This window comes from Mycobacterium sp. SMC-17, assembly GCF_045310915.1.
Classification (GTDB): Bacteria; Actinomycetota; Actinomycetes; order Mycobacteriales; family Mycobacteriaceae; genus Mycobacterium.
On the sequence record NZ_JBJIAK010000003.1, the window covers coordinates 56,883 to 254,295 of the forward strand.

Here is a 197,413-nt window from a genome sequence, read left to right on the forward strand (position 1 = left end):
TGCTGTATCACGAAGTCTTCGACACCTTGGGTTCCGAGGAGTCGCCCAGCTGAGGGTCGTCGCCGAGTTCGTCGTAGGCCTCGGCGAAACCACCGGCGGTGATCGTCGCCTCGAGCGTCATGTCGGGTGCGTGCTTGGCCATCTCGTCGGGGAACACCCAGCGCCGGAACGCCCAGAACCGGAACGCCATCTGCAGCAGGTTGCCGATGATGTACGCCGACAGGAAGTCGGCGATGTTCTCGATGGTCAGCGACACGTTGGGTTGCCGCAGCTGCAGCACGTAGCTGGAGACCCACAGCGGGGCCATGCTCAGCAGCACGCCGACGCCACTGACGGCGAAGAACAGCAGTGCCTCGTGGTGACGCAGGCGGCCACCGCGGTTCTGGAAGCTCCATTCGCGGTTCAGCACGTACGACGCGATGACCGCGACGATGCCCGCGATGATCTTGGCGGTGACGGGCTTCGGTTCGAGCACGGTGAGCTTGAGGGTGTAGAAGATGCCCGAGTCGATGACGAACGTGGTGGCGCCGACGATGGCGAACTTGATGAGCTCGTGATGCCGCTCGGCAAACGGCCGAATCACTCGCGGGAGCCGCGCAATCGTGGCCTCGGTGAACGACATAAGCGGCCAGTTTACGGAAAGTACCTGCATTTCACGTACCCGTGCAGGTAGCGGGCGGTAGCTAGTCGGCATAGGCAGATTCGGGGGACACCCGCGGTGCGTGACAAACTAGGCGCCGTGACGCAACCCCCCGTCGTGGCAATGATCGGTGGCGGCCAGTTGGCCCGCATGACCCACCAGGCCGCCATCGCGCTCGGTCAGACCCTGCGGGTCCTGGCGGTTTCCGCCGACGAGCCGGCCGCCCAGGTGAGCCCCGCGGTGGTGCTGGGCTCGCACACCGACCTCGAGGCGCTGCGCCAGGTGGCCGCCGGTGCGTCGGCCCTGACGTTCGATCACGAGCACGTGCCGACCGAGCTGCTGCAGACCCTGGTCGCGGACGGCGTCAACGTGGCCCCGCCGCCGTCGGCGCTGGTGCACGCCCAGGACAAGCTGGTGATGCGCCGCCGGCTGGCCGAACTCGGCGCTCCGGTGCCGCGCTACCGCGAGGTGGCGTCGACCGCTGATCTCGATGCCATCGACGAGCTCGCCGCTGAAACCGGTGGTGCGCTGGTCGTGAAGGCGAGCCGGGGCGGTTACGACGGCAAGGGCGTCACCCTGACCGACGACGTGGCACAGGCCCGTGCTGCCGCCGAGGGCTACCTGGCCGCCGGCGTGGCGGTGCTGGTGGAGGAGAAGGTCGCCATGCGCCGCGAGCTGGCCGCGCTCGTCGCGCGCTCGCCGTTCGGGCAGGGCGCGGCGTGGCCCGTCGTGCACACCGTGCAGGAGGACGGCATCTGCGTCGAGGTGATCGCGCCGGCGCCGCAGCTGCACGCCGCGGTGGCGACGGCGGCCGAACAGCTCGCGCTGCGGATCGCCGATGAGCTCGGTGTGGTCGGCGTGCTGGCGGTCGAGCTCTTCGAGACGGTCGACGGTGACCTGGTGGTCAACGAGCTGGCCATGCGGCCGCACAACTCCGGGCACTGGAGCATGGACGGCGCGACGACGAGCCAGTTCGAGCAGCATCTGCGCGCGGTCCTGGACTACCCGCTGGGGTCGACGGCACCGCTGGCGCCCGTGACGGTGATGGCGAACGTGCTGGGCGCGCCGACGCAACCCGAGATGACCATGGACGAGCGCCTGCACCACCTGTTCGGCCGGCTGCCCGAGGCCCGGGTGCACCTGTACGGCAAGGGGGAGCGGCCGGGCCGGAAGATCGGCCACGTCAACATCGTCGGCGCGCCGGGCGGCTCGCTCGACGACGAGGACTACGTGGCCGACGTGCGCGAGCGCGCCGTCCGGGCCGCGCATTGGCTGTCGCACGCTGAGTGGACCGACGGATGGAGTGGACATGAGTGAACGCGCGGGAGGCCCCCGGGTCGGCCTGATCATGGGCAGTGACAGCGACTGGTCGGTGATGGAGGACGCGGCCACCGCGCTCGCCGAGTTCGAGGTGCCGTTCGAGGTCGGCGTGGTGTCGGCGCACCGCACACCGCAGCGCATGCTCGACTACGCCAAGACCGCCGCGGACCGCGGCGTCGAGGTGATCATCGCCGGCGCCGGTGGCGCCGCGCACCTGCCCGGCATGGTCGCGTCGGCCACTCCGCTGCCGGTGATCGGGGTGCCCGTGCCGCTGGCCCGCCTCGACGGCATGGACTCGTTGCTGTCGATCGTGCAGATGCCCGCGGGCGTGCCGGTGGCCACGGTGTCGATCGGTGGGGCGCGCAACGCGGGCCTGCTGGCGGTACGCATCCTGGGGTCGGCCGATGCCGCTTTGCGGGCGCGGATGCAGCGTTTCCAGGAGGACCTGGAGCAGATGGTGCTCGACAAGGATGAGGCGCTGCGGAATCGGTTGCTGGGCAAGTAAGCTCACGATCGATGAAATCCTCATTCGCGCGGTACCGCAGCGTCGGCCACAAACTCGTCACGGGATTCATGGAGCCGGAGGTGCTCCTGGTCGCCGGTGCGCTGGACGAGGCCCAGCGGGCCAGGTCCGTCGGCGGTGCGGTCGCCGAGATCGGTGTGCACCACGGCAAGCTGTTCATCGGCCTGAACCTGCTGCAGCGGGACGACGAAAAGTCCGTTGCCATCGACATTTTCGGCGACCAGGACCTCAACATCGATGGTTCCGGCGCCGGTGATCTGGCGAAGTTCACCAGCAACGTCGACGTCTGGTCGTCCATGGACAGCGTGGTGATCCACCAGGGTGACTCCACGAAGCTGACCCCCGAGGTGCTGCTGGAGGAGGCCGGTGGGCCCGTCCGGTTCTTCAGCGTCGACGGCGGCCACACCGAGGAGATCGTCTACAGCGACATGCAGCTGGCCGAGGCCACCCTGGCCGATGGCGGCATCGTCATCGCCGACGACGTCTTCAACGAGTTCTGGCCCGGCGTCGCGGTGGGCACGCTCAAATACCTCGATGACGGCGCCGGCCTGGCCCCATTCGCGATCGGCTTCAACAAGGTGTTCTTCACCCAGCCGGAGTTCTGCGATTACTACCAGGCCGAACTCGAGTCGGCGGCGCACCGCTCGGCCCGGATCCAGCACACCACCTCGGTTTTCGCCGGGCATCCCGTGCTGCTGCTCGGCCCCGTGACGGCCGTCGACGTGCTGCGCCGCAGCGAGACGTTGCGCACCGTCTATCACCGCACTTACCGCGAGTTGGTCCGTGGGCTGCAGAAGGTGTCGGGTCAGGGGCGGTAAAGTTACCGGCGAGTAGCACCCCGCATCTCGCCACATGGGCAGGCAAGGAGCCATCAATGTCTATCGGTAACCCGTCATTCGATCTGTTTCAGCTGCCGGAAGAGCATCAGGAGCTGCGTGCCGCCATCCGGGCCCTGGCCGAGAAGGAGATCGCGCCGTTTGCCGCCGAGGTCGACGAGCAGGCCCGGTTCCCGCAGGAGGCCAGTGACGCGCTGACCGCGTCCGGTTTCAACGCCGTGCATGTGCCCGAGGAGTTCGGCGGTCAGGGCGCGGATTCGGTGGCCGCGTGCATCGTCATCGAAGAGGTGGCCCGGGTCGACGTGTCGGCGTCGCTGATCCCCGCGGTCAACAAGCTGGGCACCATGGGCCTGATCCTGAACGGCTCCGACGAGCTCAAGCGCAAGGTGCTGCCGGACCTGGTCGACGGCAAGCTGGCGTCGTACGCGCTGTCCGAGCGCGAGGCCGGCAGTGACGCCGCAGCGATGCGCACCCGCGCCAAGGCCGACGGTGACGACTGGATCCTCAACGGCGCCAAGGCCTGGATCACCAACGGCGGCAAGTCGAGCTGGTACACCGTGATGGCAGTGACCGATCCCGACAAGGGCGCCAACGGCATCTCGGCGTTCATGGTGCACATCGACGACGAGGGCTTCTCCATCGGCCCGAAGGAGCGCAAGCTCGGCATCAAGGGTTCGCCGACCACCGAGCTGTACTTCGAGAACTGCCGCATCCCCGGTGACCGCATCATCGGCGAGCCGGGCACCGGCTTCAAGACCGCGCTGGCGACGCTCGACCACACCCGTCCGACCATCGGCGCGCAGGCCGTCGGTGTGGCGCAGGGTGCGCTGGACGCCGCGATCGCCTACACCAAGGACCGCAAGCAGTTCGGCAAGGCGATCAGCCAGTTCCAGGGTGTCGAGTTCATGATCGCGGACATGGCGATGAAGACCGAGGCGGCCCGTTTGATGGTCTACAACGCCGCGGCCCGCGCCGAGCGCGGTGAGGGCAACCTGGGCTTCATCTCGGCGGCGTCGAAGTGTTTCGCCTCGGATGTGGCGATGGAGGTGACCACCAACGCCGTGCAGCTGTTCGGCGGCGCCGGTTACACCGTCGACTTCCCGGTGGAGCGCATGATGCGCGATGCCAAGATCACCCAGATCTACGAGGGCACCAACCAGATTCAGCGGGTCGTGATGTCCCGCGCCCTGCTGCGCTGACGTCAGGCGCTACAGGTCGGCAGTGACCTTCTCCGTCGCGCGGCGCCGCTCCAGCGCGCCCGCGTCGGGGTTGGCCACCTGCACCAGGGAGGCGCCGCCGGCGAACACCGCCAGCAGATTGGCGACGAGTTCGTCGGGGCTGTCCCACGCGGCCGTCGACAGCAGCCGGGTGCCGGTGGTGAATCCCTTTGCCGCCGCACCGTGGCGGGCCGCGGCGAGGACATCGTCGACCGAGCGGCCGGCCAGGGCCGGCCCCGGGTTCCGTTCGGGCACGATCTGATCGCCGTGCACCCGCACGGATGTCGCGTAGTCGGTGACGCCGATCGGCAGGTCGGGGACCGGCTTGCCGAACGGATCGAGCGACAGCACGACGACTTCGCCGGCACCGGTCTCGTCGGCCGCGTCGATCCGGTCGGCCGTGCACAGCGCGATATCGCAGCCGGATGGGATCGATTCTCCGGCTGTGTCTTTCAACAAAACTTCCGCGCCGATGTACCAGATGCCGAACAGCACGCCGGCCGTCTGCCAGTGCGCGGGCAGCAGCACCGCGATCCGGCTGCCCGGACCCGCGCCGAGTTCGTCACGCAGCAGGTTGGCGGTCTTGGCGGCCCAGTTGCCCAGTGTCACCGCCGACAGCTCGATGCGCTCGCCGGTGGCGTCGTCGTAGTAGGTGATGCGCGGTCCGGCCGGGTCGTCACGCAGCAACGGGTCGAGGACCACACTGGACAGGTTGGTCATGGTCAGTCCACGCACTTGGGGTCGGCCGCGCCCGCGGTGATGATGGGCGACGGCGGGACCTGCGTGGTGGTGCCGGAATCGGTGGTGTCGGAAGCGGATTGCGTCACGGTGTGGCTGCCGCCCTCCAGCCCGGAACCGGGACCCGCGTAGTCGTGCGAGAGCACCACCCGCACCGCGCCGCTCGGCACGGAGGCGTTCTCCACCACCGGCAGGTTGCCCAGCTGTTCGGCGATGGCCCGCGCCCCGAGGTCGTCCGACTTCGCGGCCTGGATCTGGCTCGACGTCACATGGTCGGCCTCGTTGTTGCCGACTTTGCCTGCGACGAAGCCCTTTTCGGTGAGGACCTCCGACACCGCCGCGGCCAGTCCGTTGATGTCACTGTCGTTGACGACGTCGACGGTGGTGTTGCCGGGGGTGTACGCGAGCTTCTCGGTCTTGCCCTCGGCCTGGTCCTGCAGCAGACCGGCCACCCACTGCTGCACCTGTGCGGGGTCGACGCGCACGACGCTCTGGGTGCCGTCGTCGCTCCAGCCGTCCTCGGCGAGCACCGGGATGGTGGCGAACGCGACGTTGCCGCCCGCCAGCTTCTGCATCTGCTGGACGAAATCCATGATGTCCCAACCGTCGGACAGGACGACCGACCGCTGCACGGCGCTGCGGAGCCGGCTCAGGGTGCTGGGGCTGGACAGCGTCTGCCCGGAGATGATGTCGTGCGCCAGCGACGCCATGAAGACCTGCTGGCGCGTCACCCGGTCCAGGTCGCCGCGGGGCAGATCGTGCCGCTGCCGCACGAAGCTCAGGGCCTGCGGGCCGTTGAGTTTCTGCCAGCCCGCCGGGAAGTTGGCGCCCGACAACGGTTCGTCGACGGCGTTCTTCAGACACACGTTGACGCCGCCGAGGGCGTCGGTGATCAAGGCGAAGCCCAGCAACCCGACCTCGGCGTAGTGATCGACGGTCACGCCTGTGAGCTTTGCCACGGTTTTGATGAGCGCCTCGCGGCCGGCCTCGACGGCTTTCGGCTCGGCGGTGGCGGCGTCCTCACCCTGCTCCTCGACGAGTTCCTTCATCTTCTCGAGCTTCACCTGACCGAAGACACCGTTGATCTTGGTCTTGCCCAGCCCCGGCGCCTGCACATAGGAGTCGCGCGGGATGGAGATGGCGGTGGCCGAGCGCCCGTTGTTGGGGATGCGCACCAGGATGATGGTGTCGGTGTTGGTGGACACGTCGTCGCCGGCGCGCAGCGTCGCGAGTTCTTCCTCTGACAAGGGATTTCCGTGCGCGTCGGTACGGCTGTCCATACCCACCAGGAGGATGTCGACGGCACCGTCGTCGCCCCCGCCGCCGAGGGCCGCGGTGCTGATGCGGTTGATGCCGGATTCCAGCGAACGCAGGCTGCTCCAGGCCACGCCGGTGCCCACCATCACGAGCACCGTCGTCATGACGGCGAGGATGCGGAACAGTCGACCTGGCACCAGGACAGGCTACTGGTGAGCGCTTGCCGTGGCCGGTAGCCCGGGGTTCGGCGGGTCACACCCTGGTGCGGGTACGGCCGTCGGCCCGCTAACCTCTAGGCCGTGATCGAGCAGCCATCCGTACCGCAATCGGATCGCCCGCTGCTCGTGGTGACGGTGACGTATTCACCCGGCGCGCATCTGGACCGTTTCCTGAAGACGCTGGCCCACGCGACGGAACGCCGCCTGCTGGTGGTGATGGCCGACAACGGCTCGACCGACGGTGCGCCCGAGTCGGCCCTGGAGCGCTACGCCGACGTCGAGTTGTTCCGCACGGGCGGCAACCTCGGCTACGGCACCGCGGTGAACCGCGCCGTCGCGGCCTACCTCGACACGCCCGACAGCGTCGTCGACCAGGAGTTCTTCGTCGTGGTCAACCCGGATGTGCAGTGGGGACCGCACAGCATCGACGAGTTGTTCGCCGGGGCGGCGCGGTGGCCCGCGGCCGGTGCGGTGGGTCCGCTGATCCGCGACCCCGACGGCTCGGTCTATCCGTCGGCGCGGCATCAGCCGAGCCTGATCCGCGGCGGCATGCACGCCGTGGTGGGCCCGTTCTGGAAATCCAACCCGTGGACGGCGGCCTACCGCCAGGACCGGTTGGAGCCAAGCGAACGCGCCGTCGGCTGGTTGTCGGGCTCGTGTCTGTTGTTGCGCACCAAGGCGTTCCGGCAGATCGGCGGATTCGACGAGAACTACTTCATGTACATGGAGGACGTCGACCTCGGGGACCGGCTGGCGCAGGGCGGCTGGCAGAACGTGTACGTGCCGGCCGCCGAAATCCTGCACGACAAGGGACATTCCACAGGACGGGACCCGGCCCGCAATCTGGCCGCGCACCACCGCAGTACCTATACATTCCTTGCCGACCGGCATCCGCACTGGTGGCAGGCCCCGCTGCGGTGGACCATCAAGTCGGCGCTGAACGCGCGCGAACGCGCGGTGGTGGGCAATTCCAGGCGTAAGCGCCGTCGGGCGAACTAGGCTACCGGCGATGACCTCGAGGCTTGAAAGGACGCGAGTTGAGTGACGCGGTGAATCCGGTTGACGTCGACGCGGTCATCCTGGTGGGTGGGCAGGGCACCCGGCTGCGCCCGCTGACCCTCTCGGCGCCCAAGCCGATGCTGCCGACGGCGGGAGTGCCGTTCCTGTCCCACCTGCTCGCCCGGATCGCGGCCGCGGGTATCCGCCATGTGGTGCTGGGTACCTCGTACAAGGCCGAGGTCTTCGAGGCGGAATTCGGCGACGGCTCCAAGCTGGGTCTGGAGATCGAGTACGTGGTCGAAGAGGAAGCCCGGGGCACCGGTGGCGGTATCGCCAACGTGGCGCCCAAGCTGCGCCACCCGACCGCCATGGTGTTCAACGGTGACGTGCTGTCCGGGCTGGATCTCGGCGCCATGGTCGCCAGCCACCGCGAGCGGCAGGCCGATGTCACGCTGCACCTCGTGCGGGTGAGCGACCCCCGCGCGTTCGGTTGTGTGCCAACCGATTCCGACGGTGTGGTGACGGCCTTCCTGGAGAAGACGCAGGATCCGCCGACCGACCAGATCAACGCCGGTTGCTACCTGTTCCAGCGCGCGGTGATCGACGAGATCCCCACGGGCCGTGAGGTATCGGTCGAACGTGAGGTGTTCCCGAAGCTGCTGTCCGACGGTTTCAAGGTGTGCGGCTACGTCGATGCCAGCTACTGGCGGGACATGGGCACGCCCGACGACTTCGTCCGTGGCTCAGCGGATCTGGTGCGCGGTATCGCACCGTCGCCGGTACTCGACGGGCATCGCGGCGAGAGCCTGGTGCACGAGGGTGCCGCGGTGGCGCCCGGTGCGCTGCTGATCGGCGGGACCGTGGTGGGCCGCGGCGCCGAGATCGGTGCCGGCGCCCGGCTGGACGGCGCGGTGATCTTCGACGGCGTCAAGATCGAGGCCGGGTCGGTGATCGAGCGGTCGATCGTCGGTTTCGGCGCCCGGATCGGTCCGCGGGCCCTGATCCGTGACGGCGTGATCGGTGACGGCGCCAACATCGGGGCCCGGTGCGAGCTGCTGCGCGGCGCGCGGGTGTGGCCCGGTGTCACCATCCCGGACGGCGGTATTCGTTACTCGACGGACGTCTGAGCGGCCCGCGCGAGCCGCTCCAGTCCCGGGTCCGGGCCCGGTAGCGCGTCCAGGGGCCACCACTGCAGATCCAGCGATTCGTCGCTGCGGTGAATTTCGGCGTCCGCCGGCGCGACGGCGAGGTATTGCACGTCGAGATGCCGCGTCGGGACGCCCAATGAGCACGTCAGCGCGTGCACGTGCAGCGCGGCGGGCATCTCGGCGATCTCCAGCCCGGTGATGCCGGATTCCTCGGTGGCCTCGCGCAGTGCCGCCGCGCGGATGTCGGTGTCGACGTCCTCGCAGTGACCGCCGAGCTGAACCCAGCGGCCCAACCGCGGGTGCAGCGTGAGCAGGGCCTTGGTGCGGCTGTGGTCGAGCACCAGCGCCGACGCGGTGATGTGCCCGGGTACGCAGGCGCGCCGGCAGGCGTCGGGCCGGGCGTCGACGAAGGCCGCGACGGCGTGCCGCAGGGTGTCCTGATCGGCGTCGGGGGCCGCCCAGTCGCGCAACGCGGCGACGACCGAGGCGTGCAACGACTCGCTCATCGGCGGATCAGCAGTTCGTCCGTCGGCACGGGCGGCCGCGGCCGGCGGGGCTCGTCGCTCTCCGGGAAGTGGCCGATCGCGATGGCGCCCAATGGTTCCCAGTCGCCCGGCAGCTCGAGTTCGGCACGCACGATGTCGCCGGCGAAGATCGTCGAGCCGATCCAGCAGCTGCCGACATCCCGGGCCGCCAGGGCCACCAGGAGCCCCTGTACGGCCGCGCCCACCGCGACGGTGAACATGGTGTGCTCGGCCTCGGTCCGAGCCGCGTCCGGATAGCTGTGTGCGCCATCGGGAACCAGGAACGGGATGACGAGTTCCGGTGCGTCGTAGAGAATCTGGCCGCGGCCCACGCGCCGGTCGACAGAGTCGGCCGGGCGCCCGTCACCGGTCAGGTCGGTGCGCCACTTCTCTTTCATGCGGTCCAGCAACCGGATTCGCGTGTCGTGGTCCTGTACCCAGACGAACCGCACCGGGCGGGTGTGGTGCGGCGCGGGCGCGGTGAGCGCCTCGGCGACGGACTCCTCGATGAGCTCCGGCGCCACGGGCTCGGAACTGAACGTGCGCACCGAGCGGCGCATCAACTGAGCCTGCCTGCGGCCCAGGGCCAGTGCTTCCTCGGTGCCCAGCCAGAACAGATCCTCCTGACCGGCGCGCACCAGGGTCCGGCCGTTCGAGCCGTCGTCGCGCGGCGACAGGCCCCGCACCACGGCGACGGGAATGCCGGTCAGCTTGCCCTTGACGAGGTCGGCGGCGGCCGCGATCTCGTCGGCGATGGCGACCTCCGTCACCAGCAGCTCGTTGCCGTGCGTGTCCTGGACACCGGAATAACCGTGCAACACCGCCAGTCCGGCCGCGCCGATGGCGGCGTCGATCTGGCCGTTGCGCCAGGCCCGGCCCATGGTGTCGGTGATGACGACGGCGACGGTCACGCCGAGCCGCTCGGCCAGGCCGGCGCGCAGCCGCGCCGCGCTGCCGTCCGGGTCGACCGGCAGGAGGGCCAATTCGGTTGTGCTGACGTTGGATCCGTCGACGCCGGCGGCGGCCTGGACCAGCCCGTTGGCGTTCTCGGTGATCAGGGTGCGGCCTTTGCGGGCCAGCACCCGCACGGCCTCCTCGTCGATGAGCCTGCGCCGCAGGGCGTCCCGCTCGTCGGGGTCGGTCGGCGCGGCGACGATGCGGCCCTCGGATTTGGAGAGCACCTTGCTGGTGACCACCAGCACGTCGTCGTCGCGCAGCCAGGGGGCGGCGGCGGCGATGGCGGCGGCCACGTCGTCGCCGGGGCGGAACTCGGGAAGCCCGGGCACCGGGAGGATTTCGATGGCGGCCGCGGCGCCATGCTCGGTCACAGCTGAAGTCCGGCCAGTTCGAGTCCGGCCCGGACCATCTCGGCCGTGGCCGCCGGATCGGTCATCAACAGCGGCACGGCCTTGACGTTGACCCCTTCGATCTCGGCGTGGTCGCCCGCGTCGATCAGCCAGCCGTCGAGGATGCCGGTCGTGCTGCGGGCGCCGTAGTGCGCACCCACGGCCTCCGAGGTGCTGTCGACGCCGATCACCTTGAGGCAGTCATCGGCCATCCCGCGCAACGGCTTTCCGGCGACGATCGGGGAGTAGCCGATCACCGGTGCCGGGGTCGACCGCAGCGCGCTGCGCAGGCCGGGCACCGCCAGGATCGCGCCGATGCTGACGACCGGATTGGACGGGGCCAACAGCACGACGTCGGCGCCGGCGATGGCGTCGGCGACACCCGGTGCGGCCTTTGCCTTCTCGGTGCCGATGAACGCGAAGCTGTGGGTGGGGATCTGGGCGCGGTAGCGCACCCACCATTCCTGGAAGTGGATGGCCCGCTGATTGCCCGATTCGGGATCGGTTACCACGACGTGGGTTTCACTGCGTTCGTCGCTGGCGGGCAGCAGCCGGGCGCCGGGCTGCCAGCGGTCGCACAACGCCTCGGTGACCTGGGACAGCGGATAGCCGGCCCGCAGCATCTGGCTGCGCACCAGGTGGGTGGCCAGGTCGCGGTCGCCGAGGCCGAACCAGTCCGGCTGCACGCCGTACGCGGCGAGCTCTTCCTTGGCGTGCCAGGTTTCGCCCCGGTGGCCCCAGCCGCGTTCCGGATCGATGCCGCCGCCGAGGGTGTACATGCAGGTGTCGAGGTCGGGGCAGATGCGGACGCCGAACATCCAGGCGTCGTCGCCGACATTGACGACCGCGGTGAGCTCGTGCGGGGAGGGCTCCGCACCGGGTTCGGCGAATTGACCCAACCCCAGCAGTTTCTGGACGCCGAGCAGAAACCGAGCGCCACCGACGCCACCGACCAGAACCGTCACCTTCACGTCGACTCACCCTAGGCGATGGCGCGCGGGTGGAATGACGCGCCCGGAAGGCAATTCGGCGCGCAGCAAACTTAAAACCTCATTATTCACTTGAGCAACAGCCGCATCAGTTATCGGCATTCTCAACTACGTTGTGCGGCAGCGTGTTATTGGTCACTATCGCGACACGCCGCGGTAACGACGCGCCGTAAACAGGTCACAAGATGGTAGGAAATGCGCTTCATCCGCTTGACCGTGGCAGCTAACCCGTGTGTAATCACAACAGTGTCATTCCCGGTTTGTTTACCGGTTCCGGTGCAGCAGACCGAGATTCGACCGTTTGTTCGAATTTTGATCGCCACTCACGGCACGCAGGGTAAGTAGTTGGACTCCGTTTTGAGAACTACGTAAAGCAGGGGAGGAGGCGGCAAATGTCTTACGAACACGCAGATTTCGATCACGTGGTGCAGTTCGACGGGCGGATGCTCGGCTCTGTTGGGACCGCACCGCACACGAACACCGGACCCGTTCAGCACGTCGTCGCCGGACGGCCGCAGCTGAGTCTGGTGCCTGATCACATCGACACCGAACCCGAGCTCACGGAAGACCAGTGGCAGGAGCGCGCCCTGTGCGCGCAAACCGACCCCGAGGCGTTCTTCCCCGAGAAGGGTGGCTCGACCCGCGAAGCCAAGCGCATCTGCCAGGGCTGCGAGGTGCGCGACGCGTGCCTCGAGTACGCCCTGGCGCATGATGAGCGCTTCGGCATCTGGGGTGGTCTGTCGGAGCGTGAGCGCCGGCGGATCAAGCGCGGCGTCATCTGACACACCGCGGGTAGGTCGACCGGCTAGTCGTCGAGGATGGTCGGGTCGATCACCGACGGTTCAACGCCGAGATACGTGGCTACCTGCGCCACGAGAATTTCGTGCAACAGGTCGGCGAGGTCAACGGAGTCCTTCGCCCGCCGTTCAATGGGCTTGCGGAACAAGACGATTCGCGCCCGTGTCGAATTACCCCGAACATCCACCCCGGCTGGGATGAGCCGCGCCAGCGCCACCGGCCCGTCGGCGATCACCTCGGGCGGCCACTGGATGGCATCGGGATCTTTGGGGGAGATCCGGGGGATCTCGTCGACCGCGACGTCAAGTCCGGACACCCGATTGCTCCAGCGGCGCTCGATGGGTTCGTAGGCCTCGAGCACCGCCATGTCGAATCGCTCGGCGCGACTGCGCCATCCGGGAACGGTCGGGGGGAGGAGCGGGCCGCGCATGCCGCGACGGCGGCGCACACGCGAGTGGGCCATCGGCCGATAGTAACGGTTGGAGATCGACGCGGCCGCGACGCGCGTGTCCGGCGGTGGGCGCGTCGGCGGCGCGATAATCTCGCCGAGTGAATGTTCCCCGTCGCTGCTGCCGGCCAGGTTGCCCGCACTACGCCGTGGCGACGCTGACGTTTGTCTATTCGGATTCCACGGCAGTCGTAGGTCCGTTGGCCACCGCGTCGGAGCCGCATTCGTGGGACCTGTGTGTGTCGCACGCCAGCCGCATCACCGCGCCCCGCGGATGGGAGCTGGTCCGCCACGCCGGCCCGCTGCCCACGCCCTCCGAGGATGACGACCTCGTCGCGCTCGCCGACGCGGTGCGCGAGGGGCGCGACGCGCCGTCTCGCGGTGGCATCCCAACGGGTTTCACCGATCCGCTGCCCGGCAGCCACGCCGGCACGCCCGGTGGCACCGTCATGGCGCCGCCCGCACCGCGTACGCAACACAATGGGCGCCGCCGCGGTCATCTCCGGGTGTTGCCGGATCCGCCTGAGAGTTAGCGACGCAAGTCCTACCGAACCCCACCGACCGTCCGCGGGCAGATGGGTCAGCCGATAGGCTGACTGTCACAGACCCTCGGTATGCAGTGGTCTGCGAACGATGAGATCGGGAGGGCTATGTCTCGGCCTGCTGCCTCTGTACAGCGCGTCATCAAGGCATATGACGTGCGTGGGCTGGTCGGCGAGGAGATCGACGAGTCGTTCGTCGCCGACGTCGGTGGTGCGTTTGCCCGGTTGATGCGCGCCGAGGGCGCCACCCGGGTGGCGGTCGGTTACGACATGCGGCCCAGCTCACCGTCATTGGCGGCGGCGTTCGCCGACGGGGTCACGGCACAGGGTCTGGGCGTGGTCCGGATCGGGCTGGCGTCGACCGACCAGCTCTACTTCGCCTCGGGTCTGCTCGACTGCCCGGGCGCCATGTTCACGGCCAGCCACAACCCGGCTGCCTACAACGGCATCAAGTTGTGCCGGGCAGGCGCCAAGCCCGTCGGCAGCGAAACAGGTTTGGCCACCGTCGCTGGTGAGGTCACCGACGGCGTGCCCGGTCACGACGGCGCCGCGGGCAAGGTCGAGGAGCGCGACGTCCTCGCCGAGTACGGCACCTTCCTGCGTTCGCTGGTCGATGTGTCGGCGCTGCGTCCGTTGCGGGTGTCGGTGGACGCCGGAAACGGCATGGGCGGGCACACCACACCGGCGGTGCTGGGCACCGTCTCCTCGATCACCTTGCTGCCGTTGTACTTCGAGCTGGACGGCACGTTCCCCAATCACGAGGCCAACCCGCTGGATCCGGCCAACCTGGTGGACCTGCAGAAGCATGTCGTGGAGAACGGCGCCGACATCGGCCTCGCGTTCGACGGTGACGCCGACCGCTGCTTCGTCGTCGACGAGAAGGGCGAACCCGTCTCGCCGTCGGCCGTGACGGCGCTGGTCGCCGATCGCGAGCTGGCCCGCGAGTCCGGCGCGACCGTCATCCACAACCTGATCACCTCACGGGCGGTGCCCGAGCTGATCGCCGAGCGCGGCGGCACGGCGGTGCGCTCGCGCGTCGGCCATTCGTACATCAAGGCGCTGATGGCCGAGACCAACGCGATCTTCGGTGGCGAGCACTCAGCGCACTACTACTTCCGCGATTTCTGGGGTGCGGACTCCGGCATGCTCGCCGCGCTGCACGTGCTGGCGGCGCTCGGCGAACAGGACCGTCCGCTGTCCGAACTGATGGCCAAGTACCAGCGGTACGAGGCGTCGGGCGAGATCAACTTCACCGTCGCCGACGCACCGGCGTGTGTGCAGGCGGTCCTCACGTCCTACGGCAGCGACATCGCCGCGACCGACGAACTCGACGGCGTGACCGTCGACCTGGGCGACGGGCGCTGGTTCAACCTGCGCAGCTCCAACACCGAACCGCTGTTGCGGCTCAACGTCGAAGCCCGCACGCGGGTGGAAGTCGACGAGATCGTGGCGCACATCGCGGCGCAGATCAAGGCGGTCAGCGGGCGCACTGGTGGGTCGCTGCCATGAGTGCCGCCCCGGCGACCCTCGACCTCGACGATGTCGACGGTCTGATCGCGGCCGACCGCGACGGCCTGCTGCGCGCGGCGTCGATGGCAGGCGCACAGACCCGCGCGGTCGCCGCGGCGCTCACTGAAGGCGAACTCGACGAGCTGCGCTCGGATCAACGTCCGCGGACCGTCACCTGGGTGTGCGGGCGTGGGGCATCGGGCGCGTCCGGTGCGGCCGGGACCGTACTGGCCGCGGCACTGGCCGCGACGTCGCCGATCCCGCTCGTTGTCACGCCCGACGTGCCGCCGTGGATCGGCGCACTCGACGTCGTGGTGGTGGCCGGTGACGACGCGGCCGACCCCGCGCTGGTGACGGCGGTGGCGACCGGCGTGCGTCGCGGTGCGCGCGTGATCGTGGTGGCGCCCAACGATGGTCCGCTGCGCGATGCCGCGGCCGGCCGGGCCGTGGTGCTGCCGCCGCGCCTGTCGGTGCCCGACGATTTCGGCCTCACCCGCTACCTGGCCGCCGGCCTGGCGACGATGATGGTCGTCGACCCGGCGCTGCGCATCGACCTCGATGCCCTGGCCGACGAATTGGATGCCGAGGCGCTGCGCAACAGCGCGGCCCGCGAGATGTTCACCAACCCGGCCAAGAACCTGGCCGAGCGGATGTCCGGCCGGCAGGTGGTGCTGGCCGGTGAGGGCGCGGCCATGCTGGCGCTGGTCCGTCATGCCGCGACCGTGCTGCTGCGGGTGGCCCATCAGCTCGTGACCGCGACCGGCGGCGCCGACGCCCTGGTGGCGTTGCACGGCGGGCTCGGCCGTCAGACCGTCGAAATGTCTTACGAGGACTCGCTTTTCCACGACCCCGAGATCGACGGGCCGGTGCCGGCCCGGGTCCGCACCGTCGTGCTGTGTGCCGACGAGGAGCGTCCCGGCGTGATCGCCCGGATGGACGCGCTCGGTGGCGATGTCGACGTGCTCAGTGCCGATGACGTGCCCGACGCGGGGCTGCAGGTGCCGGGCAGTCGCCTGGAACAACAGATCGCGATGCTGGCGGTGCGGCTGGAGATGACGGCCGTGTACCTGAAACTGGTTCGAGGTTAGACATAGTGCATCTGCTACGAGGCGCGGTCAGGAACTACGCCTGGGGGTCGCGTACCGCCTTGGCCGATTTCGCCGGAAGACCCAGTCCCACAGCACATCCCGAAGCTGAATTGTGGTTGGGCGCGAACCCGGGGGACCCGGCGCGGCTGGAGACGGCCGACGGGGAGGTGTCGCTGCTCGAGGTCATCGGGGCCGACCCCGCCGGCGAGTTGGGGCCCGAGGTCCTGGCGCGGTTCGGTGAGTCGCTGCCGTTCCTGGCGAAGGTGCTCGCCGCTGACGAACCGCTGTCGCTGCAGGCGCACCCCAGTGCCGAGCAGGCTGCCGAGGGCTTCAATCGTGAAGAGCGCCAAGGCATTGCGCTCAACGCGCGCGACCGCAACTACCGGGATCGCAGCCACAAGCCGGAATTGATCGTGGCCCTCGGCCCGTTCGAGGCGCTCGCCGGGTTCCGGCCCGTGGCTCGCACCGTCGAGTTGATGCGGGCGCTGGCGGTGTCCGACCTCGACCCGTACATCAATCTGCTGGCCGGCCAGTCGGACGCGGCGGGGCTGCGGGCCGTCTTCACCACCTGGATCACCTTGCCGCAGCCCGATCTCGATGTGCTGGTGCCTGCCGTCCTCGACGGCGCGATCAACTACATCCGTTCGGGGGCAACGGAATTCGCGGCCGAGGCCAAGACGGTTCTCGAGCTCGGCGAGCGGTACCCGGGCGATGCCGGGGTGCTGGCCGCCATGCTGCTCAACCGCATCAGCCTGGTCGAGGGCGAGGGCATCTACCTGCCCGCCGGCAACCTGCACGCCTACCTGCACGGCATGGGTTTCGAGGTGATGGCCAACTCCGACAACGTGTTGCGCGGTGGTCTGACACCCAAGCACGTGGATGTACCGGAACTCCTCCGGGTGCTCGACTTCACCCCGACCGATGGCCGGCCGATCCATCCGCGGCCGGCCGAGGACGGTGTCGAGCAGGTTTTCGACACGCCCGCACCGGAATTCGCGGTGTCGATCCTGCGGATCGGCGACGAGCGGGTGGGCTCTGCGGTCGAGCTGCCGCGGGGGCACGCCGGCCCACAGATTCTGCTGGGCACGCAGGGCCGCGTGCGGGTGCAGTCCGCGGGCGGTGAGCTGACCCTGAACAAGGGGGCCGCGGCCTGGGTCGCCGCCGGGGAGGGCCCCGTGCAGCTGGTGGCGCAAGAGCCGTCGACGGTGTTCCGTGCGACGGTGGGGATCTAGAACAAACCTACGAAAGGGCAGGTCATGTCGGCCTCGGGGAGTGCGCGCGCGATCATCGCAGCGCTGTTGGCCAATGCCGGGATCGCGGCGGCGAAGTTCGTCGGCTTCCTGATCACGGGCAGTTCGTCGATGCTCGCGGAGTCGGTGCACTCGCTGGCGGACACATCCAACCAGGGTCTGCTGCTGTGGGGGCAGCGGCAGGCGCGCAAGGACGCCGACCATCTGCATCCGTTCGGCTACGGCCGCAGCCGCTACTTCTACTCGTTCGTGGTGGCGCTGGTCCTGTTCAGCCTGGGCGCGATGTTCGCGCTGTACGAGGGCTATCACAAGATCACCCACCCCGAGCCGCTGTCGTCGCCCGTCGTCGCCGTCGCGATCCTCGTCGTGGCGATCGGCCTGGAGGGTTACAGCTTCTACACCGCGGTGAAGGAATCGCGTCCGCTCAAGGGAGCCGGCAGCTGGTGGCGCTTCATCCGGACCTCGCGTAACCCGGAGCTGCCGGTGGTGCTGCTGGAGGATTCCGGCGCCCTGGTCGGTCTGGTGCTCGCCCTGTTCGGCGTGGGGCTGTCGATGCTGACGGGCGACCCGGTGTGGGACGGCGTCGGCACCGCGGCGATCGGTGTGCTGCTCGGCGTCATCGCGGTGGTGCTGATGGTGGAGATGAAGAGCCTGCTCATCGGCGAGGGTGCGACGGTCGACGAGACCAGCGCCATCCGCAACGCGCTGGAGCAGACGCCGCACATCGACCGCGTCATCCATCTGCGGACGCAGTACCTGGGGCCGGAGGAGATGCTCGTCGGCGTGAAGATCGCGCTGGCTCCGAACACCGACCTGGCGACGGTCGCCGCCACGATCGATGCCGCCGAGGTCACGATCCGGGCCGCGGTGCCCAACGCCCGCATCATCTACATCGAGCCTGATCTCTACCGCGGCTGAACGCCGAAACCCGCAGTCACCTGCTGCGGTGACGGCTGCCACAAGGCGTTTTACAAAAATGCCTCCATTGTCTAGACCAGCGACAAAATGCCCTCTATAGTCAAGAGCGCAAGTTGTCGGCCCAACCAATGGAGGTGGACCCGTGTCAGTCGAGGTATCCGACGTCAACACCGAGCAGTGGCGCGATCGCAAGCGTCATCTGTGGCTCATGGGCCTGATCGCGCCCACCGCGCTGTTCGTGATGCTCCCGCTGATCTGGGCACTGAACCAGGCCGGCTGGCACACGCTCGCGCAGGTGCCGCTGTGGATCGGCCCCGGCCTGCTCTACGTGCTGCTGCCGATCCTCGACCTGAAGTTCGGGCCCGACGGGGAGAACCCGCCCGAGGAGATGATGGAGCAGCTGGCGAACGACAAGTACTACCGCTACTGCACCTACGTCTACATCCCGTTCCAGTACGCCAGCGTCATCCTCGGCGCGTACCTGTTCACCGCCAAGGACCTCAGCTGGCTGGGCTTCGACGGCGGCCTCGCCTGGTGGGCCAAGCTCGGTGTCGCGCTGTCGGTCGGTGTCCTCGGTGGCGTCGGCATCAACACCGCGCACGAGATGGGGCACAAGAAGGAGAACCTGGAGCGCTGGCTGGCCAAGATCACTCTGGCGCAGACGTTCTACGGCCACTTCTACATCGAGCACAACCGCGGTCACCACGTCCGCGTCGCCACGCCGGAGGATCCCGCCTCGGCGCGCTTCGGTGAGAACTTCTGGGAGTTCCTGCCGCGTACCGTGTGGGGTGCCCTGAAGTCGTCGGTCGAACTCGAGGCCCAGCGCATCCGCCGTCTCGGCCGCAGCCCGTGGGACCCGCGCACCTACCTCAAGAACGACGTCCTCAACGCCTGGCTCATGTCGGTGGTGTTCTTCGGCATCCTGATCGCGGTGTTCGGCCCGGCGCTCATCCCGTTCGTCCTGATCCAGGGCATCTACGGATTCAGCCTGCTGGAGTCGGTCAACTACCTGGAGCACTACGGCCTGCTGCGGCAGAAGACCGAGAGCGGCCGCTACGAGCGCTGCGCCCCGGTGCACAGCTGGAACTCCGACCACATCGTCACCAACCTGTTCCTGTACCACCTGCAGCGGCACAGTGACCACCACGCCAACCCGACGCGCCGCTACCAGACGCTGCGCAGCATCGACGGCGCACCGAACCTGCCCAGCGGCTACGCGACCCTGATCGGCCTGACGTACATCCCGCCGCTGTGGCGCCGGATGATGGACCACCGGGTCATCGAGCACTACGACGGCGACATCACCAAGGTCAACGTCCACCCGCGGGTGCGGGACAAGGTGCTGGCCAAGTACGGGGCGGTGGCCTGACCATGAGTGCCTACCAATGCCCGGGCTGTGGTTATGTCTATGACGAGGCCAAAGGCGCTCCGCGTGAAGGTTTCCCGGCAGGCACGGCGTGGGACGATGTTCCCGACGACTGGTGCTGCCCGGACTGCGCGGTGCGCGAGAAGATCGATTTCGAGCCCTTCGGGGCGAGCGCAGCGACGGGAAACAGCCCCGGGGCGAGCGCAGCGACGGGAAACGACGGAGTAGGAGTGAGTTCATGAGCGAGCCGTTCAAGAAGTTCGTCTGCCTGCAGTGCGGCTTCGAGTACGACGAGGAGAAGGGCTGGCCGGAGGACGGCATCGCCCCGGGCACCCGCTGGGCCGACATCCCCGAGGACTGGAGCTGCCCCGACTGCGGCGCCGCCAAATCCGACTTCGACATGGTGGAGGTCGTGGCGTCGTGACCGCCGCGGCCGCAGTACCGGACGGACCCGAGGGGCCGCGCCCTGCGGCACCTCGGGTGCCGTACGCCGAGGCGTCACGGGTCCTGCTGCGGCACTCGATCCTGGACGGCATGCGAGAACTGTTGCTGGCCAAGGACTGGTCGTCGATCACGCTGTCCGACGTCGCGCGCGCCGCCGGCATCAGCCGACAGACGATCTACAACGAATTCGGCTCGCGCCAGGGCCTGGCCGAGGGGTACGCGATGCGCCTCGCCGACCGCCTGGTCGACGCCGTCGAGCACGCCATCTACGCCAACGTCGGCGACATCGAGTCCGCGTTCCTGCAGGGCTTCCGGATGTTCTTCACCGAGTCGGCGTCCGATCCGCTCGTCATCTCGTTGCTGACCGGTGTCGCCAAACCCGATCTGCTGCAGATCATCACCACCGACAGCGCGCCGATCATCTCGCACTGTTCGAAGCGTCTCACCGAGGCGTTCCGCGGCAGCTGGGTGCAGATTTCCGACGACGACGCCGGGGTGCTCGCGCGGGCGATCGTCCGGCTGGCGATCAGTTACGTGTCAATGCCGCCGGAAGCGGACCACGATGTGGCCGCTGACCTGGCCCGGCTCATGACGCCGTTCGCCGACCGTTACGGTAGTGGGGATACCCCGTAGCCGTCAGCGCGCCATTCGAGTTGTTTCCTGGCGCCTGTCCCGCGAGCCCGCAGGCCATGGGGTCACTCCAGTGGAACGAATGAATGGGGCTCTAATCCATGACGGAATTGAAGGCAGACGTCCGTAACGGCATCGACTACAAGGTCGCCGATTTGTCCGAGGCCGAGTTCGGCCGCAAGGAGATTCGCCTCGCCGAGCACGAGATGCCCGGCCTGATGGCGCTTCGCCGCGAATACCACGACGTGCAGCCGCTCAAGGGCGCGCGCATCTCCGGCTCGCTGCACATGACCGTGCAGACCGCCGTGCTGATCGAGACGCTGACCGCGCTGGGCGCCGAGGTGCGCTGGGCGTCGTGCAACATCTTCTCCACCCAGGACCACGCGGCCGCGGCCGTCGTCGTCGGCCCGCACGGCACCGTCGAGGAGCCCAAGGGCACCCCGGTCTTCGCCTGGAAGGGCGAGACGCTGGAGGAGTACTGGTGGTGCGCCGAGCAGATGCTCACCTGGGACGGCGAGCCGGCCAACATGATCCTGGACGACGGCGGCGACGCCACCATGCTGGTGCTGCGCGGTGCGCAGTGGGAGAAGGCGGGCGTCGTGCCCCCGGCCGAGGAAGACGACTCGGCCGAGTGGAAGGTCTTCCTGGAGCTCGTGCGCAAGGGCTTCGAGAACGACAAGACCAAGTGGACCAAGATCGCCGAGTCAGTCAAGGGTGTCACCGAGGAGACCACCACCGGCGTGCTGCGGCTGTACCAGTTCGCCGCCGCGGGGGAGCTGGCGTTCCCCGCCATCAACGTCAACGACTCGGTCACCAAGAGCAAGTTCGACAACAAGTACGGCACCCGCCACTCGCTGATCGACGGCATCAACCGCGGCACCGACGTGCTGATCGGTGGCAAGAAGGTGCTGATCTGTGGCTACGGCGACGTCGGCAAGGGTTGTGCCGAGTCGATGGCCGGCCAGGGCGCGCGCGTCGCGGTCACCGAGATCGACCCGATCAACGCGCTGCAGGCGCTGATGGACGGCTTCGACGTCGTCACCGTCGAGCAGGGCATCCCCGAGGCCGACATCGTCATCACCGCGACCGGCAACTTCGACATCATCCTGCTCGAGCACATGAAGGCCATGAAGAACCAGGCCATCCTGGGCAACATCGGCCACTTCGACAACGAGATCGACATGGCGGCCCTCGAGAAGTCGGGTGCCACCAAGCTGAACATCAAGCCGCAGGTCGACCTGTGGACCTTCGGTGACACCGGCAAGTCGATCATCGTGCTGTCCGAGGGCCGTCTGCTCAACCTGGGCAACGCGACCGGCCACCCGTCGTTCGTGATGTCGAACTCGTTCTCCAACCAGGTCATCGCCCAGATCGAGCTGTGGACCAAGAACGACGAGTACGACAACGAGGTCTACCGCCTGGCCAAGCACCTCGACGAGAAGGTCGCGCGTATCCACGTCGAGGCTCTCGGCGGCACGCTGACCAAGCTCAGCAAGGAGCAGGCCGAGTACATCGGCGTCGACGTCGACGGCCCGTATAAGCCGGAGCACTACCGCTACTGAGGCTGTTCGCGGTCAGTTTGCGCTGTCCGCGTGAGCACACTCGAAAGCCCCCAATTCCCACGGGAATTGGGGGCTTTCGCAGTTTTCGGGCTCGGCACACATCGACGAATTAGCTGACCGCAGGCACGAGCGGCGCCGATATATTGCGCTGAGCGATAATTTTTGTGTTCGGCGCCACACTCAGATGTTTGCTGAAGATCTGCTGGTTAGCGGATCTCGGCGTTAGAATTTCCGCACACCAGGGCACCCTCGTGAAGGGACGTCGGCCATGCGGAAGAACCGATGGGAAAGACGCATCGCGTTGCTGGCTGTGGTCGGCGTCACGTTGACCGGCTGCGACGGCGTCAACCTCGGCAGCCTGGACATCTTCGGCTCCGCGTCGCCTGCGGTGAAGGGCCCGCCGATACCGCCCGAGATGGTCCGGCATGACGTGCAGCAACTGGTCTGGCAGTTCCCGCAGTTGCGCAAGCCCGACGAGGCGGTGTGGGTCACCTGGAACAACAGTGGCGATCCCAGCCTGGCCGGCAAGGTCAACTGGATCGACGCGGTGATCAAGCTGCCCCCGGCGGAGACCACTCGATTGATCGCCGAATACCACCCGGCCGACACCGATCGGCGGCCGACGGTGCAGAAGATTCTGCAGCCGGAACTGCCCGGCGGTCCGTACCTGTCGGGGCCCGAACTCAACAACCACTTCTCCGGTTCGGGCATGACCACGCAGGCGTTCCTCGACCGCGACGCGAACGTCCTGGTGCTGACGACGAAGTCGGGCGGACCCGCGCCGTCGTAACCGTCTAGCGTGGTGGCGTGCGCGCTCTGATCCGCGTGACGGCGTTCGTGGTGGTGCTGGCTCTGCTGGCTGCCTGTGGCGCGGACCGTCCGCCCGCTTCTCCATTCCCTGCTGCGACGGGCCGGGGCTCGTGCGCCGTCGATACCGAACGCGATGTCGGCGCCACCATGCGCGACGGCGTCGTCCTGCGCGCCGACGTCTACCGCCCTCGAACCGCTGACCCGGTGCCGGTATTGCTGATGCGGACGCAGTACGGCAAGTCCGGGGCGCAGACGTCGCCGGAGCGCTACGAACCGCCGGATTGGTTCGCCTCGCACTGCTATCTCGTTGTCGTGCAGGACGTTCGGGGCCAGGGGAGCTCCGGCGGGGTGTTCAGTGAGTTCACCAATGACATGGCCGACGGCTACGACACCGTCGAATGGGCCGCCGGTCTGCCCGGCGCGAACGGCAAGGTGGCGATGTACGGATCGTCGTACGTCGGTGCGACGCAATGGCTTGCAGCGGTGACGGCGCCGCCGCATCTGGTGACGATCGCGCCCGCCAACACCGCGTCCGACTACTACGACGGCTGGACCTACGAGGGCGGCGAGTTCCGGTTGGCGTTCGTGCAGCCGTGGGCCATCGAGTCGATTGCGCTCGGTGCCGCGCAGAACCGCCGGGACGCCGAAGCCGAACGGCTGTTGCGGGACGCCGGCGCCGATCCGACGCGATGGCTGAATTTCCGCCCGCAGCAGGACCTTCCGCCGATGCAGCCCCACAATCCGGCGGTGGCGCCGTGGTACTTCGACTGGGTCCGGCACAACACGCGCGACGCCTTCTGGCAGCAGGTCAGCATTCGCGACCGGTATCCGGCGGTGCGAATTCCGGTGCTGCACTTCGAGGGCTGGTACGACGCGTTCCTGGCCGGCGGTGTGGAGAACTTCGCCGGGATGGTGGCCCACGGTGGCAACGACTTCGCGCGTACGAACCAGCGTCTGGTCATCGGGCCGTGGGACCACGTCGCGTGGGGTCGAGCTGATTCCGAGCCCGCACCGATGCTCAAAGACATTGGAGCGGTGGGCAACAGCCCGATCAACGAGCTGATGCTGGCGTGGTTCGACCACTTCTTGAAGGGCGTCGACAACGGTGTGGCGGGCAAGCCGCGCGTCGATTACTTCACCATGGGTGCCAACGCCTGGAAGACGGCCGCCAATTGGCCACTGCCGCAGACGCAATGGATCAACTACTACCTCTCGGGCTCCGGCGGCATCGCGGACCGCGACGGCAAGCTGTTGCCGGTGCTGCCCGGACCACAACCGCCCGACACCTACACCTACGACCCGCTCAATCCGGCACCGAGCCTGGGTGGGCACTCCTGCTGTGGTGCGAAGTCCGGTCCGCAAGGGCCGTACGACCAGACGCCGGTCGAACAGCGATCCGATGTGCTGGTGTACACCGGCGACCCGGTGACCCGGGACACCGAGATCACCGGGGCGGCCACCGTCTCGCTGTGGGCCCAATCTTCAGCTGTGGACACCGATTTCACGGCCAAGCTGGTGGTGGTCAAGCCCGATGGGACGGCCGTCAACCTGAACAACGGCATCATCCGGGCGTCGTTCCGGGACTCGTTGTCGGCGCCGACGCCGATCGTCCCCGGCCAGCCGTACCAGTACCGCATCCAAATCTGGCCCACCAGTTACCAACTCAAGCCGGGGGACCGGGTGCGGGTCGAGATTTCCAGCAGCGACTACCCGCAGTTCGCGCCGAATCCCAACACCGGTGCGCCGTTCGGGCGGGATGCGGCGACCGTCGTTGCGACGCAGACCATCCTGCACGACGCCGCCCATCCGTCGTCGATCACGTTGCCGGTGATCGCGAACTGAGTCCGGCTAGCGACTGCAGTCCAGCGACACTGTGATGGTCCGTCGTACCACCACGCGGATGATCTGGTCCCGGTTGCCGGGGCCGTCCACCCGGATGAGCCGGGTCTGCTCCTGCGGGTTGCGGACGCTGGTCACCACGCACTGATCGAGCGGCGCGGTACCGACCCGGTCGACATTCACGTGGAATCCCTCGGCTTCCAGCTGGCCGATGGTGACTATCGCCGACTCGGCGGCTGCCGGCGCGGCGGGGGCCAGTACGGCAGCAGTGGTGGTGAGAGCTATGAGAGTTATTAGTGCAGTACGCATCTCAGGGTCCTTCCGGTCCTATACCCAATGACACGTAGGAGCGATGGAAAACGTTCGATTGTGTCCTGAAGGGGTTATCGGTGTGTTCGCCGTTTTCGTGACATTTGTCGGATCTGGCGGTAGAATCGAACACATGTTCGAACATGTGGGTGTCGGGGCCGGTGGTGTGCTGGTTCACGATGCCTCTGTGGTCGACGCGGTGGTGCATTTCGCGCGGGTGTCGAATGTCGCTGAGTGCGGGAAGTTTCGGGCGATCGCGGATCTGGTGGCGTTGCGTGTCGATGACGAAGATGGCCGGCAGTGGTGGGCCTGTGATGGGTGGGATGCTGCGGTCGCCGAGGTGGGGGCGGCGCTGGGGATCGGGAAGCGTGAAGCGTCGGGGCAGTTGTCGATTGCGGTCGCGTTGCGCTTCCGCCTGCCGAAGGTGGCGGCGGTGTTCGCTGATGGTGGGGTGTCGGCGCGGACGGTCGGGACGATCTGTTGGCGCACCCGTTTGGTGGAGGATCCCAATACGCTGGCGGTGATCGATGTTGCGTTGGCGGGGGCGCTGTCGGAGTGGGCGGGGTTGTCGCGCAAGAAGATTGAACGCAAGATCGACGGTTGGGTGCAGAAGTTCGACCCGGCCGCTGTTTTGAAGGTGCGCTCGGCCGCGCGCCGGCGTGGGGTCGGGGTGGGTAAGCCCGATGATGAGACCGGGGTGGCGTCGATCTGGGGTGCGCTGTTGGCCACCGATGCCGAGTTGCTGGATCGGGTGCTGGACGAGATGGCCCGGCAGGTGTGTGAGGACGATCCGCGGACGTTCGGGCAGCGGCGTGCTGACGCGCTCGGGGTGTTGGCGGCCCGTGGGGATCGGCTCGCGTGCCAGTGCGGCAATCCCGATTGCCCGGCGGCTGGGCCGGATGCGCGGGCGGCGGCGGTGGTGATTCATGTGCTCACCGATCAGCTGCCGGTGCCGGTGGCGGATCCGCTGTTGCACGGGGATCCGGCCGCGCCTCAGACCCCGACTCCGGCGCGAGAACCGCATCCCGCACCACAACCGGATCCCGCGCCTGAGCCGGTCTTCACACCCGAGCCTGAGCCTGAGCCCGCGCCGGCGGATGACATGGCGCCGATGCCCGCGCCTGCGTCGGCGGCCGACTCGGGGTCTGCCGATGCCTCGACCCCTGCTGGGGACGAACGGGCCGGCGACAGCACGTCCACGCCAGTGCCGGCCAGCAGACCCGCGCATACACCTGCTCCGGCGGCTGAGTCGGCGTCCACCCCTGAAGCTCATGCGGCGCACCCGCCGGTCCCGACTTCCGCTCCGACTTCCACCAAGCCCCCGGCGCCGGTATGCACCCCGGTCGGTTATGTCCTCGGCGGCGGCGTGGTGCCCCCGGCGGTGCTCGCCGATCTGGTGGCCCGCGGTGCGAAGGTCCGCACCGTCGCCTCGGCCGCGGATCTGGATGAGGTGCCGCGGTACCGGCCCACGGCGGCGATGGATGAATTCGTCCGGGTGCGGGCCATGACGTGCATGTTCCCGGGCTGTGATCAGCCTGCCACCGCCTGCGATGTGGACCATACGATTGCGTGGCCGGTCGGGCCGACGCATCCGGGCAACCTGAGCCCGAAGTGCCGCAAACACCACCTGCTCAAAACGTTCTACGGCGGGCCGGATGGCTGGAGTGACCGTCAACAGCCTGACGGGACGATTGTGTGGACCGCACCCACCGGCCACACCTACATCAGCGTGCCGGAAAGTCGAATCCTGTTTCCTCGCACGGTCACCGACACCCCGCTGCCGAACCCACCGCCAGAGGACACCGATCTGGACGCCCCACCGGCTCCTGGCCGGGATGTGATGATGCCCATCCGGCGCCGCACCCGCGCCCAGAACCAGGCCCAGCAGATCGCCTACGAACGCGCCCTCAACCAAGCCGACATCGACGAGCGCGAAGCCGCACAAGAAGCCTTCGCCCGCCAGCGTAAAGAACGCCAAGAACGCGAAGCCGCAGAAACCGCGGCGGCCGAATCAGCAGAGCAACAAGACATCCCACCGCCACTCTGAGTGCGGCGTAATACCCCTGAAAAGGCATGACTTTCAGGGTATTCACGCGTGTCGCTCACGGATAGAGGGCTATTTCACCCCGATGGCGCCAGCCTGGCGCCTCACGATCAGTTGGACGTGGATGCAGTACGCCCGCCACCTCCAGCCGGATCCGCCATCGGGTCAGGCTCGTCGAGTGGTGGGACGTCTTGGCCGTCGAGGACCTTGCACAGACGGTCTTTGTCGAGCTGCCCCTCCCAATTGGCCACCACGAACGTCGCGACACAGTTGCCCAGCAAGTTCACCGAGACGCGCATCGAGTCCATGATGCGGTCGGCGCCCAGGAGCAGGGCCACCGCGGCGACCGGGATGGCGCCGTGGCCGATGGCGGCGACGGTCGCTGACAGCGCGAGGAATGAGGACCCGGGAACGCCGGCCATGCCCTTGGACGTCAGCATCAGTACCAGCACCGCGGTGATCTGCTCACCCAGGCTCAGGTTCACGCCCAATGCCTGGGCCAGGAACAGCACACAGATCGAGAGGTAGAGGGTCGCTCCGTCGAGATTGAACGAGTAGCCCGTCGGCACCACCAGACCCGTTGTGGTGCGTGAACATCCGGCATTGGTCAGCTTGGCCATGATGCGCGGCAGCACAACCTCGGTGGAAGCGGTGCCGAGCGCAAGGAACAGCTCGTCCTTGATGTACACGACGAACTTCCACAGGTTCACTCCCGCGAAGACCTTCGCAACGACCGCGAGCACCACGATGAACAAGACGGCGGCGAGGTAGCAAGCGCCGATCAGTTTGGCGAAACTGCTCAGGGAGCCGATGCCGTACTGGCCGATGATGTAGGCCATCGCCCCGAAGGCGCCGATGGGCGCCAGTCGCATCACCCAGCCGATGACCGTGAAGAACACGTGGCTCAGATGGTCGACGATCTCGAGGATGACGGGCGGGCCCTTCTCGCCGAACTTTGCCAACGCCAGCCCGAAGAGGACGGCGAAGAACAGGACCTGGAGCAGGTTGTTCTCAGTGAACGCCTTGAACACCGACTCGGGGATGATGTTCAGCAGAAAATCGACGGTGTGCGGCAGCTCTTTGTTCTGGGTCTTCTTCGCGATCGCGTCGGCCCCGGACGCCAGCGTGGCGGCGTCGACGTGGAAACCGGCCCCGGGTTTGACGATGTTGCCGACGACCAGCCCGAAGAGCAGCGCGAAGGTGGTCACCGCCTCGAAGTAGATCAACGCTTTCACGCCGATCCGGCCGACGGACTTGAGGTCGCCGACGTGCGCAATGCCCAGCACGACGGTGCAGAAGATGATCGGCGCGATCAGCATCTTGATCAGCTTGATGAAGCCGTCGGCGAGCGGCTTGAGGTCGGCGCCGACCTTGGGCTGCAGCCAGCCGACGAGGATGCCGGCGACGATCGCGACGAGCAGCTGCACGAAAAGCGACGTGTACCAAGGAGGCTTGTTCGCGAGCCGGATCATCTCGCTTTTGGGCGGTTGCATGGTGGTCGCCATCGCGCGAAAGTACTGATCGGGCGTCACCGCGCGATTTCTGCGATGTTTCTGTGACGTCGCGCATGAGATATATCGAATCCAGCAATTAGTCTCGCCACGTGCTGATCGCAATCGAAGGCGTCGATGGTGCGGGGAAGAACACGCTGACCCAGGGTCTGCGGGCGCAGTTCGAGGCCCGCGGGAAGTCGGTGACCACCGTGGCGTTCCCGCGCTACGGCCGCTCGGTCGAGGCGGATATCGCCGCCGAGGCGCTCCATGGCCGGCACGGCGACCTCGCCGATTCGGTGTACGCCATGGCGATGCTGTTCGCGCTCGACCGCGCGGGCGCCAAGGCCGAGATCGCCGCATTGAACGACGCGCACGATGTTGTGATCCTCGACCGCTACGTTGCGTCCAACGCCGCCTACAGCGCGGCCCGGCTGCATCAGGGGGCGGGCGGGGACGTCGTCGCCTGGGTGCGGGAGTTGGAGTTCGAGCGGTTGGCGCTGCCGGTGCCGGACTGGCAGCTCTATCTCAATGTGCCGACCGATCTCGCCGCAGAGCGGGCGGCACGCCGGGAAGCTCAGGACGCGACGCGAACCCGCGACGCCTACGAGCGCGACGGTGGCCTGCAGGGCCGCACGGCCGCGGTGTACACCGCGCTCGCGGCCGAAAACTGGGTCGGCCGTTGGGCTTTGGTCGCCCCGGACGTCGACCCGGGGGAGCTGGCCACAACGCTGCTGGGGTGATCTGGCCGCCTCGTCTACCAGCGAGTTGTCAGGTAAGAGGCAAAACACCCATCGGAGATCACAGCTTTATCGCGATCTGGTGACACCATGGACGCCATGAGGCAACGCATTCTGGTCGTCGACGACGACCCATCTCTGGCCGAGATGCTCACCATCGTGCTGCGGGGCGAAGGCTTCGACACCGCCGTCATCGGTGACGGCAGCCAGGCGCTGACCGCGGTCCGCGAGCTGCGCCCGGATCTGGTGCTGTTGGACCTCATGCTGCCCGGAATGAACGGCATCGACGTGTGCCGTGTGCTGCGCGCCGACTCTGGCGTGCCGATCGTCATGCTGACCGCCAAGACCGACACGGTCGACGTGGTGCTGGGCCTGGAGTCCGGTGCCGACGACTACGTCATGAAGCCCTTCAAACCGAAGGAGCTGGTGGCGCGGGTGCGTGCGCGGTTGCGCCGCAACGACGACGAACCGGCAGAGATGCTGTCCATCGCCGACGTCGACATCGACGTGCCGGCCCACAAGGTGACCCGCCAGGGTGAGCAGATTTCGCTGACTCCGCTGGAGTTCGACCTGCTCGTGGCCCTCGCCCGGAAGCCGCGCCAAGTCTTCACTCGTGACGTGCTGCTCGAACAGGTGTGGGGCTACCGCCACCCGGCAGACACCCGCCTGGTGAACGTCCACGTGCAGCGGCTGCGGGCCAAGGTCGAGAAGGACCCGGAGAACCCGCAGGTGGTGCTCACCGTTCGAGGAGTGGGATACAAGGCCGGACCGCCGTGATCGGACGGCTCGTCAAGCCCGAGCCTGAGACCGTAGGGCGCCGGTGATCTGGGGATCCCGACGGCGTATCCGTGGCGGTTTCGGCTCGGGCGCTTTCGTGCGCGGGCTGGGTGCTGTCGGCCGGGTGGTCGGCTATGCCTGGCGCCGCTCGCTACAACTGCGTGTGGTGTCCCTGACGCTGGGGTTGTCCCTTGCCGTCATCCTGGTGCTGGGTTTCGTGCTGACCAGCCAGATCACCGACCGCATCCTCGAAGCCAAGGTCCGTGCCGGCACCGAAGAGGTCGAGCACGCCCGCACGACGGTGAGCGGCATCGTCGGCGGCGAGGAGACGCGCTCGCTGAACAGCAGCCTGCAGCTGGCGCGCAACACGCTCATCGACCGCAAGGTCGATTCGGGCTCGCGGCTGGCCGGTGCGTTCGACGCGGTGCTGGTGGTACCGGGTGACGGTCCGCGCGCGGCCACGTCGGCCGGGCCGGTGGGCGAGATTCCGAACTCGTTGCGCGACTTCGTCAAAGCGGGCCAGGTCAGCTACCAGTACGCGACCGTCCACACCGATGGCTTCTCCGGTCCCGCGCTGATCGTCGGCAGCCCGACGTCGTCGCAGGTCACCAACCTCGAGCTGTACCTGATCTTTCCGCTGAGCAACGAAGAGAGCACCATCGCGCTGGTGCGCGGCACCATGGCCACCGGTGGCATCGTGCTGCTGGGTCTGCTCGCGGCTATCGCGCTGCTGGTGGCCCGGCAGATCGTGCTGCCGGTGCGGTCGGCGTCGCGCATCGCCGAGCGGTTCGCCGAGGGACACCTCACCGAGCGCATGCCGGTACGCGGTGAGGACGACATGGCGCGCCTGGCGGTGTCGTTCAACGACATGGCCGAGAGCCTGCACAAGCAGATCACCCAGCTCGAAGAGTTCGGAAACCTGCAGCGCCGCTTCACCTCTGACGTCAGCCACGAGCTGCGGACGCCGCTGACGACGGTCCGCATGGCCGCGGACCTCATCTACGACCACAGCGAGGAACTCGACCCGGCGCTGCGGCGCTCGACGGAGTTGATGGTCAACGAACTCGACCGCTTCGAGACACTGCTGGCCGACCTGCTCGAAATCTCCCGGCACGACGCCGGTGTGGCCGAGCTGTCGGTGGAATCGGTCGACCTGCGCGACACCGTGCAGAGCGCACTCGACAACGTCGGCCACCTGGCCGACGACGCAAACATCAAACTCGCCGTGCATCTTCCGGACGAGGCCGTCATCGCCGAGGTGGATCCGCGCCGCGTCGAGCGGATCCTGCGCAACCTCATCGCCAACGCGATCGACCATGCGGAGAAGAAGCCCGTTCAGATCAAGATGGCCGCCGATGTGGATACCGTGGCAGTGACGGTCCGCGATTTCGGCGTGGGTCTGCGACCGGGCGAGGAGAAGATGGTGTTCAGCCGGTTCTGGCGCTCTGACCCCTCGCGGGTGCGGCGCTCCGGCGGCACCGGCCTCGGCCTGGCCATCAGCATCGAGGATGCCCGCCTGCACCAGGGTCGGCTGGAGGCCTGGGGCGAACCCGGCCACGGCGCCTGCTTCCGGCTCACGCTGCCGCTGGTGCGCGGTCACAAGGTGACCACCAGCCCGCTGCCCCTCAAACCCACTGGGCCCAAATCGGTTACGGCTCTCTCGTCCGGGGAACTGCCCGCGGGGGACGCATCGTGAAAGGGGCACTGGCGCTCTGCGCGGTGCTGATGCTGGTCCTGACGGGGTGCGCCGGCGTACCCAGTTCGTCGGCACCACAGGCCGTGGGCACCGTCGACCGGCCGGCGCCGCGCAACCTGCCGACGCCGTCGCCCGGCATGGACCCGGACCTGCTGCTGCGCGAATTCCTCAAAGCCACCGCCGATCCCGCGAACCGGCACCTGGCGGCGCGCCAGTTCCTCACCGAATCGGCATCCCGGTCGTGGGACGACGCCGGTAGCGCCCTGCTGATCGACCGCGTTGTGTTCGTGGAAACCCGTGGCACGGACAAGGTTTCGGTGACCATGCACGCCGACATCCTGGGCTCGCTGTCGGACGTCGGGGTGTTCGAGACGGGGGAGGGCGCGCTGCCCGACCCGGGCCCCATCGATCTGGTGAAGACGCCGCGGGGCTGGCGCATCGACAAGCTGCCCAACGGGGTATTCCTGGATTGGCAACAGTTCCAGTCCACCTACAAACGCGACACGCTGTACTTCGTCGACCCGACCGGCAAGACCGTCGTGCCCGACCCGCGCTACGTCGCGGTGTCCGACCCGGACCAGCTCGCCACCGAACTCGTCACCAAGCTGCTGTCCGGACCGCGGCCCGAGATGGCAAGCAGCGTACGGAATCTGATGGCCGCACCGCTGCGGTTGCGGGGTCCGGTGACGCGGGCCGACGGCGGCAAGACCGGTGTCGGACGCGGCTACGGCGGCGCCCGCATCGACCTCGAGAGCCTGTCGACCACCGACCCGCACAGCCGGCAACTGCTTGCGGCGCAGATCATCTGGACGCTGTTCCGGGCCGGGGTCAACGGCCCGTACGTGATCAACGCCGACGGCGCCGCCCTCGACGACCGCTTCGCCGAAGGCTGGAACACCTCCGACGTCGCGGCCACCGATCCGGGTGCCGACCCCGGCGCCGCGGCCGGCCTGCATGCTCTGGCCGGGGGATCGCTGGTGTCGCTGGAAGGTGACAACGCGCCGCGGGTCGCCGGGGCGTTCGGCCAACTGCCGGGCCAGACCTCGGCGGCGTTGTCGCGTAGCGGGCAGGAGGTCGCCTCGGTGGTGACGCTGCGGCCCGGCGCCCCGGACATGGCGCAGTCGCTGTGGGTGGGTCCGGTCAACGGCGACGCCGCACAGGCGCTCGACGCGCATACGCTGTCGCGTCCCAGCTGGTCGCTCGACGACGCGATCTGGATCGTCGTCGATGGCGCCAACGTCGTGCGCGCGATCCAGGAGGCGGCGTCAGGCCAACCCGCCCGCATTCCTGTCGACTCGTCGGCGGTGGCCACCAAATTCCCCGGCCCGATCAGCGCGCTGCAGTTGTCGCGGGACGCCACCCGCGCCGCGATGGTGATCAACGGCCAGGTGATCCTGGCCAGCGTCGAGCAGCGCGAGGGCGGCCAGCTCGCGCTCACCTATCCACGCCGGCTCGGTTTCGGCCTGGGCAACACGGCGCTGTCGCTGTCCTGGCGCACCGGCGACGACATCGTCGTGACCCGCACCGACGGCGCGCACCCCGTGTCGTACGTCAACCTCGACGGCGTCAACTCCGACGGGCCCACCAGGAACCTGGTCGTCCCGGTGTCGACCGTGGCCGCGAACACCTCGACGGTGTACCTCGCCGACCAACGTGGCGTGCTCCAGCTGTCGGGTTCGGCAGCGGACAACAACCTCATGTGGACCGATGTCCGGCCGCTGATGGTCGCGGGCGCACTGCCCGTGCTTCCTGGCTGAATCAATCTGTCGTACCCCCGCGCCATGCTGGCCTCATGCTCGACCTCGTCCTGCCCGTCGAATGCGGTGGCTGCGGTGCGCCGTCGACCCGCTGGTGCCCCGCCTGCGCGGCGGAACTGACCGTCCGCCCCGACGAGCCGCACGTCGTCTCGCCGCGGGAGGACCCCGGCATCCCGGTGTTCGCGCTCGGGCGCTACGCCGGGGCCAGAAGGCGCGCCGTCGTCGGGCTCAAAGAACATGGCCGCACCGATCTCGTCGCACCGCTCGCCGACGCCGTCGCCGCGGCGCTGCGGACGCTGATCGCCTGGGGCCTGATCGTGCCGCCGCTGACGGTGGTGCCCGCGCCCACCCGGAGTCTGGCCGCCCGGCGCCGCGGCGGCGACCCCGTCGCGAAGATCGCCCGCACCGCGGCCGCGGGTCTACCGGGAATGACGGTCCAGCCGGCATTGGCCATGCGGGCCTTCGCGCGCGACTCGGTGGGCCTCTCCAGCGCGCAGCGCCAGCGCAACATCCGCGGCCGCGTCCGACTGCGCACACCGGTGCGCGGGGAGGCCGTCGTGTTCGACGATGTGGTGACGACGGGTGCGACGGCAGCTGAGGCCGTTCGGGTCCTGCAAACATCCGGAGCGCAGGTGGCGGCGGTGCTCGCAATAGCACACGCGTGACCCTCCAGGCGGCATGACACGGCCGGAGGAGTACGTACATCAACTCGATATGAAGTTCTCAAAACCGGTATGCGAAATCGGTGGCACGACTAGGTGAACTCGGACTACCGTCGGCTGCAACCACCCGTGAAGCCTCACGGCGGTACCGACATATTCACTCGGTGCCAAATCGCTGACAGCGGTAGGAGGTGAGTAGTCAACACCTTGCGCCGGGCTGCGGCGACTTGCAGACCCGCTCGGCGCGTAGTTCAGACCGTGTGCAAGAAGAGCCACACGTGCACTGCGAGAGAGAAGCGAGTTGCTAAGCATGACAACCCAATCCGTGGATTCTGCCCGCTCGACCATGTTTGCCGACGACACCGAGCCTGCGCCCGAACCGCACGCCGACGTCGTCGTCAAGGGCCGCAACGTCGAGGTCCCCGAACACTTCCGCATCTACGTTTCCGAGAAGCTCGCTCGATTGGAGCGCTTCGATCGCACCATCTACCTGTTCGATGTCGAACTCGACCACGAGAAGAACCGGCGCCAGCGCAAGAACTGCCAGCATGTCGAGATCACGGCACGCGGCCGCGGGCCGGTCGTTCGTGGCGAAGGCTGTGCGGACAGCTTCTATGCGGCCCTCGAATCGGCCGTCGGCAAACTCGAGAACCGGCTCAGGCGCAGCAAGGACCGCCGCAAGATCCACTACGGCGACAAGACGCCGGTGGGCCTGGCCGAGGCGACGTCCATCGTGCCGCCCGAGGATCTGCCGGAGGTGCCGAACCAGACCGCAGCCGCCGAGGTCGACGACCATGTGCCCGGTCAGGTGGTCCGCGTCAAGGAGCACCCGGCCAACCCGATGACGGTCGATGATGCGCTCTACGAGATGGAGCTGGTCGGACACGACTTCTTCCTGTTCCACGACAAGGAGAGCGACCGGCCGACGGTGGTCTACCGCAGACATGCCTACGACTACGGATTGATCCGTCTGTCCTGAGGTCCCGCTGATGCGCCCCCGGCCGAACCGCCGGGGGCGCACTCTTATCTGCCGATTCCGCCGGTCACCTACGATGGTCACGTCTAACCCGCTGACGTATATCCGTTCCAGACCCACAGGGGAAAAGCGTGCTGTCGAAGTTGCTCCGCATCGGTGAAGGCCGCATGGTCAAGCGCCTGCAAAAGGTCGCCGACTATGTCAACACCTTGTCCGATGACGTCGAGAAGCTGTCGGACGACGAGCTGCGCGCCAAGACCGAAGAGTTCAAGAAGCGCATCGCCGGTGGTGAGTCGCTCGACGACCTGCTGCCCGAGGCCTTCGCCGTCGCCCGCGAGGCGGCCTGGCGCGTGCTGGACCAGCGCCACTTCGACGTCCAGGTGATGGGCGGCGCCGCGCTGCACTACGGCAACGTCGCCGAGATGAAGACCGGTGAGGGCAAGACCCTGACCTGTGTGCTCCCGGCCTACCTCAACGCGCTCTCCGGCAAGGGTGTGCACGTCGTCACCGTCAACGACTACCTGGCCAAGCGCGACAGCGAGTGGATGGGCCGTGTGCACCGCTTCCTCGGCCTGGAGGTCGGGGTGATCCTGTCGCAGCTGACGCCGGAGGAGCGTCGCGCCGCGTACAACGCCGACATCACCTACGGCACGAACAACGAGTTCGGCTTCGACTACCTGCGCGACAACATGGCGCACTCGGTCGACGACATGGTCCAGCGCGGCCACAACTTCGCCATCGTCGACGAGGTCGACTCGATCCTCATCGACGAGGCCCGTACCCCGCTGATCATCTCCGGCCCCGCCGATGGCGCGTCGAACTGGTACACCGAGTTCGCGCGCATCGCGCCGCTCATGGAGAAGGACGTCCACTACGAGGTCGACATCCGCAAGCGCACCATCGGTGTGCACGAGGCCGGTGTGGAGTTCGTCGAGAACCAGCTGGGCATCGACAACCTCTACGAGGCCGCCAACTCGCCGCTGGTCAGCTACCTGAACAACGCCATCAAGGCCAAGGAACTGTTCCAGCGCGACAAGGACTACATCGTCCGCGACGGCGAGGTCGTCATCGTCGACGAGTTCACCGGCCGTGTGCTGGTCGGCCGCCGCTACAACGAGGGCATGCACCAGGCCATCGAGGCCAAGGAGCACGTCGAGATCAAGGCCGAGAACCAGACCCTGGCCACCATCACGCTGCAGAACTACTTCCGGCTCTACGACAAGTTGTCCGGCATGACCGGTACCGCGGAGACCGAGGCCGCCGAGCTGCACGAGATCTACAAGCTCGGCGTGGTGCAGATCCCCACCAACCGGACCATGATCCGCCAGGACCAGTCCGACCTCATCTACAAGACCGAAGAGGCCAAGTACATCGCTGTCGTCGACGACGTGCAGGAGCGCTACGAGAAGGGCCAGCCGGTCCTGATCGGTACCACCAGCGTCGAGCGGTCGGAGTACCTGTCCAAGCAGTTCACCAAGCGCCGCATCCCGCACAACGTGCTCAACGCCAAGTACCACGAGCAGGAGGCGAGCATCATCGCCGAGGCGGGCCGGCTGAAGGCCGTCACGGTCGCCACCAACATGGCCGGTCGTGGTACCGACATCGTGCTGGGCGGCAACGTCGACTTCATCACCGACGCGCGCCTGCGCAAGCGCGGTCTGGACCCGGTCGAGACCCCGGAGGAGTACGAGGCGGCCTGGCACGAGGAGCTGCCGAAGGTCAAGCAGCTGGTCGAGGAAGAGGCCAAGAAGGTCCGCGAGGTCGGTGGCCTCTACGTGCTGGGCACCGAACGCCACGAGTCCCGTCGTATCGACAACCAGCTCCGCGGTCGCTCGGGCCGTCAGGGTGACCCGGGCGAGTCCCGGTTCTTCCTGTCGCTGTCCGACGAGCTGATGCGCCGCTTCAACGGCGCCACCCTCGAGGCGTTGCTGACCCGGCTGAACCTGCCGGACGACGTGCCGATCGAGGCCAAGATGGTGACCCGCGCGATCAAGAGCGCGCAGACCCAGGTCGAAGGGCAGAACTTCGAGGTCCGCAAGAACGTCCTCAAGTACGACGAGGTGATGAACCAGCAGCGCAAGGTCATCTACCGCGAGCGCAAGGCGATCCTCGAGGGGGAGGACGTCCAGGACACGGCGCACAAGATGCTGGTCGACGTCATCACCGCCTACGTCGACGGCGCCACCGCCGAGGGCTACGCCGAGGACTGGGATCTGGCCAAGCTGTGGGACGCGCTCAAGACGCTGTACCCGGTGGGCCTGGACTACCACAACCTGATCGACTCCGACGAGGTCGGCGAGCCGGGCGAGCTGACGCAGGACGAGCTGCGTGAGGCGCTGATCGCCGATGCCGAAAAGGCTTATGCCAAGCGCGAAGCCGACCTGGAGGCCATCGCCGGTCCCGGTGCCATGCGGCAGCTGGAGCGCAGCGTCCTGCTGAACGTCATCGACCGCAAGTGGCGCGAGCACCTCTACGAGATGGACTACCTCAAGGAGGGCATCGGCCTGCGGGCCATGGCGCAGCGCGACCCGCTGGTCGAGTACCAGCGCGAGGGCTTCGACATGTTCACGGGCATGCTCGAAGGCTTGAAGGAGGAGTCGGTCGGCTTCCTGTTCAACGTGCAGGTCGAGGCTCAGCAGGCGCCGCAGGTGGCCCCGGTCGCCGCGCCGCAGGGGCTCGCGCAGTTCGCCGCGGAGGCCGAGCAGAACGCCGCCCAAGAGCAGGCCGCACCGGCCGCGTTGCGCGCCAAGGGAATTGAGGACAAGGCCCCGGCCATGACCTACAGCGGTCCAGCAGAGGACGGGTCCGCGGAGGTGCGTCGCGAGGGTGGCCGGCACGCGGCGGGCCCGGGCTCGCGTCGGGAACGCCGTGAGGCCGCGCGCAAGCAGAAGCGGCGGTAACCCGCTCAACCCAGCTGCAGGGCCACGAATTGCCAACGCCCGCCGAGCATTTCGATGCGTCCGGCGGCGGCGTGCAGTCGTGGCCCGCGGCTGAAGGTGGCGAACACCTCGGCGGCCGTGGGCAACCCGTCCTGTTCACGGGCGGTGCGTAGCCGCACCTTGCGCAGCGCTGCCGTGCCATCGCTCCGGTTGTGGTGGGGCCATGACGACATGGCGTCGAACAGTGTCGAGGTGACCAGCGGACGCAGCTGCGCCATCGGCCGGCGTCGGTCGCTGACCTCCAGGACCCGGCGCAGGGCAGCGTCGGCGAACATCAGCGCGGCCGTGGGCGGCGCGACCTCGTGCCGAGATACGACGGCGGATACGGTCGCGCAGTCCGGTTCGGGATCGGCCACCACCTGCAGTCGGTTGGGGGCACGCACCGCCGCGCCGGTCTCGATCGGCGCAGGCTCGTAGTCGACGATCGGCGCCGTGAGGTCGATGTCGATGCGGGTCGATGCGGTCATGAAATCTCTCCAGCGGTCGGTCAGGTGCGTGACGCATCTGCTGGAGAGTTGCAGACCGCTAAATCATCGCACCGGTTTCACCAGGTGCTCGACGCCAATTCGCCGATCCGGTGCTGCGGGGGACCGGTCCCGGGGATACCGTGACGGGGTCGTTCCGGCAGGGGTGAAGGAGGCACGGGCTGCATGGTGACCCGGTTGTCGGCGTCGGACGCGTCGTTCTACGGGCTGGAAGACTCATCGACACCCATGTACGTCGGGACGCTGTCCATCCTGCGTAAGCCGCGGGCCGGCCTGAGCTACGAGACGCTGCTGGCGACCGTCGAGGCCAGGCTGCCGCAGATCCCGCGCTACCGGCAGAAGGTCCGCGAGGTGACGCTCGGGCTGGCCCGGCCGGTCTGGGTCGACGACCGCGACTTCGACATCACCTATCACATCCGGCGCTCGGCGCTGCCGTCCCCGGGCAGTGATGCCCAGCTCCATGATCTGGTGGCCCGGCTGGGCTCGCGGCCGCTGGACAAGACCCGGCCGCTGTGGGAGATGTGCCTGGTCGAAGGGCTCTCCGACAATCGGCTGGCGATCTACACCAAGACCCACCAGGCCCTCGTCAACGGCATGACAGCGCTGGAGATCGGGCACGTCATCGCCGACCGCACGCAGAAGCCGCCCGAGTTCGGCGAGGACATCTGGATCCCGGGCCGCGAACCCAGCGACGCCTCGCTGCTGCTGGGCGCCATCGGGGAGTGGATCACGCGCCCGACGGCGCAGCTGGCCGCGGTCCAGTCGGCGGCGGCGGACATGATCTCCAGCACCGAACAGTTCGTCGAGGCCGGCCGGCGCGTCATCGACATGGCCCGCACGCTGGTCCGGGGCACCGCCCCGAGCAGTCCGCTGAACGCCACCGTGTCCCGCAACCGGCGGTTCACCGTCGCCAAACACGAGCTGGAGGAGTACCGCCAGCTACGGACGCGCTTCGACTGCGACGTCAACGACGTGGTGCTGTCGGTGGTGACCGGCGCGCTGCGGAACTGGCTGATGTCCCGCGGTCAATCGGTGTCGACGGGCCTGACAGTGCGGGCCATGGCGCCGATGTCGGTCTATCCCGAAACCGACCATCTGGAGACCGCCGGCCCCGGCCAGGCGATCAGCGAGGTGACGCCGTTCCTGGTCGACCTGCCGGTGGGCGAGAACAACGCGCTCGTCCGGCTGTCCCAGATCGCGCACGCCACCGAGACCCAGGCCACGACGACCACCCCGGTCGACGCGCGCACCATCGTCACGCTGTCGGGTTTCGCGCCGCCGACGCTGCACGCCATGGGCACCCGGGTCGCGACCAGCTTCCCGGCGCGCCAGTTCAACCTGTTGATCACCAACGTCCCCGGCGCGCAGAAGCAGATGTACGTCGCGGGCACCAAGCTGCTGGACACGTACGCGGTGCCGCCGCTGCTGAACAACCAGGTGCTGGCGCTCGGCATCACGTCGTACAACGGCAGCCTCTACTACGGCATCAACGCCGACCGCGAGGCCATGAGCGACGTCGACGTCTTCCCCAGCCTGTTGCGCGAGGCGCTCGACGAGCTGCGCGAGGTGGCGCGCTGATGGCGTCCAGGAAGGCCCGCAAGATTCCCAACGACGTCTACGAGGCCGAAATCTTCCGGCTGCAGACCGAGTTGGTGAAGCTGCAGGAGTGGGTGCGTGCCACCGGTGCCCGCATCGTCATCGTCTTCGAGGGGCGCGACGCCGCGGGCAAGGGCGGCACCATCAAGCGCATCACCGAATACCTGAGTCCGCGTATCGCGCGCGTCGCGGCGCTGCCGGCGCCGAGCGACCGGGAGCGAGGCGAGTGGTACTACCAGCGCTACATCGCGCACCTGCCGGCCAAAGGCGAGATCGTGCTGTTCGACCGGTCCTGGTACAACCGGGCCGGCGTCGAAAAGGTGATGGGGTTCTGCACCCCGCAGGAGCACGCGCTGTTCCTGCGGCAGACCCCGATCTTCGAGCAGATGCTGATCGACGACGGCATCATCCTGCGCAAGTACTGGTTCTCGGTGTCCGACGGCGAACAGCTGAAGCGGTTCCGGTCCCGCCTGAACGACCCCGTCCGGCAGTGGAAGCTCTCGCCCATGGACCTCGAGTCGGTGTACCGCTGGGAGGACTACTCGCGCGCCAAGGACGAGATGATGGTCCACTGCGACACCCCGCAGAGCCCCTGGTTCGTCGTCGAATCCGATATCAAGAAGCACGCGCGGCTGAACATGATCGCGCATCTGCTGTCGACGATCCCGTACGAGCCGGTCGACCATCCGAAGGTGGAGCTGCCGGAGCGTCCGGTCATCACCGGGACGTACATCCGGCCCTCACGCGAACTCACCACCTATGTGCCAGATCACGTGGCCGAGCTGATGAGCGATCCCGAGAGATCCCTTTAGAGTGCCCTGGTGCGTGTCTATATTCCGGCGACCCTGGCGATGCTGTCGCAACTCGTGGCAGACGGGGTGATGCCGGCCCGCAGCGGTACTGCGTTCGCGGTGACGCCGACGCTGCGTGAGGCCTACGCGCACGGCGACGAGGACGAGCTCGGCGAGATCGCGCTGCAGGAAGCCGCGCTGGCGTCACTGCGGCTGCTGGCCGGCGAAGGGGTCGGCGAGGACGCCGGGTTGCCGCCGCGGCGGGCGGTGCTGGTGGCCGAGGCCGAAGAGGTGACGGTCCGCCCGGATTTGGACGACGCGGTGGTGCGCCTGGCCGGGCCGGTCAAGCTGGCCGACGTGATCGCGGCGTACGTCGACAACTCGGCGGCCGAGCCGGCGGTGCTTGCTGCGGTGGCCGTCGTCGACGCCGCCGACCTCGGTGACGAGGACGCCGAGCTCACCGTCGGAGATGCTCAGGATCATGATCTGGCGTGGTACGCCGCTCAGGAGTTACCGTTTTTGTTGGAGCTTCTATAGCCCTTGTCCCTGGCTTGCAGGGGTAGCTACTTGTGCGTAGGTTACGGTACCGTAGGTTAGGACGACCAACCGAGCGGGAGTGAACGTGGCCAAGAACACCATCAAGGTCTCGGCCAATGTGGTCGACACGGTGCGGCCCAAGGTTGCCGGCGCCAAGGAACGGCCGGGGTGGCACGCGCTGCGCACACTCGTCGGGCGCATCACCACACCGCTGCTGCCGGATGACTACCTCAAGCTGGTCAATCCGCTGTGGTCGGCACGGGAGCTGCGCGGCAAGGTCGTCGAGGTGCGCCGCGAGACCGAGGATTCGGCAACCCTGGTGATCAAGCCGGGCTGGGGCTTCTCGTTCGACTACCACCCGGGGCAGTACATCGGCATCGGCTTGCTGGTGGACGGCCGCTGGCGGTGGCGTTCGTACTCGCTGACCTCGAGCCCGGTGGAATCGCGCGGCGACCACACCATCACCATCACGGTGAAGGCCATGCCCGAGGGCTTCCTGTCGACCCACCTGGTCGGTGGCGTGGCGCCCGGCACCATCGTGCGGCTGGCTGCGCCGCAGGGCGAGTTCGTCATGCCGGATCCCGCGCCGGGCAAGGTGCTGTTCCTGACCGCCGGGTCGGGCATCACCCCGGTGATGTCGATGCTGCGCACCCTCGCGCGCCGGGACCAGATCACCGACATCGTCCACCTGCACTCGGCCCCGACCGCGGCCGACGTCATCTTCGCCGACGAGTTGGCCAAGCTGGCCGAGGCTCATCCGAGCTACCAGTTGCGGGTGCGGGCCACCCGTACCGAGGGCCGCCTGGATCTGTCGAAGCTGGACGAGGAAGTCGCCGACTGGCGGACGCGCGAAGCGTGGGCGTGTGGCCCGGAGGCCATGCTCCACGACGCCGAGCGCGAATACGGGGCGGCGGGGCTCGGGGTGCGCCTGCATCTGGAGCGTTTCGCGGCGTCCCGGGCGGCGGTCGAGGGCACCGGTGGTTCGGTGACCTTCGAGCGCAGCGGAAAGACCGTCGTCGCCGATGCGGCGACATCGCTGATGGAGGCCGGCGAACAGGCCGGCGTGCAGATGCCGTTCGGTTGCCGGATGGGTATCTGCCAGTCCTGCGTGGTGAGTTTGCTGGAGGGTCACGCACGGGATCTGCGGACCGGAGCGGAACGGGAACCGGGAAGTCGGGTGCAGACGTGCGTTTCGGCTGCGGCCGGCGACTGTGTGTTGGATATTTAACAAAACCGCAGATCTGGGAAATGTAGAATTTGCTGTCTAGCAACCTACGGTTGAGTAGGTTACGCTAGCGTAGGTAACTGGAAGGAGGTCGATATGGCAGTCACTGACGTACCTGAATTCACGCACTTGACCGAAGCCGATATCGAGGCTCTGGGCGTCGAGCTGGACGCGATCCGGCAAGACATCGAGGAAAGCCGCGGCGTTCGCGACGCGCGCTACATCCGCCGCACCATCGCGGCACAACGTGCTCTCGAAGTGGCCGGCCGCCTGCTGCTGTTGCGCAGCTCGAAGCGGTCGTACTGGTGGGCCGGGGCAAGCACCCTGGGCGTGGCCAAGATCATCGAGAACATGGAGATCGGCCACAACGTCATGCACGGCCAGTGGGACTGGATGAACGATCCCGAGATTCACTCCTCGACGTGGGAGTGGGACATGAACGGGGTCTCCAAGCACTGGCGGTTCACCCACAACTTCATGCACCACAAGTACACGAACATCCTCGGGATGGACGACGACGTGGGCTACGGCCTGATTCGCGTCACCCGGGACATCCGCTGGAAGCCCCATCACCTGTTCAACCTCGGGTTCAACACCGTCCTGGCGTTGTTGTTCGAGTGGGGCGTGGGTCTGCAGCACCTGGAGCTCGGCAAGATCTTCAAGGGCCGCGACGACCGCAAGGCCACGATGATCCGCGTGCGTGAGTTCGGCACCAAGGCCGCGCATCAGCTGGGCAAGGACTACGTCGCGTACCCCGCGCTCACGTCCCTGTCACCGGGCGCCACGTTCAAGTCGACGATTAAGGCCAACTTCCTGGCCAACGTCATCCGCAACGTGTGGGCCAACGCGGTGATCTTCTGCGGCCATTTCCCCGATGGCGCCGAGAAGTTCACCAAGACCGACATGGTCGGCGAATCCAAGGGCGAGTGGTACCTGCGCCAGATGCTGGGCAGCGCCAACTTCAACTCGGGTCCCGTGCTGCGCTTCATGAGCGGCAACCTGAGCCACCAGATCGAGCATCACCTGTACCCGGACCTGCCCAGCAACCGGCTGTACGAGATCTCGATCCGCGTTCGGGCGCTGTGCGAGAAGTACGACCTGCCCTACACCACCGGGAACTTCCTGGTGCAGTACGGCAAGACGTGGCGCACCATCGCCAAGCTGTCGGTGCCGAACAAGTACCTGACCGACACCGTCGACGACGCCCCGGAGACCCGGAGCGAGCGGATGTTCGTCGAGCTCGACGAGAGCTTCGGCGCCATCGACCCGGCGACCGGCAACAAGCGCGGTCTGAAGACGGCCATCGCCACCGTGCGCAGCCGCCGTCGGGCCAAGCGCGCCGCAGCCGCCGCGTAAAGCAGTCGTGAAAACCCCCAAAACCGGCCGGTTTTGGGGGTTTTTACGTTTTCCTGCGGTCCTTCTGGCAGTGGCGCTCGCCGTCGCCTGCTCGCCGGGGCAGGCGCGGCCCGACACCGCCGCCGTGCAACTGGGCCACGAGTTCGTCCTCGCCGGCGGGCAGGACGCGGTGGTCGACGGTGCCGGGTTGCGGCTGAAATTCGATCGGGTGCTCGATGATTCGCGCTGCCCGAAGCGGGTGTCGTGTGTCTGGACGGGTGCGGCCCGAATCGCGGTCACCGTCACGCCCGACGGCCGGCCGCCGGCCACGCTGGAGTTCAACACCAACCCCGCGCCGGGGCAGACTCACCTGACCGAGACGGTCGGCGGGTTCGCCGTCGAATTACGGTCGCTGGACCCGTATCCCGAGACGCCGGGCACCATCCCGCTGCCGGACTACCGCGCGACGATGCTGGTGACGCGTTAGTACGTCGGCTCGTTCAGGACCGCGAGGAGACGACGGGCCGCCGCGACGCGGTCGACGGCCGGTCCGGTGAGCGCGTCCAGCGCGCACTCTGGGTCCGCCGGTGGGCCCATGTGCCCGCAGCCGCGGGGGCAGTCCTCGATGGCCTCGGCGAGGTCGGAAAAAGCCATCAGCACGTCGTCGGGCTTGATGTGTGCCAGCCCGAACGAGCGGATACCCGGTGTGTCGACGACCCAGCCGTCGTCGAGCGGCAGTGCCACCGACTGCGTCGAGGTGTGCTTGCCCTTGCCGACGCCCGACACGTCACCGGTGGCCCGGTCTGCTTCTGGCACAAGGCGATTCACCAGCGTCGATTTGCCGACACCGGAGTGGCCGAGCAGTACGGTGATCTGACCTTCGAGCAGGGGCGCCACGGCGTCGAGCGGGTCGTCGCGGCCGGCGGTGATGATCGTCAGGTCCAGGCCGGTGAACTCGGCGGCGAACGGTTCGGCGGGAGCCAGGTCCTGCTTGGTCAGGCACAGGATGGGCCGCAGCCCACCGACGTACGCGGCGATGAGGGCACGCTGCACCAGCCCGGCACGCGGCGGCGGATCGGCCAGCGCGACCACCATCAACAACTGGTCGGCATTGGCGACCACCACCCGTTCGGTGGGGTCGGTGTCATCGGCGGTGCGACGCAGCACCGTTCGGCGCTCGTCGCGGCGGACGATGCGCGCCAGGGTGTCGGGCTTGCCGGACAGATCGCCGACGATGCCCACCGAGTCGCCGACCACGATCGGGGTGCGGCCCAGTTCGCGGGCCCGCATCGCGGTGACAATGTGGTCGGGATTGCCGTCCAGCGCACAGCCCCACCGGCCGCGGTCGACGGTGACGACCATGGCCTCGCGCGCGTCGGCGTGGGTCGGCCGGTTCTTGGTGCGCGGACGCGAACCTTTGCCCGAGCGCACCCGGACATCGGATTCGTCGTACTCCCGCAAGCTATTTCCCGGCCAGCAGGTTGGCCCACATACCGGGGAAGTCGGGCAGTGTCTTGGCCGTGGTGGCGATGTCCTCCACCTGGACGCCGGGCACCCGCAGCCCGATGATCGCGCCGGCGGTGGCCATGCGGTGGTCGGCGTAGGACCGCCAGAGGCCGCCGTGCAGCGGCACCGCCGTGATCACCAGACCGTCGTCGGTCTCGCGACACTGGCCGCCCAGCCCGTTGATCTCGGCGGTCAGCGCGGCCAGGCGGTCGGTCTCGTGCCCACGCAGGTGCGCGATGCCCGACAGCGTCGACACCGAACCCTCGCTGGCCAGCGCGGCGAGCGCGGCCATCGACGGCGCTAGCTCGCCGACGGCCTTCAGGTCGGCCTCGAAGCCGCCGTAGGTTTGCGCGCCCCGGACCTCCAGGAACGAATCGACCACCTGGACAACGGTATTCAGCTTGCCCAGCAGCTCCAGGACGTCAGCGGTCGGCTGCACGCTCTGCTGCGGCCAATGGGCCAGCCGCACCGTGCCGCCCGTCACCGCGGCGGCGGCCAGGAACGGCACCGAATTCGACAGGTCGGGTTCGATGGCCCAGTGCCGCGCCGCGATCGGGCCCGACGCCACGTGCCAACGGTTCGGCTCGCTGTAGTCGACCTCGACGCCCGCCTCGCGCAGCATCGTGATGGTCATCTCGATGTGTGGCTGCGACGGCACCGTCGCACCGGTGTGGATCACCGTCAGGCCGTCGCGGAAAGTGGCTCCCGCCAACAACAGTCCGGACACGAACTGCGACGACGACGACGCGTCGATCCGCACCTCGCCGCCGGCCACCGACCCGGTGCCCGACACGGTGAACGGCATGCCGTCGCCGTCGATGTCGACGCCGAGACCGCGCATCGCGTCCAGCAGGGGCGTGATGGGACGGGTCTTGGCCTGCTCGTCGCCGTCAAAGATGACGCGTCCGGTGCCTTGCGCGGCGACCGGCGGGACGAACCTCAGCACGGTGCCGGCGAGCCCGCAGTCGATGCGCACGTCGCCGGTGGGGGAGATGGCGCCACCGACGGTCAGTTCGGTGCCGTCACCGGTGATCGTCACGCCCAGCGCCTGCAGTGCGCCGATCATCAGGTTGGTGTCGCGGCTGCGCAGCGCGCCGCTGATGGTCGAGGTGCCCTGCGGTGTGGCCAGGGCTGCCAAGATCAGCGCTCGGTTGGTCTGCGACTTCGATCCCGGCACGGTGACAGTGGCCTGCACCGGACCGGTCACCGACGGTGCGGGCCAGAGTTCCATGCCCCTATCCTGCCTGGTATGTGCGGGCGATTTGCAGTCACCACCGACCCGGCGCTGCTGGCCGAGAAGATCCAGGCTCTCGACGAGACGAATGCCAAGGCGTCGGACGCCGCCAAAGACGGCGGTGAACAGGGCGGCACCCTGCCGTCGGCCAACTACAACGTGGCGCCCACCACGACGATCAGCACCGTGGTGCGGCGGCATTCCGAGCCTGACGACGAGCCCACCCGCCGGGTGCGGTCGATGCGCTGGGGCCTGATCCCTCCGTGGGTCAAGACCACGGCCGACGGCGCGCCGGACACCAAGGGGCCGCTGCTGATCAACGCGCGTGCCGAGACGCTGACCACGTCGCCGGCGTTCCGCGGATCGGCGAAGTCGAAGCGCTGCCTCGTCCCGATGGACGGCTGGTACGAGTGGCGGCCCAACCCGGCCGCCGACGGCAAGAAGGCCACGAAGACGCCGTTCTACATGCACGCCGCGGACGACGACCTGCTCTTCATGGCGGGTCTGTGGTCGACGTGGCGGCCGGCCGGCGCGCCCAAGGACAGCCTGCCGCTCGTCAGCTGCACCATCATCACGACGGAGTCGGTCGGGCCGCTGGCCGGTATCCACGACCGCATGCCACTGACCATCAGCGCCCGTGACTGGGACCGTTGGCTCGATCCCGACGCACCCATCGACGAGGGGCTGTTGCGCGGGCACGGCGACCTGGACCGCATCGTCACCCGTGAGGTGTCCAAGTTGGTCAACAGCATTCGCAACAACGGCCCCGAACTCATCGAGCCCGCCGACAACGAATCCGAAGGGACGCTGTTTTGACCGCCCTGGACCCGCTGTTGGTGGAAGCCCTCGGCGCTGACCTGCGCTCGGCCGGCTACACCACCGACGGCGTGGCCGAACTGCTCGGCGACGACGCGAACGCCGCGATGGGCCGGGGCGTGTGGTGGCCGGCGCTGCGCGCGACTGCCGGCGGCGGCCGCCTGGCCACGCTGGTGCGATTGTTCCTGCTGGGCACCGACGAACCGGCCGATCAGGTGCGGGCGGCGTTCCCGTCGGCCGGTCTGGCCGAATTGGCGGCGGCCGGCGTGCTGGAGGAGGTGGGCGACACCGTCAGGGCGGCCCTCGACATCCGGCCGCACAGTGATGGTGAACGCGATTTCTACGTCGTCTCCGACCAGGATGCCGCTCTGCGCGGCGGGCCGGTCGAGCATGAGCACGTGCTCGGCATCGGTGGTGCGTCGATGTCGTTGGCGCGGGCCGTGATTCGCACCCCGGTGCAGCGCGCGCTCGATCTGGGTACCGGCTGCGGCATCCAGGCGCTGCACCTGAACGGGCACTGCGCCGACATCGTGGGCACCGACACCAACCCGCGGGCACTGACACTGGCGCGGGCGACCGCGGGCATCAACGGCATGTCCTGGGACATGCGGCCCGGCAGCCTGTTCGAGCCGGTGGCGGGGGAACGGTTCGACCTGGTCGTGTCCAACCCGCCGTTCGTGGTGGGCGCGGGCGCCCAGGACTACATCTACCGCGATTCGGGGGTCGCCGGAGATGGGCTGTGCCGCACCATCATCGAGAACGTCGGCAACTACCTGACCCCCGGCGGCACCGCGCAGATCATGGCCAATTGGATTGTCCGGGAAGATGATTGGCGGTCCCGGGTGCAGGAGTGGCTGGCGGGTACCGGGTTGCACGCCTGGGTGGTGCAGCGCGAACTGGCCGACCCGGTCAGCTATGTGTCGCTGTGGCTGGCCGACGCGGGGGAGTCCGCGGAACAGATCGCGCAGCGCGGCGCCGACTGGCTGGACTGGTTCGACGCCGAGGGCATCACCGGGATCGGCATGGGACTGATCTCGCTGCGTGTGCCGCGTCCCGGTGAGGCACCCGAGCAGATCCTCGAGGAGATCACCGACGAACCCATCACGGGCATCGAGGTGGAGGCGTTCTTCGCCCGTCGCGCCTACCTGCGTGACACCTCGGACGACGCGCTGCTGGCTGCCCGCCTGTCGACCGCTCCGGTACTGCTGGAACAGCATTCACTGCCGGGGCCGGACGGCTGGCAGGAGATCGGATGCGCGGTCCGTCGTCCCGGCGGGCCGGGTGCGGTGCTCGGGGTGGACGAGGTGTTCACGGCGCTGCTGGCCGGGTGCCGCGGTGAGGTGCCGCTGGGCACGCTCATCGGACTGCTGGCCGCGCATCACGGGGTGGACGCCGACGCGCTGGCCGAGGCCGCGCTGCCGGAGATCCGCGAGGCCATCGCCCGGGGAATTCTCTACCAGGCCAACTGATTTCAGCGGCGGCGTGCCGTGATCACCGCGTGCGGCGCGTCGAAGGCGACGGTGCCGTCGGCGGCTTCGTGTGCGGTGAACGCCGCGGTGAAGGCCCCGATGAGCCGGCTCCTGGTCTCGTCGTCCAGGTAGGTCAACGTGGTGACGTGCATGGGTGATTCGTCGGTGACGAAGCGGACGGCGTCGTCCACCGAGCCGAATCTCCAGGTGAGGGTGCCGCTTTCGATGGCGACATCGGCGAAATCGGGATCGAGCCGCTCGTGGACGAGCTCGGGCACGCCCCACTGATCGGGTGAGTACGGGCCCGGCTCCGGTTGGCCCAACACCTCGACGACCGGGGTGAAGAACGGGTTGTCGCCGGCCTTGACCCATGTCGAAAACCCGAGAGTGCCAGCGGGTTTGAGCAGCCTCGCCAGCTCGGCGACCATCGCGGTCGGTTCGACGAAGATGATGCCCATGTTGGACACCGCGGTGTCGAAGGAGGCGTCGGGCAGGCCGGTGGCCGACGCGTCGGCGGCCACCCACTCGACGGCGTCGCCGCCGGGCTTGGCCTCGGCGATGGCCAGCAGCTCCGGCGTGATGTCGACACCTGTGACCCGGGCACCGAGGCCGGCGGCGTGCAGCGACGCATTACCGGTTCCACAGGCCAGATCGACCAATGCGGTGCCGGCGCCGTGCGGTACCGCGGCCACCACCTCGACGGCGATGGGGGAGATGAATTCGGCGACGGCTTCGTACCGTCCGACTGACCACGTCGACATGCCGCCACTGTATGCCTAGGTTGAAAGCACCATGACCGACGACGAAGAACCCGCACCGGGCATATTCAGTTTCGAGATGACGATCGCGGAGTGGCTCGGCACCGCAGCGATGCTCGCCGCGCCGTACCTGGTGCTCGGTGTGCTGTGGGCCGTGACCCACACCGGCGCCTTCGAGGCGGCGCACGGCCTCGAGCGCGTACTGGTCTTCGCCCGGACCGTGGTGTTCTGGCCGATGCTGCTGCTGACGAACATGTGCCTGCCATGACCGGCGATTCACCTGCCCTGGCCCTCGCGGACTGCCGTATCCAGATTCGGCGCCGCACCGCGCGCTGGGACGAGTACCCGGTGACCATCGCCGACGCCGCCGATTTCTGGGGCGCGGCGGCCAGTGCGGCCAACGTCATCATGCAGCTGTCCTGGCCGGGTGTCGGGCACGGTGTCGTCGAGAGCAAGGTCGATTCGGGGAACCTGCTCAAACATCCGTGGAAGCGCGCCCGCACCACGTTCCAGTACCTCGCGGTGGCCATCCTCGGCAATGACGAGGACCGCACGGCTATGCGCAAGGCCGTCGACACCGCGCACCGCCAGGTGCAGTCCGGTCCGGACAGCCCGGTGCGCTACAACGCTTTTGACCGCGACCTGCAGATGTGGGTCGCCGCGTGCCTGTTCGTCGGCATGGAGGACGTCTACCAACTGCTGCGCGGCGAGCTGACACCCGAACTGGCCGAACAGTTCTACCGGTCGGCCGCCCCGCTGGGCACCACGCTGCAGGTCACCGCCGACCAGTGGCCGGCCACCAGGGCCGAGTTCGACGACTACTGGACCGCGGCCTGCGCCAAGGTCGCCATGGATGACACCGTCCGTGCTTACCTGACGGATCTCGTGCGCCTCAAGATGATCAATCCGGTTCTGGCCCTGCCATTTCGGCCACTGCTGGCATTCCTGACCGGAGGCTTCCTGGCGCCGGTGTTCCGCGACGCGATGCGCATGTCGTGGGGCAGCGGCCGGCAGTATCTGTTCGAAACGCTGTTCCGGCTGGTCGCTCTCGTCAACCGGTTCCTGCCGCTGTTCGTGCGGCAGGCCGGAAGCTACGTGCTGCTGGCCTACGTACGCAGGCAGATTCGCCGGGACGGGGCGCTGATCTGATGCGCCGCTTGCTCAGCCGGCGCGTCAGCGTCGGTGCGATGACCGAATTCCTGCTGTGGCTGGCGCTGCCGTACCTGCTGATCGGGATGGCCTGGACGTTTCTGCACCCCCATGCGGTGCAGCAGGTACAGAAACAGTGGGACCGGGCATTTCCCGCGGTCGCGCCGCTGGCCGCACTCGTCGAGGTGACGGTGGCGTGGCCGCCGATGGTCACGGGTGTCGAGATCTGCCCGGCCACTGATTAGGGGCCGGTGTATCCGGGCGGGTTGGGGGTGTCCACCCACAGGTCGACGCCGAGCTCGGCGTTCGGGGTGCAGTTGTACACCGACAGGTCGGTGACGCCGGAGTCGAGCAGCACGTCCTCGCACAGCAGGCTCTGCCCGGTGTATTCGCGGGCCGGCTTGTTGAAGATGGCGTATGCGGCGTCGGAGTACACCTCGGGCTTGCGGGCCTTGGCCATCGCCTCGTCACCACCGAGCAGGTTCTGCACCGCGGCGGTGGCGACGAGGGTGCGTGGCCACAGCGTGTTCGAGGCGATGCCGGCCTCGCGCATCTCTTCGGCGATACCCAACGCGCACAACGTCATTCCATACTTCGCCATCATGTAGGCGGTCGGCTTCAGCCACTCCGATTCCATCCGGATCGGCGGCGACAGCGTCAGGATGTGCGGGTTCTCGCGGCCCTTCATGTGGGGGATACAGGCCTGTGAGACGGCGTACGTGCCGCGGATCTGGATGCCGTTCATCAGGTCGAAGCGCTTCATCGGCACTTCTTCGATGGAGCCGAGGTTGATGGCGGAAGCGTTGTTGACGCAGACGTCGATGGCGCCGAACTGCTCGACAGCCTGGGCCACCGCGGCGGTGACGGAGTCGGGGTCGCGGACGTCGCCGACGATCGGCAGCGCCTGGCCACCGACCTCTTCGATCTCCTTTGCCGCGGTGTAGACGGTGCCGTCGAGCTTGGGATGGGGCTCGGCGGTCTTGGCGAGCAGCGCGACATTCGCGCCGTCGGCCGCGAACTTCTTGGCGATGGCCAAGCCGATGCCACGGCTGGCACCGGAGATGAACATGGTCTTCCCGGACAGTGTCATGCGCACACCCTATGCCGCGGGAGTTACCGCGGAGTACATATCTCGGCAGTCACCGCCGAGGTGGCGGCGACCAGGTCCGCGGGGGCCAGCACGATGTCCAGTCCGCGCTTGCCCGCGCTGCACAGCACCCGGTCCCAACCGAGTGCCGACTTGTCCACGACGGTCGGCAACGCCTTGCGTTGCCCCAGCGGCGAGATGCCGCCGACGACGTAGCCCGTGGCGCGCTGCGCGGCGGCCTGCTCGGCCATCTCGGCCTTGGGCACGCCGAGCGCCGCCGCCGCGGCCTTGAACGACAGCTTGTCGGGCACGGGCAGCACCGCGACGGCCAGTCCGCCGGGGATCGTGAGTACCAGCGTCTTGAAGATCTGCGCCGCGACGAACCCTTCCGCGGCGAGTTCGGTGACGGCCTCGTCGCCGAACGACGTGGCCCGCGGATCGTGCCGGAACTGCCGAATCTCGTAGCCGATTCCCGCGGCCTGCAGGGCCTTGATCGCCGGGGTAGCCGCACTCGCCATGGCTGGCAAGCGTAGAGGCCGGGAACAACTGCGTGGTCCGGCGCTGTTACTCCCGTCAGCATGGTCAATTAATGGCTCGCGAAGTTGTCGGTCGCAGCCTCTAGGATCGGACGGAAGGGGACACAGGTGCCAACGGCATGTCTGGAACGTCCGGTCGAGTTGCCGGACCTGTTGCGTGGTGCCGCGACAGAAGGGACGGTCACGATCACGATGACCGACATCGACGGGCTGGGTTCCGCGGTCGAGAGCGACGCGGAGCTGACGGCGCGGTTCGAGCGCGACGCTATTCCGCTGCTCGATCAGCTCTACGGCGGTGCGCTGCGCATGACGCGCAACCCGGCAGACGCCGAGGACCTGGTGCAGGAAACCATGGTGAAGGCCTATTCGGCCTTCCATTCGTTCCGTGAGGGCACCAACCTCAAGGCGTGGCTGTACCGCATCATGACCAACACGTACATCAACAGCTACCGCAAGAAGCAGCGGCAGCCTGCCGAATACCCGACTGACGAGATCACCGACTGGCAGCTGGCGTCCAACGCCGAGCACTCGTCGACCGGTCTGCGGTCAGCTGAGGTTGAGGCGCTGGAGGCGCTGCCGGACACTGAAATCAAGGCGGCGCTGCAAGCGTTGCCGGAAGAGTTCCGGATGGCGGTGTACTACGCCGACGTCGAGGGCTTCCCGTATAAGGAGATCGCCGAAATCATGGATACCCCGATCGGGACGGTGATGTCCCGTCTGCACCGTGGCCGCAAGCAGCTGCGCGAACTGTTGTCGGGCGTCGCGCGGGACCGGGGCTTCCTCCGCGGCGAGAGCCTCGACACCCAGGAGGTGTCCTGATGGGCGACGAGTACACCCGGCCCGAGGGGCACGACTTCCAGCCGTCGATCGGCCCCGTCGACCCGGAGCATCCCGAATGCGCCGCGGTGATCGCCGAGGTATGGACGCTGCTGGACGGGGAGTGCACCACGGAGACCCGCGACAAGCTGCGGTTCCACCTGGAGGAATGCCCCACCTGCCTGCGGCAGTACGGCATCGAGGAGCGGGTGAAGGCGCTCATCGCCACCAAGTGCAGCGGCGAGAAGGCTCCTGAGGGCCTGCGTGCGCGCCTGAAGCTCGAGATCAGCCGCACCACCATCGTCCGAGGCTGAAAACGAAAACCGCCCGGTTCCGTGAGGAGCCGGGCGGTTTTTTGAAGGCGTAGGTCAGGCGTTGGGACGCCGGCCGTGGTTGGCCTTCGAGTGCTTGCGGTCACGCTTCTTGCGGCCACGCTTGGCCATGATGGTCCTCCAAAGGTTCGGTTGCTCGCCCTACAGTGTCGCACGGCCACGCCACCCAATTGCAAACCGTGGTGCTGTGGTGCAATAGAGGCCGCAGGCACCGCCTGCGTACAAACGCATAGACGAGTGGGGTGAAGATGGCCGAGGACGTTCGCGCTGAAATCGTGGCCAGTGTGCTCGAGGTCGTGGTTCGCGAGGGCGACCAGATCGGCGAGGGCGACACGGTGGTGCTCCTCGAGTCGATGAAGATGGAGATTCCGGTGCTGGCCGAGGTCGCCGGCACGGTGACGTCCGTCAACGTGGCTGTCGGCGACGTGATCCAGGCCGGCGACCTGATCGCCGTCATCGGCTAGGCAACCCCAGAACGGGATAACGCGACGTGTCCACCCTCGGTGATCTGCTCGCCGAGCACACTGTCCTGCCCGGCAATGCGGTCGACCACCTGCATGCCGTGGTCGGTGAATGGCAGCTGCTTGCCGACCTGTCGTTCGCCGATTACCTCATGTGGGTCCGGCGCGACGACGGTGCGCTGGTGTGCGTGGCCCAGATTCGGCCCAACACCGCGCTGACGGTGCTGTTCGCCGATGCGGTCGGGACCATCAACTCTGCTGCGGACATGCCCGCCGTCACGGCGGCCTTCGAGACCGGGCTCATCGGCCGGGGAGCGGAAAGCTCTGCGGTGCAAGGTGATTCGCGCCTCAATCTGGAGGCCGTCCCGGTCCGGTACGGCAATGATGTGGTAGCGGTGCTCACTCACCAGACCGCGCTCGCCGACCGACGCAAGGTGGCGCCGCTCGAGCGCGCCTACCTGGACTGCGCGCGCGATCTGCTGCGCATGCTGGCCGAGGGGACGTTCCCGAACGTCGGCGACGTGCCGATGTCGCGATCGAGCCCCCGCGTCGGTGACGGCCTGATCCGGCTGGACGTCGACGGGGTCGTGGTCTTCGCCAGCCCCAACGCCATCTCGGCCTATCACCGCATGGGGCTGGCCACCGAGCTGGACGGTCAGAACCTGATCAGCGTCACCCGCCCCCTGATCTCCGACCCCTTCGACGCGCAGGAGCTCGCGAACCACGTCCGGGATCTCCTGGCGGGCGGCTCCAGCATGCGCATGGAGATCGACGCCGGCGGCGCCGCGGTGCTGCTGCGCACCATCCCGTTGTCCGTGGGCGGACAGGCCGTCGGCGCGGCGGTTCTGGTCCGCGACGTCACGGAGATCAAGCGGCGTGACCGCGCGCTGTTGTCCAAGGACGCCACGATCCGTGAGATTCACCACCGGGTGAAGAACAACCTGCAGACGGTGGCCGCGCTGCTGCGGCTGCAGTCCCGCCGCATGAACAACGCCGAGGCGCGCGAGGCGCTGCTGGATTCGGTGCGCCGGGTGTCGTCGATCGCGCTGGTGCACGACGCCCTGTCGCTGTCGGTGGACGAGGAAGTCAACCTCGATGAGGTCATCGACCGCATCCTGCCGATGATGAACGACCTGGCCTCGCTGGGCGCGCCCATCCGGGTGCGGCGGGAGGGTGATCTGGGCGTCCTCGATGCCGACCGCGCGCACGCGCTGATCATGGTCATCACCGAGCTGGTGCAGAACGCCATCGAGCACGCTTTTGATCCGACGACCGAGCAGGGCAGCGTGACCATCAGGTCGGACCGGTCGGCGCGCTGGCTCGACGTCGTGATCCACGATGACGGGCACGGGTTGCCCGACGGCTTCACCCTCGAGAACTCGGACCGGCTGGGGCTGCAGATCGTGCAGACCCAGGTGTCGTCGGTTCTCGACGGCACGCTCAGCATGGATGCGGCGCCGGGAGGCGGCACGGATGTGGTGCTGCGCGTCCCGATCGGTCGCCGCGGCCGAGCCGCGCAGTAGGCACCGCGGCCGAGCCGCGCAGTAGGTACGGCGCAATAACCCAGGCGCGCAAGTTCTTTCGCGTCTACGCCGCGCAGTGTGAGCGTGCACACAGATCGTGGAAATCGCGGTTTCGACGATCTGACGGCACACTCGCGGTCCTGCGCCCGCCATCTACCCGACCCACAAAAATGACCCCGGCGGATTCGCCGGGGTCATTTTCGGATGCCGTGGTGGCTAGACGCCGGTGCGAGCCTTGTTGCGGGCGTTGCGACGCTTCAGCGCGCGACGCTCGTCTTCGCTCATGCCGCCCCAGACACCCGCATCCTGGCCGGACTCGAGTGCCCAGCTCAGGCACTCGGTGGTCACCGGGCAGCGGTTGCACACGAGCTTCGCGTCAGCGATCTGAGCGATGGCCGGGCCGCTGTTTCCCACGGGGAAGAACAGTTCCGGATCCTCGTCGCGACAGACCGCCTTGTGGCGCCAATCCATGGTCAACACTCCTCACTGGGCGCGCAGCAAAGCGCGCAATGTTTTTTCACTTCGGCTGTTAACGGGTGCACACGAAATGTTTCTGCACTGTTGCATCTGATGTTTTCACAGGCTGGACAGATGTCAATAGCGGCGCGTTAACTCGTGGGCAATGTCACTGCGGACCCGCGTTGGCAGGCCCCTGAACCAGTTGTACTACACTGGGCCCACCTGCGCCCTAAATTTTGCAAAGTGTTACCAAGATCGCTGGTCACTGTGTTTTTGCTGGGGGCGCGACCACATTGAGAGCCGCCGGCACCGACGTGAACGTCATGCTTTCGCGCAGGCCAACGAAATCTCCGTCGATCTGACACGCGATAGGTGTGTCACTTGTCACGCGCAGCCACGGCAGGTCGTCATCGCGGATCAGGTGCGGGCCTTCAATCTGTGGCGTACGCGACAGCATCCGTCGTAGCAATCGCAGGTTGGCCCAGATGCCCATGCTCGTGGTCGCGAACACGCCCAGCCCCGTTTCGAACGTCGTCGTGGGGTTGGTCCAGACCGGCCGGCTGTTGGCGTAGGTCCACGGGCTGGCATTCGACACGAACGCGAAGTGCACACCGGTGACCGGCTCACGGTCCGGCAGGTGCAGCGTCAACCGCGGGGGCTTGCGGGCGCTGCCGACGGCCTCGCGGATCGCCACCCGGATGTACCGCGACGCGGTCACCTTGCGGCCCTTGGCCCGCTGCGCCTCGACGGCCGCCACGACCTCACCGTCGACGCCCATACCGGCGGTGAACACCGACCAGCGGTCACCGCAGTCCATCAGCCCGATGCGGCGCCAGGGCACGCCCCGGCGGTAATCGCTGAGCAGGTCGACGAGCTGGTTCGTCGCCTCCAGCGGATCGGGGCTGATGCCGAGGGCCCGGGCGAATACGTTCGCCGAGCCGCCGGGCACCACGCCGACGGCGGTGTTGGAGGCGCCCGGCACGCCGTTCGCGTGCCCGAGGATGCCGTTGACCACTTCGTTCACGGTGCCGTCGCCGCCGTGCACGATCACCACGTCGGTGCCGTCAGCGGCGGCCTGGTGCCCGATCTCGATGGCATGGCCGCGGTGGTCGGTATGCGCGACGGTCAGGTCGACGCGGCTCTCCAGCGCGTGGGCAAGGAGGTCCCGGCCTGCCGGGGTCGTCGAGGTTGCGTTCGGATTCACGATCAGCACGGCACGCACGGGTGACGAGCCTATCCGCGCCGCGACCGTCGGCAACTCGGTCGCCGGCGGCTAGTCCACGAAGTCGCCGTCGACGTACAGCCAGCGGCCATCGCTGCCGCGGGTGAATCGGCTGCGCTCGTGCAGGATGTGCCGGCTGCCGTCGCGCACGTACTGCGCCCGGAACTGCACGACGCCGGTCGGGTCGTCCGTGCCGCCGGCCTCGGTGTCGACGATCTGCAGCCGGCGCCATGTGACGGCGTCATCGAGGTCGAGGTCTGCCGGTCGGGTGTCCGGATGCCAGGTCGCCAGCAGGTAGCCGACCTCACCGAGGGCGAACGCGGTGAACCGCGAACGCATCAGCGCCACTGCGGTGGCAGCGGAACGTTCGCCGCGGTGCAGCGGGCCGCAGCAGGCGGCATACTCGGCCCCGGTATCGCAGCGACACGGTGGATTGTTGGTCGGCACCGGACAATTCTGCCTGTTCGCAGCCGGTACCGTGAGTGGGTGACCGATCGCCGCCTGCTCCTCGTCAACGGGCCCAACCTGAACCTGTTGGGCACTCGCCAGCCGGAAATCTACGGCTCGACCACGCTGGCGCAGATCGAGCAGTCCGTCACCGACCTCGCGGCACAGCTGGGCTTCTCGGTGCGTGCGGTGCAGAGCAACCACGAAGGTGAACTGGTCGACGCGATCCAGGCGGCACGCACCGACTGCGTCGGCATCGTGATCAACCCCGCCGCCTACAGCCACACCTCGGTGGCCATCGCCGACGCCCTCACCGCGGCCGAATTGCCGGTCGCCGAAGTGCATTTGAGCAACATCCACAAGCGCGAGGCCTTCCGGCATCACTCGTACGTGTCGGCGGTGGCCGAGACGGTGATCGCCGGCGCCGGGCCCATCGGCTACGAGCTGGCGGTGCGGTACCTGGCAGATCGGTTGTCGCAGTGAGTGATCCGGCGATCCATCCGCCGGCCGTGCGCCGGGCCGGGTTCCTGGTGGCGGCCGAAGGTGCGCTCGGCCTGATCGGCGCCGTGGTGTACGTGGTGCGCGGGCTGGCCGGCGCAGACCAGCACATCGTCAGCGGTTACGGCAACGCGATCTGGCTGGTGTGCGTCGGCGGGGCGGTGCTCGCCGGCGGCTGGGCACTGATCACCGGGCGGCGCTGGGGCCGCGGTATCGGGGTGTTCGCCAATCTGCTGTTGCTCGGCGTCGCCTGGTACGTCTTCCAGTCCGGCCAGCTGCAGTACGCCATCGTGGTTGCGCTCGTCGCCATCGTCACGCTGGGGTTGTTGTTCAGCCCGTCCACGGTGGAGTGGATCTCCAAGCGGGAGTGACGGTTTCAGTCGGCACTCAGCAGACGCCGGGCGTGGGCCCGGCGGTCTTCGATGATCCGGCCGAATTCCTGTAGCAGCACCGGGTTTCGCTGAACCACCGTCTCGATGTGGTCGCGTTCGACGTGCACCACGGTGACTTCGTCGAGGGCGTGGGCATTGCCGATGACCGGCTGCCGGGTCAATGTGCTCTGACCCAGATAGCTGCCCTTCTCGAGGATTCCGATCAGGGTCTCGGCTCCATCGTCACCGCCGGCAGTCAGCTGAACACGTCCGGAGAGGATGAACGTCATACGGTCGGGCACCTCACCGACGCGCTGGACCAGTTCGCCGATGCCGTAGCGTTCCAGGTTCGCCGCACCCAGCAGTTCGTGTTGTTGGTCGGCACTGAGCCGCAGGGTCGGAGCGACGACTTCGGCGACGGCCTCGGCCAGCCGTTCGGCTGTGGAGAAGTCGTCATCGGCTTCGTCCAGGTGCAGACCGGCCCGCCGTGATGCATACCAGACCCATTGCAGGAAGAGCTTTTTCGTCTCTCCGTCGTCGGCGGGGGAGTGCAGCGGGATGGTGGTCTGATATTCGAGTCCGCCTGCGGGGGTTGTCGACACGGTGCCGTCAGGGCGCCGCATCGGCAGGTCCGCCGCCAGGCGAGTGAGCAACGCGCACACCTGGTTCGGCGGATCGTCGAGCGAGAAGATCGTTGTCACGGTGATCGAGTGCGCGTCGGCCGGCCGGCTCAGGTTGGTGAACGACGCCCCCGCCAGCACCGAGTTCGGGGTGATCTGGGTTCCGGCTCCGGTCTCCAGATGCACGGCACGCCAATTGACTTCGACCACCCGGCCGCGTGCGGCGGCCGTGTCCAGCCAGTCGCCGATCTGAAACGGCTGCTCGAACAACATCAACAGGCCCGAGATGATCTGGCCCACCGAATTCTGCAGTGTCAGGCCGATGACGATCGAGGTGATACCCAGTGCGGTGAACAGGCCGCGGACGTTCGCTCCCCAGATGTAGGAGAAGATCACCGCCAGGCCGACCGCGATGAGGACGAACCGGGCGACGTCGACGAAGATCGTCGGGACGCGCTTGCGCCAGGTCCCCGCGGGCGCCCCCTGGAACAGGGTGGCGTTGACGCCGGACAGCAGCAGGATCAGCACGACGAACGCGAAAAGCGTTGCGACGGTGCGGACCGAGGTGGCTGCGGCCGGTACCTGCCGGGCCTCGGTCAAGAGCAGCAGCAGTGCGCCCAGGGGCAGCAGGTAGTTGCGCAGCACGGTCACCGGCCGCACCAGGAAGCTGTGCCTGCGGCGCAGCGCGTGCTGCCATTCGGTGAGCACGACGAGCCCGATCGGCAGCCCGATCGCGATGCCCACGGCCCAGTAGAACCAGGCCGAGGTGAACACGTCAGCGATCATTCCGGCACCACCAGTCGCCAGATCGGCTCGTCCTGCCCGTCGACGGACATGGTGCCGACCGACGTGAACGTCATGGTGGCCTGCAGCGCCTGATAAACCCGGTCGGTGACGTCGATTCCGGGTTGCGGTGAACCGCTCTTGACCTGGTAGGCGACGTTGACCGCGGCGCCCCACATGTCGTAGACCACGGAGTACTCGCCGCCGAGGCCACTGCTGACGGTGCCGGTGTCGATGCCGGCACGCAGGCCCAGGTGGTTACCCGTCTCGCTGTTGAACCGGTCGATGATGCGCTGGCATTCCAGGGCGAAGTCGACGGTCCGCCGGACGTTGTCGAGCCTCGGGGTGTTGAGGCCGCAGCTGCCCAGGTAGCCGTTCCGGATCGCGCGGACGCGTTCGATGCCGAGACTGTCTGCGGCCGCGTCGAATTGGCGTTCGAGCTCGGTGACGACGGCGAGCGACCCCTGCGACGTCAACTGGGCCTGCAGTCGATCCAGCCCGATGACCTCGGTGAAGATCACCGTGACGTTCTGGTGCTCCTCCGGGACGATCTCCTCGCCCTGCTGGTAGCGCTCGACGACCGGTTCGGGCATCAACAGCGTCAAGAGCTTGGCGTTCTCCTTGCGCTGCGCGACGAGCAGCTCCTCCTTGACCGTCAGGCTCCGGCTCATCTCGTTGAAAGCCTCTGTCAGCTCGCCGATCTCGTCGCGTGTCTCGACGGGCACGTTGATGTTGTAGTCGCCGGCGCTGATCCGTTGCGCGCCGGCCTCCAGCCGCCGGATGGGCCGAACGAAGAGCTGCGCCAGGAACATCGCGGCGATGCACACGACGAAGATGATGCCGACGGTCGTCAACACGATGGTCCTGGTGAATGCGGTCTCCCGCTGGAACGCCTCCGCGGTGTCGATCTTGCCGATGATGGTCCAGTGCAGCTCGGCGTCGGGAATCGTGATGGGGGCGTAGGCCAGTAGCACCTCGTGGCCCAGATAGTCGGTGGCCAGCCGGGTTCCGGACTCACCCCGCAGGGCCTGCTTGTTGGTGGTCGGTGGCACCGGTTGCACCAGGGTGGTGCCGCCCAACTGGATGGCGCGGTCGGCGACGTCGGCCGGGGTGCCGGCCGCGACGACGTCGTTCTTGTAGGTCTGCCGGTCCTGCAGGAACATCCGGGAATCCGAGCGCATCAGGTCGTCGGGGCCGACCAGGAAGACTTCGCCGGTATTGCCCAGGCCGGATTCCTTCCAGCGCTGGTCGAACGTCATGAGCCGGTTGATCTTGGTGACCGGGAACTGCAGGGCGAGCGCGCCCATCGCGCGCCCGGCGGTGACGATCGGCGTGATCATCCACGCGGTCGGCACGTTCTCCGCCGGCTGGTACACCTCGAAATCGGTGATGCCGACGTAGTCGACGGCGTTGGCGGACATCGCTTTCTCGTATGCGCCACGGAGTTTGGAGCCACTGTAGGGCCCGGTCAGGATGTTGGTGCCGAGGTCGACGTCCTTGTACGCGGTGTAGACCACGTTGCCGCGGTTGTCGAGCAGCAGCGCGTCCTGGAATTCGAACCGCGTGACGATCTGCCGGAAGAAGTCCTGATAGCGGGCGTTCGCCGCGGACCAGGTGCTGCCGTCGTGCGCGTCGTCGACCTTGACCGCGGTGTCGTCGTCCTTGCGCACGGCGGTGTAGTTCGCCTGCAGATACCGCTGGGCGTTGTCCCGCGGCAGCAGTTGATCGACGTTGAGCTTGGCGCCGCTGGACTGCTGCACCTCCTTGAGGAAGGTGTTGGTGTAGTAGTCGGTGATCGCCTGTGACTGTGCCGGGCTGACGGGCTTGTCCGCGAGCGCGTCGAATCCTGCGGTGAACTCCGCCAGCGCGCCCTGGGTGTGGGCGCCGCGCGCGTAGATGATCATCGAGTTCTTCAGGTCGGACAGCTGGTCCTTGAGCTCACGGGACTGCGATTGCCGAAGTTCGGTGAGCCGGTTCAGGACCGAGTCCCGCAGCGAGGCGCGGCCGGCCCGGAACCCGATGACGCCGACGACGGTCGCCGCGATGATGGTGCACAGCACCAGCATCACGACGAGCTTCGACTGGATGCTCACCCTGGACAGCAGTTGGCGACGCTGAAATCGCATTGCCGTCCCTTCGCCGGCCCGGCCTCATCGGTCGGGCCGCGGATCAACACCGATGGTGGCAGCCGAGGCCCACGTGCAGAAGGGAATTGGGGAAGAAATTTGCGCCGGACGTCAGCGGCGGCGGGATCAGCCCTGGGCCAGAGCCGTCAACTCGGGCCCGGACACCCGGTACGTCGTCCACTCGGACTGCGGTTTGCCGCCGACCTCGTCGTACAGGGCGATGGCATTCACGTTCCAGTTCAGCACCGCCCATTGCAGCCGCGTGTAGCCGCGCTCGACGCATTCCTGCGCCAGCGTCGACAGGAGCTTGCGGGCCAGGCCGCGGCGCCGGAAGTCGGGGCGCACGAACAGGTCTTCGAGGTAGATGCCGGAGACGCCGTCCCACGTCGAGAAGTTCAGGAACCACAGCGCGAACGCGGCCGGCCGGCCGTCGACCTCGACGAAATAACCCGAAACGGCGGCCTGGCCCGATTCGGCGCCGCCGAACAGCGCCGTCCGGATCTGCGCCTCGGTCACGGTGCACTGGTCGGCGGCCTTCTCGAACTCGGCCAATTCGTGGATCATCGCGGTGATCTCGACTTCGTCGCCGGGACGGACCGGGCGGATGATCGTCGTCATTTGTGGTGTCCCATCATTGCGCTACCCCCAGTGCGGTCAGCATCGTCCTGAATTTTGTTGTGGTCTCGGTGACTTCGTCATCGGGATCGGATTCGGCGACGATACCGCCGCCGGCGCGGACGTCGATGGACAACCGGTCGGCGGACAGCTGCCCGCACCGGATCGACACCACCCACCGGCCGTCGCCGGCGCTGTCGCACCAGCCGACCGCACCGGCATAGAACCCGCGGTTGCCTTCGAGTTCGTTGATCAGCCGTGCCGCCGCCGCGGTGGGCACCCCGCCGACAGCTGGCGTCGGGTGCAGCGCGATGGCCAAATCCAGTGCGGTGGTGGAGGTTTCGCGCAGCCGCCCGACGATCGGCGTGCTCAGGTGCCAGACGGCCGCGGTGGCGCTCACCTGCGGCTCGGCGGCGATGTCGAGCTCGCTGCACAGCGGTTCGAGCGCCGCGCGCATGATGTCGACGACCAGCTGGTGCTCGTGCCGGTTCTTGGCCGAGGCCGCCAGCGCGGCACCGTTGGCGGCGTCCGTCTCGGGGTCGGCGGACCGCGGCGCCGAGCCCGCGAACGGTTTGCACGTCACCACATCGCCGCGGCGGGCCACCAGCAGTTCGGGGCTCGCGCCGAGCAGCGCGGTGCCGGAGTACGGCGCGCCGGCCGCGCTGAGATCGGTGAAAAACGCTGTGGCGCTGCGGTCGTCGGCCAGACGGCTGAGCACCACGTACGGGTCCAGGGCGTCGTCGGCGACGAGCTCCAGCGCGCGCGCCAGCACCACCTTGTGCAGGCCTGCCGCCGGGTCGCGCAGGGCCCGTACCGCGGCGGCCACCCGGGCCCGGTGTTCGGCGGGCGACGGCAGGCTGGCCGCGATCCGGACCGCCGGCAGTCGGTCAGCTCTGAACGGCAGCGCGTCGGCGTACGTGACGGCGGCCGGCGCCATCAGCGCCGCGGGGGAATCGAGGTCAAAAGGCAAGGCGCCCACCAGGATCGGCACGTCGTCGGCGGCCAGGGCGCGCCGCGCGTCGTCCAGATTCGGGTACGCCTGCGCCGGCCCGTCCGCCAGCATGACCCCATCGGGACCTGCCAGCACGAAAACCGGGGTCACTCGGGCAGGCACGGGTTGGGGTGGCCGGTGAGACCCAGCGCGACCAACTGGCGCACGCCGTGCTCGAAGCCGCACACCGAGATCGACGCGGCCGCCATGGAGATCCGGATGCCGTCGGTGATCGGGAGCTCCATCCAGCGGGTCATCACGGCCCGCGAGAAGTGCCCATGCCCGACGAACACCACGTCGCGCGTCGCCATGTGCTCAAGGGCCAGCGCGACGGCGCGGTCGGCGCGGGCACTGACGTCGGCCAGGCTCTCGCCGCCGGGGCAGCCGTGCGTCCACACCAGCCAGTCGGGCACCTGCTCCCGAATCTGCGGTGTGGTCAGGCCTTCGTAGTCGCCGTAGTCCCACTCGGCCAGCAGTTCGGTGGTCTCGGCGACGTCCAGCCCGGCGAGTTCGGCCGTGACCACGGCCCGCCGGCGCGGACTGCTGATCACCAAGGGGTTGTCGAGCTTCAGTTCGGCCAGCGCCGAGGCGGCGCTGCGGGCCTGCTGCAGGCCTTCCTCGGTCAGATCGAGGTCGGTGCGCCCGGTGTGCCGGCCGCTGCGCGACCATTCGGTCTGGCCGTGCCGGAGCAGGATGAGCCGGTGTGTCAGCAGTTCGCCTGCCGGGTCGACGCCAATACTCACGCCCGAGATTCTGCCCCACGGTGAGCGGCGCCACTTGGCCGCGTGTCAGGATGGGCACCGTGACACGGGTACTTGCGGTCGCCAACCAAAAAGGTGGGGTCGCAAAAACGACGACAGTGGCGTCGCTGGGTGCAGCGCTGACCGAGGAAGGGCAGCGCGTACTGCTCGTCGACCTCGATCCGCAGGGCTGTCTGACCTTCTCTCTGGGCCAGGACCCCGACAAACTGCCGGTCTCGGTGCACGAGGTGCTGCTCGGCGACGTGGAACCCGATGTCGCGCTGGTCTCGACCGCCGAGGGCATGACCCTGCTGCCGGCCAACATCGACCTGGCCGGTGCCGAGGCGATGCTGTTGATGCGGGCCGGCCGGGAGTACGCGCTCAAGCGCGCGCTGGCGAAGATCGCCGACCAGTTCGACGTGGTGATCATCGACTGCCCGCCGTCACTCGGCGTGCTGACCCTCAACGGCCTGACTGCCGCCAACGACGTCGTCGTGCCCCTGCAGTGCGAGACGCTGGCGCACCGCGGTGTCGGCCAGTTCCTGCGGACCGTCAACGACGTGCAGCAGATCACCAACCCCGACCTGCGGCTGCTGGGCGCGCTGCCGACGCTGTACGACGCCCGCACCACGCACAGCCGCGATGTCCTGCTCGACGTCGCCGACCGCTACAGCCTCGTGGTGCTCGCCCCGCCGATCCCGCGCACGGTGCGCTTCGCCGAGGCCAGCGCCTCGGGTGCGTCGGTCCTCGCCGGCCGGAAGAACAAGGGCGCCATCGCCTATCGCGAACTGGCGCAGTCGCTGATCAAGCACTGGAAGAAGAACAAGGCCCTGCCGGTCTTCACCCCTGAGGTGTGACACCTCAGGTCACTGACCCAGCGCCACCAACTGGCTGCCGCGCTGCTCCAGCAGCACCGAACCGGCCAGGGCCGGGATCACCGCGGAGTTGACCGGTTGCCGCGCCAGCGCGATGTGCGTCTGACCGGCGCCGCTCTGCGCGTCGAACGTGTCGTAGCCGCTGGTCACCGGAACCAGCAGATGCCCCGCCAGCATGGTGGCCGGGCCGATCGGTGCCTGCCCACCCTGCGCGCTGACGGTGTACTTGTAGCGCAGCCCATTGCTGTCGAAGACCAGCACCGAGTCACCCGTGTACCAGGTGACGACGTCTCCGACGCGCGTCGTCGCCGTCACCGGCGTCGCGGCATGCGGCAGCAGCGTGCTGGCGATGGTGTTGCCGGTCTCGTCGATGACGTTCACGCACGGCTGCGGCGTCGGCAGGTAGACCGCCACCTTGGTGTCCGACACCGCGATCACCTGTGCGTCGGAGTCCACGCTGACGCCGGGCAGCGATACCCGCTTGACGTCCGGCTGGTCCTCTTCCTTGGCGGCCTTCAGCAGCGTCAGCCGCAGGTCGTTCTGCTTGGGGCAGGCCTCCATGACGGCCACCGACGCCGAGCTGGCCGCGGCGGACACCAAGCGGCACAGGGGAGAGGCCGGGACGCCGGGTTTGACCACCGCGTCGAGGTAGCCGTAGCTGATCATCCGCACCAGGTCGGAACGCCACTGCTCCAGGCGGCTGTCGCCGTACGACAGGATCGTCGTCCCGTCGGTGGACAGCTTCACCTCGGCATCGGCGAGGCTGCTGCGGGCCGGTCCGCGGCGTCCGGTGCCGGCGTCGATGGCGCTGGCCTGTCCGCAGCCGCGGCCGTCGGGGTACACAGCCACCGCGTACTGGTACACGGTGGTGACGCCGCACAGCTCACGGGCGCGCGAGTAGCTCCACAGCGTGTTGCCGGTCGCCGGGTCGCGGCCCAGCATCTGATCGCCGTCGCCGGTCACCACGACGCCGCCGACGACCGACGGCTGGCTGGTCTTGCCGCTGGCCGCGGTCCACAGTTCGCGCAGCGTCGTCGGCACCGTCTTGGCGGCGTGCAAGGCCGGGATGGGACGGTCGGCGGGCCGGCTGACGGTGGCGCGCGCGTCGCTGTTCCACCAGATCAGCGCTGCGCCGACCGCGACCACCACGACGATGGCCGCGGCGGCGATCAGATCAGCTCTGGTACGTCGCTCCGGTTTGACCATAGGGCTCGGGCGGCCTGCGGCTATTCGGCAGCAGGTGCTGCGACGGCCGCGGCCTCCGAGGCGGCCTTGCTCGGACGACGACGCCGGCGGCGGCGGCCCGAGTGGCTCGACTCGGCCGGGCTGTCACCGGCCGGGGCACCGGCTACGGCGGTGTCGCCCTCGACTGCGCCCGCTGCCTCGACATGACCCGTGGCCGACTCACCGGCGCGGGTGCGGCGGCGCGACCGGCTGCGGTTGCGGGCGGGACGGTCCTTGTCGGCGCTCGACTCGCGCTTGAGCTCGGGGTCCGAGGACTTCTTGGCGGGCTTGGCCCGCGAGGCGCCGATCGAGCCCGTGACATCGGTGGGGATGTCGAGCTCTTCGTACAGGTGCGGCGACCGCGAGTAGGTCTCGGCCGGGTCCGGGCAGTCCAGGTTCAGGGCCTTGTCGATGAGCGCCCAGCGCGTCAGCTCGTCCCAGTCGACCAGCGTCACGGCGATACCGGTCTTGCCGGCGCGGCCGGTACGGCCGATGCGGTGCACGTAGGACTGCTCGTCCTCGGGGATCTGGTAGTTGATGACGTGTGTGATGTCGTCGATGTCGATACCGCGGGCGGCGACGTCGGTCGCGACCAGAACGTCGATGTCGCTGTTGCGGAAGGACTTGAGCGCCTTCTCACGGGCGATCTGGCCCAGGTCACCGTGGACGGCGCCGACCTTGAAGCCGCGCTCGGCGAGCTCGTCGGACACCTTCTGCGCGGTGCGCTTGGTGCGGGTGAAGATCATGGTCGCGCCGCGGCCGTTGGCCTGCAGGATGCGGCTCACCATCTCGACCTTGTCCAGCGCGTGGGCGCGGTAGACGAACTGCTTGGTGGTGTCGTGGGTCGCCGCCGAGTGCGGGGCCTCGGCCCGGATGTGCGTCGGCTGGTTCATGAACGTGCGGGCCAGCGTGATGATCGGGTCCGGCATGGTGGCCGAGAACAGCATGGCCTGGCGGGAGTCCGGGGTCAGCCGCAGGATGCGCTCGATGTCGGGCAGGAAGCCCAGGTCCAGCATCTCGTCGGCCTCGTCGAGGACCAGAACGCTCAGGCCGCCGAGCTGCAGGTGACCCTGCTGAGCCAGGTCCAGGAGCCGGCCCGGGGTACCGACGATGACGTCGACGCCCTGCTGCAGGGCCTCGATCTGCGGCTCGTAGGGGCGGCCGCCGTAGATGGCCTCGACGCGGAGTTTGCGCTCCCCGTTCTCGCCGGCCTTGAGGTGTTTGCTGGCCATCGTCAGGTCGCCGTGCACCTGGATGCAGAGCTCACGGGTGGGGACGACGACGAGCGCGCGCGGGGTGCCGGTCAGCGGCAGCGAGGCGTCGGATGCGACGCGGTGCAGCAGCGGCACACCGAATGCCAGGGTCTTGCCCATACCGGTGCGGGCCTGGCCGATGAGGTCGTCGCCGGCCAGCGCGAGCGGGAGGGTCAGCTCCTGGATCGCGAACGGGTGGGCCTTGCCGTCCTCGGCGAGTGCCTGGACGATTTCGTCCCGAACGCCCAGGTCGGCGAATGTTTTTTCTTCGGTTGTCTTTGCAGTCAATGCGGTCATGAGGTGGCGTGGATGCCTTCCAGTGTCATCGGAGTCTGTGCTCGCTGTTTGTCCACGCGCGCACGAGTCTGACGATCAACACTTGGGCCCTCGGGGCGGTTCTGCCGAATCAGCCGGGTGTTCCGGCGAGCTGGAGAACCGTCTACCGCGTCGGTCGCGGATGGAGGTGGGCCAACACGTGCACGCACATTTCCTTGGTCGCAGCCGGTCGCGCGTTGCCCGCGCCGGACCTTTTCCCGATCCGGAACTTGCCCGGAACTGGCTACAGCCGAGACCATTGTAGCTGGTCGCATCGCCGGTCGGCTGTGACGCGAGTCGCGGTCTACAGTTGGGGCCATGCCTTCCCCGTCGCCTTCGAGGTCCCAGGCGCTGCCCGAGCAGACGGCAACTCCGGCGCAGCCGGCGGTGACCGGCGATCATCCCGGTATCAACGAGTTGTTCGCCCTGCTCGCGTACGGCGAGGTCGCCGCGTTCTACCGGCTGACCGAGGAGGCGCGGATGGCGCCGAACCTGGCCGGTCGCATCAATCTGGCGCGCATGGCCGCCGCCGAGATGGGGCACTTCGACGTGCTGCGCGAGGCGCTGCTGCGCCGCGGTGTCGACGTCGTCCCGGCGATGACGAAATACGCTCCGGCACTGGAGAACTACCACCGGCTGACCACACCGAGCACGTGGCTCGAGGCGCTGGTCAAGACCTACGTCGGCGACGCCCTGGCAGCCGATTTCTACCTGGAGATCGCCGGGTCGCTGCCCGCCGAGGCCGCCGACGTGGTGCGCGCGGTGCTGTCGGAAACCGGGCACTCCCAGTTCGTGGTGGCCGAGGTGCGGGCCGCGGTCAGCGCCAGCGACCGGCAGCGGCACCGGCTGGCGCTGTGGTCGCGCCGGCTGCTGGGGGAGGCCATCACCCAGGCGCAGTTCGTGATGGCCGAGCACGACGAGCTCGTCGACCTGGTGCTGTCCAGCGGCGAGGGTCTGACCCAGATGACCGAGTTCTTCGAGCGCCTGCAGGAGACACACAAGAACCGGGTGCGCGAACTCGGCCTCGGCTGAGCTCACACACCCGGTCCTGGATGCCTGTGGCGATTACTTCGTGCAGGTGGTGATCATCGTGTTGTTGCTCTGCACGGCGACCGGCTGTCCCGAACCGTCGCTGATCGAGCAGTTCAGCTGACCGGTGACGCTGGTGGCGGTCACCGAACTCAGCGTGACGCCCGGGTTCAGCGTGACCGTCTTGGCCCACGGCAGTGCCACGTTGACGTCCGTCTGCAGCGCACCCTGCCCGTCGGTGTAGATCACCGTCACGAGGTCGAGTAGCGACTTGTTGCCGGTGATGCGGTAGGTGACCGTGTTCGGGCCGGGTGCCGCGGGGACGGCGGCGGGGTCGACCGGCGGTACGGCCTCGGCCGGTGTGGGCGCCGCTGCGGTCGGGGTGACGGTCGTGACGGTCTCGGGAGCCAGCGAGGCGGTCGGCGGCGCCGCCGTCACCCGGGGACGCGGTGCGGCCGACGGCGTGGCGGAGGCCGTCGGCGTGGCCGACTGGCTCGTGCTGGGCGGCGTGATCGGCGCCGTGACAGGCCCGCTGTCACCGCCGCCGAGGATGACGACGGTGCAGATGACCGCCACCAGCAGGATGGCGCCGGCGACACCGGCCACCCACACCCAGCGCCGGTCGATGCCTTCGTCGTACTCGTAGATCTCGTCGTCGTAGTCGTCATACGCCGCGTCGTCATAGGCCGCGTCGGCGTCGCCACCGGCGTAGTCGGTATCGGCTGCGGTGAACCGATCGGTGTCGCCGTAGGTGCTGCTGTACTCGCGCGTGGGGCGGTCGGCCAGGTCGGTGGCGGAGCCGTACGAGCCGTACGAGCTGTACGAGTGGGTCCGGTCGCTGCCGTACCCGGTGCTGGAGCCGTAGCTGTAGCTGTAGCCGCGGTCGTAGCCCTGGTGGCTCGGGGTGTCCCCGTAGCTGCCGGTGGACGCCCCCGACGGTGTCGAATATCGCGAATATGTCCTGCTCATGGCGACTTTCCCCGGTCGAGTATCACTTACCTCGTCGATGCTAATGGTGCAAAAGTTACGGATGAGGTCGGCTCGCTGACCGTCGGATAACGGTCGGGACTCGGTTCGGTCGACCGCGCCGAGACGACCTGTCGCGACCTCGAAAAGCGGTGCCGCCGGGCCGCGTTTCCGGGCCGACAACTGTGACGACGTCGTGACCTCGGCGCCGGCGTTCGCACCGGTTCGCCACCGGCGAACGGCCCGCGGCCACCACGGCGGCCGTCGTCCACTAGCCTCCTGAGGAGAGTTCGACAGCAGCTCGACCGAAGTCTTGAAAACGAATGAAAGGGGTCAGCGTGGAGGTCAAGATCGGTGTCACCGACAGCCCGCGCGAACTGTTCCTCAACAGCGCGCAGACTCCCGAGGAAGTGGAGAAGTTGGTGACCGACGCGCTCGGTCAGGATTCGGGCGTGCTTGCACTGACCGACGAGAAGGGTCGCCGGTTCCTGGTGCAGACCGCAAAGATCGCCTACGTCGAGATCGGCGCTGCCGACGTCCGCCGCGTCGGCTTCGGCGTCACCGGCAAGGACTGACACCGCCCACACGCAAAAGCTGCCCCTTTCCACCATGGAAAGGGGCAGCTTTCTTTGTTCTGGCCGCGTCAGCGGGTGAGTGGAACGTGTGACAGTCCACCCCAGGCGAACTGCACCGTGCCGTCGACGGCCGCGTCCTTGGAGATCGGCCGGTCGTTGTTGATCCAGTAGCGGGCACAGTCGACGCTGATCGCGACGAGCCCGACGGCGATCATCCGGGCGCGATGGGGCTCCAACCCGGAATCGCTGCTCACCAGGTCGAACACCGCGTCGGTGCATGAATCGGTCGCGACCTTCACCTGCGCCGACACCTGCGGCTCGGTGACGTAGTCGTTCTCGAAGATCAGCCGGTAGCCCTGGCTGTCGTGCTCGATGAAGTCGAAGAACGCCTCGACGGCCGCACGCAGGCGCAGCCGGTTGTCGGTGGTGGCGCTCAGCGCGCCGCGCACGCCTTGCAGCAGGTTGTCGACGTGCCGCTGCAGCACGGCCAGGTACAGCTCCAGCTTCGACGAGAAGTGTTGGTACAGGACGGGTTTGCTCACGCCGGCGCGTTCGGCGATCTCGTCCATGCCGGCTGCGTGGTAGCCGCGGTCCACGAAGACGTCGCTCGCCGCGATCAGCAGCTGTCCGCGGCGTTCGTCGCGAGGCAGCCGGTTGCCCCGTCGATTCGTGGTCGGGCCGCCCTGCGCACCGTCGGTTCCGGCTTGCGTGCCTCTGGCGTCTGAGGTGTTGGCAACCTCGCTCATTACGTCCTCAATCTGGCATTGTCCGATCTGGACCCCGCTGTTCATGGCCGCCCAACGTGTTGTTCAGGTTGACCGACCCGGCAGTTTATCGCCACGACACTACTACCGTTAGTTCGCGGCTTTCGCGTGCTACCAGCGGTTCGGCGATTGTGTCCGGTCCCACTTGAACAACCTGGTGGCGTGCCATTACCGGCGTACGCCCAGCTCTGTGCCATCCTGGTTCGGTGACCTACGACCCGGGCCGAGGCACCGGTCGCGTCCCTGTGGTGCGCAATGAGTGGCGTGAGCCGTTGCGCGCGCAGCGGGATCCGGTGGCCGAGGACTCCGGACGGCTGCGGTCCAACCGGGACGACCGGCAGCAGTGGCGCAAGCAGTCCTGGCTGGGCCGCTTCGTATCCACCTACGGGTGGCGCGCCTACGCCCTGCCGGCCCTGGCCGTCGTCACCGGAATCGTGGTCTACCAGAGCATCTCCGGTCCGGCGCCGATCACACCGTCGCATCCGCACGTGCCGATGGTGGGCCAGCCCACCATCAACTCGGCGAGCACCGCGATCGTCGGCGCACCGCCCAAGGGCCTGACGCAGTTCGACGTCAACCTGCCCACCGGCATCCTCCCGGACGGCGGGCCGTTCACCGAGGCCGGCGCCAAGGCCTGGCACATCGTGCCGGGTACCACCGGCAAGATCGGTCAGGGCACCACCAAGTCGGTGACCTACACCGTCGAGGTCGAGGACGGCGTCGACACCACCAGTTTCGGCGGTGACGAGGCGTTCGCCCGGATGGTCGCCGAAACCCTCGCGAACCCCAAGAGCTGGACGCATGACGGGAAGTTCGCCTTCACCCGGCTCGACGCGTCGTCGCCGGAGACACCGGATTTCCGGGTGTCCCTGACCTCGCCGATGACGGTCCGCGAGGGCTGCGGCTACGACATCCAGCTGGAGTCGTCGTGCTTCAACCCGGCGTACTTCCCGGCCGACGGTGGCAAGGCACAGTCCCGCGTCTTCATCAACGAGGCACGCTGGGTGCGCGGCGCGGTGCCGTTCCAGGGCGACATCGGCTCGTACCGCCAGTACCTGATCAACCATGAGGTCGGCCACGCCCTCGGCTTCCGGATGCACGAGCCCTGCGGTGACAACGGCGGGCTGGCGCCGATCATGATGCAGCAGACCTTCTCGACCAACAACAACGACGACGCCAAGTTCGACCCGGAGTCGGTCAAGCCCGACGGCAAGACCTGCCACGTCAACTCCTGGCCGTACCCCATTCCTTAGCCGCCCCTCCCGCGAGCGGCCGTGTCTGTACCCCGACACGCCGTATTCGGCGTACAGGGAGCGCACGCTCGTCGCCGCCGAGCGGCCCCGAAATGTCATGCGAAGCCGCTGATTACTGTTGAGGGCATGGCATCCCCGTCCGGACGCAAGGAGGAAAACGGCTCCTTGCCGCCGCTGGTGCAGCCGGCAGCCGAACTGACCCGCGACGAGGTGGCGCGATACAGCCGCCACCTGATCATCCCGGACCTCGGCGTCGACGGGCAGAAGCGGCTCAAGAACGCACGGGTGCTCGTGATCGGCGCCGGGGGACTGGGTTCCCCGACTCTGCTCTATCTCGCGGCGGCGGGCGTCGGCACCATCGGCATCGTCGAGTTCGACGTCGTCGATGAATCTAACCTGCAGCGCCAGATCATCCATGGCCAGTCCGACGTCGGCCGGTCGAAAGCCCAGAGCGCCCGCGAATCGATCCTGGAGATCAACCCGCTGGTCACCGTCAATCTGCACGAATTCCGGCTCGACACCGACAACGCGGTGCCGCTGTTCGAGCAGTACGACCTGATCCTGGACGGCACCGACAACTTCGCCACCCGCTACCTCGTCAACGACGCCGCGGTGCTGGCGCACAAGCCGTACGTCTGGGGCTCGATCTACCGGTTCTCCGGCCAGGTGTCGGTGTTCTGGGAGGACGCCCCCGACGGGCGCGGGCTGAACTACCGCGATCTCTACCCGGAGCCGCCGGCCCCGGGCACGGTGCCGTCATGCGCCGAGGGCGGCGTGCTGGGGATTCTCTGCGCGTCTGTCGCCTCGGTGATGGGCACCGAGGCCATCAAGCTGATCACCGGTATCGGCGAGTCGTTGCTGGGCCGGCTGATGATCTACGACGCCCTCGACATGACCTACCGCACCATCGCGATCCGCAAGGACCCGGCGACCCCGAAGATCACCGGACTCATCGACTACGACGCGTTCTGCGGCGTGGTGTCCGACGCGGCCGCCGAGGCGGCGGCCGACTCGACGGTGACTCCGCTCGAGCTGCGGGAGCTGATCGACTCCGGCAAGCCCGTCGCCCTGATCGACGTGCGGGAGCCCGCGGAGTGGGCCATCAACCGCATCGAGGGTGCCGAACTGATTCCCAAGTCGACGCTCGACTCCGGGGCCGGGCTGGCCCGGGTGCCACAGGACCGAATTGCGGTGCTGTACTGCAAGACCGGGATCCGCTCGGCCGAGGCCCTGCTCGCCCTCAAACAGGCCGGATTCGCCGACGCGTTGCACCTGCAGGGCGGAATCGTGGCCTGGGCCCGGCAACTCGAGCCCGACATGGTCATGTACTGACGTCAGGTCTGGCCGGGCACACCTTAGTCTGATCGGGTGACCGTCGACCGTCCTCCCGAACATGTGCTCACGGCGTTCGGCCTGACCGGTCTCCGGCCGGTGCCGCTCGGCTCGAGCTGGGAGGGCGGCTGGCGCTGTGGCGAGGTCGTGCTGTCCATGGTCGCCGACAACGCGCGGGCGTCCTGGTCGGCCAAGGTGCGCGAGACGCTGTTCGTGGACGGCGTCCGGCTGGCCCGCCCGGTGCGTGCCACCGACGGCCGCTACGTCGTCGCCGGCTGGCGCGCTGACACGTTCGTCACCGGGACACCGGAACCGCGGCACGACGAGATCGTCTCGGCGGCGGTGCGCCTGCACGAGGCGACGGCCAAGCTCGAGCGTCCACGGTTCCTGACGCAGCCGCCCGCGGTGCCGTGGAGCGACGTCGATGTCTTCATCGCCGCCGACCGCGCCGCGTGGGAAGACCAGCCACTGCAGTCGTTGCCGCCCGGCTCGCGGGTGGTACCCGGGACCACCGACGGCCGCCGTTCGATCGAGCTGATCAATCAGCTTGCGTCGCTGCGCAAGCCGACCCGCAACCCGAGCCAGCTGGTGCACGGCGACCTCTACGGCACCGTGCTGTTCGCCGGCACCGCCGCGCCGGGCATCACCGACATCACGCCGTACTGGCGCCCGGCGTCGTGGGCCGCGGGCGTGGTCGTCGTCGATGCGCTGTCCTGGGGCGAGGCCGACGACGGTCTCATCGAACGCTGGGCATCGCTGCCGGAGTGGCCGCAGATGTTGTTGCGTGCCTTGATCTTCCGGCTCGCTGTGCATGCCCTGCACCCCCGGTCGACGGCCGCGGCTTTCCCGGGGCTGGCCCGCACCGCAGCTCTGGTCCGCCTGGTGCTGTAATTCCGCGCACCGTCGTTCGAATGGCAGCGCGCCCCGTTCGGTGGGAAAGTTACCTCGCATGACGGCTGTTGAACCCACCACCGACGGAACCTACAAAGACCGGATCGCTGCGGTCGAACCCGGTGGCAACGAGTTCATCGCCGAGGCGGACCGGCACGGCAAGCCGAGCCAGCTGTTCTGGACGTGGACGTCGCCCAACATGGAATTCGCGACGGTGTTCGTCGGCATGCTGGCCGTCCTCGCCTTCGGCATGAGCTTCTGGCAGGCGGTCGCCGGGATCGTCGTCGGGACGGGGCTGGGTGCCATCGCGCACTATTTCCTGTCCGCGCGTGGGCCGCTGCACGGCGTGCCGCAGATGGTGCTGGGCCGAATGGCGTTCGGGTTCAAGGGCAATGCGTTGCCGGCGACGCTGATGTCGATCACCGCGGGCGTCGGTTGGTTCGCCACCAACAGCGTCAGCGGTGCGTTTGCCCTGTCCACCCTGTTCGGCTTCGGGCCGCTGATCGGCCTGATCATCATCGTGGTGCTGCAGACGGCGTTCGCGTTCTTCGGTCACAACCTGGTGCAGGCGTTCGAGCGGTGGTCGTTCCCCGCGCTCGTCGTCGTCTTCGGCGCGGCATCGGTCGGAATCTTCGCGCACGCGAATCTGGGTGCGCCCGCGCCGTCGGGCGGCGTCGGCGGACTCGGCGGCTTCCTGCTCACCGTCGGCACGTCGTTCGGCTACGCGGCCGGCTGGACCCCGTACGCCGCGGACTACACGCGCTATCTGCCGTCGGCGGTGTCCACTTTCGCGACGGGGTTCTTCGCCTCGACCGGGTTGTTCATCTCGTGCGCGGTCCTGGAGATCGTCGGGGCGGCATCGGCGACGTTCGGCACCGCGAGCCTGGCCAATCCGACCGCGTCGTTCACGGCCGAGCTCGGGCCGTGGCTGGCCAAGGCGACCCTGCTGGCCATCGCGATCGGCGCGATCGCCGCCAATGCGCTCAATATCTATTCCGGGGCAATGGCTTTCGTGACCATCGGGATCACGTTGCCGCCGCATATCGCGCGGGCGCTGGTGACCGTCTTCTTCGGCGTCGCCGGTTTCCTGATCGCCTGGTGGGCGTTGCCCGACGCCGCGCACAGCTATGAAGCGTTCCTGCTGGTGATCGCCTACTGGATCGGACCGTGGCTGGGTGTGGTCTTCGCCGATCAGTATCTGCGTCGCGGGCAACACATTGCCGGGTACCTCTACGACCGCTCGTACTCGAACTGGCCCGGGCTGCTGTCCTTCGCGCTGGGACTGGGCCTGTCGGTGCTGTTGTTCTCCAACCAGGAGAAGTTCGTCGGTTACATCGCCCGTGCGGTGCCGAAGCTCGGCGACATCACCTTCTTCGTCGGCTTCGTCATCGCGGGTGTCGCGTACCTGGTGTTGTGTCGAAAGAAGATCGCCGCGGAATGCGCCGCCGTATGACCCCTGAGCAGATGCTCGACGTCGCGGTCGCCGAAGCCCGAAAAGGGCTGTCCGAAGGCGGCATTCCGATCGGCGCGGCGTTGTTTCGCGCCGATGGTGAACTCCTGGGCGCCGGGCACAACCGCCGGGTGCAGAACGATGATCCCTCGGTGCACGCCGAGACCGACGCGTTCCGCGCGGCCGGGCGCCAGCGCGGCTACCGCTCGACCATCATGGTGACGACGCTGTCGCCGTGCTGGTATTGCAGCGGGCTGGTGCGGCAGTTCGGCATCGGCGCGGTGGTGATCGGGGAGGCCCGCACGTTCCACGGCGGTCATGACTGGCTGGCCGAACATGGTGTGGCGGTTACGGTATTGGACGACGAGCGGTGCGTGGCCATGATGGAGGACTTCATCGCGGCCCACCCCGAATTGTGGGCGGAGGATATCGGCGAATGAGTGCCATTGCGACAGTGGATATTTCCCGCTGGTATGCCGGCGGAGCCGAGGCCGATGCGTTGGCCGCCGAGGTCGACGAGGGGCTGCAGCGCGCCGGTTTCATCGTGGTCACCGGTCACGGGGTGGACCAGGGGTTGGCGGCTGCGGTGCGCGCGGCCAGCCGGGAGTTCTTCGCGTTGCCCGACGAGGTCAAGCAGCGGTACTCGGTGCCGGTCGGCGGGCACGGCTGGATCGGCCCGGGTGCCGAGGCCAACGGTTACGCCGAGGGCACCGAGACACCACCCGATCTCAAGGAGAGTTTCAGCCTGGGCGCGGAAACGTCGACGGGGGATCCGGAGGTGGACCGAATCTGGTTCGCCCCCAACGTATGGCCCGCCGAGGTGCCCGCATTGCAGACGTTGGTGGATGAATACACCGCCCAGATGCGCCGATTGTCCGACGATCTGCTGGCCCTGTTCGCGCACGCGCTGGGACTGGCGGCGAATCCTTTTGCGGCGCTGGCAGATCGGCCGACGTGGACCATGAACATCAACCACTACCCGCCGGTGAGCGTCGTGGGCGAACCCGAGCCGGGGCAGTTCCGCATCGGCCCGCACACCGATTTCGGCACCGTCACGGTGCTCGACCGGGAGCCGGGCGCCGGTGGGCTGCAGGTGTATTCCGAGGCAGCGGGCTGGGAGGACGCGCCCTGGGAACCGGGCGCGCTGACGGTGAACATCGGAGACCTGCTGGAGTATTGGAGCGGACGACGCTGGCCGTCCGGCCGCCACCGCGTGCTGCCGCCGCAACCGCACGCACCGGAAGAGGACCTGGTGTCGCTGATCTACTTCTACGAAGCCAACCACGACGCGCTGATCACCCCGTTGCAGCCGCCCATCGGTGCGGTGTCCGGGCTCGCGCCGGTGGTCTCCGCGGATTTCATCAAGGAACGGCTGGACGCCATCACCGTCGGCTGAGCGGCCCTCAGAACTCGTGCCGGTACTCCCGCAACCGAACCCGTCCGTCGACCGCCAGCACCCCTTCGGCGCGCAGCCGTTCCAGCTGCCGCGTCGCCAGATGCGCTGCCGGCCGGCCTGATGCGCTGATCACGCGGTGCCAGGGCAGGTCCGAGGAATCGGTCCGCATGATCCAGCCGACGATCCGCGGGCTGGAAAGCTCTGCGGCATCGGCAATGTCGCCGTACGTCGACACCCGACCGGACGGTATCGAGGCGACGAGACCCCGCACCTTCTCCACCTGCTCGTCGGTGACAGCCGCCACGATCAGACCAGGTGACGCCGGATCACGTCGGCGGTTTCGGCGGGCATGGCGTGCGGCACCATGTGGTCGCAATCGAATTCGGTCAGCACGAAGTCGGCGCCGAGCCGGGCCTGCAAACCCGACACGAGCTCGCCGGTGACGTAGGCCGGATGGGTCCGTTTGGCCAGCACCAGCGTCGTCGGTGTGCCCTGCGGCGGCAACACGATCGGGCGGGCCAGCTCACTCCAGTAGGACATCATGGCGGGCAGGCTGATGCGCCAGCCGACGCGTCCGCCCGGCAGGGCGACCAGGTGCTCGTCCAGGTCGCGCTCGAGTTCGCCGGGGTACTTCGCCGAGACCTCGCCCCACGATCCGTTCACCTTCTCGGCGTGGGCCTCCTGACGGTCCGGGTAGTCGGGGGAGCCGAGCATGGCGTCGGCGATCTCGCTCATCCAGCTGCCGTCCAGCCCGGTCGCCGGGTCCAGCAGCACCAGGCCGGACACCAGATCCGGATGGGCGGCAGCGAGATTGAGCGCTATCGCGCCACCGAATGAATGTGCCACCACGACCACCCGCCCGTCGGCCTCGGCCTGGAGGAGGGCCGCCAGGGCCGCGACGTTCTCGTCGATGTTCCACGGCGCCGCCCACGACGAATGGCCATGTCCCAGGAGGTCGGGCGCCAGTACCGCATATTCGGCCAGATACCCGTCCGCCAGTGTCTGCCAGCGCTTTCCGTGGCCGGTCAGGCCGTGCAGGGCCAGGATCTGTGCCGGCCGCGCCGGTCCGTAGCGGTACACCTGCAAGCTCACCCCGTTGATGCTGCCAGACATCGCGGCCGGACGTCGCCGTCGGCCGAACTTGTCGTACCCCCGTGGTTGCATTCCTGCCATGGCCGCCCCGCACTCCGCACTCACCGCGCCCGGCTCGGTTAATGCCCTGACCGAGCCCGGGCAGCGCGGTGTCGTGCGGGTGCTGGGCGGCCCCGGAACCGGCAAGACCGAGCTGCTGATCCGCACGGCGGCAACACATATCGCGGCGGGAACCGATCCGGAGTCGGTGCTCCTGCTCACCGGTTCGGCGCGGCTGGGCAGCCGGGTCCGCGGCGCCATCACCTCGGCGCTGCTGGGCGATACCGGCCAGGTCACCCGGGAGCCGCTGGTTCGCACCCTGCACTCCTACGCGTTCGCCGTGCTGCGGCTCGCCGCGCAGCGTGCCGGTGACCCGCCGCCGCGCCTGATCACCAGTGCCGAGCAGGACGGCATCATCCGCGAGCTCCTCGCCGGTGATCTGGAGGATGGCGACGAGGCGAGCGTGGACTGGCCGCCGCACCTGCGGCCGGCGTTGGGCACCGCGGGGTTCGCGACCGAATTGCGGGACCTGTTGGCCCGCTGCACCGAACGCGGCGTCGACCCCGCGGATCTGCGCCGGATCGGCCGCAAGGCCGGCCGTCCGGAGTGGGTGGCGGCGGCTCGGTTCGCGCAGGTCTACGAGCAGGTCATGCTGCTGCGCAGCGCCGTCGGCATGGCGGCCCCGCAGGCGACGGTGCCCGCGCTGGGCGCGGCCGAGCTGGTGGGCGCCGCGCTCGAGGCCTTCGCGGTCGATCCCGCATTGCTGGACGCCGAACGCGCCCGCATCAAGCTGTTGCTCGTCGACGATGCGCAGCACCTCGATCCGCAGGCCGCGCTGCTGGTGCGGGTGCTGGCGGCCGGTGCCCAGCTGACGGTCATCGCCGGTGACCCGAGCCAGACCGTGTTCGGCTACCGCGGCGCCGAGCCGACGCTGCTGTACGGCCCCGATGACCAGCCGCAGGTGGTGCTGACCGAGTCTCACCGGTGCTCGCCCGCAGTGGCCGGAGCGGTCGCGGCCGTCGCGCGGCGGCTGCCCGGCGTGGACGCGTCCCGGGCTCTGACGCCGGCGACGACGGATCAGCTCGGCTCGCTGGCGGTGCGCGTCGCCAGTTCTCCGCATGCCGAATCCGCGTTGATCGCCGACGCCTTGCGGCGCGCGCACCTGGTCGACGGCGTGCCGTGGTCGCAGATGGCCGTCATCGTGCGGTCGGTACCGCGGGCCGGGACAGCGCTGGCCCGGGCCCTGAGCGCCGCCGGGGTTCCGGTGCAGCAGCAGGCCGGCATGGCGCCACCCGCGCAGCATCCGGCGGTGGGCGCGCTGCTCACGGTGCTGGACTGCATCGCCGACCAACTGACCGGTGACCGGGCACTGGCTCTGCTGACCGGCCCCATCGGCCGCGTGGACCCGGTGTCACTGCGCCAGTTGCGGCGCGCGCTGCGCCGCGCCGACGGCAGCGGTCGCGATTTCGGTGACCTGCTCGTCGAGGCGCTGACCGGAAGTACCGAACACTCGCTGTCCGATCAGCTGGCACGGCCCGTGCGGCGCGTCCGCGCGGTTCTCGACGCGGCGCGCCGGTCGGCGACCGCGGGCCAGGATCCGCGTTTCGTGCTGTGGCAGGCCTGGCACGCCAGCGGGTTGTCGCGCCGGTGGCAGGCCGCGGCAGGGCGTCCGGGTGCGGCGGGGGTGGCGGCAAACGCCGATCTGGATGCCGTCACCGCGCTGTTCGACACCGCCGACCAGTACGTCGCTCGCACCGCGGCGGCGTCCCTCGCCGGCTTGATCGACCACGTCCGCGCTCTCTCCTGGGCGGGTTCGGCTCCCGAGCGCGCCGAGGCCGACGAGGTGGCCGTGCTCAGTGCCCATGCTGCGCTGGGGCGGGAGTGGGACTTCGTGGTCATCGCGGGCCTGCAGGAAGGGTTGTGGCCCAACACCGTTCCGCGTGGGGGCGTACTCGGCACCCAGCAGCTCCTCGACATCGTCGACGGGGTGGGTGACGTGCGCGGCATGTCGGCCACGGCGCCGCTGCTGGCCGAGGAACGGCGACTGCTGGTCGCCGCGCTGGGACGGGCCCGCAACCGCGTGCTGGTGACGGCCGTCGACAGCGACAACGGTGACGAGGCGTTGCTGCCGTCGACGTTCTTCGAGGAGCTGGCGGCCCTGGCCGGCGGCACCGACCCCGACGCCGACGAGCTCCCGGTGCATGCGCCCGCCGTGTTGTCGCCGTCGGCATTGGTCGGCAGGTTGCGGTCGGTGGTGTGTGCTCCCGACGGCGCGGTCGAGGAAACCGACCGGCTCTGTGCGGCAGCGCAATTGGCCCGGCTGGCCGAGGCCGGCGTGCCGGGCGCCGACCCGGCGCAGTGGTACGCCAGCACGGCGCTGTCCACTGCCGAGCCGCTGTGGTCGGGCGACGACCACGTCGTCACGGTGTCGCCGTCGACCGTGCAGACCCTGACCGACTGCCCGCTGCGCTGGATGCTGGAGCGCCACGGCGGCAGCGACGGCCGCGATCTGCGGTCGGCGTTGGGCTCGCTGGTGCACGCGCTGGTTGCCGATTCGGGTCGCAGCGAGGCGCAGCTGCGGGGTGAACTCGAAAAGGTCTGGCAGCAGCTGCCTTTCGATTCGAACTGGTATGCCGACAACGAGCTGGAGCGGTACCGCGCCATGCTGGCGACGTTCACGACGTGGCGGCAGGAGACCCGCGGTGAGCTGACCGAGGTCGGTACCGAACTCGAGGTGTCCGGCACGATCGCCGACGAGGGGCTGCAGGTGCAGGTGAAGGGACGTATCGACCGCCTGGAACGGGACCGTGAGGGCCGCCTCGTGGTGGTCGATGTCAAGACCGGCAAGAGCCCCGCCACCAAGGCCGATGCCCAGGAGCACGCCCAGCTCGCGCTGTACCAGCTGGCGATCGCCGAAGGTGTTGTGCCGCATGGTGATCAGCCCGGCGGTGGCCGGCTGGTGTATCCGGCCAAACCTGCCAAGACCGGCGCCACCGAACGCGAACAGGATCCGATGGGGGAGACGGCGCAGGCGCAGTGGCGGCAGCGGGTGACCGACGCCGCCGCGGCGACGGCCGGGCCGCACTTCGTCGCGCGCGTCGGCTCCGGGTGTGCGACGTGCCCGGTGCGGGCCATGTGCCCGGCACAGGGTACGAAGGGGGCATGCCCGTGACGTACAGTCCCGCCGACCTTGCCGAGGCACTCGGGCTGTTCACCCCGACCGACGAGCAGGCGGCGGTCATCGCCGCGCCGCCGGGACCGCTGGTGGTGATCGCGGGGGCCGGTGCCGGGAAAACCGAGACCATGGCGGCGCGCGTGGTGTGGCTGGTGGCCAACGGCTATGCCACGCCGTCACAGGTGCTGGGGTTGACCTTCACCCGCAAGGCCGCCGGACAGTTGCTGCGCCGTGTGCGTACCCGGCTGGCCCGCCTGGCGGGGTCGGGTCTGCTGCCCGGCGTCTCGCTGGCCGACGAGCACGCCACCGTCAGCACCTACCACGCCTTCGCGGGCACCTTGCTGCGCGAGTACGGGCTGCTGCTGCCCATCGAGCCGGCCACCCGGCTGGTCACCGAAACCGAGATGTGGCAGTTGGCTTTTCGGGTGGTGTCCGACTTCCCGGGGCAGCTGCACACCGACAAGTCCCCGGCCGCCGTCACCCAGATGGTGCTGCGCCTGGCCGGCCAGCTGTCCGAGCATCTCGTCGACACCGACGCCGTGCGCGACACGCATCACGAGCTGGAGCGGCTCATTCTCACGCTCCCCGGGGGCCCGGGCCAACGCGGCGGGCCCACCCAGTCGCTGCTGAACCTGCTGGCCACCCAGACCGAGCGGGCCGAGCTGGTGCCGCTGATCGATGCCGTGCACCAGCGCATGGGGGAAGCGCAGGTCATGGACTTCGGCAGCCAGATGTCGGCCGCGGCCCGCCTGGCCGAGCGTTTCCCGCAGGTCGGCGCGCAGCTGCGGGAGCGGTATCGCGTCGTCCTGCTCGACGAATACCAGGACACCGGGCACGCTCAGCGGGTCGCGCTGTCGTCGCTGTTCGGCGGCGGTGTCGACGACGGCCTGGCGCTGACGGCGGTCGGGGATCCCATTCAGTCGATCTACGGCTGGCGCGGCGCGTCGGCGACCAACCTGCCGCGGTTCACCACCGACTTCCGCCTGTCCGACGGTTCGCCGGCCCCGACCCTGGAACTGCGGACCAGTTGGCGCAATCCGCCGCGGGCACTCAAGCTGGCCAACGAGGTCTCCGCCGAGGCGCGGCGCCGCAGCGTGAGCGTGCGCGAATTGCTGCCGCGACCGGGCGCCGAGCCGGGAACCATTCAGTGTGCATTGCTGGATGATGTTGTTGCCGAACGTGATTGGGTGGCCGATCACTTGGCCCGCCGGTACCACGGTGCCGTCGCGGCGGGTGAGCCGGCGCCGACGGCCGCGGTCCTGGTACGCCGCAACGCCGACGCCGCGCCCATCGCCGAGGCGCTGACAGCCCGCGGGGTGCCCGTCGAGGTGGTGGGTCTGGCCGGGCTGCTGGCCATCCCCGAGGTCGCCGACGTCGTCGCGATGCTGCGCCTGGTCGCCGAACCGACTGCCGGGGTCGCCGCGATGCGGGTGCTCACCAGCGCGCGGTGGCGCTTCGGCGCCGCTGACCTGGCCGCGCTCTGGCGCCGCGCCTCGGAACTGGATGCGCCCGACCCGGCGCGGACGTCCGGGTCGCCCGCCGAGCAGGCCGTCGCACAGGTCGCCCCCGACGCCGACCACGCCTGCCTGGCCGACGCGATCAGTGATCCGGGCCCGGCCGACCGCTACTCACCCGAAGGACACCGCCGGCTGCTGGCCCTGGGCGCCGAATTGAGCCAGTTGCGTGCGCACCTGCACCAGCCGCTGCCGGATCTGGTCGCCGAAGTACGTCGGGTCCTGGGTATCGACGCCGAAACCCGCGCGGCCAGTGGGGTTTCCGAGGGCTGGCGCGGCACCGAACATCTCGATGCCTTCGCCGATGTGGTCGCGGGATACGCCGCGCGGCCGGCCGCAGAACCGGACGGCGCAGCATCCATCGCCGGACTGCTGGCGTACCTGACCGCGGCCGCGGAGGTGGAGAACGGGCTGGCCCCGGCACAGGTGACGGTGGCCTCGGACCGCGTGCAGATCCTGACGGTGCACGCGGCCAAGGGCCTGGAATGGCAGATCGTCGCGGTTCCGCACCTGGTTGCCCGGGTGTTCCCGTCGACCGCGTCGCAGCGCACCTGGCTGACCGACGCGGGGGACCTGCCGCCGTTGTTGCGTGGGGACCGTGCCGAGCTGTCCGAACATGGCGTGCCGGTGCTCGACACCTCCGATGTCTACGACCGGAAGATGTTGGCGGACAAGATCGCCGCGCACAAGGCGCTGCTCGATCAGCGGCGCACCGATGAGGAACGCCGGCTGCTCTACGTGGCCCTCACCCGCGCCGAGGACACCCTGCTGTTGTCCGGATATCACTGGGGGACGACGGCCGGGAAACCGGCGGGGCCTTCTGACTTCCTGATCGAGATACGCGACATCATCGAACGGGCAGCGCAGGAGGGCCACCCCTGCGGTGAAATCGAGCAGTGGGCCACGGCACCCGCGGAAAATGCCGTCAACCCGTTGCGGGACAACGTCGTCGAGTGCTCCTGGCCCGTCGACCCGGCTGGTTCCCGGCGCGGGGACGTCGACCGGGGCGCGGCCCTGGTGGCCCAGGCGCTCGCCGCAGGGGCCGAAGACCTCGAGGACCGGCACGGCTGGGCTGCCGACGTGGACGCCCTGCTGGCCGAGCGGGAGCGGGCCCAGGAGCGCGGTCCGCTCGACCTGCCGCCGCAGTTGTCGGTGAGCACATTGGTCGACCTGGGCAGCGACCGGTCGGGTGCACTGCAACGGCTGCAGCGACGGCTGCCCGCCCGGCCGGACCCGCAGGCGCTGCTGGGCACCGCGTTCCACGACTGGGTGCAGCGGTACTTCTCCGCCGAGCGGCTGTTCGACCTCGACGACCTGCCCGGCGCGGTCGACGCCGAGCTGGGGCAGGCCGTCGCCGAGGAACTGGCAGACCTGCAGGCCGCGTTCGCCCTCTCGGAGTGGGCGGCCCGTACCCCGATCGACATCGAGGTGCCGTTCGACATGGTGATCGGTGACCGGGTCATCCGCGGCCGTATCGACGCGGTGTTCGCCGACGCCGACGGTGGCTACACCGTGCTCGACTGGAAAACCGGCGATCCGCCCACCACTCCGGAAACGCTGCGCAACAAGGCCATTCAGCTGGCGGTGTACCGCCTGGCCTGGTCGTCCATCCAGGGCGTACCCGTCGATGCGGTGCGGGCGGTCTTCCACTACGTGCGCGCGGGGCAGACGGTGGCACCCACCGACCTGCCCGGCGCCGACGAGCTGGCGGCGCTAGTTCACCTCGGGTGAGTTGCGGTAGATCTTGAGTGCCTGGGTCACCATCGGCACTTGCAACGGCAGCCGGGCCAGTGCCGCGATGCGGGCCGGCCACCCCTTGGGCCACCACAGCCGCACCATGTTGACGTTCGCCGGGAAGACGCTGAGGAAAAGTGCGACCGCGGCCAGCGCGCCCAGCTTGCGGGTACGGGGCAGGAGCAGCGCGGCGCCGGTGGCGACTTCGCCGACGCCCGACGCGTAGGTGTAGAACCGTCCCGTGCCGGGGAGTTCCGCCGGGACGATGCCGTCGAAAGGCTTCGGTGCGACGAAGTGCAGGGCGCCCATTCCGACGAGCAGCGCGCCCATTCGGTACGCGGGCGCCTGGCTGGGGGTGGTGTTGGCAGTGCTGTTGGCGGCGGTCATGGTTACATAGTGCTGTGCCGAGCCGTCTCGTGGTGAGTCTCCGCCAGATAATGGAGCCGCATGGCTCGCGTTAGGTTGTCGCGGCGCATGGCCGCGATGGAACAGAACCTCACGAGCCGCCAGAACGCGGATCTGGTTGATGTGCTGCAGATTCCGGAAGCGTTCGTCAGTCCCATCCGCCGGATCGTGCGCCGTGTCATCTACGCGCTGCTGGTGCTCGCCGCCGCGGTGCTCGTCGTGTATCTCGACCGCGACGGCTACCGCGACGCCCAGGAGAACGAGATGTCGCTCCTGGACTGCATCTACTACGCGACGGTGTCGCTGTCGACCACCGGCTATGGCGACATCACACCGCTGACACCGAGCGCGCGCCTGGTGAACGTCCTGGTGATCACGCCCATGCGGATCGCGTTCCTGATCGTGCTCATCGGTACGACCGTCGAGACGCTGACCACGCAGTCTCGTCAAGCCTTGAAGATTCAGCGATGGAGGAGCACCGTGCGCAACCACACCATCGTCGTCGGTTACGGGACCAAGGGCCGCACCGCGGTCCAGGCCATGGTCGGTGACGAGGTCGCCCCCGGAGACATCGTCGTCGTCGACGAGAACCCGGCGGCCCTGGACCGGGCGCGTGCCGCCGGACTGGTCACCGTGGTCGGCGACGCCACCAAGTCGGAGGTGCTGCGCCTCGCCGGCGCCCAGCACGCGAAGTCCATCGTCGTCGCGACCGACAAAGACGCCACCGCCGTGCTCGTCACGCTGACCGCGCGCGAGGTGGCGCCCAAGGCCAAGATCGTCGCCTCGGCCCGCGAGGCCGAGAACCAGCACCTGCTACGGCAGTCCGGCGCCGACTCGACGGTCGTGTCCTCGGAGACCGCCGGCCGGCTGCTGGGCATCGCGACCCAGACGCCGAGCGTCGTCGAGATGGTCGAAGACCTGCTCACCCCCGACGCAGGCTTCGCGATCTCCGAGCGCGAGGTCGAGGCCAAGGAGCTCGGCGGTTCGCCGCGGCACTTGACCGACATCGTGCTCGGGGTGGTGCGCGACGGGCAGCTGCTGCGGGTCGACTCGCCTGAGGTCGACGCCCTGGCGGCCGGGGACCGGCTGCTCTACATCCGCAACGCCGAAGTCGAACGGTAAGCCCCGCGATGAGCGATTTCACCCTGCGTAACGTCCCGCTGCTGTCCCGGGTCGGTGCCGACCGGGCCGACACGCTGCGCACCGACGTCGACGCCGCGATCGCCGGCTGGAAGGACGCGCTGCTGCTGCGCGTGGACCGCCGCAATCAGGTGTTGATCTCCGGTGGCCGGGTGGTGCTCGGGCGTGCCGCGGAACTCGGCGACAAGCCCGACGAGCACGCGGTGTTCCTGGGCCGGATGCCCGATGGCCGCCACGTGTGGGGCGTGCGCGCCGCACTGGAGGAGCCGACGGGCGGGACGGACGCGCCGGTCGAGGTCCTCGACCTGCGCCGGGCCGGGCCCATCTTCGACGACATCAGCGCGCAGCTCGTCTCGACGGCGACGGCCCTGCTGAACTGGCATGACAGCGCCCGCTTCAGCGCCATCGACGGCGCGCCCACCAAGCCGATCAAGGGCGGCTGGGCGCGGGTCAACAGCATCGGCGGCCACGAGGAATTCCCGCGCATCGACCCGGCGATCATCTGCCTCGTGCACGACGGGCACGACCGCGCGGTGCTGGCCCGGCAGACCAACTGGCCCGAGCGGCTGTTCTCACTGCTGGCCGGGTTCGTCGAGGCCGGCGAATCGTTCGAGAGCTGCGTGGTACGCGAGATCGCCGAGGAGATCGGTCTGACCGTCACCGACGTCAAGTACCTGGGCAGTCAGCCCTGGCCGTTCCCGCGTTCGCTGATGGTCGGCTTCCACGCCATCGGTGATCCGGAGCAGCCGTTCTCGTTCAACGACGGCGAGATCGCCGAGGCCGACTGGTTCACCCGGGCCGAGGTGCGCGAGGCCCTCGAGCACGGCGACTGGAACAGCACGGCGGACACCCGGCTGCTGCTGCCCGGCTCCATCTCGATCGCCCGGGAGATCATCGAATCCTGGGCGGCCCAGTGATTTGTGCACGAAAATCCGCGGCCAGCGCGGAAAATCGTGCACAAATCCCTAACTCAGCTTGGCTTTGACGTCCTTGATGCTGGGGTTGGTCAGCGTCGAGCCGTCGGGGAACTTCACCGTCGGAACCACGTGGTTGCCGTTGTTGACCGAACCGACGAACTCGGCGGCCGCCGGGTCCTGCTCGATGTCGATCTCGGTGTAGGAGATGCCTTCGGCCTTCAGCGCGGTCTTGAGCCGCTTGCAGTAGCCGCACCAGGTCGTGCTGTACATGATCAGTGCACTCATAACGCACCTCAACGTATCCGATCGCCGCATCATGCCGCCCAGCGGTGCCTCGTGTGTCACACCCGCCTGCCATGATGGAGGCCATGCCAGCCGAGGCCCCGCCGTCCACACTCCTCGAGGACCTCGACGACGAACAGCGTGAGGCCGTCCTCGCGCCCCGCGGCCCGGTGTGCGTGCTGGCCGGTGCCGGCACGGGCAAGACCCGCACCATCACCCGCCGCATCGCGTATCTCGTCGCCGCCGGACACGTCGCGCCGAGTCAGGTGCTGGCCGTGACGTTCACCCAGCGCGCCGCCGGCGAGATGCGCGGCCGCCTCCGCAGCCTGGAACAGGAGATCGACGGTGCGGCCGGCACCGGGGCCGTCCAGGCCATGACGTTCCACGCGGCGGCGCTGCGGCAACTGCGGTACTTCTGGCCGCGGGTCGTCGGGGACACCGGCTGGGAGTTGCTCGACAGCAAGTTCGCGGTGGTCGCGCAGGCGGCCAATCGGGCGGGCATTCAGGCCAGTACCGACGACGTGCGCGACCTGGCCGGTGAGATCGAATGGGCCAAGTCGTCCCTCATCAGTCCCGAGCTGTACCCGGAGCAGGTCGCCAAGATCGAGCGGGACATCCCGTTCGACGCCGCCAAGGTCGCTGCGGTGTATGCCGGGTACGAGGGCCTCAAGGCCCGGCGCGACGGATCGGCGCTGCTGGACTTCGATGACCTGCTGTTGCACACCGCCGCCGCCATCGAGAACGACGCCGCCGTCGCCGGCGAATTCCGCGACCGCTACCGCTGCTTCGTCGTCGACGAGTACCAGGACGTCACCCCGCTGCAGCAGCGGGTGCTCAATGCCTGGGTGGGGGAGCGCGACGATCTGACGGTGGTCGGTGACGCCAACCAGACCATCTACTCGTTCACCGGCGCCACCCCGCAATACCTCCTCGACTTCTCGCGGCGGTTCCCCGATGCGGCGCTGATCCGGCTGGAACGCGACTACCGCAGCACGCCGCAGGTGGTGTCGCTGGCGAACCAGGTGATCTCGGCGGCGTCCGGCCGGATGGCGGCCAGCCGGTTGCAGCTCATCGGTCAGCGCGATCCGGGGCCCAAGCCGGTGTTCCGGGAACATCCCGACGAGGTCGCCGAGGCCAACGCGGTCGCCGCCGCCATCAAGAAGCTCATCCAATCCGGTACTGCCCCTTCGGAAATCGCGGTGCTGTACCGCATCAACGCGCAGTCCGAGGTGTACGAGGAGGCGCTCACCGCGGCCGGGGTGGCGTTCCAGGTGCGCGGGGGTGAGGGCTTCTTCAGCCGCCAGGAGATTCGGCAGTCGTTGCTGGCGCTGCAGCGCGCCGCGGGACACCAGGGTGACGTCGCCGGTGTCGAGCTGCCCCAGTTGGTCCGGGATCTGCTGGAGCCGCTGGGCCTGACGGCCGAGCCGCCGGCGGGTACCAAGGCCCGGGAACGCTGGGATGCGTTGTTGGCCTTGGTCGAATTGGTCGAGCAGGAAGTCGCGGTGCGTCCCAACCTGGACCTGCAGGGCCTGCTCGTCGAGCTGCGTCAGCGCGCCGATTCGCGGCACCCACCGGTGGTGCAGGGTGTCACGCTGGCCTCGCTGCACGCTGCCAAGGGCCTCGAGTGGGATGCGGTGTTCCTGGTCGGTCTGGTCGACGGCACGCTGCCCATCTCGCACGCACTGTCGCACGGCGCGGACAGCGAACCCGTCGAAGAGGAGCGTCGCCTCTTCTACGTCGGAATCACCAGGGCCAGAGTGCATTTGACGATCTCGTGGGCCCTCGCCCGGGCCGCCGGCGGGCGGCAGAGCCGCAAGCCCTCGCGGTTCCTCAACGGGCTGACACCGCAGAGCCGGCGCGAACCCCAACAGCCGCAACGTAAACGGGGTCCGGCGCCGCGCTGCCGGGTCTGCAATGCGGCGTTGACGTCGTCGACCGCGATCCTGTTGCGGCGCTGCGAATCGTGCCCGTCGAACCTCGACGAGGAGCTGCTTGGCCGGCTCAAGGAGTGGCGCCTGCGTACCGCGCAGGAGATGAAGGTGCCCGCCTACGTGGTGTTCACCGACAACACCTTGATCGCGATCGCCGAGGCCCTACCGGCCGACAATGCCGCATTGGTGGCCATTCCCGGCATCGGTGCGCGCAAGCTGGAGCAATACGGGCCGGATGTGCTGGCATTGGTGAACGCGTCCCGTTAGCCCCACTAAATTGCGCCAAACATGGCGCAAATTGCGCCAAAACTGCTGGTCAAAAAATCGCTTGCCTGATTTTGGTGGTAACGTCTAGCCTCGAAGCCGCAACGAAATCCCGCGAATTCGCACCCTGTGAATCCGCAGTCGACCGCTGAGGAGGTGGCCCCGATGATCAGCTTTGATGCGTCCCGTGGCGCTGTCCTCGCTGTCTCTGGTTCCCGTGCGCCGTTGACCGCTGCCGCCTATGAGGCGGTATCGCGCGTCGGCGCTGGTTGGCATCAGATCGTTGACGTTCCCGCCATTCCCGCTGTCGCTGCAGCCGCCGCTATGCCGGCGGCACGTCTCGCGACGGCTGGACATGTCGCCGACATCCCGCAGCGCAAGCGCAACGCCAAGACCTTCGCGTCCGTGAAGCGAGGCACTACTTAGGTAGCGCCCACAGCAGCCAAACCTGGCCACGGACCCGAAACCACCGGATCCGTGGCCAATGTTTTTGGGGCACAACCTCAAAACCACCACCTGGTCACCGATCCATCAGACAGATGAGACGCAAGACGACCAGGAAGTAGGTGATGAGGACATGACTAGCCAGACTTGCCGACAAAGGCTGGCGGTGCCATGTCATGTCGGCGACCCCGATATGTGGTTCGCTGACAACCCCACTCAGCTGGAACAGGCCAAGGCGCTGTGCGCCGACTGCCCGATCCGGCTGCAGTGCCTCAACGAGGCGCTGGAACGTGAAGAGCCGTGGGGTGTTTGGGGTGGGGAGATCCTCGAACGGGGTGCCGTCATCGCACGCAAGCGTCCGCGCGGTCGTCCGCGTAAGGACGTCGTCGCGGCATGACCCCGCAGCCAAACCTCGGGGGGCACCAACCGCGAGCGGCCGTGTCTGCACACCGACACACCGTGTTTGGCGTGCATTACGCGGCCGCTCGCCGGCGCCGAACGGCCGCGTAATCGCCGCTGACTACGGCGTAAAGCCCGGAACCAGTTCCGTGGCAATGGCTTTCACGGGGACGTGGGCGTCCAACTGACAGCAGATCGCCACGGTCGACGCGATCACGCGCAGCGGGATGACCAGATTCCGCGGCATGTCGAGCTGACGGGCCATCTTGATCTGGTTCACGCCGTTGTCCAACTGGCCCGCAGCCATTTTCATGATCCAGCGCCGCGTGTAGTGGAAGACATCGGTCTGGATCGGCTCGACGTACTGCCGCAGCATGTTGTCGACCTCGAAGATCGGGACCTCTTCGCCCGGCTGGATGAACCCGGCTTCCTCCATCACCGGCAGCAGCTTGTCGTAGTTCTTGTCCCGCGCCAGTCTGATCATCTCGCCGATCGCGGTCGGCAGCCCACCTGGCAGCGGCGCCACCGCGCCGAAATCGATGACGCCCATGCGACCGTCGGGCAGCAGCATGAAGTTCCCGGGGTGGGTGTCCCCGTGCATGATCTCCAGGCGCGCCGGCGCGTCGAATGTCAGCTCCGACAGCCGGGTACCCATCAGGTCGCGCTGCTCGACGGTGCCCTCCCGGATGATGACCGACATCGGGATGCCGTCCATCCATTCGGCGATGACGACCTTCGGCGCGCTGGCCACGATCGCCGGCACCTTGAAGTGCGGGTGCCCGGCGTAGGCCTTCGCGAACGCGCGCTGGTTGTCGGCCTCCAGCCGGTAGTCCAGTTCCATCTCGGTGCGGTCGATCAGCTCGTCGACGACGCCCTGGACATCGGCGCCGGGCGCCAGCTGCTTGAAGACGCCGACCAGACGCTGGATGGTCTTCAGGTCGGCACGCAGCGCCTCGTCGGCGCCGGGGTACTGGATTTTGACCGCGACCTCGCGGCCGTCGGACCAGACGGCTTTGTGTACCTGGCCGATGCTGGCCGACGCGACCGGGGTGTCATCGAAGGACTGGAAGCGGTCGCGCCACTTGGTACCCAGCTGCGCATCGAGCACGCGGTGCACCTTGGCGGCCGGCAGGGGCGGGGCTTCGCGCTGCAGCTTGGTCAGCGCCTCGCGGTACGGCTTGCCGTACTGCTCGGGAATCGCCGCCTCCATCACCGACAAGGCCTGGCCGACCTTCATCGCCCCGCCCTTGAGTTCACCCAGCACGGTGAACAGCTGGTTGGCCGCCTTGTCCATCAGTTCGGCGGTCACCTCGTCCTTGGACCTGCCCGCCAGGCGCTTGCCCAAGCCCAGCGCCGCCCGTCCCGCCATGCCGCCGGCCAGACCGGCGAGCTTCGCGTTGCGTGCCACACTGCCCCGTTTGATATCAGCCACATTCACATCATCCATGACGTTGCTGAGTGCACGGCAGCGACATGGCAACGCGTGTTGTCACGACAGTCGATCGCACCAGTCACACAGCGGATGACGCGACCACCGGCGCACCACCGTGGTCCGCGAGCCGATGTCGAATTCGAGGGTGGCATCGAGCGTCGGCGGTGGTTCTGCGCGGGCCCCGCCGCCGCGGATCGCGTCGATCACCCGGTCCACCTGGTTGAGCGCCACCGCCGCGGTGGCCAGTACCGTCGCCCGGTCGGCGCTGCCGACGGTGCCCTCCAATTGGGCGGCCAGCACCGGCCACGACGCGTCGCGGTCGCTGCGGTGGAGGTCGGCACAATTCAGACAACTCGTCGCGCCGGGCAGGACGAGCGGGCCGATCAGCCCGGTGCCGTCCCGGATCCGCACCGGCAGATGCGGGACCCCGGCACGGTGCAGGTCGCGTACCAGGCGGCGGTCGGCGACCAGGAAATCGGACAGCACCACCAGATCGGCGGCATCCCGCGTGACGGCCACGTGGCCGAATCGGCTGGTGCGCACCCGGGTTCCGGAACAGTTCAAGGCGCCGGCCAACAGATCCGAGAGGGGACCGCTGCCGTGGATGCGTACCGACACCGGTCGCCGGCCGGTATCCGGCACCGTCTGCAACAACCCGGCAGAGTTCAGGGCGTCGACCAAGCCGGTCCAGCCGTCGATATCGGTCAGCCCGGCCGCCAGCGCGAGCGCCTGGCTGCTCTCGGCGTCGACGCCGCTCTGCATACCGCGCAGCAGGTCCGCCAGGTCACCGACCGTCAACCCGTCCGGAGGCCGAATGCCGATGGCGCGCCGCGGGTCCCAGCCGAGCTGCACCGTCCCGTCGGGCCGCTGCAACACCGGCATGGCCGGGTTCAACATGCACTGCGCGGCGCCGCGATCCACCCCTGATCTCACCTGCCCAACTGTGCCAACGGCACGCCGATTCGGCGAATCAGTTATCCACAGGCACTCAGCCCTCGGCTGGGTCGTCTCCCGCGTCCTCGTCGGCGGACCGCTTGAGGTCCTTCTCCAGATCGGCCAGCGCCTGGTCCAGATCCGAGGTGTCGCCGCCGAGCGCCTGGTCGATGAAGGCCGCGGGCTCGTCCAGATCGGCGGCGCTGGGCAGCAGATCGGGGTGTTGCCAGACGGCGTCACGCTTGTCGGCGCCGACGGCGTCGGTCAGCTTCTCCCACAGCGTGGCGGCCTCGCGCATCTTGCGCGGCCGCAGTTCCAGGCCCACGAGGGTCGCGAAGGTCTGCTCGGCGGGCCCGCCGGTGGCGCGACGACGACGCAGCGTCTCGCTGAGCGCCGACGTGCCGGGCAGCCGCTCACCGAGTGCGGCGGTGACGACGGTCTGCACCCAGCCCTCGATGAGCGCCAGCAGCGTCTCCAGTCGTTCCAGCGCCGCGGCCTGCTCGGGGGTGGCCTTCGGTTCGAACATGCCCTGGCTCAGCAGCTTCTCCATGGCGCCCGGGTCGCCCATCAGCGACGCCGGGTCCAGGCCGGAGGCCATCTCCTCGAAGCCGCTCATGTCGATCTTCATGCCCTTGGCGAAGGCTTCGACGGCGCTGAGCAGCTGGCTGGCCAGCCACGGCACGTGACTGAACAGCCGGTGGTGGGCAGCCTCGCGCGCCGCGAGGAATGTCAGCACCTCGCTGCGCGGCTGCTCGAGACCTTCGCCGAACGCCTCGACGGCCTCGGGCATCAGTGCGGCGACGCCCGACGGCCCCAGCGGCAGGCCGATGTCGGTGGACGTCAGCACCTCCTTGGACAACGTCCCCAGCGCCTGGCCCAGCTGCGAGCCGAAGGCCATGCCGCCCATCTGCGACATCATCGCCAGCAGCGGTCCGGCCATCGCCTTGGCCTCTTCGGGCAACGCCGACACCCACACCGTCGACAGCTGCTCGGCGACCGGGTCGCACAGCCGCTTCCAGGTGTTGAGGGTGTTGTCCAGCCAGTCGCTCGGCGTCCACGCCACCGCGCGGGTGGTGCCGGCCGGCAGGGGAGTGACGCCGTCGAGCCAGGTCTCGGCGAGCCGCACGGCGTCGGAGATGGCCGTCGCGGTCTGCTCGGGGACCGGCTTGACGAAACCGATCGAGTTCGACGCCAGCTTGCGGGCCAGGTCGTAGTTGACCGGGCCCGCCTGCGGGTTGTTCATCGACGCGCCTGCGCCGCTGAACATCGCGCCGAGCTGCGTGAAGATCTGGCCCAGGTCGGGCATGCCGGCGCCGCCGGGGCCACCGAACGCATTACCGAACCCGAACGGGTCCGACGAGCCACCGGAAGAGCCTGGTCCAGGTTCTTTCTTGGACTTGTCGCGGTCGGGGTCTTCGCCGCTGGAGAAGCCGAAAGGCAGGTCAGCCATACCGTCAACGGTACTGCCCGCATCGCCGGCGGGTGGCTTCGCGGGTCATGCTGTCAGCGAACCGAGCCACGAGCTTTACTGTTGGCGGCGTGAACAGGCGGATTTCTACGCTCGTGGTCGCTCTGGTGCCGATCATCGTGTTCGTCGTACTGGTGTCGGTGGTGACCGTGCCGTTCGTCTCGCTGGGCCCCGGCCCGACGTTCGACACGCTCGGTGAGGTCGACGGCAAAAAGGTCGTCGACATCAAGGGCGACGTCAAGGTGCACCCGACGTCCGGGCACCTCAACATGACGACGGTGTCGCAGAGCGACGGGCTGACGCTGGGCCAGGCGCTGGCGCTGTGGATGTCGGGCCGCGAGCAGCTGGTGCCGCGCGACCTGGTGTACCCGCCGGACAAGTCCAAGGAGCAGGTCGACAAGGCCAACAACGCCGACTTCAAGAACTCCGAGGAAGACGCCGAGTACGCGGCGTTGAGTTACCTGAAGTACCCGAAGGCGGTGACGGTCCAGGCCGTCGCCGATCCCGGGCCCTCGGCCGGTCAGTTGCGCCCCGGCGATGCCATCGATGCGGTCAACGGCATTCCGGTGGCCACCGTCGAAGAGTTCACCGGACTACTGAAGAAAACCAAGCCCGGTGACCACGTCGTGCTCGACTACCGGCGCAAGAACGCCGGGATCGGCGTCACGACCATCACGTTGGGCACCAACAAGGACCGTGACTACGGCTACCTCGGTACGACGGTGCTCAACGCGCCGTGGGCGCCGTTCGTCATCGACTTCAACCTCGCCAACATCGGTGGCCCGTCGGCCGGTCTGATGTTCAGCCTCGCCGTCGTCGACAAGCTGACCGACGGAAACCTGAACGGCGGCAAGTTCGTTGCGGGTACCGGCACCATCGGCGATGACGGCAAGGTGGGCCCGATCGGCGGCATCACGCACAAGATGCTGGCCGCCCGCGAGGCCGGCGCGACGGTGTTCATGGTGCCCGCGGAGAACTGCGCCGAAGCGGTCTCGGCCCACCTGGACGGACTCGGGCTGATCAAGGTCGAGAACCTCAGTGGTGCCGTCGACGCGCTGCACGCCGTGTCCGCTGGTGGCGAACCTCCCCGCTGCTGAACTCGCGATCACCCCTGGTTGCGTAGAGTCGTAGGTCAAGCTGGCCTTTTCAGATTTCATACAGACTTTTCAACAGACTGGAGCTGACGAGTGGGGATGCGGCCTGCGGCGAGGATGCCGAAGCTGACGCGACGAAGCCGAATCCTGGTCGGGATCGCGCTGCTGATCGTCGGTTTGTTGATGGTCGGCCCGCGACTGGTCGACGCCTACGTGGACTGGCTGTGGTTCGGTGAGGTCGGCTTCCGTTCGGTGTTCAGCACCGTCCTGGTGACGCGCCTGGTGGTCTTCCTGGTGGCCGGCGTCTTCATCGGCGCCGTGTCGTTCGGGGGAATGGCACTGGCGTACCGGTCCCGGCCGGTGTTCGTGCCGGCGTCCGGACCCAATGACCCGGTGGCCCGCTACCGCGCCACCGTCCTGTCGCGACTGCGGTTGTTCGCCATTGGTGTCCCGGCGTTCATCGGGCTGCTGGGCGGCTTCGTGGCGCAGACCTACTGGGTGCGGGTGCAGCTGTTCCTGCACGGCGGCTCGTTCGGCATCACCGATCCCGAATTCGGCAAGGATCTGGGCTTCTACGCGTTCGACCTGCCGTTCTACCGGCTGGTGCTCGGCTACCTGTTCGTCGGCGTCTTCCTGATGTTGGTCGGGAACCTGTTGGGCCACTACGTGTTCGGCGGCATCCGATTGTCGGGCCGCCAGGGCGCGCTCAGCCGTGCGGCGCGCATGCAGCTGGTGTCGCTGGTGGGAATCCTGGTGCTGCTCAAGGCCGTTGCCTACTGGTTCGACCGGTACGAGCTGCTCAGCCACACCCGGGCCGGCAAGCCGTTCACCGGCGCCGGCTACACCGACATCAACGCGGTGCTGCCGGCGAAGCTGATCCTGCTGGCGATCGCGGTGATCTGCGCGGTGGCTGTGTTCTCGGCACTGGTGCTGCGGGACTTGCGGATCCCGGCGATCGGCTTGGTCCTGCTGCTGCTGAGCTCGGTGATCGTCGGGGCCGGCTGGCCCATGCTGGTCGAGCAGTTCAGCGTCAAACCCAATGCGGCGCAGAAGGAACGTGACTACATCAGTCGCAGTATCACGGCGACGCGCGACGCGTACGGGTTGACCGGCGATTCGGTGACCTACCGTGACTACAGCGGCAACGCGCCCGCCACCGCCGAGCAGGTGGCGGCCGACCGGGCCACGACGTCGAACATCCGGCTGCTCGACCCGACCATCGTCGGACCGGCCTTCACGCAGTTCCAGCAGGGCAAGAACTTCTACAGCTTCCCGGACCAGCTGTCCATCGACCGCTACAACGGGCCCGACGGCAAGCTGCGCGACTTCGTCGTCGCGGCACGGGAATTGAACCCGGACCGGCTGATCGACAACCAGCGCGACTGGATCAACAAGCACTCGGTCTACACCCACGGCAACGGCTTCATCGCCTCGCCCGCCAACACGGTGCGCGGTATCGCCAACGATCCCAACCAGAACGGCGGCTACCCGGAGTTCCTGGCCAGCGTGGTCGGCGCCAACGGCGCGGCCGTGTCGCCCGGTCCGGCACCGCTGGATCAGCCGCGCATCTACTTCGGCCCGGTGATCGCCAGCGCGCCATCGGATTACGCCATCGTCGGCAAGAACGGCGCCGACCGCGAGTACGACTACGAGACCAACACCGAGACGAAGAACTACACCTACGGTGGTACCGGTGGTGTGGACATCGGCAACTGGCTGGCCCGGTCGGTCTTCGCCGCCAAGTTCGCCGAGCGGAACTTCTTGTTCTCCAGCGTCATCGGGCCGAACAGCAAGATTCTGTTCAACCGTGACCCGGCCCATCGGGTCGAGGCGGTGGCGCCGTGGCTGACCACCGACTCGACGGTCTACCCGGCGATCGTCAACAAGCGCATGGTGTGGATCGTCGACGGCTACACCACCCTGGACAACTACCCGTACTCGGAGCTGACGTCGCTGTCGAGTGCGACCGCCGACTCGAATGAGGTTGCGGTCAACCGGATGTTGCCGGACAAGCAGGTCTCCTACATTCGCAACTCGGTGAAGGCCACCGTCGACGCCTACGACGGCACCGTCACGCTGTACGAGCAGGACGAGCACGACCCGGTGCTGCAGGCGTGGATGAAGGTGTTCCCGGACACCGTGAAGCCGAAGTCGGCCATCAGCAAGGAACTCGCCGAGCACCTGCGCTACCCGGAGGACCTGTTCAAGGTCCAGCGCATGCTGCTGGCCAAGTACCACGTCAACGACCCGGTGACGTTCTTCTCCACGTCGGATTTCTGGGACGTGCCGCTCGATCCCAACCCGACGGCGAGCAGCTTCCAGCCGCCGTACTACATCGTCGCGAAAGACCTTGCCACGGGCGGTGATTCGTCGTCGTTCCAGCTGACCACGGCGATGAACCGGTTCCGGCGGGACTTCCTGGCGGCGTACATCAGCGCCAGCTCCGATCCGGCCACGTACGGCAAGATCACCGTGCTGACCATCCCGGGTCAGGTGAACGGTCCCAAGCTGGCGTTCAACGCGATCAGCACCGACACCGCGGTCAGCCAGGATCTCGGCGTCATCGGCCGGGACAACCAGAACCGGATCCGGTGGGGCAACCTCTTGACGCTGCCCGTCGGGCAGGGCGGGTTGCTCTATGTCGCACCGGTTTACGCCTCGCCGGGTGCCAGTGATGCGGCGTCGTCGTACCCGCGACTGATCCGCGTGGCGATGATGTACAACGACAAGGTCGGCTACGGCCCGACGGTCCGTGACGCCCTCAACGGCATCTTCGGGCCCGGCGCCGGCGCCACCGCGACCGGTCCGGCCCCGACCGATGTGCCGGCCGGCACGCCGCCCCCTGCGGCCGTTCCCGGCGCCGTCCAACCGCCCGCCGCGGGACCGCCGCCCCCGCCGGTAGCGGTGCAATCACCTGGCGTGCCGCTCACGCTGTCGCCCGCGAAAGCGGCTGCCCTGCAAGATGTCAACGCGGCCCTCGACGGCATGCGTGCGGCCCAGCAGAGCGGCAATTTCGCCCAGTACGGCGCCGCGCTGCAGAAGCTCGACGACGCCATGGCCAAGTACCGCGACGCCAAGTAGTCCGGACGAGTCACAGAACTGCCCAACTCCTTCTGGGGTTGGGCAGTTTTGCATCTGGTGGATGTTCGGTGGGCAGTCCAAAAACCCTGTCTGACCATACGATTTGGTTCATTCGGCAGCGTTGGGTAACGTTGTATTCACCGACGCGGGGTGGAGCAGCTCGGTAGCTCGCTGGGCTCATAACCCAGAGGTCGCAGGTTCGAATCCTGTCCCCGCTACTAGCGAGAAGGCCCCCGGAGAACTCTCCGGGGGCCTTCTTCACGTCCAGGTGAATCGGGGCGTCCAGCAGGAGTCTGGGGTCGTCGGAATAGTGCATCGCGAGCCCTGGTTTTGCATTCCGTGGACTCAGTCGCGGGAGATGCAGCCTGGTTCGGCCCCAACGCCCCCGGGTATGCCTGGAAATCAGTTGCCGACGTCGACCCGGTCGAAATCTTCCCAGGCATCACGGCCCGGCTGCTGTGGCAAGGCGAAGACGGCGCCAAGGCGGCGGTGACGACCATCGCCCCCGGTGCGGTATGGGGTGACGAGGACCACCACAGTCCAGGGCCAGAGGAGGTGTACGTCGTCTCCGGTGTGTTCAACGACGGCGTAAACGACTATCCCGCAGGGACTTTCCTGCACGCACCGGCGGGATCATGGCACGTTCCACAGTCGGCGTCGGGTTGTGTGTTGTTTCTCTTCTACCCGCAGGGTTAGCCGCGCCCGCAAAGCCGGCAGCTGGGCAATCCCCGAAAGTCACTGCGCCGCACGGCCACAGCATCAGCCGGCGAGCTCGATCGTCCCGCCTGGGATCGCGTCGATCAACATCCGGGTGTAGTCCGACGTCGGGTTCTCGTACACCTGGTCGGTGGGCCCGGAATCCACCACCTCGCCGCGCGACATCACGATCACGTTGTGGGCGATCTCCTTCACGACCGCCAGATCGTGGGTGATGAACAGGTAGCTCAGGCCGAGCTCGTTCTGCAGATCGCGCAGGAGCGTCAGGATCTGTGCCTGCACAAGCACGTCCAACGCCGACACCGCCTCGTCGCACACCACCACCTCGGGGTTGAGGGCGAGCGCGCGGGCGATCGCGACGCGCTGCCGCTGACCACCGGACAGCTCGTTGGGGAAGCGCTGCATGACCGACTGCGGCAGCGCGACCAGGTCCAGCAGCTCCTTCACACGGGCGGTGCGGGAGGACCTGTCTCCGATGCCATGGATGTTCAGCGGCTCGGCGATCGCCCGGTAGATGGAGTACATCGGATCCAGTGACCCGTACGGGTTCTGGAATACCGGCTGTACCCGGCGGCGGAACTCCTTCGCGTCGGCGCCGCGCAGCGATGTGACGTCCTTACCGTCGAAATGCACTGTGCCCGAGGTCGCCTCCAACAGTCCCAGCACCATGCGCGCCACCGTCGACTTCCCCGAGCCGGACTCGCCGACCACCGCGGTGGTCGTCCCGCGTCGCAGCGTGAAACTGACATCGTTCACGGCGCGAAAGGTCGAGCCGCCGCGGAACGGGACGGCACCGCGGATCGGGAAGTCTTTGATCAAGTTGGTCGCGACCAGCACGTCCTGAGGGCCGGACGACACGTCCAGGCTGGATTCGGTGCCGGTGACCTTCGGCTGCAGCGCCTGGTCGCCCACGAGCTCGCCGTCGGTGCGCCGCGCGGCCAAGGAGGGCGCCGCGCGCACCAGCCGCTTGGTGTACTCGTGGTGGGGGTCCTGCAGGATTTGCAGGGCGGGTCCCGACTCGACCACCCGCCCCTTGTACATGACGACCAGGTGGCTGGCGCGTTCCGCGGCCAGGCCGAGATCGTGCGTGATGAGTAGGACCGCGGTGCCGAGCTCGGTGGTCAACTCCTCGAGATGGTCCAGAATCTGCCGTTGCACCGTCACGTCCAGGGCCGAGGTCGGCTCGTCGGCGATCAGCAGCTTCGGCCGGCAGGCGAGTCCGATCGCGATCAGCGCCCGCTGGCGCATGCCGCCCGAGTACTCATGCGGGAACTGATTGACCCGTTTGTCGGCGTCGCGCATGCCGGCCTCGCTGAGCAGCGCGATGGCGCGTTTGCGCGCGTCACCCCGCTTCGCCGCGCCATTGGCCTGCAGGGTTTCGCGGATCTGAAATCCGACGCGCCACACCGGGTTCAGGTTGGTGTTGGGGTCCTGCGGGACCAGCCCGACGCCGCTGCCCCGGATCTTCTCGAAGTCGCGGCGCGACGTGGTGGCCAGGTCCTGGCCGTCGAACAGAATCTGACCGCCGGTCACCTTGCCGGTCCCCGGCAACAGGCCCAGCACTGCGGCGGCCGTGGTCGATTTACCCGACCCGGACTCGCCGACGATGGCCACGGTCTGCCCCGGGTAGACGGTGAGGCTCGCGCCTCGCACCGCGGGCACCGACTTGCCCTGCGCGCGGAAATCGACCTGCAGGTCGCGGATGTCGAGTAGGGGCGCGGCGCCCTCGTTCGGCGTCTCGGTCATCAGCGGGTCCTCGCCTTCGGGTCCAGCGCGTCGCGCAGCACGTCACCGAGCATCATGAAGGTGAGGACGGTGATCGCCAGCGCCGCCGCGGGGTAGAACAGGATTGGCGTGCCCTCGCGGAGCAATTGCTGCCCGGCCGCGATGTCGATGCCCCACGACACTGCCGTGGACGGTAATCCGATCCCGAGATACGACAGGGTCGCCTCGGTGACGATGAAGATGCCCAGCGAGATGGTGCCGACGACGATCACCGGGCCCAGCGCGTTGGGTATGACGTGGGTGAACAGGGTGCGCACCCGGGACGCGCCCAGCGACCGCGACGCGGTGATGAACTCCTCGTTGCGGACCGCGATCGCGGCGGACCGGGCGATGCGCGCGATCTGCGGCCAGCTGAAGATCGCGAGCACGATCACCACGGTGAACACGGTGCGAGAACTGATCATCTGCATCGTGACCACCGCCGCGAGGATCAGCGGGATGCCGAAGAAGATGTCCGACAGCCGCGCGATCACCGAGTCGATCCAGCCACCGAAGAACCCCGCGACGGCGCCGAGCAGGCCGCCGATCAGGACCACGACGATCGTGGTCAGCACGCCCACCGCCACCGAGGCACGGGCGCCGTAGATCGTGCGGGTGTAGATGTCGTAGCCCTGCCGGTCGGTCCCGAACCAGTGCTCGGCGCTGGGCGGGAGTAGTGACTGCTCGAGCGAACCGTAATGCGGGTCCTGGCTGGTGAACAGTCCCGGGAAGAGCACGACGACCACGATCATCGCCAGCAGGAGCATCGAGACGATGAACTCCGGCTTGGTGCGCAGCTCCCGCCACGCGGACTTCCAGAAGCCGGCGGGATGCACGTCGGCGTCGACCGCGTCGATCGCGGCGACGCTGACCACGTCCGGGCCCGCGACGAAACGCTCCTGGCCGGGGTAGCGGGTGGGTTGCGTCTGGGGCTCAGGCATAGCGGATCCTCGGGTCGAGGGCGGCGTAGAGCAGGTCGACCACCACGTTGGACGCCAGGTAGATGAGCACGAGCACGGTGACGAAGGACACGACGGTCGACGACTCGCCCCGGATCACCGCCTGATAGATGGTTCCGCCCACTCCGGGAATGTTGAAGATTCCTTCCGTCACGATCGCGCCGCCCATCAGCACACCGAGGTCGGCGCCGAGAAAGGTCACCACCGGGATCAGCGAGTTGCGCAGGACGTGCACCAGGATCACCCGCGGACGGGACAGCCCCTTCGCCGTCGCCGTCCGCACGTAGTCCGCCGAGAGGTTCTCCGCGACCGACGAGCGGGTCAGCCGGACAACGTAGGCGAACGACACCGCGCCGAGCACGAATCCGGGCAGCAGCAGGTGATAGACGTCGAGATGGCCGCCGACGGTGACGGGGAAGAGTTGCCAGCGCACACCGAACAGGTACTGCGCCGCAAAGCCGATCACGAAGATCGGGACGGCGACGATGAGGAGCGTCACGATCAGGATCGTGGTGTCGAACCACTTTCCCTTGTTCAAACCCGCAAGCACGCCGAACGTCACACCGAACACCGCCTCGACGGCGAGCGCGATGAGCGCGAGATCGACGGTGACGGGGAAGGCCCGTTTCATCACGTCGAACACCGGCTGGCCCGAGAAGGAGGTGCCGAAGTCCAATCGGAACACCCCGCTGATGTAGTGCCAGTACTGCGAGTAGAACGGCTGGTCCAGGTGGTACTGCGCGCGCAGCGTCGCGATCAGCGCGGGCGACATGGGCTTACCGCCGCCCAGCGCGGAGATCGGGTCGGCGGGCAGTAGGAAGACGAGCGCATAGATCAGGAAGGTGGCGCCGAAGAACACGATCACCACCTGCCCGAGCCGGCTCAATCCGTATCTCAGCATCGGTTATCCCTTGGTGTTCTCGGCGTCGTCGCCCTTGGTGATCTGGGTGAAATCGGCCAGACCGTTCCAGGTCAGCTGGGCCGTCACACCCGGCCCGACGCCGCCGGCCGCGATGTAGTCCCACAGCGGGATCACCGGGAGGTCGTGCAGCAGGATCGCCTGGGCCTGATTGACGAGCGCATACGACTGGTTCGGATCGAGCGCCCGTTCGGCCTCGATCAGTTTCGCGTCGAACGCCGGTGAACTGTAGACCGGATCATTGGAGCCCGCGCCGCTCACGAACTGGGGCTGCAGGAACTCGATCATCGACGGGTAGTCGCCCTGCCACCCGCTGCGGAACGCCGTCCGAATGGTCCGCTTGGTGATTTCGTCCCGGACCTGCTTGAACGTCGGCTGCGGAGCGCCGTGCGCGTCGATGCCGAGCGCGTTCTTCAACTGGTTCGACAGCGCGTCCACCCACACCTGGTGATCGCCGTCGGAGTTGTACGCGACCGCGAACGATCCCGACCACGGCGCGATCGCGTCAGCCTGCGCCCACAGTTGCTTGGCTTTGACCGGATCGAACTTCAGCACGTCGTTGCCCGGGATGTTCGCGTCCCAGCCCGGTAGCGACCGGGCGGTGAAGTCTTCCGCCGCGCCGCGGGCGCCGCGGAAGATCGCCTTGATGATCTCGGGCCGGTTGATCGCCATCGAAATCGCCGCGCGTCGCAGGCGACCCTCCTCGCCGCTGAAATGCGGGAGGAAATAGGGGATTCCGAGCTGCAAGTTCTGGGCGGTCGGTTTGGTCAGCGCCCTTTTCCCGAGCACCTTCTTGTAGGTGCCCAATGCGCTCACCGGCACAGTGTCGAGCACGTCGAGGTTGCCGGACTCGAGGTCGGTGTACGCGGTGTCGAAGCTGCTGTAGAAGATGAAGCTCAGGCCACCGTTCTTCGGCTTGTCCGGACCCTGGTAATGCGGGTTGCGCACCACATCGAGCTTGACGTTGTGCAGCCAGGCGTCCGGGCCCTTCAGCATGTAGGGGCCGTTCCCGACGGGATGCTCGCCGAACTTGGCTGCGCCCTCGGCGAAGAACACATCGGGCAATGGCTTGAACGGCGTGAATCCGAGCCCCAGTTTGAAGTCGATGTTGGGGCTGGTGAGGCGCACCGTGAAGGTGTAGTCGTCCACCACCTTCAAGCCCGACATCTCGGTCAGCGAGGAACCCTCGGCGGCGACGGCGTCGTACCCCTCGATCGGTGAGAAGAAGCTCTGCTGCAGTTGTCCGTTGACGGTGGCGGCACCGAAATTCCATGCGCGGACGTAGTTTTGGGCCCGTACGGGGGTGCCGTCGGTGAAGGTCCAGTCCCGTCTGAGGTGAACGGTGTAGTTCTGATTGTCGGTGGTGTCCACGGACTCCGCGTTCGCCAACACCGGCGTGCCGTCAGCGGTGTAGCAGTACAGACCCGTGAACAACGAATCGACGATGCGACCGCCCATGTTCTCGTTGGTGTTGGTGGGCACCAGACCGTTCTGTGGCTCACCGCCGTTGACGGTGATGATCGCGTCCGGGCCGGTGCCGTAGTTACCGCGCGCGCCTTCCAGGCTGCACCCCGACGCGGCCAGCACCACGCCCGTCATCGCCACAGACAATGACCTTGCTGCCCATTTCACTTCGGACCTCCGATCGAGTGGCTTCACATTTCCACAGGTCGATTCCGTCGGCCAGACGAGGAACGTCAGGCGACGAGCGCATCGCGCTCTTTCGGCAGTTTCGACGGCGATGACGTGCCACGATGGAAACAGGGCAAACGATCGAGCGGTGTACCGATGAACGGTAGCGACAAGGCGTTGGGGCGTGTGGTCGCGCTGCTCGCACTGCTGTTCGTCGTTTCCCTCGCCCTGCGCGGCCATCTGCCCGGCAGCGGTCACCCGCAGCCCGACAAGCGGGCAAGCGGCACCGCGAGCCAGGTGGGCATCGACACCCTGCTGGTCGTCTCGGTGCTCATCGTCGCGATCGCCTTGATCGCATCGCTCCGGCGTCCGAGGACTCCGGGCGCGTCGGCGGCCTTCCCGTTGCCGGGGTCGTTCGAGGGCAAGCTCACGTGGAAGCCCGTCCGCCGTCTGCTGCTGATCGGTGGCGGGGTGTTCCTCGCCTGGCTGGTGATCCTGCTCCTGCTGTCACATCTGCAGCTGCTGCAACTACCTGCTCTGCCCTTCGCGGAACCCCCGCAGAACAGAGCGCCGATCACCCCGGTGCCATCACCGCCGCCGTCACCGGCACCGGGGCGGCCGCCCATGTCGCCGCCGCAACAGGAGCCCAGCGTCTTCGGCTACCTGCTCGCCGCCACCGTGATGATGTTGCTGCTGTGGGCTGTCGGCGGTGTCCTGGTCCGCAGAAGCCGGCGTGCTGCCGAACCGCAGCCGCCGGTCGCTGACGGCCCGGAACCGATGGTCGGGGAGTCCACACCGGAAACCCTGACGCGGGCAGCGGAATTCGGACTGGCCGAGATCGGCGACCGCAGCCGCGGGCCGCGCGAGTCGATCATCGCCTGCTACGCCGCAATGGAGCGGGCTCTGGCGGACGCCCCCGGCGCCGCGCCACAGGAATCGGACACGCCGTCTGAAGTACTCGCCCGGGCCGTCGAACACCATGCATTGCACGCGGGCAGCGCGACCGAGCTGGTCGCCTTGTTCGCCGAGGCGCGCTTCAGCCCGCACGTCATGACCGAGCACCACCGCGAGATCGCCGCCGGGGCGCTGCTCCGGGTACTCGACGAGTTGCGGAGCCTGACATGAAGAGGCTTGTGATCGTCGGGATTACGTTGGTGATCGGAGCGGAACTGCTCATGCTCGTCCTCGGAGATCGCCGAGCGGTCGGGTGGGTGTCCGCGGTTGTCGCAGTGTTCGTGCTGTGGGCTGTCCGGCGCCGGCTCGTCGACCGCGGACCGCGGTTCGTCGAACCGGCCGGGAACGATGCGGAAGAGTCGTTGCGGGACTGGATCGTTCGGACCGAAACGCTGATCCAGTGGTCGGAGACGACGCGCGGCGACTGGGATCAACACCTGCGGCCCACATTGGCACGGGAGTTCTTCATGGCGACCGGCCCACAGCAGGCCAGGGACCCGGTCGCGATGCAAGCCACCGGCCGGATGGTCTTCGGGGATCAGTTGTGGCAGTGGGTGGATCCGCACGACGTCCGTCGGTCCAGCCGCGGCGAGCCCGGGCCGGGCCGGGCCACGCTCGATGAAATCCTGCACCGATTGGAGCGGCTATGACCATGCCGGCGGAGCTGACGACGGCCCATTCCGAGGCGGTGCTCGACGAGATCGAGCGCGTGGTGGTGGGCAAGCGAGCCGCGCTGACCCTGATCTTGACCGCCGTGCTCGCGGGTGGCCATGTGCTCATCGAGGACCTCCCGGGACTGGGAAAGACGTTGATCGCCAAATCTTTTGCGCGAGCGCTGGGCCTGGCCTTCACCCGTGTGCAGTTCACTCCGGACCTGCTGCCCGCTGATCTGCTCGGTTCGACGATCTACGACATGCAGTCCGGCCGGTTCGAGTTCCGGCGCGGGCCGATCTTCACCAACCTGCTGCTGGGCGACGAGATCAACCGGACGCCGCCCAAGACGCAGGCCGCACTGCTGGAGGCCATGGCGGAAAGCCAGGTGAGCATCGACGGCGAAACCCACCGGTTGCCGGCGCCGTTCATCGTCCTTGCCACGGACAACCCGATCGAGTACGAGGGCACGTATCCGCTGCCGGAGGCACAGCTCGACAGATTCGCGGTCCGAGTCGAACTGAAGTACCTGTCGGGTACCGACGAAACGGTGATGCTGCGCCGCCGCCTCGAACGTGGTTCCGCCGAGCCGATGGTGAAACAGATTGTCGATGCTCATGATCTGCTCGCCATGCGCGAGTCGGTCGAGCAGGTGACAGTGCACGACGACGTCCTGCACTACGTGGTGTCACTGGCGGCGGCCAGTCGTAGTCACCCGCAGGTTGTCGTCGGAGCCAGCCCCCGGGCCGAGCTCGATCTCGTGCAACTCGCCCGTGCGCGTGCGCTGTTGTTCGGCCGGGACTACGTGATCCCCGAGGACGTCAAAGCACTTGCCATTCCGGTGATTTCGCACCGGATCAGTCTCAAGCCGGAGATGTGGGTCCGCAGTGTCCACGGCAGCGACATCGTGGCACAGCTACTGCAACGCCTGCCGGTGCCGCGGACCCGTGGTGGGCCGTCGTGACGCATATGACCGAGCCCCGTGAAGTCGAATTACGCTGGCGTGCCTCATCGCTCACGAAGGCCATCGCCACCTGTGCCGGCGTGGCCCTCGCCGCCGCCGTGCTGGGTCCGCGGTGGCAGCTCGTCGCCTTCGCGGCGCCGCTGCTCGGTGTGCTGTGCTCGATCAGTTGGCAGCGCCCGTCTGCCAAGGTGTACGTGCAGGGGCAGCCGGGGCTGACCCGCTGTTTCGAGAACGACGAGACGCGGCTGACGGTGTGGGTGACGACGGACGCGCCGACCATCGCGGCCGAGGTGACGGTGTCGGTCGAATCAGGCATGGACATCGAGGTTCTCGAGGGCAGTGCCGCACCGCTGCAGACCGTCGCGGTGCGGGCCGAGCGCTGGGGCCGCTATCCGATCTGGGCCGTCGTCGACGCGGTGGCGGGCGGGGGACTGCTGGCCGGGACAGGCACTGTCGAAACCGCCGAAGTCTTCGTCTTTCCCGTTGCCCCGCCCCAATCGACACCCATACCGCGTATCGAATTACCCGACCGGCTCGGCACGCATCTCACCCGGCACGTCGGACCGGGCGTCGAGTATGCGGACGTCCGTGCCTATCTTCCCGGCGACCAGTTGCGCACCATCAACTGGCCGGTGAGCGCCCGCCGGGGCCGGCTTCATGTCACCGAACGGTTGACCCACCGCGCCGCGGACGTGATCGTGCTCATCGACACGAGCATGCAGCCTCTCGGCCCGGCCTCTGCCGCGATGGAGCGGGTCGTGCTCGGCGCCGCGCAGGTGGTGCAGAGCGCGCTGCGGAATGGTGACCGCGCCGGCATCGTCGCGCTCGGTAGCGCGCGGCCGCGGTGGATCGGCGCCGACATCGGTCAGCGCCAGTTCTACCGCGTGCTCGACGCCGCGATGGCGGTCGGGCGGGAATACGAAACCACGACAGGCACATTGGCGCCGCGCGCGGCCGTCCCGCCGGGCGCGATCGTGTTCGCCTTCTCGACGTTGCTCGACACCGCATTCGCGTTGGCACTCACCGAGCTGCGGAACCGCCGGCACACCGTGGTGGCGGTCGACGTGCTGGAAGGGCCTCCGTTCGACGGCGAGCGGGATCCGACGCTGGCCCGCATGTGGGCGCTGCAGCGCCACGCGATGTACCGCGACATGGGGATCGTCGGCGTCGACGTCGTGCCGTGGCCGTCGACCGTCACTCTGGATCAGGCGCTGCGGTTGATGCCGGCACGCCGGCGGGCCGCGAGGCGGTGACGCGATGACGACCGACGCGGCAACCCGGTTGGGGCAGCCTGGCGCCCAGGCACTTTCGGCCGGTTTCGGCGTCCTCATGGTCGCGGTGGCCGGTGTTCAGGCCCACGGCACGGCCGTGATTGTTGCCGTGTCGGCACTGGCGGCAGTGGTGGTTGGGCTGGCGTTCCGGGCTGCGGCGACGGGGGCGGTGCTGCTCACGGTGGTGGTGCTGGCGCTGTCCGACTCGCCGGCACTGGTCGCGGCGCTGTCGGGACTGTCCGCGGCCGCGTACCTGCTGATGCGACATGCGGCGGGCGCCGGGGTGGTCACCCTGACCAGGCCGACACTGCTTGCCATGCTTGGGTTCACGCTCGTCGGTGTGGTCGCCGGCGCGGTGGATCTGGGCCTACCGTGGCTGCCGCTGCTGGCGCCGCCGGCGGTGATCGCGCTCTATTGGCTGGCGTTGGCACCACACACCGAGTCGAACCGCTAGAGGAGTTCCGATCAGCGGAATTTCCCGAAACCAAAGTTCCGGTGACCGAAACCCGTAGTGCGCCCGAATGATCCGCCGAGCATTCTCCTGGTCGAGAGCCGTTTCCGACAGGCTCATGAAGGAGATCACGGTGACAGCGGTTGTGAGCGGCGAGTTCGTGGATTTCGGTGCTGAGGAACTGTCCGACCTGCACGGTGTATTGCGCGACCTACGGGCCCGCGCGCCGTACGCCGAGGCGCGTTTCCACGGCATGCCCGCGCTGATCATTCTCAGCGACGAGTTGGTCACCGACCTCTTCAAGGACGAGGAGACGTTCCCGGCCGCGGCGATGTACGGCATGACGACCGGCCCCGCCATGGGCAAGACGCTGCAATGCATGGCCGGTCAAGAGCACCGCACCAACCGCGCCCTCGTCTCGCCGGCATTCCGTCGAGCACTCATCAAGACGTACAGTGCCGAACTGCTCGAGCCGATCGCGCAGGACCTCGTCGACCAGTTCGCCGGCAGGGGCCGGGCCGACCTGGTCACGGAATTCACCCAGCAGTACCCGTTCCGGATCACCAACGAGCTGTTGGGTCTCCCGGTGGACGACTATGCCCTGTTCGCCAAGTGGGCCCACGACTTGTTCTTCTACCCGACGGATCCCGACGCCGCGATGCGTGCCCGGGAGTCGTTCACGGACTACCTCCGGCCGCTGGTCGAGGACAAACGGCAGAACCCGTCCGACGATCTGTTGTCCAAGCTCGTCACCACCGAGGTCGACGGCGTCCGGCTGACCGACGAGGAGATCTATTCGTTCGTCCGGCTCCTGTTTCCGGCGGGGGTGGACACGACCTACCTGAGTCTCGGAAACACGTTGTGGGCGTTGCTCACTCATCAAGACCAGCTCGATCGGGTCCGGAGAGATCCGGACGAGGCCCGGTGGGCGGTGCAGGAAGGATTGCGCTGGGAACCCGGGCCGTCGATCATTCCGCGTTTCGCGGCCACTGACGTGACCTGGCACGGCATCGACATTCCCGCGGGCACGTGGCTGCTGTTGGCCATCGCGGCAGCCAACCGGGACCCCGCCGTGTACACAAACCCCGACGTCTTCGACACCAGCCGGCATGCGACCGCACAGCTGAGCTTCGGCACCGGGCCGCACGTGTGCCTCGGCCAGGCGCTGGCCACCACGCAGATGGAGATCGCGGTGAAGGTGCTGCTGAACCGACTGCCCGGCCTACGGCTCGCCGATCCGTCCAGTGTCCGGATCGCCGGACGACTCGGGACCGAGTTGCGCGGCCCCGACCACCTGCAGGTCGTCTTCGATCCGCAGTGATTCCGTCAGGTGCCGGTGAGTTCGGTCAAAGTAGCTGCGGTCGAGCGTATTTCACGGACGTATTCGTCACGTTCGGCGCGGCTCACCTGTGATCTCAGGCAGCCGATCTGCAATTCGTAGACGGCATTGCCGCCGCGATCGAACACCGGAGCGGACAGGTAGCTGATCGACAGTGCGGCGTCGGCAGCCAGTTCCTCGGTGGTGTAGGGCCGGGCGCTCAATCTGCTCAGGAACTGGAACAACCGCTGCCTGAGGGCCCCGCTGCGGGGGTGCTCGGCCAGCAATCCGACGACCTCGCCCACGACCTCGAGGATCTCGAGTGCGGCACCGTCGGCGCCGAACACGGCCACTCCGCTACGGCGGACCTGGCGTAGCAACGCCTGCAGTACCGGACGGTGGGCCGCCGGCGCCGTATCGATCCAGTCGTGTTGTGACTGCTTGTTGCGATAGGCCATGACCGACACACCCAACGGCGCGGTCATCGGCAGGCGCGCCCCGGTGTCGACGCCGGCGGGCACCTGGCCCGGCCCGGCGGCGACACCGACCATGGTCATTTCGGTCTGGTCGACGAGCGCCAAGGAGACGGCGCACCCGACCCGGTCGGCGAGCTCGGCCAGCACATGGGAGAACGCTTCCGAGGGGGTCAGCTGCGACTGCACCGCACCGGCGAGCCGCAGCAGACCGGGGCCCAGCCGGTAGCGGCGGTCGGCCTGCCGCGACACCCAGCCCGCCTTCGAAAGTGCCGCCAGGATCGACGTCACCGTCGACCGGCTCAGTTCGAGGCGAGATGCCATGGCGGCCACCGATACCGGCTCCGCTTCGGTGGCGATGAACTCCAATACCGCCACGACGCGGTCGGTCGGTGGTGAATCGACGCGTGCAGGCGCGTCCGCGGCCGTCACACGTGGTCCTGGACGGAGCCAGCTGGCGAGAAATGGCGCATATTCGTCACTTTATCAATTTCTCTGGCGATATGCCGTCGTCTGGTTCAGGCTGACATCACTTGACATCAGGACATCGCAAAAATCAGGAGCAACAAGCATGAGCGTCGAGGTCGAAAGCTGCCCGCCCAGTGCAGTTCTCGAGCGGGCATCCCTGGTGCTCGGCACGTTCGACGGGCCTGGCCGGCAGACCTTCACCCAGATCGTCCGGCGCACGGGCCTACCCAGAACGTCCGTCCACCGCATCCTCGAGCATCTGGTCGAGCTCGGCTGGCTCCGGCGGAATGGACGCGATTACGAACTCGGATTTCGGCTGGCCGAATTGGGTTACCTTGCGATACATCAGGATCGGCTGCACCGCGCAGCCATGCCGTTTCTCTGGGACCTGCATCAGGCCACCGGTCACACCGTGAACCTGGCCATCCTCGATGGTCTCGATGTCGTGCATCTGGGGGTCGTCGGTGACCGGGCTGCGGTCACGGCTACGCCGGCGGCGGGCCGTCGCCATCCGGCGCAGTCCTCGGCCATGGGGCGGGCGATGCTCGCGCACGTACCGGCCGGCCGGCTGGCTGCGGTCGAGGCGGCGACATCGGGTGCGCTGCGTGAGGAGCTGGCACTGGTGCGGGCTCGGGGCTTCGCGGAAGACCGGGACGAAACATTCGCCGGGATAGCGTGTTTGGCCGCTCCGATCGGGCGCGGAGCCGAGATTTGCGCTGCGGTATCGATAAGTGGAGCGGCCGGCCGGATGGCATCTGACCATCGGCTGGTGGCGCTGGTTCAGACGACTGCCGCGCGCGTCTGGCGAGCGTATTCGGGCCGACAGGCCGGAGTGCGTCGACTGCGAGCCGTGCGTTGATCGTCCGGTGCGCGAATGTTGCTGGCGCAGTGGGTAGTTCCGCTCATTGGAACCGTAGCTGCGGTGGTGCGGCTCGGCGTGGTCGCATGTGATGGGCTGGTGGCCGACGAGAATGTCGCGACCCGCTTTCTCGATACATATCAACGGATTCCGCCCAACCGGAACCTCAATGGAGAGGAGTGCGATGAGTGCCGCAACGAGCATTGGTCGTGTCGGAGGACTAGCAGTTGCGCTCGGCGTCGGGACCGCGGTCCTCACCGGGCACGGGGTGGCCTGGGCCGACGATGGTTCCACGGGGTCGGGAAGCAAGACCGGCACCAGCTCAGCGACGGATTCGGCGGCGCCGAAAGCCGCCACCTCCGGCGACAAGGCTTCGACCGGTTCCAGCCGTAAAGCGCGTAAAGGCCTGAAGAACGGCTCAAAAACATCGGACACTGCGGGTTCGTCCACCGCCTCCGGTCAGACGGGCGGCACCTCCGCCACGCCGGCCGAGAGCGACACCGCCCCGGCAGCCGCTGATGACACGAAGACCGGAAGTGCTCCGTGGAGCAAGAACAAGTCACCCAAGCCACAGCCGAAGCCGAAAACTCCCGGCGCGCAACAGTCGATCTCATCGAACACTCCCGCATCGACGCCGGCGGCGGCCGGCTCGGTGCCCTCGACCTCATCGACGGCCAAGAGTGGGTCACCGAGTGCTGTGGTTTCCGCGACCGCGGCAGCGCCCGCTGTCGTCGCCCCACGCGCCGCGAACCTCTCGACGCTGTCGGCGGCCGTGCCGACGGCCACCACCACCCGGCCGGTCGTATCCACGGCGGCCACCGCGCCGGCGCATTTCCTCACGGCCGCGGTGTCCGGCATCACGACGGCCGTCTCGAACCTGCTGGCACCGTTCGCCGGCCATTCGCCGACCGCACCCGCGCGGCCCGGCTCGCTGGAAGGGTTCCTGTCATTGGTCCGTCGCGAGCTGGACTCCTTGTTCCGCAGCAAGCCGCCGACCATCAGCTACGACGCGGCACAGACGCTGCAGATGAACGGTGCCATCCTCGGCCAGATCACCACGTCGGATCCCAACGGCGACAACGTGAAACTCCGCGTGTCGACGGGTCCGGCCAACGGGACCGTGACCTTGTTCGCGGATGGCTCGTTCAAGTACGTGCCGAATCCGGAGGCGTTGGTGCACGGCGGGACGGACAGCTTCACCGTGACCGCAAGCGATCTCAAAGGTGACCCGCTGGGTCTCAACGTGATGTCACCCGGACCGCACACCACCACCAAGGTGGTCACCGTCAGCACGGTGGCACAGACCAGCCCGCTGGCGACCGCGACCGAAATCAGCACCGAGCAAAGGGCACTCGCGCTCCTGAACTCCGGCGCGATGGATGGTGCGATCGCCGCCCTGAAGCAGAAGTGGATCAACACCCAAGCCGTGACGTTCTCCGATGTGCCTGGCGGCGTCGACGCCCAGAACATGGCGATGCTCGATGCGGCGGTGCGGCAGTACGCCATGTATTCGGCAATGGCCGCGATCAACATCGCGGACAACGCCGCGGGCAATCCGTCGTTCAACTGGATCGCCACGCCACCGCACACCATCGGTGGCGTGACCTCGCCGGGCAACCAGGTGCTCTACGACAACCCGGACACCTTGTACCGCATGGCGTTCATCAGCGATGGCAAGAGCTACGTCATCCACGGCAAGATCAACGGCCAGATGCCGCCCGACGTCAACATCACGGCGCAGATCGGTGCCACGGGCCAGTCATCGGCGATCCTCACCGGCGACCAACTGCAGGTCAATCCTGACGGCACGTTCACCATCGTCGCGGGCCGCGACCCGGCACTGGCCGGCACCACCAACTACCTGTTCCTGGGTGACGGCCCCGCGGGGACCAATGCCGGCCAGATCTTCGTGCGCAACACGGTCACCGATTGGAACACCAACCAGGGCCTCAGCCTGACCATCGAGCAGACCTCCGGTACCAATACGACATTGCCGTCGACGGCGATCACCAACATCGCCAACGGCGTCGTGATGCAGGCCGTCAACGTCACGTCGGACGCCTGGCTGCCCCTGGCGGGTCAGCATCCGGTCAACACGCTGCCGCAGCCGACCAACGCGGGCTCTCAGACGTTGTCCACGCAGAAACAGAGCATCGGGCACTTCAACCTGGCCGACAACGAGGCGCTCGTCATCACGCTGACGCCGGGCACCGCCAAGTATTTCAACGTGCCGGTGACCAACGCCTGGACCATCTCTCCGGATTACACGACGGGCGACCCGACGAGCCTCAACAACGCGCAGGCCATCGCCAACCCGGATGGGTCGTACACCCTCGTCGTCGCCAAAACCGATCCGGGCGTGGCGAACTGGGTGTCCACCGGCGGCCTGAACCAGGGCACGATCTTCGCGCGCTGGCAGGGCCTGGATCCGAATGCCACGGTCCAGCCGACGCTTTCGGCGCAGGTCGTCACGCTCGACGAGCTGAAGACCGTGCTGCCGAAGACCACGGTCTACGTCACCGAGGCGCAGCGCGCCCAGCAAATCGCTGAGCGGCAGAGCGGGTACACCCTCCGGACGGCGCCCTACGTGTCGATCGGTGGCACGACGGCAGTCTGAGGTCTGACGGCGGCGGTGACGTTCATGGAACGTCACCGCCGCTTCAGGTTTCGGCGTCCGCGGGCTAGGCGTCGACCAGCACGTCGGTCAGCCGCATCGCGATGGTCGCCCGCCGCGAGGCCAGCTGCCGCGCTGACCGCTGAATCTCCGCTGTCTGCTCGGTCCGGACGGCCTGGTAGCGCTGGAGTGCCGCGGCGACATCACCGTCCTGAGCATCGGACAGTTGACGTGCGAGTTCGGCACCGTCCTGGATCGCCTGATTGGCGCCCTGCCCGCCGAACGGCGTCATCGGATGCGCGGCGTCACCGAGCAGCGCGACGCGCGCGGTGGTCCAGCGCGCGATGGGGTCCCGGTCGTAGACCGGGTGCATGTACACCGGCCCGGTGGCGCCGCGGATCAGCTGACCCACGACGGTCTCGAAATCATCGAATTGCCTTGCCAGTGCTGCCACATCCGCACGCGCCGACCACAGGTGCAGTGGTGGTTCGTCGATACCGAGGGTCGCGTCGACCGCTACCTGCCGGCCCGCGCGCACCGGCATCGCGATGACGTGTTTGGCATAGTCGGCCGAATGCCACGAGCGCAACCGGTCGTTCGGGCGGGTACCGAGACAGTCGACGGGGCTGACGGCGCGGAAGATCACCGAACCGCAGTAGTTGATCGAGTCATCGCTGAAAAGCCCACGCACAGTGGAACGCAGCCCGTCGGCGCCGATCACCAACTGCGTCCGGATGACGGCGTCGTCGGCGAACGTGAGCTCGACGTGATCGTCATGCTCGGCGAGACCGGTCAGCTGGTGGCGCAGTCGAACTCGGTCCCGGCCGAGATGCGCCACCATCAGGGCATGCAGATCGGCCCGGTGGACGGTGCGCGGCGACAACTCGGCGTCGGCGTATCCGAACCGGCCGTGTTCCGAACCGATTTCCGGGATTGCCGCGTAGTCGGCGACGGACTCGACGTGACCGGTCTGATCGTGCGTCTCGAAATAGCGCGTCGCAGAGGAGATCCGGTTGAACTGCTCGAGCATGCCCCATTCGCCGAACAGTCGAAGCGTCGGTGGTGAGATGCCGAGCGGGCCGCCGACCTCGCCGAGCTCACGGGTCTTGTCCACCACGATGGCGTGGTGGCCGCCCTGCTGTAGTGCGTTCGCCGCGGCGAGTCCGCCAAGGCCGGCGCCGACGATGACGACAGGTGCAGTGATGTGATCTGACACGGTGAGTGCCTTTCTACAGATGGGTGAACCGCGCCAGGCCCTCGGCGTCGAGCGCGAGTCGGGGCACGGTGTCCGGTCGGTGGCTGACGACGGTGCGCACGTTGCCGATCGGCAGCCACAGCCCGTCATGGATGATTCGGGACTGGATGTCGTGCACCAGCTTTCGGCGCTCGGCGGGCTCGGGGCAGCGCAGCTGAGCGTCGAGCAGGTCGTCGAGCCGATCGCGTTCCACGCGGCACATCGCGTTGCGTTGATCGAGCGCGAACTGGTACCGCAACGCATCGGGATCGATTGCCGTGTAATAGAAGAACCGGAAATCGTAGTCGCCAGTCTGCTGCCGCGACCGGAGCTCGCCGAAGTCGACGTCGTGCAGCACCAGCTCGATGCGATGGTCCGCCCACTGGCCGGCAACCGCGGACAACAGTTCGGCGTCGACGGGGGAGAACGAGCTGTTGAACACCACCTCGAATCGCAACCCGTCGGCGGCGGCCGCATCGAGCAACCGGTGTGCCGCTGCCGGTTCGTGCCGCAACTGGGCCGAGCAATCCAGGTAGTGCAGCGCGGTCGGCGTGAGCACCGAGCCGGCGACGGTGTAGCCGCACGTCTGCAGGATCGGGCGCAGCCGCTCACGATCGATCAGCAGCGACAACGCGCGCCGGATTCGGTGATCGGCAAGAGGACCGCGGGATACGTTGGGGCACAAGCCATAACTGATCCCCGGGTTGTGGATTTCGGCCGTCACGAAGCCGTCCGTGCTACCGGCGCGCACCGCGGCGGATCCGCCGTCGCGCGCGTCGAACACCAGACGATGTCTGCCATCGGTGAGGCACCCCGACTCCGCCGGCACCCACGAGCCGGTGCCGAGCCGTATGTCACCGGTCGACGGCTTACTGACCGCCAGGTTCACTCCGGCCAGGCTGTGCAGGAATGCGGCGTTGTGCCGCTCGAACCGGAACGTGACCGTCTCGCCGCGTGATTCGACGGCTGACAGTCCGGTGAGCGCGGCCCCCGCCGCCGGCAGGGGAGTGGCGTCCGCAAGGTCGGTCATGATGTCGCGGAAGCTTTTTCGGACCAGCTCTGCGGTGAGCGGCGTGCCATCGGAGAAGTGCCGGCCGGGCGGGACCGTCACCTCCACGGTGAGCGGATCGGGGCGACGCCACGACGACGCCAGCCACGGTCGCAGCTGGGCGGTGACCAGGTCGATGTCGACGAGGCTCTCGAACACCTGTCGCACATAGGTTTTCGAGATGCCGTTGTAGGCCAGGCGCGGGTCTGTGGTGAGTTGCCCGGGCGGCCAGGCGAAGACGATGTCGCGCCTCACCGTTGGACCTCCACACGAGCGGTGACGACCGGCCGTACGGCGACGGACGCGATGACCCCGACGACGGCGATCAGCACCCCGGCGAAGATGAGCAGGCGGTGCGGATCCGCGAAACCGCCGATCGCCGTTGCCCCTACCGACACCCCGATGGCCGCGCCCAACGCCCGCAGGTAGTGGTACACCGCGGAATCGAACGTCACCCGGCCGGAACTCGTCAGCACGTTGGCGGCCAGTGAACTCCAGAGGAAGCCCATGGCGCCGCCCATCACGGTGGCACTGATCAGCGACGAACCCACATGCTCGGCGCTGACCGCGACCCAGCAGCCGGCCAGTGCCAGACAAGCCGCTCCGTAAGCCACCAACCGGGTGTTCTTCGCGGCATCGCCGGGGCGGCCGAACCTCGAGATCGGCAACAGACCAGCGACCACCGCCATGGGCACGAGAACGAGCGCCGCCCGGTACGAGGTGAAAGAGTGCACCCGTTGGAGGACATAGATCACCACCAAGGTGAAGACGTTGGTCGCGATGCCCGCCACGAAGACGATCAGGAAGCTGCGATACAGAATCGGCCGGCGACCTCCGTCCCCGGCCGACGATCGGCAGGCGCCGATGACCACGACGCCCAGGACCGTCGCCAGCACGCTCAACGCGGCCTTGGTCGTCAGGTCGCTCGTCGTCCCGGCCGCCAGGAAGATGACGACCTGCGCCAGCCCGAAACCGATGATCAAACCCGCACCTTGGCGAGAGGTCTCGGGCGCAGTCTCGAGTTCGGGTGCCTGCGGCCGCGCGCCCCACGCCAGCAGCGGAATCGACACAACCGTCGTCAGCACCGTCTCGTACGGGAAGGCCCGCCACCCCCACGCGTCGTTGAGCACGGCGGTGATCAGTGGTGAACACAGCGCTGACGCCGACACCACGAACCCCCAGGTGCCGAGGAATGCCGTGTGGTGATCGGGATAGAACTGCTGTCGCGCGATCCGGAACAACTGCGGTGCCAGCACGGCCGACGCCGCGCCCTGCAGGAACCGGACCACGATGAGGATCCAGAACGACGGGCTGAGGCTCGCGGCGACGCCGAGTACCGCGAGCGCTGCCGAACTGACGAAGAACGTGGTGAGCGGCCGGCAGCGGTGCAGCAGCAGGCCGGCCGGCAGGAGGGTCGCACAGAACCCGGCGAGAAAGGCCACGCCGACGTTTGCTGCCAGCCCGTAGGGCACGTGAAAGAAATCCGAGATCGACGCGTTCAAGAGAACGGTCGCGGAGGAGTTCGAATAGAGGGTGTACTCAGCGAGGTACAACGACGCCGCAACGGCGTAGAGAGATGGCTTCATTTCTCATCACAGGAACTGGAGGGGTGAACGTTCGGGCAGCGGAAATCAGCGCGCGAATTTGTTCAGGGGCGCCAGGCGGGCGCGGTTCCAGATCGAGGACAGAAAAGACGGGGCGCACGACGAATGCGCCCGCACCATGGGTGCGGAAGCCTGGTCGGAACGAGCACCCACGCCGGCGACTATACCGGCCGGCGCGGTCGGTACCCGCGCTGCTGGAAGGTGGAATCCCGGCCGCCGAGTTTGCCGGAAACCTGACTGGATCGCGCATGTGAACGCGGTCCTAATTGCTGTGGAATGAATATTTGCTGGTCAGGGTTTTGTCTTACTTTTCTGTATGCGGGTAAGATGCGGAGATGCTGTTTCGCCACGTACATCGCGCGGTCGTTGCCGGCGCGGTCGCTCTGCTCACGGTTGCGGCCCCGCTCGTCATCACGGGCGTGGAGCCGGTGGCTGTTGCCGACGACTGTCCCGACGCCGAAGTCATCTTCGCGCGCGGCACCGACGAGCCGGCAGGTATGGGCCGGGTCGGGGATGCCCTCGTTGATGCGCTGCGCAAGCAGGCCGGCGGCTTGACCATCAGGTCGTATGCGGTGAACTACAAGGCCACCATCACGCAGCGGCACAGTGGCGAGGGGGCCAAGGACGCGATCGCTCACATCAAGTCCACGGCGTCGGCTTGCCCCGATACAAAGATCGTTCTGGGTGGCTACTCGCAAGGCGCGAGCGTCGTCAACATCGTGGCCGGCTTCTCCGGTATCAACTGGGGTGATCCGTTGCCGCCTGAGTACAACAAGAACATCGCGGCCGTCGCTACTTTCGGCAACCAGGCAGACCGCACCGACGGAGCGCCGCCGACCCAGAACTCACCGCTCAGTCCCAAGGCGATCGACCTCTGTAATCCTGCCGACCCGATCTGCCACGCCGGTGCGGGCAATTCCTGGAGTGGACACACGCAGGGTTATGTTCCCGCTTACACGGACCAGGCAGCGGCTTTCGTGGCGTCGAAGCTCCTTGCCGGCTCGCATCTGACACCGCCCGGGTACGGCTCGCAGTTCCCGGCGTATGGCCCGCAGCCCGGTACCAACCCGCAAATGGGCTACGGCGCATTGCCCGGACCTCCGCAGACGTACGGCACGCCGCCGGGCCCGCAGGCCGGCTACGGATTGCAGCCTCCCAGTTCGGTTCCGTCGACCTCCACTACGACGTCGCCGACTCCCGGACCCGCTTTGTCGTAGCGCCGCTGCTGTGCGCAGCAGTACGTGCGCACAACAGGTTTCGCAGTTTTCGGCGGACTCCACGACCGGCATCTTGAGCGCTACGGTGACGAATCCAGTTGCAAGCGAACAGTTTTGATGCAATTCATGGCACGCCGGCCTGTCGGCGGCGTGAGTACGCCATCGTCGCGCGCAACCACAGTTACGTCAGAACTGCTGTGGAACAACGGGTCTAGCGCGTCGTGGCATTGACGGCGCTGTGATAAAACCGGCGAAATTCCGTTTCAGGTAAGCACGGCAAAGTCCTGAAGAATTGCTGTACGTAGCGCATTGTGCGGCGTACGCTTTCCCCAGCTGCGCCGGGTGCGGCCTGCCTCGGCGCAGTGCGAACTTCGGGAGCAACCATGTTGGCCCAGGGATTTGATGTCGTCATCGTCGGCGCTCGATGTGCCGGCTCGCCGCTGGCCACGATGCTGGCGCGGCAGGGTGTGAACGTTGCGGTACTCGAACGCGCGACATTTCCGCGAGACACCCTGTCGACCCACATCTTCGAGGCCGACGGGTTGGCTTTCCTCGATCGGCTCGGCGTGACGGATCAGCTGCACGCAACCGGTGCGCCGTTCATGATGCGGTCCAATTCCCGCGCCGAGGACTTCCGATTCAATGTCGAATGGCCACAACGCGCAGGCGATGTCGGAGGTAGTGCCTCGGTCCGGCGCACCCTGCTCGACCCGATCCTCGTCGGTGCCGCCGAGCAGGCGGGGGCTGAAGTGCGAATGGCTGCCGATGTCACGGGCCTGGTGCAGGACGACGGCCGGGTCACCGGCGTGCGCGTCCGGACTCGCGGCCGGGAGGACGAGCTGCGTGCCCGGCTGGTCGTCGGCGCAGACGGTCGTAACTCGACCGTCGCCAATCTTGTTGCGGCACGGAAGTACAACGTCGTGCCCAATCAACGGTTCGCGTACTGGGCTTTCTTCGAGGGCGCGAACATGCCGGCGGAACCGACCAATGTGTTCCATCGGTGGGCCGACAAGTTCGTGATCAGCGCCGCAGCCGACAACGGGCTGTATCAGGTCATCGTGATCCCCGAGTTGAGCGAGCTCCCGCGATTCCGCGCCAACCTCGAACGCAGCTTCATGGAACACGCCCTCAGTTGTGAACCGGTGGCCGAGGCGCTTGAGGGTGCTCAGCGGGTCGGCAAGTTGTTCGGGATGGTCCACTACAACGGTTTCTTCCGGGACCCGTGCGGGCCGGGGTGGATGTTGGTCGGCGACGCCGGCCATTTCAAGGACCCGGCGCCGGGCCGGGGGATCGGTGACGCGTTCGCACAGGTCGACGCGGCGGTGCCGAAAATCATGGCGGGGCTGGGCGGTTCACTGGAGGTGCAGGACGCGGCGCTGACGATGTGGGCCGGTGGCGCGATCACGAATTCTCCGATCATTATTGGTTCGCCGACGATCTGGGCAAGGCGGGCCGAGTGCCGGCCGTCTTCCCGCAGATGGTGGCGGACCTGCACGACAACGGGCAGATCGGGCGGTTCCTCGATCTCTTCACGCACCGGGAGAAGTCGTCGCAGGTGCTGAGCCCGGGCCGGTTGTTCGGCTCGGCGGGGCGGCTCCTGCGACGCAGACCCCAAGGCAGGCGCGCCCTGATGAACGAGGTGCGGACGCTGGTCGGCGAAAATGCGCGTCATCAGTTCCTCAACCACCGCCACGCGTACGCGACGGCGGCCGAGGCGCTGAAACCCGCTGGTGCGACAGAGGTTGACGCCACCAGCACAGCGTGAGCGCCTGTCAGGTCAGGGTGTACGACGTCATCGACAGCGACCCGTAGGTATAGCCGTCGACGAGCACGTGCGCAGGGGTGTCGGCGGCGGCGCACAGCCCGGCGAAATAGAGCATCGGGATGAAGTGGTCCGGTGTCGGTGCGGCGGCGGCGAAGTCGGGATGTTCCCGAAGGCGCAGAATGTCCGCGGGTGCGGCGGTCAGCAGATTGGCCGCTGCATCGTCAAACCTTGTGGCCCAATCAAATCCGCTGTCGGGAAGCCGTGCGTTCATGGCCCGCAGGTTGTGCACGATGTTGCCGCTGCCGACGATCAGCACGCCGCGGCTGCGCAACTCGGCCAGTTGTGCGCCCAGCGCGACGTGTTCCTCCAGCGGCTTCTCGGCGTTGATCGACAACTGCACCACCGGGATCGAGGCATCCGGGAAGGCATGCACCAATACCGACCAGGTGCCGTGGTCGATGCCCCAGCTGTCCCGGTCAGCGCCGACCCAGGTCGGTTTGACGGTCTCGGCGATCTCGTCGGCCAGCTGGGGCAGTCCCGGCGCCGGGTACTGCACACCGAACAACTCCTGTGGGAAGCCGTAGAAGTCGTGGATGGTGCGGGGCTGCGCCATCGCGGTGACCGCGGTGGCGTTGATGTACCAGTGCGCACTGATCACCAGGATCGCCCGGGGCCGTGGCACCGACTGGCCGAATTCCGTCCATGCGGCTGTGTACCGGTTGCGTTCCACGGCGTTCATCGGACTGCCATGCCCGATGAACGCGGCGGGCATGACGGTGGGCGGGTCGACTGATCCGGTCATTGTCCGATCAACGCTACCGACATTCCTCCCGGGTTGCCGCTCGGGCGGCAGCGCGACCCGCTCGCCGGCCGAAGAATGAACCCGCGCCCAACTGGGTGCCGCTGGAGTACCCCTTGGCGTCCTGCGCGATGGTGGACGTACAGGCGCCGGCGGCGTAGAGCCCGGCAATGGCACTGCCGTCGTCGCGTAGCACCGCGCCGTCGGCCGAGATCGCCAGGCCCCCGAGGGTGAAGCCGCTGTAGAACGCCTTGCCCAGACTTAAGTCGAATACCGCCCACGGTCCGACGTCCTGCGGCTCCAGATACGTTGCCGCCTTGTGGAAGTCGGGGTCCTCGCCGCGGGCCGCGTTGGCGTTGTACCGGTCGAGTGAGGACTGCAGCCGGCCGGCCGGGATACCGAGGGCGGCTTCCATCTCGGCGACCTCTTCCCAGCCGTCGATCAACTGAACTAACGGCATCGTCGGCATCTCGACATGTCGTGAATCGACGACGAGGTACGCGACGCTGTCGGGCTGCTCGAGGGCGAAGGCGGAAGTTCTTGCGTGATAAGAGTCTTCGGCGACGAACCGGTCCCCGTTGCGGTTCACGATCAGACCGGTGAGGAGTGTGGCAGGCGGATAGACCGGGGCTGTCATGAACGCCTGGTCCAGGTATTTGGTTGCTGCACCGACAGCTTGACCCATGCGGATACCGCTGCCGTCGTCATAGGTGCTGCCCAAGGCAAAGACGCGCTCGTCGGCCAGTCGCGGCACGTGCGCCGCCAGCATCTCGCGGTTCATCACGAAGCCGCCGGTGGTCAGGACGACGGACTTCGCCCGCACTGCACCCGTCTCACCGAAGTGCTTCCAGGTTGCGCCGACGACCCGGTCGCCGTCGACGACGAGGGCGGACACCCCTGTCTCGTAACGGATTTCCACGCGGAGTTCGCCCAGTCGCTCGACGAGAAGCTTGACGACCATGCCCGCGCCGCCGGTATCGCCGGGTACCGGGACCTTGTGGCCCCGTGGTGCCGGAACCGCCTGCTCGCGGAACGGCCACACCTGCTCATTGCCGGTGTACATCAGGCCCTGCGTCTCCGGCTGAATGACGGCCTTGTGCGGGTAGTAACTGCGCTCGAACTCGAATCCGAGGGCTTCCAGCCACCGGAAATGTTCGGCACTGCCGCCGCAGTAGGCGTTGATCAGTTCCGGCACAGGCTCTTTCGAGACGGCAGTCAGATAGGCGGCCATCTCGCCGGCGGAGTCGTTGTGGCCGCTGGCCTCCTGTACCGCGGTGCCGCCGCCGAGATAGAAGTGGCCGCCCGCCATCGCCGTGGTGCCGCCGGCCACCGCGGCCCGCTCGAGTACGAGCACACGCGCGCCCGCGGCGGCTGCTTCGACGGCCGCGCATCCGCCTGCCATGCCGAGTCCGACAACGAGTACGTCGACCTCGTCGGAGAACGACGAAATACTTTGTGCGGAAACTGTTTCCGGAATCATCACGCACCTGCCGCGGTCTTCTTGATGTGCTCGAACATCGCCCGAATCTCGGGACTGAACTCGCCGAGTTCGATGTATGGCACCCCGGCCGATGCTCCGTCGATATAGGCGAAACGCATCAATCCACCGGACATCTCACCCTGTTGCACGATGGCCAGCCGCTGTTCCTGTGCCGACGCCACGGCCGCGTCGAAATCACCTGGTTCGAAGCACACATGGTGCAGGCCCGGTCCGCTGCGCTGCAGGAATTCGGTATAGATGCTGACGCCGCGCACCGGCTGGATCAGCTCCAGCTGCATGTCGCCCGAGTAGGACATCGAGATGTGGGCGGTGAAATCCGCCGGCTCCCCGTGGAGGCGGCAGGTTTCCGGCCCGAACTCGATGTTGGGCAACCGGACCCATGACCCGACGCCGAACTGCCTGCTCAGCAGCTGCTCGGTTGCCTCGATGTCTTCAGTGACCCAGGCGGTTTGGCAGATCGGTCCATACGAGACGGTCATGGGATTCCTTCCGGGAAGCCGGCTGTGCGACTGGACGACCAACTCAAACTAAGCGCTACCGCTTAACTGGTCAAGCGTTGGTGATTGCAATCTGAAGCGCAAGAACTACACTGAGGCCTGTGAGTCGGACCGATGCACGCACGCAGCTGCTTCTCGCCGGCGAACGCCTGATCGCGGAGTTCGGCCCCGAGGTGTCGCTGCGCGACGTCGCGGTGGCTGCAGGGCAGCGGAACAATTCGGCCGTCCACTATCACTTCGGATCACGAGATGGCTTGATAAAGGCCATCATCGGTCATCGCCAGGCCCCCTTGGAGCAGGCGCGGCTGACGCTGCTGGCCGAGCACGAAAGTGCCGGGGAGCCCGACGACAGCATCACCGCCCTGGTGGCCATCCTGGTCGAGCCGCTGTTCGATACTCCGTATTCCGACGGGTCGAGCCACTACGCCCGTTTTCTCGAACGCGTGCGCAATCATCCGGTCATGGCCGAGCTCACCCTGACGGCGGAGCAGTGGCCGGCCACCCGGATCCTCACCACCCGGCTGCTGCGGGCCCTCGATCACCTACCGGAAGCGCTTCGGCGCCAACGCATGGCGGCGATGGCGTCGGTCATGTACACGCTGCTCGCCGACCACGAACGTCATGTGGAGGAGCATCGCGACGCGGTCCGCGGTGCCCTGAGTGAGGCCGAGGCGAGGGACAACATCGTCGCCATGGTGGTCGGTCTGCTCACCGCACCGATGCCCGCCCTGATCGAACCCCGGTGAGAACAACGATGGAGGAACGCATGTCGGTCACGGACCAGGAGCAGCCAGACGTCCGGCAGATCGAGGCGGGGGAGAACCCGACCAGGTTCGCCCGCGGCTGGCACTGCCTCGGCCTGATCCGTGACTTCAATGACGGTGCGCCCCATCAGATCGACGCGTTCGGTACGTCGTTGGTGGTCTTCGCCGACAGTCAGGGCCGGCTCAACGTGCTCGACGCCTACTGCCGCCACATGGGTGGCAACCTCGCGTACGGCAGCGTCAAGGGCGACTCGATCGCGTGCCCGTTCCACGACTGGCGCTGGGGCGGTGACGGCAAATGCACCTTGGTGCCCTACGCCAAGCGGACGCCGCGGCTGGCGCGCACCCGCTCGTGGCTCACGCTCGAACGCAACGGGCAGCTTTTCGTCTGGAACGACCCGCAGGGCATCGCCCCGCCGCCGGAGGTCGACATCCCCGAGATCGAGGGATACGGCACGGACGCCTGGACGGACTGGACCTGGAACATTCAGCTCATCGAAGGTTCGCACTGCCGCGAGATCGTCGACAACAACGTCGACATGGCGCATTTCTTCTACGTGCACTACGCATTTCCCCGGAACTTCAAGAACATCTTCGAAGGCCATGTCGCCACCCAGGTGATGGACTCGACGCCGCGGGATGACATGGTCGTCAGCACCTTCCATGACCCGACGTCGATTCTCTATTCGGAGGCTTCGTATTTCGGGCCCTCGTACATGATCGACCGGCTGCGCAGCGTGGCCAACGGGATGACCGTCGACACCATCCTGATCAACTCGCACTATCCGGTCAGCCCGAACTCGTTCGTGCTGCAGTACGGTGCCATCGTCAAGAAGCTGCCCGGCCTGACCGAACTGGAAAACGCCGAACTCGCACGGACTTTCATCGAGGGTGTGCAGACCGGCTTCGAGCAGGACGTCGAGATCTGGAAGCACAAGGCCCGCATCGACAACCCACTGCTCACCGAGGAAGACGGACCGGTATATCAGCAGCGCCGCTGGTACGAGCAGTTCTATGTCGACGTCGAGGACGTGACACCGGATATGACCGACCGCTTCGAGTACGAGATCGACACCACGCATTCCATCGAGAGCTGGGAAGCCGAAGTGGCGGACAATCTGGCTGCCCTGGCGTCGGGCTCTCTGTCACAACAGGATTCAGCCTTCACCGGATTGGCTGTGGCCGAGTAGGGCGGCCACCAGGTCGAGCGCGGTACCGATCTCGGGGGCGCCGCCGCCCAGCAGCGGCGCGTACAGATGCGCGTCGCACATGCGGATGAGCGCGAGGCCGAAAGTGGCGGTGGGTAGCGGTAATTCCATGCGGCCGGCGGCCACCTCGGCGTCGAGGAGTTCTCCCACCAGGCGCCCCGCCGTCTGTTCCACGAGTCCGGGCAGCAGCATGAGCCGCACGATCAGGAGCGGCTCACGCTGCGACACCGCCTGCAGTGGTTTGGCGTCGACAACCGCATTCAGAAAGCGGTCCATCACCGCAAGGATGTATTCGGTGCCGCCGGGTGGTTCGGCGTCGGGTCCGGCCTCGGCGGCCATGTCGGCGACGGTGCGCCGAAAGGTGCGTTCGGTGGCCTCGGCCAGCACGGTGGCCAGCAGGTCTTCCCGGTTGCCGACGAGCCGGTAGAGGGTCGAGCGACCGATGCCGAGTTCGGCGGCCAGTGCCGACATGTCGACCGGCTCGCCCGCCAGATAGAGCCGGGTCGCCGCGTCGACCGCGGCCTGGCGGCTCAAGGCGGTGCCCAGTCGCGCGGACGGGGGCGTCGTCGAATCAGCTCCGGACATCCACCCATTATGGGACATTGCGCCGCTGTGTGCCAGTGTGGCACACTTCGGCTATGTGTCCCACATTGTGGGGCCATGTCCCGCCAACCCCACGAGGAAGTCGACATGAGCACGCGATTCGAAGGAAAAACCGCGATCGTCACGGGTGCCAGTCGTGGCATCGGATTCGCCATTGCCCAGCGTCTGGTCGACGAAGGCGCCAAGGTGGTGATCACCGCTCGCAAACAGGAAGCGCTCGACGCCGCCGTCGACACCCTTGGCGGCCCCGACGTCGCGCTGGCCGTGGCCGGCCGCGGCGACGACACCGAGCATCAGGATGCCGTGGTGGCCAAGGCCCTCGAAAAGTTCGGGACCGTCGACTATTTCGTCAACAACACCGGCATCAACCCGGTGTACGGGCCGCTCATGGACATCGACATGGACGCCGCGCGCAAGATTCTCGAAGTCAACGTGCTGTCCGCCCTGTCGTGGGTGCAGAAGGTGAACCGGGCCTGGCAGCGTGAGCACGGCGGCGCGATCGTCAACGTCGCCTCGATTGCCGGGCTGCGCCCGGCGCCGGGCATCGCCTTGTACGGGGTCTCGAAAGCCGCGGTCATCCACCTCACCGAGGAGCTGGCCGTCGAGCTGGGTCCGAACATCCGCGTCAACGCCGTCGCGCCCGCCGTCGTCAAGACGCGCTTCGCGACGGCGCTGTACGAAGGCCGCGAAGAAGAGGTCAGCTCGCACTACGCACTGAAACGCCTTGGGGTGCCGGAAGATATCGGCTCGGTGGTGGCGTTCCTGCTGTCCGACGACGCCGGCTGGATGACCGGTCAGACCCTGACGATCGACGGCGGCGTGCTGCTGGGCGGCGGCGTCTGATGGCCGCCGACACGCATCTCGAACTGCCGGGGCTGGACCTGGACCGCCTCGGTGCGTGGCTGTCGGCCACCGTGCCCGGCGCCGGTGCCACGCTGTCGGCGACGTTGATCGCCGGTGGCAAGTCGAACCTGACTTACCGTGTCACAGATGGCGATTCGTCGTGGATCGTCCGCCGGCCTCCCGTGGGCGAGTTGCTCGCCACGGCCCACGACATGAGTCGCGAATATCGGATGATGTCGGCGCTGGCGCCCACCGCGGTGCCCGTGCCCGCGATGTACGGATTCTGCGATGACGCTTCCGTGCTCGGCGCACCCTTCTATGTGATGGCCGAGATCGACGGCACGCCCTACCGGCAGGCCGCCGAACTGACGGCGCTGGGCGCCGAGCGCACCCGGCTCATCTCGGAGCGACTCGTCGACACCCTGGTCGCGGTGCATTCCGTCGATCCCGCCTCGGTAGGGCTCGCGGACTTCGGCCGGCCCGAAGGGTTCCTCGGGCGTCAGGTCGGCCGGTGGCACAAGCAGTTCGCGGCGGCCCGCACCCGGGACCTGCCCGTCATGGAAAAGCTCTATGACGCGCTGTCGCAGCGGGTTCCGGCCGATTCGGCACCCGGCATCGTGCACGGCGACTACCGCCTCGACAACGTGCTGTTCGATTCCGGGGACCGGCCCGCCGCCGTCATCGACTGGGAGTTGGCCACCATCGGCGACTCGCTCACCGATCTCGCGCTGATGGTGGCCTACGGGCAGTTGGCCGCATCGGGCAACGGGGAGGTCTCCGATGTCAGCGAAGCCCCCGGCTTCCTGACCGAACAGGAGATCATCGACCGCTATAACGCCGGAATCGACCGTCCGCTAGGCGATTTCGGCTTCTACCTCGGTCTCGCATTCTTCAAGATGGCAGGCATCTTCGAAGGTATCCACTACCGCTATGTCAACGGGCAGACCGTCGGTGACGGATTCTCGTTCGCCGGTGACGCGGTGCACTTCCTGCTGGACGCCGGCCTCAACGCACTCAAGGAGCACTGACATGGAATTCGCGTACGACGCCAAGACCAACGAAATGAACGCCGAACTCACGGCGTTCATGGAAAGCCACGTCTATCCCGCCGAGAAGACGTTCCACGAGCAGCTTGCCGCGCTGGACAACCGGTGGGCGTGGGACAGCGTGCCGGTGCTCACCGAGTTGCGCTCCGAGGCCCGTCGTCGCGGTTTGTGGAATCTGTTCCTGCCGGGGCAGAAGGGTGCGGGTCTGACCAACCTGCAGTACGCCCCGCTGGCCGAGATCACCGGCCGCAGTATCCAATTGGCACCCGCGGTGTTCAACTGCGCGGCCCCGGACACCGGAAACATGGAGGTGCTCAACGAGTTCGGCACCGAGGAGCAGCAGCGCCGGTGGCTGGAACCGTTGTTGGACGGCGAGATTCGGTCGGCCTTCGCCATGACCGAACCCGACGTGGCAAGCTCGGACGCCACCAACGTCGAGCTGTCCATCGTCCGTGACGGCGACGAGTACGTCATCAACGGTCGCAAGTGGTGGATCACCGGCGCGATGAATCCCAACTGCAAGGTGTTCATCGTCATGGGCAAGACGGATCCCAGCTCGGAACGTCACCGCCAGCAGTCGCAGATCCTCGTTCCTCGCGACACCCCGGGCCTCGAGGTGCTGCGCGGCATGGAGGTGTTCGGGTACGACGACCACGACCATGGCGGGCACGCCGAACTGCGGTTCACCGACGTGCGGGTGCCGGTGTCCAACCTGATCGGTGAGGAGGGCGGCGGGTTCGCCATCGCCCAGGCCCGTCTCGGGCCGGGCCGCATCCACCACTGCATGCGGGCGATCGGCGTCGCCGAGCGCGCCGTCGAGATGATGTGTCAGCGGGCCGCGAGCCGGGTCGCGTTCGGCAAGCCGCTGGCCGAGCAGGGCGTGATCCGCGACTGGATCGCCGAATCCCGTGTCCGCATCGAGCAGCTGCGCCTGCTGGTGCTCAAGACCGCCTGGCTGATGGATACCGTCGGAAATCGCGGCGCGCACACCGAGATTCAGTCCATCAAGATCGCCACGCCCCTCACCGTGCAGTGGATTCTGGACAAGGCCATCCAGGTGCACGGCGCCGGCGGGGTGTCGCAGGACTTCCCGCTCGCGGCCATGTACGCGGGCATCCGCACCCTGCGCTTCGCCGACGGGCCCGATGAGGTGCACAAGAACGCCCTCGCTCGTACGGAGCTCAAGAAGCACCTGGTGAGCTGACCGGGCATGCGGCCACGCTTTATTTGCATCGGAAATGGCGATTAAATAGCGTGGCCGTGTGCGGTTGACCGGTTTCAGTGACGTCGGGCTGCGGATCTTGATCCGGCTCGCCGCCGAAGACGGCCGACAGCGGATGTCGACGCGGCAGATCGCCGAAGACATGCAGATCTCCTACACGCACGCGACCAAAGCGTGCGCGCATCTGGCGGCGGCCGGGTGGCTGGACGCGGACCGCGGTCGCGGCGGCGGGCTTGCCCTCACCGCCACCGGCCGTACCGCCCGCCTGGGCGATGTGGTGCGGTCGCTGGAAGACGACGGTGACACCGAGCTGGTCGACTGCAGCGGGCTGGATTGCCCGCTGCAGTCGGCATGCCGGCTCCGCTCGGCGTTGGCGCAGGCGAAAGCGGCGTTCTATGCGTCGCTGAACACCACCACGGTCGCTGACCTCGCGCAACCGCCGACGAGGAACCTGCTCATCAGCCTCGGCGCACTGACCGCGCAGATCGATTCCCGCGCCGATTGAACCGAACGGCCCGCCGGATCGTGGTACCCGTACACCGCTGCGCAAGGGGATCACGATGCAACTGTCCGCACGCCTGCCCGCCGCTCTCGCCGCGACCGCCGTTGCCGCGGCCGTCATCGCGCCACCGGCGGCCACTGTTCCGGCCGCCGGCCATCCTTCGCCGACTGTGACACGGGAAATCCGTTTGACCGCAACGGTTCCGCCGGGCGGACTGCTCACCAGCTTCGTGAAGAACCAGGGCATCTACTGCTCCATCATCTGTCCACTGCTGGCGCAGACCGTCACGACAGGTGTCACCACCACGCTGCAGGAGCCGGGCGTCTTCCTCGCCGCGCTGCCGGCCAACGGACCGCTCAAGGCCCTCGGCATCGCCGCCGCGTCGATGACGGGACCCACGGCCGCCGCCATGGACAAGGCGATCGACGCCGACGCCGCCATTCCGGCGAAGCGGGCGCTCAACGCCTTCGAGGTCGGCGTGGTGGGCCTGCTCAACATTCCTCCCGCGATCCCCGCCGGCCCGGGCGCGGTGGTCGACGCGTTCCAGCAGTTCCGCCAGCAGACCTACGACGCGCTCAACGCGCCCGTCGTCCGGAACCCGGAGCCGACGGTCATGCCGCGCGGAGTGTTCCAGGTCGCGGTGATCGGCGTCATCAATGTGGTTGCGGCAGTGATCTTCCCGGGCTTCAACTTCTTCCTCGCCGGCGCGTTCCACGTGCCCGATGCGGTGGCTCAGGAACTGGCGAAGAGCGGCAATCCGCTGCGCGCGTTCCTGGCGGGCGTCCAGACCGCGGGGGGCGTGGTGACCAACGCCGTGAACGTCGTGGCCAACGCCGTCGTCACCGAGGCGAACAAGGTCCGCGCCGCGGCGATGCAGCCCGGTGCCTCGACACCGGTGGCGGCGCCGAAGTCCGTCACGACCGCGGCTGCCGCCCCCGGTGTCAGCCTCACTCAGACGACGCCGAAGAAACCGAAGAAGACGTTGCCGGCGCAGACAGTCGGGCAGTTGCCCAACCCGCTGTCCAGTGTGGCAAAGGAGCTGACGAAAGCGACGAAGGCGCTGACGCCCAAGCCCAACGCCAAGCCGAAGCCAGACGACAAGTCCGGAAGTCAGCCCAGCGAACGTGGCGCCCAGGCCGGACTGCCGTCACGGCCGGCCTTGCGTGCCAACCGGTGATTGCGCCCCCGCAGCAGTCGTAGCTGCAAGAGCGACTCGGACCAGAATGCCCACCGCGGCGTCGACGTCCAGGTCGAGTCGAACAGCTTCTTGGTTGCGGCCAGCGCGTCGGGCGACCGCTCGATCAGCTGTGCGGCCAGCTCCTCGGCGGCCAGCAGCGGATCGTCGGCGACGGCGGTGACCAGTCCGTAGCCCAGCGCGTCGGTGCCGGAGAACACCTCCGCGGTCATGGTGAGCCGCTTGGCCACATCCATCGGCAGGAGCTCACGCAGAGTCACCGACCCGGTCATGTCCGGAATCAGGCCCCACCGCGCCTCCATGACCGACAGCTTGCAGTCCGGCGTCGCGATCCGGAAGTCCGCCGCCAGGGCGACCTGCAGTCCGCCGCCGTAGCAGTGGCCATGCACGGCCGCGATCACCGGTACCGGCAACTCGCGCCAAGCCCAGCAGGCCTTCTGGAACAGGTTCGTCTTCTGTCCGGGGAACTTGCCGAAGTTGCGCACGGCACTCAATCCCTGCAGCTTTGCTCCGGCGAAGTCCAGCCCCGTGCAGAACGCACGCCCGTCACCGCGCAGAATCACGACGCGCACCGAACGGTCGCGAGCCAATCGGTCGGGGACCGTGGCGAGCGCCTCCAGCATCGGCAGATCCAGGCTGTTCATCTTGTCGGCCCGGTTGAGCGTCGCGTAGGCGATGCCATCCCGAACTTCGACGGTGATCCGATCCATTGCCATTGGGGCAGGATAGTGCGGCGCCGGCCGGTACCACGGAACCGCCCGAAGCTGTGGATATTTCGTGAAAATGGCCAAACAGCCCCATGGCCGGATAACCCGCCCTACTGTGCAGCGGCAACCCCAACTGCGAAATTCAGCAAACCTGGCGCGGCCCGGACGCTTCCTCGCGAGACAATTCATTCCGTTTCGCGAAGAGTGTGTCCCAAACCGGAATCGATACGCTACTGTGATCCGCGTGACAGGCGAGGTGCGCGCGACCATGGCGGAACGCCAGCGTGCGAAACGCGCCGAGCTGGTGCGTGAAGAAGTCATCGAAGCGGCATTGGCGGAGTTCGCTGAGCGGGGATATCACCAGACCTCGATCAGTCACATCGCCAAGCGCCTCGGCTCCGGGCACTCGATGTTCTACCGGTACTTCGAGAACAAGCGCGACATCGTCGACCATGCGGTGCGCCAGGTCAACGCCCGGGTCCTCGCCGCGATCGGCGACACGACACCGGGACGGCTGACGTCCATCACCGAATTCCGCGATCACCTGCTGGGGATCGGGATGGCCTACAGCGAGCTGCTGGCCGATGAGCCGCGCCTGATGCAGCTGATCGTGGTGCAGGCCGCCGGTGTCGATCAGCAGATGACCGAGGAGTTCCAGCGCCTCTTCGATGACGGCGTCCGCGTGCTCGCCACGATGCTGCACGACGGCATCAACCAGGGCTACATCCGTGCCGACGTCGACGTACGTGCCACCGCCCAGACGATCTGCGCCATCCCGTTCGGTATCGCGCTGCGATACGGACAGAAGCCGAGCCGCGAAGAGTTGCTCGCGCAGACCCTCGCAAGTAATGAACTGGTGTGCCGCGGCATCGCCACCGAGTGGCCGCAGTCCGGTCAGGAAGCGGCAGCCCGATGACCGACCAGGCACAACCAAGGGGAGTGGCGAAGTGGGGCGCCATCGCCGAGGCCATCGACTGGGTGAAGCGTTATCTGCAGAACCATCCGATCGCGTCGCTGAGCACGGCCGGTGGGCAGATCGTGCTGGGATTGCGGACGCTGGAGTACCTGTTCTTCGACATCGTCAAGGGCCGCTTCCAGGTGCGCGAGTTCCTGGACCAGGCCGCGTTCATGGCCGGAACCGCTTTTACCCCAACGGTTCTGGTGACCATTCCGATCAGCGTCACGCTGTCGATCCAGTTCGCGTTGCTGGCCGGTCAGGTCGGTGCGTCGTCGCTGTCGGGTGCGGCCACGGGTCTGGTGGTCATCCGGCAGGGCGCTCCGCTGGTGGCCTCGCTGCTGCTGGCGACGGCGGTCGGTTCGGCCGTCTGCGCGGACCTCGGATCGCGCACCATGCGTGAGGAGATCTCCGCCATGGAGGTGATGGGCGTGTCGCCGATCCAGCGCCTGGTGGTGCCGCGGCTGGTCGCCCTCGTTCTCATCGGTGTGCTGCTGACCGGCGTCACGAGCTTCGTCGGCTACCTGGCGAGCTACATGTTCAACGTCTACCTGCAGAACGGCACACCGGGCTCGTTCATCGCGACGTTCTCCTCGTTCTCCACCGTCGGTGACCTCGCGCTGGCAATGGTCAAGGCCATCGTCTTCGGTGTCATCGTGGCGGTGATCAGTTGCCACAAGGGGCTGGACACCCGCGGCGGTCCGGCGGGTGTGGCCAACTCGGTGAACGCCGCGGTGGTGGAGTCGGTGCTGCTGATGATGATCGTCAACGTGGTGATGAGCCAGCTGTACGTCATCGTGTTCCCGAAGACGTCGATCTGACATGGCCGCTCCCTCAACATTCACGCCGCAGCTGTTGCGGCCGTTCACCGCGGTCGGCAACGGGCTGCTGAAGGCTGCCGGGCGCACCGGCCACATGATCGAGTTCTTCGGCAAGGTCGTGCTGGCCATCCCGACGATGTGGCTGCGCTACCGCAAGGAACTGCTGCGGCTGTTGTCCGACATCACGTGGGGCAACGGCTCCATCGTGGTGGGCGGCGGCACGCTGAACGTGGCCGGCGTGCTCGGTGTCACGGCTGGTGCGCTGGTCGCCGTCGAGGGCTACAACGCGCTGAACCTGTTGGGACTGGGGCCGGCGACGGGCCTGGTCTCTTCGTTCGCCACCACGCGAGAGCTGGCGCCGGCGATGATCGCGATGGCCTTCATCGCGCAGGCCGGCTGCCGGTTCACCGCGCAACTGGGCGCCATGCGGATCAATGACGAGATCGACGCGCTGGACACCCTCGGCATCAACTCGGTGGCCTACTTGGTGGCGACGCGAGTGGTGGCCTCGGTCATCGCGGTGGTGCCGCTGTTCCTCGCGGCCCTGGCCCTGGCCTACCTGTCGTGCCAGTTGGTCAGCGTCGTGGCCGGTCAGTCCACGGGTACCTATCTGCACTACTTCGGGCTGTTCCTCGAGGGCCGCGACGTGCTGTTCGCGACCGTCAAAGCGGTTGTGTTCGTGTTCATCTCGTCGACCATCCAGTGCTACTACGGCTATTTCGCCTCCGGCGGCCCGGCAGGTGTGGGCGTGGCGGCCGGCCGCGCGATGCGCGGGAGTGTCACGGTCGTGATGATCGTCAACATGCTGCTCACCATGGCGCTGTGGGGCGTCATCAGCGGTGCAAGGTTCGGTGGCTGATGGGCAACTCCTTCGACCACGACCCGCGCGGCTCCACCGACCGCAAGCTGGGCGTCATCGGCCTGTGCTTCGCGGTGATCGCCTCGTTCGCCGCGGTCCTCATGGTGGTGAAATCGCAAGGCAAGCTTGACGACTTCGTCCGGGTGGAGCTCAAGCTCATCAACATCGGTGACGGTCTGCCCGAGCGGTCCGACGTCAAGTTCCGCGGTGTCATCGTCGGCATGGTGTCGGGTGTGACGCCGTCGCAGCACGGTCAGCCGAACGTGGTGCACGTCAACATCCAGCCGCAGTTCGCCGCGCAGATCCCCGACAACGTGACCGCGCGCGTGGTGCCCGCCAACATCTTTGCGGTGTCGGCGGTGCAACTGGTGCAGAACGGCGACGGGGCCCGCCCCATCCGTTCCGGTGATGTCGTGCTCGAAGACCAGACCCTGCCCACGGTGCTGTTCCAGAACGTGCTGGCCAAGCTGCGCCAGCTGCTCAAGGCCGTCGGCCAGTCGCCCGACGCCAACAATGTCGGCGTCTTCGCCGCCATTGCCGAGGCCACCCACGGCCGGGGACAGAAGATCACCGACGCCGGCCATGACGTGAACGAGATCATGCGGCAACTGAATACGGTCGTGAAGTCCGACGACACCGGACCGACGACGTTGTCCGCGCTCAAGGCGGCCGCCGAGAGTCTGCGGACCGTGTCGCCGGAGCTGTTCACCGCGCTGGACAGTTCGGTGCAGCCGATGCGGACGTTCGCCGAGAAGCGCACGCAGCTGACCAATTTCCTGTCGGGTGGCCTGAATACCACTGGCACGCTGGGGGATGCCTTCGAGCACCAGAGTGACCGGATGATCCAGGTCAGCACCGGACTGACACCGGCGATCGGTGTGCTGGCCGACCACGCCGGCGAATTCCACGGCGTCTCGACACGATTGCAGGCGCTGGCCAACAAGATCTACGACGAGGGCGTCAATCAGGACACCGGCCACATCATCTGGAAAGCGGTCATCTCGATGAACCCGTCGCGCCAGTACACCCGGGCGGACTGCCCGCGGTACGGCGCGATGGAGGGGCCGAGCTGCAAGACCGCGCCGGAAACCCCGACCGCGCCCGACCTCAAGCCCGGCCTGGAATCGATGGGTATGGCGACCCCACCGTGGGTGACCGAGAACCGTCCCAACATTGCACCGCCGCGCTTTTCGGTTCCGATCGTGCCGGAATTTCCCGGCCCGCCGGACCCCAACGCGCCACCCGCGCCGCAGGCCGCGCCGGCGCCCGGCCCGGTGGTTGCGCCCGCACCTCCCGGCCCGCCGCTACCCGCCGAAGCCGGCGCACCCGGCCAGGTTCAGCAGCAGTCCGCGCCGCTCTACGGCGGCACCGTCGGGCCCGTCGGTAGCCAGAACGAGAAGGACCAGTTGAGCCAGATCGTCGGTGGCCCAGCCACATCCGCCACTCAGTTGCTGTTGGGCCCGGTGGCCCGGGGGCAGGACGTGCACGTCGCTCCGATCCCGGAGGGACAGCCATGAAATTGAAGCGCAGCACCGTCGTGTTCCTTACGCTGTTCCTGGTCTTCTCCGTGGCCGTCACCTGGATGGTCTTCGCGACCTTGCAGCGCAACGTCGCGGGACCCACCTCGAGCTATTCGGCGATCTTCAGTGATGTGTCGGGCCTGGCAGAAGGTGACGACGTCCGGGTGGCCGGTGTTCGGGTCGGCCGCGTCGACAAGATCGAGCTGACGCCGGACAACCAGGCCAAGGTCACGTTCCAGGTCCGCAGCAACCAGACGCTGTACACCAACACGCTGGCCTCCGTGACCTACCAGAACATCATCGGACAGCGGTACCTGGGTTTGAGTCAGGGTGAGGGCGACAAGCGCAAACTCGCTGTCGGAGCGCAGATTCCGGAGAGCCGGACCAATCCGTCGTTCGACATCTCCTACATGCTCAACGGTTTCGAGCCGTTGTTCACCGAGCTCGACCCGCAGCAGGTGGACAATCTGACCAACGCCATCATCAAGGCGTTCCAGGGCAACGAGGGCTCGATCCTGACCCTGACGACGCAGGCGTCGGTGCTGACGCAGACACTGGCGGGTCCCGATGCCGCGCTGGGGGATTTGATCGCGAACCTGGACCGGCTGATGACGACACTGGCCGCGCAGAGCGCCAATCTGCAGACGATGCTGCACGAAACCTCGGTGTCGATCGCCGCGCTGAACAGCCGGCGCGACGAGCTGGTCTCGTCGGTGGGGTCCATCACCGCCAACGTCACGCGGCTGTCGGCGATCGTCAACGCGATCACGCCGCAAATGCAGCAGTTCATCGACCGGGAGCCGGGTTTCCTGAAGTACAGCGTGACCGACGGCAAGCAGCGCCTGGCGTACGCGGTGGCCAATGTGCCGTTGCTGCTCAAGGGACTTGCCCGTGCGGGCCAGGAGGGCACCTACATCGACGTCTACGTCTGCGACCTCGATTTCGGGCTGTGGCGCGGTCTGCTCAACTGGTTCCGCCGGTTCGTCGTGGCGGCGACGCCGGGCAACGGCAACGAGACCTGGCACACGGCGGTGTGCCGATGAGCAGCCTGTTCGGTGGCCCCCTGCGCCCGAAGAACATCCCGGGCGGGCGCAAGCGAGTCCTGGAGGACTACAACAAATTCTGGCTCGGCGTCATCGGTCTGACGGTCATCGTGGTGATGGTCGCCGCCGTGGTGCTGGTCAGCATCCTGGACATCGGAAAGAAGCAGTACACCGCCGAGTTCGCCCAGGCCGCGGCGATCAAATCCGGCAATGCGGTGACCATCGCGGGCATCAACGTCGGCGAGGTGCAGAACGTCGAGCTGGCCGGTGACCACGTGGTGGTGACGTTCAAAGCCGACAAGAACGTGCGGCTGGGGACAGAAACACGTGCGGCCATCAAACTCACGACCATCTTGGGCTCGCGGTACCTGGAGATCAGCCCCGCCGGTGCGGGCCATCTCGCCGGCAACACCATCAAATTGAGTCATACCGAGGTGCCGTATGACTTGCAGAAGACGCTCGAGGGTGCGACCAGCACGCTGTCGCCGCTCGATGCGGACAAGATCGCCGAGTCGGTGCGGGTGATGAGCGGCAGCCTGCAGGGGGTGCCCGACGCACTACCGGAAGCGCTGACCAATCTGAACTCACTGGCCGGGGTCATCCAGTCCCGCCGCGACCAGATCGGCACGCTGATCACCAACGCCGACACCATCGCGGCGCTGTTGCATCGCCAGAAGGCCGACCTTGGCGCACTTGTGTTGCAGGGCAACCAGATTCTCGGGGAGATCACCACCCGGCGCGCTGCGATGCAACGGCTCTTCGACGGCGTGACACTGCTTGCCGACCGGGCCCACACGCTCTTGGCCAACGAGCCGCAACTCGACGCCTTGATCGCCAACCTGCACGAGTTCGCCAAGCTGCTCGCCGACCACGACGCTCTGGTCCGCAGCATCCTGCAGGTCGCGCCGATCACCGCACGCAACATCGCCAACCTGACCGGTAGCGGTAACGGTGCCGACATCACCCTGCCTGCGGGCATCATGGTCGACTCCTGGATGTGCGCCATCAGCGGCCGGGCCCGGCAGTTCAACATCGTCGAATACTTCAAGGACTGCAAATGAGTAAGCGCGCCTTGATGATCGGGGCGATCGCCGTGATTGTGATCGTCGCACTGGTGACGACCGCGGCCGCCGTGGCGCCGCGCATCTGGCAACGCAACATCACCGTGACGGCGCACTTCCAGGACGCCGTCGGGTTGTATCCCGGCAACGCGGTGTCGGTGCTCGGCATGCAGGTGGGCAAGGTCGACTCGGTGGTGAACAAGGGTGGCTACATCGAGGTCACCATGGACATCGACAAGAAGATCCCGATTCCCAGCGACGTCACGGCCGCCACCGTCTCCGCCTCGATCCTCACCGATCGGCACGTCGAGCTGACTCCGCCCTACCGCGGCGGAAACAAGCTGCGCGACGGCGACCTGATCGCGTTGGGCCACACCAGGACTCCGGTCGAATTCGACAAGACGCTGTCCATGATCGACAAACTGGGTACCGCCCTCAAGGGCAACCCGCAGGGCGGTGGCCCGCTGGGCGATCTGGTGGATCTGGGGTCTCGGATCAGCTCTGAGAACAGCACCCAGATCAAGTCCACGTTGACCAAGTTGTCGGAGGCCCTCAAGGTCGGTCCCGATGGTGGTGCCAAGACCGAGAAGAACCTGCAGGAGATCATTCGCAGTGTCTCGGACCTGACCCAGTCCGCGGCCGAGAACGATGACGCCGTCCGCAAGTTCGGCAACAATGTGCACCAACTGAGCGACATCCTTGCCGACCAGAATCTGGGGTCGGGGCGCACCGGAGCCAAGGCCAACGAGATCCTCGAAGAGGTCAGCGGGTTGCTCGAGCGCCACCGCGACCAGCTCAAGGGCGCGTTCGGCGACCTGGACCCCGTGGTGCGGTCCCTTTCGGACAACAAACGCGAATTGGAAGAGACGCTGGATGTCCTGCCGCTGGCCCTGGACAACGTCTACAACGTCCTGGACCCAGTGGGCGGCAGCATCCGCGGACATCTCTTGACCGACAAGTTGTTGGCGTACAACCAGCTGAACAAGGAACTCTGCAACCTGATGGGCCTGAAGCAATTGGGCTGTGCCACCGGCACGTTGCAGGACTACGGCCCCGACTTCGGCTTGACCTCGATGATGGATCTGATGGCCAACGGTATCAGCCCGTCGGGTCAGGGCGAGCCGCCCAAGCAGGGGGCTGCCGCCACCACGCCGTCGCCTGCGCCCGCCGCACCCGCACCGGGAGGGCCGACGCGATGAGCGTGAAATCCGTTGTGCGCGGCGCGCGCTGGGCCGGGGTTCTCGGCGGTGTCGTGCTGATGACCGGCTGCGCCGCCGGCCTGGACAGTGTGCCGTTGCCGTCCCCGGGCTCCCGGGGCGGGACCTACGAACTCAACGCGGTGTTCACCGACGCGCTGAACCTGCCGTCGAAGGCGAAAGTGCGCCTGTACGGCGCGGACATCGGTGAGGTCACGTCGATCGACGCCGTGGACTTCACCGCGAAGGTGTCCATGCGGATCCGCCAGGATGTGCCGCTGCCGGTGGGCAGTACGGCCGAACTGCGTTCGGCCACACCGCTCGGCGACGTGTTCCTGCAGATTCGCCCGCCGGACGACAAGTCGGACGGCGGTGCGCTGCTGCGGGGCGGTGACACCATCCCGTTGGGGTCGACGGCGGCGGCACCGACGGTCGAGGAACTCCTCAACTCGCTGGCCATGCTCGTCAACGGCGGCGCCATCCGCGCGCTGACCACCGATGTCAACGGCGCCGGCCGAGTGGTCGGCGGGCGCGGCGAGAAGCTGGCCGCGCTCATCTCGGAAACCAACCAGTTCCTGTCGAAGATGTCGGCGCGGACGGCGCAGCTGGACGCGACGTTGCGCAGCACGTCGAACATGGCGGCCGAGGTCGCCCGGCACCAGCAGAGCATCGACACCGCGCTGGCCGCCGGCGCCCCCGCGCTGGCGGTCATCTCCGACAACACCACGCGGATCATGGACGTGGTGGACAACGTCGGCCGGATCACGCGGCAGCTGTCCAAGTTCCCGTCGATGCAGGGCACCGACACCCGCAGTGTCGCGGCCGACGTGAACAAGCTGTCGGCGGTGTTCAACGAGATCGCCATGGACCCGAACATCTCGCTCACCGCGTTCAACCGGCTCATCGGCATCCTGGTCAAGGCCACCACCTCTACCGCGGTGCACGTGGAGGCGGAGATCTCGAGAATCGCGATCGGTGCGCTGCCCGACAAGAACTACGCGGGCGACCCCGGTATCCACGGACCCGACGGCACCGACTGGCACCTGATGATCGGCAGCCTGCGTTACGAGTGGAACATGCTGCTCGGCCGCATCTACGGATCGGACCGAACCCGATGAACGCGCTGAACAGCCTGGTGGCGTTCATCATTCGGATCGTCAAGGCGGTGGCGAGCCGCAAGGTGGTGCTCGCGCTGTTCGGCCTGTTGCTCACCGCGGTGATCGCCTTCGGCTACATCGCGATCGACGGCCTGCGGTTCAACCCGTTCCACCGGACCATCGCCATCCGGATCATGCTGCCCGAATCCGGTGGCCTGCTGGCCAATCAGGATGTCACGTTGCGTGGCATCCCGATCGGCCACGTCGCGGCGGTCAACCTCACCAAGACCGGCGTCGAGGCGGTCGCCTCGGTCGACGCGTCGGCGCACATCCCGACCGACAGCCCGGTGCGGGTCTCCGGCCTGTCGGCGGCTGGGGAGCAGTACCTGGACTTCCGGCCGGAGCACGGCGGTGGCCCGTATCTCACTGATGGCGCGGTCATTTCGGGCAAGCAGGCCAGCATCCCGGTGACCTTGCCGCACATCATCGACCACAGCCGCGGCGCGCTGGCGCAGCTCGACGCCGACAAGCTCGGCAAGATGTTCAACGAGCTGCACGTCACCAAGGACGGCCCGCGCAAGCTGGCCGCGATCCTGGACGGTGCCAGCTTGTTGGCCAACACCGTGGACTCGGTGCTGCCGGAGACCGTGAGCATGATTCGCACCACCCGCGTCGTGTTCAGCACCGTCGCCGACGTCCGCCCGGGCCTGGCGGCCACCACCAACGACCTGACCAAGGTGCTCGACGGCGTGAACAAGATGGACGGCGGTTTCCGCACCCTCGTCGAGCGCGGTGAGCCACAGCTGGCGACGCTGGACAACCTGATCGCGGACAACCGGCAGAACGTGGTGCAGATCCTCGGCAACCTGACCACGACCTCGCAGGTGATCTACCAACGCATTCCGGGCCTGGAGTACATCTGGCGGCCGGATCGGGACCCGTTCATCGACCGCTTCGCGTCCGTCGTCCACGATGGCGGTGTCTGGGCGATCGGTGACATCTACCCGAAGTACCGGTGCGACTACAACCTGCCGCGGCACGCCCCGTCGGACGCGAGTTTCCCCGAGCCGTACAAATACACCTACTGTGAGGATCAGGATCCATCGCTGTTGGTTCGCGGCGCCCGCAACGCGCCGCGGCCGCCGGGTGACGACACTGCCGGTCCGCCGCCGGGATATGACCCCCATGCGGTGACCGACAAGACGCCGCACTACCCGGGCTACACGATCGACACCCCGTACGGCGGTGCGGCGTACCCGTACCCGATGCCGAACTGACGGTCCACGAGACACGCGAGAAGTGATGAGTAAACGAACTGCAAGTACCGACGTATTCGACCAGGTGCACGACACCGAAACCGAAGCGGCCGAAGCGCCGGTCGAGTCCCGTGCCGCCGATGTGACAGAGACGGATGCGGCCGTGGAGAGCGCGGAACCTGCCGCGGCCGAGAAGCGGCGGGTCGGTCTGGCCGCGGTGGTGTGCGCGTTGCTGTTCACGATTCTGGTGGCAGCACTGGGCTTCCTGGGCTGGCGGCAGTACGAGCAGTACCAGGTCAACGCCGCGAGTGACGCGGCACTGCAGGCCGCCAAGGACTACGCCGTGGTGCTGACGACGTTGGACGCCAAGAACATCGATGAGAACTACCGCAAGTCGCTCGATGGTTCCACCGGCGAGTTCAAGGACGCCTACAGCCAGGGCGCCACGCAACTGCGGCAGGTGCTGATCGACAACAAGGCCTCCGGAACGGGCATCGTCGTCGCGGCGGCAGTCAAGTCGGCGACACCCGACAAGGTCGAGGTGCTGCTGTTCGTCGACCAGTCGATCACCAACGCGAACAACCCGAGCCCACGCATCGACCGCAACCGCATCGACATGACCATGGAGAAGGTCGGCGACCGCTGGCTGGCCAGCAGGGTCGAAATCCTGTGACCGACAAGGAGACCGACATCACCGACGTCGACGTGGACGAGGCCCTCGAGGCCGAGTCACCCACGCCGGCGGAGGCCGCCGAGCCCAAGGCCCCGAAGACGTATGCCGTCCGGCGCAGCCTCTGCTGGGCCGTGGCCGTCGTGATCATCGCGCTGTCGGCCGCGGCGGGCACCGCGTGGGCATTGGTATACGCCCAGCATCAGCGTGACGCCGAGGCAGCAGAAGCTCTCACAGCAGCGCGCGCATACGCCGTCACGCTGACCACCACCGACCAGAACACGATCGACAAGAATTTCGCCGATGTCCTGGGTGGGGCGACGGGTGAGTTCAAGGATGCCTACAGCAAGGCCGCGGCGACCATGCGAAAGATGTTGATCGACAACAAGGTCAGCACGACGGGTGTGGTCGAGGACTCTGCGGTCAAGGACGTGCGGGGCGATGACGTCGACGTGCTGCTGTCGGTGAAGCAGGACGTCACCAGTGCCGGGGTCAAAGAGAAGCGGACCGATTACGTCAGCGTGTCGATGACGATGCGCAAGGTGGGAGACAGGTGGCTGGCGGCCGAGGTGCTGCTCGCCGGAGCGGACGGTAAACGTGGCAAGTAGAGTCCGGGCGGCCCTGGCTGCCGTGGGTGCAACGGTGGTCGCCACGACGTGTTTGACTGGCGCGCCCGTCGCCCACGCGGCCATCGATAGTTTCTGCTCGCAACTCGGCGCGGTCTGGGACGGCGGTGCCTGCACCGCCGTCGTCAAATCTCAGCGAGAAGCCGAAATGCTGCTGTCCCTGCGGGTTCCGGCCGAACTGATCGACAACCCGACCGCCGGGCCGGTATTGCGTGACTACTACACGCGGCTGTTCAACGGCTGGCGTGCCACCGGCAACACCACGCCGCGGGACAGCAGTGCGCGTGCCGACTACGAGATCATTCCCGGGCCCGGGGGCCTGCAGTCGGTGGTCGTCCACGAGACGTTCGAGCCTTTCGGCATCCAGTCCAACAACGCCTACCGGTCCTTCCTCTTCGACATGAATGCCGGCCGCCGGCTGTACCTGCCCGATTTGTTCCGGGCGGGAGTCAATGCCAATCAGGCGGTTTCGGCTGCCGCCGCACCGATCCTGCCGCCGGTGCTCGACGCCGCCGCGCCGCCGCACGCACCGGGCACCTATCCGTTCACCGTGGAGGAGTTCCAGCCCGACGGCGACGGTCCGGGTTACTCGGGCAACTACCGGGCGTTCGCGCTGACCGGTGATTCACTGCGTCTCTACATGCCGGACCAGCCGATGTCCCGTGAAAGCCCAAGTCCACGAGATCGTTTCAGCTGGTCGATGGACGGTGGGACCGTCGTCGCCAATGTGCCGCTGGCGTCGTTGGCGGGTCAGCTCAAGCCGCAGTACGGCGGCTGAGCTCGGGTCAGTCCCGGTCACCGTCCCGCGCTGTAGCCGGCGGGTAGGTCTGGAAGACGAACACCTGACCACCCACTCGAATGGTGTCGCCGTCGTGGAGTTCAGCCGTGGCGCGGATGCGCTCGCCGTTGACATGGACGCCGTTGGCAGACCCGAGGTCGGTGATGATGTGGGTGGAGCCGGTGTTGTTGATGACGGCGTGGTGCCGGCTGACCTTGTCGTCGGCCACGACAAGGTCGTTGTCGGGGTTGCGTCCGATGCGGGTGGCCGCCCCCTTGAGTCGATGAAGGTGATCGTGCACGTCGCGCAGGGCCGCGGTGACAGGGTCGATCAGGGTCGTCACATCGGGTTCGAAGGCGATGATCGTCTGGGCCGCAGCCTGGGCATTGCGCTGTACGTCGAGCGGTTCCTGGCGCAGGATTTGTTCGTACAGGGTGCGCAGTGCCGGCGCGGGGTCGATGCCGAGGTCATCGGACAACGTTGTCTTGAGCCGGTGATAGGTATCGAGTGCGTCGGATTGGCGGTCGGTGAGGTAGTACGCCGTGATCAGTTGCGCCCAGAGCGGTTCGCGGTAGGGATGTTCGCCGACCAGGGTTTCGAGCTCACGAACGACGGTATGGGCTCGGCCACAAGCGATCTCGGCGTGGGCGCGTGCGGTCTGCGCAACGATTTTGTCCTCGGCTAACGCGTTGCGCAGCGCCTCCGTGAAGGCGAAGTCGCGCAGGTCGTCGAGGACGGGGCCGCGCCACTGGCGCAGCGCAGCGGTGAGGTGAGCACTGGCCGCCTCGAAGCGTCCGGCGGCCACGGCGTCGATCCCGGCTTGCTGTTCGGTGGCAAACCGGGCCAGATCGCTTTGTTCTGGGGTGATTTCGAGTCGGTAGCCATGGGGTGCGGTGGACACCACGGCATGGGCATCGACGCCCGCCTCGGTGAGGATGCGGCGCAGATTCGACACGTACGCACTCACGGAGATGCGAGCGGCGGCCGGCGGTTCGTCTTCCCAGATTGCGGTGATCAAGTCAGTGGCACTGACGGCGCGGTTGGCGTTCGCCACCAACATGGCAAGTACCGCGCGCTGTTTCGGCGTCCCGACCTGAATCGGCCTCGACGCGATGGTCACCTCCAGCGGACCCAGCACCCCGAATTGGATGTCGTGTTCGGCGCCACCGCGTTGAGGTGCGGGCGTCGCCGGTGTCTGGCCACCCATCAATAGCTCCCCGCTTGGCCGAACCTACCCAATTGCACGGGTAGAGGGTTGCACACCAAGCCCGATCAGGACGGCCGAATCATCCGGGCTAGAGGTGGCGCGCGATGAGGTCCTTCATGACTTCGTTGGCACCGGCATAAATCCGCGAGATCCGACTGTCGACGAACAGGCGGGAGATGGGGTATTCCTCCATGTACCCGTAACCGCCATGTAGTTGCAGGCAGCGATCGACGACTTGTGTCTGTTGTTCGGAGCACCAGAGTTTGACCTGCGCGGCGCGTTTGACGTCGAGGTCGCCGCGGACGTGACGTTGAATCGCGTCGTCGACGAACGTGCGCATGACGTCGATCACGGTGGCGATCTCCGCCAGTTCGAAACGGGTGTTCTGCAGGGCGAAGAGGGGTTTCCCGAACACGTGGCGCTCCTTGACGTACGCCAACGTGTGGTCGTATGCGGCTTCGACCGCGCCCAAGGCGGCGACGCCCACGATCAGGCGCTCCTGCGGCAACTGCTGCATCAGCTGGACGAAGCCGCGACCTTCGACGCCACCGAGCAGGTTCTCCGCGGGGACACGAAGTTCATCGAAGAACAGTTCGGTGGTGTCCTGCCCTTTCTGTCCGATCTTCTTCAGCTTGCGGCCGCGCTGGAATCCCGCAGTATCGTCGCGAACTTCGGCGGCGAACAGCGACAACCCGGCCGCACCCTGCTGCGGATCGGTCTTGGCCGCGATGATGATGAGGTCGCACGTCGCGCCGTTCGAGATGAACGTCTTGGCGCCGGAAATCACGTACTCGTCTCCCACGCGAACGGCTCGCGTCGAAATGGCCTGCAGATCTGATCCGGTACCGGGTTCGGTCATGGCGATCGCGCCGATCCATTCACCGGCAGCGAGTTTGGGCAGCCAGCGCAGCTTCTGCGCGGAGGTGGCATAGGCGTTCAGGTAGTGCGGGACGATGCCCGTGTGGACACCCAACTGCATGGACAGATCGCCGGCGTAGGCCTGCTCCCGGAACAGCACCGCCTCGTGCGCGAAAGTTGCGCCACCACCGCTGAATTCCTCCGGGATCGACATCAATAGCAACCCCAGGTCGCCGGCACGGCGATACAACGCGCGGTCGGGCTCGCCGACGGCGGCGAATTCCTCGTGACGCGGAACGACTTCCTTGGCGAAGAAGTCGCGGGCCAAACCGGACAGGTCGGCAAGTTCGGTCGTCGATGCGGGGGTCACTGTCTTGTTCCTCTCCTTCAACGCGCGTACAGCGCGTCGATCTGTGCGGCATATTTTTCGGCGATGGGTGCGCGGCGCAGCTTGAGCGTCGGCGTCAGCTCATCCCCGCCGGGAATCCAGTACTGCGGCAGGACTTTCCAGCTCCGAATCTGCTCCACCCGGGATAGCCGGGTATTCGCCGACGCCACCGCATCGGACACCGCCTGCTGTGTCGCCTCGTGGTCGACCATCTCGTCGACGGTGGCGCCGGCGAATCCATGTCGGGAGGCGAAGTCAGCGGCCGCATCGGGGTCGAGCGTGATCAGCGCGGCGATGTGCGGACGGTTGTCACCAATGGCGGCGACAGCGCCGATCAGCGGGCTGGCTGCTTTCAGTGCTCCCTCGATGTTGCTGGGGGACATGTTCTTTCCGCCGGAGTTGATGATCAACTCCTTCTTGCGGTCGACGATACGCAGATACCCGTCGGCGTCGACCGAGCCGATGTCGCCTGTGTGGATCCAGCCGTCGACATCGAGGATTTCCGCGGTGCGACCGGGATCGCGGTGGTATCCGCGCATCACCCCACATCCGCGGACCAGAATCTCGCCATCGGTGGCCAGTTTGATTTGTGTGCCGGGGATTGGTTTACCCACCGTGCCGAGCTTGAGCCGGTCTCTGGGATTGACGGTCGTTACCGCGGAGGTCTCCGACATGCCCCATGCCTCCAACACGGGAATACCGATCGCAAGCATGAACTCGAGTACGGAGACATCGATGGGGGCAGCGCCCGACACGGCCGCGCTCAGTTGGTCCATTCCGAGGCGCGCGCGAATCTTGGACAACACCAACACGTCCGCCGCGACGGCGGCTGCTTCGTCGAGCAGTCCCAGCCGGCCTCCCACCAGGGTGGCTCCCGCCTTCTTCTTGCCGGCTGCCAGGGCCCACCGCGCGAGCGCGCCTGCCGGTCCGGTCTGCTCCGCGATGAGTGCCTCGACGCGAGCCCGAATCTTGTACCAGAGCATCGGTACCGCGACGAAGAACGTCGGGTGCACGCGGCCCAGTACGTCGATCAGCATCTTCGGGTCATCGACATCGGTGACCGTGATGCCGAAGTACATCGGCGCGTACTGGCCGATCCAACGGTTGATCAGGTGTGCATCCGGCAGATAGGACAGCACTCGACCCCGGCTGAGATTGCCCACCACACTGGGGATCACCTCGAGTTGGTACAGCAAGTTGCCGTGCGTCAGCTCTACGCCTTTGGGGTGCCCTGTGGTCCCGCTGGTGTAGATGAGGGTCAGGATGTCGTCGCGCTGAACGGCTTTCCACACGGCGTCGAAGTCGAAATCCTCCGCACCACCATCTGCTACCTCATCGAGGGTGAGCACACCGTGGTTCGGTTCGTCGAGCGAGATGACGTGGCGCACATCGGTTCCTGACGAGGCAGCGAGCACCTTCTCCAGATATTGCGCCTCGCTGACCACGACTGCCGGCTGGGCGTTGTCGAACAGGTACGTGATCTGCGCCGCGGCGCTGGTGTTGTACACCGAAAAGCCGACCGCACCGAGATGCATCACCGCCGCGTCGACAACGTGGAACTCGGGACGATTGGTGAGCATCATCGCCACCACATCGCCGCGCCGCACGCCCAGCGCGGCCAGACCGGCGGCCACTCTTCGAACTTGGTCGCCGTACTGCGACCAGGTCAATGCCACTGTGCCGTCGGCGCGGCAAATCGCCGCGGTGTCACCGAGTTCGGCAACGCGCCGCTGGAAGTGCGCGCACAGACTTTCGCTCATCACAACCCTTCTCGCAGCAGTGCCGTGCGGGGTCCGGACCGGGGGTGCGGCCGCAACGGCTCAGGCTGAAACAGTAGAACATATTGCGTATGATTGTTTCAATCGTGGGCGATGGAGAGGTCTCACGCACGTCGTCCGGTGCCCGCTGTGTTCAGTGAAATACCTTGCCCGACAGAAGGAGAGCCGTGATGTTGGCAACTCGACGTCAACCGAACGGCACGTGCTGCCAGGCGAGTCCGACTGCCACCGACAGTCCGAGCACCACCGGCCGTGACCGAACGACGATCACCAACCGTGGTGATCACGCCCGTACGGCGATCTTGACAGCGCTACGCGAATTGCTGGATCGAAACCCGATTACGGACGTTTCGGTACAGGCGATCACTCGGCAGGCCGGTGTCACGCGAACCGCGTTCTATTTCTATTTCGAATCCAAATACTCCGCCCTGGCGGAACTGCTGCACGGACGCACCACTGCCGCGATGCTCGATAAGTCGTTTGCGTTGCGGACACCGGGGGAGTCCACTCCGGCATTGGTCGCACGGGTCATCGCCGGTATCCGTGCCGCCCTGGCTGCCGACGACCCGGTGTGGGCCTCGTGTCGCGCATCGTCAGGCTACGAACCGGAGATCGCCGAGATCGTCGCCGCCGTGGAGGACGCGATTACTCGCCGCATCGTGGAGATTGTGTCGGCCGAGGTACATCAAGGCGCCCAACCGATCTCGACCGACCTCCCTGCTCTGGTGCGTGTCCTGACCACCGCGACGGTCGCCGGCAGTGCACCCGCGGGTGTCGGTGCGCAATCCGCCCACCTCGATCGCACTATCGACGCGGTGTCAGCCCTATGGCGGAACGCATTGTGGCCCAGGTAGTTCGAGAATTTGTGCCTTACCAGGAACTGTCGCACGTCGTTGTCGTCCACAGCTCGCGTCCCAGGTCGGACAGGCGCAGACTGAGCCGTTCCACCCGAGTGGACTGCCGCGCCGCCTGCGCATCGGCGATGGCGCGCCTGACGCTTGGTTCGGCCATGAGCACCTCGTAGCCGGGCTCGGATCCGTCTGCGTGGGGTCCGATTTCAACCAGACCGAGCCGCAACAGGTTCGCGACGTAGATCGGCACCATGGTCGGCAGCGTCACGCCCGCGGTGCGGCCGATCAGCGAGGTGTTGGTCACGACGGCTCGAGGCAAGGACCACCGCCGAGACTGCGCATAGACGTTGACCAGGGGAGAGGTGGTGCCGTCCGAAAGTGCACGGAGAATCCTCGCCTCGTCGGCAACAAGCTGGTCGACGATACGGTCGTAGAGCTCCAGCCGCGTCTCGCCCGTGCTCTGGTCCAGTGAGCGGTCCAACAACTCGGCCATTCTGGTGCGCAACGATTCCTTCGACTGCGACGAATCATTCTGTGTCGCAATGTCGGCATCGGCCGGCCGCGGTGGCCCGTGCGGCGGCCCGCCGGCCTGCTCGCGCGACGGCACCTCCGGCACGGGGATATCGGCTCGCCCCGCCACGGATAGCCGGCGCCGGGCGAATGTCGTGGCGGTCGCGATCAGGCCGTGCACGTCGGAGGTGGTGACCATCGTGTGATCTCTTTTCTGGAGGGCGGTTCTTTCGACTGATGCGGGTTGGTGATCTGGCTTCCGCTGCGAGGCAGCGTCTTAGCGCTCCAGTTGCCGGATGATGGCGGCCACCGTCTGGTTGGCCGCGAGTTGCTGGTCGAGGAGCACGTTGATGACACCACGAAGCCAGGCATAGGGGATCCATGCGCGCGGCATGGTGCTGCTGGCTCGGCGCCGGCCGACTGCGTCGACAATGCTCGCGGCAGCGTGACCGGCGTCGATGCGCTTGTTCAATGGCCAGGGCAACAGTTCGCCGATGCGTTGGCCCATCGGATCGTCATCGAGTGTGGTGCGGGCCAGCGCCGTGTCGACGATTCCGAAGTAGGAGATTCCGACCGTCACCTGGTGGGTGGCGAGCTCGATCCGCAACGCTCGCCCGAGCTGTTCGACACCGGCTTTGCTGATCATGTACGCCGCACCGCCCATGCCCGGTGCGAACGCAGCGCAGGACCCGATGAGCTGAATGTGTCCGCTACTGGAGATGATGTGCTCGGTGGTCGCGCGCACGGTGTGCACCGCGCCGAGCAGATTGATGTCGATAACCCGTTGGAACGCATCGGGTTCGATGGTGCGCAGGGTTGCCGGCGGCGGTGTGACGCCCGCGTTGGCGACCACTACATCGATGCGTCCCCAGGTGTCCACTGCCTGCTCGGCCGCGGCGGCCAACGCGGCGGCATCGCGCACATCGGCGACGATGCCGATGGTGTCCATCCCCAGCTGCTCCTTTGCTTTCCCGAGCTTCTCTTCGTCGACGTCGACGAGGACCACTCGGGATCCGGCCGCCACGAAACGGGAGGCCGCTTCGAACCCGATGCCCTGTGCCGCGCCGGTGATGAAAACCACTGCACCGGAAAGGGGCATCGCTGCACGTGCGGTCATCGTCCGACCACCAACTCGGCGCGGTCGGATTCGGGCGGCACGGCCGCGTAACGGATATCGAACTCCGCGAGGCGAATTCGGCGCATCTGGCGTCGGAATGTGAAGACGAAGCCAGGCCAGAAGGTGAAGTTGCGGCCAGACGGACTCAAGTAGTAGCTGTGACAACCACCGGAGTTCCACACCGAGTGCGCAAGACGCCGGTCGACGTGCGCGACAAAATTGTCGAGGGTTTCGTTCGAGACCTCGATACTGCGGATCTGACGGCGCTGCATCTGCGCGATGGCGTCGAGTACGAAGTCGAGCTGTGCCTCGATCGTCACGATCTGCGACGTGTACACCACCGAGTTCGGGCCGAGGATCATGAACAGATTCGGAAAGCCCGGAATGACGGTGCCCAAGTGCGCCTTCATCTCTCCGCCGGCCCACACCTCCGCGAGGCTGCGGCCATCTCGGCCGTGGATGCGGGTGAATCCGTCGTTATGGGCCAGTTTGAACCCGGTTCCGAAAACAATGGCGTCGAGGCGATGGTGGTGCCCGTCGGCGGTTTCGATCCCGTCTCTGGTGACCCGCCGGATCGCGGCGGTTTCCACGACGGTGTTGTCCGCGGCCAGCGCGGGGTAATAGGTGTTGGAGAACGTCGGTCGTTTGCATCCGAACGCATACCTCGGTGTCAGCTTTTCCCGCAGGTTCTCGTCGCGGACCTGCCTGCGGAGATGCCACGTGCCGACGGCCGCCATCGGCTGGAGCAGCGCCGGGAGATGGACCAGGCCGGGCACCATCGCTTCCTGGACGAGGCTGACCGCCGAACGGGCTGCGCGCTGGACGAGCGGGGCCGTGCGGAACACCGAACGCACCGCGGGCCCGACCGGGCGGTCCGGATGGGGCAAGATCCACGTCGGAGTTCGTTGAAACACAACCAGTTCGGCGGCGTCAGGCTGAATCCGGGGGATGAACTGCACGGCCGAAGCGCCGGTGCCGATGACACCGACCGCCTTTCCGCGCAGGTCGACGTCATGACGCCAGCCCGCCGAGTGAAAGGCCGGACCCGAGAAGTCTTCGAGGCCCGGAAGATTCGGAATCGAGGGCTCACTGAATGGTCCGGTGGCGAGGACCACGACGGTGGCGGTGAAATGTTGGCCACCTGCGATGATCTGCCACACCTGGGCCAGGTCGTCCCATGAGGCGTCGGTGACGTCGTGCCCCAGCCGAATGTGCGACCGGATGCCGCTGTCATCGACACATCTTTCGATGTAGGCCTTCAGTTCTCGCTGGAGCGGATACAGGCGCGTCCAATCCGGGTTCGGGGCAAACGAGTACGAGTACAGCACCGACGGGATGTCGCACTGCGCTCCCGGATAGGTGTTCGCCTGCCATGTTCCGCCGATGTCGCTGGCTCGTTCGAATACGAGAAAGTCGTCGTCGCCGGAATCCTTGAGTCGCATCGCCGCGCCGATCCCGCCGAAGCCGGCACCGATGATCGCGGTATGGACATGTGTGGGAGTGGGTTTGGTCATGGGTGTGTCCTTGCTGAGTGCCGGTGGCTGGTTAGAGCGCGACGGAGATCGAGTCACCCTGGGCGCGGGAAACGCAGATCATCATCGAGTCGCCGTGCTGGTCGGGCGTTAGCACCCGATCTCGGTGCTCGACAACGCCATCCACCAGTCGCACGCGGCAAGCGCCACAGAAACCCTGCTGGCACGAATACTGCACGTCCGGTTTGACCCGGCGGATCGCAGCGAGGACCGACTCGTCGGCGGCCACGTCGACAGTGAGCCCAGATTCGGTGAGCTGCACGGTGAACGCTCTGCCGTCGACGATCGGTGCGGCGGTGAAACGTTCGCTGTGGAATTCTGCGGTACGGCCCGGCGCGGTCGCGGCGGCGACATCGCGAGCCCGTTCGATCATGGCGGGAGGGCCACACACATAGAACGCCGCGCGGGATGAAGCGGCCGTACACAATTCGGCCAGATCCGGTGTGCCGTAATGGTCGTCGGGCCGGATGAGCACCCGGTCGTGCCCGAGCTCGGTGAGCTCGTCGATGAAGGGCATCGATGCGCGCGAACGCCCGGTGTACACCAGGCGCCAGGGGACCGGGCCGGATGCCGCCGCACGCACCATCGGCAGGATCGGCGTGATGCCGATCCCGCCGGCGATGAACACGTACTCGTCAGCGGGGGCCAGGCTGAACGCGTTGCGGGGACCCCGGATGCGCAGCGTGTCGCCGACCCGGACGCGGTGCAGCTCGGCCGAACCCGAGCCGTCGGGGATCCGCCGCACGGCGATTCGATAGTGGAGGGGGTCGAATTGGTCACCGACCAGCGAGTAGTGCCGTTGCCGGCCGGCCGGGGTGAACACGTCGATGTGCGCGCCCGGCGTCCAGCGCGGGAGCGGTGAACGGTCGGCCCGGCTCAAGGTCAGGCTGACGACGTCGTCGGCTACGCGTTCCGCCGCAACAACTTCGAGCCGCGCGTCGTATCCGGCCCGGCGTACCGGACGGCCCGGTGACAAGCGGTCCGCGATCCGGCTCTCGGTGAACAACCGCGAATAGCCGCGGGCCAACTGCGCCATGGCCCTGAGCGCTGGCGTCGGTTCATCGACAGATGTCGGCTGATCGAGTAGCTCGTTCATGCGTGTGCCGCCTGCGCCGCGGGCGATACCGCCAGGTACTGCACTGCCTTGCTGATGTCGCCCATCGTCGACGGGTGAAAACCCGGTCGTAGGTAGTAGTACATCTGCGAGAACAGGAAGGACACCCCCGGCACCAATCCATGATGGGCGGCGCGGATGTACTCGAGGGGCCACGGACGGCGACGCTGCACCGTCGCGTCGTTGCGGTACAGATGCGATGCCGTCGAAAACCAGAGCAGCGCAAGGCCCGAACATGCGATGAGGGCCGTGCGCGCACGGCGGGCATAGCCACCGTCGACGTACTGGTAGGCATCGAACGCGACATTGCGATGTTCGAGTTCTTCAGCGCCGTGCCATCGCAGCAAGTCGAGCATCGTCGGGTCGATGCCGGCGCGATCGAAGGCCTCGTTGTCCAACAGCCATTCGCCGATGACGGCGGTGAAATGCTCTGCCGCCGCGTAGACCCCGAGGCGCTCGCTCAGCCACGCCTTGCGCGCGGGGCCGGTGATCCCGTGGTCACCGAAAATCTTCTCTACCGCGAACTCGATGCGACGCAGGACCACACCGACGTCGACACCGTGTGCGCGCAGGTAGTTGCGGAAGCCCTCGTGCGACGCCGCGTGCGTCGCTTCCTGTCCGACGAATCCGATGACTTCCTCTTTGAGGCGCTCGTCGTCGATGTATGGCAGGGCCTGACTGAAGACGTCGGCCATGGCCCGCTCGCCTTCAGGCAGAACCAGGTGCATCACGTTCCAGAAATGAGTGGCATAGGCCTCGCCCGGGATGTACTCCAACGGGACGCCGGACCAATCGAAGTGGACGCGGCGGGCGTTGATCGCCAGTGCCTCGTCGTTGTACTCGCGCACCACTCGTCCCGGTTTTCTGCTCGCCATCACACGCCTTCCTCGGCTCTGAGTCCTTCGTGCTACAGTGAAACATACTACATACAATTGTTTCAATGTTGCAGCGTCGACTATGGTCAGGTGCGTGCACACCGATCTTTTCGCGCTCGACACGGCCCGTGATGAGGGTGTCGAAGAGATCCTCGATGCCGCGTTGGACGTCTTCGCCAAGATCGGGATCCGGCGGGCGACCGTCGATGAAATCGCTCAACGCGCGGGGCTCGGCCGTGTCACGATCTACCGACGGGTCGGCGGGAAGAACGAGATCGTCTCGGCGGTGCTCATCCGCGAATCCCAGAAGCTGTTCGAAGCGGTGCGCGCCGCGGCGGCGCGTGCGGACAATTTCGCGGATCGCGTGGTCCACAGTTTTGCCACGACGATCGAGACGGTGCGCACGAACGCGGTCTGGAACCGGCTTCTGGACATCGAGCCCGACACCGTGCTGCCTCGACTGACCCTCGAAGCCTCACCGCTGCTGGCCGGGGCCGTCGCGGCGACCGCCGAAGTGCTCCGTGGCCCTGACGTGGCGGCAGTCCCGGAACCCGAACTGCTCGCACGAGCCGAAATCCTCGTCCGCATCACCCATTCGATCCTGCTCACGCCTGCGGTGCTGGCGCCATTGGAGACCTATGAACAGGTCGAACAATTCGCGCGGCAAAACCTCCTGCCGATCGCGTCAACGCCGAAACCGTAGTGCCGCAACGCGGGCGTCAACCCGACGTCGTGCACGCTTGCGCCACCGCCCGCGCGTGGGGCGTGAGAAACGCCAGCAACGTATCGGTGTCCGCGACGCGGTGCGAGGGCGCCGAGGCTGCCAAGACGGCGACGAGACTGTCGTCGGCGCTGCGGATCGGGAGAGCCAGGCAGCCATGTCCGGGCACCAGAATCCCGCGCTGGGTCGAAAATGCGGGGCGTTCACCGCGGGCGTCTGCGGCGACGATCCGTCCGATGGCCGAGCATTCCGGTTCAGCGATGACCCGGGCCGGATCCGACAGTGGAAAATCCGGGTCGATGTCGAACAGCTCCAACGCCGGCCGCCCCGTGGACCGGTGCAGGACCAGATGAATGCCGAATCGTGCTTCGGCTCGCACGGCGTCGACTGCTTCGCGTAACCGGTCCGCCGGAGTGGAGGGGATGCCGACCAATCGGTCGATCCGCCGGCCGAGGGCGAACCCGCCCAAATCCGGGGTGCGCACCAGGTATTCGCTGTCCACCAGGACAGCGAGCAATCGGTATGCCGAGGACCGTGACATCCGCAGCCGGTGAGTGATCTCCAGTGCCGTGATCCCGGGCCCCGCAGCCGCCACCTCCTCGATGATGGACAGCGCGGCGAGCGCCGAACGCGACCCGGCGTCGGGGCGCAGTGCTCGGGTCATGATGTGCCCCGCAGATAACCTCGCCACACCGACGACCGGACGGTCCCGGCGTGTGCGCCCATCGACGCGAACGCGTCCGGGCGCCTCGCACGCACGCGCAGACCGATGGCGGTCCACGCCCCCATCCAGACTGCGGACGTCACCGCTCCGGCCCAGAGCGGGCCGGTCACGGTCAGGCCCCAGAACCCCGCCAGGACCGCGGTCAGTACCAGTGCGCAAGCCGGCCCGACGACCCAGGCCACTCGGCTCGGCTCGCCGAGGCGCCGCAGCATCGCGGGCATCGCACCGGCCAGCGCGGCATACGCCAGCAGGAAACCACATACGGCACCGGCCACGAGTGAGCCGCACACGGCTTCCGCATCGGCGCCGAATGCACTGACGGCGAAAGGCACACCGAAGACGGTCGCGGTGCACAGCCAGATTCCCACCGTCGGCGCCTTGCTGCGCAGATCGGTATGTCCCAGTGCTGCCGGCAAGACGCCTTCGCGCGCCAGCGACAAGAGAACCCGGGCCGCCGCCGTCGTGGAGGCCAACGCGCAGGCGAAGAACGACAATGCCGCCGCCAGGTACATGGCGGGAACCAACGCGCGACCACCCGGATCGGCGTTCAGTGCCTGGAACCACGAGTTGGGCGTTGTGCCGCTGAGTGTTTCGGCTTGGGCCAGGGTCGCGAGCAACACGACCGCACCACCGACCAGCAGCGAACCGCGGACTGCCGCCGGCACCGTGCGCAGCGGGTTCCGCGTCTCGACCGCCAGCACGGTCGCGCTCTCGAAACCGACGAACGCGGTCATCGCGACCGCGACACCGGAGGCAAGGCGGCCGAGGTCGGGGGTGTGCGCGAGCACGGCGTCATGCAGTCGGCGTTCGTCACCGTGGCAGAGCAGCCACACCGCGACCGCAACCACGAGCAGGACCGCCACGGTCTCGGTCACCAACGAGACCCGGGCCGAGATCCGGATGCCGCGAACCAGCACCACCCCGCTGAGTGCCGCGAACCCCAGGGCCGCAACGGCGACCATCCAGCCGTGCGCCGTCATCCCGACCGCGGACACCAACCGGAGCCAGAATGCCGACGTCTCGGTGACCGCGAACATCCCGATACCGAGGTAGCCGAGCAGCAGCGCACCGGCCGTGACGAAGCCGGACAGGGGCCCCACCCCGACTGCTGCGCACGTATAGAGCGAGCCGGCGGCAGGTACTCGCCGCGCGAATCCCCGGACCAGCCACGACACGACGAGTGCGAGCGCAAACGCGATCGCCATGCTCAGCACCACCGGACCGCCCTGCGCGGCAACGAGCAGGGGTATCGCCGCCGCGGCGCCGCACGGTGCCATGGCCGAAACGGACTGTGCCGCAACATCGGCAGCGCCCAGCGCACCGCGATCCAAGCCGCCCAGGCGCGTGCGTGGGCCCAGGCCGTGCAACGGCACCTGATTGTCCGTGAGCATCGCCGAGTATAGAAATCCCGCTGTTTCTGCCATGTTTCACCGCCGTGTCGCCCGCGTATCCCGCACTGGGACAACGCTTCCCACGCGAAGAGCCGACGCCGCAACGCGACTGACACCGGCACGCAAATGCCTGGCAGCACGCTCGTCGGCATCCCGATCCCTTCGATACCAACGGAGGTCACGCCATGACTGTGGGCTTCACCGCAACTGCCGCCGCCGAATCGCCCAGATCACACCTGAACACCGATACGCCGGCAGGACTCGACGATGACATCGCCGCATCGCTCTGCCGGGCGAGCACTCGCCGGCGTTTCGATCCGTTCGTCGACATTGACTGGGAGGCACCCGAAAACGCGCTGGATCCGAACGACGTGCGTTGGCAGCTCGACTCCGACATCGCTCCACTCGCCGCCACCGATTGGTACGCGCAGCAATCCATCGAGCGGCGAGCCGCGATGGGCCGCTGGCTCGCCGCAAACATCCTCAAGGTGACACTGCAATTCGAGATGATGTTGATCCGCGGCGTGATCCACCACGCCGGCACGTTGCCCAACGGCTCGGTGGTGTTCCAGTATCTGCTCCACGAGCTGACGGACGAATGCCACCACATCCAGATGTTCCAGGAGTTCGTCAACCGCACGGGCGCCGACGTTCCCGGTATGCGCCGCGGGTCCCGGTTCTTCGGACCCATTCTCGGCTTCCTCGGCGGCTACGCCAACATCTTCCTTTTCATCGGGGTGCTGTGCGGGGAGCAGCCGCTGCACTTCCAGCAGACGCTGCAGCATCGGGGCTCGACGGCCGTGCCGCCGCTGCTGAACAAGGTCACGTCGATCCACCTCGCCGAGGAAGCCAGGCACATCTCGTTCGCCAACCACTATCTGGCACAACGGATCGCGACAGTCGGACGGCTGCGGCGGCTGTGCTACGCCTTGGCATTTCCGATCTATCTGCGCTGGCTGATCGGCGAGATGATCACACCGCCACGGTCGTTCGCCCGTCAGTTCGGGATTCCGCGGCGCGTTTTCAAGGCCGCCTACTGGCGCAGCGCCCGATCCCGGCAGCTGTTGGCCGAGTCGGCCGCCGACGTCCGGCGTGCTGCCGAAGACCTCGGTTTGCGTACGGTCTGGACCCGCTGGCTGTGGCGGTTGTCGGGTATCGATGGCCGGCTTCCCCGGTACCGCGGTGAGCCTGATCGCAGTCAGCCGTGCACCCATGACCGTGCCGGCGTGGCAGTGGTGTGGGGTCGAATCGTGGCCGCGGTGATTGCGGCCGGTATTGCGATGGCGGCGACGCCGGTCGGGCTGCGGATCATCGCGGTGGCGGCGGCGGGAACGGCCGTGTGGGCGTCGTACCACCTGCTGCGGACCCGGCTCGGTGGTGTCGTCGGCAACCAGCCTTTCGAATGGCCGCGGATCGCTGTCTGGATCATGGTGTGCAGCATCATGATTCCCGCGGGCGGGCTGATCGGTCTCGCGTTGGTAGTACTCAGCATCCTGGCGCTTGCCGAGTTCATGCCGGGCTTGTGAAACCCTTGCCGGCAAGTAGACCGATCGGTATATTCAGCGTATCGGGCCAATGCCATGGCCGGCAAGGAGGAAGCTTCGTGGGAACAGCGCATACCCGCGCCGAACAACGACAGTTCCGGGTGTTCCGCGCGGTCGGGCGTTACCTGCTCAATCCGACGGTGCGGGGTCTGGCTCGACTCGGCGCCGTCCGCCCAACGCAGGTAAGCGAATTGGAAACCCTCGGCCGCAAGACCGGGCAGCTGCGACGGGTCCCGGTTTCGCCGATCTTCGACGAAACCGGGGCATGGGTCATCTGTGGGCACGGCACGTTGTCGGGCTGGGGTGCCAACATCGAAGCCAATCCGAATGTCCGCATCCAGCAAGGAGATCGCTGGCGTTCCGGCATCGCGACCTTCGTGCCGGACGACGATGTGCATGCCCGCGCGCGGCGGTCCGGTGCGGCCGGGCCGAAGATCGCGTCCTACGGAACCGCGCCGGTGTCCGTGCGCATCGAATTCACCGACTAGACCGTTCCCGGTGCCGGGCAGGAGCCCGGAACTCAGACCATCGGATCAGAAGGATCGAAACGCGCCCCGACGGCGCGACCGTTGCCGAATCAGCGCAGGTCTGGGCCGATTCAGGCGATGACGTAACCGTGGCGCTCACGCCGCGGTCACGCCGTCGGCGCACGGGTCCCCGTCTGTACCGGTGTTACGTTGCGGGCCGTCACGCAGGTCTGCAAGGGAAGATGGATGGTATCGGCACCCGCACGCGGTTCTGGCGCGCTCAGCTCGAGCGGCGTGCCCACAACAGTTCGACCGAGCAGTACGGCCGGAGCGCCGCGGCGCCGACGCGGTAGCGGTGAGCTCAACCGGGTGGCGCTGTTGACCGCCCTGCCAATCCTGAGTCTCGTCGTTGTCATCGTCGGCTGGGACGCCGCGGTGCGCTTCGAACTCTTCTCCGCCCGGCTCCTGCCCGCGCCCACACAGGTTGTGCACGCCGCGCGTGAGATGTACGGCGACGGAACGCTGTTCGCCGATTCTGCCGCGAGCTTCCGACGGGCACTCCAAGGGTTCGTCGTCGGATCTCTGATCGCCATCGTGGTGGGCACCCTCACCGGCCGCTCACGCATTGCCCGCGGCCTGTTGGAACCCACCATCCAGATCGTTCGGCCCATCCCGGCCATTGCGCTGGTGCCGTTGGCGATCCTGTGGTTCGGCATCGGTGAAGAATCCAAGCTGTTCCTCACCAGCCTCGGCGTCTTCTTCCCGGTCTGGGTCAACACGCACGCCGGTATTGCCGCGACGCGCGACGACCATCTGCGGGTGGCCGCATCGCTGGGCGCGTCAAAGTTGTTGACGTTCACCAACGTCGTCCTGCCGGGCGCCCTGCCATCGGTGCTCACCGGCCTGCGCCAGGGGATCGCGACATCCCTCATCCTGATCGTGGCATCCGAGCAGTCCGGTGTCACCGAAGGGCTCGGCTTCCGCCTCGACCAGGCGCGCCTGTTCAGTCAACCCGACCGGTTGTTCGTCTGTCTTGCTGCGCTGGGCATCGTCGGCGCCCTCGCCGACCAGCTGTTCCACCAGGCCACGCGTCACACCGTGCGCTGGGCGAAGGAACAATCGTGACCGCCGGCGACATCGCCGTCGATTCGCTGACAGTGCGGTACCCGGGAGCGGGCCGTCCCGTCGTCGACGGCCTCGACCTCACCATCGAGTCCGGAGCCTTCCTGGCGATCCTCGGGCCGTCGGGCTGCGGCAAGTCGACGCTGCTGAACGTCGTCGCCGGATTCGTCCGGCCGACAACGGGTTCGGTGACCTTCGGGGGCGAGCCGGTGACCGGACCCGGACGCGAGCGGGGCGTCGTGTTCCAGCGCGACGTGCTGTTCCCGTGGGCGTCAGTCGGGAGCAACATCGGCTTCGCCCTACGCGCGGCGAAGGTGCCCCGAGCGCAGCGGCGCGACCGGATCGCCGAGTTGATCAATGCGGTCGGCCTGGCACCGGACGTCGTGCACAAGCGTCCTCACGAGCTGTCGGGTGGGATGCGGCAGCGCGTCGGTATCGCCCGCGCTCTGGCGAACAGCCCGCGAGTGTTGTTGATGGACGAACCATTCGGTGCACTGGATGCTTTGACCCGCCAGCAGATGCAAGATCTGGTGGTCGAACTGTGGGAGCGCAACCGGCCGACCGTCGTCTTCGTCACGCACGATGTCGACGAGGCAATCCGTATCGCGTCCTCGATCGTCGTGATGGACCACACCGGCGCCATTGCCGACCACCTGAGCAACCCGCTGCCGCGGCCCCGGCCCGCGAGCCGCCTCGGCGAATTCGACGATTACGCGGCCCTGCGCCGTCGACTGCACGACCTGCTGCACGGACAGCAACCGGCCCTCACCTCGGGAGACAATGCATGACCAAACATCGGAAGATCGCCGCGATATTCGTTGCCGCACTCGCGGTTCTGGGGGCCGTCGGCTGCAGCAGTTCGGGCGGCAAGGACAGCGCGTCCGACTCGCTCACCCTGGCGTGGGTGGTCGACCCATCGTGGGCCCAGGTGCCCGTCGCCAATGACCTCGGATACTTCAAACAGCATGGCGTCAACGTCAAGATCGTCCCGTTCCCGACGGGCGCCGCGGCGCTCGAGGCGCTGGCGGGCGGCGCCGTGGACGTCGCCAATGGCGGCGATGTCCCCACATCCGCTGCGGCACTGAAGAATCCGAATCTCCGGGTCTTCGCCGACGGCGCCATCTGGCCGGAGGGCCGATTCGTCGCGCGGCGGTCAGCCGGGATCAACTCGATCGCCGATTTGGCCGGCCGCAAGATCGCGGTGCCTCTGGGCAGCAGCGCCCATTACTTCGCAAGCCGGTTCCTGACCGAAGCGAACGTGAAGGCGGACCTGGTCCAGACCGGGCCGGCGGAGATCGTCACCGCGATCACCAATCACAACGTCGACGCGATCGCCGTTTTCCAGCCGGCACTGGCGAAAGCGGTTGCGGCACTGGGTGGCGACGCGATCGAGCTGCAGGGCCGGCAGAAGTACAACCAGCACAGCCTCTACCTGGCCAACCAGAACGTTCTCGACTCGAAGAAGCAGGCGGTCGGAAAGTTCGTCGGGGCGATCCGCAATGCCGATGGTCCGCTGTCCGGCAAGGACCCGGCCGCCCTGGCCGCGGTCGCGAAAGCAACAGGGCTGGACAACAACCTGATCAGCCAGGTCACGTCGGAATTCAGGTACCAGACGCACCTCGGGCCGGAACTCGCCGGTGACCTCGCCGACCGCGCCCGCTGGGCGCAGAGCATCGGTCGCATTCCCGCCGACCAGCGCATCCCTGACTACCAGAACATAATCGCCGGATCGTTTGTGACGGAGAGCAATTCATGAGTGGGGCATACCTGATCGGTTTGGGCGGCACCATCTCCATGCACCAGACCGCGCAGGGCGCGGTGCCCGTCACCGGAGCCCAGGAGCTCGCGGAGACGGTCGCCGGGTTTGCCGGTGCGGAGAGCCTCGCGTTGGTCGGTGGGTCCGAGGTCGACTTCGACCTGCTGGAACGCCTGGTGGTCCGGGCCCGCGAACTGGTCGCAGACGAAGCCGACGGCATCGTCGTGACGACGGGCACGGACTCCATCGAGGAGGTGGCGGCCTGGCTGGCCTACCGGGAGAACTGGTCGGTGCCGGTCGTGGTCACCGGTTCGATGATCCTCGGCACCCGCCATGACAGCGACGGCCGCGCCAACCTCGCGGACGCGCTCGCGGTGGCGTCGTCTGGAGCGGACATCGATCCGGTGGTCGTGTTCGCCGGCAAGATCTTCGACGGTCGTGAGGCCGTGAAGGTTTCGGGGGTCGTGCGCGACGCCTTCGATGCGCCGGGGCGAGGGCCCATCGGTTATGTCGTCGGCGGCCAGGTCCAATGGCATCGGGCGCAGGAGCGGCGCAAGGGACATGGTGATCCAACCGGTCCGATTCGGCCGGTGCCAGTTGTGCTGGCTGCGTTGAGTGATGACGGCGCGGTACTGCGCGCGGCCGGGGGCGGGCAACAGGCGATCGTGGTGGCGGCAAACGGCGCCGGCAATCTGCCTCCGAAACAGGCTGCGGCAGTGGAGGAACTCATCGACGGCGGCAGCTTTGTCGTACTCACCACCCGCGCCGCGGACGGTCGCGTCGCTCCGGTGTACGGATACCCCGGTGGCGTGGCCGGCCTCGTCCAACACGGCGCGCAGTTGGCCGCCGGCATTTCGCCACACCGCGCGCGCCTGTTGGTGACACTCGGGCTGGCACAGGGCCGGGACAACGACGGGCTGCGGGCGTTGATCGACAGCGAGGTTCGCGCATGACCCGCGCTGCCGTCGACTCCACCGTAGACCGGCGCGAACTCGTCGAACTCACCACTCGTCTGGTGGCTGCCGGCCAGCCGTGGTGTGAGAACAGCCTCGACGGCCCGAGTCGCCCGCCGGAGGAGGAACGCATCGCCCGGCCGGTGGGTGACCTGTTGCGCGAGTGGGGCTTCACCGTCGAGTTGGTGGGCCGCACCCCGCAGCGGCCGAATGTGGTGGCGACGAAGCGCTTCGGCGCCGGTCCGTCCCTCATGCTCAACGATCATCTCGACACCTACCCGTCCGGCCCGCCGAGCCGCTGGCGTGTATGCGCCGGAAACCCTTATTCGGCAGTCGAATTGGACGGCCGGATCTACGCGCGCGGCACCTCGGACACGCGCGCGAATCTCGCGGCGCTCTTGACCGCCGCCAAGCGCATCGTCGACGATCCGCCGGAGTACGGGACCCTGCTGGTGGTCCTGACCGTCGACGAGGAACGCAACGGCATCGAAGGATCCAAGTACCTGGTGGACGAACACGGTTTGCGTCCCGACGCCTCCATAACGGTCGAACCGACCGCGTGGACCGACAATGGCCACAGCGGTATCGCCCTCGCCGTCGCGCAGACCGGTCACGCGTTGCTGGACATCACTGCCCGGGGGCGGTCCAGTCATATCTGGCGGCCCGATACCGGTGTCAATCCCGCGCTGTTCCTCGCCGAGTTCCTGACGGACATTGCCGCCGATCCCGTTGGCGATTGGCCGGTTTCGGTGGTGGGTCTGCAAGCAGGGGAGACCGGCATGGCGCAATTCACGCCGCTGGAGGCGAGCGCGCGCGTAGCGGCCGTCAACATCGGCCCGGATGTCGTCGCCGGCCGGCTGCTCGAGGAGTTTCACCGTCGCCTGACCGCGGCCCGGCCCGAAGGCATCGAGGTCGACGTCGAGTTCGCGCCCGGCCCGACGTTCGTCGCGGGCACCGTCCCGCTGCCGGCCGGCGATCCTCTTGTCGCCGCGATCCAGAGCGCCTACCGCGGCGTCACGGGTGAGGACGTCCGCACCTACACAAAGCCGGCGTTCAACGACACCATCCGCTTCCGTCACGTCGGCATTCCGGCCGTCACGTTCGGCCCCGGTGACGACGGGTGGGCCGTGTACGACGAGAGCATCAGCATCGACAGAATGGCCACCGCCGTGCAGGTCCTCGAAGCTGCTGTGCGGGAGTATTTTTCGGCCGCCGGCCCTACCTAGGGTGTCGCCAGGTGGTCATGGACACAGGCGATGAACGCCTGGCAGGCCGCCGAACGCAGGTGGGGACGAGGGGCCACCAGATGCACCTGGCGGTGCATCTGGACACCGGTGACAGGGCGGAGCGCCAGGGTGCTGTCGCTGTCGGCGCGGGTTCGTGCAACCGATTCCGGCAGCAGCGCCACTCCGAGGTTCTGACGCACGAAGTGCACGACCTCGTCGACTCGGGTGACCTCGAAGGCCACCCGTCGCGGTACGCCGGCGAAGCCGCGGTCGGTTTCGTGTCGAAGGCCGTAGCCGAGCGGAAAGTCGATGAACGGCAACGCCGCGAGTTCGGTCAGCGACACCGCCCGCCGTCTGGTCAGCGGGTGGTCGCGCGGCATGACCGCGATCAACGACTCGGTGAACAAGTGGGTGAAATCCAGCTGGTCGCTGGCCGGGGAGACATTGGAGCCGACAATGGCGGCATCGAGCTTGCGGTCGCGGGTCGCCGTCAGCAGGATGTCGCTGCCACCGCTGCGCAGGGTCACGCTCACGTCCGGGTAGCGGGAGTGGAACGTCGCCATCAGCGTTGCGACATCAAGACTTTCGGACGGCACCTCCATCATCCCGACGGTCAGGCGTCCGGTCACCGTCCCACTGAGGGCCTGGGCGTCGATCTTGAGTTGGTCGATGCCGGCCACCACCTGGTGCACCAGCGGCAGGAGCGCCTCACCTGCCGGGGTGAGCGAGACGGCCCGGGTGGTGCGCTCGAAGAGCGTCACGCCGAGCTCTTCCTCGAACTTCCGTACCTGCTGGCTGAGCGCCGACTGCACGACGAACGAGGTCTCGGCCGCCTTGGTGAAGCTCTTCGCCTCGGCCAGTGCGACCACGTAATGGAGCTGCTGCAGGTTCATCGTTCTTCACTTTCAATGATGAATCGCATCATATCTATTAACTGGACTCCTAGGTGCATTGCGGAAAGGATGGGTTGATGTCCCGCGCGATTCCCCTCCGTCCGCAGCACTCGTTGAGCAGCAACGACTGCTCGGTGGCTGCCGTGCGCGACGCCATCACAGCGGAATTCGACGCGGTTCCCTTTCTCGGCGAGCTGCGGTGCTCACACACGTCGGTGGTCGCCGGAGCCGCGGAGGAGATCGTGTTCACCTACACGGTCGGCCGCTCGGGTATCGCGGACAGCGGCTGGCTCAAGTTGTGCTTCCGCTACTACTCCGACTGGGACCTGCAGACCGCTGATCCCGCCGGGCGCGACTACGCCAGCGCGCAGTTGGTCAGCCGGTCGCTCGTGGGACGCGCGTCCGAAGCCGGCGCGGCCACCGTGCAGCAACTGGCCGTCCGGTACGACGTCAAGGGCGGGGAGCGGCCGTTCCAGAAATCGCTGCTGATCCACGCGGTCGACGGCTACCTCCGGCCCGGCGACGTGATCGAAATCCGATTGGGGGACCGTCGATTCGGTGGTCCGGGCACCCGTGTGCAGACCTTTGTCGAGGACGCGTTCGAGGTGCATCTGTTCGTCGACCCGTTGGGTACGTCCCGGATGGCCCGGGCCGGCGTCAATCAACTCGCGATCGTGCCGGGGCCGCCTGATCAGGTGGTGGTCCGCGGACCGCGGCTGGTGCGCAGCGACGCCGGTACCGTCACGCTCCGCGCTCATCTGCAGGATCGGTGGGGCAACGCGTGCGCGGATACCGCGGCCACATTGCGCGCGCATATCGACGGCGCCGCCGTGGCCGAGGCACGGACGCCGTCGGCCGGTTGGGCCAGTGTGTCGCTGGAAGTGCCGGCGCGCGCCGCGCACATCCGGGTCGTCGACGAAACACACCCGGAGGTGCGGCCCGCCGAGACCATCGTCGACGTGATCGACGACCTGCCCGCCCCGCGCGCGTTCTTCACCGACCTGCACGTCCATTCCAACGACACGGTCGGTACGCAGGACACGGCCTGGAACCTGCGCTATGCCCGCGATATCGGGGCACTCGACGTTGTCGGCTACACCGCCAACGACTTTCAGATCACCGACGAGGCCTGGATCGACGTCGTCGCCGCCTGCCGGGCCATCTCGGACGACGGGAGCCTGGTCTGCTACCCGGGTGTCGAATGGTGCGGCACCGCTGGTGTCGGCGGTGACCACAATGTCGTCTTTCTCGGCGACGACACCACGCTGGCGCGCTCACTGGAGTGGCACCAGGGGATGAGCAGCACCGTGCCCACACCGCAAACCTGGCCCATCACAGAGCTTTACGCCGCCTACGAAAAGGACCCGGATTCGTACCTGCTGATCCCGCACGTGGGTGGTCGGCGCGCGATCCTGGACTGGCACCATCCCGAGCTGGAACGGCTGATCGAAGTGCACTCGTCCTGGGGCAGCAGTCCGTGGTTCCTGGAAGATGCGCTGGCCCGCGGCCTTCGCCTGGGCGCCAGCGCAGCCAGTGACGAGCACCGTGGCCGCCCCGGAGGCGGGGCACCCGGGGCGAACATCTTCGGCGGATTCGGCGGTCTGACAGGCGTTCTCGCGCCCGAGCTCACGAAAGGCGACGTGGGACGCGCGCTGCGCGCACGCCGGACGTGGGCGACCACCGGAGCGCGTGCCGTCGCGCTGCTGCGCAGTGGCGACGCCTGGATGGGCGACGAGATCGACACCGACGAAACCGAATTGACCGCTGAATACGCGCTGTACGGCACGTCCGGTTGGGACGAGATCGCCGTTTATGACAGCACCGGGCGGCTGTGGCAGCGCAACCTGCACGTCGAAACCGGACTGTCGGACGAGCTGGTTCGCATCCGGTGGGGTGGCGCGCGGCACCGCGACCGATACCGGTGGGCGACGTGGTCGGGCGAAGTGCGGGTGTCGGGCACCGAGCTGCTCGACGTGACACCCTGGGCGGCAGCGCATCCGGAGCAACACTTCGACATTGCCGGCGAGTCCGTGCGCTGGCGGACCACAACCTACGGTTCGGACATCGGCGTCGTGGTGCGTTTGGCGGATCTCGCGGCGGCCGAATTCCAGATCGAATCGTCGGTGCACGAGGACGGTCTGCGCGTGGAGCGCGACTTCTCGGGTGCCGAGTTGATCCGTACCGGTCACGTCGAGACCGCGGTGGGCGGACTGAATCTGCGCTTGCGTGCCGAACGGGTGGCCGAATTCTCCGCCCTGCCCACCACGGTGACCGGTGACCTCGTGCTCGGTCTGCCACAGGGCACCAGCGCCACGTACGTGCGCGCCACCCAGTCCGACGGCCATCAGGTGTGGACCAGCCCGCTGTTCGTCACGCGTTCGGGCGGCCGGACGCGATGTCCCGAGCCGGCCTGACCTCGCGTCTCACCCGCTCGATCGACATCAAGGAAAAGCGTGTTCTCTCATCGTCATTTCACCAGGCTGCTCGCCCTGGGCGCGGCCGCCACTGCCGTCGTCGCGATTGCGGGATGCTCGTCGTCGACCAAACCGGCGTCGTCGTCGCCCGTGCCGCTGCGGCTGGGCTACCTGACTCGTGTCACCCACGCGCCGGCGCTCATCGGCGTCAATGACGGGCTGTTCGCAAAGCAGCTCGGTTCGGGGGTGACGTTCACCGCGCAACCGTTCAGCACTGGCACCGAAGAGATCACCGCGCTGTTGTCGGGCCATCTCGACGCCGCGTACGTGGGACCCAACCCCGCATTCAACGCCTGGCAGAAATCGAATGGCAAAGCCATCAAGGTCATTTCGGGCGCGGCCAGCGGCGGCACCTCGTTCGTCGTCCAACCGGGCATCACGTCTGCGCAGGACCTGAGGGGCAAGACGGTGGCCGACCCTGCCCTTGGCGGCACCCAGGACGTCAGCCTCCGTGACTGGCTCGCCAAGAATGGTTTGAAGACCGATACCCAAGGCGGCGGCGATGTTTCGGTCAAGCCGACCAACCCGGAATCGGCGATCGTCCAGCAGTTCGTGAGCAAGCAGATCGCCGGTGCACTGGATTCCGCGCCGTTCGACGTGCAGATGATAAAAGCCGGCGGCGTGCGGTTGTGGTCGGACCCCAACACCATCACGGTGCTGGTCGTGCGCCAGGACTTCCTCGCCGCACATCCTGATGCCGTGGCCGGGCTGCTGCGCGGCCAGGTCCAGGCGAACGACAAGATCGGTGCCGATCCCGCGGCCGCGGCCCAGTCCGCCAACGCCGCCCTTGCGAAAACGCTTGGCAAGGGGCTGGATCCGGAGGTTCTCGCCGAGTCGTTCAAGGAGACCACGTTCACCAACGATCCGGGGATCGCTTCGCTGCGCGACCAGGTCGGCAAGGCCGTGGCCATCGGCTTGTTGCAGCCGCTGAACATCGACGGCCTCTTCGATCCGGCGCCGCTCAATGCGGTGCTGGCGGCGTCGGGCAAACCGGCGGTTGCGGCGTGACCAGCTGTGCGCATGCCGGCGAGATCACCGTGACCGTGCCGGCGCCGCCTCCGGTACCGCGGCCGGCGTTGGAACTGGCTGAAGTGACCAAGCGCTATGGAAAGGGCCCGGGCGCGGTAGCGGCCTTGGACCCGATCAGCCTGACTGTCACAGCAGGTGAATTCGTCTGTCTGGTCGGTAGTTCCGGCTGCGGCAAGAGCACGCTGTTGTCGATCATCGCCGGGCTGGACGCGCCGACGAGCGGAACGGTCGACACGTTCGGCCGGCGGGTGGCACTGATGTTTCAGGAGCCGGCCCTGTTTCCCTGGCTGACCGCCGCCGCCAACGTCGATCTGGCACTGCGGGCGCGGGCGGTGCCGCGGGACGTGCGCCGAGAGCGGGTGGCGCGCCTGCTGGCCACCGTCGGACTGACCGATTTCGCCGGCAAGCGTCCACATCAGTTGTCCGGTGGCATGCGGCAGCGGGTTGCGCTGGCCCGCGCGCTCGCTCAGGACGCCGACGTGCTGTTGATGGACGAACCTTTTGGCGCACTGGATGCGTTGACCCGTGATCTGCTGCATGAGGAACTCGAGCGCATAGTCGAATCACGCGGACTGACAGTTGTTTTCGTCACGCACAACGTACGAGAAGCGGTTCGCCTGGCTGACCGGGTGATTCTCCTGGGGGCTCGACCGGGTCGCGTCGTCGAAGAGTTCCACGTGCCGGCATCCCGCCCCCGCCAGATCAATACCGCCGATGTCGCTGAGTTGGCGGCACACATCACGGCGCGACTGCACGAGGAAGGCAACCGTGGTCGGTAGTGGAGTCGCCGATCTGGCGCGGTCGTCACGGCAGCACGCAGGTCGGCTGCAGCCGGTGTTGGCATCGATGTGGGCGAAGGCACTGGCCTTGCTTGTGGTGTTGGGGGCGTGGCAGCTGGTTTGCCTGACCGGCTGGAAATCGTCGGTGATCCTGCCCAGTCCCGTGGCGGTCGGCACCACGCTGTGGCAGCAGCTGCACGAGGCGGTGTTGTGGCAGGCGGTTTCGACGACGATGGCGCGGGCCGTCGTCGGTTTCGGGCTGTCGCTGCTGATCGGCACGGTGATCGGCGCCGTCCTGTCCCGGAACACACTGCTGCGCAGTACTTTCGGTCCACTCATCACCGGTCTGCAGACGATGCCGGCGATCGCCTGGTTCCCCTTCGCGATCATCTTCTTCGGCCTCGACACCTCGGCCATCCTGTTCGTCATCGTCATCGGTGCCGCGCCGTCGGTGGCGCTCGGCGTCATCTCGGGGGCCGACCACATTCCGCCTCTGCAGTTGCGTGCGGCGAAGACCATGGGGCTGAGGCGGTTTGCGTTGTACCGGCACGTCATTCTCCCGGCGTCACTGCCGACATTCGTCAGCGGTTTGCGTCAGGGTTGGGCGTTCGCGTGGCGGAGCCTGATGGCCGGCGAACTGGTGGTGATGGTCGCCGGCACCGCATCGATCGGGGTGCTGCTGGAGAACGCGCAGAACATGAGTGACATGCCGCTGGCCATCGCCGTCATGATCGTCGTGCTGGTGATCGGCATCGTCGTCGACTCGGTGTTCGGCCTGGCGGACAGCCAGATCCGCCGGTACTGGGGACTGGTCGACGGTGACCGCGAATGACCGGTGGCGTGAACCCTTTTCGCCTCTGGGCGTTCGGCGACGCCCACGTCGGCACCGACCGCCGGTTCGGCAGAGACAGCCTGGCCGAGGCGATATCGCAGTCTGAATTCGGTGGGTCCGACGGCGGCCCGGCGTTCGACTGGGACATCGCGCTCGATGTCGGCGACATGTCAGGTGCCCACCACCACCTTCCCGACGATGCCGAGGGGCGAGAGCTGCGGCGGCAGTTCGACAGCCTGCGTCGCCATCGGCGCGAGGACATCTACAGCGTGTGCGGCAATCATGACCGCAGCGGTCTGGACGAACCCGAGGCCTGGTGGTGGCAGAAATGGGTCGACCCGCTCGGGCGGCACACGGCGTTTTCCGGCGTCGACAGCGCGCGCCGGCCCTTTCCGGTCGACGGCGTGTGGCAGCACTACTCGTTCCGGGTGGGGAACCTGTTGTTTCTCATGCTGAGCGACCGCAACGAACCCACGCAGTCTGTCGGTCGCGGCCCGTTGGGCGGTAACCCCGGGGGAGTCGTCAGCGGCGAGACGTTCCGATGGTGGAAAGCCATGGTGCTGGCCAACCCCGACGCGATCATCGTGACGGTGCACCACTACGTCCTCAAGGACACCACGGTCGCCTCGGGAGAGTGGGAAGGTGTGCGCCGCGATGCCGACGGGCGGTTGGTGGAGCACTATCACCGGCCGTTCGAGGCAGGCACACCGCAAGGGGCGTCATACCTGTACTGGGTGGACAGTCGGCCGGACTCGGGCGCTTTCGAACAGTTTCTGGCCGCGCATCCGGGCCGGGTTCAGCTGTGGATCGCGGGGCACACCCACACCCATCCCGACGACAATTTCGGCGGCAAGAGCCACATCGAACAACGCTGGGGCACATGGTTTCTCAACGTCGCCTCGCTGAGCCGGCACCACATGCCGATCACGACGCTGCCGCTGAGCCGGTTGTTGACGTTCACCCCGGGCAGCGCGGAAGTCCGGGTGCAGTGCTACCTGCACACCAGCCAGCACGGGCCGCAGGGTTGGTATGACAAGGCGGAGAAGGTGATTGCGCTGCAGGCGCCGTTTCGCTGGAGCGGCTCACCGGCGGACTGACGCGAGAACGTCAGCTGCGCAGCGTCTGGTGGGGACTGCAGCCGAAGGTCTGCCGGTAGGTCACCGCGAATCGCCCGGTGTGGGCGAAACCCCAGCGGAGGGCGACGGCGCTCACCGTGGTGGTCGCGACATCGCCGGCCAGCAGCTCGCTGTGGGCCCGGTGCAGCCGGGCCGTACGCAGGTACTGCATGGGCGTGGTGTCCAGATGCCGGCGGAACATGTACTGGACCGCTCGCGGTGTCACGTAGATGGCTTCGGCGATGTCACTGAGGGCGATATCGCGGTGGGCGTTCTCGTCGATGAACGCGATCGCGCGGCGCAGCAGTGGTTCGTTCGAATCCCGGCGATCGACGGGGGTCGGTTCGGTTGTCGCCGTATTGGGCAGTGCGGCAAGCATACTGGCGGCCAGATGCTGGGCGGCGGTGGCGGCCACCAGTTCCGACGTACGTGCCTCCGGTGACGGCAGCACGTGATCCCGCAGGTAACCGATCAGCGCTCCGAGTTGGCGCCCCGCCGCGGCCGAGACGGGCCGGTGTCCGAGGAGCCGCACGGGTTGTGACCGCCGACCAGGGCCGGTGTTCGCAACGCGGTTCAGTAATGCGGGATCGAACATCGTGAGGTCGTAGTGCGCGTGCGACAGCCGGCCTGTGTAGGGGAGCTCCGGTGGCGCCAGGAGCGTCACGTCGCCGGCGGTGAAGGCGTCGGACGGTTCGCCGATGATGTCCTGTTCGAGCACGCCCGAATGCATGCGGCAGATGCAGACGCGCTCCAGGGGGTTGACGGCATAGCCGACGCTGTAGGTGAAGTGGAGTTCGTCGATGCTGACCGTGCCGGCTCGTTGCCGTTCGTGGCGCAGCAACGTCTGGTCGTCGTCATCGGTTTGCAGGCGCATCTTCGCGTACCTGCGGCCCAGGAACTCCTCGGTGGCACCGAGATCTTCGCTTTCGAATATTCCCGTGTCCACATGACTCCCATCCGCTGCACGTACCGGCGGCCGAGCAGCAGGTTATGAACGCTGCCTGCGATGTCAATCGTAGGACTATCCAACAAACGCAAGGTCACGTTCGCAAACGCTTCGCTTGATGGCCTTAACACCGGCGGGGAACGCGGCTATCGTCAGCTATCGCTTCACCGGAACTGAGGGGTTGCACTTGTCGAGGTATCGGCCCGGCCATCGCCTGATTGCGTCGACAAGTGCGCACCGCGGTGTCTGAGACACCGATTGACGAGCCCGGGACGGAGACCACCGCCGCCCAGTGGGACGCGGTCACGGTCCTGTCCGGCGGTCACGCGCACGACATCGGCAGGTTCCAGTTCTTCGTCGCCGAGCAGCGCTGGGTGTGGTCCGACGAGGTGGCCCGTATGCACGGCTACCGGCCGGGACAGGTGCAACCCACCACCGAACTGCTGTTGAGTCACAAGCATCCCGACGACCGTGCCAAGGTCGCCGACATCCTCCAGCGGGTGCAGGCGGGCGGTTTGTTCAGCAGCCGGCATCGGATCGTCGATGTGCACGGGCAGACGCATTGGATGGTGGTGGTGAGCGATCATCTGACCGACTCGGCGGGGAAGGTGATCGGAACCCAGGGCTACTACATCGACGTCACTGCCGGCCTGCAGTCGGACCTGACGGCGGCCATGGGCCACGTCGTCGAATCTCGCGCGGCCATCGAGCAGGCCAAGGGCATCTTGATGATCGCTTATGACGTCGACGACGCCCGGGCCTTCGAGATTCTCAAGTGGCGTTCGCAGGCGACCAAACAAAAGCTCAAAGACGTTGCGGCACAGTTGGTCGGTTCCTTGCGGCGCACCGGTCTGTCGGCCGAGAGCATCAGCACCATCGACCAGCTGCTCTTGGCCGACGAGCGATCCGCGGAGTAGGCGCGAATCGCATCGCCGGCGTCCGTGCGGCTACAGCGACTTCGCGACCAGTGCGGCGAGATCTCCGATGCGGTTGGAGTAGCCCCATTCGTTGTCATACCAGGACACGACCTTGGCTTGGTTGTCGATGACCTTGGTCAGTCCCGCATCGAACAGCGAACTGTGCGGGTCGGTGACGATATCGGACGACACGATCGGCGCGTCGTAGTACTTCAAAATCCCCTGCAGCGGACCCTCGGCCGCCGCCCGCATCGCCGCGTTGATGTCCGCCGCACTCGCGGATTTCCCCAGCTCCGCGGTCAGATCGGTCACCGACCCCGTGGGCACCGGCACCCGCAACGCATACCCGTCCAACTTGCCCTTGAGCTCGGGCAACACCAACCCGATCGCCTTGGCCGCCCCCGTCGAGGTCGGCACGATGTTGATCGCCGCCGCCCGCGCCCGCCGCAAATCCTTGTGCGGCCCATCCTGCAGATTCTGATCCTGCGTATAGGCGTGAATCGTCGTCATCAACCCGCTCACGATCCCGAACTCATCGTTCAACACCTTGGCGATCGGGCCCAGACAATTCGTCGTGCACGACGCATTCGAGATGATGTCCTGACTACCGTCGTACTTGTCATCATTGACACCCATCACGATCGTGATGTCCTCACCGGTCGCCGGTGCGGAGATGATCACCTTCTTGGCCCCGGCCTCCAGATGCCCGCGCGCCTTGGCCGCATCGGTGAAAATGCCGGTCGATTCCACCACGATGTCCACACCCAGATCGCCCCACGGCAGCGCCGCCGGACCGTCCTTGACCGCCAGCGCCTTGATCTTGGTGTCCCCGACGATCAGGGTGTCCCCGTCCGCGCGCACCTCATAGGGCAACCGGCCCAGGATCGAATCGAACTTCAACAGATGCGCCAACGCATCCGTGGAAGTCAAGTCGTTGACCGCGACGATCTCCAGATCGGCGTTCTTCCCCGCTGCCTTTTGCGCATCCAGGGCCCGAAAGAAGTTACGCCCGATACGCCCGAAACCGTTGACGCCGATCCGAATAGTCACTGCCGATACTCCTCGCTTGATCGTTTCAGGACGAACCATACACTCATTAGGATTTTCTGCAAGCTAATTATGTATTTCAAATACCTAACTAGCCCTGACTTACGCTTGCGCCGGCATGTGTCGCCTTGCTTCAATGGCAGCCATGGCGCTCAGCGGCACGTCGGTGTCACCTACTGCCGGCGAAGTGTTCGCCGTGATCAGGGATCACCGGGCTATTACCCGTAGCGAGATCGGCCGAATCACCGGTCTGTCGCGCACCGCGGTGACTGCGCGAATCGCGGCGCTGGAAGCCGACAATCTGGTGATCGAGCCCGAGCACGTCGCAACTACGGGCGGACGTCCGGCGGCGCAGCTCATGTTCAACGTGGATGCCGGCATCGTCTTCGCGGTGGCCATCGGGCGGAGCCGCACGCAACTGGCGTTGTGCAATCTCGCCGGCGACATCCTTGCGACCGCCGACATCGATCAGGAGCCCGGTATGGGCCCGGGCGATCTGATGCCCGATCTGGTGAAGCGGCTCGGCGAACTCCTGGACGACTCCGGGCGCCGCGGCGACCGCATATTCGGCATCGGTCTGAGTCTTCCCGGCACGGTCGATCAGCAGCTCGGGGCGAGCCTGGACTCGCCGAACATGAGTGGTTGGGACGGTGTGCCGTTGGCGCCGTACTTCCGGCACCTCGCCGACGCGCCGGTGGTCATGGACAACGATGCCAATGTGATCGCACTGGCCGAACGCCGCTTCGGATTCGCCGATGTGCAGGACATGCTGGTCGTCAAGGCGTCCACCGGGTTGGGCGCCGGCATCGTGATGGGGGGCCAACTCCGGCGCGGCGCGGTGCAGGCAGCGGGGGACTTCGGGCACAGCAAGATCGCGGCGGCTGCCGGTATCTCGTGCCGCTGCGGTGACACGGGTTGCGTCGAGGCGGTCGCCGGCGGCTGGGCGATCGTGCGCGATCTGCGGCGTGAAGGGTATGCCGTGGGCCACCTGCGTGACGTCGTGGCGTTGGCGCACAGTGGGGATGCCAAGGCCCGCAGCAAGATTCGTGACAGTGGTCGACATGTCGGCGAAGTGCTCGCGGCCGCGGTCAACCTGATCAACCCCGCCGTGTTGGTCGTGGCCGGTGACATGGTCGGTGCTTACGACGTGTTCGTGGCCGGTCTGCGAGAAACCTTGTACGGCAACGCCAGCACGCTGGCCACCCGCACGCTGCAGGTCGTCCCGTCGGTGCTTCAGGAGCGCGTCGGCATCATCGGCTGCGCGACCACGGCGCTCGATCACATCTTGAGTCCGCAGATGGTCGATACCTCTCTGCAGACCAGGCTGGCCCACTCACGTACCTGATGCTCGCGCCATGCGGCGGATGAGTTTCCGGGTGGCTCTTTCCAGGATCTCCTGAGCCGCAGCGTCATTCCGCTGCTTCTCGGCACGCCTGACGGCCGCGGAAATCGTCAGACCTTGTTCGTACGCCGTCACCACCCGGGGGTCGACATACGAACTCCGCGCCACTGCAGGGGTGTTGCCGAGTTCGTCGGCGACCTCGCGGAAGACCGAAGTCCGGGCGCGGCGGATGGCTGCCTTCGTATCCGCCGGCGCGACGGAGGCGAAGCCCGCGGCGGCCAATACGGTGCCGTGCCATGTTCTCAGGTCCTTGACGCTGTACTCCTCGCCGACAAGCTCTTTGAATCGGGCATTGAGGTCGTCGGCATGGAGCTCTACGCACCCCGAACCGGTGCGGCAGTAGAAGAGTCGATCGGTTGGGTCTCGTCCGCGGCGTAGCGCTCGGACCGCTCGGACCACTTGTTGGTCTGCCAGTTCCAGATGGCGCTGTACGCCGCTCTTCGCCGGGTAGTCGAATATCACTGTGCCGCTGCGCACCTCGACGTGTTCGCAACGCAGCGTGGCCAGTCCGCGCGAGTCGTTCTCCTGGGCGTACTCCTCGCCGCCGGCGCGGAAATACCCGAGGTCGATCAGATGCAGGGCCACCGCGAGCACGCGCTCGCGGTGCAGTCCGCGGCCGGTGAGGTCGGCTGCGATCCGGTTTCGCCACTCGGGCAGCGCCGTGGAGAGCTGGAGCACGCGGTCGAACTTCTCCTCGGTGCGTTCCTGCTGCCACACGGCGTGATAGAGGTACTGGCGGCGTCCCGCGGCGTCGGTGCCCACCGCCTGGATGTGTCCGTTGCGGTGGGGGCTGATCCAGACTTTCCGCCACGCCGGTGGTATCACCAGTTCGCGAATCCGTTGTAGCGTCGCTTCGTCGGTGACGGGAGTGCCGTCGGCGTCGTAGTAGGAGAAGCCGTTGCCGCGCCGCCTGCGCGTGATCCCGGGCGATGCGATGTCGCTATGTCGCAGCCTCATGGCTCACCTGCCCGGTGTCTGTGTCGCACCGTCCGTCCTTACCCCGGATCGCCTGCGGCGACACCTCGTCGACGCGTGCGTCAACCCCGGCGGTACCGGGCAAAATGATGCGTAGATCACAGTGTCCTACGTCACACCCTGAGCAGTCTGCTCAACATTTCCGCTGGCTGTTGACGTGCTCATCGCGACACGGCAGATTTCGCTGCACCGATTGCTTGTGGTTGGCTTTGCCGCTCCCGATCTGCTTTGGAGATTGCGGGACACGAGGGTCGGAGGTGCGAGCGGCTCGGGGCTGCGGGCACCAATCCTGCACAGGCAACAACACACTGAGGAAATTGATGTCTCGTTCACGTCTGACCAACGCCGTCACCATCCGTCGTCTGGCTGCCGCAATCGGCGCCGGCGCTCTCGTGGCCATGGGGGCCGCCACCGTCGCGGTTGCCGAGCCGGCGCGGGAGAACCCGGTGGGCGCCAATGGCTCGACGACCACCAAGGAGGCGCCTCCCACCGCGCCGCTGACCCCGTCGGCCAGCCCCGTCGTCAAGGCCGCGCCCTACGGTAAGAGCTAGATAGAAGCTCAAAGGCCAACTGTCGCAAGCTGTTCAATACGGCAAGCGATAGTTGGCCTTTCGGCCGACGAACTCAGGCGCGCGGCATGATCATCACCGGGACCGGTGAATGACGCAGGATTTTCGCCGCTGCCGATCCGAGAAACACCCGGGCGGACTGCCCGGCCGCGCCCGATCCGAGCAGCAGCACATCACCTGATGCCCAGCCCGTGTTCTCCACGGCCTGCTGCCAATCCCGCCCGCTGCTGACGACCATGTCCACATCGGGCACGGCCAGATCTTCGCGAATTCTGTTGAGCTGCTTGGTGACATCGTCGGCGGTGCGTTTCGACCACTGCGCGACCACCATGTCCTCGGCACCCGCCTCGAGCGAGGGCCCGCCGAATGCCCACGCGGGCCGGACGGTGTACGCCACGATCCGCAGCTGGGCGTTCCAGTCCTTCGACAGCTCCGCGGCCGCCCGGATCAATCCGTTGGTGTCGGCCTCGCCGCCGTAGGCCGCGGTGAGGCGGCGGATCGGCTCGTGACTGAAGGCGTATCCGCGCGGCGCGATCGCCACCGGCACCTGCGCGGTGTGCACCAGCCGCTCCGTCACGCTGCCGAGAGCAACGCGTCCCAGCAGGCCGGACGACGACGATCCGAGCACCACGGCGCGGGCCTCGAACTCCTGCGCGAGCTCGAGCAAACCGGTTGGGATGGAGCCGGATTCGTGAACCAGCGTGGGTACGTCCGGTCGCCCGGGGAGGCCGTTGACGACGGCCTGCAAGGACTGGGCCGTCTGCGCCTTAACGTGGCGCAGGTATTCCTCCTCGACGGGGTCGTTGCGCGGCGGCCACGAGCGCTCGAGAACCGCTGCCGCGATGACCTTCTCGCCCGTGGTCCTCGCGATCTGCACAGCGAGGTTGATCGGGGCGCTGCCCTGCCGGGAGGCGCTGAACCCGGCGATGATCGTCACGCGACAGGCTCCTCGGCGGGAGTCATCGCGATCACGTTGGTCACCGGGATGTTGTAGTCGGACCGGGCGCGGTCGACCACATCGAAGCGGTGCCAGATCGACTGTTCCGGTGGCTCTGTCGCGATGACGATCTGATCCGGGTGGAATTCGTCCACGCCGGCGGCCAGCGCGCGCAGCGGGCGGTAGTCGCCCAGCTTGCCGTCGGCCTCCAGGTTCGCCGAGTGCAGCGCCGCCAGCGTCTGGTCGAGACGTTGCTGGGCAAGGACTTTGGTGGCCTCCCAGACATCGAGGGGGCTGTGCGAGGCGGCGGCGCCGGTCTCGATCGGGCTGACCGGCACCACCACGTGATAGGTCGTGGCGTTGTCGGCGCCGATGGCGCGCAGTTCGTCGAGCAGCTCCTCGGAGCCGACGGTTTCGTTGGCCAGCACCAGTACCCGGTGCGGCCGCTCGGTCGCGATGACGGGCTCCGGGACCGGCCGGCGGGAGTTGAACCAGCGGTTGGCGAAGAACAGCCCGATCACCACGGCCCAGGACAGCAGGCTCAGCGTCAGGGCCCTTCGGTTGTCTCCGCCCTGGACGTACATCTGAACCAGGATGGCGGTCATCGCCAGCGCCGTGATGATCGACAACACGGGGAACAGCCACATTTTGACCTTGAGCTTGTCGCCGCCGTTGCGGTACCGCAGCACGATCTGGGAGATGGCGATCAAGAGGTAGACGAAGAGGATGACGGCGCCGCTGGAATCCAGCAGGAACTTGAAGATGAAATCGGGCGAGAAGGCCGAGGCGATGACACCCAGGAAACCGATGACCGACGATGTGAGAATGGCGGCCGCCGGAACGCCGCGACGGGTGACGGAGACGAGCTGGGCGGGCGCCTCTCGGCGGGCGGCCAGCACGAACAGCATGCGCGAGGCGGTGTACATGCCCGAGTTCAGGCAGCTCAAGACTGCGGTCAGGACAACCGCGTTCATGATGTGGTCGGCGTAGGGGATACCCATCGCGGTGAAGGCCGAGACGAACGGCGACGCGGCGAGCTGCTTGCCGTTCCACGGCAGGATGGTCACCAGCAGGAACGCCGAGCCGACGAAGAAGACGGCGATGCGCATGATGACCGAGTTGGCGGCCTTGGCGACAGCGCGCTCAGGGTCGGTGGACTCGGCGGCGGCGATGGTCGCGATCTCGGCGCCCACCATCGAGAAGATCACGGTGACGACACCGACGGTGACCGCGGACGAGCCCAGCGGGAAGAAACCGCCGTGCGCGGTCAGGTTGGAGAAATCCATGGATTTGTGCGGCCACAGACCGAGCACGAAACAGGAGCCCAGTCCGATGAACACGATGATGGCCGCGACCTTGATGCTGGCGAACCAGAACTCGAACTCGCCGAACGACGACACAGAGAACAGATTCGTCGCCGTCATCGCGATCAACAGCAGTAGGGCTGTGAGCCATATCGGTGCCGCGGGCAGCCAGTACCGAATGATCTTCGCGCCGGCGATCGCCTCGAATCCGACGACGATCACCCAGAAGTACCAGTACAGCCAGCCGATCGAGAAGCCGGCCCAGTTGCCCAAGGCATTGCGGGCGTAATCGGCGAACGAGCCGGTCGACGGATTGGCCACCGCCATCTCGGCGAGCATCCGCATGATCATGATGATCAGCACGCCGGCGAGCGCATACGTGATGAACGTGCCGGGACCGGTGTCTTTGATGACGACACCGGAGCCGACGAACAGCCCGGCGCCGATCACGCCCCCGATCGCGATCATGGACAGTTGGCGTTGGCTCAGTGCCTTGTTGAGGGTCGGTGTCCCGCTCACGTCGTCTCCTTCGCGCTGCCCCGACGGCGTTGTCAGGGCGTTTTCAGCCCACGCCCAGCGACAGATGTGAGCTGCACCACTATTTGGTGTGTGCGAATACTAAGCCGGTCAGCACGGCATGCGGGGGCCGAAGGAGGCGCCATCTTGTCGGAACATCCGGCCGTTTTTCCGACAGCAGTCGGAAGGCCGCCGGCGCCTGGTATCAGCGGCGGCGCAGTCGGGCCAGCCGGATGCTGAGCATGAGATCGAAGCGGGCTTCGCCGTCGGTGAGGTCGGTGACGTCGTCACCGAGTGCCTGGGTGATCTTCTCCAAGCGGTAGTACAGCGTCGAGCGATGCAGGTGCATGGTGTCGGCCGCGCGCCGGGCATCGCCACCGGAGGACAGATAGGCCTCGAGTGTCTGGATGAGGTCGTCGCGCCCCTCGGCCAAGAGCGCCGCGACGCCCGGATGGATCAGCGCGTCGAGTTCGTCTGGAGCGTCGGCGAGGCTGTCGGCGACCAGCGCGACCGCCCGCCACGACCCGGCCGCGGTCCAGTCGAGCGCCGCCTCGCCCGGGCCGGCGCCCGCGGCGGCCAGGGTGCAGGCCAGCCGGGCATCCCGAAATGACTGGGCGGCCTGGGCCAGGGGCAGCCGGCTACCGGACCAGCCGATGACCGGCGCGTCATCGAAGGTGGCCCGGATCGACGAGGTCACGGTCTCGGCGAGTCGCTGCGGCGAGACCCGCACGTGCGCGGGGCAGAAGGCGAAGACGCTCACGGGATTGCCGGGCAGGATGAACCAGTTGTGCGTTCGCTCGACGGCGGACAGCCGCAGGCGTAGTGCGGTGAGACGCTGCTCGGTCTCCGCGGCGTCCCCGGACGGGACGAACGCGAAGACGGTGAGCAGGCTGTCCGGCTGTGCCATGCCCTGGGCGCTGAGCTCGAGGAGCACCGCGTTCAGCGGCTCGCCCGCACCGGCCGCCAACAGGCGGGTGAGCACGGCCTGACGCGCGGACTCGACGGCCCGCTCGGCGGTTTGGCGCCGATCCAGGACCGCCACCAGATCCGCGCCGGCCTGGTTCGCCAGGGCACGCTCGGCCGCGCTCAGTGACTGCTCCGGGTCGATCACCCACAGGTAGCCGAAATGGTTCGCGGCCGATCGAACCGGCACGCAGTACCGCGCCACCATGGCGTACTGGGGCAGCGGCGGAATCGCGACGCCCGGGTCGGCGTCATCGATTCCTAGGGCCTGAAGCTCTGCTATGACTTCGGGTTTCGTGGTGCGCTCGAGGAGGCTGTGCATTCGCACGTCGTCGACGGTCCCGAGCTGGCGGCTGAAGGTCATGGGCGTCATCGCCGTGTCGTCCAGCAGGACCGCGCGATTCAGCGATCGGGCCAGCAGGTCGACGATCAGCTGAATGTGGGCACTGGGATCGGTGCCGTGCGGTTCCGCCATACGCTCCCATTCGGATCTGTGTCGGCGGCACTGCGCTCACAGGAACCGCAACGTTTGTTGCCGGTATCGTCGCACGCGCTCCGCGGCGGACGGGGCGTTGACGGTGGAGATGGACGATGTTGCCCGCAATGTGGTCGGAAGTGCGTTGGGCCTTCACGCCGCCGCGCACCTGGCTGCTGGGCGTGGCGGCCAACGTCGTGCTCGCCCTGCTGTGGCTTGCCGTGGAGCCGCTGACCTCCGGGGGACGCCATCACCACGATTGGGTGATCCTGGTCGGCACGTACTTCTCGTCGTTCGTGCTGGCCGACACCACGACAACCAATGTGCTTGGCGCCGACCATGATCGGGTCCGGCAGCGGCTGGCCGAATCGGTGTCGCCATGGCGGATATTGCTGCAGAAGAACCTGGCGCTGCTGATTCTCGTCGGACTTCCGACGCTCGTGGTTGCCGCGGTGCTCACCGTCTGGTTGGAGACTCCGGCCCGGCTCGGTGTGACGATCCCGAATGTCGCGGTGCCGATCGTGTCCTGGCTGGGCGTCGGCAACGCGGTGTCGGTATTGCTGCCGGTTGCTGAAGTGCGGTTGGTGCAGCGGTGGGGCCAGCGTCACGACCGGCGCCGTATCGCATTCTGGCTGTCGTCGCTGGTGCTGCCGTACGTTCTGTATTTCGTCGCCGACCCGGTCGGCGGGGTGGAGCACCGGGAATTGTGGCGGAAGCTACCGAACGCCGTCGCCCATGTTTTCGGTCCCGTCCTCGGCCGCGACACCAAAAGCGCTGTGCACCTTGCTATCGCGGTCGGCGTGTGGATCGCCGGGACACTGTTTGCCGATTGGTGGGTGCGGCGCCGTGGCGTGCAGTTCCGGTAGCGGCTACGGGGCCGGCGCTGCGTCCGGTGCCGTCGCGGCCTGCTCCGGTCCCGGGAGCCACGGTGCGCTCGCCGGCATATGGGCCGGCGCCGCGGTGGACGGCGGAGTCCCGGCGGGCGCGGGCCGACCGCGCCCGGCCTGATCGGCGGCCTGGATCGTCGTCGATGACCACGGCGCGGGTCCGGCCAGTGCGTCGGCCGCCCACCCCGCCTGCAGTTGCCTCACGGCGAAGTTCACGCCCTGGTTGACCAATCCGCTGTCCACGTAACTGTTGTGGGCGTCGAAGCTCGATCCGTGTGCATCGCACACCAGGTCGTTGGGGGCACAGAGATCGGTGGTTTTGGGTTGGTAGACCGGGCCGACCGTGACAGCGGGAGAGCCGATGGCGCGCATGAACCGTGGCGAGGGCTTGCCGAACAAGGCTACGGCGGCAACGTGATCCGCGACGTCGGGTGGCATGGGAGTCGGCACTTCGGCGGCGGAGACGCCGTCGGGAATGGTGCCTGCGGTGACGAAGCCCGCAACGGCGGCGCCCTGTGAGAACCCGCCGAGCACCATCTTGGTCCGGGGACAGGCCGCCGCGGTCGTCACGATTTGCCTACGCGCGTCACGGATTCCGTCGACGGCGGTGGGGAAGTCGGTGGTCGCGGGATAGTCGACCGCGTACACATCAAGGGTTTTCGGGCTGATGGCGGTGCGCAGCGAATCGATGAACGCCGTCCCCACCCCGCCGGGTCCGGGCGCTTCGTCGGTGCCGCGGGCGAATATGACCTGGGCGTCGGGGCATTCGGCCGCGTGTGCTGTCTGCGGTAGGGCCGCGGAGATCAATCCTGGCGGTACCACCAGGATTGCGGCCGTAGTCAGGCTTCTGATGCGGCTTCTGCTTCTGCTTGGCCTCACGGGTTCATGCTGACACACCGGCACCCCATCCGCTCGTTAGCTGGGCCCGGCGCGTTCGAATCGTGACATACCAAAAGTCGGTTATTGCGTGTTAGCGGTGACGAATTCGGCCGATGGCGCGCCGGCTACCGCAGCATCATGACGGTGAACGCGACGACACTGACGACGACGATGCAGGCGCGTAAGGCGTTGGGCGGCAGGCGGCGTCCGATCCTGGCTCCGATGTAGCCGCCGATGGTCGAGCCGACGGCCAGCAGCAGCGCCGGTAGCCAGGCCACCTGGCCGACGATGATGAAGATGATGGCCGCGACCGAATTGACCAGTCCCACAGAGATGTTCTTGACGCCGTTGAGGCGCTGCAGATCTTCTGACACGAACAGCCCGAACAGGGCCATCATGATGATGCCTTGCGCCGCACCGAAATAGCCGCCGTAGACCGCGCACCCGAACACGCCCGCGTAGAGCGGCGCGGCATGGTCGGTGGACCGCGGCGCGCCGCGCCGGGCATCCAGCGCCCGGCGCAACAGGGGTTGCACCAGCACGAGCGCGCCGGCCAGCAGGATCAGCCATGGCACGACCGCGGTGAAGGCGCCGGGTGGCAGTTTGAGTAGCAGCACGGCGCCGACGATCGCGCCGGCCAGCGACACCACCCCGAGCCGGAGGATGCGGGCGCCCTGGCCGCCGAGCTCGTGCCGGTAGCCGTAGGCACCGGTGAAGTTCCCCGGCACCAGGCCGACCGAGTTGGACATGTTGGCCACCAGTGGCGGGTAACCGACGGCCATCAGCACGGGGAAGGTGATCAGGCTGCCGGAGCCCACCACGGCGTTGATCACTCCTGCGGCGACGCCGGCCAGCAGCACCGCCGTGATCGCGAGGGCGGTCAGGATCGCGTCTTACTGTGCGGTCTCACCCCGTGAATTGTTCACTGGCGTTCCTGTGTGGTTGCAGTGGCCCGGAAGAACTGCTCGACGTCCGCGGTCGTGAGCGTCTCGACGCCGATGAGTGCCAGGTCGGCGAGCCGCTCGGGTGTCACCTGGGACGTGGCGTCGGTGACCAGCGCGGCGCGGAAGTCCCGCTCGGAGGCGTCGAACAGGGTGGCGCGGGGACAATTCGGCAGGTTGCAGCCGGCCACCACGACGGTGTTCACCGCGAGGTCGCGCAGATGCACTTCCAATGCCGTGCGGTAGAACGCCGACCACCGTGGTTTGAACATGACGACCTCACCCGGCGCCACCTGCTGGACGCCGCCGGCCAGTAGCGAGTCGTAGTCCAGGGGGTGCGCCAGCAGTTCCCCGGGTACCGCGGCGCCGTCGGTGTGCGGTGCGGCGATCTGCTTGCCGGACTCGATGGCGGCCCGGCGCGGCGGGTCGGCGTCGCTGCCGCCGGGGACGTACAGCCGCACGATGTGCACGATCGGCCGGTGCGCCGCGCGGAACGCCGCGAGCAGCCGGGCCATCGCGGGCACCCGTTCGGCGGTGCCGTCGACCTGCGACGGACCCGAGACGAAATCGTTCTGCACGTCGATCAGCACCAGGGCGCTGCGTGCCAGGTCAGGGGAGGTGTAGTCGTGGCCGGCAGACACGGACCCGATCTTTCCAGACAACCCGCCGGCGTGAGCCACTCTTGACGACCTGATCGCGGCAATGCTAAGCAACTGCACAGCATTTGTTGCGCGCCCACCCCGGGGCGCGGGCTCGCTGACGATGAGAGGCACGCGATGACGCTGCAGTCGGTCTTGGAGGACATCCAGAAGCGCCCGGGTACGGGTGAGCTCATCCCGATCATCGATCCGGTGAGCGAGGAGCAGATCGGCGAGTTCACCGATTGCGGCCCTGAGTTCGTCGACGAGGCCGTCGCCCGCGCCAAGTCGTCCTTCGAATCCGGTGTCTGGTCCGGTCTGCCGGGCCGGGAACGCGCCAAGATCCTGTGGCGCATCGCCGACCTGATCGACGAGCACGCCGCCGAGTTCGCGGCCATCGACTCGGCCAACACGGGCATGATGAAGATGCAGTCCGAGCTCGTCGTGCCGACGTGCGCCGAGTTCTTCCGCTATTACGCCGGCTGGTGTTCGAAGATCAACGGCACCGCCTACGACATCCGCACCAGCGGCATCGCGTCGGACGCCTACGTCGACCAGCACGGCTACACGCTGCGTGAGCCCTACGGCGTCGTCGGCCTGATCTTCCCGTGGAACGGCCCCATCTTCAACGCCTGCGCCAAGGTCGCCCCTGCGCTGGCCGCGGGCTGCAGCAGCCTGGTGAAACCCGCTGAGGAGACCCCGCTTTCGGCGCTGCTGCTGGACCGGTTGATCCACGAGGCGGGCGTGCCCGAGGGGGTCGTCAACCTGATCACCGGGTACGGCCACACCGCGGGCGCCGCCATCACCGCGCACCCCGACGTCGAGAAGGTCGCGTTCACGGGTTCGACGGAAGTGGGCAAGGAGATCGTCAAGGCTTCGGCGGGCAACCTCAAGAAGGTCATGCTGGAACTCGGCGGCAAGTCGCCGGTGCTGATCTTCGACGACGCCGACCTGGACAAGGCCATCTTCGGTGCGGCCATGGGCATCTTCATCCACTCCGGCCAGGGATGTGTGTGCGGCTCAAGGATTTTCGTGCAGCGCGGCGTCTATGACCAGGTGGTCGAGGGTATCGCGAACGTCGCCAACTTCATGAAGTACGGCGGACCGGAGGAAGAGGGCGTGATGAGCGGCCCGCTGATCAGTGCCAAGCAGCTGAATCGGGTTCTGGGCTTCATCGACGAGGGCAAGAACGACGGCGTCGAGATCGTCGCGGGCGGGTACCGGCTGGACCGCAAGGGCTACTTCGTGCACCCGACGGTGCTGACCAACGTCGATCCAGGCATGCGCCTGTACCAGCAGGAGATCTTCGGGCCGGTGGTCAGCATCCTGCCGTTCGACACCGAGGACGAGGCCGTCGCCATGGCCAACGACACGAGCTACGGACTGGCGGCCACCGCGTGGACCACCAACGTCAGCCGGGCGCACCGCATCGTCAAGCGCCTGCAGGCCGGCAGCGTTCAGGTCAACTGCCAGTTGGTCTTTGACCACGACCTGCCGTTCGGTGGCTACAAGCAGTCCGGCTGGGGCCAGGAGTTCGGTCGCGAAGGCCTCGAGGCCTACCTGAAGAACAAGAGCGTGATCGTCCAGTTGTAGCCGGCCCTGGGATTTGTGCACGTTTTTCCGCGCAGACCGCGAAGAATCGTGCACAAATCCCCGGGGGGACGCGGTGTGGTGGAGGTCACATGTGGGTGTGACCTCAGAACCTTCGGGTCCGTAACCGTAGGTTGGCGAGACTTACGGTTGCGTACCTCGTGGCGCGACGCGGATCCTGAGCTGCGTGAGCCACTACATCGCCAATCTGCGCGATATCGAATTCAATCTGTTCGAAGTGCTGCCGCTCCGCGCGGCCCTGGATGCGGGTGGCTACGGCGACCTCGATGCCGATACGGCGCGATCCATCCTCGACGAGATCTCGAAGCTCGCCGAAGGCGTTGTCGCCGAGACGTTTGTCGAAGCCGACCGCAACCCGCCGGTGTTCCTGCCCGACGAGCACCGCATCACGGTGTCCGAGGAGCTGGCCAAGACCGTGCGGGTGGTCAAGGAGGCCGAATGGTGGCGCCTGGGCCTCGATGAGCGCGCCGGTGGGACGCCGGCGCCGGCGGCGCTGGTGTGGGCGACGCAGGAGATGCTCATCAGCGCGAACCCGTCGGCGACGTTCCTGTACGGCCTGGGGCCGGCGATGGCGCACACGCTGGCCGAGGTGGGTACCGAGGAGCAGCAGCTCTGGGCGCGGACGGCCATGGACAAGGGCTGGGCGGGCACCATGGTGCTGACCGAGCCGGACGCCGGCTCCGATGTCGGGGCGGGACGGGCCAAGGCCATCGAACAGCCTGACGGCACCTGGCACATCGAGGGCGTCAAGCGCTTCATCTCCGGTGGCGACGTCGGTGACACCGCGGAGAACGTCTTCCACCTGGTGCTGGCCCGGCCCGAGGGCGCGGGCCCGGGTACCAAAGGGCTGAGCTTGTTCTTCGTGCCCAACTTCCTGTTCGACCCCGAGACCCTCGAGCTGGGCGAGCGTAACGGCGTGTACGTCACCGGCCTGGAACACAAGATGGGCATCAAGTCGTCACCGACGTGTGAGTTGACGTTCGGCGCCCACGGAAAGCCCGCGATCGGCTACCTCGTCGGCGGCGTGCACAACGGCATCGCGCAGATGTTCAAGGTCATCGAGAACGCCCGGATGACGGTGGGTGTCAAGGCCGCCGGCACCCTGTCCACCGGCTACCTCAACGCGCTGGCCTACGCCAAGGAACGCATCCAGGGTGCCGATCTCACCCAGATGGCGGACAAGACCGCGCCGCGCGTGGCGATCATCGAGCACCCCGATGTGCGACGCAGTCTGATGACGCAGAAGGCCTACGCCGAAGGTCTGCGCGCGGTCTACCTGTACACCGCGGCCTACCAGAATGCTGATGTCGCGCAACTCGTTTCGGGTGCCGACGCCGATCTGGCGCACCGGGTGAACGACCTGCTGCTGCCCATCGTGAAGGGCGTCGGCTCCGAGCGCGCCTACGAGATGCTCTCCGAATCGCTGCAGACACTCGGCGGGTCCGGCTTCCTGCAGGATTACCCGATCGAGCAGTACATCCGCGACGCTCGCATCGACGCGCTGTACGAGGGCACGACGGCCATCCAGTCGCTGGACTTCTTCTTCCGCAAGATCATCCGCGACCAGGGCGCGGCGCTGGCCCACGTGTCGAGCCAGATCACCGCAACCATCGATGGTGCCGGGCCGGAGCTCAAGGCCGAAACCGACCGGCTGGCAACGGCTCTCGCCGACGTCCAGGCGATGGCCGCCGCGCTGACCGGCTACCTGATGGCGGCCCAGGGGGATCCCGAGCAGCTGTACAAGGTGGGTCTGGGCTCGGTGCGCTTCCTGCTCGCGGTCGGCGACCTGGTGATCGGTTGGCGGTTGATCCTGGCCGCCCAGATCGCCCTGGCGGCGCTCGACGGCGCCTCCGAACGCGACCACGCGTTCTATACCGGCAAGGTGGCGGTGGCGAAGTTCTTCGCCAAGAACATGCTGCCGCTGTTGACCTCGGTGCGCGGGGTGATCGAGACGCTCGATACCGACGTCATGGAGCTGGAGACCTCGGCCTTCTAGGGATTTGTGCACGATTTTCCGCGTCTGCCGCGAAAAATCGTGCACAAATCGCCAGTAGTCGAACAGATCACAGTTCCGGCCGTCGATTGCCGTGGATCTGGTGCCGCCGTGGAAAATGGTCCAAGGCCCACGACCGGACGAGGAGAGTGTGACGTGCGACGCGACACCCTGGCGTGGCTCGGTGCCCGCGCACTGACCCGCCGGCTGGGTTTGCCGCGGGCCACGAGCTTCCGGGTGGAGCGGTCGCTTCCGGTGCCGATGCGCGACGGCGCCGTCCTGTTGGCCGATCACTACGCGCCGCAGCGCCGCAAGCCCGCCGGCACGCTGCTGATGCGGGGGCCCTACGGCCGCGACGGCCTGCCCAACCGCGTGTTCGCCGGGCTGTACGCGGGGCAGGGCTTCCACGTCGTGCTGCAGAGCACGCGCGGCACCTTCGGGTCCGACGGTGCGTTCGAGCCCGGCCGTCACGAGGTCGACGACGGTGCCGACACGGTCCGGTGGCTGCGTGAACAGCCTTGGTACGGGGGAGAATTCGCCACTGTCGGGGCGTCATACCTGGGCTTCACCCAGCTGGCGCTCCTCGTCGACCAACCCGACGACCTGACCACCTCCGTGATCACCATGGCGCCGCACGATTTCGGACACTCGGTATGGAGCACAGGGTCGTTCGCGCTCGGCGATTTCCTGGGCTGGAGTTATCAAGTGGCCTGGCAGCACCGTGGTGGCTGGATTCGCCAGATTCTCCGCGGCATGGCGACGCCGCGCACCCTCAAGCCGGTGCTGGAGACGCTGCCGCTCGATCCGGCCGCCGCCGAACTCCTGGGCGGACGCACCCCGTGGTTCAACGCGTGGCTCGAACAGCCGGATCCGTCGTCGCCGTACTGGGCCGAGAACGGTGTGGCGGCCGCACTCGACAACCTGCGCGGCCCGGTGCTGCTGATCACCGGTTGGCAGGACGTTTTCGTGGACCAGACCCTCGAGCAATACCGGCGGCTACGGGCCCGCGGTGTCGAGGTGGCGTTGACCGTGGGGCCGTGGACGCACGGGTCCGGTGGTACCGAGGCCATTAAGGAATCCGTGCTGTGGCTGGACGGCTCCCGCCGCGCCGCGGCCCCCGTGCGGATCTGCGTTGCCGGCGGTGACTGGCTCGACATGCAGGAGTGGCCACCGCCGGCTGCCGAACAGGTGTGGCACCTGCACCCTGGCGCGGCGCTGGCCGAGACCCCGCCCGACAGCGGGGCGCCGTCCACGTTCGTCTACGACCCGGCCGACCCGACACCGAGTATCGGTGGGCGCCTTCTGGTTTCCGGCAAGTCGGGTTACATCGACGACACCGCGCTCGCCGAGCGATCGGACGTGCTGACCTTCACCAGCCCGGTGTTGCCTGCTGACCTCGACGTCATCGGAACGCCGTACGTCGAACTGGACCACCGGACCGACAACGCGCACGCCGACGTGTTCGTGCGCATCAGTGACGTTGGGCCCGACGGACATTCGACCAACGTCACCGACGGCTATCTGCGGCTCACCGCGGCCGACGCCCCCGCGGCGCTGCTGCGCCTGGAACTCGACGCGACCGCCTACCGATTCGCGGCCGGCCACCGGATCCGCCTGCTGGTCGCGGGCGGCTGTTTCCCGCGGTTCGCGCGCAATCTGGGCACCGGCGATCCGCTCGGGACCGCCACCGAGATGGTGCCCTCGGTGCACACCATCGCGCACGGCGACGGCGGCCAGTCCCGGCTGGTGTTGCCGGTCAGCGCAACGTGACGACCACTTTGCCCTTGGCGGAACGGTTTTCCAGCGAGGCGATGGCGTCCGCGGCCCGCTCCAACGGATAGACCTCGGGCGCCGGCGGGGTCACCGCACCGGAGGCCAGCAGCGGCTCCAGCTCCTCCCACTGCTCGGCGAGATAACCCGGGTGGGTCATGGCCCACGCACCCCAGCCGACACCCACCGCATCCACATTGTTGAGCAGCAGGCGGTTCACCTTGACCGTCGGAATATCGCCGCCGGTGAATCCCACCACCAGCAGCCGGCCGCCGGGTGCCAGGGACCGAAGAGAGTCGGTGAACCGGTCACCACCGACCGGGTCGAGGATCAGGTCGACGCCGCGGCCGCCGGTCAGCTCTCGCACCGCGTCCTTGAAGCCGTCGGCCAACACGACGTCGGAAGCCCCAGCGGCACGGGCGATCTCGGCCTTGTCCGGCGAGCTCACCACCGCGATGGTGCGGGCGGCGCCGAACGCCGGGGCCAGGCGCAGCGTGGACGTGCCGATGCCGCCCGCGGCGCCGTGCACCAGCACCGTCTCGCCGGGCGTCAGCCGACCGCGGGTACGCAGCGCGCAGTGCACCGTCAGATCGTTGAACAGCAGTCCGGCGCCGGCCTCGAACGACACCGAGTCCGGCAGCTTGAAGACCCGATCAGCCGGTAGTGCAACGACTTCCGCCATCGCGCCCGACAACATGGTCAACGCCGCCACCCTGTCGCCGGCCGCCACGTGCGCGCCCTCGGGTGCGCTGCGGACCACGCCCGCGAGCTCGGCGCCGGGGGTGTACGGCAGTTCCGGCTTGTGCTGGTACAGGCCGCGCGACTGCAGCGCGTCGGGGAAGGCGACACCGGCGGCGTGCACCTCGATCACCACAAGGCCGGCGCCGTCAGGCTCGGGGATGTCGTTCAGTTCGGCCGCCGAGGGGCCTTCCAACCGGGCGATCTGAATGGCGCGCATGGTGCTCTTCTCCTGTAGGCATTGCCGGTGGGTCCCTGTCACTGTCGCATGTCCACGTCACGCTCCGCCGCGGGCACCGAGTAAGAGGCCGGTCACCACCAGTCCGATGCCGGCGATCTCGCCGATCGTCGGAATCTGATGCAGCACGGTGAGCCCGATGAGGCTGGCCGTCACGGGCAACAGTGCCAGCAGGATCGCGAACCTCGCCTGGCCGACCTGACGGAGGACGATCTGGTCGAGCGCATAGGGGATGGCCGTCGACAACAGGCCGACGCCGAGGCCGAGCAGCCAGGTGCGCGGATCGACGAACACCGCCGAGTTCGTGTGGGCCTGGAGGCCGATGATCACCGGGCCCAAAATGGCTGCGGCGGTCGACATTCCGAGGGCGAGCGTGTCGAGACCGCCGTGTGCGTCCGCCACCCGTTTGCCGACCATGATGTAACCGGCCCAGAGCGCCGCGGCAGCCAGTGCCCACGCCACGCCGGCGAGCTCTGAGGTGAATTCGATGCCGGCCAACAGAGCAACCCCGCCAGCCGCGAGGGTGGCAGCCAAAAGATCACGCGGTCTGCGTGACCCGAGCGTGGCCACCAGCGTCGGGCCGATGAATTCGATCGCGACGGCGGTGCCCAACGGGATACGGGCCAGCGCTTCGTAGAACGCGATGTTCATGCCGACGGTGATCAATCCGAACAGGGTCGCGATCGCGACACGGCGGCGCGTCAACGGCATTCGCCACGGCCGGCGCCAGGCCATCAGCACCAGCGCACCGGCCGCGGCCCGGAGCCACGCGACGGTGGCCGGTTGGGTGGTCGAGAAGAGGAACACGCCGATCGCGGCACCCAGGTACTGCGACGCCGCACCGGTGACAAAGACGAACGGGACCGACCATCGGGGCAACTGGCGGTGCGTCATCCGCGCGGCACCCGGCAGTTGTCGATCCCGGTCACCCGGCGCAGATTACCGTCGACCTACCATCCGTGAATGATCGACGCACGTGCCGCCGTGTTGCTCCGCCCGGGTTCGGCCCCTGAACTGACCGATGTCCAGATTCGCGAACCGCAGGGCGGCGAGGTGCTGGTCGGCATCGATGCCGTCGGCATCTGCCACACCGATATCAGCACGGCCGCCCGCTGGCCGGAGAAGCGTCTGCCGATGGTGTTCGGCCATGAAGGCGCGGGCACGGTCCTGGCGGCTGGACCGGACGCTCGCATCGACGTCGGCCGGCGCGTCGTCCTGACGTTCGCCAGCTGCGCACAGTGCGCAGCGTGCGCAGCCGACACGCCCGCCTATTGCGACAATGCCAGTCGCCTGAACATGGCCGGTGACCGCGGTGACGAGTCGAGCGCGCTCCGGCTCGACGGTCAGCCCGTTCGCGGCGGATTCTTCGGGCAGTCCAGCTTCGCCACCCACGCGCTGGCCAACACGTCGAATGCCGTGGTGCTGCCCGACGGCATCGATGCCCAGCTGGCGGCACCGCTGGCCTGCAGTGTGCAGACCGGGGTCGGCGCGGTGCTGAACACACTGGCCGCTGGACCCGGCGATGTGCTGGTGGTGTGGGGCGCCGGCGCGGTCGGTCTCTCGGCGGTGATGGGGGCCCGCATCGCCGGGTGCCGCACGGTCATCGCGGTCGACCCGATCGCCGAACGACGTTCGCTGGCAATCGAATTGGGCGCCACCAGGGCCGTCGACTCGGCCTCCGAGACCCTGCCGGCCGAGATCATGGAGCTCACCGGCGGTGGTGCGACGCTGGCTGTCGACACGACCGCGCGCGGCGACGTCATCAGCACCGCGCTGACGCTGCTGCGCAAGTGCGGCACGCTCGCGCTCGTCGGGCTGGGCGCGCTGACCGCGGAACTACCCGTCGGGCTGATCCTGGCCAACGGGCTGCGGATACAGGGGGTCATCGAAGGCGACAGCGAGCCGCACAGCTTCATCCCGCGGTTGGCCGAACACGTCCTCCGGGGCGAGCTGCCCGTCGACAAACTGGTACGGACCTACCCGTTCGACCGCTTCGCCGACGCCTGGTCGGACGCCGCCGCCGGTTTTGCCGTCAAACCAGTGCTGGTTATTTAGGTAGGCTCGCTGGTACGGGATGTCCCGCCGGCAACGTCGCCGAACCCGAACGGAGCAGCATGACCGCTTTCACTCATTCGCAGCTGGTCAAACCCGGGCGTCCCGCGGCGCTGCCACGAGGCCGTTCCATGGAAATCAAGGCCGTCGACGGTACCCGGCTGCACGCCGAGGTGTTCGGTCCCGAACACGGGCAGCCGATCGTGTTCGCCCACGGCATCACCTGCGCCATCGGCGTATGGGGCAACCAGATCGCGGATCTGGCGAGCGACTACCGGGTCATCGCCTACGACCACCGCGGTCACGGCAAGAGTGAAGCTCCCCGCGGCCGCCACAAGTACAACCTGGACTTTCTCGCGGCCGACCTCGACGCGGTGCTGAGCGCGACGCTCAGGCCGGGGGAGCGGGCCGTCCTCGCGGGGCACTCGATGGGCGGCATTGCCATCACGTCATGGGCGCAGCGCTACCCGCAGCGGGTCACCGAGTGCGCGGACGCCGTCGCCCTGATCAACACCACGACTGGTGACCTGCTGAAGCTGGTCCAGCTGGCGCAGGTCCCGAACTCGCTGGCGAAGTCCCGGGCCTACGCCGCCGGCCGCATCCTCAAGACGTTCGGCGGAGCCCCGCTGGTGCCGGGTTCGCGTAGGGCGGCGCGCCAGTTCGTCGCCATGATCGCTGTCGGACGTGACGCCGACCCCGCAGTGGCCGACTACGTCTACGAACTGTTCATGGGCACCTCCGCAGCCGGCCGCAGCGGATGGGTGAACGCGCTGGTGGACAACCTCGATGCTCATCACATCGGACTCGACAACCTGACGGTGCCGACGCTCGTCATCGGCAGCACGAAAGACCGGTTGCTGCCCATCGCGGCGTCCCGCCGGATCGCCAGGAACGTGCCGAATCTGTGGTCGTTCGTCGAACTGGGCGGCGGTCACTGCGCGAACCTGGAGCGTCCCGAGCAGGTCAATCAGCATTTGCGGGCGCTGCTCGCGGGAGTGGCCCACAGCTCGACGGCCTAGGATCGCCATGTCCTAAGGTGAAACCGGCGGTACCGGATTTGATCAAGGGAGATTCATGACGGCCAGCGACGGCGAGTTCTTCGATGTGCTGATCATCGGTGCCGGTATCTCCGGCATCGGAGCCGCGTACCGGCTGCATCAACGCAACCCGCAGGTGACCTACCGGATCCTGGAGCGGCGGACGCGCATCGGTGGCACCTGGGACCTGTTCCGCTACCCGGGTATTCGATCCGACAGCGACATTTTCACGCTCAGTTTCCCGTACCAGCCGTGGGAGCGGCCGGAGAACATCGCCGACGGCGATCACATCCGCGAGTACCTGACCACCGCGGCACACACGCACGGCATCGACCGTCACATCACCTTCAACACCCATGTGCAGTCGGCCGACTGGGATTCGGCGACCGACACCTGGACGGTGCACGCCGTGGAGAACGGCGAGGCCAGGTCCTACCGCGCCCGATTCCTGTTCTGCGGCACCGGCTACTACAACTACGACAAGGGCTACACGCCCGACTTTCCGGGCATCGACACCTTCGCCGGCGACGTCGTCCATCCGCAGTTCTGGCCGGAGTCACTGGATTACGCCGGCAAGAAGGTCGTGGTGATCGGCAGTGGTGCCACCGCGGTCAGCCTGGTGCCCGCCATGGCGAAGACCGCCGGGAAGGTGACCATGCTGCAGCGGTCACCCACCTACCTGATGTCGCAGTGGCAGATCGACCCGATGGTCAGCTTCATCCGGAAGCTGTTGCCGGACAAGATCGCTCATCGCATCGTGTGGTTCCGCAACGTGCTCATCAGCGTGCTCAGCTACAACCTGCTCCGGAAGTTCCCCAAGGGCGGCCGCCGCCTCATCCGCAACCGGGCCATGGCCGCGTTGCCGCCGGGCTACCCCGTGGACGTGCACTTCAACCCGAAATACGACCCGTGGGATCAACGCCTCTGCGCGGTGCTCGACCGCGACATCTTCACCGCCATCGGTGACGGCCGCGCCGAGGTCGTCACCGACCACATCTCCCACTTCGACGCCAACGGCATCGTGCTGAAATCCGGTGCGCGCATTGACGCCGACATCGTCGTCACCGCGACCGGGCTGGAGTTGCAGGCCCTCGGCGGCATCTCCCTGTCGGTCGACGGGGTCGCGATCACCCCGTCCGACCGCTACGTCTACAAGGAATTCCTGCTCGAGGACGTGCCGAACATGGCATGGTGCCTGGGCTACACCAACGCATCGTGGACCCTGCGCGCCGACATGACTGCCCGTGCGTTCGCGAAACTGGTGGCGTACATGGACTCTCACGGCTACACCCACGCCTATCCGCATCTGGGTGACGTCCCGATGGACGAGAAGAAGACCTTCGACCTCGACGCCGGCTACATCAACCGCAACCCCCACGCGTTGCCCAAATCCGGTACCCATCGCCCGTGGCACGTCCGGCACAACTACGTGCTCGACGTGATCGACCACCGCTTCGACCGCATCGAAGAGTCCATGGTGTTCGGACGGGTGCGGCAGCGGGTCTGAGCCTTCCGGATCAGGATTCCGGCTGCTCGGTGAGTCTGGGCGGGGCAGCCAGTCGCCACGAGTCGGCGAGGATGTCGGTCAGTTCCTGCTCATCGTCGAGCGCCTCCAGCCTGACCCGCACCCACGACGACGCCGCCTCATGTCGCGGCACCCAGAACTTGTGCGGTTCGGCCGCGATCAGCTCTTCGCGGTCGAACCTCGGACAGCGCACCGCAAACGAGGTCTGATCGTCGGGCACCGTGACGAACATCTTGCGCGCCACGTCGAAAGTCGGGTGGCCCCAACGCTCCTTCTCTGTGGTCTCCGGGAGGGACAGCGCGATGCGGCGCACGTCATCGGCATCGAGCACGGTGTGAACCTTCCGGAGCTGCGTTGGTGGAGTTTGTCCGTCGAGGCAGCCTACCGGCGGGCGGTGACAGGTATTTCGCGCGCGACTCAGCGCAGGACAGTGGCGAGCTGTTCGACGAGGGCCTCGATCGCGGCTGGATCGCGCAGCCGGTCCGGCGCCCACGCCAGCGCGATCTTGGCCGGCGCCCAGGTGCTGGCTAAGTCCCCTGGGGTGGTGGGAATTCGGGGACGGGGCTGAGGTGGGCGGAGATGTTCAGGCCGTGTCGGTGCCG

General features: G+C 67.4%; 188 protein-coding genes, 1 tRNA gene and 2 pseudogenes (1 of these 191 running past the window's edge). 119 read left to right on the forward strand and 72 right to left on the reverse strand.

What is annotated here, in order from left to right; all coding sequences use genetic code 11:
• Nucleotides 1-53, forward strand: partial view of a PH domain-containing protein gene (locus ACJH7A_RS02835; RefSeq protein WP_406801405.1) — the end only. It extends 466 nt beyond the left edge of the window; 53 of the gene's 519 nt are visible here — the last part of the coding sequence; its start codon lies off the left edge, out of view; it ends in the stop codon at nucleotides 51-53.
• Here ACJH7A_RS02835 and ACJH7A_RS02840 read toward each other — a convergent pair.
• Nucleotides 8-622: a GtrA family protein gene (locus tag ACJH7A_RS02840; protein ID WP_020102898.1), complete on the reverse strand. Its 615-nt coding sequence runs from the start codon at nucleotides 620-622 to the stop codon at nucleotides 8-10. The two genes, ACJH7A_RS02835 and ACJH7A_RS02840, sit on opposite strands and share 46 nt — an antisense overlap.
• Before the next feature lie 117 nt (nucleotides 623-739).
• Between ACJH7A_RS02840 and ACJH7A_RS02845 the strand changes: the two genes are divergently transcribed.
• From ACJH7A_RS02845 to ACJH7A_RS02860, 4 genes are read left to right on the forward strand one after another with little or no spacing between them, the layout of a single operon-like run.
• On the forward strand, nucleotides 740-1,957 hold the full coding sequence (locus ACJH7A_RS02845; protein ID WP_256370084.1) for a 5-(carboxyamino)imidazole ribonucleotide synthase: 1,218 nt from the start codon (nucleotides 740-742) through the stop codon (nucleotides 1,955-1,957).
• Nucleotides 1,950-2,465 (forward strand): 5-(carboxyamino)imidazole ribonucleotide mutase, encoded by a 516-nt coding sequence (purE, locus tag ACJH7A_RS02850; RefSeq protein WP_064861128.1) that lies wholly within the window; start codon nucleotides 1,950-1,952, stop codon nucleotides 2,463-2,465. The genes ACJH7A_RS02845 and purE overlap by 8 nt, the downstream gene beginning before the upstream one ends.
• A gap of 11 nt (nucleotides 2,466-2,476) precedes the next feature.
• The gene (locus ACJH7A_RS02855; protein ID WP_061000759.1) at nucleotides 2,477-3,301 is read left to right on the forward strand and encodes a class I SAM-dependent methyltransferase; all 825 of its coding nucleotides are present in this window, start codon (nucleotides 2,477-2,479) and stop codon (nucleotides 3,299-3,301) included.
• 56 nt (nucleotides 3,302-3,357) lie between these two features.
• On the forward strand, nucleotides 3,358-4,518 hold the full coding sequence (locus ACJH7A_RS02860; protein WP_064861130.1) for an acyl-CoA dehydrogenase: 1,161 nt from the start codon (nucleotides 3,358-3,360) through the stop codon (nucleotides 4,516-4,518).
• Between the two features lie 9 nt (nucleotides 4,519-4,527).
• On the opposite strand, the gene ACJH7A_RS02865 is transcribed toward ACJH7A_RS02860, so the two are convergent.
• Together ACJH7A_RS02865 and ACJH7A_RS02870 are read right to left on the reverse strand one after the other, a co-directional pair.
• Nucleotides 4,528-5,256 carry a TIGR03089 family protein gene (locus ACJH7A_RS02865; protein WP_064861131.1) on the reverse strand — a complete coding sequence of 243 codons (729 nt, stop codon included), beginning with the start codon at nucleotides 5,254-5,256 and terminating at the stop codon, nucleotides 4,528-4,530.
• A gap of 2 nt (nucleotides 5,257-5,258) precedes the next feature.
• Entirely contained in the window at nucleotides 5,259-6,695 is a 1,437-nt protein-coding gene (locus ACJH7A_RS02870) for an LCP family protein (protein ID WP_110767843.1), read from the reverse strand.
• Between the two features lie 135 nt (nucleotides 6,696-6,830).
• On the opposite strand from ACJH7A_RS02870, the gene ACJH7A_RS02875 reads away from it, so the two are divergent.
• On the forward strand, nucleotides 6,831-7,748 hold the full coding sequence (locus tag ACJH7A_RS02875; RefSeq protein ID WP_133426913.1) for a glycosyltransferase family 2 protein: 918 nt from the start codon (nucleotides 6,831-6,833) through the stop codon (nucleotides 7,746-7,748).
• Between the two features lie 50 nt (nucleotides 7,749-7,798).
• Nucleotides 7,799-8,875, forward strand: coding sequence for a sugar phosphate nucleotidyltransferase (locus tag ACJH7A_RS02880; protein ID WP_061000748.1), 1,077 nt, complete (start codon nucleotides 7,799-7,801; stop codon nucleotides 8,873-8,875).
• Here the strand turns inward: ACJH7A_RS02880 and ACJH7A_RS02885 are convergent.
• The 3 genes from ACJH7A_RS02885 to cofD are packed head-to-tail and all read right to left on the reverse strand — an operon-like array spanning nucleotide 8,857 to nucleotide 11,737.
• Nucleotides 8,857-9,402: an NUDIX hydrolase gene (locus tag ACJH7A_RS02885; RefSeq protein ID WP_212806602.1), complete on the reverse strand. Its 546-nt coding sequence runs from the start codon at nucleotides 9,400-9,402 to the stop codon at nucleotides 8,857-8,859. The genes ACJH7A_RS02880 and ACJH7A_RS02885 overlap by 19 nt on opposite strands.
• Nucleotides 9,399-10,748: a coenzyme F420-0:L-glutamate ligase gene (locus tag ACJH7A_RS02890; protein ID WP_212806601.1), complete on the reverse strand. Its 1,350-nt coding sequence runs from the start codon at nucleotides 10,746-10,748 to the stop codon at nucleotides 9,399-9,401. The genes ACJH7A_RS02885 and ACJH7A_RS02890 overlap by 4 nt, the downstream gene beginning before the upstream one ends.
• Nucleotides 10,745-11,737, reverse strand: a complete 993-nt coding sequence (cofD, locus tag ACJH7A_RS02895; protein WP_212806600.1) for a 2-phospho-L-lactate transferase — start codon at nucleotides 11,735-11,737, stop codon at nucleotides 10,745-10,747. Before cofD ends, ACJH7A_RS02890 begins: the two co-directional genes overlap by 4 nt.
• Nucleotides 11,738-12,273: 536 nt before the next feature.
• Between cofD and ACJH7A_RS02900 the strand changes: the two genes are divergently transcribed.
• Nucleotides 12,274-12,537, forward strand: coding sequence for a WhiB family transcriptional regulator (locus tag ACJH7A_RS02900; protein WP_205848855.1), 264 nt, complete (start codon nucleotides 12,274-12,276; stop codon nucleotides 12,535-12,537).
• 23 nt (nucleotides 12,538-12,560) lie between these two features.
• Here ACJH7A_RS02900 and ACJH7A_RS02905 read toward each other — a convergent pair whose 3' ends face one another.
• Nucleotides 12,561-12,983: a metallopeptidase family protein gene (locus tag ACJH7A_RS02905; protein ID WP_029105556.1), complete on the reverse strand. Its 423-nt coding sequence runs from the start codon at nucleotides 12,981-12,983 to the stop codon at nucleotides 12,561-12,563.
• Between the two features lie 119 nt (nucleotides 12,984-13,102).
• On the opposite strand from ACJH7A_RS02905, the gene ACJH7A_RS02910 reads away from it, so the two are divergent.
• The 12 genes and pseudogenes from ACJH7A_RS02910 to ACJH7A_RS02965 all read left to right on the forward strand — a co-directional run bounded on the left by ACJH7A_RS02910 (nucleotide 13,103) and on the right by ACJH7A_RS02965 (nucleotide 24,962).
• Nucleotides 13,103-13,534 (forward strand): DUF3499 domain-containing protein, encoded by a 432-nt coding sequence (locus ACJH7A_RS02910; protein ID WP_061000741.1) that lies wholly within the window; start codon nucleotides 13,103-13,105, stop codon nucleotides 13,532-13,534.
• 117 nt (nucleotides 13,535-13,651) lie between these two features.
• Complete coding sequence (locus tag ACJH7A_RS02915) at nucleotides 13,652-15,052, forward strand: phosphomannomutase/phosphoglucomutase (protein WP_406801406.1); 1,401 nt, start codon at nucleotides 13,652-13,654, stop codon at nucleotides 15,050-15,052.
• Nucleotides 15,049-16,140 carry a TobH protein gene (locus ACJH7A_RS02920; protein WP_212806598.1) on the forward strand — a complete coding sequence of 364 codons (1,092 nt, stop codon included), beginning with the start codon at nucleotides 15,049-15,051 and terminating at the stop codon, nucleotides 16,138-16,140. The genes ACJH7A_RS02915 and ACJH7A_RS02920 overlap by 4 nt, the downstream gene beginning before the upstream one ends.
• A gap of 5 nt (nucleotides 16,141-16,145) precedes the next feature.
• Nucleotides 16,146-17,372, forward strand: coding sequence for a mannose-6-phosphate isomerase, class I (gene manA / locus ACJH7A_RS02925; RefSeq protein ID WP_406801407.1), 1,227 nt, complete (start codon nucleotides 16,146-16,148; stop codon nucleotides 17,370-17,372).
• Between the two features lie 24 nt (nucleotides 17,373-17,396).
• Nucleotides 17,397-18,308, forward strand: a complete 912-nt coding sequence (locus tag ACJH7A_RS02930) for a cation diffusion facilitator family transporter (RefSeq protein ID WP_212806596.1) — start codon at nucleotides 17,397-17,399, stop codon at nucleotides 18,306-18,308.
• A gap of 142 nt (nucleotides 18,309-18,450) precedes the next feature.
• Nucleotides 18,451-19,677 (forward strand): alkane 1-monooxygenase, encoded by a 1,227-nt coding sequence (locus tag ACJH7A_RS02935; protein ID WP_212806595.1) that lies wholly within the window; start codon nucleotides 18,451-18,453, stop codon nucleotides 19,675-19,677.
• A 2-nt stretch (nucleotides 19,678-19,679) separates the two neighbouring features.
• Nucleotides 19,680-19,841 (forward strand): annotated as a pseudogene (locus ACJH7A_RS02940) (rubredoxin); the annotation flags it as partial.
• Nucleotides 19,842-19,912: 71 nt separating this feature from the next.
• Nucleotides 19,913-20,098, forward strand: a complete 186-nt coding sequence (locus ACJH7A_RS02945; protein ID WP_020102918.1) for a rubredoxin — start codon at nucleotides 19,913-19,915, stop codon at nucleotides 20,096-20,098.
• Nucleotides 20,095-20,751 (forward strand): TetR family transcriptional regulator, encoded by a 657-nt coding sequence (locus ACJH7A_RS02950; RefSeq protein ID WP_212806593.1) that lies wholly within the window; start codon nucleotides 20,095-20,097, stop codon nucleotides 20,749-20,751. The genes ACJH7A_RS02945 and ACJH7A_RS02950 overlap by 4 nt, the downstream gene beginning before the upstream one ends.
• A 98-nt stretch (nucleotides 20,752-20,849) precedes the next feature.
• Nucleotides 20,850-22,310, forward strand: a complete 1,461-nt coding sequence (ahcY, locus tag ACJH7A_RS02955) for an adenosylhomocysteinase (RefSeq protein WP_346416976.1) — start codon at nucleotides 20,850-20,852, stop codon at nucleotides 22,308-22,310.
• 268 nt (nucleotides 22,311-22,578) lie between these two features.
• Complete coding sequence (locus tag ACJH7A_RS02960; RefSeq protein ID WP_406801408.1) at nucleotides 22,579-23,100, forward strand: hypothetical protein; 522 nt, start codon at nucleotides 22,579-22,581, stop codon at nucleotides 23,098-23,100.
• Between the two features lie 17 nt (nucleotides 23,101-23,117).
• On the forward strand, nucleotides 23,118-24,962 hold the full coding sequence (locus ACJH7A_RS02965; protein WP_212806590.1) for a CocE/NonD family hydrolase: 1,845 nt from the start codon (nucleotides 23,118-23,120) through the stop codon (nucleotides 24,960-24,962).
• A 6-nt stretch (nucleotides 24,963-24,968) separates the two neighbouring features.
• Here the strand turns inward: ACJH7A_RS02965 and ACJH7A_RS02970 are convergent, their stop codons facing one another.
• Nucleotides 24,969-25,268: a hypothetical protein gene (locus ACJH7A_RS02970; protein ID WP_212806589.1), complete on the reverse strand. Its 300-nt coding sequence runs from the start codon at nucleotides 25,266-25,268 to the stop codon at nucleotides 24,969-24,971.
• Between the two features lie 133 nt (nucleotides 25,269-25,401).
• Here ACJH7A_RS02970 and ACJH7A_RS02975 point away from each other — a divergent pair, with 133 nt between their 5' ends.
• The gene (locus ACJH7A_RS02975) at nucleotides 25,402-27,315 is read left to right on the forward strand and encodes a DUF222 domain-containing protein (RefSeq protein ID WP_406801409.1); all 1,914 of its coding nucleotides are present in this window, start codon (nucleotides 25,402-25,404) and stop codon (nucleotides 27,313-27,315) included.
• Nucleotides 27,316-27,422: 107 nt separating this feature from the next.
• On the opposite strand, the gene dctA is transcribed toward ACJH7A_RS02975, so the two are convergent.
• Nucleotides 27,423-28,817, reverse strand: a complete 1,395-nt coding sequence (gene dctA / locus ACJH7A_RS02980) for a C4-dicarboxylate transporter DctA (protein WP_406801410.1) — start codon at nucleotides 28,815-28,817, stop codon at nucleotides 27,423-27,425.
• Nucleotides 28,818-28,915: 98 nt separating this feature from the next.
• Here dctA and ACJH7A_RS02985 point away from each other — a divergent pair, with 98 nt between their 5' ends.
• From ACJH7A_RS02985 to secA, 7 genes are all read left to right on the forward strand, one after another.
• On the forward strand, nucleotides 28,916-29,545 hold the full coding sequence (locus tag ACJH7A_RS02985; RefSeq protein ID WP_406801411.1) for a dTMP kinase: 630 nt from the start codon (nucleotides 28,916-28,918) through the stop codon (nucleotides 29,543-29,545).
• Nucleotides 29,546-29,632: 87 nt separating this feature from the next.
• Nucleotides 29,633-30,319: a two-component system response regulator MtrA gene (gene mtrA / locus ACJH7A_RS02990; RefSeq protein ID WP_020102929.1), complete on the forward strand. Its 687-nt coding sequence runs from the start codon at nucleotides 29,633-29,635 to the stop codon at nucleotides 30,317-30,319.
• Nucleotides 30,320-30,362: 43 nt separating this feature from the next.
• Nucleotides 30,363-32,015 (forward strand): MtrAB system histidine kinase MtrB, encoded by a 1,653-nt coding sequence (gene mtrB, locus ACJH7A_RS02995; RefSeq protein WP_029105562.1) that lies wholly within the window; start codon nucleotides 30,363-30,365, stop codon nucleotides 32,013-32,015.
• An 8-nt stretch (nucleotides 32,016-32,023) separates the two neighbouring features.
• Nucleotides 32,024-33,772 (forward strand): MtrAB system accessory lipoprotein LpqB, encoded by a 1,749-nt coding sequence (lpqB, locus tag ACJH7A_RS03000; RefSeq protein WP_346414821.1) that lies wholly within the window; start codon nucleotides 32,024-32,026, stop codon nucleotides 33,770-33,772.
• A gap of 35 nt (nucleotides 33,773-33,807) precedes the next feature.
• Nucleotides 33,808-34,437, forward strand: coding sequence for a ComF family protein (locus ACJH7A_RS03005; RefSeq protein WP_406801412.1), 630 nt, complete (start codon nucleotides 33,808-33,810; stop codon nucleotides 34,435-34,437).
• 343 nt (nucleotides 34,438-34,780) lie between these two features.
• Nucleotides 34,781-35,413 carry a ribosome hibernation-promoting factor, HPF/YfiA family gene (hpf, locus tag ACJH7A_RS03010; RefSeq protein ID WP_406774253.1) on the forward strand — a complete coding sequence of 211 codons (633 nt, stop codon included), beginning with the start codon at nucleotides 34,781-34,783 and terminating at the stop codon, nucleotides 35,411-35,413.
• 128 nt (nucleotides 35,414-35,541) lie between these two features.
• A complete protein-coding gene (secA, locus tag ACJH7A_RS03015) occupies nucleotides 35,542-38,310 on the forward strand; it encodes a preprotein translocase subunit SecA (RefSeq protein WP_064858408.1) in 2,769 nt (922 codons plus the stop codon).
• 5 nt (nucleotides 38,311-38,315) lie between these two features.
• Here the strand turns inward: secA and ACJH7A_RS03020 are convergent, their stop codons facing one another.
• Nucleotides 38,316-38,816, reverse strand: coding sequence for an Rv3235 family protein (locus ACJH7A_RS03020; RefSeq protein WP_060999059.1), 501 nt, complete (start codon nucleotides 38,814-38,816; stop codon nucleotides 38,316-38,318).
• 183 nt (nucleotides 38,817-38,999) lie between these two features.
• Here ACJH7A_RS03020 and ACJH7A_RS03025 point away from each other — a divergent pair, with 183 nt between their 5' ends.
• The 6 genes from ACJH7A_RS03025 to ACJH7A_RS03050 all read left to right on the forward strand — a co-directional run bounded on the left by ACJH7A_RS03025 (nucleotide 39,000) and on the right by ACJH7A_RS03050 (nucleotide 44,805).
• On the forward strand, nucleotides 39,000-40,412 hold the full coding sequence (locus ACJH7A_RS03025) for a wax ester/triacylglycerol synthase family O-acyltransferase (protein ID WP_064858407.1): 1,413 nt from the start codon (nucleotides 39,000-39,002) through the stop codon (nucleotides 40,410-40,412).
• Nucleotides 40,412-41,242, forward strand: coding sequence for a polyphosphate kinase 2 (gene ppk2, locus ACJH7A_RS03030; protein WP_406783823.1), 831 nt, complete (start codon nucleotides 40,412-40,414; stop codon nucleotides 41,240-41,242). The genes ACJH7A_RS03025 and ppk2 overlap by 1 nt, the downstream gene beginning before the upstream one ends.
• A 6-nt stretch (nucleotides 41,243-41,248) precedes the next feature.
• Complete coding sequence (locus ACJH7A_RS03035; protein WP_406783847.1) at nucleotides 41,249-41,758, forward strand: DUF6912 family protein; 510 nt, start codon at nucleotides 41,249-41,251, stop codon at nucleotides 41,756-41,758.
• A gap of 85 nt (nucleotides 41,759-41,843) precedes the next feature.
• Nucleotides 41,844-42,986 (forward strand): ferredoxin reductase, encoded by a 1,143-nt coding sequence (locus ACJH7A_RS03040; RefSeq protein WP_406783822.1) that lies wholly within the window; start codon nucleotides 41,844-41,846, stop codon nucleotides 42,984-42,986.
• 93 nt (nucleotides 42,987-43,079) lie between these two features.
• Nucleotides 43,080-44,339 (forward strand): fatty acid desaturase family protein, encoded by a 1,260-nt coding sequence (locus ACJH7A_RS03045; protein WP_406783821.1) that lies wholly within the window; start codon nucleotides 43,080-43,082, stop codon nucleotides 44,337-44,339.
• Between the two features lie 70 nt (nucleotides 44,340-44,409).
• Nucleotides 44,410-44,805, forward strand: a complete 396-nt coding sequence (locus tag ACJH7A_RS03050) for a hypothetical protein (RefSeq protein WP_406783820.1) — start codon at nucleotides 44,410-44,412, stop codon at nucleotides 44,803-44,805.
• On the opposite strand, the gene rsgA is transcribed toward ACJH7A_RS03050, so the two are convergent.
• Both rsgA and aroA read right to left on the reverse strand, forming a co-directional pair.
• Nucleotides 44,802-45,779 carry a ribosome small subunit-dependent GTPase A gene (gene rsgA / locus ACJH7A_RS03055; RefSeq protein WP_060999069.1) on the reverse strand — a complete coding sequence of 326 codons (978 nt, stop codon included), beginning with the start codon at nucleotides 45,777-45,779 and terminating at the stop codon, nucleotides 44,802-44,804. The genes ACJH7A_RS03050 and rsgA overlap by 4 nt on opposite strands.
• 1 nt (nucleotide 45,780) lies before the next feature.
• A complete protein-coding gene (gene aroA / locus ACJH7A_RS03060; RefSeq protein WP_406783819.1) occupies nucleotides 45,781-47,055 on the reverse strand; it encodes a 3-phosphoshikimate 1-carboxyvinyltransferase in 1,275 nt (424 codons plus the stop codon).
• Between the two features lie 18 nt (nucleotides 47,056-47,073).
• Between aroA and ACJH7A_RS03065 the strand changes: the two genes are divergently transcribed.
• Nucleotides 47,074-47,874, forward strand: coding sequence for an SOS response-associated peptidase (locus tag ACJH7A_RS03065; protein ID WP_163693052.1), 801 nt, complete (start codon nucleotides 47,074-47,076; stop codon nucleotides 47,872-47,874).
• A complete protein-coding gene (locus ACJH7A_RS03070; RefSeq protein ID WP_138250052.1) occupies nucleotides 47,871-49,343 on the forward strand; it encodes a methyltransferase in 1,473 nt (490 codons plus the stop codon). Before ACJH7A_RS03065 ends, ACJH7A_RS03070 begins: the two co-directional genes overlap by 4 nt.
• A 2-nt stretch (nucleotides 49,344-49,345) precedes the next feature.
• Here ACJH7A_RS03070 and ACJH7A_RS03075 read toward each other — a convergent pair whose 3' ends face one another.
• Nucleotides 49,346-50,104: a class I SAM-dependent methyltransferase gene (locus ACJH7A_RS03075; RefSeq protein ID WP_406783818.1), complete on the reverse strand. Its 759-nt coding sequence runs from the start codon at nucleotides 50,102-50,104 to the stop codon at nucleotides 49,346-49,348.
• A 31-nt stretch (nucleotides 50,105-50,135) separates the two neighbouring features.
• On the opposite strand from ACJH7A_RS03075, the gene ACJH7A_RS03080 reads away from it, so the two are divergent.
• The 3 genes from ACJH7A_RS03080 to ACJH7A_RS03090 are packed head-to-tail and all read left to right on the forward strand — an operon-like array spanning nucleotide 50,136 to nucleotide 51,495.
• Complete coding sequence (locus ACJH7A_RS03080; RefSeq protein ID WP_138250050.1) at nucleotides 50,136-50,369, forward strand: hypothetical protein; 234 nt, start codon at nucleotides 50,136-50,138, stop codon at nucleotides 50,367-50,369.
• Nucleotides 50,366-51,250 carry an oxygenase MpaB family protein gene (locus ACJH7A_RS03085; protein ID WP_138250049.1) on the forward strand — a complete coding sequence of 295 codons (885 nt, stop codon included), beginning with the start codon at nucleotides 50,366-50,368 and terminating at the stop codon, nucleotides 51,248-51,250. The genes ACJH7A_RS03080 and ACJH7A_RS03085 overlap by 4 nt, the downstream gene beginning before the upstream one ends.
• A gap of 38 nt (nucleotides 51,251-51,288) precedes the next feature.
• Complete coding sequence (locus tag ACJH7A_RS03090) at nucleotides 51,289-51,495, forward strand: hypothetical protein (protein ID WP_162563280.1); 207 nt, start codon at nucleotides 51,289-51,291, stop codon at nucleotides 51,493-51,495.
• On the opposite strand, the gene ACJH7A_RS03095 is transcribed toward ACJH7A_RS03090, so the two are convergent.
• A complete protein-coding gene (locus ACJH7A_RS03095; protein WP_064858404.1) occupies nucleotides 51,492-52,340 on the reverse strand; it encodes an NAD(P)-dependent oxidoreductase in 849 nt (282 codons plus the stop codon). The genes ACJH7A_RS03090 and ACJH7A_RS03095 overlap by 4 nt on opposite strands.
• A gap of 23 nt (nucleotides 52,341-52,363) precedes the next feature.
• Complete coding sequence (locus tag ACJH7A_RS03100) at nucleotides 52,364-52,855, reverse strand: aminoacyl-tRNA deacylase (protein ID WP_138250048.1); 492 nt, start codon at nucleotides 52,853-52,855, stop codon at nucleotides 52,364-52,366.
• A 210-nt stretch (nucleotides 52,856-53,065) separates the two neighbouring features.
• Between ACJH7A_RS03100 and ACJH7A_RS03105 the strand changes: the two genes are divergently transcribed.
• Together ACJH7A_RS03105 and rsrA are read left to right on the forward strand one after the other, a co-directional pair.
• Complete coding sequence (locus tag ACJH7A_RS03105) at nucleotides 53,066-53,692, forward strand: sigma-70 family RNA polymerase sigma factor (protein WP_174814157.1); 627 nt, start codon at nucleotides 53,066-53,068, stop codon at nucleotides 53,690-53,692.
• Entirely contained in the window at nucleotides 53,692-54,003 is a 312-nt protein-coding gene (gene rsrA, locus ACJH7A_RS03110; RefSeq protein ID WP_406801413.1) for a mycothiol system anti-sigma-R factor, read from the forward strand. Before ACJH7A_RS03105 ends, rsrA begins: the two co-directional genes overlap by 1 nt.
• A gap of 54 nt (nucleotides 54,004-54,057) precedes the next feature.
• Here rsrA and ACJH7A_RS03115 read toward each other — a convergent pair whose 3' ends face one another.
• Nucleotides 54,058-54,132 carry a 50S ribosomal protein bL37 gene (locus ACJH7A_RS03115; RefSeq protein ID WP_085976028.1) on the reverse strand — a complete coding sequence of 25 codons (75 nt, stop codon included), beginning with the start codon at nucleotides 54,130-54,132 and terminating at the stop codon, nucleotides 54,058-54,060.
• A 137-nt stretch (nucleotides 54,133-54,269) separates the two neighbouring features.
• Between ACJH7A_RS03115 and ACJH7A_RS03120 the strand changes: the two genes are divergently transcribed.
• Both ACJH7A_RS03120 and ACJH7A_RS03125 read left to right on the forward strand, forming a co-directional pair.
• Nucleotides 54,270-54,485: a biotin/lipoyl-binding carrier protein gene (locus ACJH7A_RS03120; protein WP_036421130.1), complete on the forward strand. Its 216-nt coding sequence runs from the start codon at nucleotides 54,270-54,272 to the stop codon at nucleotides 54,483-54,485.
• Nucleotides 54,486-54,511: 26 nt separating this feature from the next.
• Complete coding sequence (locus tag ACJH7A_RS03125; RefSeq protein WP_060999092.1) at nucleotides 54,512-56,005, forward strand: sensor histidine kinase; 1,494 nt, start codon at nucleotides 54,512-54,514, stop codon at nucleotides 56,003-56,005.
• A 216-nt stretch (nucleotides 56,006-56,221) separates the two neighbouring features.
• On the opposite strand, the gene whiB1 is transcribed toward ACJH7A_RS03125, so the two are convergent.
• The 3 genes from whiB1 to ACJH7A_RS03140 form a co-directional block, all read right to left on the reverse strand.
• Nucleotides 56,222-56,476: a transcriptional regulator WhiB1 gene (gene whiB1 / locus ACJH7A_RS03130; RefSeq protein ID WP_133426888.1), complete on the reverse strand. Its 255-nt coding sequence runs from the start codon at nucleotides 56,474-56,476 to the stop codon at nucleotides 56,222-56,224.
• 250 nt (nucleotides 56,477-56,726) lie between these two features.
• The gene (locus tag ACJH7A_RS03135) at nucleotides 56,727-57,686 is read right to left on the reverse strand and encodes a diacylglycerol/lipid kinase family protein (RefSeq protein WP_406801414.1); all 960 of its coding nucleotides are present in this window, start codon (nucleotides 57,684-57,686) and stop codon (nucleotides 56,727-56,729) included.
• A gap of 51 nt (nucleotides 57,687-57,737) precedes the next feature.
• Complete coding sequence (locus ACJH7A_RS03140; protein WP_406801415.1) at nucleotides 57,738-58,133, reverse strand: YchJ family protein; 396 nt, start codon at nucleotides 58,131-58,133, stop codon at nucleotides 57,738-57,740.
• A gap of 39 nt (nucleotides 58,134-58,172) precedes the next feature.
• On the opposite strand from ACJH7A_RS03140, the gene aroQ reads away from it, so the two are divergent.
• Nucleotides 58,173-58,616 (forward strand): type II 3-dehydroquinate dehydratase, encoded by a 444-nt coding sequence (gene aroQ, locus ACJH7A_RS03145; RefSeq protein WP_406801416.1) that lies wholly within the window; start codon nucleotides 58,173-58,175, stop codon nucleotides 58,614-58,616.
• Complete coding sequence (locus tag ACJH7A_RS03150) at nucleotides 58,613-59,002, forward strand: hypothetical protein (protein ID WP_212806569.1); 390 nt, start codon at nucleotides 58,613-58,615, stop codon at nucleotides 59,000-59,002. Before aroQ ends, ACJH7A_RS03150 begins: the two co-directional genes overlap by 4 nt.
• Before the next feature lie 5 nt (nucleotides 59,003-59,007).
• Here the strand turns inward: ACJH7A_RS03150 and ACJH7A_RS03155 are convergent, their stop codons facing one another.
• The 5 genes from ACJH7A_RS03155 to ACJH7A_RS03175 form a co-directional block, all read right to left on the reverse strand.
• The gene (locus ACJH7A_RS03155; RefSeq protein ID WP_406801417.1) at nucleotides 59,008-60,408 is read right to left on the reverse strand and encodes a mechanosensitive ion channel family protein; all 1,401 of its coding nucleotides are present in this window, start codon (nucleotides 60,406-60,408) and stop codon (nucleotides 59,008-59,010) included.
• Nucleotides 60,405-62,531: an adenylate/guanylate cyclase domain-containing protein gene (locus ACJH7A_RS03160; protein WP_346416439.1), complete on the reverse strand. Its 2,127-nt coding sequence runs from the start codon at nucleotides 62,529-62,531 to the stop codon at nucleotides 60,405-60,407. Before ACJH7A_RS03160 ends, ACJH7A_RS03155 begins: the two co-directional genes overlap by 4 nt.
• Before the next feature lie 126 nt (nucleotides 62,532-62,657).
• Complete coding sequence (locus ACJH7A_RS03165) at nucleotides 62,658-63,149, reverse strand: N-acetyltransferase family protein (protein ID WP_406801418.1); 492 nt, start codon at nucleotides 63,147-63,149, stop codon at nucleotides 62,658-62,660.
• 13 nt (nucleotides 63,150-63,162) lie between these two features.
• The gene (locus ACJH7A_RS03170; RefSeq protein ID WP_406801441.1) at nucleotides 63,163-64,209 is read right to left on the reverse strand and encodes an isochorismate synthase MenF; all 1,047 of its coding nucleotides are present in this window, start codon (nucleotides 64,207-64,209) and stop codon (nucleotides 63,163-63,165) included.
• A 35-nt stretch (nucleotides 64,210-64,244) separates the two neighbouring features.
• The gene (locus tag ACJH7A_RS03175) at nucleotides 64,245-64,880 is read right to left on the reverse strand and encodes an acid phosphatase (protein WP_212806565.1); all 636 of its coding nucleotides are present in this window, start codon (nucleotides 64,878-64,880) and stop codon (nucleotides 64,245-64,247) included.
• Between the two features lie 50 nt (nucleotides 64,881-64,930).
• On the opposite strand from ACJH7A_RS03175, the gene ACJH7A_RS03180 reads away from it, so the two are divergent.
• Nucleotides 64,931-65,734, forward strand: coding sequence for an AAA family ATPase (locus ACJH7A_RS03180; RefSeq protein ID WP_318984118.1), 804 nt, complete (start codon nucleotides 64,931-64,933; stop codon nucleotides 65,732-65,734).
• 9 nt (nucleotides 65,735-65,743) lie between these two features.
• Here ACJH7A_RS03180 and ACJH7A_RS03185 read toward each other — a convergent pair whose 3' ends face one another.
• Nucleotides 65,744-66,958, reverse strand: a complete 1,215-nt coding sequence (locus tag ACJH7A_RS03185) for a PQQ-binding-like beta-propeller repeat protein (protein ID WP_318984119.1) — start codon at nucleotides 66,956-66,958, stop codon at nucleotides 65,744-65,746.
• 20 nt (nucleotides 66,959-66,978) lie between these two features.
• Nucleotides 66,979-68,526 (reverse strand): DEAD/DEAH box helicase, encoded by a 1,548-nt coding sequence (locus tag ACJH7A_RS03190; RefSeq protein ID WP_346416437.1) that lies wholly within the window; start codon nucleotides 68,524-68,526, stop codon nucleotides 66,979-66,981.
• Nucleotides 68,527-68,862: 336 nt separating this feature from the next.
• Here ACJH7A_RS03190 and ACJH7A_RS03195 point away from each other — a divergent pair, with 336 nt between their 5' ends.
• Entirely contained in the window at nucleotides 68,863-69,576 is a 714-nt protein-coding gene (locus ACJH7A_RS03195) for a ferritin-like fold-containing protein (protein WP_244872814.1), read from the forward strand.
• A gap of 33 nt (nucleotides 69,577-69,609) precedes the next feature.
• Here ACJH7A_RS03195 and ACJH7A_RS03200 read toward each other — a convergent pair whose 3' ends face one another.
• Nucleotides 69,610-70,542, reverse strand: a complete 933-nt coding sequence (locus ACJH7A_RS03200; RefSeq protein WP_346416436.1) for a hypothetical protein — start codon at nucleotides 70,540-70,542, stop codon at nucleotides 69,610-69,612.
• A gap of 335 nt (nucleotides 70,543-70,877) precedes the next feature.
• Here ACJH7A_RS03200 and ACJH7A_RS03205 point away from each other — a divergent pair, with 335 nt between their 5' ends.
• Nucleotides 70,878-71,114 carry a DUF3107 domain-containing protein gene (locus ACJH7A_RS03205; RefSeq protein ID WP_135355331.1) on the forward strand — a complete coding sequence of 79 codons (237 nt, stop codon included), beginning with the start codon at nucleotides 70,878-70,880 and terminating at the stop codon, nucleotides 71,112-71,114.
• A 68-nt stretch (nucleotides 71,115-71,182) separates the two neighbouring features.
• Here ACJH7A_RS03205 and ACJH7A_RS03210 read toward each other — a convergent pair whose 3' ends face one another.
• Nucleotides 71,183-71,860, reverse strand: a complete 678-nt coding sequence (locus tag ACJH7A_RS03210; protein ID WP_212806560.1) for a TetR/AcrR family transcriptional regulator — start codon at nucleotides 71,858-71,860, stop codon at nucleotides 71,183-71,185.
• A gap of 224 nt (nucleotides 71,861-72,084) precedes the next feature.
• Between ACJH7A_RS03210 and ACJH7A_RS03215 the strand changes: the two genes are divergently transcribed.
• From ACJH7A_RS03215 to ACJH7A_RS03240, 6 genes are all read left to right on the forward strand, one after another.
• A complete protein-coding gene (locus tag ACJH7A_RS03215; protein WP_212806559.1) occupies nucleotides 72,085-73,131 on the forward strand; it encodes a DUF3152 domain-containing protein in 1,047 nt (348 codons plus the stop codon).
• 126 nt (nucleotides 73,132-73,257) lie between these two features.
• Entirely contained in the window at nucleotides 73,258-74,463 is a 1,206-nt protein-coding gene (gene moeZ / locus ACJH7A_RS03220; protein ID WP_346416434.1) for an adenylyltransferase/sulfurtransferase MoeZ, read from the forward strand.
• 36 nt (nucleotides 74,464-74,499) lie between these two features.
• Nucleotides 74,500-75,354 (forward strand): TIGR02569 family protein, encoded by an 855-nt coding sequence (locus tag ACJH7A_RS03225; RefSeq protein WP_406774148.1) that lies wholly within the window; start codon nucleotides 74,500-74,502, stop codon nucleotides 75,352-75,354.
• 58 nt (nucleotides 75,355-75,412) lie between these two features.
• Nucleotides 75,413-76,807 carry a cytosine permease gene (locus ACJH7A_RS03230; RefSeq protein ID WP_318984122.1) on the forward strand — a complete coding sequence of 465 codons (1,395 nt, stop codon included), beginning with the start codon at nucleotides 75,413-75,415 and terminating at the stop codon, nucleotides 76,805-76,807.
• The gene (locus tag ACJH7A_RS03235) at nucleotides 76,804-77,244 is read left to right on the forward strand and encodes a nucleoside deaminase (protein WP_318984123.1); all 441 of its coding nucleotides are present in this window, start codon (nucleotides 76,804-76,806) and stop codon (nucleotides 77,242-77,244) included. Before ACJH7A_RS03230 ends, ACJH7A_RS03235 begins: the two co-directional genes overlap by 4 nt.
• Entirely contained in the window at nucleotides 77,241-78,200 is a 960-nt protein-coding gene (locus ACJH7A_RS03240) for a 2-oxoglutarate and iron-dependent oxygenase domain-containing protein (RefSeq protein ID WP_318984124.1), read from the forward strand. The genes ACJH7A_RS03235 and ACJH7A_RS03240 overlap by 4 nt, the downstream gene beginning before the upstream one ends.
• Before the next feature lie 7 nt (nucleotides 78,201-78,207).
• Here ACJH7A_RS03240 and ACJH7A_RS03245 read toward each other — a convergent pair whose 3' ends face one another.
• Both ACJH7A_RS03245 and ACJH7A_RS03250 read right to left on the reverse strand, forming a co-directional pair.
• Nucleotides 78,208-78,504, reverse strand: coding sequence for an MGMT family protein (locus ACJH7A_RS03245; RefSeq protein ID WP_406774149.1), 297 nt, complete (start codon nucleotides 78,502-78,504; stop codon nucleotides 78,208-78,210).
• A 2-nt stretch (nucleotides 78,505-78,506) separates the two neighbouring features.
• The gene (locus ACJH7A_RS03250; RefSeq protein ID WP_406774150.1) at nucleotides 78,507-79,313 is read right to left on the reverse strand and encodes an alpha/beta fold hydrolase; all 807 of its coding nucleotides are present in this window, start codon (nucleotides 79,311-79,313) and stop codon (nucleotides 78,507-78,509) included.
• 58 nt (nucleotides 79,314-79,371) lie between these two features.
• Here ACJH7A_RS03250 and ACJH7A_RS03255 point away from each other — a divergent pair, with 58 nt between their 5' ends.
• On the forward strand, nucleotides 79,372-82,503 hold the full coding sequence (locus tag ACJH7A_RS03255; RefSeq protein WP_406774151.1) for an ATP-dependent helicase: 3,132 nt from the start codon (nucleotides 79,372-79,374) through the stop codon (nucleotides 82,501-82,503).
• The gene (locus tag ACJH7A_RS03260; RefSeq protein ID WP_406801419.1) at nucleotides 82,494-85,751 is read left to right on the forward strand and encodes an ATP-dependent helicase; all 3,258 of its coding nucleotides are present in this window, start codon (nucleotides 82,494-82,496) and stop codon (nucleotides 85,749-85,751) included. The genes ACJH7A_RS03255 and ACJH7A_RS03260 overlap by 10 nt, the downstream gene beginning before the upstream one ends.
• Here ACJH7A_RS03260 and ACJH7A_RS03265 read toward each other — a convergent pair.
• Nucleotides 85,734-86,141 carry a hypothetical protein gene (locus ACJH7A_RS03265; protein ID WP_406801420.1) on the reverse strand — a complete coding sequence of 136 codons (408 nt, stop codon included), beginning with the start codon at nucleotides 86,139-86,141 and terminating at the stop codon, nucleotides 85,734-85,736. The two genes, ACJH7A_RS03260 and ACJH7A_RS03265, sit on opposite strands and share 18 nt — an antisense overlap.
• Nucleotides 86,142-86,201: 60 nt before the next feature.
• On the opposite strand from ACJH7A_RS03265, the gene ACJH7A_RS03270 reads away from it, so the two are divergent.
• Entirely contained in the window at nucleotides 86,202-87,281 is a 1,080-nt protein-coding gene (locus ACJH7A_RS03270) for a TrkA family potassium uptake protein (protein WP_212806550.1), read from the forward strand.
• Between the two features lie 8 nt (nucleotides 87,282-87,289).
• On the forward strand, nucleotides 87,290-88,216 hold the full coding sequence (gene nudC, locus ACJH7A_RS03275) for an NAD(+) diphosphatase (protein WP_212806549.1): 927 nt from the start codon (nucleotides 87,290-87,292) through the stop codon (nucleotides 88,214-88,216).
• 48 nt (nucleotides 88,217-88,264) lie between these two features.
• Here the strand turns inward: nudC and mrx1 are convergent, their stop codons facing one another.
• Nucleotides 88,265-88,501 (reverse strand): mycoredoxin, encoded by a 237-nt coding sequence (gene mrx1 / locus ACJH7A_RS03280; protein ID WP_212806548.1) that lies wholly within the window; start codon nucleotides 88,499-88,501, stop codon nucleotides 88,265-88,267.
• An 83-nt stretch (nucleotides 88,502-88,584) separates the two neighbouring features.
• Between mrx1 and ACJH7A_RS03285 the strand changes: the two genes are divergently transcribed.
• From ACJH7A_RS03285 to ACJH7A_RS03295, 3 genes are all read left to right on the forward strand, one after another.
• Nucleotides 88,585-90,696 (forward strand): ATP-dependent DNA helicase UvrD2, encoded by a 2,112-nt coding sequence (locus ACJH7A_RS03285; protein ID WP_406801421.1) that lies wholly within the window; start codon nucleotides 88,585-88,587, stop codon nucleotides 90,694-90,696.
• A 162-nt stretch (nucleotides 90,697-90,858) separates the two neighbouring features.
• Complete coding sequence (locus ACJH7A_RS03290; protein WP_318984132.1) at nucleotides 90,859-91,119, forward strand: hypothetical protein; 261 nt, start codon at nucleotides 90,859-90,861, stop codon at nucleotides 91,117-91,119.
• Nucleotides 91,120-91,270: 151 nt separating this feature from the next.
• Nucleotides 91,271-91,534 (forward strand): WhiB family transcriptional regulator, encoded by a 264-nt coding sequence (locus tag ACJH7A_RS03295; RefSeq protein ID WP_029105582.1) that lies wholly within the window; start codon nucleotides 91,271-91,273, stop codon nucleotides 91,532-91,534.
• A 123-nt stretch (nucleotides 91,535-91,657) separates the two neighbouring features.
• Here ACJH7A_RS03295 and ACJH7A_RS03300 read toward each other — a convergent pair whose 3' ends face one another.
• The 3 genes from ACJH7A_RS03300 to ACJH7A_RS03310 form a co-directional block, all read right to left on the reverse strand.
• Nucleotides 91,658-92,983, reverse strand: a complete 1,326-nt coding sequence (locus ACJH7A_RS03300) for an ABC1 kinase family protein (protein WP_406801422.1) — start codon at nucleotides 92,981-92,983, stop codon at nucleotides 91,658-91,660.
• A gap of 42 nt (nucleotides 92,984-93,025) precedes the next feature.
• Nucleotides 93,026-93,865, reverse strand: coding sequence for a TOMM precursor leader peptide-binding protein (locus ACJH7A_RS03305; protein ID WP_406801442.1), 840 nt, complete (start codon nucleotides 93,863-93,865; stop codon nucleotides 93,026-93,028).
• Between the two features lie 91 nt (nucleotides 93,866-93,956).
• Nucleotides 93,957-95,351 (reverse strand): zinc-dependent metalloprotease, encoded by a 1,395-nt coding sequence (locus tag ACJH7A_RS03310; RefSeq protein ID WP_406801423.1) that lies wholly within the window; start codon nucleotides 95,349-95,351, stop codon nucleotides 93,957-93,959.
• An 89-nt stretch (nucleotides 95,352-95,440) separates the two neighbouring features.
• Between ACJH7A_RS03310 and ACJH7A_RS03315 the strand changes: the two genes are divergently transcribed.
• From ACJH7A_RS03315 to ACJH7A_RS03330, 4 genes are all read left to right on the forward strand, one after another.
• A complete protein-coding gene (locus ACJH7A_RS03315; protein ID WP_318984135.1) occupies nucleotides 95,441-96,466 on the forward strand; it encodes a PDZ domain-containing protein in 1,026 nt (341 codons plus the stop codon).
• 90 nt (nucleotides 96,467-96,556) lie between these two features.
• Entirely contained in the window at nucleotides 96,557-99,544 is a 2,988-nt protein-coding gene (locus ACJH7A_RS03320) for a UPF0182 family protein (RefSeq protein WP_406801424.1), read from the forward strand.
• Nucleotides 99,545-99,688: 144 nt separating this feature from the next.
• Nucleotides 99,689-99,762: transfer RNA gene (locus ACJH7A_RS03325), tRNA-Met, on the forward strand.
• Between the two features lie 121 nt (nucleotides 99,763-99,883).
• Complete coding sequence (locus ACJH7A_RS03330; protein ID WP_406801425.1) at nucleotides 99,884-100,240, forward strand: cupin domain-containing protein; 357 nt, start codon at nucleotides 99,884-99,886, stop codon at nucleotides 100,238-100,240.
• A 63-nt stretch (nucleotides 100,241-100,303) separates the two neighbouring features.
• Here ACJH7A_RS03330 and ACJH7A_RS03335 read toward each other — a convergent pair whose 3' ends face one another.
• Genes ACJH7A_RS03335 through ACJH7A_RS03350 form a run of 4 tightly spaced genes read right to left on the reverse strand, consistent with a single transcriptional unit; the run spans nucleotide 100,304 to nucleotide 105,502 of the window.
• The gene (locus ACJH7A_RS03335; RefSeq protein WP_406801426.1) at nucleotides 100,304-102,007 is read right to left on the reverse strand and encodes a dipeptide ABC transporter ATP-binding protein; all 1,704 of its coding nucleotides are present in this window, start codon (nucleotides 102,005-102,007) and stop codon (nucleotides 100,304-100,306) included.
• Nucleotides 102,007-102,966 carry an ABC transporter permease gene (locus ACJH7A_RS03340; protein ID WP_406801427.1) on the reverse strand — a complete coding sequence of 320 codons (960 nt, stop codon included), beginning with the start codon at nucleotides 102,964-102,966 and terminating at the stop codon, nucleotides 102,007-102,009. The genes ACJH7A_RS03335 and ACJH7A_RS03340 overlap by 1 nt, the downstream gene beginning before the upstream one ends.
• A complete protein-coding gene (locus ACJH7A_RS03345) occupies nucleotides 102,959-103,885 on the reverse strand; it encodes an ABC transporter permease (protein ID WP_318984138.1) in 927 nt (308 codons plus the stop codon). The genes ACJH7A_RS03340 and ACJH7A_RS03345 overlap by 8 nt, the downstream gene beginning before the upstream one ends.
• 3 nt (nucleotides 103,886-103,888) lie before the next feature.
• Nucleotides 103,889-105,502 carry an ABC transporter substrate-binding protein gene (locus ACJH7A_RS03350; protein WP_406801443.1) on the reverse strand — a complete coding sequence of 538 codons (1,614 nt, stop codon included), beginning with the start codon at nucleotides 105,500-105,502 and terminating at the stop codon, nucleotides 103,889-103,891.
• Nucleotides 105,503-105,691: 189 nt separating this feature from the next.
• Between ACJH7A_RS03350 and ACJH7A_RS03355 the strand changes: the two genes are divergently transcribed.
• The 6 genes from ACJH7A_RS03355 (at nucleotide 105,692) to ACJH7A_RS03380 (ending at nucleotide 111,147) form a co-directional block, all read left to right on the forward strand.
• Complete coding sequence (locus ACJH7A_RS03355) at nucleotides 105,692-106,660, forward strand: DUF4129 domain-containing protein (RefSeq protein ID WP_406801428.1); 969 nt, start codon at nucleotides 105,692-105,694, stop codon at nucleotides 106,658-106,660.
• The gene (locus tag ACJH7A_RS03360) at nucleotides 106,657-107,139 is read left to right on the forward strand and encodes a hypothetical protein (RefSeq protein ID WP_406801429.1); all 483 of its coding nucleotides are present in this window, start codon (nucleotides 106,657-106,659) and stop codon (nucleotides 107,137-107,139) included. The genes ACJH7A_RS03355 and ACJH7A_RS03360 overlap by 4 nt, the downstream gene beginning before the upstream one ends.
• The gene (locus ACJH7A_RS03365) at nucleotides 107,136-108,104 is read left to right on the forward strand and encodes a MoxR family ATPase (RefSeq protein ID WP_212806536.1); all 969 of its coding nucleotides are present in this window, start codon (nucleotides 107,136-107,138) and stop codon (nucleotides 108,102-108,104) included. The genes ACJH7A_RS03360 and ACJH7A_RS03365 overlap by 4 nt, the downstream gene beginning before the upstream one ends.
• Nucleotides 108,105-108,109: 5 nt before the next feature.
• Entirely contained in the window at nucleotides 108,110-109,357 is a 1,248-nt protein-coding gene (locus ACJH7A_RS03370; protein ID WP_406801444.1) for a DUF58 domain-containing protein, read from the forward strand.
• A 4-nt stretch (nucleotides 109,358-109,361) separates the two neighbouring features.
• Nucleotides 109,362-109,829, forward strand: a complete 468-nt coding sequence (locus tag ACJH7A_RS03375; RefSeq protein WP_406801430.1) for a hypothetical protein — start codon at nucleotides 109,362-109,364, stop codon at nucleotides 109,827-109,829.
• 130 nt (nucleotides 109,830-109,959) lie between these two features.
• On the forward strand, nucleotides 109,960-111,147 hold the full coding sequence (locus ACJH7A_RS03380) for a cytochrome P450 (protein ID WP_406801431.1): 1,188 nt from the start codon (nucleotides 109,960-109,962) through the stop codon (nucleotides 111,145-111,147).
• A gap of 5 nt (nucleotides 111,148-111,152) precedes the next feature.
• Here the strand turns inward: ACJH7A_RS03380 and ACJH7A_RS03385 are convergent, their stop codons facing one another.
• Entirely contained in the window at nucleotides 111,153-112,049 is an 897-nt protein-coding gene (locus ACJH7A_RS03385) for an IclR family transcriptional regulator (RefSeq protein ID WP_406801432.1), read from the reverse strand.
• A 139-nt stretch (nucleotides 112,050-112,188) separates the two neighbouring features.
• Here ACJH7A_RS03385 and ACJH7A_RS03390 point away from each other — a divergent pair, with 139 nt between their 5' ends.
• On the forward strand, nucleotides 112,189-112,944 hold the full coding sequence (locus ACJH7A_RS03390; RefSeq protein WP_212806532.1) for an IclR family transcriptional regulator: 756 nt from the start codon (nucleotides 112,189-112,191) through the stop codon (nucleotides 112,942-112,944).
• A gap of 184 nt (nucleotides 112,945-113,128) precedes the next feature.
• Nucleotides 113,129-115,561 carry an Ig-like domain-containing protein gene (locus ACJH7A_RS03395; protein WP_406801433.1) on the forward strand — a complete coding sequence of 811 codons (2,433 nt, stop codon included), beginning with the start codon at nucleotides 113,129-113,131 and terminating at the stop codon, nucleotides 115,559-115,561.
• A gap of 64 nt (nucleotides 115,562-115,625) precedes the next feature.
• Here the strand turns inward: ACJH7A_RS03395 and ACJH7A_RS03400 are convergent, their stop codons facing one another.
• Genes ACJH7A_RS03400 through ACJH7A_RS03410 form a run of 3 tightly spaced genes read right to left on the reverse strand, consistent with a single transcriptional unit; the run spans nucleotide 115,626 to nucleotide 119,426 of the window.
• A complete protein-coding gene (locus tag ACJH7A_RS03400) occupies nucleotides 115,626-116,774 on the reverse strand; it encodes an FAD-dependent oxidoreductase (protein WP_406801434.1) in 1,149 nt (382 codons plus the stop codon).
• Between the two features lie 13 nt (nucleotides 116,775-116,787).
• Entirely contained in the window at nucleotides 116,788-118,095 is a 1,308-nt protein-coding gene (locus tag ACJH7A_RS03405; protein ID WP_406801435.1) for an ABC transporter substrate-binding protein, read from the reverse strand.
• Nucleotides 118,092-119,426, reverse strand: a complete 1,335-nt coding sequence (locus tag ACJH7A_RS03410) for an MFS transporter (RefSeq protein WP_406801436.1) — start codon at nucleotides 119,424-119,426, stop codon at nucleotides 118,092-118,094. Before ACJH7A_RS03410 ends, ACJH7A_RS03405 begins: the two co-directional genes overlap by 4 nt.
• A gap of 353 nt (nucleotides 119,427-119,779) precedes the next feature.
• Between ACJH7A_RS03410 and ACJH7A_RS03415 the strand changes: the two genes are divergently transcribed.
• The 3 genes from ACJH7A_RS03415 to ACJH7A_RS03425 all read left to right on the forward strand — a co-directional run bounded on the left by ACJH7A_RS03415 (nucleotide 119,780) and on the right by ACJH7A_RS03425 (nucleotide 122,426).
• Nucleotides 119,780-120,661 carry a cutinase family protein gene (locus ACJH7A_RS03415; protein WP_406801437.1) on the forward strand — a complete coding sequence of 294 codons (882 nt, stop codon included), beginning with the start codon at nucleotides 119,780-119,782 and terminating at the stop codon, nucleotides 120,659-120,661.
• Between the two features lie 383 nt (nucleotides 120,662-121,044).
• Entirely contained in the window at nucleotides 121,045-122,223 is a 1,179-nt protein-coding gene (locus ACJH7A_RS03420; RefSeq protein ID WP_135355308.1) for an NAD(P)/FAD-dependent oxidoreductase, read from the forward strand.
• 68 nt (nucleotides 122,224-122,291) lie between these two features.
• Nucleotides 122,292-122,426 (forward strand): hypothetical protein, encoded by a 135-nt coding sequence (locus ACJH7A_RS03425; protein ID WP_256370081.1) that lies wholly within the window; start codon nucleotides 122,292-122,294, stop codon nucleotides 122,424-122,426.
• A gap of 7 nt (nucleotides 122,427-122,433) precedes the next feature.
• Here ACJH7A_RS03425 and ygiD read toward each other — a convergent pair whose 3' ends face one another.
• Genes ygiD through ACJH7A_RS03440 form a run of 3 tightly spaced genes read right to left on the reverse strand, consistent with a single transcriptional unit; the run spans nucleotide 122,434 to nucleotide 125,205 of the window.
• Entirely contained in the window at nucleotides 122,434-123,228 is a 795-nt protein-coding gene (gene ygiD, locus ACJH7A_RS03430) for a 4,5-DOPA dioxygenase extradiol (protein ID WP_110767729.1), read from the reverse strand.
• Between the two features lie 13 nt (nucleotides 123,229-123,241).
• Complete coding sequence (locus ACJH7A_RS03435) at nucleotides 123,242-124,705, reverse strand: FAD-binding protein (protein ID WP_135355307.1); 1,464 nt, start codon at nucleotides 124,703-124,705, stop codon at nucleotides 123,242-123,244.
• Entirely contained in the window at nucleotides 124,705-125,205 is a 501-nt protein-coding gene (locus ACJH7A_RS03440; RefSeq protein WP_135355306.1) for a VOC family protein, read from the reverse strand. The genes ACJH7A_RS03435 and ACJH7A_RS03440 overlap by 1 nt, the downstream gene beginning before the upstream one ends.
• 119 nt (nucleotides 125,206-125,324) lie before the next feature.
• Between ACJH7A_RS03440 and ACJH7A_RS03445 the strand changes: the two genes are divergently transcribed.
• Nucleotides 125,325-125,969, forward strand: coding sequence for a TetR family transcriptional regulator (locus ACJH7A_RS03445; RefSeq protein ID WP_061005974.1), 645 nt, complete (start codon nucleotides 125,325-125,327; stop codon nucleotides 125,967-125,969).
• Nucleotides 125,970-125,989: 20 nt separating this feature from the next.
• Nucleotides 125,990-127,177 carry a Rieske 2Fe-2S domain-containing protein gene (locus tag ACJH7A_RS03450; protein ID WP_167837880.1) on the forward strand — a complete coding sequence of 396 codons (1,188 nt, stop codon included), beginning with the start codon at nucleotides 125,990-125,992 and terminating at the stop codon, nucleotides 127,175-127,177.
• On the opposite strand, the gene ACJH7A_RS03455 is transcribed toward ACJH7A_RS03450, so the two are convergent.
• Nucleotides 127,145-127,780 carry a QsdR family transcriptional regulator gene (locus tag ACJH7A_RS03455; RefSeq protein WP_244602181.1) on the reverse strand — a complete coding sequence of 212 codons (636 nt, stop codon included), beginning with the start codon at nucleotides 127,778-127,780 and terminating at the stop codon, nucleotides 127,145-127,147. The two genes, ACJH7A_RS03450 and ACJH7A_RS03455, sit on opposite strands and share 33 nt — an antisense overlap.
• A gap of 105 nt (nucleotides 127,781-127,885) precedes the next feature.
• Between ACJH7A_RS03455 and ACJH7A_RS03460 the strand changes: the two genes are divergently transcribed.
• The 5 genes from ACJH7A_RS03460 to ACJH7A_RS03480 are packed head-to-tail and all read left to right on the forward strand — an operon-like array spanning nucleotide 127,886 to nucleotide 132,588.
• Nucleotides 127,886-128,641, forward strand: coding sequence for an SDR family oxidoreductase (locus tag ACJH7A_RS03460; protein ID WP_135355305.1), 756 nt, complete (start codon nucleotides 127,886-127,888; stop codon nucleotides 128,639-128,641).
• A complete protein-coding gene (locus ACJH7A_RS03465) occupies nucleotides 128,641-129,669 on the forward strand; it encodes a phosphotransferase family protein (RefSeq protein ID WP_135355304.1) in 1,029 nt (342 codons plus the stop codon). Before ACJH7A_RS03460 ends, ACJH7A_RS03465 begins: the two co-directional genes overlap by 1 nt.
• Before the next feature lies 1 nt (nucleotide 129,670).
• Complete coding sequence (locus tag ACJH7A_RS03470; RefSeq protein ID WP_406801438.1) at nucleotides 129,671-130,891, forward strand: acyl-CoA dehydrogenase family protein; 1,221 nt, start codon at nucleotides 129,671-129,673, stop codon at nucleotides 130,889-130,891.
• 58 nt (nucleotides 130,892-130,949) lie between these two features.
• Nucleotides 130,950-131,414, forward strand: a complete 465-nt coding sequence (locus ACJH7A_RS03475; RefSeq protein WP_406774162.1) for an RrF2 family transcriptional regulator — start codon at nucleotides 130,950-130,952, stop codon at nucleotides 131,412-131,414.
• Nucleotides 131,415-131,469: 55 nt separating this feature from the next.
• A complete protein-coding gene (locus tag ACJH7A_RS03480) occupies nucleotides 131,470-132,588 on the forward strand; it encodes a hypothetical protein (RefSeq protein WP_406774163.1) in 1,119 nt (372 codons plus the stop codon).
• Here ACJH7A_RS03480 and ACJH7A_RS03485 read toward each other — a convergent pair.
• Nucleotides 132,522-133,316, reverse strand: coding sequence for a crotonase/enoyl-CoA hydratase family protein (locus ACJH7A_RS03485; RefSeq protein WP_212814705.1), 795 nt, complete (start codon nucleotides 133,314-133,316; stop codon nucleotides 132,522-132,524). The two genes, ACJH7A_RS03480 and ACJH7A_RS03485, sit on opposite strands and share 67 nt — an antisense overlap.
• Nucleotides 133,317-133,581: 265 nt before the next feature.
• Here ACJH7A_RS03485 and ACJH7A_RS03490 point away from each other — a divergent pair, with 265 nt between their 5' ends.
• The 12 genes from ACJH7A_RS03490 to ACJH7A_RS03545 are packed head-to-tail and all read left to right on the forward strand — an operon-like array spanning nucleotide 133,582 to nucleotide 145,195.
• Nucleotides 133,582-134,229, forward strand: coding sequence for a TetR/AcrR family transcriptional regulator (locus ACJH7A_RS03490; protein WP_406801445.1), 648 nt, complete (start codon nucleotides 133,582-133,584; stop codon nucleotides 134,227-134,229).
• Nucleotides 134,226-135,089 carry an MlaE family ABC transporter permease gene (locus ACJH7A_RS03495; RefSeq protein WP_406801439.1) on the forward strand — a complete coding sequence of 288 codons (864 nt, stop codon included), beginning with the start codon at nucleotides 134,226-134,228 and terminating at the stop codon, nucleotides 135,087-135,089. Before ACJH7A_RS03490 ends, ACJH7A_RS03495 begins: the two co-directional genes overlap by 4 nt.
• A gap of 1 nt (nucleotide 135,090) precedes the next feature.
• Complete coding sequence (locus ACJH7A_RS03500; protein ID WP_406801440.1) at nucleotides 135,091-135,948, forward strand: MlaE family ABC transporter permease; 858 nt, start codon at nucleotides 135,091-135,093, stop codon at nucleotides 135,946-135,948.
• Nucleotides 135,948-137,465: an MlaD family protein gene (locus ACJH7A_RS03505; protein WP_406774165.1), complete on the forward strand. Its 1,518-nt coding sequence runs from the start codon at nucleotides 135,948-135,950 to the stop codon at nucleotides 137,463-137,465. Before ACJH7A_RS03500 ends, ACJH7A_RS03505 begins: the two co-directional genes overlap by 1 nt.
• The gene (locus ACJH7A_RS03510; protein ID WP_212806512.1) at nucleotides 137,462-138,511 is read left to right on the forward strand and encodes an MlaD family protein; all 1,050 of its coding nucleotides are present in this window, start codon (nucleotides 137,462-137,464) and stop codon (nucleotides 138,509-138,511) included. The genes ACJH7A_RS03505 and ACJH7A_RS03510 overlap by 4 nt, the downstream gene beginning before the upstream one ends.
• Nucleotides 138,508-139,572 carry an MCE family protein gene (locus tag ACJH7A_RS03515; RefSeq protein ID WP_212806511.1) on the forward strand — a complete coding sequence of 355 codons (1,065 nt, stop codon included), beginning with the start codon at nucleotides 138,508-138,510 and terminating at the stop codon, nucleotides 139,570-139,572. The genes ACJH7A_RS03510 and ACJH7A_RS03515 overlap by 4 nt, the downstream gene beginning before the upstream one ends.
• Nucleotides 139,569-140,771, forward strand: coding sequence for an MCE family protein (locus tag ACJH7A_RS03520; RefSeq protein ID WP_406774167.1), 1,203 nt, complete (start codon nucleotides 139,569-139,571; stop codon nucleotides 140,769-140,771). Before ACJH7A_RS03515 ends, ACJH7A_RS03520 begins: the two co-directional genes overlap by 4 nt.
• A complete protein-coding gene (locus ACJH7A_RS03525) occupies nucleotides 140,768-141,886 on the forward strand; it encodes an MlaD family protein (RefSeq protein ID WP_406774168.1) in 1,119 nt (372 codons plus the stop codon). The genes ACJH7A_RS03520 and ACJH7A_RS03525 overlap by 4 nt, the downstream gene beginning before the upstream one ends.
• Nucleotides 141,883-143,142, forward strand: coding sequence for an MlaD family protein (locus tag ACJH7A_RS03530; RefSeq protein ID WP_212806509.1), 1,260 nt, complete (start codon nucleotides 141,883-141,885; stop codon nucleotides 143,140-143,142). The genes ACJH7A_RS03525 and ACJH7A_RS03530 overlap by 4 nt, the downstream gene beginning before the upstream one ends.
• 25 nt (nucleotides 143,143-143,167) lie before the next feature.
• Nucleotides 143,168-143,794, forward strand: a complete 627-nt coding sequence (locus ACJH7A_RS03535) for an Mce protein (protein WP_212806508.1) — start codon at nucleotides 143,168-143,170, stop codon at nucleotides 143,792-143,794.
• Complete coding sequence (locus ACJH7A_RS03540; RefSeq protein WP_212806507.1) at nucleotides 143,791-144,399, forward strand: Mce protein; 609 nt, start codon at nucleotides 143,791-143,793, stop codon at nucleotides 144,397-144,399. The genes ACJH7A_RS03535 and ACJH7A_RS03540 overlap by 4 nt, the downstream gene beginning before the upstream one ends.
• The gene (locus tag ACJH7A_RS03545; RefSeq protein ID WP_244872819.1) at nucleotides 144,389-145,195 is read left to right on the forward strand and encodes a hypothetical protein; all 807 of its coding nucleotides are present in this window, start codon (nucleotides 144,389-144,391) and stop codon (nucleotides 145,193-145,195) included. The genes ACJH7A_RS03540 and ACJH7A_RS03545 overlap by 11 nt, the downstream gene beginning before the upstream one ends.
• Before the next feature lie 7 nt (nucleotides 145,196-145,202).
• On the opposite strand, the gene ACJH7A_RS03550 is transcribed toward ACJH7A_RS03545, so the two are convergent.
• The 3 genes from ACJH7A_RS03550 to ACJH7A_RS03560 all read right to left on the reverse strand — a co-directional run bounded on the left by ACJH7A_RS03550 (nucleotide 145,203) and on the right by ACJH7A_RS03560 (nucleotide 149,408).
• The gene (locus tag ACJH7A_RS03550) at nucleotides 145,203-146,402 is read right to left on the reverse strand and encodes a BTAD domain-containing putative transcriptional regulator (protein WP_212806506.1); all 1,200 of its coding nucleotides are present in this window, start codon (nucleotides 146,400-146,402) and stop codon (nucleotides 145,203-145,205) included.
• Between the two features lie 88 nt (nucleotides 146,403-146,490).
• Nucleotides 146,491-147,630: an acyl-CoA dehydrogenase family protein gene (locus ACJH7A_RS03555; protein ID WP_318984163.1), complete on the reverse strand. Its 1,140-nt coding sequence runs from the start codon at nucleotides 147,628-147,630 to the stop codon at nucleotides 146,491-146,493.
• Nucleotides 147,631-147,647: 17 nt separating this feature from the next.
• A complete protein-coding gene (locus ACJH7A_RS03560) occupies nucleotides 147,648-149,408 on the reverse strand; it encodes a long-chain fatty acid--CoA ligase (RefSeq protein WP_318984164.1) in 1,761 nt (586 codons plus the stop codon).
• Between the two features lie 188 nt (nucleotides 149,409-149,596).
• On the opposite strand from ACJH7A_RS03560, the gene ACJH7A_RS03565 reads away from it, so the two are divergent.
• Complete coding sequence (locus tag ACJH7A_RS03565) at nucleotides 149,597-150,280, forward strand: TetR/AcrR family transcriptional regulator (RefSeq protein ID WP_406783814.1); 684 nt, start codon at nucleotides 149,597-149,599, stop codon at nucleotides 150,278-150,280.
• 16 nt (nucleotides 150,281-150,296) lie between these two features.
• Here ACJH7A_RS03565 and ACJH7A_RS03570 read toward each other — a convergent pair whose 3' ends face one another.
• From ACJH7A_RS03570 to ACJH7A_RS03590, 5 genes are all read right to left on the reverse strand, one after another.
• Entirely contained in the window at nucleotides 150,297-150,986 is a 690-nt protein-coding gene (locus ACJH7A_RS03570; protein WP_318984166.1) for an Abi-alpha family protein, read from the reverse strand.
• A gap of 78 nt (nucleotides 150,987-151,064) precedes the next feature.
• Nucleotides 151,065-151,904, reverse strand: coding sequence for a short-chain dehydrogenase/reductase (locus ACJH7A_RS03575; RefSeq protein ID WP_318984167.1), 840 nt, complete (start codon nucleotides 151,902-151,904; stop codon nucleotides 151,065-151,067).
• Entirely contained in the window at nucleotides 151,901-153,418 is a 1,518-nt protein-coding gene (locus ACJH7A_RS03580; RefSeq protein ID WP_318984168.1) for an NAD(P)/FAD-dependent oxidoreductase, read from the reverse strand. The genes ACJH7A_RS03575 and ACJH7A_RS03580 overlap by 4 nt, the downstream gene beginning before the upstream one ends.
• Nucleotides 153,419-153,449: 31 nt before the next feature.
• Complete coding sequence (locus ACJH7A_RS03585; protein ID WP_244872820.1) at nucleotides 153,450-154,532, reverse strand: PDR/VanB family oxidoreductase; 1,083 nt, start codon at nucleotides 154,530-154,532, stop codon at nucleotides 153,450-153,452.
• The gene (locus ACJH7A_RS03590; RefSeq protein WP_212806500.1) at nucleotides 154,529-155,425 is read right to left on the reverse strand and encodes a metal-dependent hydrolase; all 897 of its coding nucleotides are present in this window, start codon (nucleotides 155,423-155,425) and stop codon (nucleotides 154,529-154,531) included. Before ACJH7A_RS03590 ends, ACJH7A_RS03585 begins: the two co-directional genes overlap by 4 nt.
• 82 nt (nucleotides 155,426-155,507) lie before the next feature.
• On the opposite strand from ACJH7A_RS03590, the gene ACJH7A_RS03595 reads away from it, so the two are divergent.
• Nucleotides 155,508-156,128 carry a TetR/AcrR family transcriptional regulator gene (locus ACJH7A_RS03595; RefSeq protein ID WP_256445382.1) on the forward strand — a complete coding sequence of 207 codons (621 nt, stop codon included), beginning with the start codon at nucleotides 155,508-155,510 and terminating at the stop codon, nucleotides 156,126-156,128.
• A gap of 16 nt (nucleotides 156,129-156,144) precedes the next feature.
• On the opposite strand, the gene ACJH7A_RS03600 is transcribed toward ACJH7A_RS03595, so the two are convergent.
• Both ACJH7A_RS03600 and ACJH7A_RS03605 read right to left on the reverse strand, forming a co-directional pair.
• Complete coding sequence (locus tag ACJH7A_RS03600) at nucleotides 156,145-156,810, reverse strand: helix-turn-helix domain-containing protein (RefSeq protein ID WP_212806498.1); 666 nt, start codon at nucleotides 156,808-156,810, stop codon at nucleotides 156,145-156,147.
• A complete protein-coding gene (locus ACJH7A_RS03605; protein ID WP_212806497.1) occupies nucleotides 156,807-158,261 on the reverse strand; it encodes an APC family permease in 1,455 nt (484 codons plus the stop codon). Before ACJH7A_RS03605 ends, ACJH7A_RS03600 begins: the two co-directional genes overlap by 4 nt.
• A gap of 185 nt (nucleotides 158,262-158,446) precedes the next feature.
• Between ACJH7A_RS03605 and ACJH7A_RS03610 the strand changes: the two genes are divergently transcribed.
• The 7 genes from ACJH7A_RS03610 (at nucleotide 158,447) to ACJH7A_RS03640 (ending at nucleotide 165,329) form a co-directional block, all read left to right on the forward strand.
• The gene (locus ACJH7A_RS03610) at nucleotides 158,447-159,787 is read left to right on the forward strand and encodes a diiron oxygenase (RefSeq protein WP_318984170.1); all 1,341 of its coding nucleotides are present in this window, start codon (nucleotides 158,447-158,449) and stop codon (nucleotides 159,785-159,787) included.
• A 77-nt stretch (nucleotides 159,788-159,864) separates the two neighbouring features.
• Entirely contained in the window at nucleotides 159,865-160,293 is a 429-nt protein-coding gene (locus tag ACJH7A_RS03615) for a nitroreductase family deazaflavin-dependent oxidoreductase (protein ID WP_212806496.1), read from the forward strand.
• Between the two features lie 357 nt (nucleotides 160,294-160,650).
• Nucleotides 160,651-161,397, forward strand: coding sequence for an ABC transporter permease (locus ACJH7A_RS03620; protein ID WP_212806495.1), 747 nt, complete (start codon nucleotides 160,651-160,653; stop codon nucleotides 161,395-161,397).
• Nucleotides 161,394-162,182: an ABC transporter ATP-binding protein gene (locus ACJH7A_RS03625; protein WP_318984171.1), complete on the forward strand. Its 789-nt coding sequence runs from the start codon at nucleotides 161,394-161,396 to the stop codon at nucleotides 162,180-162,182. Before ACJH7A_RS03620 ends, ACJH7A_RS03625 begins: the two co-directional genes overlap by 4 nt.
• A complete protein-coding gene (locus tag ACJH7A_RS03630; protein ID WP_318984172.1) occupies nucleotides 162,179-163,150 on the forward strand; it encodes an ABC transporter substrate-binding protein in 972 nt (323 codons plus the stop codon). The genes ACJH7A_RS03625 and ACJH7A_RS03630 overlap by 4 nt, the downstream gene beginning before the upstream one ends.
• Nucleotides 163,147-164,103, forward strand: a complete 957-nt coding sequence (locus ACJH7A_RS03635; protein WP_318984173.1) for an asparaginase domain-containing protein — start codon at nucleotides 163,147-163,149, stop codon at nucleotides 164,101-164,103. The genes ACJH7A_RS03630 and ACJH7A_RS03635 overlap by 4 nt, the downstream gene beginning before the upstream one ends.
• Nucleotides 164,100-165,329, forward strand: coding sequence for a M20 family metallopeptidase (locus ACJH7A_RS03640; protein WP_318984174.1), 1,230 nt, complete (start codon nucleotides 164,100-164,102; stop codon nucleotides 165,327-165,329). The genes ACJH7A_RS03635 and ACJH7A_RS03640 overlap by 4 nt, the downstream gene beginning before the upstream one ends.
• Here ACJH7A_RS03640 and ACJH7A_RS03645 read toward each other — a convergent pair.
• Entirely contained in the window at nucleotides 165,326-166,222 is an 897-nt protein-coding gene (locus ACJH7A_RS03645) for a LysR family transcriptional regulator (protein WP_318984175.1), read from the reverse strand. The two genes, ACJH7A_RS03640 and ACJH7A_RS03645, sit on opposite strands and share 4 nt — an antisense overlap.
• 77 nt (nucleotides 166,223-166,299) lie before the next feature.
• On the opposite strand from ACJH7A_RS03645, the gene ACJH7A_RS03650 reads away from it, so the two are divergent.
• The 5 genes from ACJH7A_RS03650 to ACJH7A_RS03670 all read left to right on the forward strand — a co-directional run bounded on the left by ACJH7A_RS03650 (nucleotide 166,300) and on the right by ACJH7A_RS03670 (nucleotide 172,433).
• A complete protein-coding gene (locus tag ACJH7A_RS03650; protein WP_212806489.1) occupies nucleotides 166,300-168,636 on the forward strand; it encodes a hypothetical protein in 2,337 nt (778 codons plus the stop codon).
• A 150-nt stretch (nucleotides 168,637-168,786) separates the two neighbouring features.
• Complete coding sequence (locus ACJH7A_RS03655) at nucleotides 168,787-169,704, forward strand: ABC transporter substrate-binding protein (protein WP_244872823.1); 918 nt, start codon at nucleotides 168,787-168,789, stop codon at nucleotides 169,702-169,704.
• A gap of 68 nt (nucleotides 169,705-169,772) precedes the next feature.
• Entirely contained in the window at nucleotides 169,773-170,504 is a 732-nt protein-coding gene (locus ACJH7A_RS03660) for an ABC transporter ATP-binding protein (RefSeq protein ID WP_212814712.1), read from the forward strand.
• Entirely contained in the window at nucleotides 170,494-171,336 is an 843-nt protein-coding gene (locus ACJH7A_RS03665) for an ABC transporter permease (RefSeq protein WP_244872825.1), read from the forward strand. The genes ACJH7A_RS03660 and ACJH7A_RS03665 overlap by 11 nt, the downstream gene beginning before the upstream one ends.
• Nucleotides 171,333-172,433 (forward strand): hypothetical protein, encoded by a 1,101-nt coding sequence (locus tag ACJH7A_RS03670; protein ID WP_318984177.1) that lies wholly within the window; start codon nucleotides 171,333-171,335, stop codon nucleotides 172,431-172,433. Before ACJH7A_RS03665 ends, ACJH7A_RS03670 begins: the two co-directional genes overlap by 4 nt.
• 10 nt (nucleotides 172,434-172,443) lie before the next feature.
• Here ACJH7A_RS03670 and ACJH7A_RS03675 read toward each other — a convergent pair whose 3' ends face one another.
• A complete protein-coding gene (locus tag ACJH7A_RS03675) occupies nucleotides 172,444-173,397 on the reverse strand; it encodes a helix-turn-helix transcriptional regulator (RefSeq protein WP_318984178.1) in 954 nt (317 codons plus the stop codon).
• A 335-nt stretch (nucleotides 173,398-173,732) separates the two neighbouring features.
• Between ACJH7A_RS03675 and ACJH7A_RS03680 the strand changes: the two genes are divergently transcribed.
• Nucleotides 173,733-174,314, forward strand: a complete 582-nt coding sequence (locus ACJH7A_RS03680; RefSeq protein ID WP_318984301.1) for a PAS and ANTAR domain-containing protein — start codon at nucleotides 173,733-173,735, stop codon at nucleotides 174,312-174,314.
• A gap of 30 nt (nucleotides 174,315-174,344) precedes the next feature.
• Here the strand turns inward: ACJH7A_RS03680 and gap are convergent, their stop codons facing one another.
• Complete coding sequence (gene gap, locus ACJH7A_RS03685; RefSeq protein WP_318984179.1) at nucleotides 174,345-175,364, reverse strand: type I glyceraldehyde-3-phosphate dehydrogenase; 1,020 nt, start codon at nucleotides 175,362-175,364, stop codon at nucleotides 174,345-174,347.
• Between the two features lie 142 nt (nucleotides 175,365-175,506).
• Here gap and ACJH7A_RS03690 point away from each other — a divergent pair, with 142 nt between their 5' ends.
• Nucleotides 175,507-176,706: an ROK family transcriptional regulator gene (locus ACJH7A_RS03690; protein ID WP_318984302.1), complete on the forward strand. Its 1,200-nt coding sequence runs from the start codon at nucleotides 175,507-175,509 to the stop codon at nucleotides 176,704-176,706.
• Here the strand turns inward: ACJH7A_RS03690 and ACJH7A_RS03695 are convergent.
• Nucleotides 176,695-177,720, reverse strand: coding sequence for a DNA topoisomerase IB (locus ACJH7A_RS03695; protein ID WP_318984180.1), 1,026 nt, complete (start codon nucleotides 177,718-177,720; stop codon nucleotides 176,695-176,697). The two genes, ACJH7A_RS03690 and ACJH7A_RS03695, sit on opposite strands and share 12 nt — an antisense overlap.
• Nucleotides 177,721-178,058: 338 nt before the next feature.
• Here ACJH7A_RS03695 and ACJH7A_RS03700 point away from each other — a divergent pair, with 338 nt between their 5' ends.
• Nucleotides 178,059-178,289, forward strand: a complete 231-nt coding sequence (locus ACJH7A_RS03700) for a hypothetical protein (RefSeq protein ID WP_318984181.1) — start codon at nucleotides 178,059-178,061, stop codon at nucleotides 178,287-178,289.
• Nucleotides 178,290-178,362: 73 nt separating this feature from the next.
• On the opposite strand, the gene ACJH7A_RS03705 is transcribed toward ACJH7A_RS03700, so the two are convergent.
• The 3 genes from ACJH7A_RS03705 to ACJH7A_RS03715 form a co-directional block, all read right to left on the reverse strand.
• The gene (locus tag ACJH7A_RS03705) at nucleotides 178,363-179,244 is read right to left on the reverse strand and encodes a universal stress protein (protein ID WP_318984182.1); all 882 of its coding nucleotides are present in this window, start codon (nucleotides 179,242-179,244) and stop codon (nucleotides 178,363-178,365) included.
• Nucleotides 179,241-181,067, reverse strand: coding sequence for an amino acid permease (locus tag ACJH7A_RS03710; RefSeq protein WP_318984183.1), 1,827 nt, complete (start codon nucleotides 181,065-181,067; stop codon nucleotides 179,241-179,243). The genes ACJH7A_RS03705 and ACJH7A_RS03710 overlap by 4 nt, the downstream gene beginning before the upstream one ends.
• 202 nt (nucleotides 181,068-181,269) lie before the next feature.
• Entirely contained in the window at nucleotides 181,270-182,502 is a 1,233-nt protein-coding gene (locus ACJH7A_RS03715; protein WP_318984184.1) for a helix-turn-helix domain-containing protein, read from the reverse strand.
• A 116-nt stretch (nucleotides 182,503-182,618) separates the two neighbouring features.
• Between ACJH7A_RS03715 and ACJH7A_RS03720 the strand changes: the two genes are divergently transcribed.
• Nucleotides 182,619-183,368, forward strand: a complete 750-nt coding sequence (locus ACJH7A_RS03720; RefSeq protein WP_318984185.1) for a hypothetical protein — start codon at nucleotides 182,619-182,621, stop codon at nucleotides 183,366-183,368.
• A 3-nt stretch (nucleotides 183,369-183,371) separates the two neighbouring features.
• On the opposite strand, the gene ACJH7A_RS03725 is transcribed toward ACJH7A_RS03720, so the two are convergent.
• The 3 genes from ACJH7A_RS03725 to ACJH7A_RS03735 all read right to left on the reverse strand — a co-directional run bounded on the left by ACJH7A_RS03725 (nucleotide 183,372) and on the right by ACJH7A_RS03735 (nucleotide 185,850).
• Entirely contained in the window at nucleotides 183,372-184,211 is an 840-nt protein-coding gene (locus ACJH7A_RS03725; RefSeq protein ID WP_318984186.1) for a cutinase family protein, read from the reverse strand.
• A gap of 182 nt (nucleotides 184,212-184,393) precedes the next feature.
• Nucleotides 184,394-185,128, reverse strand: coding sequence for a sulfite exporter TauE/SafE family protein (locus ACJH7A_RS03730; protein ID WP_406783813.1), 735 nt, complete (start codon nucleotides 185,126-185,128; stop codon nucleotides 184,394-184,396).
• 62 nt (nucleotides 185,129-185,190) lie between these two features.
• Entirely contained in the window at nucleotides 185,191-185,850 is a 660-nt protein-coding gene (locus ACJH7A_RS03735) for an isochorismatase family cysteine hydrolase (protein WP_318984187.1), read from the reverse strand.
• 135 nt (nucleotides 185,851-185,985) lie between these two features.
• Between ACJH7A_RS03735 and ACJH7A_RS03740 the strand changes: the two genes are divergently transcribed.
• The 3 genes from ACJH7A_RS03740 (at nucleotide 185,986) to ACJH7A_RS03750 (ending at nucleotide 191,221) form a co-directional block, all read left to right on the forward strand.
• Nucleotides 185,986-187,440: an aldehyde dehydrogenase family protein gene (locus tag ACJH7A_RS03740; RefSeq protein ID WP_318984188.1), complete on the forward strand. Its 1,455-nt coding sequence runs from the start codon at nucleotides 185,986-185,988 to the stop codon at nucleotides 187,438-187,440.
• Between the two features lie 184 nt (nucleotides 187,441-187,624).
• Nucleotides 187,625-189,454, forward strand: a complete 1,830-nt coding sequence (locus ACJH7A_RS03745; protein ID WP_318984189.1) for an acyl-CoA dehydrogenase — start codon at nucleotides 187,625-187,627, stop codon at nucleotides 189,452-189,454.
• Between the two features lie 153 nt (nucleotides 189,455-189,607).
• Complete coding sequence (locus ACJH7A_RS03750; RefSeq protein WP_318984190.1) at nucleotides 189,608-191,221, forward strand: CocE/NonD family hydrolase; 1,614 nt, start codon at nucleotides 189,608-189,610, stop codon at nucleotides 191,219-191,221.
• Here ACJH7A_RS03750 and ACJH7A_RS03755 read toward each other — a convergent pair.
• Both ACJH7A_RS03755 and ACJH7A_RS03760 read right to left on the reverse strand, forming a co-directional pair.
• On the reverse strand, nucleotides 191,208-192,179 hold the full coding sequence (locus ACJH7A_RS03755) for an NADPH:quinone oxidoreductase family protein (protein ID WP_318984191.1): 972 nt from the start codon (nucleotides 192,177-192,179) through the stop codon (nucleotides 191,208-191,210). The two genes, ACJH7A_RS03750 and ACJH7A_RS03755, sit on opposite strands and share 14 nt — an antisense overlap.
• Before the next feature lie 57 nt (nucleotides 192,180-192,236).
• Nucleotides 192,237-193,091, reverse strand: coding sequence for an EamA family transporter (locus ACJH7A_RS03760; protein ID WP_318984192.1), 855 nt, complete (start codon nucleotides 193,089-193,091; stop codon nucleotides 192,237-192,239).
• Nucleotides 193,092-193,160: 69 nt separating this feature from the next.
• Between ACJH7A_RS03760 and ACJH7A_RS03765 the strand changes: the two genes are divergently transcribed.
• Genes ACJH7A_RS03765 through ACJH7A_RS03775 form a run of 3 tightly spaced genes read left to right on the forward strand, consistent with a single transcriptional unit; the run spans nucleotide 193,161 to nucleotide 196,793 of the window.
• Nucleotides 193,161-194,252 (forward strand): NAD(P)-dependent alcohol dehydrogenase, encoded by a 1,092-nt coding sequence (locus ACJH7A_RS03765; protein WP_318984193.1) that lies wholly within the window; start codon nucleotides 193,161-193,163, stop codon nucleotides 194,250-194,252.
• A gap of 59 nt (nucleotides 194,253-194,311) precedes the next feature.
• Nucleotides 194,312-195,268: an alpha/beta hydrolase gene (locus ACJH7A_RS03770; RefSeq protein ID WP_318984194.1), complete on the forward strand. Its 957-nt coding sequence runs from the start codon at nucleotides 194,312-194,314 to the stop codon at nucleotides 195,266-195,268.
• A 55-nt stretch (nucleotides 195,269-195,323) separates the two neighbouring features.
• The gene (locus ACJH7A_RS03775; protein ID WP_346416851.1) at nucleotides 195,324-196,793 is read left to right on the forward strand and encodes an NAD(P)/FAD-dependent oxidoreductase; all 1,470 of its coding nucleotides are present in this window, start codon (nucleotides 195,324-195,326) and stop codon (nucleotides 196,791-196,793) included.
• Between the two features lie 10 nt (nucleotides 196,794-196,803).
• On the opposite strand, the gene ACJH7A_RS03780 is transcribed toward ACJH7A_RS03775, so the two are convergent.
• Both ACJH7A_RS03780 and ACJH7A_RS03785 read right to left on the reverse strand, forming a co-directional pair.
• Complete coding sequence (locus ACJH7A_RS03780; RefSeq protein ID WP_346416850.1) at nucleotides 196,804-197,142, reverse strand: MmcQ/YjbR family DNA-binding protein; 339 nt, start codon at nucleotides 197,140-197,142, stop codon at nucleotides 196,804-196,806.
• An 86-nt stretch (nucleotides 197,143-197,228) separates the two neighbouring features.
• Nucleotides 197,229-197,413 (reverse strand): annotated as a pseudogene (locus tag ACJH7A_RS03785) (hypothetical protein); the annotation flags it as partial.

Coding starts and splice junctions, on each gene's coding strand:
- ACJH7A_RS03575 (WP_318984167.1), bottom strand. CDS start 151,904: ATGACCGCACGTGCAGCGATGCCCCTTTCCGGTGCAGTGGTTTTCATC.
- ACJH7A_RS03310 (WP_406801423.1), bottom strand. CDS start 95,351: ATGGCTGACCTGCCTTTCGGCTTCTCCAGCGGCGAAGACCCCGACCGC.
- ACJH7A_RS03025 (WP_064858407.1), top strand. CDS start 39,000: ATGGTGACCCGGTTGTCGGCGTCGGACGCGTCGTTCTACGGGCTGGAA.
- ACJH7A_RS03610 (WP_318984170.1), top strand. CDS start 158,447: ATGACTGTGGGCTTCACCGCAACTGCCGCCGCCGAATCGCCCAGATCA.
- ACJH7A_RS03250 (WP_406774150.1), bottom strand. CDS start 79,313: ATGTCTGGCAGCATCAACGGGGTGAGCTTGCAGGTGTACCGCTACGGA.
- ACJH7A_RS03170 (WP_406801441.1), bottom strand. CDS start 64,209: ATGCTGGCGGACGGGCCGGCGCAGGCGTACCCGAATCTGGACGACGCG.
- ACJH7A_RS03390 (WP_212806532.1), top strand. CDS start 112,189: ATGAGCGTCGAGGTCGAAAGCTGCCCGCCCAGTGCAGTTCTCGAGCGG.
- ACJH7A_RS03285 (WP_406801421.1), top strand. CDS start 88,585: ATGCCAGCCGAGGCCCCGCCGTCCACACTCCTCGAGGACCTCGACGAC.
- ACJH7A_RS03440 (WP_135355306.1), bottom strand. CDS start 125,205: ATGACCGTCTCGTATGGACCGATCTGCCAAACCGCCTGGGTCACTGAA.
- ACJH7A_RS03720 (WP_318984185.1), top strand. CDS start 182,619: ATGTTGCCCGCAATGTGGTCGGAAGTGCGTTGGGCCTTCACGCCGCCG.
- ACJH7A_RS03580 (WP_318984168.1), bottom strand. CDS start 153,418: ATGACCAAACCCACTCCCACACATGTCCATACCGCGATCATCGGTGCC.
- ACJH7A_RS03530 (WP_212806509.1), top strand. CDS start 141,883: ATGAACGCGCTGAACAGCCTGGTGGCGTTCATCATTCGGATCGTCAAG.
- ACJH7A_RS03505 (WP_406774165.1), top strand. CDS start 135,948: ATGGGCAACTCCTTCGACCACGACCCGCGCGGCTCCACCGACCGCAAG.
- ACJH7A_RS03340 (WP_406801427.1), bottom strand. CDS start 102,966: ATGCCTGAGCCCCAGACGCAACCCACCCGCTACCCCGGCCAGGAGCGT.
- ACJH7A_RS03425 (WP_256370081.1), top strand. CDS start 122,292: ATGAACGAGGTGCGGACGCTGGTCGGCGAAAATGCGCGTCATCAGTTC.
- ACJH7A_RS03485 (WP_212814705.1), bottom strand. CDS start 133,316: ATGGATCGGATCACCGTCGAAGTTCGGGATGGCATCGCCTACGCGACG.
- ahcY (WP_346416976.1), top strand. CDS start 20,850: ATGACGGAATTGAAGGCAGACGTCCGTAACGGCATCGACTACAAGGTC.
- ACJH7A_RS03480 (WP_406774163.1), top strand. CDS start 131,470: ATGCAACTGTCCGCACGCCTGCCCGCCGCTCTCGCCGCGACCGCCGTT.
- ACJH7A_RS03165 (WP_406801418.1), bottom strand. CDS start 63,149: ATGACGACGATCATCCGCCCGGTCCGTCCCGGCGACGAAGTCGAGATC.
- ACJH7A_RS03355 (WP_406801428.1), top strand. CDS start 105,692: ATGAACGGTAGCGACAAGGCGTTGGGGCGTGTGGTCGCGCTGCTCGCA.
- ACJH7A_RS03755 (WP_318984191.1), bottom strand. CDS start 192,179: ATGCGCGCCATTCAGATCGCCCGGTTGGAAGGCCCCTCGGCGGCCGAA.
- ACJH7A_RS03760 (WP_318984192.1), bottom strand. CDS start 193,091: ATGACGCACCGCCAGTTGCCCCGATGGTCGGTCCCGTTCGTCTTTGTC.
- ACJH7A_RS03570 (WP_318984166.1), bottom strand. CDS start 150,986: ATGGTCACCACCTCCGACGTGCACGGCCTGATCGCGACCGCCACGACA.
- ACJH7A_RS03700 (WP_318984181.1), top strand. CDS start 178,059: ATGTCTCGTTCACGTCTGACCAACGCCGTCACCATCCGTCGTCTGGCT.
- mrx1 (WP_212806548.1), bottom strand. CDS start 88,501: ATGAGTGCACTGATCATGTACAGCACGACCTGGTGCGGCTACTGCAAG.
- ACJH7A_RS03300 (WP_406801422.1), bottom strand. CDS start 92,983: ATGGATGATGTGAATGTGGCTGATATCAAACGGGGCAGTGTGGCACGC.
- ACJH7A_RS03455 (WP_244602181.1), bottom strand. CDS start 127,780: ATGTCCGGAGCTGATTCGACGACGCCCCCGTCCGCGCGACTGGGCACC.
- ACJH7A_RS03365 (WP_212806536.1), top strand. CDS start 107,136: ATGACCATGCCGGCGGAGCTGACGACGGCCCATTCCGAGGCGGTGCTC.
- ACJH7A_RS03195 (WP_244872814.1), top strand. CDS start 68,863: ATGCCTTCCCCGTCGCCTTCGAGGTCCCAGGCGCTGCCCGAGCAGACG.
- ACJH7A_RS03515 (WP_212806511.1), top strand. CDS start 138,508: ATGAGCAGCCTGTTCGGTGGCCCCCTGCGCCCGAAGAACATCCCGGGC.
- ACJH7A_RS03080 (WP_138250050.1), top strand. CDS start 50,136: ATGACCGACGACGAAGAACCCGCACCGGGCATATTCAGTTTCGAGATG.
- ACJH7A_RS03600 (WP_212806498.1), bottom strand. CDS start 156,810: ATGACCCGAGCACTGCGCCCCGACGCCGGGTCGCGTTCGGCGCTCGCC.
- ACJH7A_RS03065 (WP_163693052.1), top strand. CDS start 47,074: ATGTGCGGGCGATTTGCAGTCACCACCGACCCGGCGCTGCTGGCCGAG.
- ACJH7A_RS03690 (WP_318984302.1), top strand. CDS start 175,507: ATGGCGCTCAGCGGCACGTCGGTGTCACCTACTGCCGGCGAAGTGTTC.
- ACJH7A_RS03450 (WP_167837880.1), top strand. CDS start 125,990: ATGTCGGTCACGGACCAGGAGCAGCCAGACGTCCGGCAGATCGAGGCG.
- ACJH7A_RS03565 (WP_406783814.1), top strand. CDS start 149,597: ATGTTGGCAACTCGACGTCAACCGAACGGCACGTGCTGCCAGGCGAGT.
- ACJH7A_RS02855 (WP_061000759.1), top strand. CDS start 2,477: ATGAAATCCTCATTCGCGCGGTACCGCAGCGTCGGCCACAAACTCGTC.
- ACJH7A_RS03005 (WP_406801412.1), top strand. CDS start 33,808: ATGCTCGACCTCGTCCTGCCCGTCGAATGCGGTGGCTGCGGTGCGCCG.
- ACJH7A_RS03090 (WP_162563280.1), top strand. CDS start 51,289: ATGACCGAATTCCTGCTGTGGCTGGCGCTGCCGTACCTGCTGATCGGG.
- ACJH7A_RS03230 (WP_318984122.1), top strand. CDS start 75,413: ATGACGGCTGTTGAACCCACCACCGACGGAACCTACAAAGACCGGATC.
- ACJH7A_RS03495 (WP_406801439.1), top strand. CDS start 134,226: ATGACCGACCAGGCACAACCAAGGGGAGTGGCGAAGTGGGGCGCCATC.
- aroA (WP_406783819.1), bottom strand. CDS start 47,055: ATGGAACTCTGGCCCGCACCGTCGGTGACCGGTCCGGTGCAGGCCACT.
- ACJH7A_RS02865 (WP_064861131.1), bottom strand. CDS start 5,256: ATGACCAACCTGTCCAGTGTGGTCCTCGACCCGTTGCTGCGTGACGAC.
- ACJH7A_RS03020 (WP_060999059.1), bottom strand. CDS start 38,816: ATGACCGCATCGACCCGCATCGACATCGACCTCACGGCGCCGATCGTC.
- ACJH7A_RS02945 (WP_020102918.1), top strand. CDS start 19,913: ATGAGCGAGCCGTTCAAGAAGTTCGTCTGCCTGCAGTGCGGCTTCGAG.
- ACJH7A_RS03510 (WP_212806512.1), top strand. CDS start 137,462: ATGAAATTGAAGCGCAGCACCGTCGTGTTCCTTACGCTGTTCCTGGTC.
- ACJH7A_RS03295 (WP_029105582.1), top strand. CDS start 91,271: ATGACTAGCCAGACTTGCCGACAAAGGCTGGCGGTGCCATGTCATGTC.
- whiB1 (WP_133426888.1), bottom strand. CDS start 56,476: ATGGATTGGCGCCACAAGGCGGTCTGTCGCGACGAGGATCCGGAACTG.
- ACJH7A_RS03120 (WP_036421130.1), top strand. CDS start 54,270: ATGGCCGAGGACGTTCGCGCTGAAATCGTGGCCAGTGTGCTCGAGGTC.
- ACJH7A_RS03375 (WP_406801430.1), top strand. CDS start 109,362: ATGACGACCGACGCGGCAACCCGGTTGGGGCAGCCTGGCGCCCAGGCA.
- ACJH7A_RS03775 (WP_346416851.1), top strand. CDS start 195,324: ATGACGGCCAGCGACGGCGAGTTCTTCGATGTGCTGATCATCGGTGCC.
- ACJH7A_RS03200 (WP_346416436.1), bottom strand. CDS start 70,542: ATGAGCAGGACATATTCGCGATATTCGACACCGTCGGGGGCGTCCACC.
- ACJH7A_RS03290 (WP_318984132.1), top strand. CDS start 90,859: ATGATCAGCTTTGATGCGTCCCGTGGCGCTGTCCTCGCTGTCTCTGGT.
- ACJH7A_RS03695 (WP_318984180.1), bottom strand. CDS start 177,720: ATGAGGCTGCGACATAGCGACATCGCATCGCCCGGGATCACGCGCAGG.
- ACJH7A_RS02905 (WP_029105556.1), bottom strand. CDS start 12,983: ATGCGCGGCCCGCTCCTCCCCCCGACCGTTCCCGGATGGCGCAGTCGC.
- ACJH7A_RS03670 (WP_318984177.1), top strand. CDS start 171,333: ATGACCGGTGGCGTGAACCCTTTTCGCCTCTGGGCGTTCGGCGACGCC.
- ACJH7A_RS03500 (WP_406801440.1), top strand. CDS start 135,091: ATGGCCGCTCCCTCAACATTCACGCCGCAGCTGTTGCGGCCGTTCACC.
- ACJH7A_RS03180 (WP_318984118.1), top strand. CDS start 64,931: ATGGGCACCGTGACACGGGTACTTGCGGTCGCCAACCAAAAAGGTGGG.
- ACJH7A_RS03360 (WP_406801429.1), top strand. CDS start 106,657: ATGAAGAGGCTTGTGATCGTCGGGATTACGTTGGTGATCGGAGCGGAA.
- ACJH7A_RS03395 (WP_406801433.1), top strand. CDS start 113,129: ATGAGTGCCGCAACGAGCATTGGTCGTGTCGGAGGACTAGCAGTTGCG.
- ACJH7A_RS02860 (WP_064861130.1), top strand. CDS start 3,358: ATGTCTATCGGTAACCCGTCATTCGATCTGTTTCAGCTGCCGGAAGAG.
- ACJH7A_RS02970 (WP_212806589.1), bottom strand. CDS start 25,268: ATGCGTACTGCACTAATAACTCTCATAGCTCTCACCACCACTGCTGCC.
- ACJH7A_RS03535 (WP_212806508.1), top strand. CDS start 143,168: ATGAGTAAACGAACTGCAAGTACCGACGTATTCGACCAGGTGCACGAC.
- ACJH7A_RS03085 (WP_138250049.1), top strand. CDS start 50,366: ATGACCGGCGATTCACCTGCCCTGGCCCTCGCGGACTGCCGTATCCAG.
- ACJH7A_RS03105 (WP_174814157.1), top strand. CDS start 53,066: ATGACCGACATCGACGGGCTGGGTTCCGCGGTCGAGAGCGACGCGGAG.
- ACJH7A_RS03095 (WP_064858404.1), bottom strand. CDS start 52,340: ATGACACTGTCCGGGAAGACCATGTTCATCTCCGGTGCCAGCCGTGGC.
- ACJH7A_RS03075 (WP_406783818.1), bottom strand. CDS start 50,104: ATGTCGACGTGGTCAGTCGGACGGTACGAAGCCGTCGCCGAATTCATC.
- ACJH7A_RS02930 (WP_212806596.1), top strand. CDS start 17,397: ATGTCGGCCTCGGGGAGTGCGCGCGCGATCATCGCAGCGCTGTTGGCC.
- ACJH7A_RS02920 (WP_212806598.1), top strand. CDS start 15,049: ATGAGTGCCGCCCCGGCGACCCTCGACCTCGACGATGTCGACGGTCTG.
- ACJH7A_RS03635 (WP_318984173.1), top strand. CDS start 163,147: ATGAGTGGGGCATACCTGATCGGTTTGGGCGGCACCATCTCCATGCAC.
- ACJH7A_RS03520 (WP_406774167.1), top strand. CDS start 139,569: ATGAGTAAGCGCGCCTTGATGATCGGGGCGATCGCCGTGATTGTGATC.
- ACJH7A_RS03335 (WP_406801426.1), bottom strand. CDS start 102,007: ATGACCGAGACGCCGAACGAGGGCGCCGCGCCCCTACTCGACATCCGC.
- ACJH7A_RS03270 (WP_212806550.1), top strand. CDS start 86,202: ATGGCTCGCGTTAGGTTGTCGCGGCGCATGGCCGCGATGGAACAGAAC.
- ACJH7A_RS03265 (WP_406801420.1), bottom strand. CDS start 86,141: ATGACCGCCGCCAACAGCACTGCCAACACCACCCCCAGCCAGGCGCCC.
- ACJH7A_RS03370 (WP_406801444.1), top strand. CDS start 108,110: ATGACCGAGCCCCGTGAAGTCGAATTACGCTGGCGTGCCTCATCGCTC.
- ACJH7A_RS03650 (WP_212806489.1), top strand. CDS start 166,300: ATGTCCCGCGCGATTCCCCTCCGTCCGCAGCACTCGTTGAGCAGCAAC.
- ACJH7A_RS03630 (WP_318984172.1), top strand. CDS start 162,179: ATGACCAAACATCGGAAGATCGCCGCGATATTCGTTGCCGCACTCGCG.
- nudC (WP_212806549.1), top strand. CDS start 87,290: ATGAGCGATTTCACCCTGCGTAACGTCCCGCTGCTGTCCCGGGTCGGT.
- ygiD (WP_110767729.1), bottom strand. CDS start 123,228: ATGACCGGATCAGTCGACCCGCCCACCGTCATGCCCGCCGCGTTCATC.
- ACJH7A_RS03525 (WP_406774168.1), top strand. CDS start 140,768: ATGAGCGTGAAATCCGTTGTGCGCGGCGCGCGCTGGGCCGGGGTTCTC.
- purE (WP_064861128.1), top strand. CDS start 1,950: ATGAGTGAACGCGCGGGAGGCCCCCGGGTCGGCCTGATCATGGGCAGT.
- ACJH7A_RS03550 (WP_212806506.1), bottom strand. CDS start 146,402: ATGGGTGGCCAGACACCGGCGACGCCCGCACCTCAACGCGGTGGCGCC.
- ACJH7A_RS03765 (WP_318984193.1), top strand. CDS start 193,161: ATGATCGACGCACGTGCCGCCGTGTTGCTCCGCCCGGGTTCGGCCCCT.
- ACJH7A_RS03155 (WP_406801417.1), bottom strand. CDS start 60,408: ATGATCGCTGACGTGTTCACCTCGGCCTGGTTCTACTGGGCCGTGGGC.
- mtrA (WP_020102929.1), top strand. CDS start 29,633: ATGGACGCCATGAGGCAACGCATTCTGGTCGTCGACGACGACCCATCT.
- ACJH7A_RS02975 (WP_406801409.1), top strand. CDS start 25,402: ATGTTCGAACATGTGGGTGTCGGGGCCGGTGGTGTGCTGGTTCACGAT.
- ACJH7A_RS03415 (WP_406801437.1), top strand. CDS start 119,780: ATGCTGTTTCGCCACGTACATCGCGCGGTCGTTGCCGGCGCGGTCGCT.
- ACJH7A_RS03345 (WP_318984138.1), bottom strand. CDS start 103,885: ATGCTGAGATACGGATTGAGCCGGCTCGGGCAGGTGGTGATCGTGTTC.
- ACJH7A_RS03740 (WP_318984188.1), top strand. CDS start 185,986: ATGACGCTGCAGTCGGTCTTGGAGGACATCCAGAAGCGCCCGGGTACG.
- ACJH7A_RS03460 (WP_135355305.1), top strand. CDS start 127,886: ATGAGCACGCGATTCGAAGGAAAAACCGCGATCGTCACGGGTGCCAGT.
- ACJH7A_RS03435 (WP_135355307.1), bottom strand. CDS start 124,705: ATGATTCCGGAAACAGTTTCCGCACAAAGTATTTCGTCGTTCTCCGAC.
- ACJH7A_RS03470 (WP_406801438.1), top strand. CDS start 129,671: ATGGAATTCGCGTACGACGCCAAGACCAACGAAATGAACGCCGAACTC.
- ACJH7A_RS03350 (WP_406801443.1), bottom strand. CDS start 105,502: ATGACGGGCGTGGTGCTGGCCGCGTCGGGGTGCAGCCTGGAAGGCGCG.
- moeZ (WP_346416434.1), top strand. CDS start 73,258: ATGGCATCCCCGTCCGGACGCAAGGAGGAAAACGGCTCCTTGCCGCCG.
- ACJH7A_RS02870 (WP_110767843.1), bottom strand. CDS start 6,695: ATGACGACGGTGCTCGTGATGGTGGGCACCGGCGTGGCCTGGAGCAGC.
- ACJH7A_RS03045 (WP_406783821.1), top strand. CDS start 43,080: ATGGCAGTCACTGACGTACCTGAATTCACGCACTTGACCGAAGCCGAT.
- hpf (WP_406774253.1), top strand. CDS start 34,781: ATGTTTGCCGACGACACCGAGCCTGCGCCCGAACCGCACGCCGACGTC.
- ACJH7A_RS03410 (WP_406801436.1), bottom strand. CDS start 119,426: ATGAAGCCATCTCTCTACGCCGTTGCGGCGTCGTTGTACCTCGCTGAG.
- ACJH7A_RS03235 (WP_318984123.1), top strand. CDS start 76,804: ATGACCCCTGAGCAGATGCTCGACGTCGCGGTCGCCGAAGCCCGAAAA.
- ACJH7A_RS03465 (WP_135355304.1), top strand. CDS start 128,641: ATGGCCGCCGACACGCATCTCGAACTGCCGGGGCTGGACCTGGACCGC.
- ACJH7A_RS03490 (WP_406801445.1), top strand. CDS start 133,582: ATGGCGGAACGCCAGCGTGCGAAACGCGCCGAGCTGGTGCGTGAAGAA.
- ACJH7A_RS03190 (WP_346416437.1), bottom strand. CDS start 68,526: ATGACCGCATTGACTGCAAAGACAACCGAAGAAAAAACATTCGCCGAC.
- ACJH7A_RS03240 (WP_318984124.1), top strand. CDS start 77,241: ATGAGTGCCATTGCGACAGTGGATATTTCCCGCTGGTATGCCGGCGGA.
- ACJH7A_RS03645 (WP_318984175.1), bottom strand. CDS start 166,222: ATGAACCTGCAGCAGCTCCATTACGTGGTCGCACTGGCCGAGGCGAAG.
- ACJH7A_RS03420 (WP_135355308.1), top strand. CDS start 121,045: ATGTTGGCCCAGGGATTTGATGTCGTCATCGTCGGCGCTCGATGTGCC.
- ACJH7A_RS03595 (WP_256445382.1), top strand. CDS start 155,508: ATGGTCAGGTGCGTGCACACCGATCTTTTCGCGCTCGACACGGCCCGT.
- ACJH7A_RS03255 (WP_406774151.1), top strand. CDS start 79,372: ATGGCCGCCCCGCACTCCGCACTCACCGCGCCCGGCTCGGTTAATGCC.
- ACJH7A_RS03210 (WP_212806560.1), bottom strand. CDS start 71,860: ATGAGCGAGGTTGCCAACACCTCAGACGCCAGAGGCACGCAAGCCGGA.
- ACJH7A_RS03770 (WP_318984194.1), top strand. CDS start 194,312: ATGACCGCTTTCACTCATTCGCAGCTGGTCAAACCCGGGCGTCCCGCG.
- ACJH7A_RS02885 (WP_212806602.1), bottom strand. CDS start 9,402: ATGAGCGAGTCGTTGCACGCCTCGGTCGTCGCCGCGTTGCGCGACTGG.
- ACJH7A_RS03585 (WP_244872820.1), bottom strand. CDS start 154,532: ATGAACGAGCTACTCGATCAGCCGACATCTGTCGATGAACCGACGCCA.
- ACJH7A_RS03160 (WP_346416439.1), bottom strand. CDS start 62,531: ATGCGATTTCAGCGTCGCCAACTGCTGTCCAGGGTGAGCATCCAGTCG.
- ACJH7A_RS03185 (WP_318984119.1), bottom strand. CDS start 66,958: ATGGTCAAACCGGAGCGACGTACCAGAGCTGATCTGATCGCCGCCGCG.
- ACJH7A_RS03715 (WP_318984184.1), bottom strand. CDS start 182,502: ATGGCGGAACCGCACGGCACCGATCCCAGTGCCCACATTCAGCTGATC.
- rsrA (WP_406801413.1), top strand. CDS start 53,692: ATGGGCGACGAGTACACCCGGCCCGAGGGGCACGACTTCCAGCCGTCG.
- ppk2 (WP_406783823.1), top strand. CDS start 40,412: ATGGCGTCCAGGAAGGCCCGCAAGATTCCCAACGACGTCTACGAGGCC.
- ACJH7A_RS03590 (WP_212806500.1), bottom strand. CDS start 155,425: ATGGCGAGCAGAAAACCGGGACGAGTGGTGCGCGAGTACAACGACGAG.
- dctA (WP_406801410.1), bottom strand. CDS start 28,817: ATGGCGACCACCATGCAACCGCCCAAAAGCGAGATGATCCGGCTCGCG.
- ACJH7A_RS03100 (WP_138250048.1), bottom strand. CDS start 52,855: ATGGCGAGTGCGGCTACCCCGGCGATCAAGGCCCTGCAGGCCGCGGGA.
- ACJH7A_RS03260 (WP_406801419.1), top strand. CDS start 82,494: ATGCCCGTGACGTACAGTCCCGCCGACCTTGCCGAGGCACTCGGGCTG.
- ACJH7A_RS03560 (WP_318984164.1), bottom strand. CDS start 149,408: ATGAGCGAAAGTCTGTGCGCGCACTTCCAGCGGCGCGTTGCCGAACTC.
- ACJH7A_RS02915 (WP_406801406.1), top strand. CDS start 13,652: ATGTCTCGGCCTGCTGCCTCTGTACAGCGCGTCATCAAGGCATATGAC.
- ACJH7A_RS03640 (WP_318984174.1), top strand. CDS start 164,100: ATGACCCGCGCTGCCGTCGACTCCACCGTAGACCGGCGCGAACTCGTC.
- ACJH7A_RS02840 (WP_020102898.1), bottom strand. CDS start 622: ATGTCGTTCACCGAGGCCACGATTGCGCGGCTCCCGCGAGTGATTCGG.
- ACJH7A_RS02960 (WP_406801408.1), top strand. CDS start 22,579: ATGCGGAAGAACCGATGGGAAAGACGCATCGCGTTGCTGGCTGTGGTC.
- ACJH7A_RS03605 (WP_212806497.1), bottom strand. CDS start 158,261: ATGCTCACGGACAATCAGGTGCCGTTGCACGGCCTGGGCCCACGCACG.
- ACJH7A_RS03305 (WP_406801442.1), bottom strand. CDS start 93,865: ATGTTGAACCCGGCCATGCCGGTGTTGCAGCGGCCCGACGGGACGGTG.